Source organism: [Clostridium] saccharolyticum WM1 (assembly GCF_000144625.1).
Lineage (GTDB): Bacteria > Bacillota > Clostridia > Lachnospirales > Lachnospiraceae > Lacrimispora > Lacrimispora saccharolytica.
In genome coordinates this window covers 3,913,187-4,143,872 of the sequence record NC_014376.1, presented here as the reverse complement: position 1 = coordinate 4,143,872, position 230,686 = coordinate 3,913,187, and the positions used below count along the sequence as shown (strand labels likewise).

The window sequence follows — 230,686 nt, the reverse complement described above, 5'->3', positions numbered from 1 at the left end:
CAAAATGCTATAGACGATTTACAATTATTGGGGAATATAGTACAATAAGGCGGAAATGTAAATTGGTAAAGCAAGGAGAAAAACCAGTATGTACCAGGAAAATATGAAAAAAAAGGTCCTTTCCGGCCTGTTTTGGAAAGTGATGGAAAACGGTGGTACACAGGGGATTCAGTTCCTTGTATCGGTTCTGCTTGCCAGGATGCTGACACCGGCAGAGTCCGGAGAAGTCATGCTCATTATGATATTCATTACAATAGGAAATGTGTTTGTCCAAAGCGGGTTTAATACCTCACTGATCCAGAAACGGACGGTGGATGAGGCGGATTATTCCTCTGCATTTTATATCAGCGGAGCCATTGCCTTTGTTCTCTATGTGGTTCTTTTTTTCTCGGCACCTGCCATTGCATCTTTTTACGGACAGCCTGTTTTTATTCCGGTACTCCGGGTCCTTTCCGTGACCCTGTTTTTTGGTGCCTTTACTTCTGTGCAGTCTGCAGTGGTCTCCAGGAATATGGAGTTTCGGAAGCTATGTCTGGCAAGCCTGTTTGCTGCTCTCTGTTCCGGAGTGATCGGTGTTTTTCTGGCAACCAGGGGAATGGGGCTATGGGCCCTTGTCATGCAGCAGTTTTTTTACAGCTTATTCCTGATGGTCATGCTTGCTTTTCTGGTGAAATGGAGGCCGAGGCTTCTGTTTTCGGCCAAAAAGGCAGGGGAATTGTTTTCCTACGGCTGGAAAATTTTATGTTCCGGCCTTATTGATACGGTATTTAATAATGTTTATGGGCTTGTGATCGGGAAGCTATATAATTCCTCCATGATGGGGCAATACTCAAGAGGAAACCAGTTTCCCGCCCTGATCGCGAATAATCTTGGGGCGGCTATCCAGTCGGTCATGCTTCCGGCCTTTTCCGCCTGCCAGGAGGATAGGGACAGGGTAAAACGCATGGTGAGAAGGTCCATCGTCACCAGCTCCTATCTGGTATTTCCCATGATGGCGGGGTTGATCGCCGTGGCGGAGCCTATGGTAAAGCTGCTTTTGACAGATCGTTATCTGCCCTGTGTTCCCATGCTGCGGATGCTGTGTGTAGCCTATGCCACCTGGCCCCTGCATGTAGCCAATTTACAGGCGATCAATGCCCTGGGAAAAAGTGAAATATTCTTAAAACTTGAAATCATTAAGAAGGCAGTGAGCATGATTGCCCTTCTGGTGAGCATCCCCTTTGGGATCTATACCATGGTGGCCTTAAAGGCAGTAACCGATTTTATCTGTACCTTTATCAATGCCTATCCTAATAAGAAGCTTTTGAATTACAGTTTTTTTGAGCAGTGGAAGGATGTGCTGCCATCCCTTCTGTTATCAGCTGCCATGTGCCTCTTTACCTACGCAGTGCAATATGCGGTCAAAGGGACCTTTCTGACTTTAATTGTTCAGATTCTTGTGGGAGTTGCCGTCTATGGAGGACTTTCCTGGCTGTTCCGGCTGGAAGCCTTTCTGTATCTGTGCCGTATGTTAAGGATTGCAAAACAGTAGGCAGGTGGTTTGAGTTTACATTTTAAGCCGGATATTGTAGAATAAAGGAATATGAGAGGAATGCCTGGTGAGGATATGCCTCCATGTCCGGGGAATATGGGATATAAGAAGGAATTCCCGGAAGGGTATCTCTGAAAGCCTGGGAAGCAAGAGAAATAAGAGAATCCCCAAAAACAAAGGCAAGAAGAGAAAACAGGGGAAAAGAAATGGAACGAAAAAATGTGGCCTGGAATATGATCGGTAGCCTGGTTTACGCAGGCTCCAGCATGATCCTTACGGCCCTTGTCAATCATCTGGTAGGAACGGAACAGGGAGGCATCTTTGGCTTTGCCTTCAGCACCTTTGGGCAGCAGATGTTTCTGGTGGCCTATTTTGGTATGAGACCCTTGCAAAGCACGGATACCAGCCAAAGCTATACCTTTCTTGAATACCGCATGGCCCGTTTGGCCACCTGCCTCATGGCAGTCCTTTTTGGGATATGTTATATCATCTTTCACACCTTTTCCCCATCTGCGGATTATACAGTCCAAAAGGCATTGGTTGTATTTTTAATGGTGGTATATAAGGTTCTTGACGGGTTTGCCGATGTATATGAATCGGAATTTCAGAGGAATGGACGGCTGTACCTAACGGGACAGGCCATGGCCTTCCGTACCCTTCTATCCGTGTTCTGTTTTTTGGGAACTCTGGCTGTTACAAAGGATTTATTATTATCCTGCGTGGTTGCGGTCCTGTCCCAGGGCGCCGGGATCCTGCTCTTTGATAAAAGGGCGGCAGAGCGTGTGCCGGGAATTACGTTTACCAGGACCCCGGGCAGACAGTGGAAGCTTGTTCAGGATAGTTTTTTGCTGTTTTTGTCTGTTTTTTTAGACGGGCTCATTTTTGCCATGGCAAAATATGCGGTGGATGCGCGGATGACTTCTACAGACAACGCTGTTTTTGTAGCTATTTTTATGCCCACTTCGGTCATCAATCTGGCGGCAAATTTTGTGATCCGTCCCTTCCTTACCAGGATGTCCCATCAGTGGGAGGAGAAGAAATTTTCCGAATTCAAGTCCGGTCTAAAGAAGCTTTCCGGAATCATAGCCCTTCTTACGGTAATTGCCCTGGCAGGAGCCTGGGCCATCGGGGTCCCTGTGCTGGGAGCCATTTCCAATGTAGAGCTTAAGCCTTACCTTCCGGGTCTTCTTTTCATTGTGCTTGGAGGCGGCTTTTTTGCAGTGATGAATCTGTTTTACTATGTCCTTGTTATCATGAAGGAGCAAAAGAGGATCTTTTTCGGTTATGTGCCGGTTAGTATTTTTTCCTTTTTCTTTTCCTTTTGGCTGGTAGGAGTGGGAGGAATCAACGGAGGAGCCTTCTCCTACATGATGGAAATGCTGCTTCTCATGCTTTGCTTCATGGGGCAGGCGGTCCGGGTCTTCATCAAAGAGGAACGTCCTGCAGGCATACTTTAAAACCAGAAAACATGGCCAGAACAGAAGAAAAAGGGAGGCTGGAGCGGAAGAAATGATGGATAAGGTACTGGTAGTGATACCTGCATACAATGAGGCTTTAAATATTGAACGTGTGGTAGGGGAAGTCATTGAAAATTATCCCATGTTTGATTATGTGATCATCAATGACGGTTCCACCGATCATACAGCGGATATCTGCAGAAAGCATGGGTGGAAGATCATCGACCTGCCTATGAACTTAGGACTTGCCGGAGCGTTTCAGACCGGACTTAAGTACGCCCACAGGCGGGGATACCGGTATGCCATACAGTTTGACGGCGACGGGCAGCACCGGCCGGAATACATACTGCCCATGAAAGAGAAAATGGATGAAGGATTTGACATAGTAATCGGCTCCAGATTTGTAACGGAGAAAAAGCCGCATTCCATGCGGATGGTTGGAAGCAGGCTCTTAAGCGGTTCCATCTGGTTCACCACAGGGGTAAAGGTCAGTGACCCCACCTCTGGGATGCGCATGTTCAGCAGGAAAATGATCAAGGAATTTGCTGACGGCTTAAATTACGGCCCCGAGCCAGATACCATTTCCTATCTCATCCGGCAGGGAGCAAAGGTAGCGGAGATCCCGGTGGTCATGGATGATCGGATCCAGGGAGAGAGCTATTTAAATCCCATCAATGCAGCCCGTTATATGGGGAAAATGCTGTTTTCCATATTGCTGGTACAAAGCTTCCGTATCAGGGACAGAAGATAAAGGAAGGGAGAATGTAACATGACGGTTTTGCTTCGCTGCGTACTGATATGCGTTTCCGTATTACTCACATTTTATTTACTAAAAAGAATACGCCACTCCAAGATGAAGATAGAGGATTCCATTTTCTGGGTGATGTTTGCCTTGCTATTGGTGGTGTTCAGTGTATTCCCAAGATTGGCTGATTTCATATCCCGGATGGTGGGTACCTATTCCACCGCCAACTTTATCTTTACCTTTATGATTTTTATTCTGCTGGTAAAGGTTTTTTTCCAGTCTGTAAAAATATCACAGCTGGAGCGGAGAATGACAGAGCTGATCCAGATGCTGGCTTTGGACAGGGAAGAGGCCAGGGAGAAGGAGGAGGGCCGGCATGAAGCTCATTCTGAATAAAAATGGATTGTTGCTTACAGCGGGAACCATCTTTATTCTCGCTTTTCTTTTTCTAAAGACCTATATGGAGACCATTGTAGGCATTCCTTCTCCGGAATTTGAGGCGGTCCGCCGTTTTTACTGGTGGCTGATCGTGTTTGGCTGTGGATTTCTGGCATGTCTGGGAGGGACTCTGTGGATACTTAAGGACCCCCCGCTTTTTTTGTTTCCAGGGACCGTGGTGGTTCTGGGCTTGTTTTATATGTTAGTCTTAACCCCCTTTTCCACCCCCGATGAATCCGCTCATTTTGTCAGCGCTTACCGGCTTTCCAGTCAGTTTATGGGAAAACAGGCAGTGGCTGATGACGGCTTTCTTGCCCAGGCAACGGAGGAGGAGAAAGAGAGGATCAGCCGGGGGGCCAATGTCCTGGTGCGAAGCGGCGATGATGTTCCCGGACTTTATACCGCAGTGGGGCAGTCCACATACAACCTGGTTCTTACGGAGATGTTCTCCCTTGATAACAGCCGGGAAATGACAGTCCGCTATGAAATACCGGTGAATACCACACCGGTGGTCTACATTCCCCAGGCAGTTGGAATCAGCCTTGCCAGGCTGTTTCATCTGGGTTATATCCCATTGGTATATCTTGGCAGGCTGTTTAATCTTTTGGCCTTTGCAGGTATGGCAGCCATGGCTGTCCGGGTCACACCTTTAAAAAAGGAGCTTTTCATGGCAGTGTCGTGCCTTCCCATGACCCTTCATCTGGCAGCATCCTTTTCCTATGATGCGGCTTTTATCGGCCTGTCCATGATGTTTTTTTCCTGGTGCTTTTATCTGGCTTATGAAAAAGAAAAGGTGACCGTAAGGGACACGGTACTTCTGGCTCTGTTACTGATCCTGCTGGAGCCGGGAAAAATCGTTTACCTGCCGGTAGCAGGGATCTGCCTGTTTATTCCCGCTTCTAAATTCAAGTCCAAAAAGCATTATTGGATTTCCGTCATAAGCGTTATCATTGCCGTCATTGCTGCGGTCTTTCTGGTAAACCGCCTGGTCCTTTCTGCCTGGGCTACATCTACGGAAAGCTATGTGGGATGGAGTGAAGCGGCAGGGTATACGCTGAAAGATGTGTGGGAACACCCCTATCAGATCTTTCAGGTATATTATGAGACCCTGGTGACCCAGTTTGATTATTATCTGATTACCATGCTGGGAGGATTTCTGGGCAATTTAGATCCTGATCTGACAGTACCGCCCTTCTGCCTGGCCATTCTGTGGTATGTGCTTATTGCAAGCGTTATCAGAAGGGAGGGGGAAGAAGCTCCCATGTCAGGAGGACAGAAGGGCTGGATGGTTTTTCTGGTGTTTCTAAGCGCCTGCCTGGTTCTGGCCTCCATGCTGCTAGGCTGGACCCCAAAGGAGCTTACCTATATAACGGGAGTCCAGGGAAGGTATTTTATCCCCCTGCTGCCTCTTGTGCTGCTTGTCATATTTGATAAACGCCTGGTTACAAGTCTGGATTTAAGAAAAAGCGCCTGGTATCTGGAGTGCTTTGTAAGCATCTATGCCCTGATACGCATTTGTTCCACAGCGTGTCTGCGCTATTGATTCAAGGCAGCGGGTCAAAGCCAGGTTCGCCTGACCCTGGCGGCTGCTGGCAGAGGAAAATTCTCTGCAGCCTGCAAAGGTGTATTTCACTGGAAGGTAGAGGAAATTGCAATGGAAGAAAAAAGACAGGAAAAAACCGTCGATGTGATTATTCCGGTATACAAGCCCGATGAGACTTTAAAACGTCTTCTGAAACTCCTGGGAGAACAGTCCTATCCCATCCGCCGGATCATCATCATGAACACGGAACAGTCCTATTGGAAGGAAGAGTACAGCCAGATGCCGAACCTGGAAGTGCACCATGTGAGGAAAGAGGATTTTGACCATGGCGGTACCAGAAACCGGGGAGCCGGTTATTCCCAGGCTGATGTAATGGTGTTTATGACCGATGATGCGGTTCCGGCGGATAAAAACTTGATAAATGCGCTGTTAAAGGGACTGGCCCAGACGGGAAAAGACGGAGAAAAAGTGGTTATGGCCTATGGAAGACAGCTGCCCAATCCTGACTGCGCCCTGGCGGAGCAGTATACCCGTTCCTTTAATTATCCGGAGCAGAGCCGCATAAAAACGGCAGACGATTTAGGAAAGCTGGGAATCAAGACCTTCTTTGCCTCCAACGTCTGCTGTGCCTATGACCGGGCTGAATTTTTAAAGGCCGGAGGATTTATAGAGAAGACGATTTTTAATGAAGACATGATTTATGCGGGAAATGCGGTAATCCATCGCAGGCAGGCGGTTGCCTACGAAGCCGGTGCAAAGGTATATCATTCCCACAATTACGGCTGCATTGCCCAGCTTAAGCGGAATTTTGACCTGGCAGTATCCCAGGCTGACCACCCGGAAGTATTTGAAGGGATCCGTTCGGAAGGCGAGGGCATCCGCCTTGTGAAAAAAACCTGCGCCTGGCTTGCAAAGGAAGGGAAGCCATGGCTGATCCCCGGGGTGATTGTAAAAAGCGGATTTAAATACATTGGTTACCTGTTGGGAAAACGGTACCGGTCCCTGCCCAGGCGGCTGATTTTATGTCTTACGATGAACAAAGCGTATTGGAGCAAATAAAGATAACGTATTATGCCAGACAGTCCGGTAAAAAACCGGACTGTTTTCATTTATTTTTTCTCTTTGATTTAGTATAATGATAATAGTGCATTTGAATGCTTTACAAAGGGGATAACCATGGATAACAGAAAGAAAAGCCTGCTGGTTCTGGTGCTGGGAGGATTGTCCGGTATCGTGTTCCTTACGCTTCTGACCTCTTCCTTTTATGGGTATGTGTTAAAGAAGATCGGGGTGGAGCATGCGGAAAATACCAGGACCTACCGGTACCACTATGTCATGATCATCAATAACTTAGACTCACAGTTCTGGAATGATGTGTATCAAAGCGTGAGGCAGGAAGCGGCCCTGCACGACGCTTATGTGGAGCTTAAGGGAAGAAACCAGTCGTCAGAATACACTGCTGTGGATTTTATGGATATGAGCATAGCGGCAAAGGTGGATGGGATCCTGCTGGAATTTACGGGAGAAGAAAATCTGGAGGAACGGATCAATGAAGCGGCGGCAAAGGGGATCCCTGTTGTCACCATATTAAACGATGCGCCCGCCACAGACCGGAAAAGCTACGTTGGAATCAATTCCTACGAACTGGGGCAGGAGTACGGAAACCAGATCCTAAAGATTTTGCCTGGGAACGCCAGGAAAGCCAGGGTGATGGTGCTCCTGCATGACAATTCCATTGACAGCAACCAGTCCCAGATCTTTCATCAGATCAACAACCGGATGGTCACGTCAAAGGAAACAGGAGACCGGATCAAGGTGGAAGAAAGTAAGATCCCGTCCGGGCGTGCTTTTGAAGCCGAGGAAATCGTGCGTAACTTATTCCAGAATCCACAGGGGCCGCCGGACCTCATTGTGTGCATGGATGAGGTGGATACAGAGGCCGTGTACCAGGCGGTCATTGACTATAACTGCGTAGGGGAAACCCAGGTTATCGGCTATTATAAATCAAAAGCAGCCCTGGAGGCAGTCAGAAAAGGGACCATGGCCATGACCGTCTGCATTGATACCAGCCAAATGGGAAAATACAGTGTACAAGCCCTTACAGAGTCCATAAATGACGGGAGGACCAACTCCTTTTACAGTGTGGACTTACAGTTTGTGACAAAGGAAAATGCGATAAATTTCATGAGTGATAAGTGGAGAAGCAATGAAAAATAAATGGAAACACTTATGGGAAGACCTGCCCATCGCCCGCAAGCTGTTTTTGGAAATTGCGGTGACAGCAGCCATTCTTTTTGCCAGCAATCTGTTTATTTACGCCCAGATCAACCAGATGGTGGAGCGTATGAATTCTGTATACATAAGCAACGTAAACTTAAATGAGCTGTCAGATGTTTTCTCCGATGTACAGAATTATATGTACAAATACTTACAGGTTAAAAATTCGGAGTCCCTGACTGATTATTACCGGGCGGAGCAGGATTACAGAAAGATGCTGGAAGGACTTAACGTTGCGGTGACTGATAACCAGATTCAGATCCTGGAAAAGAACATCCGCAATATGTCCGACAGTTATCTGGCGGTTACGGATGAGACCGTACAGGCCAAGCGGGGGCAGAATGTGGAGAAATACAAAAGCTCCTATGAATCTGCTTTAAAGCTATACCAATTCATCAACCATGATATTTCGGTCTTAAACAGCCGTCAGTTTAAGAATAATTCCGCAAGCTATCAAACCCTGCAGGCTGCCCTTCAGTATTTAGAGGTCATAAGCTCTGTGATCCTAATGATCGTTATGGTCATAAGCCTGACGGTCATGATGATGATGACAAAGGATATCGTGACCCCTCTCACCAACCTGGCTCAAACGGCTAAGCTGGTAGGACAGGGCAACTTCCATGTAAAGGTACCTGCCGTAGACACTGGAGATGAGCTGGGGATCGTGACCGGTACCTTCAATCAAATGGTGGACAGTCTGGACGAGTATGTGAATAAAATTAAAGAGAGCGCAGAAAAGGAACAGGAGATGAAGGAGCGGGAGTTTTTAATGGAAAACCATCTGAAAGAGGCTCAGCTGAAATACCTTCAGTCCCAGATCAATCCCCATTTTCTTTTTAATTCCCTGAATGCAGGAGTACAGCTGGCGATGATGGAGGATGCAGAGAAAACCTCGGTTTTCATGGAGAAGATGGCGGATTTTTTCCGCTATAATGTAAAAAAAGGTTCTAGGGATGCCACCATCCGGGAGGAAGTGGAGGCAGTAGAGAACTATGTTTATATATTAAATGTCCGCTTTGCAGGAGATATCCGTTATCAGTCCAGGATCCATGAAGAGGCGATGGAGGTCCCAATACCAAGCATGATTTTACAGCCATTGGTGGAGAATGCAGTAAACCATGGAATCCGGAACATGGAGGGAAACGGGGAGATAAACTTATCCGTGGAGGATCATGGAGAGGATATTGAAATCTGCATCAGAGACAACGGGACCGGAATGGAAGAGGAGGAGCTTGAACGGATTCGCGCGGGAGGGCAGACTGCAGTGGCGGCAGATTCTACCGGGATCGGCATCCATAACGTAATTTCCCGTCTGGAGCTTTATTATAATAATCACCATATTTTCCATATTTTCAGTGATGGGAAAGATAAAGGAACCACTGTAATCCTAAGGATACCAAAAAGAGGGGGAGATATACATGTTTCGCATACTGGTAGCTGATGATGAGGGGATTATGCTGGAATCCATCAGCCATATTATAAAGTCCAATTTCGGCAGTGACTGTGAGATCGCCTGTGTCAAAACGGGCAGGGCGGTGATTGAACAGGCCGGCTCCTTCCGGCCGGACATTGCATTTGTGGATATCCAGATGCCGGGATTAAATGGGATCCAGGCCATCAGGGAGGTGCGCAAATTCAATCCTTCCATTGTTTTCATCATCATTACGGCTTATGACAAATTTTCCTATGCCCAGGAGGCGGTAAACTTAGGGGTCATGGAATTTATTATGAAACCGGTCAATAAAAAGAAAATACTGGATGTATGCGTAAAGGCCATGCATCAGGTGGAGGAAGCCAGACAAAGGCTGAGTGATGATTTAAGGATCAGGGAAAAGCTTGAAATCGTCATCCCCATGATTGAAAGCGGATTTATTTACAATGTGCTTCAGGATGATTCAGAGCTTTCCAAGAACGGATACCTTGAGATGCTGGATATAAAAAAGCCGTATGGCTTCATGATTATCCTGGAATTCGGGGACAGCATCGAGGGGGGGACCATGACCAATGCCATAGGGGTCAGCGTCCGGGTTAACAAGCATTATTCCATGGTCAGGGAGATCGTAAAGGATTACTTTGACTGTGTCATAGGACCTGCCATGGGAAACAGGCTGGTGCTGTTCCTTTCCTATGAGCAGGAAAAGGTGAGGTATGAGGAACGGGTGGAAATCATTACAAGGACCCGGAATATGATCCATAAGCTGGAAAGTGCCACGGATATCAAATGCAGGGGCGGGATAGGCTCTGTAAAGACCCTGGAAGGGATCAGGGATTCCTATAAGGAGGCCTTAAAGTCCCTGAGGGAAAGTGACAGCCATGTGGTGCATATTACGGATATCCCGGCGGTGGCCGATTATGACGGGGAATATCCCCTGGACTTGGAAAACCAGTACCTGCAAAGGGGAGCAAAGGCAGACAGGGAAGGGGCACTGTCCTGTGCCGGTGAATTTTTTGACTGGATGCTGGTCCATGACGGGAATGTACGGTCCAATATTGAGATTAAGATACTGGAGCTTGTCATGAGGCTGGAGAGGCGGGCCTTTGAGGCGGGCAATGTCCGGTATGGTTTCCGCTACCGGGAGAATTATCTGGAGGAGTTAAAGGAGGCCGTTGATGGGGAGGCCTTAAAGCGGTGGTTTCTGAATAAGACCAGGGAGGTGTGCGATAACATCAGCACTTCCAGGGAAAGAGAGTATGAAAATGTGGTTTCCAGGGTCAAGGCCTACATCGATGAAAATTATGCCAGGGATATATCCCTTGATGATGTATCCAGGATGGTTGACATAAGTCCTTATTATTTCAGCAAATTGTTCAAGCAGGAGGTGGGAGAGAATTTCATTGAATATGTAACCAGAACAAGGATTAAAAATGCCAGGCGTCTACTAGGGGATTCCAGATACAGCATCAAGGAGGTATGTATCATGTCCGGCTATAGTGATCCCAATTATTTCAGCCGGATATTTAAAAAGTATGAGGGGATGACGCCAAGCGAATACAGGGAGAGGTAAGAGTATGAAAATGGGTCGAGGGAGTTTATTGCTGCTGGTGCTGCTTTGCTGCGGCCTGGCGGCAGGATGCACTTATGTCAAGGCAGAGGCAGAGCCTCAGGTCATGGCAAGGACAGGGGAAAAGCCTTTACAAATCGGGCTTAGCATTGATTCCTTTGTGATCGAGCGTTGGATCAGGGACAGGGATGTTTTTGTATCCGCGGCGAAGGAACTGGGAGCTGAGGTCAATGTACAAAATGCCAACGGGGATGTGAGCGAGCAGATCGAACAGATCAAGTACTTCATTAAAAAGCAGATGGATGTAATTGTAGTGGTAGCCGGAGACTGTGAGGCCTTATCCGATGTCATGAAAAAGGCAAAGGATGCGGGAATTAAAACCATGAGCTATGACCGGCTGGTCCGGAATGCGGACTGCGATATGTACATATCCTTTGACAACCGGGAGGTGGGAAAGCTGATGGCGGAAGGCCTGGTGGAGAACATACCGGAAGGAGGCAAAATTTTCATGATCCAGGGACCGGAAACGGATCATAATGTGGCAATGGTCCGGGAGGGCTTTGAATCGGTAATAAAGGGAAAAAACCTTGAGGTGGTCTATCAAAGCAACTGTCAGGGCTGGCTTGCAGAACATGCCTTTGATTATGCCAAGGAAGCCCTGGAAAAATACCCGGATGTAAAGGGGATCATGTGCGGAAATGATGATCTGGCGACCCAGGTGTTCCGGGCTTTGTCAGAGGACCGGATGGCAGGACGGGTTTGCCTGGTAGGCCAGGACGGAGATCTTATGGCCTGTCAGAGGATCGTGGAGGGAACCCAGAATATGACAGCCTTTAAATCCGTGGAGGAGGAGGCCAGAATCGCTGCGGAATACGCGGTGAAACTGGGAAAGGGGGAATCTTTGGAAGGTATTGAAGCCACCATTGATGACGGGACCTATGATGTGCCCAGCCTGGAGCTGAAGCCGGTGGCAGTTACGGGGGATAATATGGATTCTGTTGTCATTCAGGGAGGATTCCATTTAAAAGAGGATGTATACCTGAATGTGAAACAGTAATGGCATTTTTCGGATGAAAAAAGTCCTGAGTAATCAGGGCTTTTTTATTATGGATTGAAAGACGGCTGCACTGGATGCCTGTTTCCCTGTTGGGCACATATCATAATAAAAATGTTGTGATGCCACTTTTTTTAGTCATTTTACAAATGATTCCCATTGTATTAAAATAAAAACATATTAAAAATACACATAAAAAGCAAAAGGAGAGAAAAAAACATGGCTGTAAAGTATATTCCGGAACCGTTCAGAATTAAAATGGTAGAACGTATTAAAATGTTAACACAAGAAGAACGTATTGAAAAAATCAAAGAGGCTAAGTATAATTTGTTTAATCTTAGGGGAGAAGATGTCTATATTGACCTTCTAACCGACAGCGGAACCAATGCTATGAGCGATGGCCAATGGGCAGGCGTCATGAGGGGAGATGAAGCATACGCCGGTTCATCCAGTTACTTTAAATTAATTGATGCAGGTAAAGATATATTCGGTTATGATTATATACAGCCGGTTCATCAGGGCCGTGCCGGAGAAAAGGTGCTCTTTCCTATTTTCCTTTCCAAAGGCAAATTTGCTATTTCCAATATGTTTTTTGATACAACAAGAGCTCATGTAGAGCTGGCTGGGGCCAGAGCCATTGACTGTGTGGTAGAAGAAGCAAAAAATCCTTCGGTAAGAGCTCCTTTTAAAGGCAACATGGATGTTGTTAAATTAGAAAAACTAATCAATGAGCTGGGTGCTGAAAATGTCGGTCTTGTTGTGATGACCATTACAAACAACTCAGCAGGCGGCCAGCCTGTATCCATGGCAAACATGAGAGAGGTATCGGAGATTTGCAAAAAGTATCATATTCCTCTTAATATTGATGCTGCCAGATATGCGGAAAATGCTTTTTTCTTAAAGCAGCGGGATGAAGAATGCAAGAATATGACAATAAAAGAAATAGTCAGCAAAATCTTCAGCTATGGTGATACGTTTACCATGTCAGCAAAAAAGGATACCATTGTAAATATCGGTGGTCTGATCGGAGTCAAAGATGGTAATTCACCAATGATATTAAAGATAAAAGCCAATTGCATTTCCTACGAAGGATTTTTCACATATGGGGGACTATCCGGACGTGACCTTGAAGCGCTGGCAATTGGACTTTATGAGGGAATCGATGAAAACTTCTTAAGATACCGCATCGGCCAGATGGAATACCTGGCAGGTAAATTGGATGAGGCAGGAATTGCCTACCAGTCACCGGTTGGAGGACATGGAGTCTTTGTGGATGCAGCAGCATTTTTCCCGCATATCCCATATTATGAATTCCCTGGACAGGTGCTTGCCGTTGAGCTTTACAAAGAGGCCGGAATCCGTACCTGTGATATAGGTTCCTTTATGCTGGGGAACGATCCCGATACCGGCGAGCAGCTTCATTCCCAGTTTGAATTCACTCGCTTTGCAATTCCCCGCCGTGTTTATACACAGGCCCATATTGACATCATGGCAGATGCTTTAATTGCAATCAAGCAAAGAGCATCAGAAATCAAACGCGGATACCGCATTACCTGGGAGCCGCCGATTTTACGCCACTTCCAGGCATCTTTGGAACCCATCGAATATTAAAAATATATCCGACCTTAGGGGGTATTTACTATGCGTGATCAATGGAACAGCAGAACAGGCTTTTTATTCGCAGCGATTGGAGCTGCGGTAGGATTAGGTAATTTATGGAGATTTCCGTTTCAAGCTTATAAAAACGGTGGGGGAGCATTTTTCCTTCCATACTTTGTAGCGATTATTACATGTGCCGTTCCCTTAATGATCATGGAATACACCTATGGTCGGAGAATCCGCGGCGGATCTACAAAGGCATTTGCCAAGCTGAAAAAGAAATTGGAAATTATTGGCTGGGTACAGGTTATGGTTCCCATCGTGGTCATGATGTTTTACAGCACCATCATATCCATATCCGTCGTCTTTATGATTTATTGTATCGGTCATGCCTTTGGTATGGTAAACTGGATGGGCAATCCGGGACCGCTGTTAGGTGTTATTACCGGGCAGGCCCAGAATGCTTTTGATTTTGCAAGCGGCATCAGTTTCTATATGCTGGGGGCTGTGTTTGTGGTATGGTTCTGCAACTGGGCCATTGTCCGGCGCGGTATTTCCGGAGGGATTGAAAAGGCCTCAAAGATATTCACTCCTCTGCTCATGGTTCTGATGATCGTTTTTATGATCAACTCTATGAGGCTGGAAGGCGCGAATATTGGGTTAAATGCATTGTTTACACCGGATTTTTCTAAAATTTTAAACCCAAGTATATGGGTTGCGGCATATGCACAGGTATTTTTCTCCACCACGCTAGCAGTTGGTGTTATGATTGCTTACGGCTCTTATCTGGGAGAAAAACAGGATATTGTAAACAATTCATTTATCACCGTACTGTCAAACAGCTCCTTTGATATTATTGCAGGGATTACCGTATTTTCTACCCTTGGATTTTTGGTAAATAAGCAGGGAGTATCTTTTGACTCCTTTGGAACAGGTGCAGGAGTTGCTTTTATCGCATTTCCTATCGCTATTTCCACTATGTCTTCCAATATTGTGATACAGGGTATTTTGGGATTTTTATTTTTCTTCTGCCTTTTTATTGCCGGTATTTCCTCCAGTATTTCTATGCTTGAGTCATTCAATACCTCGGCCTTGGATAAATTTAAGATATCCCGTAAAAAGCTTACCAACATCATTTCCATGGTCGGTTTTATGGGTAGTGCCACCTTTGCTACTTACTGCGGGTTTAACTATATTCTGGACCTAGTGGATTCTTATGTGGCAAACTATGTGATCGCTACTTTAGGCCTGGTGGAGGTTATTGCAATCAGTTACATTTATGGTACGGAGAAGTTAAGAGAGGATGCAAACCAATATTCAGATTTCAAGATCGGCAGATGGTGGGATTACTTACTAAAATACTTTACGCCCATACTGCTGGGAATTACGGTTATTACAAATTTTGTATCCGGTATTATGAAGATGTTTGGTATGGACTCTGTAACACTTTTATCAAATATTGTGTTCGGCTGGGGTTCTGTTGCACTAATGATCGGTGTTGCCGTATTATTCTGTAAACGCCCATGGCAGGTTGATATTGAATAACATAAAGATCGAATGATCGGATTGACAAGGGGGAAATAACGATGAATCCATTTGCACTGACTATGATGATTGTTGGTTGTTCCATAGTATGGGGTGGGCTGTTTCTGTGCGTGGGCATTGCCTTAACTAAAAAAACAGAAGAATAAAAAAAGGGATATTGCAAAACATCTTACATTCGTTTTGCAATATCCCTTTCCATATTTATTAACTTTCTTTCAAAGACGCTAATTGCAGAAAAATTTTTATAAATGGATTTTCATTGGATTTCTGGTACATGGCAACGAAATTCCCTGGATCGAAATCCTTTAAATTAATAGCTTTCACATTCGGCGTTAAATGCTTGATGCAAATACTGGGCAGGAATGCCACACCCAGCCCGGATTCAACCATTAAAATCTGTGATTCCAGACTATTGGCATTAATCATATTGTTGATGTTAAGGCCGGCCGCCATTGTAAATTGTTTTAAAATCTCCAGGGAGCAGGGACCGGAGTCTTCGCTTAAGGTAATTAATGTACATTCATTCAGCAAATCGGCCGATATGGTATCAAACTGGGCTATAGGATGCTTTTTATTTACAATGAGATACATGGTAGAAGGAAAAACCTGCTTTACCACAGTTTCATCAAGGGAGACAAACGCGGGGCTGAAGGGAAGGGAAAAGACGATATCTAATTTTCCGGCCTGTAAATACGTGATGAGGTCGATATAACTATACTTGGCAACCAATACATCAATATCAGGATATAGGGCCTTAAACTCAGAAACAACCTGCGCAATTAAAATGTGTTCATAATGGCCAAACCCGATTTCCAGTACTTTGGGATGGAGCTTGGCTGTTTTTTGAGTTTGAAAAATCATCTCGTTGTACAGTTCTATAATTTTTAAGGCTCTGGAGTAAAATACTTCCCCGGCTGGTGTCAGCAAAACAGTCCTGTTGTTGCGCTTTAGCAAGACAACGCCCAGCTCTTCCTCTATGGCCGCAATCTGGCGGCTCATTGCTGTTTGCACCATGTGGTGTTCCTGAGCAGCTTTTGTAAAATTCTTATGCTTTACAACTGATACAAAATAAGACAATCTTCTGATTTCCATAGAATCACCATATTTTTTCAATGAGATAGAATACCTGGTCAAGATATATTATAAGAGAAACGATTAATGCTATTTTAACAAGATGCCTGAAAAATTGCAACTGAATGTCAGGCATCTTATGGGTGAAAACTTATATGACGGAATGTGAAACAGCAGTAGCATTTTCTTGCCGCGAAAAAGTCCTGTACTGTAAGGGCTTTTTTTAATTGGATGAATACGTGCTAATGGTTCGCAAACAAGTCCTGTTCTATACATGATAAGATAAAACTGTCAGTAAAACAAATATTGGAGGAGGAACAGATACCATGAAACGAAAATTTTTAGCGGCTGCGATGGCATTTGCCCTGACAGCAGGAATGCTTTCCGGATGCGCCAGCTCCACAGGCTCCGCACCGGAGAGCAAAGAGACTCAGACAACGGCAGCGGCCGCTACGGAAGCGGCCAAAGCAGCAGAGACCAAGGCAGAGGAAACCAAAGCAGCAAAAGGGAGCGGGACCTTAGTCGGAGTTGCAATGCCTACCAAGGATTTACAGCGTTGGAATCAGGATGGAGCCAATATGAAGAAGGAACTGGAGGACGCCGGATATCAGGTAGATTTACAGTATGCCAGCAATGATGTCCAGACTCAGGTATCCCAGGTGGAAAATATGATTTCCAATGGCTGCCAGATACTGGTGGTTGCCTCTATTGACGGAAGCTCCTTAGGTGAACCCTTGAGCCAGGCCAAAGCCATGGGCATTCCGGTAATCTCCTATGACCGACTGATCATGAATTCTGATGCGGTCACTTATTATGCAACCTTTGATAACTATAAAGTAGGGCAAAAGCAGGGAGAGTACCTGGTAAAAGCTCTGGGCCTAGAGACAGCCACGGAACCTAAGAACATTGAGCTGTTTACCGGAGATCCGGCTGACAACAACTGTAATTTCTTCTTCGGCGGAGCTATGGATGTCCTTAAGAAGTATATAGACAGCGGAAAACTGGTAGTAAAATCCGGCCAGACCGCATTTGAACAGGTAGCCACAGCTAACTGGGATTCTGAGAAAGCCCAGAACCGTATGGATACCATTATTGCTGGCAACTATTCTGACGGAACCGTATTGGACGCAGTACTTTGCTCCAATGATTCCACTGCCCTTGGAGTAGAGAATGCCCTTGCTTCTTCCTATACAGGAAAATACCCGGTCATTACCGGACAGGACTGTGATATTGCCAATGTAAAGAACATGCTCCAAGGAAAACAGGCAATGAGCATCTTTAAGGATACCCGAACCCTTGCTTCTCAGGTGGTAAAGATGGTGGATTCCGTGATGCAGGGGGGAGAAGCGGAGATCAACGATACCAAATCCTATGACAATGGAACCGGAATCATTCCTACCTTCCTGTGCGATCCGGTGGTGGTAACGGTTGACAATTACAAAGATATGCTGATCACTTCCGGTTATTATACAGAAGACCAGTTAAAGTAACAAAATGATTTCCTTTTGAGGACGGCTTCTTTTCGGTAGGAGGCCGTCCTTAAGAAATGACGGCAAGGGAGGGATATTCTTGGCAAAAATACTTTTGGAAATGAAGAACATAACCAAGACATTTCCAGGCGTCAAAGCTCTGGATAATGTAAACCTTCAGGTAGAGGAAGGGGAAATCCATGCCCTGGTGGGTGAAAATGGAGCTGGCAAATCTACCCTGATGAACGTACTCAGCGGCATTTATCCTTATGGAACCTATGAGGGAGATATTATTTACAGCGGAGAAATCTGCAAATTCAACCATATCAATGACAGTGAACAAAAGGGGATCGTCATCATTCATCAGGAGCTGGCCCTTGTCCCCTATATGACAATCGCAGAAAACATGTATCTGGGAAATGAAAAGGGGAAAAGGTATGCGATCAACTGGAACGAAACCTATGGGGAGGCAGACCGGTATTTAAAAACTGTGGGGCTTATGGAATCCTCTCATACCTTGATCAAGGACATCAGCGTAGGCAAGCAGCAGCTGGTGGAAATTGCAAAGGCCCTTGCAAAAAAAGCCAGGCTTTTGATCCTGGATGAGCCTACCGCATCATTGAATGAAGATGATTCCAGATCCCTTCTGGAGCTTTTGCTGAAATTCAAGTCCGAGGGGTTAACCTCCATCATAATTTCTCATAAACTGAATGAAATTGCCTATGTGGCGGATAAGATCACAGTCATCCGCGACGGCTCGACCATAGAAACTCTGGACCGGAAAAAGGATGCCATTACGGAGGACCGGATCATCAAAGGCATGGTGGGCCGGGAGCTGGTGGACCGCTTTCCCAGACGCTGTGACGTGGAAATTGGCGAAAAGGCCATGGAAGTGGAGCACTGGAATGCCTGCCATCCATTGTATTCAGACCGGAAGGTGGTAAGCGATGTGTCCTTTTATGTGAGAAAGGGTGAGGTGGTCGGAATCTGCGGCCTGATGGGAGCAGGCCGGACAGAGCTTGCCATGAGTATTTTCGGAAAGAGCTACGGCGTTAAGATATCCGGAACGGTCCGTATCAATGGAAAAGAAGTCTCACTGAACTCAGTCAGGGCTGCCATTCGCCATAAGCTTGCCTATGTGACGGAAGACCGGAAGGGCAACGGCCTGATCCTGGGAAACCCCATTAAGATCAACACAACCCTTGCCAATATGCAGGCTGTCAGCCGTCATACCATGATTGACAAGGATAAGGAAATTGCTGTGGCAGAGGATTACCGGGATAAGCTGAAAACCAAGTGTCCCACCGTGGAGCAGAATGTGGGAAATCTAAGCGGTGGAAACCAGCAGAAAGTCCTTCTCTCAAAATGGATGTTTGCAGAGCCTGATATTCTGATATTAGATGAACCGACCAGAGGGATCGACGTGGGGGCAAAATATGAGATTTACTGTATTATGAACCGTCTGGCTTCGGAAGGCAAATCAATTATTATGATATCGTCGGAGCTGCCGGAGGTGCTTGGGATGTCAGACCGCATTTATATCATGAATGAAGGCCGTATGGTGGGAGAGGTCAGCGCAAAAGAGGCAACCCAGGAGAAGATCATGGCCTGTATCTTAAAATCAGATAAACAACATAAGGATACACCTGAATGCACAGAAAAACGGGAAAATCAGAGGAAAGGTGAGTAGAAGATGGAGAATAAAATGAAATTATCTGAGGGATTAAAGAAATATACGATGGTGATCGTTCTGGCCGTTGTGATCATTCTTTTCACTGCCAATACCGGAGGAAAAATGCTTCTGCCCCAGAATGTGAACAATCTGATTGCTCAGAACGCCTATGTATTTATTCTGGCTACGGGCATGCTTTTTTGCATCCTTACGGGAGGAAACATCGACTTATCCGTCGGCTCTGTGGTCTGCTTTGTCGGAGCGGTAGGCGGAAGCATGATGATCAACATGGGGATCAATCCTTATCTGACTTTACTGGCAATGGCAATCATGGGTGTTCTGGTAGGCGCATGGCAGGGCTTCTGGATCGCCTATGTGCGGATCCCTCCCTTTATCGTGACTCTGGCCGGCATGCTTATGTTCCGTGGATTATCCAATGTGGTTCTTCAGGGGATGACCCTGTCCCCGATTCCGGAGCCTTTTTTAAACCTGTTTAATACGTATGTCCCGGATCTATTCGGGATCCAGGGGTTTAACTTAACCTGCTTTCTGGCAGGGATCATTGGCTGTCTGGTCTTTGTGGCCCTGGAATTTTTAAACCGCAGACGAAAGCTTCAAAAGGGATACCGGGTGGATCCCATAGGAGGCATGGCGGTCAAAATGGCTCTCATCAGTATTGTGGTCCTGTTTTTCATGTATAAGCTGGCCAGGTATAAGGGCATTCCCAATGCCCTGATCTGGGTGACCGTGATCATCGGGATCTACAGCTATATATCTTCCAAAACCACTACCGGACGGTATTTTTACGCTGTGGGCGGAAATGAAAAGGCCACAAGACTGTCCGGCATTGACACCAACAAGGTGTATTTTCTGGCTTATTTAAATATGGGGCTTCTGGCAGCAGTGGCAGGCATGGTGACTGTGGCCCGGTTAAATTCTGCCAATCCCACGGCAGGAAACAGCTATGAAATGGATGCCATCGGCGCCTGTTTTATCGGAGGTGCCTCTGCCTACGGCGGCACCGGAACCGTACCGGGAGTAATTGTGGGAGCGACCCTCATGGGCGTGCTGAATTTAGGCATGAGCATTATGGGTGTGGACCAGAACTTACAGAAGGTGGTAAAGGGGGCGGTTCTTATGGCAGCGGTTATTTTTGATGTGGTAAGTAAGAGAAAGTCGTTTATTGTTAAGCAATAATGGTATTGTCAGGAAAATACCAGTCATATTGGTATGCAGAGAAGAATCCATAATGAGTTATAAATGCTGTTATCTTGTACAGACGTACGGGAAACAGCATTTTTTATCTTTCTTAACAGACATTTTTCCCACCCCAGCTTTCTTAATTCGCCTTAGAATGAACGGCATAATTAAATAAAAATCCCCCGATATGTAGAAATCTGGTTAAACTTGTGGTAGAATGCTACAAGTAAAAGAATGTTTTTATAGTTAAAGGAGCATAAATTATGGGAAAGATAAAGGTAACAGCATGCGGAATCAAAGGGCTTTTTGTCATTGAACCTGCGGTATTTCACGATTCCAGAGGATATTTCATGGAAACCTACAACCAGAATGATTTTCAGGAAGCAGGACTCGACATGGTTTTTGTACAGGATAACCAGTCCATGTCCGCAAAGGGCGTACTGCGGGGGCTTCATTTTCAGAAGCAGTTTCCCCAGGGAAAGCTGGTGCGGGTAGTGAGAGGAAAGGTGTTTGACGTGGCGGTGGATCTGCGTTCCTCTTCCGAAACCTATGGAAAATGGTTCGGCGTGGAGCTGTCTGCGGAAAATAAAAAGCAGTTCTACATCCCGGAGGGCTTTGCCCATGGATTTTTAGTTCTGTCGGATGAGGCGGAATTCGCATACAAGTGTACCGACTTTTATCACCCCGGTGATGAGGGCGGAATTTTATGGAGCGACCCTTCCATCGGCATTGACTGGCCCATTGAGGAAGGCATGGAGCTGATAATTTCCGATAAGGATCAGAAGTGGGGCGGGATCCGGGAGACCTTCAAATTTTAGGGAGAGGAGAAAACCATGAATTATCTGGTTTCCTTAATAAAAGAAATCATTGCAAAAAGAAAGCTCATTCTGGATTTGTCAAAGGCAGATTTTAAAAAACGGTTTGTAGGCTCCTATTTCGGGATCGCATGGATGTTTTTGCAGCCGATGGCAACGGTTCTGGTGTATTTTTTCGTATTCCAGATGGGCTTTAAAAGCGTGCCTCCTGTTCCGGATTACCCCTATGTGCTTTGGCTGATTCCAGGGATTGTGCCCTGGTTCTATTTCAGCGAGGTGCTGAACATGGGAACGGGCTGCCTGCAGGAATATAATTATCTGGTGAAAAAAGTGGTGTTCCGGGTGGAGATCCTCCCGGTCATCAAAATGATTTCCTGCCTGATGGTACATGGCATTTTTGCAGTTATTATGATCCTGGTATTTTTCTGCTACGGCTTTTTTCCAAAGGCAAGCTGGATCCAGATCCTGTATTATTCCTTTGCAAGTTCCATGCTGTCTCTGGCCATTGCCTATTTTACCAGCGCCATTCATGTTTTTTTTAAAGATATGGCTCAGATCATAGGGATCTTCCTGCAGTTTGGGATGTGGATGGTGCCCATTATGTGGGCTCCGGAAATGTTTTCGTCGATTCCTTCCTGGCTGCCGGTTCTCCTTAAGCTGAATCCCTTTTATTATATCGTGGCAGGGTACCGGGACAGCATGCTGACCGGAAACTGGCTGACCGAACGGCCGACCCTGGGTCTTTACTTCTGGTCGGTGACCCTTGTCCTGATGCTTTTGGGGCTGAAAGTATTTAAAAAGCTGCGTCCGCATTTTTCCGATGTGCTGTGACCCGCTTAATATTGGAGGATTCAATGTCCGTAGAATCGAACAACAAAGCAATTTCTGTTAATAACGTAACAAAGATCTATAAATTATATGACAAGCCTGCTGACCGGTTAAAGGAGGCGTTAAGCCTGACCCATAAAAACTACCACCGGGATTTCTATGCTTTAAACGGCATTTCTTTTGATGTGGAAAAGGGACAAACCGTAGGGATCATCGGTACCAATGGATCAGGCAAGTCTACCATACTGAAAATCATTACAGGAGTCCTGACCCCAACCTCAGGCAGTCTGGAGGTCAACGGAGTGATTTCCGCTCTGCTGGAGCTGGGGGCCGGGTTTAATATGGATTATACGGGAATCGAAAATATTTACATGAACGGCACCATGATGGGGTTTTCCAAAAAAGAAATGGATGGGAAGCTTCAGGATATCCTGGATTTTGCGGACATCGGGGATTTTGTCTATCAGCCTGTGAAGACCTATTCCAGCGGTATGTTTGTCCGCCTGGCGTTTGCCCTTGCAATTAACGTGGAGCCTGAGATCCTGATTGTGGACGAGGCATTGTCCGTGGGAGACGTATTTTTCCAGGCAAAATGCTACCGCCGCATGGAGGAGATCCGTAAGAACGGAACCACCATTTTGATGGTTACACATGACATGGGAGCGATTATTAAATACTGTGACCGAGTCGTGGTTTTAAATAAAGGGAATTTTATTGCCGAAGGAGAGCCTGGTAAGATGGTGGATCTCTACAAAAAGATCCTGGCCAACCAAATGGAGGACCTTGGGGAAGAACTGGAAGAAATAAGAAATGGCGTATTAAGTGATTTCTCCGGGGAACAGGCTTCTGTCCGGGTGCAGTCCCAAAGCTCCCGCCAGGAGGGGCTAATGAAGGAAAAGCTGACCGTTAACCCCAACCGTACCGAATACGGCGACAAAAGGGCGGAAATCGTGGATTTCGGACTACTGGACGAAAGAGGAAATGTGACTAACCTTCTTCTGAAAGGGGAACGCTTTACCATAAAGGAACGGATCCATTTTCATACCAAGATAGAAACGCCTATCTTTACCTATACCATAAAGGATAAACGGGGTGCCGATTTAACCGGCACCAACACCATGTACGAGGACTCAGATGTACAGGCCGTGGGAAAAGGCGATGAATATGAGGTGGAGTTCAGCCAGAAAATGACCCTTCAGGGAGGGGAGTATCTCCTTTCCATGAGCTGCACCGGATTTGAGAACGGAGAACATGTGGTTTACCACCGCCTGTATGACATTGCAAACATTACGGTCATTTCCAATAAAAATACGGTAGGTATTTATGATATGGAACCGGAAGTAAGCTTAAAGCTTTTCCGGGCAGGAGAGTGAGGAGGAAACGTCCATGAATGATATCAGCCCTGAACTTAAAAAACTGTTTATAAAATACCATGGAGATACCAAAAAGCTGCTGCAGGAAAATCCCAAACTGGATTATCTGTATGCCTTTTCGGAGATCCGTGAAAATCTGCTGGAATGGTATGAATTCGATGAGGCGGGATCTCTGCTTCAGATAGGGTCTGATTATGGCGCTCTCACCGGCTTATACAGCAGACGGGTGAGACAGGTGACGGTCCTTGACCCGGACCGGGGCAATTTATCGGTCAACCGTCTTCGCAATGAGGGTCAGGAAAACATCCGGTATATAGCCGGAGACATAGATTCCTTTGAAGAGGAAGGCTTTGATTATGTGGTGATGGTAGGTTCTTTACAGCCGCCTTATGACACACATATAAAAAAGGCAAAATCTCTTTTAAAACCGGAAGGAAAGCTGATTCTTTCCCTATGCAACCGCTTGGGTCTTAAATATCAGGCCGGTGCGGTTCCTGACAGGAACCGCCTTTCCAGGACCGAGGTATTGGAGCTTTTGTGCGGAGAAGACAAAACCAGGGGCAAGGCAGAATTTTACTATCCCATGCCGGATTACCGCCTGCCCATCACCCTGTATTCCGATGGATATTTACCCGGTAAGGGAGATTTGACCCATGCCATCCTGGCCTATGATTATCCCAAGTATTTAAGGTTTGATTTGGGTAAGATGTATGACGAAGTATGTGAGGGAAAGCAGTTTGAGACGTTTGCCAATTCATTTTTAACCATTTGGAGCAGCCATGAAGAAAATTAACTTTGTAAAATACAACAGGACCCGCAGGGAAATGTTTCAGATCCGTACCAGTCTGGTGGAAGAGAATGGCTTTCCTTTTGTGGAAAAGACAGCCTTAAAGCCTGAGGGTGTTGCACATATCAAATCCCTTGGGGAAAAATATCAAAGCCTCTCGGCACAAAACCAGAGGCTGAAGGTTGCCGGTGTTACCATAAGCCCGGATGGAGGGACTGCCCGTTTCGATTTCCTGAAGGGTCAGACCCTTTCCGAGCTTCTGGGAAAAGAGATCCATGAGGGAAGGGTTTCCGTGTCCCATATGGAAGAGGGGATTTCCCTGATTACGGGCGTAAAGGAAAACTACATCATTCCCTTTGTCCTTACTCCGGAGTTTGAAGAGGTCTTTGGAGATCTTTCCCAGGCTGACGAAAGTATAAAAAAGGACTGGGCGTTTAAAACCTCCAACATTGACTGTCTTTTTGAGAACATTATGGTGACAGAGGATGGCCCTTACTGCCTGGACTACGAATGGGTATTTTCCTTTCCGGTCCCGGTCACCTTTGTAAAGTTCAGGGTGCTTTATTACTTTTATGAACAGTATAAAAGCCTTTTAACCTATGATTCCATAGAAGCCTATATGGAAGAGTTCGGCGTGGAGACTGAGCGCCTTAACACGTATGAGGAGATGGAACGGCGATTCCAGGAATATGTCCATGGAGAGAATCAGCAGATTTATCTGGTCAATTATATGCATGAGACCCATGCCCTTCCCGAGAATATGTATGGCTTGTCCCAGGTGATCGATGAGACAAAGGATCATATTTCCCAACTGGAGATGGAATTACGGGAAAAAGATGTGCTCATCTCCAGGCAGCAGGAGGAGAAAAGGCTGACTGACAATCATGTAACGAACCAGGAGATGATCATTCAAACGCTCCGGATGGATTGTGACAACATGAGTGAAATCATCGCCTGTCTTCAGAAACACCAGGCATTGGCCTACCGGGTCAGAAGAAAACTGGGGAGAATCTTTAATGAGAAGTTCCCCAAGGGGACCAGGAAGCGGAAACTGATGTTCTATGCCAAGGATACCGTACTTCATCCGCTGAAATCATTCCGCCTTTATACAACAGAGGAAGGGCGGAACCTGATCGAAGGGGACATGAAGATCGGAGAGGCCTACCGGGTTCAGGGAAAGCTCCGTTTCGTAAAAGAGGGTCACCCTATGGTGTCCATTATCATTCCGGTATACAATCAGATTCATTATACCTATGCCTGTCTTGCATCTATTCTGGAACATACCAAGGATGTGGTGTATGAAGTGATCATAGCGGATGATGTTTCTTCCGATGCAACGGCAGAGCTTTCCAAATTCACGGAAAACGTGATCATATGCCGCAATGAAACCAATCAGGGATTTTTAAGAAACTGCAACCAGGCCGCAAAAGCTGCCAGGGGAAAATATGTTATGTTTCTTAACAATGACACCCAGGTGACAGAAGGGTGGTTAAGCAGTCTGGTGAACTTAATCGAATCCGATCCCACCATCGGTATGGTTGGTTCCAAGCTGGTCTATCCGGATGGACGCCTTCAGGAGGCCGGTGGGATCATCTTCCGTGACGGCTCCGGCTGGAATTACGGACGCCTTGATGATCCCGATAAGCCGGAATACAACTATGTAAAAGATGTGGACTATATATCAGGGGCTGCCATCCTTCTTTCCAATGACTTATGGAAACGGATCGGAGGATTTGATGACCGTTTTGCCCCTGCTTACTGTGAAGATTCGGACCTTGCCTTTGAAGTGCGGAGGGCAGGCCTGCGGGTGGTCTACCAGCCACTGTCCAAGGTCATCCATTTTGAAGGTATTTCCAACGGAACGGATGTCAATGGTTCCGGCCTTAAGCGGTATCAGGTGGAAAATGGCCGTAAGCTAAGGGAGAAATGGGCGGAAGAACTGAAGCAGCAGAGTGAAAACGACGGAAATCCTGATGTTTTCCGGGCCAGAGAGAGAAGCCAGGGAAAAGACATCATTCTGGTGGTGGACCATTATGTTCCCACCTATGACAGGGATGCCGGATCCAAGACCACCTTCCAGTATTTGAAAATGTTTCTGGAAAAAGGCTATGTGGTGAAATTCCTGGGAGACAATTTTCTTCATGAAGAACCTTATTCCACTGCTTTGCAGCAAATAGGGATTGAGATCCTTTACGGCAGGGAATACCAGGCAAAGATCTGGGAATGGTTAAAGGACCATGGAAATGACATTAAGGTGGCTTATTTAAACCGCCCCCATATTGCTGCCAAATATATGGATTTTCTCAAAGATAAGACAAATATTAAGATGATTTATTATGGCCATGATCTGCATTTCTTAAGAGAAGGCAGAGAGTATGAGCTGACCGGAGATCCGAAAAAAAGGGAGTCCTCCGAATACTGGAAGTCCGTGGAGCTTCGCCTGATGAGAAAGGCTGCAGTCTCCTATTATCCGTCCTATGTGGAGCGTGAGGCCATTCATGAAATCGAGCCCTCCATTCATGTGAAGGCCATTGTGGCCTATGTTTATGAGAACTTCCTAAAACAGATTCCTGATGACTTTGAAAAGAGGGAAGGGCTCTTGTTTGTAGGCGGATTTGCCCATCCGCCGAATGCAGACGCAGTTTTGTGGTTTGCTCAGGAAATATTCCCTTTGATCCGGGAAAAGCTGCCCATTCATTTCTATATTGTTGGCTCCAGGGTGACGGATGAGATCAAGGCTTTGGAGCAGCCGGACAACGGGATCATTGTAAAGGGCTTTGTGTCCGAGGAAGAACTGGCGAGGCTTTATGTAAGCTGCAGGGTCGTGGTGGTACCGCTGCGTTACGGCGCAGGGGTCAAGGGAAAGGTCATTGAAGCCTTATATAACGGTGCTCCGGTGGTGACTACCTCCATTGGCGCAGAGGGCATCCCTGAGGCAGACCAGGTCATGGCAGTGAGAGATGAACCTGCTGCTTTTGCAGGGGAAGTGATTTCCCTGTATCAGGATAAGGCAAGGTGCAGGCAGATGTGCCTGGAAACCCAGAACTATATCCGAAAGTATCACAGCATAGAGGCGGCCTGGAACGTCATAGGAGAAGATTTTTAAAGGGCAGGATAAGGTTTAATTCCCCCCGTGCCGGCCGGACCAGCCAATGAATTATATCATGGCCGGTACGGAGGGGGGCCCGGTTGTGGTAATATGGAAGTCATATTTGTATGGAGAGAACGGAGCAAAGGAGAAGGCGGCGGGAAAGGAAGGGGATTGGATGGAAGAGAATCAAAGAGACCGGATTCAGTTCTGGGATATTTTAAAGGGAATCGGGATCGTATCCATTGTATTCGGCCATTCCCAAAACCTTGGGATCGCCATCCGGACGGTGTATTATTACCATCTGGCCATATTCTTTTTCATTTCAGGATATCTGTACAATGAAAAGCGTTACGGGGATGCCCCCTTTGACTTCTTTGCAAGGCGACTTAAGAATATGTGGGTGCCCTATTTTGCCTATGGGAGCATGTTCGTTTTATTACATAACCTACTTTCCTGGTGCTTGCTTTTTCCCTCTGAATCCTACTACGGCAAAAAGGAGATGCTTTTTGCCATGGCGAACACCCTGTTCCTGCGGTGTCCGGAAGGACCGTCAGGTGCCATGTGGTTTGTACCGCTTATGCTGGCGGCAGGAACCGGATTTACGGTCATCCTCTGGTTCTGCCGGAACTATCTTCCTTCTTCCCTCCGTTCCTGGGCGGCTGGAACTCTCTGCATTGCTGCAGGACTTTTTGGGGCCGCCATCAGCCGGAGGGAGATATTCTTAAGCTACCACCTTCAAACGGCCCTTTTGGTGATTCCGGTTTATTACGGCGGTTATGCGGTACGGACCTGGAAAATCCCCATGGAAAAATACATAACATGGTACGGCGCAGCCGCATGCGGAGGACTTTTTTATTATTTCCTGGTGTTTACCGGGGAGAGCGTGGAGCTGTCCGCCAATCAGATACCTGGCGGGATCAATTTTTATATCATATCCGCAGCCGGCATATATCTTTGCTGCTACGGGGCCAAATGTCTGGAGAAGATCCCCAAGGCAGGAAAAGCAGCAGCCCTCCTTGGAAAATATTCCTTTGACATCATGGCACTTCATTTTCTTGTATTTAAGCTCTGTGACAGGATTTATGCCCGGATTATACTGGAGCCTGCGGAAAACCAGGGAGGCTTCCCCCACTCCTATCCGGAGCTTCATATTCTGTATCTTGTCCTGGGAGCGGTCCTTCCGGTTCTTTTTGCAATGGCAGCCAGAAAGGCCATCCACTGCATGGGCCGCAAGCTCCGCTCCTGGGCAGGCCATCCACAGAACTGATCTCCCTGGATCGTTTTGCAGATGTGTGATATAATATCCAGGAAAGCAATGAGCAGTGCGAAATAAGGCATCAATGGGTTTCGTTGTGCCCGTACATAAGATAATCCATTGATGCCTTATTTCATAGGACGAATGCCCGTGAGCAGGTAAAACCAGGGTTTTACCTGCTGCACTGCCAACTCATAATAGAACAACGAATCAACGTGGTATCAGGAGGATACAGACATGCAAGCAGTTTTACTGGCAGGCGGACTTGGCACCAGGCTCCGTTCCGTGGTAAGCGACAGGCCCAAGCCAATGGCCCTGATCGGGGACAAGCCGTTTATGGAATATGTGGTAATGGAGCTTGTCCGACATGGGGTGACAGAAATCATATTTGCCGTAGGATACAAAGGCTCCATGGTAGAAGAATATTTTAAAGACGGGTCTCAATGGGACATCCGGGTTTCCTACGCTTATGAGGAAGAACTGTTAGGAACCGCAGGAGCCATTAAAAATGCAGGGGTTAAGGTGACAGAGGACCGGTTCCTTGTATTAAATGCAGATACCTTTTACCAGATCGATTACGGCAGACTGAAGTCTCTTAGTATGGAGCGGGATCTTGATATGGCCCTTGTGCTCCGGGAGGTACCTGATGTATCCCGGTACGGGCAGGCCGTTCTGGAAGACGGTTGGCTCAAAGCCTTTAATGAAAAAACGGAAGAAACCAGAAAAGGAACCATAAACGGTGGCATTTATTATTTAAAGCGCAGGCTGCTTGATGACATACCGGAAGGGAAGGTCTCGCTGGAACAGGATATGATTCCAAAGTGGCTTTCCGAAGGAAAAAAGCTGGGGGGTTTCGTTAGCGGCGGCTATTTCATAGATATCGGGATTCCTGAGGATTATTACCGGTTTGCCGGGGACGTGAAGAATCACCTTGCAGGTAATTACACCCCTTAAAATGGGGAGACTCTGCCCGGACCCATGGGCAGGAAGAAGAAAGGAGAGGTTGGCTTATGGTAATCAGAGGACGTGCTCCCCTGCGGGTGAGCTTTGGCGGAGGCGGGACCGATGTAGCCCCCTTCTGTGTGGAACAGGGAGGAGCAATTATCGGCAGTACCATCAATAAGTATGCATATTGCTCCATTGTGCCCCGGGAGGATGACCAGATCATCGTTCATTCCCTGGACTTTGACATGACGGTCAAGTATAATACCACAGAAAATTACGTGTATGACGGACGCCTGGATCTGGTAACGGCGGCGTTAAAGGCGATGAACATCAAGCAGGGCTGTGAGGTGTATTTGCAGTGTGATGCCCCTCCAGGATCAGGCCTTGGCACTTCATCCACGGTTATGGTGGCTCTTTTAACGGCCATGGCCAAGTGGAAAGGGGTGGAAATGGACAGCTATTACCTGGCAGACTTAGCCTATCAGGTGGAGAGAGAAGATTTAAAGATCGACGGAGGATACCAGGACCAGTACGCTGCAACCTTTGGAGGCTTTAATTTTATTGAGTTTCACGGACGCAATAATGTGGTGGTCAACCCACTCCGCATAAAGAAAGAGATCATTCATGAGCTGCAGTATAACCTGCTCCTTTGCTATACGGGGGATATTCACGTATCCGCCAACATTATAAAGGACCAGGTGAAAAACTATGAAAAGAAGGATCCCTTTGATGCTATGTGCGAGGTAAAGGCTCTTGCCTATGCCATGAAGGATGAACTGCTGAAAGGAAATCTTTACAGCTTTGGAAAGCTTCTGGATTATGGCTGGAAAAGCAAGAAGCGCATGAGCAGCAAGATATCCACTCCCCAGATTGACGAGCTTTATGAGGAAGCATTAAAGGCGGGTGCTCTTGGAGGAAAGCTTCTGGGAGCAGGCGGCGGCGGATTCCTTCTGGTGTACTGTCCCTATAATGTCCGCCATAAGGTGGCTGCGCGCATGGAAGCCGTAGGCGGACAGCTTACGGACTGGAACTTTGAGCTGCGGGGGGCCCAGGCCTGGATCACGGATGAATCGCGGTGGGATTACAAGGAAATCCGGGTGGCCATACCGGGAGGTGAATACCATTTTCCGCTATAGGGCCGGATAACGGGCGGTAAAAGGAGGGAAGGACCGTGGACAGAATCGTATTTTTAGACCGGGACGGAACCATCAATGAAGAAGTGGAATATTTGCACCGGCCTGAGGATCTGGTGATCCTTCCCGGAGTGCCGGAAGCCTTAAGTCGGCTTAGGGAGCAGGGATTCAAGCTTGTGGTGGTCACCAACCAGGCCGGAGTGGCAAGGGGCTATTATGGTGAAGGGGATGTGAATGCTCTCCATGAATACTTAAACAGCCTTCTTTCAAAGAAAGGAGCCTTTATCGACCGATTTTATTACTGCCCCCATCATCCGGTACACGGAATCGGAGAATACGGCCGGGAATGCCATTGCCGGAAGCCGGATATCGGGATGTTTGAGATGGCTGAGTCTTGCTTTCCGGTGGACAAGTCCCATTCCTACATGATCGGAGACAAGCTTCTGGATACGGAAGCAGGAAGAAGATACGGAGTGGGCACGGTTTTGGTGGGAACCGGGTACGGAAAGGAATTATACAGCGGGCTGACCGAGGAAGAGAGAAGGAATTTCTTTGATTCCTATGCCCCTACCATGAAAGAAGCGGTGGACTGGATACTGAATAGAGAAGGAGAGTGGAAATGATGGAACCTATGAACTATTTAGAAGAGCTTATGGAACGTTACCCTGTGCTGGACTGTGTAAAGTCACAGATCAGGGAAGCTTACGGGATTCTTGTAACATGCTATGAAAACGGCGGGAAGCTTTTGATCGCCGGAAACGGCGGAAGCTGTGCCGATGCAGAGCATATTGTGGGGGAACTGATGAAAGGCTTTGTAAAACGCCGCCCGGTTTCAGAGGAGTTTGCCGGTAGACTGTTAGAAGCAGACCCTCATCTTGGAAAAGAATTGGGAGAAAAGCTACAGGGAGGACTTCCTGCCATTGCCCTGACCGGTCATTCCAGTCTTTCCACGGCATTTTTAAACGATGTGGACGGGGAATTGATCTACGCCCAGCAAACCTGCGGATATGGAAAAAAGGGAGATGTATTGTTAGGCATATCCACCTCCGGGAATGCGAAAAATGTTATGTATGCGGTGACGGCAGCAAAGGCCATTGGCATGAAGACCATCGGTCTTGCGGGGAAGGATGGAGGACAATTAAAGAAGGCGGCAGATGTGACTATCGTTGCTCCGGAAACGGAGACGTTTAAGATACAGGAACTCCACCTTCCCATTTACCATACTCTCTGCCTGATGCTGGAAGAACGGTTCTTTTAACTGTAATGGCCGCAGCTCTGATGCAGAGATGCGTGGATTGAAATAAGAAAGGGGCGAAAGATGAAAGACAGACAATGGTTAACCGGGTGGAAGGACGAAATCATCGCAGCCGCACTTTTGCTTGGTTTTGCTTTTTTCATAAACAGGGGGATTGAGATCAAAGGGCTTTATATGGATGATTTATACCTTTGGTCCTGCTACGGAGAACAGTCCTTCCGTGAATTTGTATTCCCTTTGGGGAGCACCCGGTTCCGTTTCGTTTATTATCTGGCAGCCTGGCTGGAGCTGATGGTCACTGGAAGCCATATTGGCTGGTTTGTGCCCATTAATATCCTTTTAAACGGCTGTATTGCCTATACGGTCTATCGGTTTGGAAAGCGCTTGTCCGGAAGATGGCTGATAGGCATTTTCTGCGGAATTTCATACCTGCTCTCCCGAATGTCCTATTACCAGATCAGCCAGGTATACGGCCTCATGGAAAGTATGGCTTTATGGACTGCCATAGGTATTTTCTACTGTCTATACCGCTATGTAACTGAGGAAGAGGAAAGAAAATGGTTCCTGCCGGCTGCCACTGCTTTGTATTTTTCCATCTGCTTCATCCATGAACGGTATATGGTGCTTTTACCCTTGTTTTATGCCGCATTTCTCATGAAAAAAGAAAAGCGGAAAAAACCCTGGCTCAGTATCACCGGGACGTTCTTAGCCGTTCAGGCCATCCGCTTCCTTACCATCGGAAGCATTTCTCCGGCAGGGACCGGAGGAACGGATGTGGCGGATACCTTCCGCTTTTCAGATACCTTCCGCTATGCCGTAAGCCAGCTGCTCTACTTATTTGGGATCAATGCAGGTCCTGATCATTTAAACGGATTGAGCTGGGGGAGATCGCCGTACTGGATCTATGCTCTGGTAATATTTGCGGACCTCCTTCTGTTCGTGATGACTGTGATTTTTATGATAACTGTCATAAGGGAACGGGACCAGCTTAAAAAACGTATCCCAGTCATTTGCCTGTTCCTTTTATTCATCGCTCTGTGCATCGGCTCATCCAGTGTTACCATACGGGTGGAGACCCGGTGGATCTATGTCTCCATGACGGCAGCGTGGCTGTTTGCTGCCTATATGTGCGGTGTGGCAGTGCCCAAAGAAGAGGCTAAAACACAGCTTGCCAAGCCTCTTTTATACTGCGGCCTGTTCCTCCTTTACGGCGCTCTCATGGTTCCGGTGGAAAGCTTTTACCGGGGAAAATATGAGAACCTCTATTTCTGGTCCTCCCAGCTTCGGTATAATTCCCTTGCAGAAGAGACTTACGGAAAATATAAGGATGGCATATTTGGGAAAAGGATCTATATCATCGGTAATTCCTATGAAATGAGCGATTTCACTGCCAGAACCTTTTTCAAGACCTTTGATAAAAAGCGGCTGGCGGAAGGAACCGAGGTTTCATTTATTTCCTCCATCCACGACATCGGACTGGTGACTCCAAACATGATGATATTGAGAGAGGATCCGGCTCATAATGCTTTTCAGGATGTAACGGACTTTGTGCGTAACATAAAATTTGAACCGGTCTATGGCTGCTATGAAGACGGCTGGCTGGACGAAAGTGCCAAAATCCGGATCATGGCAGGGAAAGAAGGTACGATCGGCTTTAAATTCTATTATCCGGGCGTCATCACCGGCCTTGAGCAGGTCACTGTGACCGTTAATGGAGGGGAGAAATACGCGATCCCTATCCAATCCAATACGGTAACCGCCGAAATCGACGCACCGGCCTATCAGGTCACAGAGCTGGCCTTTGAAAGCAACTTTTACTATGAAGATGCAGCGGAGCAAAGAGGGGATAAACATCTTTCCATCGTTGCCACGGTAACTGCAAACTAGACTCCTTCGGCCCCGGCGGCTGAACTGCAAACACAAAGGAGGGCAGAGGTGAAATACATGAAGGGAAAGTATCTGTATGGTCTGTTGCCCCTTTTGGGGATCGTTTTTTGCCTATGGTACATTTTTACGGCGACCTGTGACGGGATTTATTCGGACTACATCCGCCTTGTAAACAGTTATCTGCCTGACGTATGGAATCCAACCAAATTTTTTGTGCCGGATATCCTGACCAGGATTCCGGTTAATTATCTGGGAAGGATCTTAAATATTACCTTTTTTGGATTCAATATCATGTTTGACCGGGTGCTGGGGGTACTGGCCCTGGGACTATCCGGTCTGGCATTGGGATGCTACTGCCTCCGCAGGAGGGTTTCACTTGTCTGGTTCGGGATCCTGACGGCAGTGCTTTTCAGTCTGAACAAGTGGGAAATGCTGACCAATGGAAGCGGCTGGGCACATTTCTTATCCTTTGCCTGTTTCTATTACCATTATGAGGTCATGGACCGGGTGTGGAGCGGTCAGGAGAAACGTCATGACAAGGCAAAGCTTATCCTTCTTCCGTTTTTCACAACCCTGCTGGTGGCAGGCCCTTACTGTGCCATTTATTCGGTGACACTCCTTTTCGCCTGCGGCCTGATGTTCCTGTTAAAAAAGGATGCCTCAGGGAGGCAGTGGGCCGGATACGGCCTTTGTACCCTGACCTCCCTTCTCCTTTACTTATGGAGCAATTCCTATGGCGTGGAAGACCATGCGGCTCCGGCCACGGTGCCCCTGCTGGTCCAGCTAAGGGACACCCCTGGTTTTTTCGTCCGTTTCTTCATTAAGTCTTTTTCTTCTATGGTCATAGGAGGAGAACAGGCAGAGAAGATCTTTCGGACGAATGTTCCCTATATGGTCCTTGGATTTCTCGTGATCCTGCTGTATCTCCTTGCCCTGTGGATTAACCTTCGGTACCGTTTGTATGAGAAAACGGTTCTTCCCGTGATCCTTATAGTATCAGGAGGGCTGAACCACGTTCTCATTCTTTTGTCCAGATGGATATTCCTTCAGGAAAATTATGGCTTAAGCTCCCGCTATGCCCTCCAATTCCAGTCAGGGATCCTTGGGATCCTGCTGACCTTTGCCTTAATATCAAAGCAAAAGGAGAGGAAGCGGAATGCATTTCTTCCCGTTGCGGCCTGTATGGCCTGTGTGCTGTTTCTGGCAGGAAACGGATACACCACCTATACAGAGATAAAAAAAGCCCCCAATCGCAGGGACAGCTTTGAAAGAATGGCGGATTTGGCCTTAAGCTTTGAAACGGCTACCGATGATGAACTGCGGGCCGGTTTTGAATACAGGCCCAGCCGGCCGGACAGCGGGGAAAAGGTGAGATCCGCATTGACCATTTTGAAGGAAAACGGATACAGCGTATTCCGAAATGATTTTAAACAGGAAGATTGAAAGAAGGGTATCTTTCGCCCTCTTTTGGATCAGACGGCAGCCGTATCCGATTGTAACATACGTATACAACAAAGATATTCGGGGGTTTTTATGGGGCGATCACAAAAACATGGATATGGTATCCTGCTGTTTATGCTGTTTTCGGCGGCAGGGATCCTGTATTCTTTGAATCAGATCTTAAACCAGGACGTTTTTCAGTGGATCATGAACCAGGAGGAATATAAGACCATGATGGCAGAGACGGCAAAGCTGTTTGCTGCCTTCTGTTTGTCAGGCCTTCTTTTTCCTAAGAACTGGCAGAAGCTTGGGGTTGTAGTCCTTCTTGCGGCGGTCTTTTTATGGGGCCATATGGCCTTTGTTCCGGTGCTGGTCTCCGGCCTTTATCTGGCCTATATTCTGTTCGTTGGGCATTTTCTCCGGGTATCCCTGTGGAAGCTTCCCAGGGAAGATGGTCCGGCCTCTGATTTTCTCACAGGTGCCTCTTCTCTTTTGGCCGTCTTTTGCCTTATGTCTGCCATTGGCATTGGCTCCATCCGGTATTTGACCATCTTCGTCCTTGTAAGTGCCGTGCTCCTGCTTTTTTTTGGAAGATCATGCCTGGGAGGCGGAGAAAAGAGAAACGCTCCGGCTTTTAAGGCAAAGGAGATATTTTTGCTGGCATTTCTTATTACCATGGTTTGCCTTCAGGCTGGAAGACTGAACATTGCCGTGGACTTTGACAGCCTGTGGTATGGTGTCAGGTCCCGGTATATTCTGGATAACGGCCATGGGATTTATGAAAATCTGGGAACCATTGGAATCGTATACACCTATTCCAAAGGATTTGAGGTTTTGACTCTGCCCCTATCCCAGCTTCCCTCCTACAGCTTTTTAACCTCGGTCAATCTGTGGCTGTCCTTGGGGGTCCTTTTTCTGGGGTACCAAATTGGCCGCATTTACATGAAACGGGATCAGGCAATCTTTTTAGCCGCCCTGCTGTCAGGGGTTCCGGGCATCATGAATATGGCAGTTACAGCCAAAAGTGATACCATCACGCTGCTTGTCCAGGAGATCATGGTGTATTACCTGCTCTGTTATATAAAAGCAGGGCAAAGGTCCTGGCGTTATCTGGGTTACGGGACGGCAGCCTATTTTTTCAGTCTGACCTTAAAACCAACGGCCCTGATCTTTTCCACCGCTGTATTTGGAATGGGATTTTTATACCTCCTTGGAAAGCTGCTGCTTCCCCAATTTGGAGCAGAAGAAAAAAACGGCGGCGGACTGGCGGTTGCTGCAGGAGCCCTACTGGCCTTAGTGGGTATCTGGGCGAGGACATTTCGATTGACAGGACTTCCTCTTACCTCAGTATTCTCCTCCCTGCTCACAAGGCTGGGATTTCATATAAAATATCCGTTTATGGTCAATTCCATCCCTCATTACGGCGCAGGAATGCCCTTTGGGGAAAAGGCTTTCCGTCTGGTAAAACGGCTTCATGGATTTTTGTTTTGCCCTGTGGGAGAGGATATGGATCATGTAATTCTGGCATGGGGTGGATTTCTTCTGTATTTTCTTCTTTTATTGTGGATTGCAAGCCGTTTTTACGGCAAGGATGTGGATAAAGGGAAAAATAACCAGCTCTCTGCTTTTCTAAACGTGATCTACGTACCCTTTCTTGTGGTCAATCTAATCAGCTTTGCCATGCTGACCCAGGTGGATGGGAACTACTTCATGCTTCTCTATGTGCTTACGTCTGTCTATGTCCTGAAGACGGCGGCAGAAGCCGGAGAAAAAACCCTGTGGCGGGGGGGCCTGGGGGTAGGAGTCTGGGTGCTTTTATTTTCTGTGTTTTTCACCTCCGTGACCAGCTGGAACTGGAGCCTTGGCTTTAGTCCGGTGTCATTTTCCCATAAAGGCTACTACGACCATAGGGAAGCTGCCAGGCAGGACATGGTTGCCAAGGGAAACCAAAAGATCTGGGAGATCCTCGCTGCAGACCCGGAAACCAGGCTGATTGCTATAGGAGATCATCCGGATGTGCTGGTATTCCCATGCAATGTCCAATCCTACGATGATATTACAGGAGCATGGGGAAATGTAGTTTTGGTCAAGAAAATGGATTACTTTGTGGAATTCATGGATTATGCAAAAACAGATTATGTCTATGTTCAGGCGGGCTATACGGGAGAAGAGAACCGTTCTTATACTCTGGTATGGGATTTAATCCAATGCGGAAAGCTGATACCCGTGTGCTATGACAACGGAAATCTTCTGGCTTCGGTGGATGTGAAGGGGAATTCCGGTGAAAAGTCAGCCCAGGCATTGACAGAGTTTGAACAATGTTATATAAAAAAGGAAGCTAATGAAATGCAATAGCCCCCTTGATTTATTAGGGGCAAAGGTTGAGAGAAAAAACATCTTTCAGCTTTAAATATGTGAATCAGCCGGATATGCAGGCATATCCCCTTGATTCATTAGGAGACCAAGGTTGAGAGAAAAGAAATCTTTCAGCCTTGAATATGTGAATCAGCCGGATATGCAGGTATATCCCCTTGATTCATTAGGAGACAAAGGTTGAGAGAAAAGAAATCTTTCAGCCTTGAATATGTGAATCAGCCGGATATGCAGGCATATCCCCTTGATTCATTAGGAGACAAAGGTTGAAAGAAATAACAGCTTTCAGCCTCGAATATGTGAATCAACCGGATATACAGGCATATCCCATGATTCACCAGGAGGCAAAATATGGGAAATACATTATCGGTCGTGGTATCATGCTACAATGAGGAACTGGCTCTTAAACAGTTCTATGAAGAAACGGCCAGCATTTTAAATAAACTTAACTGGGACTATGAACTGATCTTTGTCAATGACGGAAGCCAGGATGGGACCATGAAGGTCCTTGACCAATTATCCGGGCGGGATAAAAAGGTAAAGGTGATCAGCTTTTCCAGAAACTTCGGCCATGAGGCAGCCATGATCGCTGGCCTGGATTACAGCAGCGGCGATGGGATCGTCTGCATGGATGCGGATCTGCAGCATCCTCCCGAGTATTTACCGGAAATCATCAGAAAGTTTGAAAGCGGCTATGACATCATCAATATGGTCCGGACGAAAAATGAGTCCGCAGGCTGGTTCAAGAACTTTGCCTCTTCTTCCTTTTACCGTTTGATCAATGCGCTCTCCGATGTGAAGTTTGAACCAAATGCTTCTGATTTCTTCGCCATCTCCAGGCGGGCTTCTGATGTACTTAAGGATAATTACAGGGAAAAGGTCCGTTTTCTCCGGGGATATGTGCAGAACATTGGTTTTAATAAGACCACCATTGAATATGAAGCAGGAATCCGGGTGGCAGGTGAGAGCAAATACAGCATTAAAAAGCTTATGGTTTTTTCTTTAAATACCATCATGTGCTTTTCCAATCTGCCTTTAAAGCTTGGAATATATGCCGGATGCGGGGCAGGTCTTTTGGGGATCCTCATGATGATTTATACCATATGGAGCTGGGCGAGAGTAGGGACGCCAAACGGGTATGCCACCACCATTGTGCTGATCTGCTTCATGTTCGCTGTGCTGTTCCTGATCGTGGGGATCATCGGCAATTACATTGCCATTCTGTTTGCGGAACTGAAGGACAGACCTATTTATATCGTTGGAGAGACGAAGAATTTTTCGGATTAAGCAATCCGGTTGTATTTGAAGCGATATGTAAAAGAAGCTTTGCACCAGAGTCTTATATCATTTATTTGGTGTTAAGGGTCATAAAAAAGAACTGGGTAAGAAAAGAATTATTTAGACATTACGACTTTAAGACATTACGACTTTAAGACCTTAAGACCTTAAAACCTTAAGAGGCATAAATATAGCAAAAGAAGACTTGCTGCAGGGAGATTTAGAATATAATTAAAAAACAATACGCTTTGAACCGGCTCATATATGCCGTCATTCAAAGCGTATTTTCTGTTATTTAAGCTTCCTTATGCAGGCTGCTAGAACAGCCAGTTGATACAATAGGAGCCTGCAGTTTATTTATGTATTCCAGGGCCGATTTCCTTTGTCTGGCTGGCAGATTCTGCAGGTGTTGTCTCAGACTGGGAAGTCTGGCTTTCTGCTGTGTTTTCTCCGCCCGTCTGTCCCGCAGTTTCCTGAGGTGTCACCGTGCAAACACCGTTTGCATCAGCAGTATAGGAAACGCCATCCAATACAAATGCAGTAGAGGCCGCCATCTTTCCATCAGACGGATTTAGGTAATACTGCTGGCCATTGACCTGGGTCATGCCGGTCGCCATGGCACCGCTTCCGCCAAAGTAATACCAGGATCCGTCAATCTGTCTCCAGCCTACAGTCATCTTACCGGAGGAAGCGCTTAAATAATACTTTGCTCCCCGGTCCTCAAGCCAGCCGGACTGCATCTTTCCGTCATTCCCAATATAATACCAGTTTCCGTCAGGATTGACCCATCCTGTTGCCATAGTACCGCTCGGGCTAAAGAAATACCAGCTATTGTCTATGAGCTGCCAGCCGGTGGAAACCGCACCGCTTCCAGCAAGATAATACTTGGAGGTACCATCGGCCAGCCACCCGGTTGCCATAGATCCATCGTTATTTAAATAATACCGGGAACCGTTGTTATCCAGCCAACCAGTTGCCATTACACCGCTTTCCTGTAAGAAATACCGCTTGCTATTTATGTCCTTCCATCCGGTAGCCATCTGCCCGGAAGTTGGATCCAGATAATAATACTGATTGTTTAATTCCTTCCATCCGGTGGCCATTGCACCATTGGACTCCAGATAATAACGTGACCCGTTGTCAGAGAGCCATCCGGTATTCATGGATCCGCTTGGATTAAAGAAATACCATTTGTCGGAGAGCAGTTTCCAACCGATGTTCATCCGTCCTGTAGTCTCATCCAGATAATAACGCAGACCATCCTTATCAAACCATCCGGTGGCGGTCAGGCCCTCTTCATTCATGAAGAACCAGCCGGTACCGTCATTGATCCAGGCATTTTTCTGAATGGAATAGTTCTGGTAGTAATAGGTCTTCCCTCCAATGGTCCTCCACATATTCCCTGGAAGCTTTGGAGTCAGATCTTTGTAGAGAAAATCAATGTCTACGTTCCCGTTAATGCCATCAATGGAGCCGGTGCTGGTGACCTGCCACATGATCGGGTTGGCGTAGACATGCTTGGCTTCATACCGGGCCACCCACACATCATAAGGCATATTTGATAAATCAATTTTCTTTGATAACCAGTAATCATTGGCATATACGATGGGGTAATACCCTGCATCTGCAATGCGCTGACAGAATGCGTTGATCACTTCGCTGACCTGAGCCGGGGGAAGCGTACCAAGGGTTGCGCTGTCCTCTGCGTCAAAAGCGATGGGAAAAGAGATGGGATAATCCTTTACCAGACTGAGAACGAAATCTGCCTCTGCTCTGGCCATGTCCGGTGTGGTAGCCAGAGAATAAATATAGGCACCCACCTTAAGCCCTGCCGCTGATGCACCTTTTACATTGGTATGGAAATTGGGGTCTACAACACCCTTGGATCTGGTGCCCAGCATGACGAAGCTGACATCATCAGCCGCCACAGCCGCCCAGTTAACATTCCCCTGCCATCTGGAAACGTCGATCCCTCTGGCGATTGCCTGTTGAATCACCGTACCGTCCGCCAGCTGGTAATAGCCATTGACTTTTTCATAGGCCGCGGCCCAGGAGTCCATGGCCGGGCCAAACCCTGCAGACATCCCCATAAAGGCGCATAATGCGGCTGCGGCAAACCGCATGCCAATTTTCTTGTGTCTCAATGTGTTTCCTCCTTATCATTCAAGTATTTGACGAAATAAACTTGCATATCCGCCGGCTCATTGCCCGCAAAAATAAAGGGGTATCCGCGCCGAGGTGCAGATACCCACACAGATACTGACTCTTATGAGATCAACCGGGACCTGTCGTAAGCCCTGGTGACAGCTGATAGCCATTGCTGCCGGAAGGATTGGATGAACCGCCGGGAGTATCGTTTGAAGAACTTCCCGGAGCTCCGCTTAAGGTATTGCCGCCGGAAGAAGTTCCTCCCGGCCCGCCGGAGCCTGAGGTTCCTTGAGAAGATCCCCCTGGAGCAGTGGAAGTGTCTGTTGATGTCCCTCCGGGGCTGTTTCCGTTCGTTGAACCGGAAGGTGAACCGGAAGCATTCCCCTGATAAGCTCCGTTGGAGCCAAAGGTATAACTCTTTCCATCAATCGTAAGGGTGGTGTTCATCGCCATCTTACCGGTAGAAGGATCAAGATAATAGTAAACGCCGGAAAGCTGTATCCAACCGGTGGTCATATGTCCGGAATCATTAAAATAATACCAGGAGCCGTCCACCTGCTTCCATCCGTGAGCCATCTTTCCGTTGCTGGTATCCATGTAATATTTATTGGTTCCGTCACTGAGCCAGCCTGTCATCATCTTACCTAATACAGACTTGGAATCCACATTCAGATAATAGTAAGCATTGTCAATCTGCTTCCAGCCAGTGACCATTTTTCCGTCAGAACCGAAATAAAACCAGTCGCTTCCAATCTGTCCCCACCCAATGGTGCATTTGCCGTTTTCCTTGAAGTAATACCAGCCTCCGTCCATTTCCCGCCAGCCGGCAGACATCGAACCGTCACCCTTCATATAATAGTAGTCATTGCCTATTTTTAACCATCCCTTTACAAGGACACCTGTATCATCCATGAGGTAATAATATTTTCCCCCATCCTGAATCCACTTGGTAGCCATGGCGCCGTTGGAATGAAAATAGTACCAGTTTCCGTTGATTTGTTTCCACCCTGTAGCCATATAGCCGGTGGAAAGATCAAGAAAATAAAAGGTACCGTCAGATGTTTTTACCCAGCCTTTATGAGTGGAACCGTCCTGGTCAATATATTTCCACTTGGAACCATCTGCAACCCAGCCAGTGGCCCCCCAGGCTGTACCAGCCGGTATCAGGGCAGCGGTTCCTACAAGTCCTGCCATGAGCAGCGCTGTCAATTTTTTTCTATATCGCATACCGTTCCTCCTCCTGTTTAGCCGTTTTATTCATTTGTTATGGATCCGCAGTGCAGCTCGCAAAACCTGGGGTTTTACTCGCTCACGGGCTTTGCCTTATGAAATAAGCCGTGGAAAGATTTTCTTATGTGCAGGCACAACGAAAGTATTTCTCTGCCGTAAGTCCATATTTCTTAGCCTTAGGTCCGCAGTGCAGCACGCAAAACCTGGGGTTTTGCGTGCTCACGGGCTTCGCCTTATGAAATAAGCCGTGGAGAGATATTCTTATGTGCAGGCACAACGAAAGTATCTCTCTGCCGCAAGTCCATATTTCTTAGCATTAGGTCCGCAGTGCAGCTCGCAAAACCTGGGGTTTTACTCGCTCACGGGCTTTGCCTTATGAAATAAGCCGTGGAAAGATATTCTTATGTGCAGGCACAACGAAAGTATTTCTCTGCCGCAAGTCCATATTTCTTAGCCTTAAGTCCGCAGTGCAGCTCGCAAAACCTGGGGTTTTACTCGCTCACGGGCTTTGCCTTATGAAATAAGCCGTGGAAAGATTTTCTTATGTGCAGGCACAACGAAAGTATCTCTCTGCCGCAAGTCCATATTTCTTAGCCTTAGGTCCGCAGTGCAGCTCGCAAAACCTGGGGTTTTACTCGCTCACGGGCTTTGCCTTATGAAATAAGCCGTGGAAAGATTTTCTTTTGTGCAGGCACAACGAAAGTATCTCTCTGCCGCAAGTCCATATTTCTTAGCCTTAGGTCTGCAGTGCAGCTCGCAAAACCTGGGGTTTTACTCGCTCACGGGCTTTGCCTTATGAAATAAGCCGTGGAAAGATTTTCTTTTGTGCAGGCACAACGAAAGTATCTCTCTGCCGCAAGTCCATATTTCTTAGCATTAGGTCCGCAGTGCAGCTCGCAAAACCTGGGGTTTTACTCGCTCACGGGCTTCGCCCTATGAAATAAGCCATGAAAAGATTTTCTTATGTGCAAGCACAACGAAAGTATCTCTCTGCCGCAAGTCCATATTTCTTAGCCTTAGGTCTGCAGTGCAGCTCGCAAAACCTGGGGTTTTACTCGCTCACGGGCTTTGCCTTATGAAATAAGCCGTGGAAAGATTTTCTTTTGTGCAGGCACAACGAAAGTATCTCTCTGCCGCAAGTCCATATTTCTTAGCATTAGGTCCGCAGTGCAGCTCGCAAAACCTGGGGTTTTACTCGCTCACGGGCTTCGCTCTATGAAATAAGCCATGAAAAGATTTTCTTATGTGCAGGCACAACGAAAATCTTCTCCTGCCTTATTTCGCACTGCTCATTGCTTTCGTGTACATTATAGCATAATAATGGTAAGAATACCTAAATATTTTATTACGATTTGCGGACAAATTCCAAAAATATCATATTTTGGGGATTTCGGAGCATTTTTTATAATAGTTTTTGGCATAACGATACATGATTATGGTGTATTCGCCAAATTCCTCCCCTAAGGCTGCCTTATATACCGCCCATAGGCTCCACAGGAAGCCTCCCAGAGCGATATAGGCATAAATGGTGTAACGTTCTTCGTCCGTTGGCTCTCTGTCCAGATAGATTCTTATGAGATCATCGGTCTGCTTTTCATCGTAATAGGAATAAATGGCACACATACTGATATCCACAAGAGGATCGCACATCCCGGAATATTCCCAGTCAATTAAACGCACTTCGCCGCCAGGCAGCATTAGGAAGTTGTCCACTACGGTATCAATGTGGGATAGGACCTTTTCGTGATTAAAGCTGTCCAGCTTGTTGATAAGCTCTGTCATTTGCCTGCGGACAATGGTATAATCATCAAAAAGGATGTCACCATGGGCCTTGCAAAGCGTTTCATAGAAATCGATCCGTTCGCGAATATCGAAGGTATGGTCCACTTTAAGCCCTGATTTATGAAATTTCCGGACGACTGCCATGCAGCGCTCCATTTCTTCCTGATTGTCAGGATCTGCATTGTGGGCACCTTCATAAAATTCTGCAATTTTATATCCTGTTTCACCATTAAAGTAAATGACCTTTTCCGAGATATCCAGTCCGCTTAAGGCATCATAAACGGCTTTTTCCTGCTGCCGGTTGATAAGCAGTTCGGTTCCGGGTCCAGGGATGCGGCAGATATAATGACGGTCCTTAATTTTAAAAAGGAAGGACTTGTTGGTCATACCCGCTTTTAAGCAGCGGATTTCCGTGATCTCTGATTCCGGCACCTGAAAGACGTCTGATACCAGCTCCATGGCTTCATTATCGGAATGGCGCTGGTATTTTAAGTCGAAACGGCGAAGTTCCTCCAGGTTCTCAAATTCATAAACCTCGTCAGCTGGTCTCCGGTTTATGAACAGGTCAATGTCCTTTTTTGCCTCCGGAATATGGGGGAGCCTTTTTGCAGCTTCGCCGGACAGCATTTCCATATAGACATTTTCCCAGTAAAACTGTTCTGTTCCGGGAAGGTTGTAATAATTTTCCAGGACGGTTAAGAACTGTTCTGAGAAGGTTCTGGAGAAAAAGACCGGCCCATACATTACCCACTTATCCTGGCCGCCAACGGATACATTTAAAATGCGTCCCTTCTTATTATAATCAAGGCACCATTCAGAGGTATCTCCTTCCATATATGATGCCGAGTACCAAGCACCGCCTTCATAGGCATGGTACATGTTGTGGCGCATCCAGTTGTCGGAAGAAAGAACATACATATTTTTCCCGCGAAGGATATGGCGGGCGTGATAAATGGTGGTAAGGGTATTTTTGTGGGAATATTCAGGATTATATAAAAGCTTCACCTGATATTTGTCTATCAGATATTCAAATTTTTCTTTTAAATAGCCCACTACAATGGTAATGTTCTTAATTCCCGCTTCGTGGAGCTGCCGGATCTGCCGTTCAATCATGCGCTCTCCAAATACCTCCAGAAGTCCTTTTGGGGTTTCAAAAGTTAAGGGAACAAAGCGGGAGCCAAAACCAGCGGCTATGATGACGGCTCCGTCAACCTTATTTTGGCTTAGCAGGGCTTGTCCTGCCGGCAGCAGTTCGTAGGTGTCGCTTCCGCTTCCGATCTCAATATAATTTTTTTCAATGCATTCCTTTATCAGATTATTAACGGTTCCCAGGGAAACGTTAAGTTCTTTGGATAAATCTCTTTGTGTTACTGCCGGATTTTCCAGAATGGAGCGGCATATGATGACATTACGATCCATAGTTAATTGACCTCCGTATCGGTTATAGTTGGTGTAGGGGTGTTGATATGATGTGTTCAAATATAGCGCTTATTGTAAATATATGAACATTATACCATTGGAATGGAAAATTGCAATAGGAGATTGTAATAGGAGATTGCATATGGAGGATTATTATGAGATTAAAAGATTAGGGAGAGAGTTTGATAACTTGTCAGTGGAAGAATGCGATAGGGGGCTGTAGTAAGAGAAAACACGATAAAAGGTTCCGATAATGGTTTTAAGGCTTGGATGGAATATAGATATGTGAAGATTTAATATAAGATACGGTTTCATCCTATTTAATATTATGAATTAACCAGTTTGTGAGTATGTGAGTAAAAAATTGTTTTAGGGAGAAAAGGCCGGCGGTTCATAATGGGAAGAAGCTCCTGCATTCTGCTGCTAAGCTTGATTCTTAATGGGATTAATGAGGGGAATACCGCTTATTATGCCTCTAAAAACAGGATTGTACTTATAAAAATACAATTTTGTTGCGGAAGACAATTTTCGTAATGATTATGTAAGAAAATGCACAGAGAAATGTTATAGCATTTTCCTAAAAAATGTATTATACTATTCCATGTGATGGAGGAATTGATAGCTTCTGCCGGAATTGTAAATATTTTTTTCTTTTTGCAAAAAATGCAAAAAAAGTAAAAAAGGTATTGATAATTTCCAATATTAGAAGTATAATTACCTCGTAATGCAATTAGGAATTTCGAAAAAAATATTTCAAAAAGAAAAAAGGAGAGTGCATTAATTATGAGAAAGCAGACAAAATTAGTTGCTGTATTATCCACAGCAGCATTGCTTGCATTAGGCGCTTCCATGTCTTCTTTCGCAGCAACCGGCTGGCAGGAAGAAAATGGTACATGGGTGTACTATAATAAGAGCGGCGATTTAGAAACAGAGAAATGGGAAAAATCCGGCGACAACTGGTTCTACCTTAACGAAGATGGAGAAATGGCTACGGATGTTGTTGTTGAATACAGTGACAACTACTATTATGTAGATGAAAACGGTGCTATGGTTACCAACAAGTGGGTATCCGTTGAGAATGATGATTATGACGGCGGCGATGATGATGAAGAGCCCATGAACCACTGGTATTACTTCGGCTCTAACGGAAGAGCTTACAAGAGCTCTACCACCGGAAATAATGCTTCTTTCAAAACAATCAATGGAAAGAAATATATCTTTGATGATGAAGGCAAGATGCTGTTTGGCTGGATTGACGAAAGCGGTGACCGGGTAACTGGTGATGACAAGTGGCGTGACGGCGTTTACTATTGCGGTGATGAAAATGATGGTGCTCAGAGAGTCGGCCAGTGGGAGTATCTGGATATTGTAGATAACAGCTATGATAGTGCGGTTGATCCTGGTATCTCCAGCGACAATGTATTTGATGATGAAGATCAGACCCGTTATTTCTATTTCAAGACTAATGGTAAGAAGATGACCGATGAAAAGGGCAAGACCATTAATGGAAAGAAGTACAGCTTTGATAAAGATGGCCGTATGAATGCGGAATGGGTTAACTGGGAAGCAACTCCTACCGAGACAAAGTCAACAGACAGCACTGCAACTACCAGCCAGGGAAATGCTGTTTACACCAGAGGATTCAGATATTATGGAAGTCCGGAAGATGGCGCCAGAGTAACCAAGGGCTGGTTCCAGGTTGTGCCTGATTCTTATTTGAACAAAGGCGACTATGATGATGATGAGAACAACTGGTACTATTCTGATAAGGATGGTAAATTAGTAGCATCTGAAATCAAGACCATTAATGGAAAGAAATATGCTTTCGATTCCTATGGCGTAATGAAGGATGGCCTGGTTGCCATTAAGTTTGTCGGAAACAGCACAACAGATATTGATGATGTAGCAGGTGATGACGACTTAGATGATTACAACTTTGATACAGAAGATGAATTCAAGGATAATGTATCTGGTCTGTATAAGACTGCAAAATACAAACTGTACTATTTTGGTAACGGCGATGACGGTGCTATGAAGACCGGCAAGCAGAATGTTACCATTGACGGAGACTCCTTCCAGTTCTTATTTAACAAGTCCGGAAGCTCTAAGGGACAGGGTAAATTTGGCGTTGATGATGACAAATATTACCTTGGAGGTATGTTGTTAAAGGCTGATAAGGACGACAAGTATTCTGTAGTTAAGGCGACTACTGTCAATGGAGAATATACAGAAATTAAGCTTCTGACAACAGAGAAGTTCTTAGATGATGTTAAAGCAGAAAAAGTAACCGAAAAAGGTTATGATGAATTCTATAAATTTGATGCAAAAGATAAGAAAGAAGTAACTGCAGATGGTACTGTAGAGACAATTTATAGACTGGTTAACACATCTGGTACGGTTCAGAAGAGTAAGACCAAAGCAAAAGACGGAGATGACCGTTGCTATAAAGTCAATGGCAGCAAAATAATCGAAAATGTATTTGTAGAGGATTAATTCATCATTGAATGAATAATTTTAGCTGCTGATCAAGGGCCGTTGTACCATTGTTGAGAGATCAACCTGGGGCAGCGGCCCCATTTTATAAGGATTTAATAGAATAAAGCCGCTTCCTGACGAAAATACTGTCGGGAAGCGGCGTATTCAGGTTATAGATTCAGCCTCCTTTCCTTATCCTTTCCTAATGTTCTCATAATTGGAAGAAACAGCCTTCCAGTCTATTACATGAAAAAATGCTTTGATATAATCTGCCCTGAGATTTTTATACTTCAGGTAATAGGCGTGCTCCCAAACATCGATGCCAAGGATCGGAACAAAACCTTTGCCTTCCATAAGGGGGTTATCCTGGTTGGCACTGGCAGATAGTATGAGCCTGCCATCCCGGTTTGCCGACAGCCAGCCCCAGCCGGAACCGAACTGGCCGGCGGCCAGGCTGCTTAGCTGATTCTGAAAGTCAGTAAAGCTGCCAAAGGCCTTTTCCAGCTCATCTTTAAGAAGGCCGGTAGGTTGTCCACCTCCGTCAGGACTCATGGTGGAGAAATACAGATTATGGTTGTAGAAGCCTCCTCCATTGTTGCGGATGGCTTTTCGGAGAGCCTCGTCGGAAATGTTTTCCAGAGAGGAGAGGAGGGAGGTGATTTCCTTGTCTGCTACGCCCGCCTTCTGGGCTGCGTCATTTAAATTTTTGGTGTAAGCTGCGTGATGCTTGGAATAATGAGTTTCCATTGTGAGAGCATCGATATGGGGTTCTAATGCGTCATATGCATAGGGTAATTTTATCTGTTGAAACATAGCAGTTCTCCTTTCATTTTGAATCAAGATTGAAATAATTGTCATACTCGTAAGGTTAGTTAAAACTAACTACCTTGTGCCTTAATTGTATATCATATCTATGGCTTTGTCAATGGATTTTTTAAAATTTAATTGCAAACAACTGTAGTAATAATTCATACTGAAAGATCAATGAAAAGTTTAGATTAATACAAGGTATGAAACGAATAAAATGAAAACGATAACGGTACCTTTTCATCAGCAGTTAGGAGATTCTGATGAAAGAATCCGCAAGCTCTGTCATGCCGCAACATGGATGGCGTTTCTTCCTAATATATATGGAAACAGGACAAGGCTTTTCTGCAGATCAATTTCCCATAGGAAACAACCGGATAAGATCCGGTTCATATCTTATTACAGCGGTTCTGTATCCTGTATGATTAAATAAAAATGCCGGAGTGCGACCATTATCGCGCTCCGGCATTCGTCTTTAATCTTTTTATGGTGCAGATCACTTTCTAAAAAACGGGTATTGATGTATTTGTAAATACAGAAATTCAGGTATCTTACTTTCCGCCCTTCTTAAACCTGTCCAAGAATGTTTTCTTTTTCGGTGCCGGTGGAACGGCTTTGCCCCGAAGGCTCTTGATCTCGGTTATGTAGATACCGCTTACAACAACCTTAGCTTCTGTCTTTACCGGAAGCACCTCGAACACCTTGGCGTCAGCGATCAGTGTCATAACCTTTGGGCCAACCTTTGCCTTTACAATGGGCAGCTTTGTGCGGCGCATATACCAGGGGGTTTGTTCATACACGATCTTAGGAAGCCCTGCATCCTTTAGTTTCATTTTCTTTTTATCGATTACCAGCATGGACACGGTCTGTGCCGCAGCTTCCAATGCCTGCTGCTGTTCCACCTGACGCTTTTCCAGCCTTTTTCCAAGAAAATAAAGGACTGCCAGAGCCACGGCTGCGATAAAAAGAATCACTAATAATACGTTTAAAAATGTGCTCACCGGGAATACCTCCAATAGTTCATTTTGTAAATTGGGCCTATCTGCAATAGTATAACACATTTTCTTGGAAAATACAAGCAAAAAATGCTTGACACCTTGACAATGCCGTGATATTATGGAATGTGCACTATTGTGGATTTGTGTGCCTTAAAGGCACATTTATGCCCAAAAACAGAAACGATTAGAAAGAAAACAGGGGTGAAACGTCAATGGAGAAAAGCAGAATGCGTCCGGTCCCAGCCGGTAAGAGCCTGAGAATGAGCTTCTCAAGACAAAAAGAAGTGCTTGAGATGCCAAACCTGATTGAGATTCAGAAGAATTCCTATCAGTGGTTCCTTGATGAAGGATTAAAGGAAGTCTTTGAAGACATCTCTCCGATTGCAGACTTTGCGGGACATTTAAGTCTTGAGTTTGTCAACTTTACATTATGTAAGGATGATATCAAGTACACAATAGAAGAATGCAAGGAAAGAGATGCAACCTATGCAGCTCCTTTAAAGGTAAAGGTAAGGCTTTGCAATAAAGATAAAGATGAAATTAATGAACACGAGATCTTCATGGGTGATCTTCCGCTTATGACAGATACCGGCTCCTTCGTAATTAACGGTGCGGAGCGAGTTATTGTAAGCCAGTTGGTACGTTCCCCAGGTATATATTATGGTATTGAACACGACAAGGTAGGAAAAGAGCTTTATGCCTGTACGGTAATTCCAAACAGGGGAGCCTGGCTGGAGTATGAAACAGACTCCAATGATATTTTCTACGTGCGTGTGGATAGAACCAGAAAGGTTCCGGTAACCGTTCTGATCCGTGCCCTGGGCTTTGGCACCAACGCAGAAATTATTGAACTGTTCGGTGAGGAACCGAAATTATTAGCCAGCTTTGGTAAGGATACGTCCGATAATTACCAGGATGGCTTATTGGAGTTATATAAAAAGATCCGCCCAGGTGAACCTTTATCTGTTGATAGTGCTGAAAGTTTGTTAAATAGTATGTTCTTTGACCCCAGAAGATACGATCTTGCAAAGGTCGGAAGATATAAATTCAATAAAAAGCTTCATTTTAAAAACCGTATCACAGGTCATGTCCTTGCTGAGGATGTGGTTGATACCACAACCGGCGAAATCCTGGCAGAGGCTGGAACAACAGTAGACAAGCAGCTTGCAACCGATATTCAGAACGCGGCTGTTCCTTTTGTCTGGCTGGAAGGAGTGGAGCACAAGCAGAAGGTTCTTTCCAATTTAATGGTTGACTTATCTACCTTTGTAAGCTTTGATCCAAAGGAAGCAGGTATTACTGAGTTAGTATTCTATCCTGCCCTTGAAAAAATCCTGGCAGAAGCTGGAAGTGAGGATGAAGAGACACTTAAAAATGCCCTTCACAGAAACATAAACGAACTGATCCCCAAGCACATCACAAAGGAAGATATCCTTGCCTCCATCAATTACAACATGCACCTGGAAGAAGAAGTGGGTACGGCGGATGATATCGACCATTTAGGAAACCGTAGAATCCGCGCCGTGGGTGAACTTCTGCAGAACCAGTACCGCATCGGTCTTTCCAGAATGGAGAGAGTGGTCCGGGAGCGTATGACTACGCAGGATATGGATGGCATTACTCCGCAGTCCCTGATCAATATCAAACCTGTCACAGCAGCTGTGAAAGAGTTCTTTGGAAGCTCCCAGCTGTCACAGTTCATGGACCAGAACAACCCGCTGGCAGAGCTGACCCACAAGAGGCGTCTTTCCGCATTGGGACCTGGAGGTCTTTCCAGAGACCGTGCCGGATTCGAGGTGCGAGACGTTCACTATACCCATTATGGCCGTATGTGCCCCATTGAGACGCCGGAAGGTCCTAACATCGGTCTGATCAACTCACTTGCTACCTATGCGAGAGTCAACCAGTATGGATTTGTGGAGGCTCCTTACCGCGTGGTGGATAAGACCAATGCCCAGAATCCTGTGGTCACGGATGAGGTGGTTTACCTGACTGCTGACGAAGAAGATAATTTCGTGGTTGCCCAGGCAAATGAGCCTTTGGATGAGGATGGCCACTTTGTTCATAAGAATATTTCCGGCCGTTTCCGTGAAGAAACATCCGAGTTCCAGAGGAAAAACATTGACCTCATGGACGTTTCTCCTAAGATGGTATTTTCCGTTGCAACTGCCATGATCCCCTTCCTTGAAAACGACGATGCCAACCGTGCTCTTATGGGATCCAACATGCAGCGTCAGGCCGTGCCTCTGTTAACAACGGAGACTCCGGTAGTTGGAACCGGTATGGAATCCAAAGCGGCGGTTGACTCCGGTGTTTGCGTGGTTGCCAGAAATGCCGGTGTTGTGGAGCGTTCCGCTTCCAATGAAATCATCATTAAAAGAGACTCTGACGGCGGGAAGGATGTTTACCGCCTGACTAAATTTAAAAGAAGCAACCAGTCCAACTGCTATAACCAGAAGCCCATCGTATATAAAAACAACCATGTGGAAAAGGGAGAGGTTATTGCAGACGGTCCATCCACTCAGAACGGTGAAATCGCTCTTGGAAAGAACCCGCTCATTGGGTTTATGACCTGGGAAGGTTACAACTACGAAGATGCGGTACTCTTAAGCGAGAAGCTGGTTCAGGAGGATGTTTATACCTCTGTTCACATCGAGGAATATGAGGCAGAAGCCCGTGACACCAAGTTGGGACCGGAAGAGATCACCAGGGATGTTCCCGGGGTGGGCGAGGATGCGTTAAAGGATCTTGACGAAAGAGGAATTATAAGAATTGGTGCGGAAGTCCGTGCCGGTGATATCCTGGTGGGAAAGGTGACTCCAAAGGGAGAGACCGAGCTTACTGCAGAGGAACGGCTGCTGCGTGCCATCTTTGGTGAAAAGGCAAGAGAAGTCCGGGATACTTCTTTAAAGGTTCCCCATGGTGCCTATGGAATCATTGTGGATGCAAAAGTATTTACAAGAGAAAACGGCGATGAGCTTTCTCCGGGCGTGAACCAGACTGTCCGTATTTACATTGCCCAGAAGAGAAAGATCTCTGTCGGCGACAAAATGGCCGGACGTCACGGAAACAAGGGTGTTGTATCCCGTGTGCTCCCTGTGGAAGATATGCCGTTCCTTCCCAATGGCCGGCCTCTTGACATTGTGTTAAACCCCCTGGGCGTGCCGTCCCGTATGAACATCGGGCAGGTGCTTGAGATCCACTTGAGCCTGGCGGCAAGGGCTCTAGGATTTAACGTATCCACACCGGTATTTGACGGTGCAAACGAAATCGACATTATGGATACCCTGGATGTGGCCAACGACTATGTAAACATGGAGTGGAAAGACTTCCAGGAGAAATATAGCGAAACATTGAAGCCGGAGGTGATCCGGTACCTGGGCGATCACCTGGACCATAAGGAATTGTGGAAGGGCGTTCCTATTAACCGTGACGGTAAGGTCCGCCTCCGCGACGGACGTACCGGTGAGTTTTTTGACAGCCCGGTTACCATCGGCCACATGCATTATCTGAAGCTGCACCATCTGGTTGACGATAAGATCCATGCCCGTTCCACAGGACCATACTCTCTGGTTACCCAGCAGCCTCTCGGCGGTAAAGCCCAGTTCGGCGGACAGCGTTTCGGAGAGATGGAGGTTTGGGCCCTGGAGGCCTATGGTGCATCCTATACACTGCAGGAGATCATGACCGTGAAATCCGATGATGTGGTGGGACGTGTGAAGACTTACGAGGCCATTATTAAGGGCGATAATATTCCTGAACCGGGAATTCCGGAATCCTTTAAGGTATTGTTAAAAGAGCTTCAGTCTCTGGCACTTGACGTAAGAGTGCTGCGTGATGACAATACAGAGGTTCAGATTGCGGAAAGTACCGATTTCGAAGAAACAGATTTAAGATCCATCATCGAGGGCGACAGGCATTACCGGGAAGAGGAATCCTTAGGTGAGTTAGGTTACCAGAAGCAGGAGTTCAAGGATGATGAACTGGTAAGTGTTGATGAAGATGAGGAAGTAGACGGTGTCGACGATTCTTTTGAGGATTTCGATGACGTGGAATTTGACGATTCAGACGAAGAATAATAGAAGGGAGAACCGCTCATGCCTGAAAACAATGAAACTTACCACCCGATGACATTTGATGCCATTAAGATCGGTCTGGCATCTCCGGAGAAGATCCTGGAATGGTCCCATGGTGAAGTAAAAAAGCCTGAGACGATCAACTACAGAACTTTAAAACCGGAAAAAGACGGTCTGTTCTGTGAACGGATCTTCGGACCCAGCAAGGATTGGGAATGCCATTGTGGTAAATATAAAAAAATCCGGTACAAAGGGGTTATCTGTGACCGGTGCGGCGTTGAAGTTACAAAAGCCAGTGTCCGCAGGGAACGTATGGGTCATATCCAGCTTGCCGCTCCTGTTTCTCACATCTGGTATTTTAAGGGGATTCCCAGCCGTATGGGCCTGATCCTGGACATTTCTCCAAGGACTCTGGAAAAGGTGCTGTATTTCGCTTCCTATGTGGTGCTGGAAGCCGGCAATACGGGACTGCAGTATAAGCAGGTCTTGTCAGAGAAGGAATACCGGGAAGAAATAGAGAAATATGGCTATGGCACCTTCCGGGTAGGAATGGGTGCGGAAGCCATTCTGGAACTTTTACAATCCATTGATCTTGAAAAGGATTCTGAGGAGTTAAAGAAGGGGTTAAAGGAGGCTACAGGTCAGAAACGTGCCAGGATCATCAAGAGACTGGAAGTGGTAGAGGCATTCCGCAATTCCGGCAACTTGCCGGAGTGGATGATCATGACAGTGGTTCCGGTAATTCCCCCGGATATCCGTCCTATGGTACAGCTTGACGGCGGCCGTTTTGCTACCTCAGACTTAAATGATCTATACAGAAGAATCATAAACCGCAACAACCGCCTTGCCCGCCTGCTGGAGCTGGGCGCTCCGGACATCATTGTCCGCAATGAAAAGCGTATGCTTCAGGAAGCTGTGGATGCACTGATTGATAACGGCAGACGTGGAAGGCCGGTAACCGGACCTGGAAACCGCGCCTTAAAGTCCCTTTCCGATATGTTAAAGGGAAAACAGGGCCGTTTCCGCCAGAACCTTTTAGGGAAGCGTGTGGACTATTCCGGACGTTCCGTTATCGTAGTAGGACCAGAGCTGAAGATTTACCAGTGCGGTCTGCCCAAAGAAATGGCCATTGAGCTGTTTAAGCCTTTTGTTATGAAGGAGCTGGTTTCCAACGGAACCGCTCATAATATAAAAAATGCAAAAAAGATGGTAGAGCGTCTTCAGACTGAGGTTTGGGATGTGCTGGAGGATGTTATTAAGGAGCATCCGGTGATGTTAAACCGTGCGCCTACCCTTCACAGACTTGGTATCCAGGCATTTGAACCTATTCTGGTAGAAGGGAAAGCCATTAAGCTTCACCCCCTGGTTTGTACCGCATTCAATGCGGACTTTGACGGAGACCAGATGGCGGTTCATCTGCCTCTTTCCGTGGAAGCCCAGGCTGAATGCCGTTTCCTTCTGCTGTCACCTAACAACTTATTAAAGCCTTCTGACGGCGGGCCTGTAGCAGTACCTTCTCAGGATATGGTTCTTGGTATCTACTATCTGACTCAGGAAAGGCCTGGAGCCAAAGGGGAAGGCATGGTATTTAAGAGTGTGAATGAAGCCATTCTTGCTTACGAAAACCAGGCAGTTACCCTTCATTCCAGAATTAAAGCCAGAGTAAGTAAAAAAATGGCAGATGGAACCATAAAGACAGGTGCCGTAGAATCAACCGTAGGCCGTTTCATTTTCAATGAGATCGTTCCTCAGGATCTTGGCTTTGTAGACAGGTCTGTTCCAGGTAATGAGCTTCTGATGGAGGTTGACTTCCATGTGGGAAAGAAGCAGCTAAAGCAGATCCTTGAAAAGGTTATTAATGTTCATGGTGCGGTTCAGACTGCAGAAACCCTTGATGATATTAAGGCCATTGGTTATAAATACTCCACAAGAGCAGCTATGACCGTATCCATTTCCGACATGACCGTGCCGGAAAGCAAGCCGAAGCTGATTGCCGACGCTCAGGCAACGGTTGACCAGATTGCAAAGAACTTCCGCCGTGGTCTTATTACGGAGGAGGAGCGTTATAAAGAAGTAATCGACACATGGAAAGCGACCGATGACCAGCTGACCCATGACCTGCTGACAGGACTTGATAAATATAATAACATCTATATGATGGCTGATTCCGGAGCCCGTGGTTCTGATAAGCAGATCAAGCAGCTTGCAGGTATGCGTGGACTTATGGCCGATACTACCGGCCACACCATTGAGCTTCCTATCAAGTCCAACTTCCGAGAAGGTCTTGATGTTTTGGAGTACTTTATCTCCGCACACGGAGCCCGTAAGGGACTTTCTGATACTGCGCTGCGTACTGCCGACTCCGGTTATTTGACCAGACGTCTGGTTGACGTTTCCCAGGATCTCATTATCCGTGAGATCGATTGCTGCGAAGGCAAGGATACGCCGTTTATGGAGATTAAGGCCTTTGCAGACGGACAGGAAACCATTGAAAGCCTGCAGGAGCGTCTTACAGGACGTTTCATTGCAGAGACTATTACCGATCCGGATACAGGAGAGGTGATTGTCAAAGCCAACCACATGTGTACGCCAAAGCGTGCGGCTGCGGTCATGAACGTATTAAAGAAGCTTGGACGTGATTCTGTAAAGATCCGTACGGTTTTAACCTGCAAATCCCATCTGGGCGTGTGTGCAAAATGTTACGGAGCCAACATGGCTACCGGACAGCCGGTTCAGGTAGGCGAAGCAGTCGGTATCATTGCTGCCCAGTCCATCGGTGAACCAGGAACCCAGCTTACCATGCGTACCTTCCATACCGGCGGTGTTGCCGGCGGCGATATTACACAGGGTCTTCCCCGTGTAGAGGAGCTTTTTGAGGCGCGTAAACCAAAAGGACTTGCGATTATCGCAGAGTTCGGCGGAGTGGTGACCATTAAGGACACCAAGAAAAAGCGTGAGATCATCGTGACGGAGAACGAGACCGGAAATTCCAAGACCTATCTGATTCCTTACGGATCCAGGATCAAGGTTCAGGATGGCCAGGTGCTTGAAGCCGGTGATGAGCTGACGGAAGGTAGCGTAAACCCCCACGATATCTTAAAAATCAAGGGCGTCCGCGCCGTACAGGATTATATGATCCAGGAAGTTCAGCGTGTATACCGCTTGCAGGGTGTTGAAATCAATGATAAGCACGTTGAGATGATCGTAAGACAGATGCTTAAGAAGATCAAGATCGAGGAAAGCGGAGACAGCGATGTGCTTCCGGGAACCTCCATGGATGTTCTGGATTACAATGACTTAAATGAGGCCCTTCTTGCAGAAGGAAAGAATCCGGCGGAAGGAAAGCAGGTTATGCTTGGTATCACGAAAGCATCTCTGGCTACTGATTCCTTCTTATCCGCTGCCTCCTTCCAGGAGACCACAAAGGTTCTGACCGAAGCTGCCATCAACGGCAAGGTGGATCATTTGATCGGTTTAAAGGAGAACGTAATCATCGGGAAACCGATTCCGGCCGGTACCGGTATGAAGCGTTACCGTACCATCGGATTGAATACGGATTCTGCTTTTGAGAAAAAGGATGAGATCACCCTGTCAGAGGATGAGGAAGAGATTCTGCTGATCGATGACGGCTTTGATGAGGCGGAAGAGGTTCTGGATATTAATGATAGTGAGATAGAATAATAAATAGGAAAGAGCCCCTGACAGGATTACACTGCCAGGGGTTTTCCTGGCTCTTTGCTATTATTGTGCAGGGGGAATGGGCATCAGGCCATGACACTGAAAGCGTATGCAGATCCGGATAAAGGATTGTTTTTTAAGAAATCAGCTGCGTTTTTCCGGCATGAACTGTTTTTAATAAAAAAATCCTTGACAGAAAATTACAATATGTATATAATAATTAGGCGTGCATTAACGCGTCATGTTTTTGTGCGTAAATTAAGCTGAAGATAACAGCAACCACAGACAATATCACAGGAGGTGAATGGAATGCCAACATTTAACCAGTTAGTAAGAAAGGGTAGACAGACAAGCGCAAAGAAATCCACAGCACCAGCTCTGCAGAAGGGTTACAACTCTTTACAGAAGAAGGCGACTGATATTTCCGCTCCACAGAAGAGAGGCGTTTGCACCGCAGTAAAAACTGCCACACCTAAAAAACCTAACTCAGCACTTAGAAAGATCGCCAGAGTACGTCTTTCTAATGGTATCGAAGTAACAAGTTACATCCCAGGAGAAGGTCATAACCTTCAGGAGCATAGCGTTGTTTTAATCCGCGGCGGAAGAGTAAAAGACTTGCCAGGTACCAGATATCACATCGTAAGAGGAACCTTGGATACCGCAGGCGTAGCTAACAGAAGACAGGCTCGTTCCAAGTATGGTGCTAAGAGACCGAAAGAGAAAAAATAATTAGAACCACACATTTAAATTTCTAGTGCCGGACTTTAGATATTGAACCTGTAGGTTGCAGGGTTATATAGATAGAAACCGAGCACGAACGCAACTTGAATGTTTGTGAGTACCTAGGATCTAATGAATAGCCGATCAGTTGGTTAAGGCTGAACGGCCATATTAAGGAGGGAAGTAACGTGCCACGTAAAGGACATACTCAAAAAAGAGACGTATTAGTAGATCCGCTTTACAACAACAAGGTTGTTACAAAGCTGATCAACAACATCATGTATGATGGTAAAAAAGGTGTTGCTCAGAAGATCGTATACGGTGCATTTACCCGTGTGGAAGAAAAGACCGGCAAACCAGCCGTTGAAGTATTCGAGGAAGCGATGAACAACATCATGCCTGTACTTGAAGTAAAGGCAAAACGTATCGGCGGAGCTACCTATCAGGTGCCGATCGAAGTAAGACCGGAGAGAAGACAGACATTAGCCTTAAGATGGATTACTCTGTTCTCTCGCAAGAGAGGCGAAAAGACTCAGGAAGAAAGACTTGCTAATGAGATTATGGATGCTGCCAATAACACTGGTGCTGCTGTAAAGAAGAAAGAAGATATGCACAAGATGGCTGAGGCTAACAAGGCATTCTCTCATTACAGATTCTAATAGGAGGAAAAAGCTTTGGCTGGAAGAGAATATCCATTGGAAAGAACCAGAAATATTGGTATTATGGCCCACATCGATGCAGGTAAAACTACATTGACCGAGCGTATCCTCTATTATACTGGTGTAAACTATAAAATCGGTGATACTCATGAAGGTACTGCCACCATGGACTGGATGGCCCAGGAGCAGGAAAGAGGTATCACAATTACTTCAGCTGCCACAACCTGCCACTGGACCATGCATGAAAATAACAAAGTAAAGCCAGGCGCTCTTGAGCACCGTATCAACATCATTGATACTCCAGGACACGTTGACTTTACCGTGGAGGTTGAGCGTTCCTTACGTGTACTGGATGGCGCCGTAGGCGTATTCTGTGCAAAGGGCGGTGTAGAACCACAGTCCGAGAACGTATGGCGTCAGGCTGACACCTATAACGTACCCCGTATGGCATTCATCAACAAGATGGATATCATGGGTGCAAACTTCTATGGCGCTGTTGAACAGATTAAGACCCGTCTGGGCAAGAATGCGATCTGCATTCAGCTTCCCATCGGTGCAGAGGATGAATTCAAGGGAATCATCGATCTGTTTGAAATGAAGGCTTATATCTACAACGACGATAAAGGCGATGATGTCACCATCACGGAAGATCTTGGAGACATGAAGGATGACGCTGAGATTTATCGTGCGGAATTGGTAGAGAAAATCAGCGAGTTAGATGACGAATTAATGATGAAGTTCCTGGAAGGGGAAGAGCCTTCTGTGGAAGAATTAAAGAAAGCATTAAGAATTGCAACCTGCGAATGCAAGGCCATTCCTGTTTGCTGCGGAAGCGCATACAGAAACAAGGGCGTACAGAAGCTCCTGGATGCTGTTCTTGAATACATGCCGGCTCCTACTGACATTCCTTCGATCAAGGGTGTTGATATGGAAGGCAATGAGATCGAAAGGCATTCTTCTGATGATGAGCCGTTCGCAGCTCTGGCATTTAAGATCATGACAGACCCATTCGTTGGTAAACTGGCATTCTTCCGCGTGTATTCCGGTATTATGAATTCCGGTTCCTACGTGCTGAATGCAACCAAGGGCAAAAAAGAGCGTGTTGGCCGTATCCTTCAGATGCATGCCAATAAGAGATCTGAGCTGGACAAGGTATATTCCGGTGATATCGCTGCAGCCGTTGGTTTTAAATTAACAACAACAGGTGATACGATTTGTGATGAGCAGCACCCAGTAATTCTGGAATCCATGGAATTCCCAGAGCCGGTTATCGATATCGCTATCGAGCCAAAGACCAAAGCTGGTCAGGGCAAGATGGGCGAGGCTTTAGCAAAGCTTGCAGAAGAAGATCCTACCTTCCGTGCAAAGACCAACCAGGAAACTGGCCAGGTTATCATTTCCGGTATGGGAGAGCTTCATCTGGAGATCATCGTAGACCGTCTGCTGCGTGAGTTTAACGTAGAAGCTAACGTTGGCGCTCCTCAGGTTGCTTACAAAGAAACCTTTACAAAGACCGTTGAAGTTGACAGCAAGTATGCAAAGCAGTCCGGCGGACGTGGCCAGTACGGACACTGTAAGGTTCGCTTTGAGCCGATGGATGCCAATGGCGAAGAGCTGTTTAAGTTTGAGTCTGCTGTTGTCGGCGGTGCGATTCCTAAGGAATACATTCCGGCAGTCGGAGAAGGTATTGAAGAAGCTACCAAGTCCGGTATTCTGGGCGGTTTCCCGGTGGTTGGTGTAAAGGCTACCGTATACGATGGTTCCTACCATGAAGTCGATTCCAGTGAAATGGCATTCCATATCGCAGGTTCCATGGCGTTTAAGGATGCCATGAACAAGGGCGGTTCCATTCTCCTTGAGCCGATCATGAAGGTAGAAGTAACCATGCCGGAAGAATATATGGGCGACGTCATCGGGGATATCAATTCCCGCCGCGGCCGTATTGAAGGTATGGATGATATCGGCGGAGGCAAGATGGTGAAAGCGTTCGTACCGCTTTCAGAGATGTTCGGCTATTCCACAGATTTACGTTCCAGGACACAGGGACGCGGTAACTACTCCATGTTCTTTGAAAAATATGAGCAGGTGCCAAAGAATGTACAGGAAAAGGTTCTTACAGATAAAAAGGGCAAATAATTCCTAACAGGTTCCACTGGGTTCCCGGCGGTGATCACTGCCTGGAATCCGTCAAATAGGCTTGAAAATAGTGCACAAATAGCATATAATAAAAAACAGCCTAACATAAAAATGAAAGCTCAAAAAGAGCATAAATTAAGGAGGACGTTATAAAATGGCTAAAGCTAAGTTTGAAAGAAACAAAACCCATTGTAACATTGGTACCATCGGTCACGTTGACCACGGCAAAACTACTTTAACAGCTGCTATCACAAAGACTCTTCATGAAAGATTAGGTACTGGACAGGCAGTAGCTTTCGAGAATATCGATAAGGCTCCGGAAGAGAGAGAGCGTGGTATCACCATTTCTACTTCCCACGTTGAGTATGAGACAGAGAAGAGACACTATGCACACGTTGACTGCCCAGGACATGCTGACTACGTTAAGAACATGATCACTGGTGCTGCACAGATGGATGGCGCTATCTTAGTTGTAGCTGCTACCGATGGTGTTATGGCTCAGACAAGAGAGCACATCCTGCTTTCCCGTCAGGTAGGCGTTCCTTACATCGTTGTATTCATGAACAAGTGCGATATGGTTGACGATGCAGAATTACTTGAATTAGTAGATATGGAAATCCGTGAGCTGTTAAACGAGTATGAATTCCCAGGCGATGATACACCAATCATCCAGGGTTCTGCTTTAAAGGCTCTTGAAGATCCTTCCAGCTCTTGGGGCGACAAGGTTCTTGAATTAATGGCAGCAGTAGATGAGTGGATTCCGGATCCTGTACGTGAAACAGATAAGCCATTCTTAATGCCAATCGAGGACGTTTTCTCTATCACAGGCCGTGGTACTGTTGCTACCGGTAGAGTAGAGCGCGGTACTTTACACGTATCTGATGAAGTTGAAATCGTTGGTATTCATGAAGAAACACGTAAGGTTGTTGTAACCGGTATCGAAATGTTCCGTAAGCTGCTTGACGAAGCTCAGGCTGGTGATAACATCGGTGCATTACTTCGTGGTGTTCAGAGAACTGAAATCGAAAGAGGACAGTGTCTGGTTAAGCCAGGTTCTGTAAAGTGCCACAAGAAGTTTACCGCACAGGTTTACGTTTTAACAAAAGATGAAGGCGGACGTCATACTCCTTTCTTCAACAACTACAGACCTCAGTTCTATTTCAGAACAACTGACGTTACCGGCGTTTGCGATTTACCAGCTGGCACAGAAATGTGTATGCCTGGCGATAACGTAGAAATGTCTGTTGAGCTGATTCATCCAGTAGCTATGGAGCAGGGTCTTCGTTTCGCAATCCGTGAAGGCGGCCGTACCGTTGGTTCAGGCAGAGTTGTTACTATCGTTGAATAATTAAAAATGAAAGCCGGGTCCTTTGTTTACAAAGGGTTCGGCTTTTTTGACTGTCAATCCTGTTATACGGAAACATTCCGGTCAATCCCTTATGCATGGTTCTTCCTTTTTTTTATTCTCATATCGCCTATCTGCCAAACAAAATCCTGATTATGTTCAAATATGGCATACACCCCATACCTTTTTTACCTGTCAAGAAGTATGAAGGAAAGTCCCCCATCAGGCGTAGCATCACAAGGAATTGGTATTGTCATAAATTGTCTGTTGTTGGTAGGGCTGCTTTGTGGTACCATTAATTTATTCTGAATAGAGAGAAAGAGGAATGTTTACGTGATAAAAGAACGGCTGCGAAATTGGTGTAAAACTGCAGGGATTTTTACAAACACTGCCATCATGCTTTTGATTCCCTGCACATCTTATATTCTGTTTGAGTATGTGACCGGTAATCTGCACGCAATCTCCCTGTTTATGGCTGTTTTAAATATAGGCTGGATCTACTTATTGTATCTTGCAGTTTTTGCAGTCAGCGGAAGCACCAGGATCGGGATCCCGCTCACTGCGGTATTTCTTTACATTGTTTCTGTGGCTGAATTTCTGGTTGCAGGCTTTCGGGGAAGACCCATCATGATCTGGGACGTTTTGGCACTGGGGACCGCCATAAGCGTAGCAGGAAATTATGAATTTGTCATAACAGAAGAAATGTATTTCGCCTTTCTGGGAGTTCAGGCCATCTGTCTTTTTGCCCTGGTGTTTCCTAAAAAGGTAAGGGGAAGAAAGAAGCGGCTGACCTTTGCCGGGGGAAGTGCCGGAGTGGTGTTCGGCTTTTGTTTGTGGTTTTATACAAGTCTGATTCCTCATATGGGTCTGGAAATAAACATGTGGGAAGTAAGCGAGACTTATAAAGAATATGGATATGTCCTATCAACGGCTGTTTCCCTTAATTATGCGATACAGAAAAAGCCAAAAGGATACAGCTTTTCAAAGGTAAAAGAGATTTATGACTCTGTGCAGGAGGAGAACCAGGTTCTGCTGGCTTCGGCAGGAGACGTGGACGTAGAGAGCGAAGAGCGCATAACACCGGTTAATATCATATGCATTATGAATGAGAGCTTTTCTGATTTAAAAGTAGCTGGAAACTTTGAAACGAATCAGGAGTACTTTCCTTTTTTAAACAGGCGAAAGGAAAATACGGTAAAGGGGAGTCTGTGCGTACCCGTATTCGGCTCTTTGACCAGCAATTCTGAGTTTGAATTTCTTACAGGAGATTCCATAGCTCTGCTGCCGGCCAACAGCATTGCCTACCAGTTTCATATCAAACCCAATACATACAGTCTTGTTCGTACGCTAAAATCCCAGGGCTATGAGACTGTTGCCATGCATCCATACCCAAGAGAGAATTGGAACCGTCAGGAGTGTTACCGGAACATGGGAATGGATGAATTTCTTGCTATAGAAGATTACGAAGACAGTGAGCAGCTTAGAAACTATGTCAGTGACCGGGCCGATTACGAAAAACTGATAGAAAGGGTGGAAGCCAAGGATGATCCGGAGGACAGACTTTTTCTTTTTAATGTGACCATGCAGAACCATGGAGGTTATGAGTCTCTGTATGATAATTTTGACCAGGAAGTATGGCTGACCGGGGAGCTGAAAGGAAAATATCCAAAAGCTGACCAGTATTTATCTCTTATGAAACGGTCGGATGAAGCCCTGGAATATTTGATCTCGTATTTTGAACAAAAACAGGAACCTACCATGATCGTTTTTTTTGGGGATCATCAGCCCAGTGTGGAAGATGAGTTTTTTGATGATATATCAGGGAAGCCCAGCAGCTTAGTGGAGAATAAAGACCGGTTGATGTGGTATGAGACCCCGTTTTTCATCTGGACAAATTATGAAACCCAAGGAGAGGAAAAAGGGAAAATGGGAGCCATTTACTTATCCTCAGAAGTGTTGAAAAGGGCCGGGGTCCGTATGACGCCTTACCAGCAGTTTCTCCTGACAATGGAAGAGACCTTTCCAGTGGTGCATCCCATTGGGTGTTACAGCAAGGAAGGAACCTATTATTCCTGGGAAGCCTTAAGAGAACCTGGAAACCCGTACAGTGACTTGATCATGAACTATGAATATCTGGTTTATAACCATATTTTTGATAGAAAAAAACTTAAGGAGATGTTTTCCCTGGAAGCCGGCGATTAGATCCAGATGGAGAGCCACCGGGAAAAATCCTGCAAAAAGGCGGATGAGGCATGAGATGAATGCCGGTATCCGTCTTTTTGTATGGAAAAAAACACTGGTGGAGAAACAATTATGATAACAAGGCTCTCCGGTGCGGAGCCATTATAATTAAGGATATCCTCCGGTAATATACCCTGGATTCCGTACCGGCTCAGACCGTGGGTCTTTGGTCCTTAAGGTTTTTTTACGAATACGTAATAAAAACGTTATTGTAAAATGTGGGAAAATTGGTTATCATTGTATAGAATCTGATTAAGACAACATGGAGGGATGCGAAAATGAAGGAAAGAAAAATAAGCAGGGCAGTGTTCGGACTTTTTACCGCTGCATTTTTATGCTGTGCCTCTGCTTTTGTTTCACTGGCGGAAGCAGACGCAGCCAAAATTCAGGCGACGATTCAGTCCTGCCTGATCAATTCTGATAAAAACAGCGTGACGGTTCAAGCTGACAGCAACGCAGATATGACGGGAACGGATGGCGTACTCTATCTGGTAGAGCTGCAGCCTTACCAGAACAATCTGGCTGGCAGAACCGATTATGCGGCTTCGTCGGCACCGGGAAACAAGGTTACCTTTACGTTTCCATTGAACCGCAATACGGCTCAGGACAGACTTTACAGCAAATTCGTTATTGCCGTATGGGATGGAACAAAATATATTGAAATCAGCAAACCTCATTATATTACAAACCCGGAAATGGTTGCGGCCAATATCCAGCCATTTAATGACCCGCTTACCAAGAAGGGCTTGAATATCCAGCTTAACATGCTTGGAGATGCCTTTGAGTTAGGGGTAAAGCACGTTGCTACCAATATCTCTTTCCATCAGATCCTGGGTCAGGGAATTGATTACCAGTTTGATGGAAAGACCTATCATTTTGATAAGAATGCCATTAATAGTTATGATGAGACCATCAGCGCTTTGTCCGGCAAGGGTATGACGGTAACTGCCATTGTTTTAAATGGCTGGAATGACGCTGCCCCCAACCTGATCTATCCCGGAACCAAGAAAAATGCCAATGCATTTTACTATATGTTCAATCCGGCGACCCAGGAGGGGCTGGACCAGACAAGAGCCATTGCTTCCTTTCTGGCAGAGCGGTATAACGGTTCCAATCCAAACCATGGAAAGATCTCCAACTGGATCATTGGAAATGAGATCAATAACCAGCAGTGGAATTATATGGGACCCAAGGATATTCACAGCTACGTGCAGGCGTATCAGGATGCCTTCCGGATCTTCTACACAGCCATTAAGAGCACCAGCGCCAATGACAGGGTATATTACTCCCTTGATTATAACTGGAACAACGAAATCGATCATAAGCTGAAATACGGCGGCAAAGCGATCGTAGATACCTTTAATTCCATTGCCAACGAGCAGGGGCAGATGGATTGGGGTTTATCCTACCATCCTTATCCCTGCCCCATGATCGAGCCGGAGTTCTGGGATGATGACCAGACCGGATTAATTACCAATGATTTTAACTCACCGGTTATTAACTTTAAGAATCTTACCACCCTGACGGATTATATGGCTCAGGATCCTTTAAAATCCCCTGCCGGCCATGTGCGCCACATCATACTCACAGAGCAGGGCTTTACGGCAACCAGCCACACCAGAGGCAATGTAGCTCAGATTCAGGCTGCTGCTTATGCTTATTCCTATTACATGGTGGACAGCAATCCTTATATTGATGCTTATATTTTAAGCCGCCAGGTGGATGCCCCTTTAGAGGTGCGGAGCGGCTTATCCTTTGGACTTTGGGAATGTGCCATGGACAGGGGAGATGACATTGTAGCCACAAAGCGCCGTAAGATCTGGCAGGTATTCCGGGATATTGATAAAAAGAAATACACTCTGGAATCATCGGAGTTTGCAAAATCCATCATAGGAATTGGGAAATGGTCTGATGTCATTCCCAACTTCCGGTGGAGGGCATTGGAGAACTAATATTTGAATTACTGGGTTATGAAAGCATTTAGACCGCCTTTAAATTTTTTAAAGGCGGTTTTTTCTATTCAAATGGCAAGGCAATATAATATTTCTGAAGTTCTTGAACAAAGGGATTTTTTCTGGTAAAGTATCATATAATGAAAATAAGTTTCATAAACCATCAACTATATTGAAAAAATGATACAACAAAGCTAGAATACAAATAGGTAAAAAATTTGTAATATTTCTTCTGGCTTTAAAGAAAGGAGAAGAAATAAATGAAAGGTTTACTTGTAAGGATTGACAGTTATATCCAAAATGCGGGAGAAGCGGAAAAAGAACTGATTAAAAGATTGCATAAAAATCCCGAATCGGTCCTCAGAAAGAGTATTAAGGAGATTGCCAAAGAGACCTATACGTCCCCGGCAACGGTTGTGAGACTCTGTAAAAAGCTGGGCTGCAAGGGGTATAAGGACTTTCAGAATACCCTGGCTTATGAAGTAGCCTTATTCCAGGAGAGCAGAGAGATCGCGTTTCAGAAGATCACCAGGGAAGATTCCATGGAGGATATTATTTATAAGGTTACAAAGAAGAATATCGAATCCCTGGAAACCACCCAGAAGCTTATTGAACCAAAGGTGGTGACGGAGTGCGTCAAGCTTCTGGAAAGCAGCAGAAGTGTGACCCTATTTGGTCTGGGAACCTCCCTTCTGGCGGCAAGAGACTTGTATCTAAAGCTTCTTCGGGCAGATGTGATATGCAATGTATGCGATGACTGGCATACTCAGCTTTTGGCTGCCAGAAATCTAAGAAGAGATGACCTGGCCATTGCCATCAGCTATTCAGGACTTACAGAAGAAATTCTTCAATGTGTAAAGGAAGCTAAGGGAAACGGGGCAAAGGTGATCGCCATCACCAGAGCCGTGGAATCGGAGCTGGCTTTGGAAGCGGATTTTGTCCTGCCTGTGGCGGCAACGGAGCTGATCCACCGAAGCGGTGCCATGTCCTCCCGCATCTCACAATTAAATGTAATAGACATTTTTTTTACTGCTTATGTAAATCGAAATTATGAGACCTGTATCAACAAGTTTTCGAAAAACTACATACAGAAGAAAGGAAGTACAGAGCATGATTGATTTGTCAGTGCTGACAACAGAATCCCGGAATCCAGAAACCATGAATCTGGATGTAATGACGCCGCTTGAAATTGCGGCTGTTATGAACCGGGAAGATGAAAATGCCGTAAAAGCCGTAGAGGATGTGCTCCCTAAAGTTGCCACAGCCATAGAATGGGCAACGGACAGCCTGAAAGCTGGAGGCCGTATCATCTACATTGGTGCCGGGACATCCGGGCGTCTGGGAGTGCTGGATGCCGTGGAATGCCCGCCTACCTTCGGCGTTTCCAGGGAGCTGGTGGTCGGCTTGATCGCAGGCGGAGACAAAGCCTTTGTAGAGGCAGTTGAAGGAGCTGAGGACAGTGAGACCTTATGTGAGGAGGAATTAAAAGAGATCGGCCTTACCTCAAGGGATATTGTCATCGGCCTGGCAGCATCAGGCAGAACGCCTTATGTGATTTATGGCCTTGCTTATGCAAATAAAACAGGCTGCCATACCGTAGCCATTGCATGCAATAAAGATTCTGATATCGGAAAAACAGCAGAGCTTGCCATTGAACCGGTGACCGGACCTGAGGTATTAACAGGCTCCACCAGATTGAAGGCGGGAACCGCACAAAAGATGATCCTCAATATGATTTCAACGGGAAGCATGGTTGGAATCGGGAAAGCCTATGAAAACCTGATGGTGGATGTGAAGCAGAGCAATGAAAAGCTTGTGGTAAGATCCCAGAATATACTGATGACCGCCACCGGATGCAGCAGGGAAGAGGCGGAAAAGGTATTAAAGCAGGCAGAGGGGCATGTGAAAACAGCCGTTGCCATGATTTTGCTGGACTGCGGCCCGGAGGAAGCAAGACAAAAGCTATCACAAGCCGGAGGGAAGATCCGAGAGGCTTTGAAATAAAGAGAAAGGAGTTTTGGGTTCTTTTCAAGTAACTTAATTCTATTTTTAAAGGAGGAATATCGTGAATTACAAGCAAATCAGTGAACAATTATTAACGCTGCTTGGGGGAAAAGCGAACATAACTTCCAATGCTGCCTGCATGACAAGGCTTCGTGTCGGCTTAAGGGATATATCCAAGGCTGATATAGAAGGTGTAAAAAAGGTAGAGGGAGTTCTTGGAGTGGTGGAAAGCGACACGCTCCAGATTGTATTTGGTCCGGGAAAAGTAAATAAGGTATTGGACGAATTTTACAAGCTCACAGGTCTTGCAAAGGGCCAGGCGGAAAATGGCACAGACCAGGACATCAATGATGTCGCAAAGGAAAACAAGGCACTTCAAAAGGCGAAATATGATAAGCCGGTCCAGAGGTTTTTAAAAAAGATTTCCAACATTTTCGTCGCTCTGCTTCCCGGCATCATTGCAGCAGGATTGATCAACGGTATCTGCAATGTCATCAATGTTTCTACCGGAGGGGCATTTTTGGGAGTATGGTGGTATCAATGCATCCGGACCATGGGCTGGGCACTGTTTGCTTATCTGCCTATCCTGGTTGGTTATAATGCGGCAAAAGAATTCGGAGGTTCCGGTGTTCTTGGTGCCATTGCAGGCGCCATGTCCATTGCAAACCCTGGAATGCCTCTTCTCGCCACGGTAAAGGATGCGCAGATTCTCCTTCCTATTACCAATACGGTATTTAACCCGGCTTCCGGGGGCCTTTTAGCCGCTCTGATTGCAGGTGCGTTTTTTGCCTTCCTCGAAAAAAATATCAGAAAACGTATGCCAGATTTAATTGATACGTTTATAAGTCCTTTGTTGGTGCTTATTATCGGAGGTATTGTTGCACTGCTTGTCATTCAGCCTTTGGGCGCAGGCCTGACAAAGGTGATCTTTGCGGTATTAAGCTTTGTGTATGAAAAAATGGGCGTTGTGGGAGGATATATTTTATCCGCAGGCTTCCTTCCTTTGGTTGCGGTTGGCCTGCACCAGGCGCTGACCCCCATTCATGCCCTGTTAAATGATCCGGCGGGTGCAACGAAAGGAATCAACTATCTCCTTCCCATTCTTATGATGGCAGGCGGCGGACAGGTTGGTGCTGGAATCGCGCTGTATGTAAAAACAAATAACACAAAATTAAAGAGATATATTCGGGATTCGATTCCAGTAGGTATTCTGGGAATCGGAGAGCCCATGATGTATGCTGTGACACTGCCTCTTGGCAGATCCTTTATTACCGCTTGTATTGGTGCAGGATTTGGAGGAGCAGTTGCGGCCCTCATGCACCTTGGCACCGTATCCCAGGGAGTATCCGGATTGTTTGGCTTATTGATTGTTCAGCCGGGGCAGCAGCTTGGCTACATAATTTCCATGCTCATTGCTTATGCAGGCGGCTTCCTGGTGACTTATTTCTTCGGGGTAGATGAAGACAGAATCAACGAGGTATATGGAGAATAAATGAATACAGGAATTTCGATCTATTTTTCAAACGGAATGGAAAAAAATGAACGCTTTATAAAAAAAGCCATTAAGAACGGAGTGAAGTATGCTTTTACTTCACTCCACATTCCGGAGGAAACAGGAGTGGATTACCGTTCGGATGTAAAAAAGCTTCTGACCCTATGCAGGGATGGCGGGCTGAACCTCATTGTTGATGTTGGCCCTGAAACCCTGGAAAAGCTTGGAACAGACAACATCTTTGAGTTAAAGGAACTTGGGATCACTCATGTACGTCTTGATTACGGCTTTGACGCCAAAGAGACGGTGAAGATCTCCCAAGATTTTTATGTGGTGTTTAATGCTTCCACCATTTTAGAGGAAGAGCTTTTGGAGTGGAAACGGTATGGGGCTGATTTCACCAGATTTGCAGCATGCCATAACTTTTATCCCAAGGAGTTCACTGCCCTGTCCCTTAAGAGGACCAAGGAAATGAATCAGAGGTTAAAATATCTTGGTTTCACTACCATGGCCTTTGTGCCTGGAAATCTGGAGCTGAGAGGCCCTTTGTTTGAAGGGCTTCCAACCGTGGAGGAGCACAGGAAAAGGAAAGACCAGGTGCTGTTAAACATGCTGGAGCTTTATTATAAAGGCTCCTGTGATGTGGTTCTGATCGGTGATGTGGATGTGGAAGAAAAGGATTGGAAGGATATCCAATGCTTAAGCCGCGGTTATGTGGAGCTAAAGGCAGACATACTCCCTGCCTATGAATTTGTCCGGGACATCATTCATCACGACAGGCCGGACTCCAGCGAGTATGTCATCCGTTCTCAGGAATCAAGACAGTATAAGCAGGAAGTCAAGGCTCAAAAGGCAGATCTGCCACAGGTGAGAAAACAGGGAAGTATTTGTATTTCCAATGAAAATTACTTAAGGTATATGGGAGAGCTTGAAATTTCCAGAGTTGATTTGCCTGGAGAGAACAGGGTGAATCTCATAGGGCAGATTCTGGATACTCATTTAAAATATTTGCCATATATCCAAAAGGGACTTGGTGTGAAGTTGGTTTAATTCTTTCCTTATGTTGCAGAGTCTTCTTATGGCTGCAGTAAAAGGGATTAAAACAACATAAGAATGTCATAATCAAAAGGTCTGTAACCATGGGTTTCCCAATGGATACAGACCTTTTGATGATTTTGATGATTTTAATCAGCCAGCACAAATCAATCGTTTAGTAGTATTTCCATATTCTCCATTGGGGCTGACGTTTCACTTTTACTGCCAGGTCAGGGCCCCATAAGCATCTAAAAGGCCTCCGCTGACCATCTTTCCTGTAAGGGGATCCAGCTTTCTGCTGGAATTTAAGAGAATATTTTTTACATCAGCCAGAGAAATGTCCGGCCGGTAGGAATAGAGCATGGCGGCCACGCCTGTTACCATGGGTGCTGCCATGGAAGTCCCGCTCATAAAACCGTAGGCGTTTCCCGGAACGGTACTTAATATGTAGCTGCCAGGAGCTGCAATGTCTACACTGCTTGCTCCGTAGTTGGAATCTTTGCTTAAGCTTCCGTCAAACAGAAGGTTTGCTACGGAAATTATGTTGTCATAGGGGAGGGAAGCCGGGTAAACCGGGTAGATATCGGTATCATATCCAAGCCCGGAGACTCCGCCGTTTCCGCAGGAGACCACAAACAGCATGCTGGAGTTTTTCATGGTCCGGGCAAGCTCTTCGCTGTAGGCTGTGGTTCCCATGCTTAAATTGCAGATGGAAGCGCCGTGAGCCTCGGCGTAATGGATGGCCTGAATCACCGCTTCCGGAGATCCCAGCCCATTTTCCCCTCCCAGGGATTTTAAGGGCATGATTTTTACGTAGTTGTTATCTGTGATCCCGGCAATGCCGTAGGCCCCCCGGGAGGCACTGATGGTTCCTGCTGCATGGGTTCCATGGCTGTCCTCACCGCCGGTAAAGACCTGGTTGTTACCGCTATAGAAATTCCAGCCATGAATGTCATCCACATATCCGTCCCCGTCATTATCAATGCCATCTCCGTCAACCTCACCGGGATTGGTCCAGATGGCATTTTTAAGCTCCTGGTGATTGATATCAATGCCGGTGTCGATGATGGCAACAATGACGGAGCGTTTGCTCTCTGCCTGGTCATAAAGCTTCCATGCAGGCTGAATGTTAATATCAATTCCTGTGACAGCACCGATCACTGTGGATTCATAGTCTCCCGGGCCGGGCTTTATCCCGCCGGAATTTGATTTCCGCCTATCGTAAATATTGTCAATGGACTGAAATTTGGATGTCAGTTCAACAAGGCGGAACTCCCCGTCATTCTTTAATCCCCACTGGTAGGTGGAAAATTCATCTGAAGGAGACAGGTTTATAAGGCCGGGGCCAAGGGCCAGAGCATGCAGTTCTTGTCCGCTGTCGGAAGAATATGCCTGAAGTGCGCTGTGATAGGTCTTATCAGAGCCTTTTTCGGAAGCAGGATTCATATAGGGCAGACCTGCAAGAAAAAGGGTAAGGACCAGACAGGCAGCGCAAATTATTTTTTTCATAGTTTCTATCTCCTTATATATGGAACAATTATTGAAATTGTTCCTATTATATCAAAGTGCCGGCTCACTGGCTAGTCCTGCACTTAAATACACTTCTTTTAATCCTTCATTTCCTTCTTTCTTTCCTTCTTTTTAGCAATTCCTAAATGGGAGGAACCTCAAGAAGCGCAGCAAAAGCTTGTCCCGATCTGTTTTTGGGGCAGGACCGGATAGGATGCATTGCTTAAGCATTATATCATAACCCTACGCCATATGATTGAAAAATATGTGAAAATTATTTTAATATTTTTCCAGATAAAAAATGCCCGGCCAAAGCCGGGCATAGTCTGCTGTTATTCAACGGATTCCTGTGGATTTATTCCAATCTCTGATTCTGCGGCCCTATCTGCTTCCCTTCTGGCAAGCTCTGCATTGGCTTGGGCCTGTGTGATGGTTCCGGCTTCTACCAGCTTCTGGATCTCTTCCTCAGTCAGAGTGGAGAGATTTTCGCTGCTGTCTCCGCTCTCTGATCCCTTAACCTGGGAAGAGGGCTTTATAGAAGGCGCAGGTTTGTTGGCAGAAACTCCCTGGCTTTCCTGGAAGGCTCTGCCTTCGCTGCTGATCTCAATGGTATCCATGCGGTCCGAGCTCACGGCACGGGTCTCCTGGGTCTGCCCATGGATTTCGTTTTCGATTGCTTCAATCTGAGCGGCTTCTGCAGCGCCTGTTTTCCCAGCAGCTGTCTGTGCTTTTTCCTTCTGGGCCTGAAGGAGCTGCCATTCTTCATAGGATGATGGATTTGAAATTTCTGAGATTCCCATGATTGTTCCTCCTTTGTAATTAAGCGACGGGCATTTGTTAATGCCGGATTCCTTTCTCACCATTCAACCGTATCGGAATCCTTTTCGATCACTGAAAAAGTGTAACATTGATATAATGAAATATAAGAAGAGAATAGCACTGCTTACTGAAATTAGTCTGAAAGAAGTCAGAAAATACCCTCTGCCAGGAAATTCCGCCACAGTTTTTTTGGGGTAGTTGCCATTTTGGACATCAAATGATAATATAATTCTATATATCTGTTTTTGCAATGGCAGTTAACGACCGGAAAGGAGGACCCTATGGAAGAAAGAAAATTCTACAATAAGATCATCTGGTTTACCTTCTTCTTCAGCGTACTGGTCATCTGGGTCCATTCCTATAACGCAGTTCTTTTTCTGGGTAATACCAGGGCTGCTATGAAAGTTTCCCAGTTGGAACGCTTTCTGGGAGATCAGGTGGCTCAGTTTGCCGTGCCTGGATTTTTTCTCATATCCTCCTATCTTTTTTTCAGGAACTTTACCATGGACCGCCTTTGGATCAAATGGAACTCCAGGATCAGAAGTGTTCTGGTCCCTTATATCGTTTGGAATCTATTGTATTACCTTGGATATGTGATAGGAAGCCGGCTGCCTGTAGTATCCGGTATTATCGGAAAGGGAACAATACCCTTCCGCATTACTGTAGCAGCAGAAGCGGTCCTTCATTATACGTATAATTATGTGTTTTGGTATTTGAACCAGCTCATTGTTCTGATTATTCTGGCACCGGTGATTTACCTCTTAATCCGGAAAATGCTTCCCGGAGTTTTGCTATTAACCGGTACCCTGGCTGCAATTTACTGGGGCCTCTCCTTGCCTTTTGTCAATCTGGATGCCCTTTTTTATTATAGCTTTGGCGCCTTTGCTGCTGTTTTAGGGAGAAGGTATGCCGAACAGCCCTGGAGCCGGAAACGCTTCTGGGCAGGCCTTTTTTTCGTGGCTGCCGGGCTTTTCATAAAAGATTTGGATCTTCCCGGAAGCATTAAGGGAGAGATTGCTGCAACGACTGTAATCTGCCGGCTTTTTATACCTGTTGGCTTGTGGTTTCTGGTTCCGGATCGTTTTATGGGAGAGACGAAAGATTGGATGAGACAGAATTTTTTTCTATATGCCGTTCATTTTGCCATGGTACGAATGATAAATAAAACGGGAGCATTGCTGCTCCCTGCTTTTCCGGCGCTGCCCCTTGGACTGTTTCTGCTTATGCCGGTACTTTGTGTGATATTCAGTTACTGGACCGGCCTCTTTCTGCGCCGTTATCTTCCTGTTTTGTGGAACCTGGTTAACGGGGGCCGATGAGGCTTCCTTAAGCCCACCATCTGCCTGAGGCCCCGCAGGGAAGAACCAGTCCGGTCCGGGTTACAGGAAGGCCCACTTCTTCCGATTGTACGGTACCTCCGAATTTCGAGCCGATTTCCGTGGAAATCATGTAGGAAAGTACAGAAGGAGCCAGTCCGGTGGTATAGGAGTTGATCAGGAAAAACAAAGGTTGATCTGACAGAAGCTGGGCGCAGAGCTTTACCAAAGGATAAATGGCATCCTCGATTTTCCAGATTTCCCCCTTGGGTCCTCTGCCATAGGAAGGAGGATCCATAATGATTCCATCGTAATGGTTTCCCCTTCTGATCTCTCTTTCAACAAATTTTACGCAGTCATCCACCATCCAGCGGATGGAAGAGGACTCCAGGTTTGAAGACCGGGCGTTTTCCTTAGCCCAGCCAACCATTCCCCTGGAGGCATCTACATGTGTGACAGAAGCGCCTGCTTTTGCGGCTGCCAGAGTTGCACCTCCTGTGTAGGCAAATAAATTAAGCACCTTTACAGGCCGTCCTGCCTGTTTTATTTTTTCACTGAACCAGTCCCAGTTTGCCGCCTGCTCCGGAAAAAGTCCTGTATGCTTAAAACTGAAAGGCTTTAGCTGAAACGTCAGGTCCTTGTAGCTTATGGTCCACTGTTCCGGAAGGTCAAAAAACTCCCATTCACCGCCGCCCTTGGCGCTGCGGTGATAGTGGCCGTTCATTTTTTTCCAGCCTTTTTCTGTCTTGGGAGTGGACCAGATCACCTGTGGGTCCGGACGTACCAGGAGATATTTTCCCCAGCGTTCCAGCTTTTCTCCTTCTGAACAATCTATCACTTCGTAATCTTTCCAGCCTTCTGCAATCCACATAATTGGTGCCGCCCTTTCCATCAATAAATAATAATAGTTTAAACCTATAATTCTGTCATTCAGCCGTTTCATGAGCCAAAGCACATGGAACTTCCTTGATTATACTGGATGGAACTAAGAGCGTCAAGTACGGAGGATTGATGAGAAAAGGGCAGCAATCACGCCTTGTCTATATGTCCAATATAATATAGTATAATTTGAAAAATGAGGTGTAAATTTATGTGCTGTTTTAATATAGGTTTTTCTGTAGGCAGCTGCGGCTGCAATCGCTGGTGCAACTGGGGGATTAATAACGGCTGCTGTAATTGGGGCTGGAATAACGGCTGTAACTGGGGCTGGAATAATCGCTGCAACTGTGGTTGGAATAATGGCTGTAACTGGGGAGGCTGCAACAGGTGCAATCGCTGCGGCTGCAACCGGGGCTGTAATAACCGCTGCAATTAATCATAGAAAGAAAAGGCTCTTTCTTTCATTTCCCAAGAAAGCTTCAGGCGGGTCCTGGTTTACATGGACCCGCCATGTTTTTGTCCCTTAACCCAAGTTCCTAAGCAAAGGATGAATAATATCCGTTATCATCAGAAGAAATCTAAGCAGGAATATGGAAAAACGCGGTTTTTGATCTGACCGCCACATGCAATGATTTTTTGGGAAGGAGCTTTGGACAAGTACAGGATAGAAAGAAAGGGACACAGAAACGGCAGGGCAATAATTTCGTAATAGAATTGAAAGATTAAAACAGTTGAATAATCTAAGATTAATTGTTAAAATAAATATAAGTAAAAAAGGAAATCCATGTAAGGAGTGAGAAAATGAAAAGAAAAGGTCTCATTATGCTGGCTGTTACCGCCATGCTGGCAATTGGTGCTTCATCTGTGGATGCCTGGGCAGCGGAAGGCTGGGCTCAGTCGGGAAGCGCCTGGGTTTATTATGATTCAAGCGGAAATAAGGTGACAAACACCTGGAAAAAGGGTGCGGACAACCTATGGCGTTATTTAAACAGCAACGGGGATATGGCTGTAAATACCTGGGTGGAAAATACCTACTACATGGATTCCAACGGTATATTGGTGACGGATAAGTGGATGAAGTTCCAGGATTCCGGCAGCTCCCAGTACAAATGGTATTATTTCGGCAGCAGCGGAAAAGCCATTATGGACAACTGGTCCAAGATCAATAATAAGTGGTATTACTTTGATTCCAATGGTGAGATGCAGACCGGCTGGGTCCTTGATAATATTTATTATTGCGGAACAGACGGAGCTATGCGCACTGGCTGGCAGAAGCTTTTTCCTCCTGACAGCGATAACAACGGAGACCGTGTTACTCCAGGAGATAATGATGACGGTAAATACTGGTATTATTTTAACGACAGCGGCAAAAAGTATGTACCAAAGGATGTTTCCGGCGATTATGCCACCTATAAGATAGACGGAGTATCTTACTGCTTTGATTCAGACGGAGCCCTTCAGACCGGCTGGAAGAACGTGGGAATCGAAAATGCCGAGTATGATATTCAAAATTATAAATATTATGACAGCAATGGAAAGCTGAGAGTGGGCTGGTATTCTGTGGAGCCTCCTCAGGATTTATCCGGATATGAGGAAAGCGTAGAATGGTTTTATTTCTCCAATTCCGGGGTACCCAAGACCGGACCGAAGGAGGGAGAGGCCAGCACCCAGAATATAATCAAATTAAACGATAAAACCTATTTGTTTAATAATCTGGGGAACCCGGTATATGGATTGCAGAAGGTGATGATTGGCAGTACATCAGAGTATACGGCCTTCTATTTCGGCGATAAGAAGACCAGCACCATGCAGAAGGGCAAAGTAAGGGTGATCGAAGGAGACGGCAGCGAAGCGACCTATTATTTCAGTGACAGCGGACGCGGCTATACAGGAGTCAAGGATGGTTCCTTATATTATATGGGCAAACTTCAGTGCGCAGATGAAGGAACCAAGTATGAAGCCATTGCCATTCCTACGGGAAGCACCAAAACCACCTATGTGGTTAACACTTCCGGAAAGGTGGCAAAAAGTACAACGGTAAAAAACTCCGAGGGAGTCAAATATAAAACCGGAAGCAACGGAAACTTATTAAAAGTAGATGATGAAACTCCAAGCGGAGAAGGCAGAGCTCCTACGGAACCGACCTGGGACTAAGGAATTACGATCTATGGCGCAAAAACTGGGAAAATCAGATTTTGCGCCATTTTTTTCAAAAAAATGCTTGCAATGTAAAAAAAAATATGCTATCATACAAAGGCTGTGGCATGATAGCTGTGAAGCGTGAGGTTGCTGCTTGTATAAGCAGGTTTTCCGTGGAGCGAATGTCAAGTTAGGAAACTGGCGACAAGTCACTGTACAATTTAAAATTCTGTTTATATAAGCAGAAAGTCAGTGTGTGATCCTGAAGGACACACACGGGAACGTGTACAGTCACCGCTTGTCGTACTTCTACTAAGTGCGAAAAGGAGGCGACTTTTTTTATGGCAAGTCAAGTAATGAGAATCACATTAAAAGCGTATGATCATCAGTTGGTTGATCAGTCTGCAGGCAAAATCATCGACACTGTAAAAAAGACAGGATCAAAAGTGAGCGGACCGGTGCCGTTACCAACCAAGAAGGAAGTGGTAACCATCTTAAGGGCGGTTCACAAGTACAAAGATTCCAGAGAGCAGTTCGAGCAGAGAACGCATAAGAGACTCATTGATATCATTACACCAAGCCAGAAAACTGTTGATGCATTATCCAGACTGGAAATGCCGGCAGGTGTGTACATCGATATCAAGATGAAGAATAAATAATCTTCATCAGAAGCATTATGGAAAATGTTCCATGCATGTCCTGAAGGGTTTTAATATAGAAGCAACACGTTTCCTGTAAGGAATCAACATCTCTGCATGCGAAAGCGAGCAGAAAGTGTTACCACTTTCAGCGAGCGGCGAATGGTGGCCTTGGTTGGATTACAATCATGATACTGCCGGGCGGAGTCATAGTGTTCCACGTATATTGGACTGTTCTAGGATGATTGCGAAAGCAATCCGCTGTAGAATTAACAAACAGGAGGTATAAACATGAAGAAGGGTATTTTAGCTACCAAAGTCGGAATGACACAGATCTTCAATGAAAACGGAGTATTAACTCCAGTAACGGTTCTTCAGGCTGGTCCTTGTGTCGTAACACAGGTTAAGACCGTAGAGAACGATGGTTACAGTGCAGTACAGGTTGGTTATGTTGATAAGAGAGAAAAGCTTGTCAGCAAGCCAATTAAGGGCCATTTTGATAAGGCCGGAGTATCTTACAAGAGATATGTAAGAGAGTTTAAGCTTGAGAATGCTGACCAGTATTCTGTTAAAGATGAAATCAAGGCAGAGATCTTTGCAGCAGGTGATAAGATCGACGCTACCGCAATCTCCAAAGGGAAAGGTTTCCAGGGTGCTATTAAGAGACACGGACAGTCCAGAGGACCTATGGCTCACGGTTCCAAGTTCCATCGTCATGCAGGCTCCAACGGTGCATGTTCTGATCCGAGCAAGGTATTCAAGGGCAAAAAAATGCCTGGCCAGATGGGTAATAAGAAGGTAACAATCCAGAACCTTGAAATCGTTAGGGTTGATGCAGAAAACAACCTGATTCTGGTTAAGGGTGCTGTACCAGGACCTAAGAAGTCTTTAGTAACAATCAAGGAAACAGTAAAAGCATCGAACTAATGCTTTTATAAGAAAGGAGGATCACACAGATGGCAAACGTATCTGTTTACAATATGGAAGGTAAAGAAGTTGGCACATTAGAGTTAAACGATGCAGTGTTTGGTGTAGATGTTAATGAGCATCTCGTACACATGGCAGTCGTAAGCCAGCTTGCAAATAAGCGCCAGGGCACACAGAAAGCAAAGACTCGTGCAGAAGTATCTGGCGGCGGAAGAAAACCGTGGAAGCAGAAAGGAACCGGTCACGCAAGACAGGGTTCAACAAGATCTCCCCAGTGGACAGGCGGTGGAGTTGTTTTCGCTCCCACACCAAGAGATTATACAATCAGACTCAACAAGAAGGAAAGAAGACTTGCTCTTAAGTCTGCTCTGACCAGCAGAGTGAATGAGAACAAATTCATCGTTGTTGATGAGTTAAAGTTTGATGAAATCAAGACAAAGAAGTTCCAGACTGTATTAAATAACTTAAAGGTATCCAAGGCACTCGTTGTTATGGGTGAGGACAGCACCAATGCAGTAATGAGCGCAAGAAATATCGCTGCTGTTAAGACTGCTTTTGCTAACACCATCAACGTGTACGATATCTTAAAGTACAGCACAGTTGTTGCTACCAAGACTGCTGTTGCAGCAATCGAGGAGGTGTACGCATAATGGCAGATATTAAGTATTACGACGTAATCCAGAAGCCTGTAGTAACTGAGAAAAGCATGAACGCTATGGCGTCCAAGAAGTATACGTTTATCGTACACACAGATGCGAACAAGGCTATGATCAAAGAAGCTGTTGAAAAGATGTTCCCAGGTACAAAGGTTGCCAGTGTGAACACTATGAACTTAGACGGAAAGACCAAAAGAAGAGGAATGACTTTTGGGAAGACCGCTAAGACAAAGAAAGCAATCGTTCAGCTGACGGCTGACAGCAAAGACATCGAAATCTTCGAAGGACTGTAAGATCGGAACGCTAGGTTCAAATCATTGAAACCCGGCGTAAACGGTTTTCAGTTTTCTATGTGATGAACATTATATCACGATAATTGAGATACGCCAGGCGGCGTTGAAGTTCTAGAACATCTTTGTTTCCAAAAACCATGGACAATAAAGAGGAACGCCGGCGGCATACCTTTATGCCCAGAAGAAATACCCTCCGGGTATCCCTTCGTGCCCAAAGAACGTGGGCAATAAAGAAGAAAGGAGAAACATCATGGGAATTAAAAAGTATAACCCATATACCCCTTCCAGAAGACACATGACCGGTTCTGATTTCAGCGAAATCACAAAGTCAACTCCTGAGAAGTCCTTAATCAGCAAAACGATCAATAAGACAGCCGGCCGCAATAACCAGGGTAAGATTACGGTAAGACATCGCGGAGGCGGCGTTAAAAGAAAATATAGAATCATTGACTTTAAGAGAAACAGCAAAGACGGAATTGCAGCTACTGTTATCGGTATCGAATACGATCCTAACAGAACTGCCAACATCGCACTGATCTGCTATGAAGACGGTACAAAGGCTTATATCCTTGCTCCGGCTGGATTAACAGACGGCATGAAGGTTATGAGCGGTGAAACAGCAGAAGCAAAAGTCGGCAACTGTTTGCCATTAAGCCAGATCCCGGTTGGTGCTCAGGTTCACAACATTGAGCTTTATCCTGGAAAAGGCGGACAGTTGGTTCGTTCCGCAGGAAATGCTGCTCAGTTAATGGCGAAAGAAGGCAAATATGCAACCCTTCGTTTACCTTCCGGAGAGATGAGAATGGTTCCGATCAACTGCAGAGCAACCATGGGTGTTGTAGGCAACGGCGATCATAACCTGATCAATATCGGTAAAGCTGGTAGAAAGCGTCACATGGGCTTCCGTCCAACCGTACGCGGTTCCGTTATGAACCCCAATGACCATCCTCACGGCGGTGGTGAAGGCAAGACCGGTATCGGACGCCCAGGCCCAAGCACACCATGGGGCAAACCAGCGCTCGGCTTAAAGACCAGAAAGAAAAACAAGCACTCTAACAGACTGATCGTTAGAAGAAGAGATGGAAAGACCGTTAAATAATTGAAGGAGGTTAGAACCTATGGCTCGCTCACTTAAAAAAGGACCATTTGCAGATGCTCATTTACTGAAAAAAGTAGATGTTATGAACGCAGCAGGACAGAAGCAGGTAATTAAGACCTGGTCCCGCCGTTCTACAATCTTCCCGCAGATGGTTGGACATACAATTGCAGTTCATGATGGCAGAAAGCACGTTCCGGTATATGTTACAGAGGATATGGTTGGACATAAGCTGGGTGAATTCGTTGCTACAAGAACTTACAGAGGACATGGTAAGGACGAGAAAAAATCAGGCCGTAAGTAATATAGAAACAAACACCTTTGGGCATTCATGCGGATTCCCGGGGGCGTTAAAGTTGAAAGGAGGATTCACCAATGGCTAAGGGACATAGAAGCCAGATTAAGAGAGAAAGAAATGCTGTGAAGGACACCAGACCATCCGCAAAGTTATCCTATGCTAGGGTTTCTGTTCAGAAAGCATGCTTCGTATTAGACGCCATCAGAGGCAAGGACGTTATGACAGCACTTGGTATTGTGACTTACAATCCCAGATATGCTTCTTCTTTAATAGAGAAGTTATTAAAATCAGCAGTTGCTAACGCTGAGAATAACAACGGTATGGACCCTGCAAAACTTTACGTAGAGGAATGCTTTGCAAACAAGGGACCGACAATGAAAAGAGTAAAACCGAGAGCACAGGGCCGCGCTTACAGGATCGAAAAGAGAATGAGCCACATCACCATCGTGCTTAATGAAAGATAAGGAGGCAAATAATGGGACAGAAAGTTAATCCACACGGCTTAAGAGTCGGTGTTATTAAAGACTGGAACTCAAAATGGTATGCTGAAGCTGATTTCGCAGATAACCTGGTAGAAGATTATGCGATCAGAAAATTTCTTAAGAAGAGATTATACAGTGCCGGCATTTCTGATATCGAGATTGAGAGAGCATCTGACCGCGTGAAGGTTACAATTCATACCGCAAAGCCGGGTGTAGTGATCGGTAAGGGCGGATCTGAGATTGAAAAATTAAAAGTTGAAGTTCAGAAGCTTACAGATAAAAAGTTATTTGTTGACATCAAGGAAATCAAAAGACCTGATAGAGACGCTCAGTTAGTAGCTGAATCCATTGCACAGCAGTTAGAGAACCGTGTATCCTTCCGCCGGGCGATGAAGTCCACCATGGGCCGTTCCATGAAGGCTGGCGTAAAGGGCATTAAGACTGCAGTTGCAGGACGTCTTGGCGGTGCTGATATGGCTCGTACCGAGTTCTACAGCGAAGGAACCATTCCGTTACAGACACTCAGAGCAGATATTGACTATGGTTTCGCTGAAGCAGATACAACCTTTGGTAAGATCGGTGTTAAGGTATGGATTTACAATGGCGAAATACTTCCAACTAAAGGAAACAAGGAAGGGAGCGATAAATAATGTTAATGCCTAAAAGAGTGAAACGTCGTAAACAGTTCCGTGGATCCATGGCTGGTAAAGCTTTAAGAGGCAACGTAATCAGCAACGGTGAGTTCGGTTTAGTCGCTACGGAGCCATGCTGGATCAAATCGAACCAGATTGAGGCAGCCCGTGTTGCCATGACCCGTTATATTAAGCGTGGCGGTAAAGTCTGGATCAAGATTTTCCCGGATAAACCTGTCACAGCAAAGCCAGCAGAAACCCGTATGGGTTCCGGTAAGGGCGCTCTGGAATACTGGGTAGCAGTAGTAAAACCAGGCCGTGTATTATTCGAAATCGCTGGAGTACCTGAAGAAACAGCACGTGAAGCTTTACGTCTTGCTATGCATAAGTTACCGTGCAAGTGTAAGATTGCTGCTAAAGCAGATTTAGAAGGCGGTGAATGACAGTGAAAATTAATAAGTATGTGGAAGAATTAAAAGGAAAATCAGCTGCAGAACTGAATGAAGAATTAGTAGCTGCGAAGAAAGAACTTTTCAACTTAAGATTCCAGAACGCAACCAACCAGCTTGACAACACAAGCAGGATCAAAGAGGTTCGTAAGAACATTGCCAGAATTCAGACTGTTATCACTGAGAAGGCTAAATTAGCTTAAGTTGTGGTTTTTTAAAAAGCATGACACACACGAGTGTGTGTAAACTTATAGATTAGGCCGGCAGGGCCAAAACTCGAAAGGAGAATACCGAACGTGGAAAGAAATCTTAGAAAAACCCGTACTGGTAAGGTTGTAAGCAGCAAGATGGATAAGACCATCGTTGTAGCGATTGAAGACCATGTAGAACATCCTTTATACGGCAAGATCGTAAAAAGAACGTATAAATTAAAAGCTCATGACGAGAACAACGACTGCAACATGGGCGATACCGTAAAAGTTATGGAAACAAGACCGCTGTCCAAAGACAAGAGATGGAGACTTGTTGAAATTCTCGAAAGAGCGAAATAATTTATTTCCAGGAAGGAGTAACAGGCATGATTCAGCAGGAAACCAGATTAAAGGTTGCCGACAATACTGGTGCAAAAGAATTACTGTGCATCCGTGTAATGGGCGGATCTACAAGAAGATATGCTAATATTGGTGATGTTATCGTTGCCAGCGTAAAAGATGCAACACCTGGCGGTGTTGTGAAGAAAGGCGACGTTGTAAAGGCCGTTGTCGTACGTTCCGTTAAGGGCGCACGCCGCAAAGACGGTTCCTATATCAAGTTCGATGAGAATGCTGCCGTAATTATCAAAGATGACAAGACTCCAAAAGGAACTCGTATCTTTGGACCGGTTGCCAGAGAGTTAAGAGAGAAACAGTTCATGAAGATTGTTTCCTTAGCTCCGGAAGTATTATAAGGAGGTGTCGGACTGTGCATAAAATTAAAAGAGACGACCTGGTAAAGGTTATCGCAGGAAAAGATAAAGACAAACAGGGCAAAGTTCTTCTCGTGGATACGAAGAATAACAAAGTGGTAGTGGAAGGCATCAACATGATCACCAAGCATGTAAAGCCAGGCCCTGGAAATCCACAGGGTGGTATCGTACAGAAGGAAGCCGCACTTGATATCTCCAACGTAATGCTTGTTGTTGACGGAAAAGTGACCAGAGTTGGTTTTGAAGTAAAAGACGGCAAAAAAGTCCGTGTTGCAAAAACAACCGGTAAAGTAATTGACTAATTCGGAGAGGAGGAATAAAAATTGGCTAGATTAAAAGAGATGTACCAGACAGAGATCGTAGAAGCTATGATCAAGAAATTTGGATATAAGAACATCATGGAAGTGCCGAAATTAGATAAGATCGTCATCAATATGGGTATTGGTGAAGCAAAGGAAAATGCCAAGATTTTAGACTCTGCAGTAAGAGATTTAGAGATCATCTCCGGACAGAAGGCAGTCTTGACAAAAGCTAAAAAATCAGTTGCTAACTTCAAAATCAGAGAAGGTATGCCAATCGGCTGTAAAGTAACTTTACGCGGCAAGAGAATGTATGAATTTGCTGATCGTCTGATCAACCTTGCACTTCCTCGTGTACGTGACTTCAGAGGTGTGAATCCTAACGCATTTGACGGCAGAGGAAACTATGCTCTTGGCATCAAGGAACAGCTTATTTTCCCTGAAATTGAGTACGATAAAGTTGACAAGGTAAGAGGTATGGACGTTATTTTCGTTACTACCGCTAAGACAGACGAAGAAGCCCGTGAACTTTTGACATTATTCAATATGCCATTTGCAAAATAGTAGGAGGAAGAATCCATGGCTAAGACTTCAATGAAGATCAAACAGCAGAGACCTGCTAAGTTCTCCACAAGAGAATACAATCGTTGCAGAATCTGCGGTCGTCCACATGCTTATTTAAGAAAATACGGAATCTGCAGAATCTGCTTCCGTGAATTAGCATACAAGGGCCAGATCCCAGGCGTTAAAAAAGCAAGCTGGTAAAATAAGGAAGGAGGCAATTTCAAAATGACTATGAGCGATCCAATCGCAGATATGCTTACAAGAATCCGTAATGCAAATACTGCAAAACATGATACAGTAGATGTACCTTCATCTAAGATGAAATTAGCTATTGCTGATATCCTTGTAAAAGAGGGCTACATTAAGAAATATGATGTCGTAGAAGACGGTGCATTCCAGACCATCAGGATCACCTTAAAATACGGTAAAGATAAAAATGAGAAAATCATTACAGGTATTAAGAGAATTTCCAAGCCTGGTTTACGTGTATACGCAAACAAGGAAGAGTTACCCAGAGTACTTGGCGGTTTAGGAACAGCCATCATCTCCACGAACCAGGGCGTTATTACCGATAAGGAAGCACGTTCCTTAAACATCGGCGGAGAAGTACTGGCATTTGTTTGGTAATTAACAGAAGCATCTGAAAACAGAAGGAGCGCAAAGTTCTTTCCGAAAATTTAAGGAGGTAAACGGCATGTCACGTATAGGAAGAATGCCTATCGCGGTTCCGGCAGGCGTAACTGTTGCAATCGCAGAAAATAATAAAGTGACTGTAAAAGGTCCTAAGGGAACTCTTGAAAGAGTATTGCCATCTGAGATGACAATCAAAGAAGAAGATGGTCATATCGTTGTTACAAGACCGAATGATTTAAAGAAGATGAAATCCTTACACGGTCTGACAAGAACATTAGTGAACAACATGATCGTTGGTGTTACCAATGGTTATGAGAAAAAGCTGGAAATTAATGGTGTTGGTTACAGAGCACAGAAGCAGGGCAAGAAACTGGTTCTTTCTCTTGGTTACTCCCACCCGGTAGAGATGGAAGATCCGGAAGGCATCGAATCTACCATGGAAGGACAGAACGTCATCATTATTAAAGGTATCGATAAAGAAAAAGTTGGCCAGTACGCTGCTGAAATCAGAGATAAGAGAAGACCTGAACCGTATAAGGGCAAGGGTATCAAGTATGCTGACGAAGTGATCAGACGTAAAGTTGGTAAGACTGGTAAGAAATAATTAAGGAGAGTGTAAAGATGGTTAGCAAACAGTCAAGAAGCGAAGTTCGCGTTAAAAAACACAACAGATTACGTAACCGTTTTGCAGGCACTGCAGAAAGACCGCGTTTAGCTGTGTTTAGAAGCAATAATCATATGTATGCTCAAATTATTGACGATACAGTTGGTAAGACTTTAGTCGCTGCTTCTACAGTAGAAAAAGAAGTAAAGGCAGAATTAGAGAAAACTAACGACGTTGATGCTGCAGCATATGTAGGTACCGTAGTTGCAAAGAGAGCTCTTGAAAAAGGGATTAAGGAAGTTGTCTTTGACAGAGGCGGATTTATATATCAGGGTAAGATTCAGGCATTAGCAGACGCAGCCAGAGAAGCTGGTCTGGAATTCTAAGTAGAGAGGAGAATGACAGCGTGAAACGTACAATTTTTGATGCAAGTCAGTTAGAATTAAACGACAGAGTAGTTGCTATCAAGCGTGTATCTAAAACCGTTAAAGGTGGACGTACCATGAGATTCTCTGCTTTAGTAGTCGTAGGTGATGGCAATGGCCACGTAGGTGCTGGTCTTGGCAAAGCCGGTGAAGTTCCAGAAGCAATCCGTAAAGGAAAAGAGGCTGCCGTTAAGAACATGGTTGCAGTTCCCGTTGATGAGAACAACAGTATTCCCCATGACCTGATCGGCAAATTCGGTAGTGCATCTGTACTTCTTAAGAGAGCGAACGAAGGTACAGGAGTTATCGCAGGAGGCCCTGCACGTGCGGTTTTAGAGCTTGCAGGTATTAAGAATATTCATTCTAAGTCCTTAGGTTCCAATAATAAGACCAATGTAGTGTTGGCTACGATCGAGGGATTAACCCGGTTAAAAACTCCTGAGGAAGTTGCAAAGCTTCGCGGCAAATCTGTAGAAGAGATTTTAGGCTAAGGAGGATAGGAAAATGGCAGATAAATTAAAAATCACATTGGTGAAATCCCCGATCGGCGCAGTTCCGAAGCATAAAGCAACCGTTGAAGCATTAGGCTTAAAGAAGCTTCATAAGACAGTTGAAATGCCGGATAATGGCGCAGTCAGAGGCATGATTGCCAACGTGCGTCATTTAGTAAAAGTTGAAGAGATTTAAGAGAATACAGTAAGGAGGTGCAAGCGATGGATTTATCAAATTTACAGCCTGCGTTAGGTTCCAAACACAGCGACAACTTCAGAAGAGGCCGCGGTCATGGTTCAGGTAACGGTAAGACAGCAGGTAAGGGTCATAAGGGACAGAAGGCACGTTCCGGTGCAACCAGACCAGGTTTTGAAGGTGGTCAGATGCCTTTATACAGACGTATTCCTAAGAGGGGCTTTACCAATAGAAATACTAAAACAATTATCGGTATCAATGTAAATGCTTTGGAGTGCTTTGATAACGGTACAGTTGTTACTGTTGAGACTTTATTAGAGAGCGGCATTGTTAAAAATCCGCGTGACGGTGTTAAGATCCTTGGAAATGGAGAATTAACCAAAAAGCTTACAGTAAAGGTAGATGCTTTCAGCGAAGGCGCAAAAACCAAAATCGAGGCTTTAGGTGGAACCTGCGAGGTGATCTAATATGTTAAAAACACTCCGTAATGCATTCAAGATCAAGGACTTAAGAAAGAAACTTATCTTTACGTTCCTGATGCTGGTGGTTACCAGAATCGGCTCACAGCTGCCGATTCCAGGAGTTGAAACAAGCTTTTTTAAAGATTTTTTTGCTCAGCAGAACAACGATGCGTTTGGATTTTTCAACGCCATGACAGGCAGCTCCTTTACCAACATGTCCGTGTTCGCCCTGAGCATTACCCCTTACATCACATCTTCCATCATCATGCAGCTTTTAACCATTGCGATTCCAAAGCTTGAGGAAATGCAGCGGGATGGAGAAGATGGAAGAAAAAAGATTGCAGAATACACCCGTTACGTAACAGTTGGTCTGGCTTTAATCGAATCCGTCGCCATGGCGGTCGGATTCGGCGGCCAAGGTCTGTTAAAAGAATTTAATGCTATGAGCGTTATTATTGCAGTTGCAACGATGACGGCAGGTAGTGCTCTTCTGATGTGGATCGGTGAGCGGATTACGGAAAAGGGCGTGGGCAATGGTATTTCCATGGTCCTGTCATTTAACATCATTTCCAGCTTCCCGTCTGATGCGTCAACCCTATATACCAGATTTATGTCTGGAAAATCGGTTGCCGTAGCAGCCGTAGCAGCCATTATCATTCTTGCTGTTATCATAGCAATTGTAGTATTTGTCATCATTCTTCAGGATGGCGAAAGAAGAATTCCCGTACAGTATTCCAAAAAGATGCAGGGACGGAAGATGGTCGGCGGCCAAGCCTCCAATATCCCGTTAAAGGTGAATACAGCCGGCGTTATCCCGGTAATCTTCGCTTCCTCCATTATGTCGTTCCCAGTGGTGATCTCCCAGTTCTTTGGGGCTAAAATCAACTACAACAGCATTGGAGGCCACATTTTAATGGCGTTGAATTCTTCCAGCTGGTTCAAGCCGGAAAGGCCGGTGTACTCCATTGGTCTGCTGGTCTACGTGGCTCTTATCATCGTGTTCGCTTATTTCTATACATCAATTACCTTTAACCCGCTTGAAGTTGCGAATAACATGAAGAAGTCGGGCGGTTTTATCCCTGGTATCCGTCCAGGTAAACCCACCAGCGATTATCTTAATTCAATTTTAAATTATATCGTGTTTATAGGCGCATGCGGCTTGACGATTATTTGTATCATTCCGATCATGGTCTCTGGTCTATTCAGTGTAAGCCATTTATCCTTTGGAGGAACATCCTTGATCATCATCGTCAGCGTAGTCTTAGAGACATTAAAAGCGATTGAATCTCAGATGCTTGTGCGTTATTATAAAGGCTTTTTAAACGATTAGAGGACAAACCAAGAGAAACACGCGCGGCGTGTTTTTCTTGGAATTTGTGTTATTTAACCTTATGTTTAGAGGGAGGGACTGTCTATGAGAATTATCATGTTAGGTGCTCCTGGTGCCGGAAAAGGCACCCAGGCAAAAAAGATTGCTGAAAAGTATCAGATTCCCCATATTTCTACCGGAGATATTTTCCGCTCCAATATAAAAGAGGGAACAGAGTTAGGCAGGAAGGCAAAGGAATACATGGATCAGGGTGCACTTGTGCCCGATGAACTGACCATTGGAATGCTCATGGACCGTATCCGGAAAGGTGACTGTGCAAAGGGATACGTACTGGATGGTTTCCCAAGGACTATTCCTCAGGCGGAAAGCCTTAAAAAGGCCCTTTCTGAGATGGAACAGAAGATTGACTTTGCGATTAATGTGGATGTGCCGGATGAGAAGATTATAGACAGAATGGCGGGCCGCCGTGCCTGTATTGCCTGCGGGGCTACATACCACATTGTGTATAATCCAAGCAGAGTTCCCGATGTATGTGACGTATGCGGGGCAGGCCTAGTCCTGCGGAATGATGATAAGCCGGAAACCGTTAAAAAGCGTTTGTCGGTATACCATGATCAGACAAAGCCTCTGATCGATTATTATAAGGAAGCAGGTGTGCTTGTGAATATCGATGGAACACAGGAATTAAATAAGGTGTTCTCGGACATCGCTGACCTTTTAGGAGCATAGTTTATGTCAGTTACGATTAAATCTGCAAGAGAGATAGAACTTATGAGAGAGGCTGGAAAGATTCTTTGTAAAACACACGAAGAACTTTCAAAAGCCTTGAAACCGGGAATGACAACCTGGGATATCGATCATCTGGGAGAAGAAATCATAAGGAGCTACGGCTGTACGCCCTCTTTCCTTCATTATAACGGTTATCCTGCCTCCATCTGTGTCTCCGTTAATGATGAAGTGGTCCATGGGATTCCAAGCAAGAAGCGGGTTCTCATGGATGGCGATATCGTAAGTCTGGATGCCGGGGTTATTTACAAAGGATACCATTCCGATGCGGCAAGGACTTACGGGATCGGGGAGATCACTCCTTTCGCAGGGCAGCTCATAGAAGTGACAAGACAATGTTTCTTTGAAGGGATTAAATTTGCAAAATCTGGCAATCATCTGAATGATATATCTTCTGCAATCCAGAAATATGCGGAACAATTTGGGTTTGGAGTTGTACGGGATCTGGTAGGTCATGGAATCGGCTCTCATCTCCATGAGGAGCCTGAGGTGCCTAATTTTGCACGGAAGAGACGGGGAATCAAATTAAAGCCGGGAATGACCCTGGCCATCGAACCTATGATCAATGGGGGGACGCCAGAGGTGGCATGGCTTGATGATGATTGGACCGTGGTAACAGAGGATGGAAACCTTTCCGCCCATTACGAAAATACCGTATTGATCACGGAGGGGGAGCCGGAGATCCTTTCTCTGGTTTCCCATGTCTGCTGAGGAAGTGCCTATGACGTTAGGTTTAGGTACCGGGGCATTTGTAAAGTCTGTGGCAGGACACGATAAAGGCGGTTATTTCTTCATAATACGGGAGGAAGGGGAATATATTTATCTGGTGGACGGAAAATACAGACGTCTTGACTGCCCGAAGAAGAAAAAGAAGAAGCATGTGGAACCCCTTTTATGGGAGAAACATTCCCCTGGAGTGAAAATCAGGGAAAATAAATCAGTCACCGATGAAGAAATCAAACATTTCATCAGATGGTTCAAAAGAGAAGAACAGGTTGTTAGGAGGTAAGCTTTATGTCAAAAGCAGATGTTATTGAAATTGAAGGAACCGTTGTGGAGAAGCTTCCCAATGCCATGTTCCAGGTAGAACTGGAAAATGGCCATCAGGTACTGGCTCACATCAGCGGAAAACTTCGCATGAACTACATTCGTATTTTACCGGGAGATAAAGTGACCATTGAGATGTCCCCCTATGATTTAAGCAAGGGAAGGATCATCTGGAGAGACAAATAAGGCGCCATTTCATGAATGGCTGCCTGTTGCTCAGGCGCGACACACCAGGGTAAAGGGTTAATAAATATATAGGAAAAAGTGCTTGCATTTTAAAATAAACAGTGTTATAATGCTATAGCGACTTTGTTGAATTACTGGGTGTATTATGCCCTTATGGGCAGCACTGGTTTTATGATAAAACACACTGCAGGTATACTCAGAAGGCTCTTTGCAAGAAGAGGCTCCATGGTCACCAGGCTCGTCATAGAGCCGGCCGGTGCCGGGAGTGCTTCGCACGAAAACGTCTGGAATCAGACGCAAGGTGCTTCATGCGAAAGGGCGCATAACGGAAAGGAGAATTGCTGTGAAGGTTAGATCATCAGTCAAACCGATTTGCGAAAAGTGCAAAATCATCAAGAGAAAAGGCAGTATCAGAGTAATCTGTGAAAATCCTAAGCATAAGCAGAGACAAGGTTAAAAAATTAATGGAGGTGTAATACACAAATGGCTCGTATTTCAGGTGTTGATTTACCAAGAGAAAAACGTGTTGAGATCGGCTTGACCTATATCTACGGTATCGGCAGAACAAGTTCAAACCGCATCCTGACAGAGGCTGGCGTTAATCCTGACACTCGTGTTAAGGACTTAACAGACGACGAAGTAAAGAGAATTTCAGCAGTGATTGGTGATTCTCAGATTGTTGAAGGTGATTTACGCAGAGAAATCGCTATGAACATCAAGAGACTTCAGGAAATCGGATGCTACCGCGGAATCCGTCATAGAAAGAGCCTGCCTGTTCGTGGTCAGAAAACAAAGACCAACGCAAGAACTCGTAAGGGTCCAAGAAAGACTGTAGCAAACAAGAAGAAATAAGTATGGAACACTTCGTGAGTTTTCTTACGAACTCAGTGTGACAGCGTGCCCTGCTTGATGGGGCAAAGCCGTTCTTTGACCGTAAGGGAAAAGAACTTCCTTATCCAACAACAGCGAATCACGTTACATGTTTTAAAAACAGGAATAACAGGATTCAGATGCAAGTAAAAAGAAAGTAGGTTAGTTTAAAATGGCTAAAAAAGTGTCCACTACTAAAAAAGTGACAAAAAAGCGCGTAAAGAAAAACGTTGAACGCGGACAAGCACATATCCAGTCATCTTTTAATAACACGATTGTGACATTAACAGATACACAGGGAAATGCATTATCCTGGGCAAGTGCTGGTGGTCTTGGCTTCAGAGGTTCAAGGAAATCTACTCCATATGCAGCTCAGATGGCGGCAGAAACTGCTACTAAGGCAGCTCTTGTACATGGTTTAAAATCAGTAGACGTTATGGTTAAAGGTCCTGGTTCAGGCCGTGAAGCAGCTATTCGTGCACTTCAGGCATGCGGTTTAGAAGTAACCAGCATTAAGGATGTAACACCGGTTCCGCATAACGGATGTCGTCCACCAAAACGTAGAAGAGTCTAATTTAGGAGGTAATTACAGTGGCAGTTGACAGAGTTCCTGTTCTTAAAAGATGTAGATCCCTTGGTCTTGATCCAATCTATTTAGGAATAGATAAAAAATCAAACAGAGAATTAAAAAGAGCTAACAGAAAGATGAGTGAATATGGCATTCAGCTTAGAGAAAAGCAGAAAGCCAAATTCATCTACGGAGTTCTTGAGAAACCTTTCCGTAACTACTATGCCAAGGCTTCCAGAATGAATGGTCTGGTAGGTGAAAACCTGATGATCCTTCTGGAAAGAAGACTTGACAATGTGGTATTCCGTATGGGATTCGGTAGAACAAGAAGAGAGACCAGACAGATGGTTGACCACAAGAGCATTCTTGTAAACGGCAAGTGCGTAAACATTCCTTCCTATTTAATTAAGGCTGGGGACGTGATCGAAGTAAAAGAGAAGAGCAAAGCCAACGCAAGATTTAAAAGTGTTCAAGAAGCAACCGCAGGACGTATGGTTCCGGCATGGCTTGATGTTGACCATGAGAATTTACGTGGTACTGTAAAAGAGTTTCCAACAAGAGATGAGATTGATGTTCCGGTGAATGAAATGCTTATCGTCGAGTTGTACTCCAAATAATTGAAAGTCTGTTGATTGAAGCCGGCTTTCGCCCGGAGGGATCCCCCTCCGGGCAAGGTTTGAGTATAAGACCCTCGATACAAAATACCCAAAAGGAGGGGCTATTAGTGTTCGATTTTGAAAAACCAAACATTGAGATTGCTGAAATCTCAGAAGACAAAAAATATGGCAAATTTGTAGTTGAACCGCTTGAAAGAGGTTATGGCACGACTTTAGGAAATTCCTTAAGAAGAATCATGCTTTCTTCCTTACCGGGCGCTGCAGTCAGTCAGGTAAAAATCGACGGCGTTTTGCATGAATTCAGTTCTATTCCAGGTGTTAAGGAAGATGTGACTGAGATCATCATGAACATCAAGAGCTTATCTATTAAAAATAACAGCGATACCAACGAAGCAAAGGTTGCGTACATTGAGTTTGAAGGCGAAGGCGTTATTACGGCTGCGGATATTCAGGCAGATCCTGATATTGAAATTATGAACCCGGAGCAGGTCATCGCCACCTTAAGCGGCGGTACGGACAGCAAGTTCTATATGGAACTTACCATTACCAAGGGCCGCGGCTATGTAAGCGCAGACAAGAATAAGAGTGAAGATTTACCGATTGGCGTGATTGCCGTTGATTCTATTTATACACCAGTGGAGCGCGTCAATATGACGGTAGAAAACACACGAGTAGGTCAGGTTACCGATTATGATAAGCTGACTTTAGACGTATTTACAAATGGTACATCGGCACCGGATGAGGCGGTCAGCCTTGCCGCAAAGGTGCTCAGTGAACATTTGAACCTGTTCATTGATTTATCCGAGAATGCTAAGACTGCAGAAGTCATGGTGGAAAAAGAGGATAATGAAAAGGAAAAGGTTCTGGAGATGAACATTGATGAACTGGAGCTTTCTGTCCGTTCATACAACTGTCTGAAGAGAGCCGGTATCAATACGGTAGAAGAACTGTGCAACCGTACCTCTGAAGATATGATGAAGGTTCGAAACCTTGGCCGCAAATCCTTAGAAGAAGTGCTGGCCAAATTAAAAGAGTTAGGCTTGCAGCTTAACCCAAGTGATGATGCCAGTGTGTAACTGGACCGCTTGAAGTAGCTGATTTATGGAGATTAAGCGCCGGTACAGTAAGTCCGAAGAAGCATGTACCTGTGTTCCACAAATGGAGGAATAGTAAAATGGCAGGATATAGAAAGCTGGGAAAAACTTCCAGCCAGAGAAAAGCATTAATCAGAAGCCAGGTAACTGCATTATTATATAATGGCAAAATCGTGACAACAGAGGCAAGAGCAAAAGAGATCCGCAAAGTGGCTGAAGGCCTCATTGCTTTAGCAGTAAAAGAGAAAGACAATTTTGAGACTGTTAAGGTTACCGCAAAAGTTGCACGTAAAGATAAAGACGGCAAGAGAGTGAAAGAAGTTGTAAACGGCAAGAAAGTTACCGTATACGATGAAGTGGAGAAAGAGATTAAAAAAGACCTTCCTTCCAGACTTCACGCAAGAAGACAGATGTTAAAGGTTCTTTATGATGTAACAGAGGTTCCGGCTCAGGCTGCAGGAAGAAAGAAAAATACGAAATCTGTAGATCTGCCAAAGAAGCTGTTTGAAGAAGTTGGGCCAAAGTACGTATCCCGCAACGGTGGTTATACACGTATCGTTAAGATCGGCCAGCGTAAGGGCGACGGAGCTATGGCAGTGGTTCTTGAACTGGTATAATCCACGTAAGCAATGAGCAGTGCTGAAGAAAGGTTCCATAAAATTTTCGTTGTGCTTGCACATAAGAAAATCTTATGGAACCTTTCTTCATAGTGCGAATGCCCGTAAGCTGGCAAATCCAACGGATTTGCCAGCTTGTACTGCGGACGCAACGGATTTACCCGCTCAATCTCCCCAGCCCGCTATTGGAGCACATCCAACAGCGGGATTTTTTGTTATCCGGCTAATCCAAACGGAAATGCAAGAATAAAGAAAGAATATCGTAAGTTGACGGATAATTGGTTTTAGGGATATAATGTCAGTAGTAGAAGTAGATGGCTGTTTTGTCAAATTACGTTAATTTATATTGGGAGGTTTTTTTATGAGACATTTTAAACGGTTAGCTGCATTGGCTTCTATCGTGAGCCTGCTGGGACTGAGCATCCCATTTGAATCTCTGGCTGCTGTGAAGACCATATCATCAGTGACCATTTACGCAGGACTGGAGGAGCTTGCCTCAGGAGATACTCTGCCAGCGGAAAGTAGTTTCAAAACGAATGAAGGAACGGGGAATTACGTTTATACCAATAACGACAAATACGAAGTATCGGATTTGGACTGGATCACATCTGATACGAAGGAAATGAAGGTTGGTTCCGAACCGAAGATGAAGGTTACCTTAAGGGCAACAAATTCTGATGAATATGCTTTTAAGGGCGGATATCAGTCAAGCAACATTTCCATTAAGGGCGGAACTTATGTTTCAGCCAGCCGTTCAGGGTCGGATACCTTGTATGTTACTTTTACCTTTAAACCGATAAAGGGTAGTTATGATTCACCGGAGGATGCATATTGGAGGGAGTCCGGATACGGCAACGCCAAGTGGAGCTCTGTGGATAACAGTTCAGGTACTTATGACGTTTATTTATACAGAGGAAGCAATATTGTTAAAAAGGTTGAGAAGCTTAAGGCTACTTCCTATAATTTTTATCCTTATATGACTAAGGCAGGTACCTACAGCTTTAAAGTGCGTACCGTAGCGAATACGGAGAGCGAGCAGAAGTACGGAAAGAACAGTGACTGGACGGAATCTGATGAAGTTTATCTGCCGCAGGAAAAGGTATCAGACGGAAGCGGACAGGATAACGGCACTCCCGTAAGCGGGCAGGTAGGCTGGATCAAAAACGGCAATTCCTGGTATTACCGCTATCCGGATGGGACCTACCATAAGAACAACTGGGCGAAGATCAATAATAAGTGGTATTTGTTTGATTCCAACGGTGCTATGGTAACCGGCTGGCAGCAGAGGAATAATGTATGGTATTTATTAAACAGCGACGGAACTATGACAACTGGATGGGTGGCTTCTAATAATAAGTGGTATTATTTGAATCCTTCTGCTACCAGCGGGGTAGAGGGAGCTATGATGATCGGCTGGATCAATTATAATAATAAATGGTATTATACGGATCAAACAGGTGCCATGCAGGAAGGCTGGAAGCAGGTAGACGGAAACTGGTATTATTTCTATCCGGGTGAGGGATCAAAGGCTGTTAATACTACAATCAGCGGATTCCCGGTAGACGGCAACGGCATATGGCGGAAGTAAAGGCAGGAAAGGAAGTAGATATCAATGAAGTGGATGCAGGGTAAAAAGAAGTGGCTGGTGCTTTTATGCGCCTTCATGGTCCTGGGAACAGGGATGACGGTCCCGGCTTCCGGAAGCCTGAAGATCCGCCTGGATCATGGGAGTAAGACCAGCTGGACGGAAGGGATCCAGGTACCTGAAGTAACGGTCAATTATACAGAGGAAAGCCCTAATTGGAGCAAGGAAGTGGATGACTGGGTTCCCGGAAAGAAGGTCACCGGCACCATAAGAGTGAACGGTACTTATACCAGATCCGATTGTACCGTTTATGGAGGAAGCCTGGTCTCTGTTAAGGCTGAGGATGGGGAAACTGTTATTAAGGTTTCTTACGTTCCGGTTGCTATGCTGGAAAGTTCGGAAAGAGCCGGCTGGAGTGATACCGCGAAAACAAAGGCTTCCTGGAAGAAAGTACCTTTTGCGTCCAGGTATCAGGTGATTCTGTACAAGGAAGGCGGAATCTGGATCAAGAGCCTGACCACTTCCTCCACTTCTGTGGATCTTTTGCAGTACATGGAGGGAGGCTATAAGTATTATTATACCGTAAAGGCAATCTTAAAGGACTCTTCTGAAGACGATTATTTAAAAGAAGGAGAAGTGACCACCTCCGATGATTCTGTGGTTCAGGAACTGGGAGAAACTTCAGGAACCTGGGCAGAGTATCAGAACGGCAAAAAGTACCGGGGCGAGGATGGAAACTACGTTGTCGGCCAGTGGAAGATGGTCGGCGGAAAATGGTACCATTTTAACAATGATGGCTACGCAGCCGTGGGCTGGCAGTATATAGGAAATAAATGGTATTATATGGGGACAGATGCCCAGATGCTGACCGGTTGGCAGCAGGTAAACGGGAAATGGTATTACTTAAATACGGACGGCGGCATGGCTACCGGCTGGATCCAGCCCCAGCCTGGAAAATGGTATTATCTCTATAGTGACGGCAGTATGGCGGTGAATACGAAGGTTGAAGGTATTTACCAGATGGATGGCTCCGGACTTTGGGTCCCGTAATTAAAATGGCACAGATGGCTGCATCTGTGCCGTTTTTTTTTATCTGTGATCACTTAACAATATACGGAAAGTGCCTTTTGGCAGGATTGAAGGACCGGAAGCCTTCTTTATATTATGAAATTTTCCTGCTGCTCTTCTGGAATTTGGAAAAGATTCGTGTCGATGCTTGACTGTTATGAAATATTCAACTAAAATTATGTGGCATATGAATGTTTGAAATAATCAGAGAAAGGTCTGCTATGGGAATAATAAAAACGTCTAAACTGATATTTGATTATATCAGAAGAGATGAGGAAGAAAATATTGAAGAGATTAAACGTGCCATCGACGGCGTCAGCCTGGATATTAAGGCAGGGCAGTTTGTGGCCATCCTTGGACACAATGGTTCTGGAAAATCTACCTTTGCCAAGCAACTGGACGGGATCCTGCTTCCTACGGAAGGTACTGTGTGGATCCAGGGAATGGATACTTCCGTAGAAGAAAATTTATGGGAAGTGAGGAAAAAGACTGGAATGGTGTTCCAGAATCCAGATAACCAGATCATTGGAAATATTGTGGAGGAAGATGTGGGATTTGGCCCAGAGAACCAGGGTGTTCCTACGGCTGAGATATGGAAGCGGGTGGACGAGAGCCTGGAAAGCGTTGGAATGGCAGCCTTCCGGTTAAAGTCCCCCAATAAGCTTTCCGGGGGCCAGAAGCAAAGGGTTGCCATAGCAGGTGTTATGGCCATGCGGCCTCAGTGCATTGTTCTGGACGAGCCTACGGCCATGCTGGACCCCAATGGACGGAAGGAAGTTGTGAAGACGGTCAGGGAATTAAACAGGAAGGAAGGGATAACGGTCCTTTTGATTACCCATTATATGGAAGAGGTCATCGATGCGGACCGGGTTATTGTCATGGACAAAGGCAAAGTGGTTATGGACGGCAATCCTAAGGAAATCTTTTCAAGGGTAGAGGAACTGAAATCCTTCCGCCTGGATGTTCCTTCGGTAACGGAGCTGGCCTATGAACTTAAAAAGAACGGCGTAGAATTACCGGACGGGATACTGACACTGGAAGAGCTGATGGAAAATCTTCTGCCCAAATTTGCAGAGCGTTTTCCTGGAACGGTGACTTTGTGGAATGGAGTAAGGGATGGCAATTAAAGCAGAGCATTTAAATTATGTTTACGGACTTGGGACAGCCTTTGAACAGAGGGCATTAAAGGATGTAAACCTGGAAATAAAAGATGGGGAATTCGTAGGTCTGATCGGACACACAGGCTCTGGAAAGTCCACACTGATCCAGCACTTAAACGGATTGATGAAAGCTACTGATGGTGTCATCTATTATAATGGAAGAAACATTTATGAGACAGGGTACGATTTACGGGCTTTAAGAAGCAAGGTGGGGCTTGTATTCCAGTATCCTGAGCATCAGCTTTTTGAGATTAATGTGTTTACGGACGTATGTTTTGGACCAAAGAATCAGGGGCTTTCCAAGCAGGAAGCTGAGAAACGGGCAAAGGAAGCACTGACCATGGTAGGGCTTGATGAAAGCTTTTATAGCCGGTCTCCCTTTGAGCTTTCCGGAGGCCAGAAGCGGAGAGTGGCCATTGCAGGCGTTTTGGCCATGGAGCCTGATGTGCTCATTCTGGATGAGCCTACAGCAGGCCTGGACCCTAGAGGGAGAGATGAGATCCTGGATCAGATCGAAAGACTTCATAAGGAAAGAAACATGACCATTGTACTGGTTTCCCACAGCATGGAGGACATTGCCCGGTATGTGGACCGGATCCTGGTCATGAACCATGGGGAAAAAGTGTTTGATGATACGCCCAAAGAGGTATTCAAGCATTATAAGGAGCTGGAAGCCATAGGGCTTGCTGCGCCCCAGGTCACTTATGTGATCCATTCCCTGCGGGATCACGGTGTCCCCATTGATAATAACATTACAACCGTAGAAGAAGCCAGAGACGAGATTTTACGCCTTCTGGGAAATTAGGTGGGGAGATATTATGCTGAAAGATATTACTTTAGGGCAGTATTATCCGGTGGATTCCATGCTACACAGACTGGATCCCCGGACAAAGCTGTTTGGGACGATGGTTTTCATCCTATCCCTTTTTATTGCAAATAATTTATGGGCCTATTTGACTGCTTCTTTTTTTCTGGTCATGGCCATCCGTTTAAGCAGGGTTCCTTTTAAGTTCATGGTACGGGGATTAAAGGCGATAGTATTCCTGCTTCTCATCAGCGTCAGCTTTAATTTGTTCCTGACACCGGGAGAACCCATCATCCGTCTGGGATTTTTGAAGCTGACAAAGGAAGGCGTTAAAACAGCGGCCTTCATGGGAGTCCGGCTTATTTACCTGGTGGTAGGTTCTTCCATCATGACCCTTACTACGACCCCTAACCAGCTTACCGATGGTCTGGAAAAGAGCCTTGGGTTTCTAAAGAAGGCAGGAGTTCCGGTCCATGAGGTATCCATGATGATGTCCATTGCCTTGAGATTCATTCCCATCCTAGTAGAGGAAACCGATAAAATCATGAAGGCTCAGATGGCCAGAGGGGCCGATTTTGAGACCGGGAATCTGATCCAGAAGGCAAAGAACATGATCCCCCTTTTGGTACCTTTATTTATTTCCGCTTTCCGCCGGGCCACGGATCTGGCCATGGCCATGGAAGCCAGATGCTACCGGGGAGGGGAGGGGAGGACAAAAATGAAGCCCCTCCGGTACGGGAAACAGGATGGGATCGCCTATCTGGTGTATCTGGTATATCTGGCTGCCATCGTGGGACCAGGCATCATTGGATAAGGTATTCCATGATAAAAGGAGGAAGTATGAAACGGGTTAAGATGATTGTGGCCTATGACGGTACCAATTACTGCGGCTGGCAGATCCAGAACAACGGGATTACCATTGAGGAGGTCCTAAATAAGGAACTGACTAGCCTTTTAAAAGAGCCAATCACCGTGATCGGGGCCAGCAGAACCGATTCTGGGGTTCACTCAGAAGGAAATGTGGCGGTCTTTGATACGGAGAACCGGATGCCTGCCGATAAAATATGTTTTGCCTTAAACCAGAGGCTTCCGGATGATATCCGGATTCTCCAGTCCCAGGAGGTTAGGCCGGATTATCATCCGAGAAAGCAAAACTGTGTCAAGACTTATGAATATAAAATTATGAACCGGAAAATTGAAGTGCCAACCCTGAGACTTTACAGCTATTTTTGTTACTTTCCCCTGGATGTGGAACGGATGCGGGAAGGTGGGGCATACCTGGTGGGAGAACACGATTTTAAAAGCTTCTGTACGGCCAGAGGGCAGGCGGAAGAGACGGTGCGTACCATTTACAGCCTGGACATTGAAAAGAGCGGGGATCTGATTACCATACGAATCAAGGGAAGCGGCTTCCTGTATAACATGGTACGGATCATTGCCGGAACACTGATGAAGGTGGGCATGGGAGTGTATCCCCCTTCCCATGTGGAAGAAATCCTTGATGCCAGGGACAGGAAGGCAGCCGGACCAAAGGCAGCGGCAAAAGGGCTTACTCTGGTAAGCCTTGATTATGAAACGGAACTTAAGAATCAGATCCATGGTGAAAATAAGGATTGGAGCTATACCCTGAATCAGGAAAAGATCCTTTCAGAGGGAAATGCCTGGCTTACCATCCACCGGTGCAGGGCGGAAGATTTTGACAGGCTTTTGGTCCGGGTGGTACATCAGGCAGTACAAAATGGTGCCAGGACGGTTTTTGCCAGAGATGAGGAAACCGTTGGAAGGATTATTTTGGGAAAGCCCTATGGATATTATGTTTTTCAGGCTGATTTTGAAAACAAGGGCTGGGCAGTGACGCAAAAATAGTCGGAAAACCATGACTCGTTAGGACAACGAACCAGATGAATGGGTTTGCATGCCCAGTTGGCGACTGCAGCAGCAGGAAGAGGCTTGCAATGCGTGATTCTTCATGTATTATGGGAAAAGTGGTTGACACATTCTGCTAAATGTAATATAATGTATAACTGTGACGTTAGACGAAAATGTTCAGCCAAAGCCCCGGAGTGAGCATTTTGTAATAAAGTTTTTTGAGAAGTTGTTTTTTGATTTCTCGTACAAGGTGCCGCTTTTGGTACCGCCTAATCCATTATGAAAACTTGTTTTCGTACTATGGTTATGCTTAAAAACACCATAAATTACAGGAGGTTGTCCAATGAAGACTTTTATGGCTAGTCCAGCAACAATTGAAAGAAAATGGTACGTAGTTGATGCTACAGGATATACATTAGGACGTTTGGCTTCAGAAGTAGCTAAAGTATTAAGAGGTAAGAACAAACCGATCTACACACCACATATGGATTGCGGTGATTATGTGATCGTGGTAAACGCAGATAAGGTTGCCGTAACCGGTAAGAAGTTAGATCAGAAGATCTATTACAACCACTCTGACTATGTAGGTGGTATGAAGGAAACAACATTAAGAGAAATGATGGCTAAGAAGCCTGAGAAGGTTATGGAACTGGCCGTGAAAGGTATGCTTCCAAAGGGACCTTTAGGTAGAAGCATGATAACAAAACTTCACGTATACGCAGGTGCAGAGCATGACAATGCTGCTCAGAAACCAGAAGTTTTAGAGTTCAAATTTTAATCAGAGACGCTGAAAGGAGGAAGTTATCATGGCTAATGCAAAATTTTATGGAACAGGTAGAAGAAAAAAATCTATCGCTAGAGTATATTTAGTACCAGGTACAGGTAAGATCACCATCAATAAGAGAGATATTGACCAGTATTTAGGTCTTGAAACATTAAAGCTTGTTGTACGTCAGCCGTTGGTTGCTACAGAAACAGTTGATAAGTTTGACATTCTTGTAAACGTTCACGGAGGCGGATTTACAGGACAGGCCGGTGCAATCAGACACGGTATCTCAAGAGCACTGCTTCAGGCAGATGCAGACTATCGTCCGGTTCTTAAGAAAGCTGGTTTCTTAACAAGAGACCCAAGAATGAAAGAAAGAAAGAAATACGGCCTCAAAGCCGCTCGTCGCGCACCGCAGTTCAGCAAGCGATAATCGACAACTTCAAAATGCTAAAAAAGCCCGGAAATACGCCATTTTCCGGGCTTTTTCTATACCCAAAATTCTGTCTGGACTGTTCGGTTTTGATGGAATTTGAACGGAAATTTATGGGTTTATAGTGGTCAAATTACTGGTGGACAAGCCCATTTTGACCTCTTATGGGTTAAATTACTGGTGGACAATAGGAGCAAATGAAGTCCAATTTTGCCATCGACGGACGAACACATACTTGACTGATTTACATAGAGCCTTGGCTCATTCTTTGAAAACGAGAATGGGTCGAGGCTCTATTTTTTTTCGCCTGAAATCCGGCGAGACAAATTTGAGTAGGAGGTAACAGGTATGACGGATTTCAATCAGAAGACCCATGATACCGATGTGGGCAGTCATGGCGGACAGTCGAGGCAAATGATGGAGGTGTTTGAGAACCAGGAGTTTGGTTCGATCCGCGTGTTGCAGGAGGCGGGAAAGACATTCTTCTGTGCAAGCGATGTGGCGAAAGCGTTGGGGTATGTGAATCCCTACGCCGCAGTGAAACGCCATTGCAAAGGCCCCCTAACGAAACGCGAGGGGGTCGTTCAGAAGGTGAATCAGTATGGGGATGCTGGAGAGCAGGTCGTTGAAATCGCCTTTATCACAGAAGGCGATGTTTACCGGCTGATCGTTCACAGCAAGCTGCCATCGGCAGAACGGTTTGAACACTGGGTGTTTGATGAAGTTCTCCCTTCTATCCGCAAGCATGGAGTGTATATGAGCGATTCCATTTTGGATCAGGTGATTCAGCATCCGGAGGTCATCTACACCCTGGCGCAGGAGCTTGTAGCCGAGAGAGAGCAGCTTGAGGGTATCCGTAAGCAACTGGATGCGGCACAGCCCAAGGCAGACTACTTCGACACCTTTGTGAACTCGGAGGATTGTACCTGCATCCGGAATTTCTGTAAGGAAATCGGAATCCCGGAGAAGACGGCAGTGGCTCTCTTACTGGATCATCGCTATCTGTACCGCAGTCCGAGTGGCTGGCTGATGCCTTTTGCAGACAAATCTGCAAGGGGCTATTTTATTGTCCGGGATTGCTACGGCAGAAGTGGAAAACTGGTGCAGCAGACGAGAGTGACCTGCAAGGGAAAGAATCATCTCTTCAAGTTGTTTAAGAAATGGGGTGTGATCGAATGACGCTTTTTACAGAGGGACGCCTTCAGGCGTTTGAACGCATGATGCAGGATACCGGCAAATACCATCGCCGGGAGGACAGCGAAGATCGTCCGCGCAAATGTCCAAAGAAAAAAGCGGAGCCTGCGAAAAAGGATGGTGAGCACCATGCCGGTATTCAGGGTTGAGAAGAACAGCAATTACACAACGATGTGCAATTACCACCTGCGGGATCAGGGGCTCAGTCTGAAAGGAAAAGGACTTCTCTCTATGCTGCTCAGTTTGCCGGACACATGGAACTATTCGGTACGGGGATTATCTTCGATTACGCCGGATGGCGTAGATGGAGTGCTTACGGCTCTGAAGGAGCTGGAGCGTCTTGGGTATCTGGAAAGGAACCAGCAGCGTGAGAGTAACGGTCGGATGGGCAGGGCGGAGTATGTGATTTATGAGATGCCAAGGAAAAAGCCGTGTTCGGAATCACCGTGTACGGAAAAGCCGTATGCGGTAAATCCGGATACGGACACACCGGTTACGGAAAATCCCGCGCAATTAAGTACTAATAGAACAAGTACTGAAACAATCAATAAAAGAGAGAAGAAGGAAATCCAGCATCGGTATGGCTCATACGGAAATGTTCTTCTCTCCGATACGGAATACGGCAAGCTCCGGCAGGAGTTCCCAGGAGATTATCAGATACGGGTGGAACGGCTCTCTGAGTATATGGCTTCCACCGGCAGGAGTTACAAAAATCACCTTGCCACAATCCGAAGCTGGGCAAAGAGAGAAAAGCCAAAGTATAACCCGGCAGACTACACATTTGAGGAAGGAGACAGCCTATGAGCGACATGGTGCCTGAAGTATTGAATGCGGCGTTGGATTCGCTCTTTACGCCGAAAGAACCCGGAGAGCTGGAATACCAGGGCGATGACGGACTGTTGTATTGCAGAAACTGCCACACGCCGGTGCAGTGCAGGGTAAAGCTCTGGGGCAGAGACAAGATTGTTCCTTGCCTTTGCAGATGCCAGCAGGAAGCGATGGCGGAAAAGAAACGTCAGGATGAGCTGGTGGAGCGTCAGCGTAAAATCAGGCAGCTGAAAGCAACGGGAATTCAGGAAAAGCATCTTCTGGAATGGAATTTTGCCGTTGCAGAAGACAACAAGGATATCCAAATGGCAAAACGCTATGTGGAGCAGTGGAAAAAGGTCAAGGCTGAAAACCTTGGCCTTTTGTTATGGGGAGATGTCGGCACCGGAAAGTCCTTTGTGGCGGCATGTATTGCCAATGCGCTGCTGGAGCAGGGCATTCCGGTTTTGATGACGAACTTCTCCAAGATCCTGAACCAGATGGGTGCCATGTATTCGGAAGAGCGATACCGGTATATCGCTTCGTTTTCCAATTATTCTTTGCTGATTCTGGATGATCTGGGAATTGAGCGCAGCACCGAATATGCGCTGGAGCAGGTCTACGCTGTCATTGATGAGAGGTATAAGTCCGGGCTTCCGGTCATTATCACAACCAATCTGAAGATTGCTGAAATCCGCAATCCGCAGGATGTGGCATACGCTCGGATTTACAGCAGGATTCTGGAAATGTGTACGCCGGTGCGAATCAGCGGAGAGGACCGCAGAAAGAGCATTGGAAAAGAAAAACAGCAGGTCGTTAAGGAGGTACTTGATCTATGAAGTGCAAGGCAAAAAAGGCGTTTTTCGCAGGTAAGAATGACATCTATCACCGCTGGAAGGAGGTTAAGAAGCTGAATGGCAAAAGCAAAAACCAGTATTACAACAGAAAACCGCAGTGGCTCAGCTGCCGACGCTGCGGCTAAGGAGCAGCGGACGGAGATGCCGCTTTCTGACCTGCATCCCTTTGAAGGGCATCCCTTTAAGGTGCTGGACGATGAGCTGATGGAACAGACCGTGGAAAGCATCAAGCAGATAGGGGTGGTATCCCCGTTGATTGTCCGGCCTGACCCGGAAGGCGGATTTGAAATTCTTTCAGGACACCGCAGACTTCATGCGGCACAGCTGGCAGGTTTGGAAACAGTGCCGGTCATCGTCAAGGAAATGGACGATGATGCGGCAATCATCTTTATGGTGGACAGCAATTTGCAGCGGGAGAATATCCTTCCCAGTGAGAGAGCGTTTTCCTACAAGATGAAGCTGGAGGCGATGAAGCATCAGGGAACAAGAAACGACCTTGAAACAACTTCCCGACAAGTTGTCGGGAAGTTAGAAGCTGCGGATACCATCGGAGAGCAAACAGGTGAAAGCGGACGACAGGTTCAGCGATTTATCCGCCTTACCAACCTGATTCCCGAAATTTTGGATATGGTGGATGAGAAGAAAATCGCCTTCAATCCGGCGGTAGAGCTGTCTTACCTGAAACCGTCCGAACAGAAAGAATTTCTGGAGGCAATGGACTATGCACAAGCATCCCCATCCCTGTCGCAGGCGCAGCGGCTGAAAAAGCTCTCGCAGGAGGGCGGCTGCACCTTGGATGCCATGTGTGAAGTGATGAATGAAATCAAAAAGGATGAGCTTGACCATGTGACGATTAAAAATGAGGTTCTTCGGAAGTATTTCCCGAAATCCTATACGCCGAAGCAGATGCAGGACACGATTATCCGGTTGCTGGAAAAGTGGCAGCGAAGTAAACAACGAGATATGGAACGATGAGAAGGAGATTTTTATGATGATGAATATTAAGAAGAATCAGAACAACGCAGTGTGCAGCATGGATTGCAAGAACTGCCCGCACGGTGCATCGCAGCCGAATCCGATGGATGATCCCATGTTCGAGAAGTCCATTGCAATGCTTCATAACTGGGTGATGCTGGAGGCAATCCGTGAAGATCACCCGAAGGAGCGCATTGTGATGGTGATCCTGCCGGGGGCTGGCGGCGAACTTCTGACCGAGGATGGCAGTCGAGACATCTTTGAGGATGTTTACGATGAGATGGAGGCTGATCTGGTGGCAGATGGGGAACTGCTTCTCCATTATGATAAGAGCGATGTGATCGAGACTGACAGAACCCGCTATCTGCTGGGAGCTGCGGAAGTTTCGGAAATCGACCAGAACGGCAACGAATGCAGCATCAATCTGTTTACGCTGGAACGCACCATCGACTATGTGAACGAAAACCTGACGGTGGTTTCCATTGGCGGCGAGTTGGTTCCGGCACTGCGCCTGATCTAAGGAGGTGCCTATGAAGAAATTTGATGTGGAGATTACAGAAACTCTCCAGAGAAAGGTTTCCGTGGAAGCTACCTCACAGGAAGACGCGGAACGCATGGTGACGCAGGCGTGGAATAACCAGGACTATGTTCTGGATTCCAGCGATTTCACCGGTGTGGACTTCAAGACCGTGGGAGAACATGAATTGGCAGAGACCAAGACAATGGATGTGCTGCTGGTGCAGCCCAACGCCTATCCGAAGAAAATCAGTGTTGGCACGGAGCTGGAAGATTTGCAGGCAATGGTTGGTGGCGATATTGAAGTAACCTACCCATTTGAGGATGAAGTAGCCATTATTCTGAATGAATCCGGCAAAATCAATGGCCTGCCACTGAACCGTGCGATTTACACCGAAGACGGGGATATGCAGGACATTTATGCCGGTGATTTTCTGGTGGTTGGGCTGACAGAGGATGACTTTGGTTCTCTGACTTCGGAGCAAATGCAGAAATTTGAGGAGCAGTTCCATCAGCCCCAGATGTTCGTCCGTATGGGGCGCAGCATCATGGCAATTCCGGTTCCGGATGATATGGTGAAGAAGATGGAGGAAAAGGCTGCAAAGCCCCAAGAAAAGAGCAAACCGGCACCGGACCGGGACAGTTTGTAAGGAAGGAGGCGGAGATTCATGCAGGAAGAAGTTGAAAATCGTACCGTCAATCTGGCAATCAGCACCACGAAACTGACCTTTCGCACCATCGTGAATGGCTATAATGCGTGGAAACGGCACCATCAGGCAAAGATGGCTCAGAAAACAGCGCAGCTGCCGGTTGGAAAGCAGAGCATCAAAGAACTGATCGGTCAGAATCAGGGAGTCAGCAGTATCCCCATTGAGAAAACGGATTTGAAAGGCTTTGAACAGGTGGCGCGGAAATACGGTGTGGATTATGCCATTACGAAAGACCAAAATGTGATTCCACCCAAGTACACGGTGTTCTTTAAGGCGAGGGATGCGGACGCACTTACTTCCGCTTTTGAGGAATTCACCAACCGCAAGCTGAAAGCAAAGGAAAAACCGAGTGTTCTGGAGCAGCTTAACAAGCTCAAAGAGTTGGTTGCTGCAATTCTGCCGGATAAGGTTCGCCACAAAAGTCAGGAGCGTGATCTATGAGTAATAAGACCAAAAAGCTGCTGATCCTGAATCTGCCGTACTTCATTGCCGGTCTTGTATGTACCAATCTGGGAGAAGCGTGGAGAATTGCCGAGGGCGCAGACATGTCTGAAAAGCTCCTCGGCTTTCTTTCTGCCCTGGGTACAGCCTTTTCCAATCCGATGCCAAGTCTGCATCCGATGGATTTGCTGATTGGTGTGTGCTGCGGAGCGGGTCTGCGGCTTGCTGTGTATCTGAAAGGCAAAAATGCCAAGAAATATCGCCATGGCATGGAGTATGGCTCTGCACGGTGGGGAACGCAGAAAGACATCGAACCATTTGAAGATCCAGTGTTTGCAAACAATGTGATTCTGACCCGGACGGAGCGGCTGATGATGGGCAATCGTCCGAAGAATCCGGCAAATGCGAGAAACAAAAACGTGCTGGTGGTGGGCGGTTCCGGCAGCGGCAAGACGAGGTTTTGGTTGAAACCCAACCTTTTACAATGCCATAGTTCCTATGTGGTCACTGACCCCAAAGGCGATATCGTAATCGACTGCGGCCAAGCCCTTTTGAAGAACGGATACAGCATTCGGATTTTCAATACTATCAATTTCAGAAAGTCGATGCATTACAATCCTTTCGCGTATATTCACAGCGAAAAGGATATTTTGAAGCTGACCACAACCCTCATTGCCAACACAAAAGGGGACGGCAAGGCCAGTGACGAATTCTGGACGAAGGCAGAGACCTTGCTGTATTGTGCTTTGATTGGTTATATCCACTATGAGGCACCGCTGGAAGAGCAGAACTTTGCAACGCTGATTGAATTCCTGAATGCGATGGAAGTACGCGAGGATGATGAAACCTTTCAGAATCCAGTGGATCAGATGTTTGAAGCTCTGAAAAAGAAGAAGCCGAATCACTTTGCTGTCCGGCAATATGCTAAGTTCAAGCTGGCTGCGGGCAAGACCTTAAAGTCCATTCTGGTGAGCTGCGGCGCACGTCTGGCTCCCTTCGATATTGAGGAAGTCCGTGATATCACTATGTACGATGAGCTGTCGCTGGATACGGTGGGAGATGAGAAAACGGCTCTGTTCCTCATTATGAGTGATACAGACCCAACTTTTAATTTCCTGATTTCCATGATTTACACACAGCTGTTTAACCTGCTGTGCGAAAAAGCGGATGATGTTTACGGCGGCAGACTGCCGGTGCATGTGCGCTGCCTGATTGATGAGTGTGCGAACATTGGTCAGATTCCGAATCTGGAAAAGCTGGTAGCTACCATCCGATCAAGAGAAATCTCGGCATGTCTGGTGCTTCAGGCACAGAGCCAGTTGAAGGCAATCTACAAGGACAATGCCGATACCATCATCGGCAATATGGATTCCCGTATTTTTCTTGGCGGTTCGGAGCCGACTACGCTAAAAGAGCTGAATCAGGCACTGGGGAAAGAAACGATTGATCTGTACAACACTTCCGATACCAGAGGCAACAGCCCATCTTACGGCACTAATTATCAGAAGGTCGGGCATGATTTGGCTTCGGTGGATGAATTGGCTGTGTTGGATGGCGGAAAGTGCATTTTGCAGCTGCGCGGTGTCAGACCGTTCAAGTCAGATAAATATGATCTGACCCAGCATCCGAACTACAAGCTCACTGCCGGTGCTGATAAGAAAAACACGTTCAGCATCGAGGCGTTTCTAGACCATCGGCTGAAGCTCAAGCCCGGTGATAAGTACGAAGTGGTTGATGCAGATCATGCCAAGTAAGTTTGTTTCGGTGACGAAGAAGTCATGGGTGCGCTGCTGACAACAGAATAAGAAGGGGCGGCGAGCTGCCGCCTCTTTACATAGCCAGGTTTCTGATAGGGATTGGAGACCTGGCTATATGTTTGTCCATTTGCAGGTGCACATGCAAATGGAAAATCACTATTCATCCGCCTACAAGGGCGCATTGTACAAGGAGGTACACATTTATGGCATTTTTCAATAGCGCAGTAACCGTTCTTCAGACTCTCGTTATCGCACTGGGTGCCGGTCTCGGCATCTGGGGAGCCATCAACCTGCTGGAGGGTTACGGCAACGACAACCCCGGTGCCAAGTCTCAGGGCATGAAGCAGCTCATGGCTGGTGGCGGCGTGGCACTGATCGGCACGACTCTGGTGCCGCTGCTTTCTGGACTTTTTGGTTAAACAGAAAGCATACGAGGTTGGAATTCTGATGAGGGCGGCGAGCTGCCGCCCTTTTACATAGCCAGGTTTCTGATTGAGATTGGAGACCTGGCTATTTTTTTGCTCTTTTGCAGGTGCACATGCAGGGGGACATTCACTATTCATCAGCCCATAAGGGCGCATTGTACAAGGAGGTACACATTTATGGCATTTTTCAACAGCGCAGTAACCGTTCTTCAGACTCTCGTCATCGCACTGGGTGCCGGTCTTGGCATCTGGGGAGCTATCAACCTGCTGGAAGGCTACGGCAACGACAACCCTGGTGCCAAGTCTCAGGGCATGAAACAGCTCATGGCTGGCGGCGGCGTGGCACTGATCGGCACGACTCTGGTGCCGCTGCTTTCCGGTCTGTTCGGTTAAGCGAAAACTGTCGGAGAGAGGATTCCGACCGGGCGGCGAAAGCTGCCTGTTACATAGTCAGGTGCAGGTAATGCCCGCAGCTGACTATTTTCTGCGCTCTCCGGCAGGTGCACATGTTGGAAGTATGGCGCAGAACCGCAGTTTAGAATCGCACCGGCTGATAAGCCGGACAAGTTACAGGAGGACAAATCTATGGCGTTTCTTACTACAACTGCATCGGCACTGTCTCTTTTCTCCCAGCTGTTCATGCTTCTGTCCCGTATGGCGAAGCTGTTCGGCGTGTTTGCGTAAGGAAGGAGGCGGCTCATGCAGAGTATCCTTGAACAGATCACAGATTGGCTCAAGAGCATGATCATCAGCGGTATCATGGGAAATCTTTCAGGGATGTTCGATTCGGTCAACCAGCAGGTTGGACAGATCGCAGGCGATGTGGGAACCACACCGGCGAACTTTTCACCTGCGGTCTTTTCTATGATCCGTAACATCTCGGAATCCGTGATCCTGCCCATTGCCGGAATGGTGCTGACTTTCATCGCCTGTTATGAGCTGATCCAGATGCTCATCGAGCATAACAATCTGGCAAATTTTGAGACCTGGACATTTTTCAAATGGGTCTTTAAGACCTTTCTGGCAGTGACCCTGATCTCGAACACATTCAATATCACGATGGCTGTCTTTGATGTAGCGCAGCAAGTGATCTCTCGAAGCGGCGGTCTGATTTCCGGCAGTACGTCCGTCAGCGATGCGACCCTGACAGCGATGCAGGCCACACTGGAAGGCATGGACTTGGGACCGCTGCTGGGACTGTATTTGCAGACATTTGTGGTTCAGGTCACGATGCTGGCATTGTCGGCTATCATCTTTGTTATCGTGTATGGCCGAATGGTGGAAATATATCTCATGGTGAGCCTTGCGCCGATTCCATTCGCAACCTTTGGAAACCATGAGCAGAGCCATACCGGTCAAAACTACCTGCGCTCCCTGTTTGCACTGGGATTCCAAGGCTTTCTTATCATGATCTGTGTGGGCATCTATGCAGTTCTGATTCAGAACCTGTCCTTTTCGGATAACATCATCAGCAGCATTTGGGGCGTTTTGGGATATACGGTTTTGCTGGCATTTACGCTGTTTAAGACGGGAAGCCTCGCGAAATCCGTGTTTGCAGCGCACTAAGAAAGGAGGAATGATTCATGGCATCTTATATTTCTGTGCCGCGAGACCTTTCAAAGGTCAAAACCAAGGTCTTTATGAACCTGACCAAACGGCAGATTCTCTGCTTCGGAGCCGGTGCGCTGATTGGCGTTCCGGTTTTCTTTTTGCTCAAATCCAGCGGGAATCTGAGCCTTGCCGCACTTGGCATGATGGCAGTAATGCTGCCGCTTTTCTTTCTTGCCATGTACGAGAAAGACGGTCAGCCGCTGGAAGTGGTGGCAAAGCATTTCTATGAGGCAAAGTTCAAGAGGCCGAAAACGCGGCCTTACAAAACAAAAAATTACTATGCACTGCTGGTACAGCAGGCAGACGTGGAAATGGAGGTAAATCGCATTGTTCAAAATTCTCGAAAAGTTGACAGCGAAGAATAAAAAGCAGGATGACATCCGAATGCCGTCTCATCTGTCAGCCGCAGAGCAGAAACAAGTGCAGACGGTGATCGACCGTGCAAGGGGTGACCGCACGGTTCCGCACTCGGCACAGGAGAGCATTCCCTTTCAGCGGATGTTCCCGGATGGTATCTGCCGTGTGACGGACAACTACTATACCAAAACCATTCAGTTTCAGGACATCAATTACCAGCTGGCACAACAGGAAGATCAGACAGCTATCTTTGAGGAATGGTGCAGCTTCCTGAACTTCTTTGATTCCAGCATCCGCTTCGAGCTTTCTTTTATGAATATGGCTACGGATGCCTCGAATTTTGAGAAGATGGTGCGTATCCCGTACCAGAAGGATCATTTTAATCCGGTGCGCACGGAGTACAGCACCATGCTCCGCCGTCAGCTTGCCCAGGGCAACAACGGCCTGACCAAGACGAAGTACCTGACGTTTGGCATTGAGGCGGAATCCATGAAGCAGGCAAAGCCGAGGCTCATTCACATCGAGATCGACCTGATGAACAACTTCAAACGCTTGGGTGTCCGGGCAAAATTGCTGAACGGCAAGGAACGGCTTCATTTGATGCACGATATGTTCCACATGGGTGACCATGACCGATTCAATTTCGATTGGAAGTGGCTGCCGGAGAGCGGGCTGTCGGTAAAGGACTTTATTGCACCGACCGGTTTTGCCTTTCCGAAAAACCGTGTTTTTCAGATGGGTGGGATGTATGGTTCCATGTCCTATCTCCAGATTACGGCTTCCGACCTGTCGGATCAGCTGCTGAAGGACTTTTTGGATATGGAATCCAGCCAGATTGTGACCATGCATATTCAGTCGGTAGACCAGAATAAAGCAATCAAGTCCATTAAGCACACCATTACGGAGCTGGATCGTTCCAAGATTGAGGAACAGAAGAAAGCTGTCCGTTCCGGATACGATATGGACATCATTCCGTCAGATTTGGCAACTTACGGCAAGGACGCAAAGGCACTGCTGAAGGAATTGCAGAGCCAGAATGAGCGTATGTTCCTGCTGACCTTTCTGGTGATGAACACCGGCGAGACGGAGCAGGAGCTGGAAGCCAATGTGTTTCAGGCTTCCAGCATTGCACAGAAGTACAACTGCAACCTGCGCCGTCTGGACTTCCAGCAGGAGCAGGGGCTGATGAGCTGCCTGCCGCTGGCACAGAACCTGATTGAGATTCAGCGCAGCATGACGACCAGCAGCACGGCAATTTTCGTGCCATTTACCACCCAGGAGCTGTTTCAGACCGGGAAAGAAGCTCTGTACTATGGGCTGAATGCTTTGTCCAACAACCTGATTATGGTTGACCGGAAAAAGCTCAAAAACCCCAACGGGCTGATTCTGGGTACTCCCGGTTCCGGTAAATCCTTCTCTGCCAAGAGAGAAATCGCCAATGCGTTCCTGGTGACGGATGACGATGTAATTGTGTGCGATCCGGAAGCCGAGTACACGGCACTGGTGCAGAAATTTGAGGGGCAGGTCATTAAGATCAGCCCTTCCAGCACGCAGTATATCAACCCGATGGACATCAATGCGAATTATTCAGAAGAGGATAATCCAATTGCCCTGAAAGCAGATTTCATCCTGTCCCTGTGTGAGCTGATTGTGGGCGGCAAAGAAGGCTTGCAGCCGGTAGAAAAGACAGTCATCGACCGCTGCGTTCATCAGATTTACCAGACCTATTTTGAACACCCGGTGCCGGAGAATATGCCGGTGTTGCAAGACTTGTATGAGGCACTGCTCCGGCAGGATGAAAAGGAGGCACACCATGTGGCAACGGCACTGGAAATCTATGTGACCGGTTCCCTGAACCTGTTTAACCACCGCACCAACGTAGATATCAATAACCGGCTGGTCTGCTATGACATCAAGGAGCTGGGCAAGCAGCTGAAAAAGATTGGGATGCTGGTGGTGCAGGACCAGGTCTGGGGGCGTGTAACCGCCAACCGTAACGCCGGTAAAGCCACCCGCTACTATATGGACGAGTTCCATCTGCTTTTGAAAGAAGAGCAGACAGCGGCTTACAGCGTGGAAATCTGGAAGCGATTCCGTAAATGGGGTGGTATTCCCACCGGCATCACCCAGAACGTAAAAGATCTGCTTTCTTCCCGCGAAGTGACAAACATTTTTGAGAACAGCGACTTCATTTATATGCTGAATCAGGCAGCCGGTGACCGTCAAATTCTGGCGGATCAGCTGAATATCAGCCCACACCAGCTGTCCTATGTGACCCACTCCGGTGAAGGTGAAGGACTGCTGTTTTATGGAAATGTGATTTTGCCGTTCGTTGATCGTTTCCCGACCGATCTGGAACTGTACCGGATTATGACGACAAAATTAACCGAAGTGCAGGAAGTAAAGGGGGTGTAAGCGATGGCTGGCAAGAAAAATCCGAATCTCGGAGACAAGCTGCGGCAGGAGCGCGAGGGTGCGGAGAACACCCTTCGCGATTCCAGGAACAAAGCCGCCGATAGCAGTACGGGAGACAGCAACAAGAAAAAAGCGGAACACCGAAGGCAGATTCGTCACGAGGCCGATCTTGCTAAGATGCGCAGTAAGAAGCTGAAATCAGAGCAGGAAGTAAAAGCGAAAAAGAATGCAGCAGCTTCCGGGAAAAAAGGCGGAAAGCCAAAGAAGCCGGGAAATCTTGCGGCAGATGCACTTTCAGCCAAGGCACATCAGAGTGTGCGCAATGCCGACCAGGATAATAATTCTGGTGTGGAGGCAGCGCATTTTACCGAAGGCTCAGCGGAAGGTGCAGCCCGTGCCGGTTCCAGGTTCCAATATGGTCGAAAGCTGCGGCAGTACAAAAAGCTGGAGCGGTTGGAGAAAAAGGCAAATAAAGATGCCGTAGATTCCATCTTTGCGGAACGCATGAAGTCTGATCCGCGGGCTGGTTCCAATCTCTTTTCCCGATGGCGGCAGAAGCAGGCCATCAAAAAAGAGTATGCCGCTGCGAAGGCAGGTGCGGCCGCTGCGGAGAACACAGCATCTGGCACAGCCAAAGCTGCGCAGGGTACTGTTAGTATAACGGAAAAGGCATTTCAGTTTGTGCAGAGCCACTCGCATATCATCATCGGTATCGCAGCCGTGGGACTGCTTGTTTTGGTGATTGCCGGGTCGGTTTCGTCATGCTCCGTCTTGATCAATGGCGGCGGCAATGTGGTGCTGGGGACTTCCTACACGGCAGAAGATGAAGATTTGAAAGGCGTGGAGACGGATTATACCAAGCTGGAAGATGAACTTCGCAAACAAATCGACCGCATTGAAACCGACCATCCGGGCTATGACGAGTATCGCTACAATCTGGCAGAGATTGGTCACAATCCCTATGAGCTTGCATCTCTGCTGACCGTAGAATTTGAAAACTATACGAGAAGCCAGGTGCAGGCGCGGCTCCAGAGTATTTTTGAAGCGCAGTATGAGCTGAAGTTGGAGGAAAAGGTGGAAATCCGGACAAGGAAAGAAACCCGTGTGGGCTATCGCTACAATCCAATCACCGGAACCGGACACACCTACACCTATCAGGTGACGGTACAGTATGAGTATAAAATCCTCAATGTAACACTGCTCAATCGGGGCGTTGACTATGTTGCAAGAAATTCCGGCCTTACAGATGACAAGCTGCAACGATACGAAGTCACACTGGAGTGCCGGGGCAATCGGGATGACCTGTTTGCAGGCATAGCCTTTGCAACGCCGGATGGCGCGGGTTCCAGCGGAGAATACCAGGATTACGACATTCCGGGCGAAGCTCTGACGGATGAAAAATTCCGGAAGATGATTACCGAAGCAGAGAAATATCTCGGTTATCCCTATGTTTGGGGCGGCAGCTCGCCGAGTACCAGTTTTGACTGCTCCGGTTTTGTAAGCTGGGTCATCAACCACTGCGGCAATGGCTGGAATGTAGGCAGGCAGACGGCCAACGGTCTGATGGGAAAATGCGACATTATCCCGAAAAGTGAGGCAAAGCCCGGAGACCTGATCTTCTTCCAGAAAACCTACAACACCAGTGGCGCATCCCATGTGGGCATTTATGTCGGCAACGGGATGATGATTCACTGCGGCAACCCAATTTCCTATGCTTCCATTGAGACGAACTACTGGCGGCAGCATTACTACTGTATGGGAAGAATTCGATAAAAACAGGGCGTTTATTCGCCCGGAAAGGACAGAGTATGAGTTTAAAACTGGAAAAGATTGCTGCGGAGCGTGAGAAAGCCCGCAGAAAACGCGATGAGTGGGAGGAGCGCAGAAAGGAATGGGACAGAAAGTACCACGAGCAGGAAAACAGCGAAATTTGTGAAATGGTACATGCCCAGAGCCTGACCCCGGAACAGCTGGCAGTCATCATTCAGATGGCGCAGGCTGCGGTTCCCAACCCGGAGAACCTGAAACTGGATGAGAAAGAAACGGAGGATATGGAATGAAAAAGATGATGGTAATGCTGCTTGCCAGTGTGATGGCGGCAGGAATCTTTACGACCACTGCATTTGCCTATACGGGCGATGATGTGCAGAAGAACACATCTGTCAGTACCGCTGCGCAGGAAGCGGATGCAGCAGAAAGCGCAAATGCAGGGAAAACGGACAATACCGACAGCATCGAAATCGACCCGGACATGCAGGTGCTGCCGGATGGCTATGAGGTCTCTACGGATGCGAATGGGAACCTGATCGTTACGGTGGGCGGCAAGGAATACAACATCGGCAGCGAAAAGTCCCAAAAGCAGATGGGTACAGTGGTGCCGGGTATCACCAGCCTGCATTTTCGTTCCGGTCCCGGCATGGATCAGGAGATTATCGGATATCTGCATTCAGGCGATACGGTGGAGATTGTCGAAAAATGCGGTGACTGGTATAAGGTGAACTTCAACGGCAAAACCGGGTATGCACATGGAAAGTACCTGAATGTCACGGATTCCACAAAAGACAGCAGCATGTTCAGTGAAGATGCGCTGAAGCTGTTTCTGGATCTGATGCAGAGCGGAATGTCATCCGAGGATGAGACGGAATCCAGTACAGCTTTGACTCCGGAAGGAAATATGACGCTGGTGGACGATATCGGTGAGGAAGAAGATAAATCCAGCCAGCAGTTCATTACGCTGGTGACAAAGGCGGGTAACACGTTTTATCTGATTATCGACCGCGATAAGGACGGTAACCAGAATGTGCATTTCCTGAATATGGTGGATGAGGCCGATCTGCTTGCACTGATGGATGAAGAGGAAGCCGCCAAGTATCAGGAGAAGGAGCCGGAAGTCACGGAGCCTGCGGAAACCGAAAAGCCGCAGGAGACGGAGCCTGCACCGGAAGAGCAGAAAACAGAGAGCGAGCAGAAGAAAGCGTCTCCGCTTCCGATGATTATGCTGCTTCTGTTTGTGATTGGTGCAGCCGGTGTCGGCGGTTATCTCTATATCAAGATGAAGGGCGTAAAGCCTGCATCTAAGAAAAATCAACCGGACCCTGATGCGGATTATCACGATGAGGATGAAGACGCACTCCAGCTGCCGGAGGATGACGGTGACGAGGACGAAGAAGTGGATGTCAACGAGGATTACGAAGCGGAATCGGATGATGAACCTGTTTAATTAAGACTGTGTTGACCTGAGGGGCGGCTGAGAAGCCGTCCCTTTTACATAGCTAAATGGTTTGTGAATGGAGTGTTTTGAGCCATGAAGCTATGGAAACTGTAGGTGATATCTGATAAAATAGAGAGAGAACAGTGATACAAATCGGCATTTGCACAATTCTTGAACTCAACATAAACTGCCATCAGTGTTGTTCCGTTGCCCGTTCTTTGCTGGTAGAATAAAACCATCAAATGAAGGAGGCAACAAGCCATGAATACAGATAAAATCTATGCAGAACAACTCGCAAACGAATATGCACTCAAGGACACCTCCAAGGTGATCGCTCTTCGCAAGCTGGATGCAAAAGCCAAGCTTCCCGCAACCGTTTTTACCTATACCTTCGGCATTATCACTGCGCTGGTAGCCGGTGTTGGAATGTGCCTTTCCATGAAGGTCATCGGCAGCGGTAGCACCACTATGTTTGTCCTCGGCGTGATTGTCGGAATTATCGGGCTACTGGGCATGGGCGTTAATTACCCCATCTACAAAAAATTGCTGGCGCAGGGCAAGCAGAAATACGCTTTTGAAATCATGGAACTGGCAAAAGAAATCAGCGAGATGTAAACAACAACACGAAAGAAGGTGAGAACGATTGAATAGATCGGAAAGCAGATATTTTGCTACCGCAGCCAGAATGGACGAAGCCTTTCTGACACTTCTGGCAAAAAAGGATTTTGAGTATATTACAGTCAAAGAAATCTGTGAAGTAGCAGGGGTCAATCGTTCCACCTTCTACCTGCACTATGAAACGATGTCAGACCTGCTCTTGGAGAGTGTCAGTCGTATGAATGAGCAATTTCTTGCTTGCATGGAGAAAGATTCAGATGCCTTTTCTGCAAAGTTGCGGAATTGCCCGAGGGATGAATTATATCTAATTACGCCGGATTATTTAACACCTTACCTCAGCTACATTAAGAACAACAAGAGACTGTTCCGCACAGCAACAGAAAATGCGGCGGTGTTGGGGATGGATAAAAGCTATGATAGGATGTTCCGTCATGTGTTTACGCCGATTCTCGACCGCTACGGTGTACTACAGCAAGATCGACCCTATATCATGGCCTTTTATATTCGGGGATTGATGGCAATTATCTCAGAATGGCTCAAGAATGACTGCGCCGATTCTATTACATTTGTTACAGGTGTGATTCAGCAGTGTGTAAAAATGCCGCAAAGCGAAACAACGAACGCTGTTTGACAACTTCCAGTTTGTAGACCTAAAACAGAATACACTTCCTTACATAGCAGTCATGCGCTTCGGTGCCTGGCTGCTAATTTTTTTGCGAAAGGAGCAGTATCGAATGAAGCTTGTATTAGCGGAAAAGCCCTCGGTAGCCATGAGCCTCTCGAAGGTAATCGGAGCAAATCAGCGCGGGGATGGTTATATGGAGGGCAATGGCTACATTGTCAGCTGGTGTGTGGGGCATCTGGTGGAACTTTCCCAGCCGGAAGCCTATGATGAGAAGTATGCCAAGTGGAGGTATGATGACCTTCCGATTTTGCCGGAACATTGGCAGTATCAGGTGTCCACCAGTACGAAAAAGCAGTTTGGAATCCTGAAAAAGCTCATGCTGCGGAAGGATGTAAAGAGTCTGATCTGTGCAACCGATGCAGGCCGTGAGGGAGAACTGATTTTCCGACTGGTTTACCATCAGTGCGGCTGCAAAAAGCCGGTGGAACGACTTTGGATTTCCTCGATGGAGGACAGTGCTATCCGGGAAGGCTTTCAGAAGCTCAGACCGGGAACAGAATATGATGCCTTATATGAGGCGGCTTTATGCCGGGAGCGTGCCGACTGGATTGTCGGAATCAACGCCACCCGGCTTTTTTCATGTCTGTATGGGCAGACCCTGAATGTGGGGCGCGTGATGACACCAACCCTTGCGATGGTGGTCATGCGGGATGCAGCAATCCGGGCGTTCAAACCTGAGCCGTTCTACTCGGCAGAATTAAAATTTCGGGATTTTCAAGCGGGTGGTGAGCGGATGAAAGAAAAAGCAGAAGCAGAAAAACTGGTGGCAGAGTGCTGTCAGGCAGGTAGTGCCATCATTACCAAGGTGGAGCAGAAAGAAAAATCAGAGAAGCCCCCAGCTCTCTTTGATCTGACATCGCTTCAGCGAGAAGCAAACCGGCAGCTGGGATTTACTGCCCAGCAGACCCTGGATTACACACAGGCTCTGTACGAGAAGAAACTCGTAACCTATCCCCGTACCGACAGCCGGTATCTGACGGATGATATGGCACCGTTGGTGCCGGAACTTGTCTCTGTGATCCAGCAGAGCTTTCAGATTCAGCCGGATGTGCCGGCACCGGTGAATGCAGCGCAGGTCATCAATTCTAAGAAAGTTACCGATCACCATGCCATTATTCCTACAAAAACAGCGGCAGGTCATGACATTTCCTCTCTTCCCAGTGGAGAACAGGCGATTCTTATCATGCTGGCGGTGCGGCTGATTTGTGCGGTAGGAACTCCCTGCCGCTATGCAGAAACCATAGTAGAAGCCGAGTGCGCCGGTCAGAAGTTCCGTACAAAAGGCAAAACGGTCACGGATATGGGCTGGAGACAGTATGCAGGAAGGTCGAGTGAGGATGCTGAGAAGAATGCGGAGGCGTGTAATCTGCCGGAGCTTTCGGAAGGCATGACACTGGAACTTGCTGGTGTCGATCTGAAAGAGGGTAAGACCAGCCCACCCAAGAGGTTTACCGAAGATCTTCTGCTTTCAGCGATGGAGAGTGCCAGCTCGGATGAATTCCCGGCTGGCGTAGAGCGAAAAGGCATCGGCACACCGGCCACACGCGCTGCCATCATCGAAAAACTGGTGCAGAAAGGCTTTATCGAGCGCAGGGGTGATAAGAAAACGAAATACCTTTGTTCTACGGACAAGGGAAATGCGCTGGTGACGGTGGTGCCGGAACAGATTCAGTCTCCATCCATGACGGCAGACTGGGAGGAAAAACTGCTGAAAATAGAACATGGCGAGTATGACAGCGATGCCTTTATGGGAGAAATCAGCAGCATGGTCAATGGACTTGTTAAAACCTACGAGGCTGTAAAAGGAGCCGATGTGCTGATGCAGCCGGAGCGCAAGGTCATTGGTTCCTGCCCGGCCTGCGGCAGTGATGTCTGTGAAACGGTAAAGGGATGGTTTTGCAGGGATAAGAGCTGTAAATTTGCGCTCTGGAAGGAAAACAGGTTCTTTCAGACACTGGGAAAGCAGATGACAGAGGAACTGGCAAAGCAACTGGTAAATCAGGGAAAAGCACGGCTTACCCATTGCTATTCCAGGAAGTCCAATCGTTACTATGACACAACCGTTCGTGTAGAGACCGGCGAGGACGGTGCAGCAGCTTTTAAGCTGGAGTTTGGAGGTAAAAAATGAGTATGAAAATGATGAATGCAGCTTATCTGGTGGATAATGTCGCTCTGCTTTCCTTGCAGGAAAAGCAGGACGGCGTGGAGTTCCACTGTTTTGATACGGACAGCAAGGTACAGATTGCCGAGGGACACATTGGCTGGGATGTGTTGGATAAACAGCCGTTTTCTACGCTGGAAGAAAGCGCGAGGATGGCAGCACTCCAGAAGATTCCCAATCTTTCCGGTCTTACCGTTGCTCCGGTAGCTTCGGAGATGCTGGAACAGATGCGAGGCGGCAGAAAGGTTCTTTGGCAGATGAAAAAGGCTGATCCTGAACTGGAGAATGCTAAAAATATCCGGTTTATCACCAGCAGCTACGAGGATCGGTTCAAAATTCCGGATGGCAGTGCGGTGGAGATCGAGTATCCGAATCGGAAGTTTTCGGCCCGCTGTGAATATATGGACGAATATCATCTTCGCCTTGGGTATGATGTTCTGCACATCTGTCAGCTGGCAGAAATGCTGGAACGCGGCGGCGGTACATGCCGCCCGGAGCCGCTGATTACGGAAGAACGCAGCGCATGGGATTTGGGAAGCAAGGGCTTTCTTGCCATTCAGACCTGTGAGGACGGTTACGACTATACCTTATATCATAAGGACTTCACGGAAATTGATGGCGGACAGATCGACAACCCGGAAATCAGCATGAATGCAGCAAGAGACCAGATTCTTTCGGATTATGGATTCGGTGGACGCACCATGACGCGGATTGACTATGATGAACTTTGTGATCGAGCAGAGGATGCAGAAGTCAGCAGACGGGAATCCGTGCTGGGTAAACTCTCGGATTTGTCTTCCAGAACGGATACGCCGGTGAAAGCTGCCAAGGCGAAGGAGGCGGAGCGATGAAGTACAAGTTCACGAAGGCGGAACAGGAAACCGTCATCAATTTTGACAATGAACTGGATATTGCCAGTATTTACACCCATGACAGCCGCCTGATTAAGAAGCTCCGGGAACTGCGAAAACAGTATCCGGAGCAGTTTATTTTGGAGCACAGGGAGCATGGGTCGGTCACTTATACGATTCCCAAACGCTGCGTCGGTATCCGACCGCCTTACAGTGAAAAGCGTCGGGAACAGCAGCGACAGGAAGCAAAGGAAAACGGCCTGCCGTTTATGGAGAAGGGAGAAATGACGTATGGCAAGAATTGAAAAATGGGATGAAGTGCATGGAAAACAGGCACCGGACGAAAGAATGATGGCATTTCTCGACAGTGCTACCGACCAGTATGCGATTTTGCAGCTTCGTCGCAGCGAGGATACGGTATATGAACGCTTTTCGTCTATGCGCGAACTGGAACGGATGGGGCTGGAACCGGATATTGACCATTATGAGGTGGTTTATACGGCTCCGCTTCTTCCCTACAAGGATCAGAATACGATGTTGGAGGAATTGTATGCGAAATTCAATGTTTCTCGCCCTGATGATTTTACTGGGCATAGTCTTTCTGTGTCTGACATCGTGGCTTTACGGGAGAATGGTGTTGTAAGCTGTCACTATGTGGATTCCATCGGATTCAAGGAACTGCCCGGATTTTTGAAACCGGAAAACTACCTGAAAGCCACAGAAATGGCGATGGAGGACGATTACGGCATGATTGACGGCGTAATCAATAACGGAAAGAAGGAAGAACCGGTGGAGAAAGCATCGGTTCTGGATCAGCTGAAGGAAAAGCAGGAGGCGGTGCCGCCTGCGCCGCCTCGCAGGTGCTGCGAAGAAAAGGAGTTATAAATGCGTTTTACGGATGACGAATGGATGCTCATGATGCTTTACAGCCCTGGCACACGGACAGGGCTGATCGCAGAGCTTCAGACGATGCAGAAAAGTCTGACCGGCAGAGACAGAAACTTGCGCAGGTGGACGGCCTCGCTGCTTACGAAACTGGCAGAGATGACGGATGCAGAATATGGGGCATTGGATTTATATCCGGACGAATAAGGGAGAGGAGGAAGAATACAGATGATGACAAAAACGGCTTATTATATGCAGATGGCACAGGAAGCTGCGGCGCAGATCACTGGCAGCAAAGAACAGTGGACAGCGTTTCTGACCACATCCGCACGGCTTTATAAGTATCCCTTTGCGGAGCAGCTGATGATCTATAAGCAGAGACCAGAAGCAACGGCCTGTGCAGAGTATGATCTCTGGAATGGCCGGATGAACCGCTATGTGAAGCGCGGCTCCAAGGGTATTGCTCTTTTGGATATGCGCGGTGAGCAGCCGAGACTTCGGTATGTATTTGATGTGGCAGATACTGGAGAACGGAAGAATTCCCGTCCGGTACAGCTCTGGAAAATGAACGCGGAGCATGAGCAGCCAATCATTCGAGCACTGGATGCAGCGTTTGATGTTCCTGTCGGTGCCGGGTCTCTGGAAAATCATATCATGGAAGCGGCGGAACGCCTTGCAAGGGACTACTGGGAGGAAAACCGCAGGCAGATCAGTGACATCGTTGCAGATTCCTATCTGGAAGGATATGATGAACTCAACATCGGAGCTTCCTTTAAGAGAGCTGCCACTGTCAGCATCGCATATTCCGTCTTTACCCGGACGGTGGGCAATGCAGATGACTATTTTGAACACGAGGATTTTCTGGACATCTTTGATTTTAATACGCAGGCTGCCGCCAATGTGCTGGGTACTGCGGTCAGCGAAATGTCCAGCCAGATCTTCCGGGAAATTGAACGCACGATCCGAACCTATGAAAGAGATAAGCAGGCAGAAAGGAGCCAAAAAAACTATGATGGAGCTGAATTACACGAAGAACGGCGATTACCTGATTCCGGACATTCAGTTGTCGGTGCAGGAACAGAAGCCCCTGGGCAAGTACGGGAGGATGCGCAGAGCGTTCCTGCAGGAGAACAACACGCTGCTGTACAATCACCTGATCCTGACCGAGAAACTGTACCCGCACCTGTGGGAGATTCAGGAGACCGCGACCGCACGGATGGAGCAGATGATGGCGGAGCTTCTGAAAGCGAATCCGGCACCGGACAAGAAATCGAACCAGATGGCCTGGGTGCAGCACATGAACATGCTGAAAGCGCAGGCAGAGGAAGTCATTCTGACGGAACTTATCAACAGCTAAACTTTATGAGCCTGTTTCAGTCCGAAGCAGAGCAGATTCAGAAAATTGATGCGGCGGCAGAGAATGCAGTCAGAGAAGCGGAGAGCGAAAAGCCCTCCGCTTTTGTTATTTCTGAGGATGAAATCGACCGGATGCTGCGGACAGGCTCCAATTTTGAAGGCGGGAAAATCCGTATTTATGCGCTGTATCAGCAGCAAGGGGACACAAAAGAACGAGCTGCATTTCTGAAAGCGGAATACGGTCTCGGCGGTCACAGCTATACCTTTATGGATGGCAGTCGCGGTTTTGCTGATTATAACGGGAAAGGCATTCAGCTTCGCAATTATGACCATGACCGGGAAGTGCGCCTCACATGGTCTGCGGTGGATAAGCGGTTAGACCGGCTTGTGGAAAATGGTCAGTATCTGACTGCGCTGGAAATGGAAGAGTATCGGAAGCTGGAGCAGGAATACGGCGCGCCGCTTCCTATGCCGACAGCCGCCCATGTATTTCCGCCAACGCCGCCGGAACACTACGATACCGGAAATGAACATGTGGATAATATGCTGAACACAGCTGCGGAGGTCTATGCCAGAAGTGAACTGGCAGCACCTCAGCGGTTTACCGTGATGGAAACAGACGATGGCTATGCGGTCTGGGATGATATTCAGGACGGCATTCATGTAGAGCCGGATGGTGTCAGCGAAGAGTTTACCAGCGAATGGGAGGCAGAAACCTACCGCCAGCAGCTGATTGAAAAAGTCCAGGAACGAGAAGCCAAAGACTGGCTCTATGTTGAGCAGAGCAAGCAGGATTTGCAGCAGGACATTTCATTCCCAGAAGTGGAATCCGAAGAAGCAGCGGAACCGGCTCATGCAGTGACAGATCCTCTGGTATTGGAAATGCAGGAACACGCCAGAGAACTTGCCAGAGAGTCAGGCTATGCACCGGATGAACGGTTTGTAGTCACGATGACCGGCGAGAACTTCCCGGATTCTAAGGATGCGTTTGCCATCTGGGATTATGTAAGAGAAGAGTATTACGGATATTCGGACGGAAAAGTGCAGACATTTGCCGATTATGTGAGTGCATCAGAGGCGTTGCAGGAGATTCGCGGCAGAGCTTTGGGGGCTGAAAAAGAGCTTGCAACTGTGCAGCCAGAACCCGCAGCTCCGGTGCAGCCGGATTATCGTGTCGGCGATACGCTGTATCTGGACGGGAAGGCATTTACGATTGAAAAAGTCGGGCTTTTCGATGTGGAGCTTCGGGACCCGGATTCCGTGTATCCGATCTTCCGCTCGGAAAGCAAGGAAAATCTGGCAAGACTTTTGGGACATGAGGATAATGTTCACCTGCACAATCTGGTGGTTGATCTGAATCCTGGAAAAGAAGCAGCGTTCCGGGCAGAGCATGAAGCAAAACATGCAGAAAACTATCGCATCAACAGCTTTCACCTCGGTGAAGGCAGTCCTAAACAGAAATTCCGTGCCAACATGGATGCCATCTACACGCTGAAAACCTTGGAAAATCAGCACAGGGATGCGACACCGGAGGAACAGGAAACGCTGGCCAATTATGTCGGCTGGGGCGGGCTGGCAGATGCCTTTGATGCAGAGAAAACTGCCTGGACAGGTGAATTTAAGGAACTGAAAGCAGCTCTTACGGAAGAAGAGTATGCCGCAGCCAGAGCTTCGACTCTGAATGCGCACTACACCAGTCCTACCGTGATCCGTGCAATCTATGAAGCATTGGACGATATGGGCTTTGAGAAAGGCAATATTCTGGAACCGTCGATGGGTGTCGGCAACTTCTTCGGTATGCTGCCGGATTCCATGCTGGGAAGCAGACTGTATGGTGTGGAACTGGATTCCATCACCGGACGTATTGCACAAAAGCTGTATCCGCAGGCAGAAATCAAGGTGGCAGGCTTTGAGACCACCGATCGGCGCGATTTCTATGATCTGGCCGTGGGCAATGTGCCCTTTGGCAACTACCGTGTCAGCGATAAGCTCTATGATAAACTCGGCTTTTCTATCCACAACTATTTCTTTGCCAAGGCATTGGATCAGGTTCGTCCCGGTGGCATTGTGGCCTTTGTTACCAGCCGCTATACGATGGATTCCAAGAATCCGGACGCGCGAAAGTATCTGGCGCAGCGGGCAGAACTGCTGGGAGCCATCCGACTTCCCAATAACGCATTCCGTGCCAATGCCGGTACAGATGTAGTGTCGGATATCATTTTCCTGCAAAAGAGAGACCATCCCATTGATATCGAACCGGATTGGGTACATCTGGGGCTGACTTCGGAGGGAATCACCCTCAACAGTTATTTCGTTGACCACCCGGAAATGGTGCTGGGCGAGATTACAACGGAAAGCACCCAGTATGGTAAGGAAGAATGTACGGTCATTCCGATTCCAGGAGCGGATCTGGGAGACCAGCTGCATGAGGCTGTGCAGCACATCGGCGGTCACTATGAAGCGCAGGAGCTGGCACCGGAGGAAGAACTGTCCTTGCAGGGCGAAACCATTCCGGCAGACCCAAATGTAAAGAACTTCTCCTATGCAGTGGTCGATGGGGATGTCTACTTCCGTGAGAACAGCATCATGCGAAAGGCTGACCTTTCTGCGACAGCCACCGGCAGAATCAAGGGCATGGTGGAGCTTCGTACCATCGTGCAGGAACTGATCGACTACCAGCTGAACGATTACCCAGAGGACGCGATTGCCCAGAAACAGCGGGAACTGAATGTGGCCTATGACCGATTCGCCGATCAGTATGGGCTTATCAACTCCCGTGCAAATGCGCAGGCTTTTTCGGAAGATTCGTCCTATTATCTGCTGTGCTCTCTGGAAAATGTAGATGAAAACGGCAGACTGGAATCCAAGGCGGATATGTTCACCAAACGGACGATTCGACCGGAACGGGCTGTTACCAGCGTAGATACTCCGGCTGAAGCTCTGGCAATCTCCATCGGAGAGCGCGGCAGAGTGGATTTGCCCTATATGTCGGAGCTTTTAGGAACGCCTGGAGAATATGAAAAAATCCAGCAGGAACTGCATGGTGTCATTTTCAAAGACCCGATGACGCAGGGCGGCGAGGAAACCGGCTGGGTAACAGCTGACGAATATCTGTCCGGCAATGTCCGGGAAAAGCTCCGCGTGGCAGAACTGGCTGCGGCCTCTGACCCTGCCTTTGCGGTAAATACGGAATATCTGAGAAAGGCGCAGCCGAAAGATCTGGATGCGTCGGAGATTGATGTGCGCCTTGGTGCCACATGGGTCAATCGGGATTATATCCAGCAGTTTATGGAAGAAACCTTTGAACCGCCGTTTTACCTGCGCCGAAACATTGAAGTGAAATTCTCTCCCATGACGGCAGAGTGGCAGATCACCGGCAAGAGCACACCGAGCCGGAATGATGTCCATGCCTATATGACCTACGGCACCAGCCGAGCCAATGCCTACCGGATTCTGGAGGATACGCTGAATCTGCGGGATATCCGTATCTACGATACCGTGGAGGATGCAGACGGCAAGCAGAAGCGGGTTCTGAATAAAAAGGAGACCACCCTTGCCCAGCAGAAACAGCAGGCCATTAAAGATGCGTTCCAGAACTGGGTGTGGAAAGACCCTTATCGCCGTGCGGAACTGGTGGAAAAGTATAACGAGCTGTTCAACAGCACCCGCCCTCGTGAGTACGATGGTTCTCATATCCGCTTTGGCGGCATGAATCCGGAGATCCGGCTGCGGGAACACCAGCAGAATGCCATTGCTCATGTGCTGTACGGCGGCAATACGCTACTGGCCCACGAAGTTGGTGCCGGCAAGACCTTCGAGATGGCGGCTTCTGCTATGGAGGCAAAGCGACTGGGGCTGTGCCAGAAATCCATGTTTGTCGTTCCGAATCATTTAACCCTTCAGTGGGCAAACGAGTTCCTGCGCCTGTATCCGAGTGCAAAACTGCTGGTAGCAAGTAAAAAGGACTTTGAAACCGCCCGCAGAAAAAAGTTCTGCGCACGAATTGCCACTGGCGATTACGATGCAGTCATCATCGGGCATTCCCAGTTTGAGAAAATCCCGGTGTCCGCAGAACGGCAGGAGCGGATTTTGACTGCCCAGATTGATGAAATCGAAAATGCCATTGCTGAGATGAAGTCCCAGAATGGCGAACGTTTTTCTATTAAACAGATGGAAAAGACCCGGAAAGGATTGGAGGCGAGATTGGAGAAACTCCGGGCAACCGACCGAAAGGACGATGTGATTACCTTTGAGCAGCTGGGCGTAGACCGGTTGTTTGTAGACGAGGCACACGCGTTTAAGAACCTGTTCCTCTACACAAAAATGCGCAATGTTGCAGGCTTGTCCACTTCGGAAGCGCAGAAATCTTCTGATATGTTTATGAAGTGCCAGTATATGGACGAGCTGACCGGTGGGCGCGGCATCATTTTTGCGACCGGTACCCCGGTCAGCAACAGCATGACGGAGCTTTACACCATGATGCGGTATCTCCAGTACGGCACGTTGCAGCAGAAAGGGCTGACCCATTTCGACAGCTGGGCTTCTACCTTTGGTGAGACCACCACGGCCATTGAACTGGCACCGGAAGGAACCGGATACCGGGCAAGAACGAGATTCGCAAAGTTCTTCAACCTGCCGGAGCTGATGAACATGTTCAAGGAAGTGGCGGATATCAAGACTTCCGATCAGCTGCATCTGCCGGTGCCGGAGGCAAAGTTTGAAACCGTGGTTGTGCATCCTTCGGAACATCAGCAGGCGATGGTAGCGGAGCTTTCGGAACGGGCAGCGGCTGTGCATTCCGGCGTGGTAGACCCGTCGGTCGATAATATGCTGAAAATCACATCGGATGGCAGAAAGCTGGGGCTGGATCAGCGGCTGATGAATCCGCTCCTGCCGGATGACCCCAACAGTAAGCTCAACGCTTGTGTGCGGAATGTGCTTCGGATTTATGAGGAAGGGCAGTCGGATAAGCTGACCCAGCTGTTGTTCTGCGACCTCAGTACACCGAAGAACGATGGAACCTTCAATGTCTATGAGGATATCCGCGCTAAACTTATCCAGTCCGGTGTACCGGAGGAAGAAATCGCATTTATCCATGATGCGGATACCGAGGCAAAAAAGAAAGATCTGTTCGCCAAAGTCCGTACCGGACAGGTGCGGGTGTTGTTAGGTTCGACACAGAAGATGGGCGCAGGCACGAACGTGCAGGACAGGCTGGTGGCCGTGCATCATCTGGATGTAGGCTGGCGGCCTGCGGACATGACCCAGCGAAATGGCCGTATCATCCGTCAGGGAAACCGAAACAAAGAAGTGCAGGTTTATCAGTATGTGACGGAAGGAACCTTTGATGCCTACCTCTATCAGACACTGGAGAATAAACAGAAGTTTATCAGTCAGATCATGACCAGCAAATCTCCGGTGCGTTCCTGTGATGATGTGGATGAGCAGGCACTTTCTTATGCGGAGATCAAGGCACTTTGTGCAGGAGACCCGCAGATTAAGGAAAAAATGGACTTGGATGTAGATGTTGCAAGGCTGAAAGTATTGAAGGCAGACCATCAGAGCCAGCAGTACCGATTGGAGGATAAGCTGATGAAATATTTCCCTGCGGAGATTGAGAAAACGCAGGGGTTCATCAAGGGTTTTCAGTCGGATATTCGGACGGTGGCGGCACATCCGCTGCCGGAAGAAGGGTTCTGCGGTATGGAGGTGAATGGCACACATTTTATTGAAAAAGTAGAGGCCGGTGAAGCAATCCTTGCAATCTGTAAAGCCAATCAGAGTCTGGAGCCGGTGCCGCTTGGCAGCTATCGAGGTTTCAAGATGGAGCTGGAATTTGACAGCTTCCAGAAAGAGTATCAGGTGCTGCTGAAAGGCGATATGACCCACCGAGTGCCCATCGGAACCAGTGCGGCGGGCAATATCCAGCGTCTGGACAATGCTCTTGCCGGGATTCCTGCAAGGCTGGAAAAGGCGGAACAGCAGTTAGGCAATCTTAGAAGCCAGCAGGAAGCGGCGCAGGCCGAGCTTGGAAAACCGTTTCCCCAGGAGGCAGAACTGGCAGAAAAGAGTGCAAGACTGGCAGAACTGGACGCGCTGCTGAATATGGATGACCGTGGAAATGATGATCCTGACCGTGAGAAAACAACGGAAAAACCGTCTGTCCTGGCAGAGCTGCGTGACCGTGCCGGTCGCATTCCGCCGGTGACACATCGAGATGATGAGGAGGTGGCACTATGAGTGTTCGGGAACACTGGATCAATGTACGGGTGAATCCGGAAGAGCTGGCCAGGATTCGTGAAAAGCAGAAGGAATTGGGCATTCGGAATACCGGTGCTTATATGAGAAAAATGGCGATGGACGGGTACTGCGTAAATCTTGATTTGTCAGATGTGGCGCAGGTATCCACCCTTCTTCGCCGATGCAGCAACAACCTGAACCAGTACGCAAAACGAGCCAATGAATCCGGAAGTATCTATGCGGAGGATATCCGGGATTTGCAGAGGCGGCTGGATGAACTCTGGGAGATGCAGAAGCTGATCCTGAAGAGGCTTTCTGGTATTCGCTGACGGCGCAAACGTGCGGGATTTCTACAGCACATGGCACAGATGAAACTGTCTGTGCCGTTACATATTTTTTGTTTTCCTGTTGACATCGTGGTGTTTGGCAAGCGGGTACGGTAAAATGAAGATGAAAAGAAAAACGAAGGGGTGAAATCCATGAAGATCGTATGTTTTTTGTTGAAGCTGATGGTAAAAATCCTGTTGCTGCCAGTTGCATTTCTGCTGCGATTTCTATGCTTTATCTGGAATCTGCTGATGCAGCTATCCCTGTGGGTACTTTCGCCGGTTATACTGTTCGTTCTTGGCTGCGGCATCTATTCTGTGGTTCGGGCGAGCTGGACGGATGTGTTCCTGCTGACCCTGATTGAGATGGGACTGTTCGCAGCTGCGGTTGGTGCTGGCGGCATCATGGAACTGATGGAACAGCTGTGTGAGCGTGTAGAGGATGTTTTGACAATTTGAGTTCAGGAGGGATTCGATGGATATTCAGTTTATGAAAGATTATTATGATTTACGGTACGAGGAAACAGATGGAGAGAATCATTTTGTGGAAGAGACAGCTTATCAGGAAAAACAGTCTGAGCAATCGAAGATGGAAGACCAGCTGATGGAAATGGTGGGAGGCAGCGAATCTAATGTGTGGAAGCTGTACGAAAGCATTATGTGCGTCTATTTTGATATGGAAGAAATCATCAAGCAGGCCGTTTATTTGCAGGGGGCTTATGACCGGGAACGGATGCTAAAATGAGAATAGTAGATTGGTAAGAGTTGCCTTCGGGTAGCTCTTTTTAGATGGAGGAATATGAAAATGGCGGCTACAAGACTAATTGCGCTGCATATCAATAAAGGAAAGACGGTAGCGCAGTGTCTGGCTGACCGTACTGATTATTCTGAGAATGCAGCAAAGACGGAAGATGGAAAATATATCAGCGCGTATGCCTGTGATGCAAAGACCTGTGATGAAGAATTTCTGCTTTCCAAACGGCAGTATGAGCATATCACGGGAAGAACTCAGGCACATGATGTGATTGCATATCAGATTCGGCAATCTTTTAAGCCCGGAGAGATCACGCCGGAGGAAGCAAACAAGATTGGGTATGAGACAGCTATGCGCTTTACCAAGGGGAAACATGCTTTTATCGTGGCTACCCATGTTGATCGTGCGCACATTCATAACCATATTATTTTTAATTCGACTACATTAGACTGCACAAGAAAATTCCGAGATTTTCGCTTATCCGGTCTTGCGCTGGCAAGGCTCAGTGATATCGTCTGCTTGGAACACCGGCTGTCGGTCATTATCCGGAAGCCCTATGGGGAGCGGCAGAAGAGAACAGAATACCCGGAGAGAAAATCGCAGCGGGATGAAATCTGCGAGGCCATTGATGCGGCATTGGAAAGAAAACCAAAAGACTTCCGGGAACTGATTGGAATTTTGCAGAAAGCAGGGTACGAGTATAAAGATGGAAAACAGCCTGCCCTGCGGGGAAAAGACCATACCAGATTTGCTCGTTTCCGCTCTCTTGGCAAAGGATATTCGCTTGAAGAACTCTGTGAAGTGATTGCCGGAAATGCGGTTCATAAAAGCAAATTTGCAGAGAAAACCCGCACAAGCGCACGGTCGGCGCAGGTGCATCAGAGGACGGAGCTGTCGTTCCTTATTGATGTCCGTGCCAAAATGCAGGCGGGCAAAGGCGTGGGATATGCGCGTTGGGCGAAAGTTTTTAATCTGAAGCAGATGGCAAAAGCTATGATGTTCATGGAAGAGCATGGAATCAAGAGCTATGCAGAGCTAAAGGAAAAGGCAGATGAAATTACTGAAAAATGCGATGCGCTGCTGGAATCTGTAAAGGCAGATGAGGCGCGGATGTCGGAAGTGTCAGTGCTGCGAAAGCACCTAATCAATTATGCTAAGACAAAAGATGTTTTTGCTGCGTATAAGGCATCCGGCTACAATCGGGAGTTCTATGAAGCCCATCGGGATATGCTGGCCTTGCGCAGCGCAGCGAAAAAGGCGTTTGATGCCTATAAGAAAGAGAACGGCTCTGACAAAAAGCTCCCGCGCATCAGCAAGCTGAACGCAGAGTATGTGATGCTTCTGGAACGAAAGAAAAGCTCCTATGCAGAGTACCGCAAGACCAAATCGGAAATGCAGGATTGGCTTGTGGCACAGAAGATCGTACAGGAAATCCTGAAAGAGGACGAACAGAAGAAGGAGCAGCTGCATGAGCAGGAAGTGCGGCAGGAAGAAGAAAATAAAGAGAATAGCAGATGATGGAATGTCCGGTGCAGTGTGGGCGTAATGCTCATGCTGTACCGGGCTTTTTTTTCGAAAACGGTCAGACTTGATAGCAGGAGGATTATCGGTCTTTACTCAAATTTTGCATCTCAACATAAAAGAAGTTATAATACAGATAGAAAGTTAAATTGATGAATGGGAGGTATGCTCTGTGCCCTTACAGATTATTAGGAACGATATTACAAAAATGAGCGTTGACGCAATCGTCAATGCGGCTAACACGTCTCTTTTGGGCGGAGGCGGAGTGGACGGCTGCATTCATCGTGCCGCCGGACCGGAGTTGCTTGCAGAGTGCAGTACGCTGCATGGCTGCGAGACCGGCAGCGCAAAAATCACAAAGGGATACCGACTGCCCTGCAAATATGTAATCCATGCGGTCGGACCGCGTTGGCGGGATGGCAAGCATCGAGAACAGGAGCTTCTGGAATCCTGCTATCGGACATCTCTGAACCTGGCAAAAGAAAATGGCTGTCAGTCGGTGGCCTTTCCGCTGATTTCCTCCGGCATTTACGGCTATCCGAAAGACCAGGCTCTGAAGGTTGCAGTCGATACCATCAGCACATTCCTGCTGGAGAATGAGATGATGGTCTACATCGTTATCTTTGATCGGAAGGCATATCAGATTAGCGGAAAACTTTTTGCTGATATCGCGGCTTACATAGATGACCGGTATGTGGAGGAACACACCGACAGCCGGGAAGAACAGAGAAGGCGACTCGAAGCGTTGCCAGAGGAATCCTGCTTTGAAGCTGCACCTGTTCCGCTGCCGCCCGAAGAAATCTGTAAATCTTGCAGCAGTCAATCTTTGGAGGAGGCACTGGGGCAGATTGATGAGAGCTTTTCGGAAATGCTGCTGCGGAAGATTGATGAAAGCGGCATGACAGATGCCCAGTGTTACAAGAAGGCAAACATTGACCGGAAGCTCTTTTCCAAAATTCGTTCTGATAAGTTCTATAAGCCATCCAAACCTACAGTGCTGGCATTTGCCCTGGCTTTGGAACTGCCGCTTGCCCAGATGCAGGAGATGCTGGGTAAGGCAGGTTTTACCCTTTCCCATTCGAGCAAATTCGATATCATTGTAGAATATTTTGTTGAACGGGGAAACTACAATGTGTATGAAATCAACGAGGCACTGTTTGCTTTTGACCAGAGCCTGATCGGAGCATAAGGACAAAGAAATGTCGCTTTCCATGCGACCACTCCACAAAAGAAAATCGCTATACTATGGCTGTAAGGTACGAAACCGAGCAGCCATCATCTTTTGGGAGGACAAGCATATGAGAAAGAATTTAACAGAGATCGTTTTTATCTTAGACCGCAGCGGTTCCATGAGCGGATTGGAACGGGATACCATCGGCGGATTCAATTCCATGATTGAGCAGCAGAAAAAAGCAGAGGGCGAAGCACTGATCTCAACGGTGCTGTTTGACAATGTGAGCGAAGTCCTGCACGACCGTGTAAATGTAAGGGACATCCGACCGATGACTGACCGTGATTACACGGTTCGTGGATGCACAGCACTCTTAGATGCCATCGGTGGTGCGATTCATCACATTGGAAATGTTCATAAGTACGCAAGACCGGAGGACGTGCCGGAACATACCATGTTTGTAATCACTACGGACGGAATGGAAAATGCCAGCCGCCGGTACAACAGCGAAAAAGTGAAGCAGATGATCGAGCGGCAGAAAGCAAAATACGGATGGGAGTTTTTGTTCCTCGGTGCCAATATTGATGCAGTAGAGACCGCAAGCCAGTTTGGAATCGGCGCAGATCGTGCAGTCAACTATCAGTGCGACAGTGAAGGAACCGCGTTGAATTATGAGGTGGTCAGCGAAGCAATCAGCTCCGTACGGTGCAGTGCCCCGCTGAGTGCAGACTGGAAAAAGCGTATAGACGAGGACTACAAAAAGCGTGGAGGCCGCAAGCACAAGTAAATGTTTTTTGAAGCCGGGGTGATGATTCACTCCGGCGTTTTTTTTGGCAGGAACTGCCGTTAAAGCATCCGGAACGGATGCGCAGCCCGATGCCGCAGGCAGCGTTCTAAGGGGATTGGGGAGTTTCCCCAACAAGCAGAAAATCGCTTTCGTGTCACGAAAGCCCTGCTTGCAGAAGAGTGGGTTCTAAAAAAATCGTTCAAAATTTGGAAGAACTTTCGATTGATTTTGTTCGTTTCTTGGAGTAGAATATAAATGAGAAATTTTAACTTGCTGCGAGTGACTTTAGACATCGAAAAAGAGGTTCCGTATGGATTTCATGACGATTAAGCAGGCTTCTGAAAAATGGGGTATCTGCACAAGGAGAGTACAGACATTATGCACGGAAGGGCGAATTGATGGTGCCGAGCGTTTAGGCCATCAGTGGGTCATTCCTATTAACGCCGAAAAGCCGAAGGATGCCAGAATCAAAAGCGGCAGATACATTAAAACAAAATCCGGAAATGGAGAGAACGAAGATGGAAAGAAAACCGTATAGTGCCGGAGCAGTGAAATTTTCGTTCTGGTTCATGGAATTTCGGAAAACCGTGCAGCTTTTGAGCGAGGGTAAGAGCTTTGCAGACATTAAAAAGTTGAATGAAGAGACAAACATCTATGGCGCACCGACAAAACTACGAGCGCAGCAGATTTATTCTACCGTAACAGCCCGTATCAAGACATTAGATGAAAGCTTTTATCCAATCTTTCTGAGCAGTGATCTTGCTACACAAAAATTATTTGTGCTGACTGCGGCTCTTTTGCATGACACGCTGTTCTTTGATTTTGTGTATGAAGTAGTGCGGGAAAAAATGATTCTTGGTTCGGATGAGTTGAAGGATGCGGATATCCGAATATTCTTCAAAAATAAGCAGGAACAGAGTGAGAAAGTGGCTTCTTTTCAAGACTATACGCTACACCGCCTCGGCTCCTGCTATAAAACGCAGCTTTATGAAGCAGGACTTTTAGAAAGCAACCGGGCAAACAGCACAAGAAAAATACTGAAGCCAATTCTTGATATTGCATTTGAGCATTGGCTTTATGACCATGACCTTGGCATCATGGTAAAAACACTGACGGGGGTAAGATGAAATGGATTTAAGCCAAAGACTGGATGAGATGGAGCTTGCAATCCATAAGCCGTCTTTCCGAAAAGGAACAGGCCGCGCAAATGAGGTCAACTATTGGGTGTTTGATTATCCACCGGAAAAGGAACTGGAAGTTCGGGAGCGTGTAGAGTATCTGAAAAATAAGAACGACCGGGGCGATGATGATTTTGAGCTTGTGGTCTTTGACCTGTATGATATCATCATTGACTTTTTGGAAAAGAAAAACTTCATGGAAAAGTGCTATGACTTTGAAAAAAAGCGAGGGATCGAGCGTATCGTCAAGGCAGTGACCAACTCCATGAAGGTAAATGACGATGACAGCCTGATCGTGCAATATATCAAAGAACATACGCCGGAGAATGCAGTCGTGTTCCTGACCGGTATCGGCAAGTGCTATCCGATTTTGCGCTCCCACAAGGTGCTTAACAACTTGCACCAGGCGTTTGTGCGGTGCCCGGTCGTGATGTTCTTTCCGGGAACCTATAATGAACAGGAACTGATTCTGTTCAATGAGATTAAAGACGATAACTATTACCGGGCATTCCGACTGGTAAAGTGATGGATGGAGGAAACAGTTATGCAGATCAAGGACATGTTCCGAAAGAAAATTGACCGTGAGATACAGGGCGTTATCATTGTCGGTCAGGGTGAAGAAACGAATGTAGCGCAGGAGCTGGAAGAGTATGTTGTGACCCGTGAGCTTCAGCGTCATTTTGCAGATTTCTTTGCAGCATATAAAAAAGGTATTCAGGGAACCACACCGAAAATGGGTGTCTGGATTTCCGGCTTCTTTGGAAGTGGTAAATCTCATTTCCTGAAAATTCTGTCCTATCTGCTTCAGAATAAACAGGTCGGAGACAAACATGCCATCGACTACTTTATCGAAGATCAGAAGATTACCAATCAGATGGTGCTGGCAGATATGCAGCTGGCAGCAAACACCCCATCGGACGTAATTCTTTTCAACATTGATTCCAAAAGCGATTCTAATGGCAAGGAAAATAAAGATGCCATTGTGAACGTATTCCTGAAGGTTTTCAATGAGATGCAGGGCTTCTGCGGTTCCATGCCGCACCTTGCTGACCTGGAGCGCAGGCTTTCCGAGGAAGGTCGTTTTGAAGAGTTTAAGGAAAAGTTTGAAGAAGAGTATGGCGATCCGTGGGAAAGCTCTCGTCAGGACTTCGATTTCATTCAGGATTCTGTTGTCGATGTTCTTTCTGACATGGATTTCATGAGCGAATCAGCTGCCCGTAACTGGTGCGAGAAAGCAACCGAGAGCTACCAGATCAGCATTGAGGATTTTGCTAAGCGTGTAAAGTCTTATATTGATAAAAAAGGCAATAACCACCATGTTGTTTTCCTTGTGGATGAGATCGGTCAGTACATTGGCGATGATTCCAAGCTGATGCTGAACCTTCAGACAGTGACGGAAGAACTGGGCAAGGAGTGCATGGGTAAGGCTTGGGTAATCGTAACGAGCCAGCAGGATATCGACTCCATTACCAAGGTGAAGGGTAACGACTTCTCCAAGATTCAGGGACGTTTCGATACACGCCTTTCTCTGTCCTCTGCCAATGTGGACGCTGTTATCAAAAAGCGTATTCTGGATAAGACAGAGACCGCAGCCCAGAGCCTGCGTCTGCTCTATGACCAGAAAGCAACCATCATCAAAAATCTGATTGTCTTCAACGACGGTGTGGAGAAAAAACTGTACGCCAACGCAGAAGATTTTGCTGAGGTTTATCCTTTTGTTCCATACCAGTTTAATTTGCTTGCCAGCGTGCTGACCAGTATCCGTACCCACGGTGCATCCGGTAAGCACCTGTCCGAGGGTGAACGTTCCATGCTGGCTCTGTTCAAAGAGTCTGCCATGCAGCTGATGGACGACGAGATGGGGGCAATCGTGCCGTTCTATCGGTTCTATGATGCATTGGAGAACTTCCTCGACCACAGCCACAGCAGCGTGATCATCCGCGCTTATGATAACAGCTACATCAACCCGGAAAAAAAGGAAAAAGATGTCTTTGCTATCAATGTGCTGAAGACCCTTTTCCTGATTAAATATGTTCTGGAGATCGAAGCCAATGTGGACAACATCGTCAGCCTGATGATTATCAGCATTGACGATGATCGTATCTCTTTGAAAGCACAGGTGGAGGACGCACTGAAAGTGCTGATGCGCCAGATGCTGATTCAGAAGAATGGCTCCATCTATGTATTCCTGACCGATGAGGAACAGGAAATTAACAACGAAATCGAAAAAGAAAATGTGGAGATGCCGGAGGTCATCACGAAGATCGCGGAGATGATCTATGAGGACATTTTCTCCAGTAAGAAGTATCAGTACCCCAGCTTTGGTGGACGGTATGCGTTCTCCTTCAATCAGACAGTGGATGACCGCCCCTATAAGGCAAATCAGAATTACGATATCGGCCTCCGTGTGCTGACCCCGTGGTATGAGGGCGGCACCGATGATGGTACGCTGCGCTTGCTCTCTGGCCAGGGCAAGGAAGTTCTTGTGGTTCTGCCGAATGATGATGCGTTCCTGACGGAAATGCGGGCATACTTGAAAATTGAGCGATTCCTGCGCAAGAATACTTCTGTGCAGCTTGCCAAGTATGAGACCATTAAGGAAGCAAAGCGCGTAGAGATGCGGGAACGCAACGGGAACGCCAAGCTTTACCTGACGGAAGCTCTGAAAGAGGCTACCATCTATGTCAATGGCGATGTGCTGCACACCTCCGGCAAGGAAGTGACCAGCCGCATCAACGAGGCTATCGGCAGACTGGTGCAGACGGTTTACCACAAGCTGTCCTACATCGACGCAGCGATGGGCGAAGCAGACATCCGGAAGATGTTCAAGACCAGCAATCAGCTGTCGCTGGCACTGGGAGATACCGGAGAATCCAATGTCCATGCACTGGATGATGTACTGCAATTCGTGGCAGGTAACTCCCGGATGCACATGAAAACTTCTATGAAAACGATCAAGGATCGCTTTATGAAAGCACCCTATGGCTTTGTGGAAGATGACATCCATTGGCTGGTGGCACGGCTCTTTAAGCGTGGAGACCTGTCCTTTACGGTCAACGGTGAGAGCATCAATCTGAACAACCGTTCCGAAGAGGAAATCATCGGCTATATCACGAAGAAGCAGTTCGTGGATAAGCTGTTGACGGAAGTGCGCGTCCGTGTGCCGGAAAATCAGAAAAAGGCCGTCCGCACCGTGATGAAAGAGCTGTTCAAGGTGGCACCGCCTGCCGATGACGAAGATACCATCATGAAGAACTTCCAGCATTACTGCGAGAATCGAATCACCGAGATTGAGCGGCTGGAACCGAAATATGAGAATTACGCCTATCCTGGAAAAGAAATTCTGGAAAAGGGCAAGAAGCGGCTTTCTGCACTGGTACAGATTCAGGCACCGCTGGAATTCTTTAAGACCGTATTTGACGAGCAGGACGATCTGATGGATTTTGGCGAGGACTATGAGCCTATCCGTGATTTCTTCGGCAGTGAGCAGCTGACCATCTTCACTCGTGCGCTGGATATGCTGAATATCTACGAGGACAGCAAGACCTACATCGTGGATGCAGAACTGGAAGACGTGGTGGCCAAGATGCGCACCATTGTCCGGATGCCGAAGCCCTACAAGGAGATTCCGAAGCTGCCGGAGCTGCGCGAGAAGTTTATGAACTGCTATATGCGCATTCTGGAAGAGCAGGCAGAGCCGGTCAAGGATTCCATCAATCAGGATCGGAACCGTGTCTTTGAAGTGCTGAACACCAAGTCCTATAAGGATGCGAAGTTCAACCGTTATCTGGAACTGTTTAAGGAGATCATGGATGGTGCGGAGCACTGCAATAATGTTTCCACTCTGCGCAGTTATGCAGATAAGGCGGAGGCACTGAAGCTGCGCCTGCTCAACGAGATGAACGCAGAGGACATTCGCCTTGCGAAGGAGGCAGCGGCAAAGGCCGAGGCAGAGCGCAAGCGTCAGGAAGAAGAGGCAAAAAAACGCGGCGAGACCGTGAAACCGGCAGAAAAAGTGGCAGAACCGCAGCCGGTATATAAGGTGCGCACCACGAAGAATGTTTCCATCAAGACGGTTGCTAAGACTGCATCGTGGCGGCTGGAGAGCAAGGATGATGTTGATAAATACCTTGCTGCATTGCGTGAAAACCTGCTGAAAGAGATGGACGAAGATACAATCGTCAACATTGAACTATAAATAACAGGAGGATTGGCTCCATGAACAAGACAGCCATAAAGAATTTTGCGATTTGGGCGCGGAATAAGATGATTGCAGATGTCAGCTATGATGCCCGCCTGATCGGTATTACGGAGGACGGCATTGCAAAGCCATTGCCGCAGAGTTTCGGCGGTACGCAGTTCTTCGATATCGGCACCGCAGAACCATATTCGATTTCCAGCGAGGCCGTGCATCAGCGTGACAAGCTGATAGAGGTTATTCAACAGAAGGAAAAGGATACCGACTACAAAACCGCATATCAGTATGTGATCGAGGAGGTTGCTTATACATGGTTCAACCGCCTGATCGCCATCCGTTTCATGGAGGTCAACGACTATCTGCCTTCCCATATCCGGGTGCTTTCTTCCGAGAGCGGAAAGCTGGAGCCGGATCTGGTTACAACACCGTTTGACGCAGAGCTGCCCTTCACTGCGGAGGAAGAGGCTCAGATTTTTCAGCTAAAGCAGGACAACAAGCTGGACGAGGTGTTCCGCATCCTGTTCTTAAAGCAGTGCAACGCTCTGAACGAGATTCTGCCTGCTCTGTTTGAAAAAACAAAGAACTACACAGAGCTGCTGCTCAGCCTGTCCGTTACCAACCAGGATGGCGTGGTCTATCATCTGATCCACGACATTCCGGAGGATGATTTCAACATTGAGCGCGGTGGTCAGGTGGAGATCATCGGGTGGCTGTACCAGTATTACAACACCGAGCCGAAGGCCGCTGCCTTTGCAAAGAACGGGAAGATCACCAAAGAGGAAATCCCTGCCGTGACCCAGCTGTTTACCCCGGACTGGATCGTCCGCTACATGGTGGAGAACAGCCTTGGTCGTCTCTTCATTGACAAGCGGAAGAACGAAGGCGTCTTTGCCGATGGGCGCGGTCTCGATGAGATGACTTGGGACGAGGCCGAGGAAAAGCGGATCGCCACCGAAAAGCAGATTGCCGAGCAGATGGAGTGGAAATACTATTTGCCCGAAGCTGTGCAGACAAAGGAAGTGCGCGAACAGCTCGATAAAATTCAGCAGCAGAGTGAGTACAAAGATGTGCGGGACATCAAGGTCATCGACCCCTGTATGGGCAGCGGCCATATTCTGGTCTATGCCTTCGATGTACTGATGCAGCTGTATGAGGATGCCGGATACAGCCAGCGGGATGCCGCCAAGAGCATTTTGGAGAACAACCTCTATGGTCTCGACATTGATGACCGTGCCTATCAGTTGGCATACTTTGCCGTGATGATGAAAGCACGGCAGTACAACCGCCGTATCTTAAACGGTGAGAACACCTGTCATGTCTATGCCATTCAGGAGAGCAACAGCATCAACCGTGCGCATCTGAAATATTTCGGCGCAGGGATGGACGATATTGAAAAGAATGCCGCTAAAATGCAGCTGGAAGGCCTGCTGGACACCCTGACCGATGCCAAGGAATACGGCTCTATTCTGAATGTAGATGCCTGTGATTGGGACTTGCTACGCCGGTTTGTGGAGCAGAGCGGTGAAGACGAGCAGATGTCGATGGATTCCTTTGGGCTGGAGGATACCAAGGAGCATCTGTGGGTGCTGATTGATATTGGACAGACGATGGCCCAGAAGTATGATGTGGTGGTGACGAATCCGCCGTATATGGCAATAAGCAGTGCTGCGCCAAAATTAAACAATTATGTGAATAATCATTATATAGGTGGAAAAACGGATTTGTTTTCCGCATTTATTGAAAAATGTTTGCAGATGACAGCTCCTAATATGTATACGACAATGATTACCCAACAGTCATGGATGTTTCTTACGAGTTTTGAAAAAATCCGAAATATTGTTTTGAGTTATAGCATTGCAAACATGGCACATCTTGGTGCAAGGGGATTTGATGAGATTAGTGGCGAGGTGGTTCAAACAACATCGTTTGTAATAAGAAAAACAAATGTGGGAGAAAAATACAAGGGAACATACTCGCGTCTCATTGATGGTTCAACTGAATCCGAGAAAAAAGAAATGTTTATATCCGGTAAGTATCAATATATTAGTAGCGCACACAATTTCATCAGAATACCTGAATCAATTATTGCGTATTGGGTGAGTGACAATACAATAGATTGCTTTGAGCAGCGGACGCTTGAGCAGGTTTTCATTACAAGGGAAGGGATGGCAACCGCAGATAATGAGCGGTTTTTGAGATTATGGCATGAAGTAAACCAACATAATATTCTTTTTGATGCACTTGATGCCCAAGATGCTGTTATTCGACATGCAAAGTGGGTCCCATATAATAAAGGTGGTACGACCAGAGATTGGTATGGGAATAACGACTATGTTGTAGATTGGGAAAATGATGGTGTTGAAATCAGGAATAATAAAGACCCGAAAACTGGACGGATTCGTTCTCATAATTATAATGGAGAATTTGCGTTTAAGGAAGGACTGACTTGGTCAGCTATTAGTTCGGGGGATTTGTCTGTAAGGTATTGCAAGAATGGTTTCCTTTTTGATTCAAAGGGAGCGAAAGGGTTTGCAAAACAAAAAGAAAATTTGAATTGGATATTGGGACTATTAAATAGCAAAATTGCAATGCAATTCCTTCAGTTTTTATCGCCAACTTTAGATTTTAAGGTTGGAGATATTATTTCAATTCCCTTCCTTTTTGACGCTAATCAGAAGGCGAGAATTGATGAAATAGTGGGTTCTATTGTAAGAATGAGCCAAATTGAATGGGATTCTTTTGAATCCTCATGGGATTTTGTTCGTCACCCACTTGCTCCTTCTGCTCGCCTGAAACAAGATCAGTTAGAGTCTCAATTTAGGAACGATAGAATGGAGAAATTCGGCAGGCTGTCTTGGCATTATGAAAACTGGCGGAGAGACTGTGAAGAGCGCTTTAATTCTCTCAAATCCAACGAAGAAGAGCTGAACCGTATCTTCATCGGCATCTACGGCTTGCAGAATGAACTGACCCCGGAAGTGGAAGAGAAAGATGTGACCGTGCGCAAGGCGGACTTGCAGAGGGACATCAAGAGCCTGCTCAGCTATGCCGTGGGCTGTATGTTTGGCCGGTACTCTATTTACAAGGATGGTCTGCTTTTTGCGGGAGAACCGTATTCCTTGCAGGCGTTTGTGGATAAGCTGAACGACCGCCCCGGAACGATTTCTGCTGAAGAATTGCAGCGAGCATACCGCAATGAGGGTGTTGTGGTTGATGAAATGTTCTTCCCGGATGCTGACAATGTTATCCCTATCACCGATGAAGAATATCTGGACGATGATATCGTATCGCGCCTGTGTGCATGGCTGAAAGCAGTGTACGGTGCTGATACGCTGGAAGCAAACTTGGATTACATTGCCAAGGCACTGGGCAATAAGGGCAGCACCAGCCGGGAGATTATCCGTAACTACTTCCTGAACGATTTCTTCAAGGATCACTGCCAGACTTACTCTGTCACCGGCTCCGGCAAGCGTCCGATCTACTGGCTGTTTGACAGTGGCAAGCAGAACGGCTTCAAGGCACTGGTTTACCTGCATCGCTATACGCCGGATACCATCGGTAACCTGCGTATCGACTACCTGCACAAGATGCAGCGTGTATATGAATCCGAGATCAACCGAATGCAGGATATGATGGATCACAGCGAGAATGCCCGTGAGGTGGCAGCAGCTTCCAAGCGAAAGGATAAACTTGCCAAGCAGCTGAAGGAATGCCGGGAATACGATGAGAAGATCAGCCATCTGGCACTTTCCCGTATCGAGCTTGACCTCGATGACGGCGTAAAGGTCAATTACCGTAAGCTTCAGACCGCGCAGGATGGTAAGTTCTATGAGGTGCTGGCAGACAGTAAGAACATCATGGCGAAAGAGAAGAAATAAGAGGAACAGGAGGCGTTTGCAATGATTTTGTACCACGGAAGCAATGTTATCGTAGAACAGCCGAAACTTATCCGGCAAAATCGCTATCTGGACTTCGGTTTTGGATTTTATACCACCACCAACCGCGATCAGGCAGTGAACTTCGCTCAAAAGGTCACTGACCGCCGCAAAACAGGAGCCGCTACGCTCAATATTTATTCCGTAGAGGAAGCTGTGGCTTTCAAGGAGTGCAGCTTGCTGCGCTTTGATAGCCCAGATGAAGCATGGTTGGATTTTGTAGCTGAGAACCGTCAGGGAACCTATCAGGGAAAGCAGCATGACCTGATTTATGGTGCTGTGGCAAATGATGATGTGTACCGCACCATTACTCTGTATATGACCGGAGTGTTGGATAAGGAACAAACACTGGCGGCACTCAAGATTCGGAAATTGTTCAACCAGCTGGTGTTTGCAACTGAGAAGTCCCTGCAATACTTGCATTTTGAAGGGAGGGAGCTTGTATGAACGAAGATCAGTTCAGCGCAATGCTTGCAATCATTGTGCCGCCCATCATCGAACGGATTACAAAAAATAGCAATGTGGATGATGAAAAAGCGATTTCCCGCTTTTATCAGTCCAAGCTCTATCAGGAGCTTTCGGATGAAAAATCAAAATTGTGGCACTACAGCCCGATGACGCTGTATACCATGTATCAAGATGAACTTCTGACAGGCTCCTATGATTACCCGGAGGAGGCGTGAGAGATGAGCAAAGAATCCAATTTCTTGATTTATTGCATGGAGCGGTACCGTCATTTCAAAGGGCTTTCTGGTGCTGATGTGGCGAAAACCTTTGAAGAGTATGGCATCTATGGGTATATCACAAAATATTTTGAATCACTGCACACAATGGGGGATCATTGCATCGTGCAGGATATTGACGATTATATTAGCAGCATTACAGGCAATAAACGGATCAAGGCGTAACTGCCTGTATGATATTCCCCAAAGGGCGGAATCTATCAAGTAAAGGAAATTGATATGGCAGAATTAAACCTGAAACAAATTATAGACCGCCTGAATGCGGAATTTACCGGGGAGACCCGGAAACTGGTTTTCTGGTACGATGACAAGGCAGAATTTGCCGAAGATATGGAGACGGTTGAGCTTCAGAATGCGAAGATCTACCATCTCCAGCCGGATAACCAGTTCTATACAAAGTATTTTCTGGAGCGTGTGGATAAGACCACGAATTATCTGATTTATGCACCGTTTCCGAAGCCGGATGTAAGGGACAACCATCTGGAGGATACAATGCTGTATTCCAGACGGTTCTTTGCTGACCGTGCCTCCCTGCTGTCGGTTGACCTCGGTATCGAGGAAAAGTACAAGCCGGTTATTGAGAAGCACATCAAGTTTTTCGCCAATAAAGAGCGTACTCAGCGGTTCTATGATCTGGAAATCGAAAACTTCAATGAAGAAAATATTCTTGTCGGTCTGCTGAGTGCAGTCTGCAAGGCGCGTACCTGCTCTTTTGAAGAGGTTGTGCGCATCATGTTGACGGATGGCGAGTTGGTGGACAATGCTTTCTTGCAGGAGTTTGAAAAATACGATCTGCTGTCTGCATTCTGGCAGCTCTGTGAGCAGCATTTCGGATACACTGATACAAAGCCGAGTCTGGAACGGCTGCTGGTAACGTTGTTCGTTACTTATACTGGTCGATATGTGCAGGCAGAGCTTCCGGCAGCATGGAAGAGCTTTGTCTCCTACAAGTCCGGTAATATCATCGCATTTCTCGATAGCCTGATGAACAGCGTCCTGTATCGGGACAAATACGATGCTCTGTCGGCGCACGTTGCCAAAGGGATGAATGTTCTTTCGGCATTTGCAGGAATGCGAGTGGACGATTTGGTGGAGTGCGACACTTTCCTTGCCGTGGATCAGGTGCTGGTAAAGTGGCTCATTAGCAGACTTGTTTCGGAAGATATCGGTGCAATCGTAAACGGATTTACCATTCCGGAACTCTGTGAAATGCGGGCTAAAATGCACTTTGGCAGAAAGACCGGGAAAACCTATCAGATGCTTTCCAGTGCATACAGCATGGTGAAGGAAGCGGATTATCATGCCGCAGATGGCTTAAAGCCAATCATCGACCGATATCTTGCTGCGGATTACAACATGGATCAGCAGTATCGGAAATTCTACTATTATTACGACCAGCTGGAGAGCACGGAAAGCTTTGAGCCGCTTCGGGAGCTGGTGGAAAATATCTACACGAACGAATATCTGGCTTGTCTGCTCCCAGCATGGAATGCTGGAATCCAGCAGGATGCCGCATTTTCGGCAATTCCGTTGCAGCGGGAGTTTTACAATGCCAACCTGCGCTATACCAAGGAACGCACCGTGGTCATCATTTCGGATGCCATGCGTTACGAGGTCGGACAGGAGTTGTTTGCCAGAATGCAGGATGACCCGAAATGTACGGCAAAACTTTCTGTACAGTTGAGTGTTCTTCCGTCTTATACAAGGCTTGGCATGGCAGCACTTTTGCCGCATAAGACACTGGAGATGACGGATGATTTTCAGGTACTGGCTGATGGTATCCTTTGCGATAATCTGGCAGGTCGGCAGCAGGTGCTGCAAAGCTATAACCCGGATAGTGTCTGTGTACAGTTCGATGATATCAAAAATTTGAAAGTGGCAGAGCTGCGAGATGTGCTGACAAAACGTCAGATTATCTATGTATATCATAATCAGATTGACGCGCGTGGAGACAAGGCAAATACCGAGGATGAGGTGTTTAATGCGTGTGAGGAGGCCGTTCAGGAAATCATGGACTTGATTCATCGAATCTCCGTCAGCGGCAACACCTATCATTTTATCGTCACTGCCGATCATGGCTTTATTTACAAGCGTGATAAGCTGACAGAAAGTGACAAGATTTCTGGGAAAAGCGCGGAAAAAGCATTTGTTAATCGCAGATTTATTGTGTCCAAGGCGGCACTGGAAGATGACGGCATCGACCATATGAGCATGGGACGCGTTCTGGGGAATGAGGACAGCAAGGTGGTGTCCTATCCTGTCAGCAGCAATGTCTTTAAGGTGGCCGGAGGCGGTGCTAACTATGTGCATGGCGGTTCCTCACCGCAGGAAATGCTAGTACCGGTGCTGGAGTTTAAGATGGAACGCGGCCACATGGAAACAAAGAATGCAGAGATTGCTCTGGTCAGCATCGTCCATAAGATTACGAACCTGATCACTTCCATGGACTTTATCCAGTCGGATGCCGTCAGCGATACTGTAAAAGCGGCAAAATACCGCATTTTCTTCCTCTCGGAAGACAATGAGAAAATCTCGAACGAAAACAGCTATGTGGCGGACAGTCGCGAGGAAAATGCACAGAAGCGTATCTTCCGGATGCGTTTCACATTCAAGAATAAGAAATACGACAAGGACAAGCAATATTACCTTGTGGTTTATGACGAAGAAAGCGGTCTGGAGCAGTGGAGGCAGCCTGTCATCATGGACATTGCCTTTGCAGATGACTTTGGATTCGGATTCTGATACAGAGGAGGCAGGAATTCCGTATGGAAATGATGGATATGGCGGCAGACGATACCCGTGAAGAACTGCGCCGGAAGCTGCGTAGCAACTTTGACGGTCGGATCGTCCGCAAAGACCTGACAAAGAAAATAAAAGAAGGAGCAAATGTTCCAGTCTATGTGCTGGAGTTCCTGCTGGGTCAGTATTGTAGTTCAGACGATGAGACAATCATTGAGCAGGGCGTTCAGAATGTGAAACGCATTCTGGCAGACAATTTTGTCCGCCCGGATGAGGCTCAGAAAATTCTCTCCCAGCTGCGCAAGAACGGGAGTCATACCATTATTGATATGGTGACAGTACATCTGGACATCAAAAAGGATTGCTTTTTTGCAGAGTTCTCTAACCTTGGTCTCACCAATGTGCCGATTACGGATGATTATCCGGAAAAATATGACCGGTTGCTTTGCGGCGGTATCTGGTGCATCGTGCAGCTGGAATATGAGTCTGAGGGAGACAGCAGCTTTGGAATCACGGATATAGATGGACAGCCGATTTCCTCTAAACAGAAAAAGCAGAAGGACATCTCTCCCATCAGCATCCATAAGCTGACTCCGATTCAGATGCCCCATATCGACATTGAAGAAGTTCGAGAGGGACGCAAGGCATTCACACAGGAAGAGTGGATGGATGGTATGCTGCGTTCCTGCGGATATGAGCCGGAACAGCTGAACAATCGGGAAAAGTGGCTGCTGCTTGCGCGTATGTTACCGCTGGTGGAGAACAACTTCAATCTCTGTGAGTTGGGGCCGCGCAGCACAGGCAAGTCCCATATCTATAAAGAAATCAGCCCGAACAGTATCCTGGTATCCGGTGGTCAGACGACCGTTGCAAATCTGTTTTACAATATGGGGCGCAAAACCGTAGGTTTGGTAGGCTTATGGGACTGTGTTGCCTTTGATGAGGTTGCCGGAATCAAGTTTAAGGACAAAGACGGCATTCAGATTATGAAGGACTATATGGCTTCCGGCTCCTTTGCCCGTGGCAAAGAGGAAAAGGCAGCGTCGGCATCTATGGTCTTTGTAGGAAACATCAATCAGAGCGTGGATGTGTTGCTCAAGACTTCTTCTCTGTTTGATCCGTTCCCGCCGGAGATGGGAACGGACACCGCTTTTCTTGACCGTCTGCATTGCTACATTCCAGGCTGGGAGATTCCGAAGTTCCGTCCGGAGCATTTTACCAACGACTACGGATTTATCACGGATTATCTGGCAGAGTTTATCCGAGAACTGCGGAAAGAACAGTATGGTGATGCGTTGGATAAGTATTTCCGCCTTGGAAAGAACCTGAACCAGCGCGATACGATTGCTGTCCGCAAGATTGTAGGCGGCTATGTGAAATTGCTTTATCCCGATGGAGAGTTCACGAAGGAACAGATTGAAGAAATTCTTGTATTTGCGCTGGAAATGCGCCGTCGTGTCAAGGAACAGCTGAAAAAGCTGGGTGGAATGGAGTTCTATGATGTGAACTTTAGCTACATCGACCTTGATACCTTTGAAGAAAAATTTGTTTCCGTGCCAGAGCAGGGCGGTGGAAAGCTCATCCCCGATGGCATCTGCAATCCTGGACAGGTATATACCGTAAGTCAGGGCAAATCCGGCATGATCGGCGTATTCCGCCTTGAAAGCCAGATGCTGCCCGGTAACGGAAAATTTGAACGCACTGGTCTTGGCAGCGACCGTGACTGCAAGGAATCCACGAATACGGCGTTCAATTTCCTGAAAGCAAACGGAAATCGAATCAGTGGTAGCATCAGCACCACGATGCGGGATTACATCATCAACTATCAGGATTTACAGGGCATTGGCATGACCGGAAAGCTGGCATTGCCTACATTGATTGCACTATGCAGCATCGCTCTTGGACGGCCTACGGTCAGTACACTTGCCGTGCTGGGAGAAATCAGTATTAGCGGCACGATTCTGAAAGTGGACGAGCTTGCCAATAGTTTGCAGGTGTGCCTCGATAGCGGAGCAAAGAAAGTGCTGCTTCCGATTACCAGTGCAGCAGACCTTGGCACCGTGCCGCCGGAGCTGGTGGGCAGTTTTAATCTGATTTTCTACAGCAGTGCGGAAGATGCGGTGTTTAAGGCGTTGGGGGTAGAGTAATACTAAAGGTACGGAGGAAATGCGCCAATGGAGAATAGTTCGTTGGATTACCGTAAAAAACTATATTCTCAAATACAAGAAGAATATGGGAAACTTGTATATACCTATACATGTCATTTTAAGATGGCTGATCGGTTGAGTAAGCGTAATTTTTGGATAAAATGGGGACAAATTGGGCTATCAGCAATATCGACAGGTGGCTTCTTGGGAGTGCTCATTTCAAATAAACAGATACTGTTATGGGCTGGTGGACTATGTTCGACAGCACTCCTTGCCCTAACAAGCTATCTGAAGGATAAGGATATTTCCACTGAAAAAACCGATCATATTAAGACTGCGAATAAGCTGTGGAAGGTTAGAGAAAAATATCTGTCACTTTTGACAGATTTTGACGAAATCAGTATTGAAGAGATAGTGCGCAAAAGAGATGAACTGTTGGATGAAAGTTCGGAAATCTACGGTGCTGCACCTTTAACTGATGGGAAAAGTTATGCTGCCGCCCAAGCTGCACTCAAAACAAATGAAGAGCAATTCTTTACGCAGGAGGAATTAAACAAGATGCTTCCGGCGCATTTGAGAAAAAATGAGTAAATGGGGGATGAACACATTGAGTTTGTATGTTCAAAGAAATGGAGAGGTAATATCAGCTGACAGCCGTTCTCTTATTTCAAAAAGATATTGCACTGTAACATCAGCAATGAACCGTGAGTTTTGGAATATAACAAGCGATAGACAAAATAGTATATATGTTGGCTCCTATGGAAGGGGAACTGCGATAGATACAAGTGATATTGATATTTTGATGTCCTTGCCGGAATCATATTACAACCAGTTCAACTCTGTTTATGGGAATGGTCAATCTCGTCTTCTGCAAGCAGTTAGACAGGCTATTCTTGTTCCGTATCCAAGAAGTGAAGTAAGAGCAGATGGACAGGTTGTGAAGATCAATTTTTCAGATGGAATGTTCTTTGAAATTCTGCCGGCATTCAGAAATTGGGATGGCTCATACAGATATCCAGATACAAATATGGGTGGGAATTGGCGTTCAACTAATCCAAAAGCAGAACAGGATGCCATGAAAAACAAAAATATAAGCAGTAATGGACTGCTTTTTGACACTTGCAAGCATCTACGATATGTGCGAGATAACTATTTTAGAAGCTACCATTTGTCAGGAATCGTTATTGACAGCTTCGTTTATCAAGCAATAGGAAATTGGAGATGGCTTTCCTCTGGAGAAAGTTCAACTTCAGCAGCAGGTACATACGAGAGGATTCTTTTAGATTGTTATAATCAGCACTTTATGTGGGGAGCAATGCCTCTTAGCGCACCAGGAAGTAATCAACAGGTGTCTACGGATAACAGCAGAGATTGCCTGGGTAAAGTTCTTAGATATATTGCTGATTAAATATAGCAAGGGATAATGACAAAAATCAGTGGGAAGGAGGAATTGTTACGACTGATACTCGAAAGAAAGCCTCTATGTCGAAGGTACTGGCAGATATGAAGCCTTACATAACAAAAAAGTTCATGGCGGCACCGTGTATTAAGGAGCAAGACATTCAGGCTATTTGTCAAATCCTCCTGCCAAGATACAAGAATGTGCAGCTCATGCAAGGACTGACCAACAACAAGCCGGATTTCAGAATTCAGGTAAAAGGTTTGTTCGGGACAGAAGAGAAACGGTTTGAAATGGTTGGTGGTGATAAGAAAAGACCAGCAACCAAGAAGAAATCTGACCTGGGCTGGATTGATCGGCTGGAAGAGATTGATGCTGCGCTGGATGATTTCTGATATGAATGCATTGCGGAGAGTTATCTGAGGCAAGAATTTGTGCAACAGGTCGTTGCACAAACCACACATAAAATAGTTGGGAAGCGATGGAGTGACACGACAAGAATTATTTACATGGATACGTCAGCAGTACGGCACAGAGCCGGAATACCCCTGGCATGACTGGAATGCTGTGCTGCGGCACAACGATAATAACAAATGGTATGGTGTGGTTCTGGAAGTATCTGCTGATAAGTTGGGATTGCCGGAGGCAGGCATCGTTGATGTCCTTAATGTGAAAAGTGATCCGTTGCTGATTGGCTCTCTGCGTGGGCAGGATGGCTATTTTCCGGCCTATCACATGAATAAGGAAAAATGGCTCAGTATTCAGCTTGGCAAACCGGAGCTGGATGATGCCATCAAAGACCTGCTTTCTTTGAGCTATGAGCTGACAGCACCGAAAAAGCGCAACTCAAAATTATCAGCAAAAAATCCGGGAGATTCCGCAAATGGCAAAGAAAAAGAAACTGACGACGGCTGAGCGAAAGGAAGCCCGCCTCCGAAAAGGCAAGCAGTGGCTGCTCACCTATACCGGCTCACCGAAAAAGATGAACAAGCATTATCGGGAACGCTTTCATGTGGATGCTGTGACGGCTGCTAAAGATTTGCAGGAGCTGGGGGTCAATTATACACAGGAGCAGCTTGACCAGATTAAACGGGCCGAAGAACAGCGGCTCCGGCAGCGGAGAATGGAGCGGGAAGCGAAGGAACGGGAGCGGCTGGCAGAACTGTATAAGGACTGCGATGGTCGTTTTGCTTTTATCGCTGGATATACAGATGGCGGCGCACCGTATGGTGTGATGTGGGAAGAAGTCGGCATTGATCCGGGACTTCCGTTCGAGGAAAAAGTTAAGCTCTATCACATGCAGATGTTAGGCTGATAATTGTGCAGACGGCATCTGCACAATTTGCAACAAAAAAGAGGAGCCGGTTAAGGCTCCTCGAAGGTACGTTATTTCAAAAAATTGCTTTTATGTTCCAGTGCGTGCAGATTATATCCAAGTGTGGCCAGGTGTGCTACCTTCAGCGCAACCAGATTGATGTCGGTGGACATCGCACTGGCGATCTGCTCGGCTGTATATCCATACTCATAGATGTAGCGAAGAACTTCATCGCTGTCCATCAGAATCTCCGCTGCTACGATGTTGGCTTCATATTCCGGTTTGGATTTCATGTCATAGAGCATGAACTCATGAATCGGGGTGGTTTTCGCCATATTCCGGTGAAGCTGGTCATGCCCTAATTCATGTGCGCACACGATGCGCAGCATATTTTCATCCAGACTGTTATTCAGGAAAATAAAGCGATTCCGCTTAATTACCCGGTACATTCCCTTCAGGGAACCAAAATTTTCGCAAAGCATGACATTGATACCAAGCTGCCTTGCAATTTCAAAAGGGTCTCTGGAACCGCAGCGTTTTACCAGTTTCTCACCGACCCGTGAAAGCTGTTCCGCATTCATCATACCACCTCCAGTTTACAGTATAGCGAAAAGTGTGTACGATAAATATCACTGATCGGATTTTTTACGCCTCGTTTTCGGGGCGTATTTTTTATTGTTCTCTTTGGCAATCCAGTAGGCATCGGTCAGAGCTTTATAAGCTCCTTCGATGGCATCTTCGCTTAATTCGCCGCCAGCGAACATACCGGTCACCTCGCTGACCAGTTCTTCAATATCTTTCGCTGCTTTTGCGCCGCCTTTTTCATGAGCTTCTACGACATAGGTGCCGCTGCTTCCCAGCAGGTACTCGGTAGTAGTATTCAGCGCATCTGCAATCTTCTGGATCGTGACCATATTGGATGGTTTGCGGCTGCCAAGCTCATAATTCTGAATTGTGCGGGCGGTTACACCGGCCTTCTCTGCAAGTTCTACCTGAGTTAAATTGGCTTCTGTTCTTTTTTCTTTCAACCTTTCTTTGAAGACCATAGGAATACCTCTTTCTTTTTTGATGACGAACACGAACACTTTTTCATAAAAATCTATTGACACGAAAAATTGTGCTTGCTATAATGACGATGAAAACACGAAATACAATTCGTGTAATTATAGTATCACAAGAAATGCTGTGTGTCAATGCGTTCGTGAAAAGTTGTTCGTGTTTTCACGAACGGAGAGGAGGAATACGGGATGCAAAGAGTGATTCTTCACTGTGATATGAATAATTTCTATGCTTCTGTTGAGTGTATGCTGAACCCGGAACTGAAGAACAAGCCGGTGGCAGTGTGTGGTTCTGTGGAGGAACGGCATGGTATCGTACTTGCGAAGAACTATGCAGCAAAGGCGTTTGGCGTTTCCACGGGAGAGGCAATCTGGCAGGCAAAACAGAAGTGCCAGGATCTTGTGATCGTGAAGCCGCATTATGAGCAATATATGAAGTTTTCAAAATTAGCCCGTGAGATATACGGTCGTTATACTGACCAGATTGAACCTTACGGGATGGACGAATGCTGGCTGGATGTGACCGGAAGCGGCTGCATGGGAACTGGATTTGAAATCGCAGATGAGATTCGCAGAACCGTTAAGTTTGAACTGGGCCTTACGATTTCCGCAGGAGTGAGCTTCAACAAGATTTTTGCCAAGCTTGGGTCGGATATGAAAAAGCCGGATGCGATTACCTGCATCGAAGCAGATTCATTCCGTGAGAAGATTTGGTGTCTTCCTGCCTCTGACTTGCTTGGAGTCGGCAGAGCGACCGAGAAGGTTCTATCCGGTTATGGGATTCATACCATTGGAGAGCTTGCTGCAACATCGGATGATTTCTTGAAGTGCCGCCTTGGAAAGAATGGACTGGCGATTAAGAAATATGCCAATGGGCTGGATGATTCGCCGGTTATGCTTTCCGATTATGTTTCTCCGGTAAAGAGCATCGGACACGGGATAACGACCATGCAGGATTTGGAGAATAACGCCGAAGTCTGGTGTGTCATGCTGGAGCTGGTGCAGGAGATTGGAACCAAGCTACGAACACATAAGAAGAAAAGCGGGCGGAATAGCGATTTCCATCCGCAACAATGAGCTTTTCACGAAGGAGTGGCAGTGCCGGATTAGCATTCCGACACAAAGCCCCACCTATCTGGCGAAAACCGCATTTGCTCTGTTTGATAAGAATTATCAGTGGGAACACCCGATTCGTTCGGTGACAGTTCGGGCAATCAACCTGTTTGAAGAGGATTGTCCGATACAATACGACCTATTCACTGATGTGAAATCACTGGATCGCCAGGAACGCTTGGACGCAGCGATTGAGCAGATTCGATTCCGATTCGGGAAAGATGCGATTAAAAATGGGGTACTTTTTCAGAAAAGCAAGATGCCGACAGAGCGAAAAGTGGATTTGGTTATGCCGACAGGAATGATTGGTTAATACAGCACCGGCAGAATCTGGTGAGTTCTTTGCTAAAAGAAGTCAACACATTCGCCGGTTTACAGAGGAGGAGCGTAGAATATGTCGGAACAGAAATGTAGAAAAGTATATGTACCTGTGAATTTAGATGTGGATGCAGAGGGAAATATCCGTCCGCGTCTGATTCGGTGGATTGACGGACGGGTGTATGAGATCGACCGATTGAAGCATAAGTGTCGGGCTGCTTCCACGAAGGTGGGTGGCTGCGGAATCCGCTATACGGTCATGATCGGTGGGCATGAGAGTTTCCTGTACAACGAAGATGAAAAATGGTTCGTTGAAGCAAAGGAGCCGTGCCTATGATCCTTTCGCAGAAAAACATAGAAGAAATCGCTGTTGCAGTGATAAGAGATTTTCAAAAGTCCTTTTTCGGCAGCGAAGCAGATGATCCGGCAAGATTCGCACTTCCGACACCCATTGACCAGTTTGCATCCGATTATCTGAACCTGAAGGTGTCATTTCAAAAGTTGTCCTCGGACGGAAGCATCTATGGTCTGACCGCGTATGTGGATACAGAATATCAGATAGAGATTGATGGAAATCAGAGGAGCATCTTCCTGAAAACCAATGATGTGGTTCTGGACAAGAGTTTCATTGAACCAGCGAATATTCGGAAACTCTGCGGAAAACGCAGATTTACGCTGGCGCATGAGTGCGCTCACCAGATACTGTTTCAGCTGGATTCCGATGACCGAAAGATAGCCTGCCATAAGAGACCGGAAGCGCGGGGAAATGGTTCCCGCGTCCTGAGAACGCAGGAAGATTGGAACGAATGGCAGGCCAATACGCTGGGAGCTGCCATTCTGATGCCTCAGTCAGAAGTAGATCGGGCGATGTGGTTCATTAACAGCAGAAAGCCTCTGACCTGTTATGGATGGCGTTTTTACGACAGTGACCAGGTGAAGATAGATACTTTCTGTGGTGTCTTTGGTGTTTCGAGATCAGCAGCAGCTATCCGCTTGGAACAACTTGGCTATCTGAACCGGAAAAAGGATTATGAATATCGTGATCCATTGGAGGTGTGGCCATGAGCAGGAATATCAGAGTATCGGAACCATCTGCGGAAATGCAGATTAAAATCATCCGGGCAAAGGATGCAATCGCTTCCCAAAAGCCCAGGACTGTCAGGTGTCCTTATTGCCGACATAATTCAATCATCGTCTTTGAGGATACCAGAGGACATGTGCAGACCAAATGCAAGGCCTGCGGACGTGAGACCGTCTTCAATGTTTTGGAGATGAGAAGATTACGGAGATTGCAGCTCTACTATTCGTCTCTGAATGGTTGAGATGACAATAAATAACCCTATTAACACAATTTTATAAGTCATAGCTGTGCTGTGGAGCCGCTGACAGGCGAAGTCTTCCGAATGCCGCATGAGACAGAATTATGGGATACCCCATGTTCTGTTTTATCGGCACAGGATTTTTTCTTCACCGTCATGCGGCTCCTTTTTTGACCTTCCGCTGGTCCGGTTCTGTACCGGCTGTGCGGAAGGAGAAACGTATGTATTACGATCAGCATGTATGTGGAGCAAGAATTCAGGAGCTGCGCAAATCAAAAGGGTATACGCAGGAGGCTCTGGCTGAGGCGATTGATATTGATGCAAAACGCATTTCAAAAATTGAACGCGGAGTAATATCGGCATCTTATAACGACATGATTCTGTTTTCGGAATTCTTTGGAGTAACGCTGGATTATCTGATCATTGGCAAGAGACAGGATGTGGATGCGTTGAAAAAGAGAGTGCAGGATGCCATTACGCAGCTTCAGGAAGCACTGATGTGAACTCGCAAAATTAGGTGGGCAAAGTCGCAGTTTCCGGCGTGTTATGTAAAACCGCATTCTTTTATACTTACTTTACAGCTAAGGCAACAAGGCTGATGAACTATGAAAATTGAATACTCATTCTCCAAGTACATTACTGACAGAACGAGCCTTCGACTGCACGCCATGATGCCCAACAGGGGCGAAGCGGAATCGCAGCAGCAAATGTCGGATTGCAACCGACGGTGGTGTAAAAGCCTGTCAGGGACAATGATACTTCCGTAATTCGCGGTCCGGCCATAAAGAAGGCGGGATGGTTAAATTCCAATGGAGCAGTGAAGCACACTGCCGCTTGTGAGAAATCCCCGATCTCTGGGGTGCCAAGAAAAAGTACAGAGAAACCATATTTTAAGAAAAGCTGTCAGAATAAAGCAGTTGTATTATTTTCTGTCAGCTTTTATCCATAGATGATTATGGGATTGGAGGCAACCAGATGAAAGAAAACTGGGTTTACCGGCGAGGAGATATTTACCTTGCCAATCTTGGTGTTCCGATAGGATCAAAGCAGGGCGGTGTTCGTCCGGTAGTGGTTCTTCAGAACGATGTCGGCAACTTTTATTCGCCGACGATTACGGTTGCTCCTCTGACAACGAAGATTCAAAAGAAAAGAAGCCAGCCAACACATTATTTCCTTCGGAAGGCAAAAGGGCTGGCAAGATCTTCGATGGTATTGGCGGAGCAGCTTGATACATGTGATAAGACCTGTGTGATTCGGTATCTCGGCAAGGTAAGTAAGGGACAGATGCGCGGAATTGATGAAGCTGTGAAAGTGCAGCTTGGATATTATATTCCGGAACAGGCGGAGAAAAAAAGACAAGGCAAATGCCGAAAGGAAGTGAATTTTGATGGTGGATAAATTGATTAAGCGTAAAGAAGCCGCTGAGATGTTGGGGATTAGCCTGGACACCTTGGATCATGCAAGAATGGAAGGGCTGATCACTTACGTTCAGTATGTTGAGAATGGCTGTGTTTATTTTACTGAAGTTGGACTTCAGGAGTATATTGCAAGGTCTACACATCGTGCAAGGCCGAAGGATAACAATCCGACGTTCCGAAAGAAGAGAACAGCCAGGAGCGAAATTCGACATCGTTGAGTATTGGCAGGTTATTCGCAATAATGAATATATCAGCTAAAAGTTTGGAGGTGTCGAAGATGGCAAGAAAAAGATATGCGATTCCTCAGTACGGAACCGTCATCATGGCGGGTAAGGAATATTACCGGACTCGAATTGAGGATGCTGATGGAAAGCGGGTGGCGTTGTATGGCAGAACCCGTGAAGAATTATATGATAAGGTGCTCGAAGCGAGAGAGCAGATTGAGGATAATACATTTCGCAGATCATCCCCCACAGTAAAGGAGTATTGCGAAAAGTGGCTGTTGTTACAATCCGCACAGGTAAGAGCCACTACGTTGACGGATTACACATCGAAAGTAAACCGGCATATTATAAAGCCTCTGGGTCATATGAATATAGCAGATGTTACAGCGGATGATATTCGTCTGGCACTGGTTCCGGTATCCAAAAAATCAGCGTCTGTGTACAAATCGGTCAATATACTTTATAAGAGCATTTTTGCGGCGGCAAAGGAAAGCAAAGTGATTCAGGACAATCCTACAATTTATTTGTCTGGAAAGAACGGGGGCGTTCCTCAAAAAGAGAAAAACCCTTTGACTGATGATCAGGTGGAGAGATTGCTGGATGCGATAAGAGGATTACCACCGTATGTATTTGTGATGCTTGGTCTGTATGCGGGGCTTCGGCGAGAAGAAATTCTTGCATTACAGTGGGATTCAGTTTTTCTGGATGAAGCAGCACCGTATTTGACAGTGTGCAGAGCTTGGCATACAGAGCACAATCGACCGGTAATAATGTCTGAACTGAAAACAAAGGCTGCTCATCGAGATGTACCGCTTCCTGATTGCCTGGCGAAATGCCTGAGAGAAGCAAAGGAGAATTCCACATCAGACTATGTTGTTGCAAACAGCGAGGGTGAACCGCTTTCATATACGCAGTTTAAGAGGCTCTGGCAGTATATTGTGACCAGAACTGTAAAGGAACGGAGCTACTACCGTTATGAGAATGGAAAACGAGTGAAGCATACGGTGAAACCGGTGCTGGGCGAAAGAGCTGCGCATAATGGAAAGGTGGTTTATAGCTTAGACTTTGAAGTGACACCACATTTGCTGCGGCATACTTATATTACAAATCTTATTCACGCATCGGTTGATCCTAAAACAGTTCAATATCTTGCCGGTCATGAGAACAGCAAGATAACGATGGACATTTATGCAAAAGCTAAGTATAACCGACCGGATGAACTGGCGGGTATATTAGAGGATACCTTTACACTGTGGGATGCAGAATAGGCCAGACAGTTTCATGAATGAGATCAAAAAGAGTAGGGATAATCCCTGCTCTTTTTACATATAGCCGACATCCTTGAGAACCGGAGCAGCATTCTGGATAATTAAAGAGCAAAGATCAATTTGGATATATCAAGAAAATGGAGGAAGCAATAATGGCAAGAAAAAAAGTAGTGCCGGAATATGGAACAATTATGAAGAGGGGCGTTCAATATTACAGAACACGAATGCAGGATGCAGATGGAAAATGGATTTCGCTATATGCACAGACTCCTGAAGAGCTGTACGATAAATCCATTGAGATGAAGCGCAGTATTGAGGATGAAATATTCCGGAAGAATAATCCGACAGTAGCTGAGTATTGCGAAAAATGGTTGAAGATGCGCTCGGCGAGTGTGCGAGAAAACACATTGAGCGGATATGAGCGCACGATAAGAAAATACATTATTGGAGCTATTGGAGATATGTATATGGACGAAGTGACGACCGATGACCTTCGCTTGCTGCTGGTGCCAATCTCCAAGCAATCAGCTTCCCTGTACAGCAAAATGAATATGCTGATCAAATGTGTTTTCTATTCAGCAGAAGAAAGCAAAATCATCAGTTGTAATCCGGCTGCGTCGCTTTCTGCAAAAGGCGGAACACCAAAGCAGGAAAAGAAGGCATTGACGGATGAGCAGGTGAAAATTCTTCTGGATACCATCAGGGGATTACCACCGTATGTTTTCGTAATGATTGGGTTATACGCAGGGTTGAGGCGGGAAGAAATTCTTGCACTGCGATGGGATTGTGTTTTCCTGGATGGTGCCACCCCATATATATCGGTAAGGCGAGCATGGCGTTCTGTAAATAATCGTCCGGTAATTTCAACAGAATTAAAAACGCCAGCAGCCAAAAGGGACATTCCCATTCCGGGCAAGTTGGTGGAATGTTTGAAAGAGGCAAAGGAAAAGTCAAAATCGGAATATGTGATCTCGGACAGGAATGGTAATGCTTTGGCTGAATCCCAGTTCGTGAGGGTATGGAAGTACATAGCAGTTCGTTCTACGGAAGAACGCTGCTATTACACCTATGTGAATGGGCAGAAGATTAAGCATGTTGTTAAGCCGAAACTTGGTGAGCATCAGTCGAACAATCCGAAGTTGGTATATACGATGGATTTTCAAGTGACACCGCATCAATTGCGTCACACTTATATCACGAACCTGATTTATGCTTCGGTTGATCCTAAAACCGTACAGTATCTTGCCGGACACGAAAACAGCAAGGTGACTATGGATATTTACGCCAAAGTCAAGTATAATAAACCTGCCCAATTACATGGGGTGATCAACAGAGCAATCGACACATCAAAAAAAGATTAGGGTTAAAATCCGACAAAAGCCCACAAAATCGTGGGTTTAAGAACTGGTGGACGAAGAGCAAAAGGCTTGAAAAACCGCGTAAAATCAAGCAAAATTGAGCTTCGGTTTCGTGAAATACGGCTTAAAGTCAGCTCGTCGTGCTCCGCAGTTCTCCAAGCGATAAAAAGACACACAATACAAACAAATCAAGAACCCAGCAAATGTTTAATTTTGCTGGGTTCTTTTGTTGGGCTTTTTTTTCAATAGCCGGGGCGGGATTCATCAGAATCCTGTTCCATTTTAGTAATTAGAGCAGTTTTGAAGATGAAATAAGTAATATTACTATAACGAAACATGTTTTTAGATTCAAAAAATCTAAGATTTATGTTAGAATATTTTAATAGTTTCAATATTCGAATGTGTGAAAGGAAACTTCTATGGTGACACAGGAAAAACTAATAACATACTATTACATTTTTAATATTATTAGCCCAATTATTACCAGTATAGGTATTTTATTTTCTTTTTATATATCTATTAAAACTTTAAGGGAAATAAAAAAAGATAGAATTTTTTCTCAAAAGCCATTTCTAATGTTTCAAGTAGGTGGCTATCCGGATAAAGTGAAGTTTGAAAGAATAGGTAAGAGAAGTCCAGGATTTGCCCCTGCTTATATAGAAGCTGAACTGAAAGATATACCAGATAATGCAATATCCATATTAAGAGATATCTCTATAACGGATAAAAAGACAATAAATACTTTCGGTGTTTTAAGAAACTATGGAAATGGCACTGCATTTGAAGTTAATATAACATGGATACCTAAAGTCGTATGGTTAAATGAAGAAAAGTTTGTAATAGATAAAGAAAAATTAAAAGAACCAAAATATAGTAAGAAAAATAATACCAGGCGTGTTTGGGATAATGTTCTGCCTCCGAATGAATCAACAGGTATAGTAAATTGGCCGATGTTTATTGAAAAGGATTATAACCTGCAAATTACCCGAGTTGATGGATATTTAGAAATTCACTATCAAGATTTATTGAATAACAAATATAAAACCCTGCAAAAGTATTATTTGTTTACATCATATAATGATGAAAAGCCAAGTATTCATGTGACTTTTAGTGGAACGTTTCACGATATAGAAGAGTGGGAAAGTATTACATAAAAAAGAGCAAAAAAGCCCCAGAGGCTACATGAAAGGAATTTGGAGGTGCTGAATGAAGCTTGACCGCCTTTTGGGCATACTTACCGTACTGCTGCGAAATGAGCGAACAAACGCACCATATCTTGCCGGGAAATTTGAAGTTTCCCGCCGCACCATTGGGAGAGATATTGATGCACTCTGCAGGGCAGGAATACCAATTATCACCTATCAGGGCAGCGGAGGCGGCATATCCATTGCGGAAGGCTATAAACTGGATAAAAGCATATTAACATCTGATGAGCTTTCCGGCATCCTTGCAGCACTTAAAGGCATTGGAAGTGTATCAGAAAAATCACAATTAGAAAAGACCCTTGACAAGCTCTCTCCTGGCACTGAGGTTGTTATGTCTCTCACAGAACCAATAGTGATTGATCTTGCCTCTCATTACAAAGGTGACCTGACGCAAAAAATTGAACAAATCAAAAAAGCCATTCATGAAAAACGGCTCATTGAGTTTGATTATTATTATGAAAAAGGCGTTTCCCACCGTCACATTGAGCCTGCTTTTGTGATTTTTTACTGGTCATCTTGGTATGTATTTGGCTTTTGCACCCTTCGTCAGGATTTCAGGCTGTTTAAGCTTCAACGATTATGGGATTTAAGGCTCTGTGATGAAATCTTCAGAGAAAGAGAAGTCCCACCTGAAAAGCGAGACTTTCACTCATGTCTTCCAGATGATAAAATTCTGGTGGCATTGTTTGATCCTTCATTAAAGTATCAGCTCATTGAAACGTATGGGTTTGATTGTTTCACAGTGACAGAGGAAGGCTTGCTTCGAGCTGAAATAGGATATACCAACCGGGAATATATCATAGCCTGGCTGCTCAGATTTGGAGCAAAGGTTAAAATACTTGAGCCAGCAGACATTGCAAATGAAATAAAGCGGATAGCGGCGGAAATATTAGGGATCTATTCTTAAACAAGACAGGCAGTTGTCCGGTTGCTTATGATACGATGGAGGAAAAGGAGGAGTCAAAGTTGAATCAAATGATAATAAAAAATTATAACGATTTTGTATCTGCATTGCTGGAAGCGGGATTTTCAATGGGAGGCGGAAACAGTGAGGGCGTTTTTTCTATAATTACCTGGAATTGGGAGGAACAGCCACCCTATGACACCCCGGTTTGCTGGCATACCGGTGATCCTGAAACCGATCCATGGGAATGGCGAATGCGGGTGTTGGACGAGCGTGATGATATCGCTTATGGGAAATTTTTTTTCAAGAAAAGCGGCTACATTACGAAACAATGGATTCCTTATTTTCTCGCAGCCCGGCGTGACAATACGCTTTTTGAAGAAGCCTATGAAGAAGGTTTGATCAGCAATTATGCCAAGCGAATATACAATGTTGTTGCCGGACATGAAGTACTGCCTCTGCATGAGATCAAACAGCTTGCCGGATTCGGAAAAGAGGAGAAAAGCCAATTTGACCGGGCTTTGACGGAACTTCAAATGAAACTGTATCTGACCATGTGCGGAAGGCAGCAAAAGATTTCCAGCAAGGGCGAAGAATACGGCTGGTCTTCCACGGTGTTCTGCACCACTGAAAGGTATTGGGGCGAGGAAATATTCAGAGAATCTGAAAAGATAGAAAAGGCTGAAGCCATTGAAAAAATAGCGAAGCAAATTGATGCACTGAACCAAGAGGCTGACCAGAAAAAGATGATGAGATTTATTAAAGGATAATTTTGACCAGACCCAACATGAAAAATCCATTAAACTATCAGGTCACGGAATACGACTGCGGTCCCACCACATTACTGAATGTAATGAGTTATCTTTTCAGATCAGATTCCGCCGGATATTATCAAGCATATCTTACCGGAGCCGATAATCGGTCGGTTTATTTGATCCTTATTTCAGAAAAAAGCCCTTTAAAATTTTAAGCAAAATATTTGACAAAATCCGATCTTTATGATAATCTGAATCAAATTATAAATGGAGGCAGCCGCCATGAATCAGTATCAACAGCTTAAAAAGCTGAATAGGGACGACGATTAGCAGCGCTTGTATCTGTGATGAATCATAGGTGCAAGCGCTAGATGCGTTGTGCCTGTGTGGATAGATTTTTCTGACGGACCACATTGGTAAATATAATTTACTCGTGTGGTTCTATTTTTTTACCCATACGGGAATGAGAAAGGTTGTGATCGTATGGGACATATTGATGATGTCCTCATGGATAGATTCCTCAGGAAAGGAAATTGATACTATCATCCAGGAGAAAAGAGGTTGAAAGAAAACGTATTTCAACCTTGAGGTTGGGAATCAAGCGGATATACAAGCATATCCGCTTAAATCATTAGGAGGCAAATAATGAAGAATATTACAGGGACCATGGAAAAGAAAACGGTTGAAGCAGAAGAGTTGGGAAACCATATTGGAGAAAATGTGCAGATCCATGGAAGTATTTATAAAATCAGAACAATGAGCGATTTTGCTTTTGTACTATTAAGAACAAAAAGAAATGTTGTCCAGTGTATATATTCAGCGGAATTTTCCGGGTTTTCCCTTAGTGAGATAACAGAAGAAAGCTGTGTCATTGTAACCGCCCATGTTAAGGCAGAAGAAAGATCAAAAACAGGCTATGATCTTCAGATGATCAAGATAGAAACTCTATCATGGCCGGAAGAGCCAAGTCCGGTCGTAATCAATAACAAGCGGGTTGATGCTTCTATGGAAACCCTGCTTAATTTCAGGCCGTTGACGCTGCGCAATGAAAGAGAGCGGGCCATTTTTAAATTACAGGAAGGGATCACCTGTGGAATACGTGAGTTTTTAAAACAGGAACGATTTACGGAGGTCCATACGCCTAAAATCGTTTATGCCGGTGCCGAAGGGGGAGCTAATATATTTTGTCTTAACTATTTTGGCAAAGAGGCTTATTTGGCTCAAAGCCCTCAGTTTTATAAACAGATGATGGTAGGGGTTTATGAAAGAGTGTTTGAGATCGCACCTGTTTTCCGGGCAGAAAAACATGATACTTCCAGGCACTTAAATGAATATACCAGCGTAGATTTTGAAATGGGGTATATTGACAGTTTTGAAGATATTATGCAGATGGAAACCATGATGCTCCGGCATGTGATGGTATATTTGAAGGAACAATATGAAAACGAAATCAGGCTGTTAAATGCCAAGCTTCCGGTGATTGATGAGATTCCGGCAATAAAATTTAAGGAAGCAAAAGAAATGATTTCCTTAGATTATCGGAGGCCGGTAAAGGATTTTGATGATTTTGAGCCGGAAGAAGAAAGGCTGCTTTATGAGCTGGTCAAGCAGAAAACAGGGAGCGAATTTGTATTCGTGACCCATTATCCAAGCAGGAAAAGACCATTTTACGCCAAAGACAGCGGAGAAAATCAGGAAGAGACCTTAAGCTTCGACCTTTTGTTCCGTGGACTGGAAATAACCACTGGCGGTCAGAGGATCCACAAATATAAAGAACAGATCGCTAAAATGGAATACAGGGGAATGAATGCGGAGCTGTTTGATACCTATCTCATGATGCATAAATATGGGATGCCTCCTCATGGCGGGTTAGGTTTAGGCCTGGAACGGTTTACAGGAAAGCTGCTGGAGCAGGATAATGTCAGGCTTTCTACCTTGTTTCCAAGAGATATTCACCGGCTGATCCCTTAAATCAGGAGATGCCGTAAAAAGCGAAGATGGATAAGACGCAGCCGTCAGGTAAAAATTATCATCTGTTCCATGAATGGTATGGTAAGGATGGAGTAAACGTATTATAATAGAAAGATCATAGAATCACTTTAACTGATGAAAGCAAAGTACTGCAAAGAAAATTAAAACATAATGCGGGAGGTACCTTATGCAGACATTTAAGCAGTTGTATGAAAGTATGGTGAAATCTGTATTAAATAATGATTTGGATCCGGAGAAGGACTTGGAGATCTCCTATGATCCTCATCATCTGGACTGTCTTTTAAATCCCAAGAAGCATCCGGTGGTGATCCGTACCGGAGCCTGTTCCTGTTCCAAAGAGGATCAGGAGGAGTGCTTAAAGCGGTGTCCGTTTGGAGCGTTGGAAATCAAAAAGGACGGGATCGCCGTTAATCCGGAACTGTGCCTGGGCTGTGAAAAGTGTATTGAAGGCTGCGCACCGGAAAAGCTTAAGGCCAGCACAGACATTATCCCGGCTCTGAAAGCGGTGAGAAGCTCCAAGGGACTGGTATATGCAATGATAGCTCCCGCTTTTTTAGGCCAGTTTTCCAAGGATGTCACCCCGGGAAAGCTGAGGACGGCATTAAAGACCGTGGGTTTTGACGGAATGCTTGAGGTTGCCTTGTTTGCGGACATTCTTACATTAAAGGAAGCTCTTGAATTTGATAAGAACATCAACGATGCTGACGATTACCAGCTGACCAGCTGCTGCTGCCCCATGTGGATCGGTATGATCCGTAAGGTTTATCACCAGCTGATTCCCCACGTGCCTGGTTCTGTTTCCCCAATGGTTGCCTGTGCAAGAGTGGTAAAGGCGTTGCATCCGGATGCCCTGACTGTATTTATTGGGCCATGTCTTGCCAAAAAGGCAGAAGCCCGGGAAAAGGATCTGGCGGGTGCTGTTGATTATGTACTCACCTTTCAGGAAGTAAAAAATATATTTGACGCCCTGGGAATAGATCCGGCTGTTATGGAAGAGAGTGAAAAGGACCATTCCTCAAAGGCAGGAAGGATTTATGCCAGAAAAGGCGGAGTCAGTGAAGCCGTGGAAAACACCGTAAGAGCCATTAATCCTCAAAAAAAGACGGAAATCCGCACCAAACAGGCGGATGGAGTGCCTGCCTGCAGGAAAATGATCCAGGACATTATGGAGGGGAGGATTGAGGCTAACTTTTACGAAGGCATGGGATGCGTTGGCGGCTGTGTGGGCGGACCGAGATCCATTTTAGGAGTGGAGCAGGGAACAGAACTGGTCAATGATTATGGAGAAAAGGCCACCTATGGTCATCCGGCTGAAAATCCATATGTGATCGAGCTGCTGCACCGCCTGAATTTAGACAGCATTGAAAGTCTGCTGGAAGAAACTGAACTTTTCAGCAGAAATATTACGTAAGGAAGACCGGTTTCCTTGCTGTAATCATGTAGGAACCGATTTTAACTGGGTCAGTACACGGGAATCGCAGCAGGCGGCTCCCATGTACTGATTTTTGCTTTTTCTCCTGAAATCAGGATATGGGGTGATTGCATCTTGCTTTTCCCCCATTAAAAATGCTAATATAAAAGAGAATGGACGGACGAGACAGGCAACTGGAAGAAAGGAAATGGTTATGGCAACAGGCAGAATGAATCAGCTTGTAGTAATGGTCAATTTATGCAGCAGTGTTGTGGAAGGGATCGAACACCTTATGGCATATGAGAAGAATGAACGCCTGAAAGAGGATGCAGTCACAGGGCTTCTCACTCTGGAGGAAAATTTAAAGGGATTTAAGGCGGATAATTCCGTGATTCATGAAACCAGATGGATGGCGGAAGTCATAAGGAACTGGCTGTTCGTTTTTGACCAGGAATTTAAAAACAGGCTGTACCGCTGGTATTTTTCAGCCTTAAAGGAGCTTCGGAACCTGATGACGGCAGAAATAGAGCGGTGTCCCGTTTGCTCCGGGAAAGGCGTTCCCCACTACGGAGCGGTGTTCTATAGGGAAGGCGGAGAATCGGATCAATATGTGCTGGAGCCAATCCGGGTCTTTATGAAGTGCCGGGACTGCGGAAATTATTATCTTGCAAAGGAAGAACGGGGGCTGCCCAATGGAAAAAAGACTCCCCAGCGTACAAAGGCAAGATGTGAACGGCTTTTGGCCCATATCGGTGAATTTGCGTCAGAAGGAACCATGTTATTGATTGGAGATGAGAAAAGCCAATTATATAAAGAAGCGAGAAAGGCAGGGTATGATCTCCAGGCAATGTCTCTGGAGGAAGCAGGAAACCGGAAAGAGGGCGGAAAGGGTACATACCGGATCGTTCTGATTGACCGGATACCCCGCACCCAGGATATGAAGCTGATCCTGACCAGGGCGGCGGAATACCTGGCAGAAGACGGAATTCTCTGGTTTGACGGGCCGGATCTGGACAGATCCATTAAAAATCTGGAGAAAAAGGGAGCTTCCATGTGGAAGGGTGAGGCGGCAGAAGTCTGCTTAACGGACAGGGGAATCCATGCACTGGCGGATAAATGCGGACTTTCCGTAAGAACATACCGCCACGTGGGGACTGCCTCCGGCCGGCTTGAAGTTATTGCCCGTAAAAAGGAATGATAGAAAAGGCATTTTTACAACATACATACCGCCTCCTGTTAAGGCAGACGGTTTATCAAACAAAAGGAAGAAGGAGGATAGAATGTTTGATAAGTTAACGGAAAATGATATTAAAAAAATGCAGGAAGAAATTGATTACAGGAAGCTGGTGGTCCGCAAGGAAGCACTGGAAGCTGTAAAAGAGGCAAGAGCTCATGGAGATTTAAGTGAAAACTTTGAATACCATGCAGCAAAAAAGGATAAAAACCAGAACGAAAGCAGGATCAGATATCTGGAAAAGATGATCAAAACCGCCCAGATCATATCAGATGAATCCAAAGATGATGAGATCGGGCTGTATAATACGGTGGACTTATACTTTGAGGATGAGGATGAGGAGGAGACTTACAAGCTTGTGACCACTGTCCGGGGAAACTCCATGAAAGGCCTTATTACCTCGGAATCTCCGTTGGGTAAGGCCATTATGGGTCACAGGGTAGGCGACCGGGTCTATGTAAGGGTCAATGAAAAAACGGGCTACTACGTAGTGGTGAAGCGTTTGGAAAATACGAAGGATGACGGCAGTGACAAGCTGAGAAGCTATTGAGACGCCAAAAGAGCGGGATGATATGATATTATTTCTGGTTTAATAAGAAAAACAGTTTATTACAGGAGAAAAGCAATGATTAAAAATATAGTATTTGACATGGGAAGAGTATTGGTCCATTACGACGGAGATATGGTCTGCCGCCATTTTATAGAGGATGAGGCAGAGCGGAAGGCGGTAAGGATGGCTGTGTTTGAGTCTCAGGAGTGGCTGTTTCTGGACATGGGACTTATGACAGAGGAAGAAGCTTTAAAGAAGATGCAGGCACGTCTGGATACCCGGCATGCAAAGGACATGGCCGCTCTTTGCTTAAAGCACTGGCACGAATATAACATGTGGCCGGATAAAGAGATGGGAGAGGTGGTCAGGCAGCTTAAAGAGGAAGGCTACGGCATCTATCTTTGTTCCAATGCCTCCCTCCGCCTGCTGACGTGCTACAAGATCATTCCGGGAATCGAATATTTTGACGGGATCTTATTTTCTGCAGAGGTGAAATGCTTAAAGCCTCAGAAGGAAATGTACGGTCATTTATTTGAACGGTTCCGTCTAAAACCGGAGGAATGCTTTTTTATTGATGACATGGCCATGAACATTGAAGGAGCCAGGGCCTGCGGTATGGATGGGTACTGTTATGCTGACGGAAATGTGAACCGGCTGAAGGAATATTTAGACCACATCAAGGATCGCTGAAAGCAGTCTGAAACCATAAGGTTTTCCGGCTGGCGCTATGGAATGGAGAAAGGCTTATTATGTACCGGATTCAGATAAAGGATATGGATTTTGAACAGATCGCCAGATCCGGCCAGTGCTTCCGCATGGAACCAAATGAGGAAGAACACGGGGTGTGGAGGATCGCCGCATCGGGGAGATATGTGGAAGCGGTGAAGGAGGATGACGTCTTCCTGTTTTCCTGCGGGGAGAAGGAGTTTCAGGATATGTGGGCCGGTTATTTTGACTTACAGACTGATTATGGGGGCTTTAAAAAACGTGTGGACTCTGAGGATTCTTATCTTAAGGAAGCCATGGAATGGGGGTGGGGGGTACGCATTCTCCGACAGGATTTATGGGAAATGCTGGTAACCTTTCTGATTTCCCAGAATAACAACATCACCCGGATCACTGGCAGTGTGAAGGAAATATGCAAACGGTTCGGTGAAAAAAGAATAGGATTGGGCCTTGCCGTGTCTTCTGACGGAGGCTGGGTAGAACGTTCAAAAAGCTATGATGCCTTTCCGGAACCGGAGGACCTTTCTTCGGCAGGCCTTAGGGGACTGGCAGGCCTTGGTCTGGGGTACCGGGATAAGTATATCCTGTCCATTGCAAAGGCCTGCAGCGGGCCGGAGGGTCGGGAATGGCTCTTGCGCTTAAAAGAAGCGGATTATACAAGCGCTCACAGTCTTCTGATGGAGCAGTATGGGATCGGAAGAAAGGTGGCGGACTGCATCTGCCTGTTCGGGCTTCATCATGTGGGGGCTTTTCCGGTGGATACGCACGTGAGGCAGATTTTAGAGGTTCATTACCCCCAGGGCTTTCCTCTGGAGCGGTATCAGGAATATGCGGGGATCCTCCAGCAGTATATGTTTTATTATAAGGTTAATAAAATACCCCGGGGCAAGCTGGGGAGTATTTAAACTTGCAGAAAGATTCTTTGTACTCATTGCCCGGGCGGCGGAAGCTGCCCGGGTTTTTGTATTTCGCCGTGTCGAAAAGTTTCATACTTTTATCACACAATTAACAAAATTATATCACACAATTTTCACAATTCCCTTTTACCCTTAGTAAGGATGTATCACTTAAAAATGAACAGGAGGAGAGAGAGTTGATTGAAGTCAGGAACCTGGTAAAGGATTACGGCGGCCATCTGGCCGTAGACCATTTAAGCTTTACCATTGATGATGGCCAGATCTATGGTTTTTTGGGACCAAACGGCGCAGGAAAGTCCACGACGATGAACATTATGACCGGGTACATAGGCGCAACGGAGGGCGATGTTCTGATCAATGGTCATAACATACTGGAGGATGGGGAGAAAGCAAAGAAATGCATTGGCTATTTGCCGGAGCTGCCGCCCCTATATGTGGATATGACGGTAAAGGAGCAGCTGCTGTTTGCTGCGGAATTAAAGAAAATACCCAAAAAAGAAAGGGAGGAAGCTGTTCATGAAGTTATGGAGCTTGCCAGGCTTAAGGAGGTGCAGGGCCGTTTGATCCGCAATCTGTCAAAGGGCTACCGGCAGCGTGTGGGCCTGGCTCAGGCAGTGTTAGGGTTTCCTCCTGTCATCATTCTGGATGAACCCACCGTAGGGCTGGATCCAAAGCAGATCATTGAAATCCGGGATACCATCCGTAAGCTGGGACAAAAGCACACGGTTATTTTAAGCTCCCATATTCTTTCCGAGGTCAGCGCAGTGTGTGATCACATTATGATCATTGACAAGGGCAGGCTGATCGCCAGCGATACGCCGGAGAACCTGGAGCTTCAAATGGCCGGAAAAGCGGGAATGGAACTACTAATCAGGGGGGAGAAAGAACAGATCCTGAGGATTCTGGAAGCCATTCCCCAGGCGGCTGATGTGTCTTTGGAGGAAAGCGGGGAAGAGGGGATCAGCAGGATATCGTTTTGCATCTCTGGAAAAGAGGATGAAGACGGGACAGATATCCGGGAAACTATTTTCTTTGCCTTTGCAGATCAGAGACTCCCCATCCTTTCCATGAAGGCTACAAAGGTCTCTTTGGAGGAGGTATTCCTTGAATTGACCGCAGAGGCGGAAACAGACAGCAAAGAGGCAGACGGCGAAGAGACAGACGGCGAAGAAACAGGTAGTAAAGACACAGACAGTGGAAAGACAGACAGTGAAGTGACAAACAGTGAAGAGACATATAGGGAAATGACAGGCAGAGGCTTATCTGGCGAAGACTTTGATTCGGATGATAGAAAGGAATATGTGCAGGACGAAGTCTTTAAGAAAGAGGCTGGAGACAGAGAGGGGGATAAAGAATAATGGCGGCTATTTATAGAAGAGAACTGAAAGCCTATTTTCAAACCATGACCGGATATGTATTTATCGCCTTTATGGTGCTGTTTATAGGGATTTACTTTATGGCCTATAACATGATGAGCGGATATCCCTACTTTTCCTTTTCGCTGTCCGGTATGGTAACCATTATCATGATCGGCATTCCGGTGCTTACCATGAGAAGCTTTGCCGATGACAGGAAGACGAAGACAGACCAGCTTCTGCTTACTTCTCCGGTATCCGTCACCCAGATGGTCCTTGGCAAATATTTTTCCATGATAACCGTATATGCCGTTCCGGTGCTGCTTTCCGGCATATGCCCTCTTATCATCAAGCTTAATGGAAACGCCAATTTAAAGGCGGACTATGCGGCAATACTGGCCTTTTTCCTACTGGGCTGTGTTTACATTGCAGTTGGAATGTTCATTTCCTCCTTAACAGAAAGCCAGATCATAGCAGCCGTAGGCACCTTTGGGATCATTCTTTTGCTGCTTTTATGGCCCAATCTGGTGGGATTTTTACCCACCTCAGCCGCCGGTTCTGCCATAGGATTTCTGGTCCTCTGGACCGGAGTGGTTATTGCCGTTTCCCGCATTACAGGCCACGGTCCTCTTTCCGCTGCTTTGGAGGGGGCAGGGGTCCTTTGCATCATTGCTTTATACCTTGTAAAAAAAGACCTTTTTGACCGAGCCCTGACAAATGTATTGGAAAAGATTGGGATAACGGAGGTGTTCCAAAACTTTGCCAGTCATTACATCTTTGATGCAGGCGGCCTGGTTTATTATATCAGCATCATTTTCCTGCTGATATTTTTAACGGTGCAGTCCATAGAGAAACGCAGATGGAGTTAGGAGGATGGAAATGACCAGAAAATTAAAAAAAGGCGGTTACACGGCGATTCTTTCGGTAATCGTTATAGCTGCCGTGGTACTATTGAACTTGATTGTAGGACGTCTTCCTGAGAAAGTGCGGCAGTGGGATATGAGCAGCAGCCAGATCTACACTCTGGGAGGAACCACACAGGATCTTTTGAGGTCCCTTGATCGGGATGTTACGATCTATGTGGTGGCAGACCCGGATTCTGTGGATAAGAGGATCACAAGTTTTGTAAAAAGGTATGAAGACTTATCTGACTGCATCAAGGTGGTGACCGTGGATTCTGTTCTTCATCCGGATGAGGTAAAAAAACTGAAGGCGCAGGATAACACCCTTCTTGTAAGCTGTGATTCTACAGGCAGGACAGAATCCATTGCCCTTGCGGATATTATTAAAATGGATGAAATGTCCTATTATTACTATGGGCAGTCCAAGGAAACAGAATTTGACGGAGAAGGACAGTTAACCGGAGCCATATCCCATGTGATCAACGACGCGGAGAAAACAGTTTACTTTACGGAAGGCCACGGAGAAGCAGCTTTGGGCGCTACGGCTTCCGATATGCTGAAAAAGTCCAATCTGACCGTGAACACGGTAAATCTTCTGACAGGAGGCAGCATCCCCAAAGACTGCCAGCTTCTGCTTATGAATGCTCCTGCGTCAGACCTGGCCAATGATGAAAAGAAGATGATCTCTGATTATCTGGATGGAGGCGGAAGGGTTATGATCCTTGCCGGGTATTCCGAAAAGGACCGGCCCAATCTCAATGCCCTTATGAATGATTACGGTCTGAATCTGGAAAACGGACTTGCAGCAGATACCAAGAAGTTTTACCAGAACAATCCTTATTATATTTTTCCCACCATCCAGGCAGGAAGCGAAGTGACAAACGGCATTGACGGCAAAAGTGCAGCCCTTGTCCTACAGTCCGCCGCCCTGACCCAGAAAGAGGGGCTGCCGGAAGGCGTGGAAGTGACACCGTTTATGGAGACCAGCGACGGAGGTATGGTGGTAACCGCCGATAAGCAGACTCAGGGAACCTATATCCTGGGAGCGGTATCAGAAAAGACCTTAAGCTCGGGAACGGCCCGTCTGACCGTGTTCAGTACTCCTTCTCTCATTGATGAGGGGCTGAATACCAGCTTTACCAACTTAACCAACTTAACGCTTTTCATGAACGCAGTTACAACCAACTTCGATGATGTTTCCAATGTATCCATTCCATCAAAGAGCCTGGAAGTGACCTATAATACCGTCACCCATGGGGGCATGTGGGGAATCCTGTTTATATTTGTCATTCCGGTGGTGACGCTGGCGGCAGGACTTGTGATCTGGCTGAAGCGCAGGCGTCTGTAGAAGGAGGCAAGACATGAAAAAGAAAAGAGGTCTTATATACGGAATAACCGCCCTGGCGGTTCTGTGCGTAATCTACGGGGGAGTGGGCCGGTATATGGCCCGCTCCCAGGAACAGGCGGAGCAGAAGATGGAGGGGGATAAGGCTTATCTCACCGCTCTTTCCAATGTTTCCTCTGTTTCCTATAACTTAAATGACCAGGAGCTGTCCTTTACAAAAAAAGATGGGGAATGGAAGTATGACGGAGATGACTTGTTCCCGGTAAAACAGTCAGAAGTGGAATCCGTTGCTTCCACGGTTTCAAAGCTTGAGGCCCTGCGGAAACTGGAAGGAGGAGACAGCCTGAGCGCCTATGGACTGGATCAACCCATCAGGAAGATCACCGCAGCCTCAGAGGATGGGACCAGGTCTGTGATTATCCTTGGCAATGCCACCGGGGATGGAGATTATTATGCTGCAGTGGAGGGCCAGGGTACGCCCTATCTCATCAGCTCCGCCCTGTACAACGAGACAAACAAAAGTCTTACGGATCTCATGGCCCTGGAAGAGTTTCCTGCTGTTTCCGGAGCCGACATAAACAGCATTACGGTAACGAAAGCCGGTACCAGCCAGCATTATATAAAAAAGAAAGCAGATAATAAAGCAGAGACCGTGGAGTGGTACCGCGATTCTGCGGATTCACCGGACAACAAGCTTTCCGACAATTCCGGTTTAAATGTTCTGGCAGATTCTTTAAGCAGCCTAAAAGTGAAAAGCTGTCCCAATTATAAGGTGAAGGAAGAGGAGCTGGAAGGCTACGGCCTTAAGCAGCCTTCTGCGGTCATTACTTACACGTACGATAAAAACGGTTCGGAAGAAACCTTTACCCTGTCCATTGGATCTTTAAACAGTGATTCCAGCTGCTATTACACCCGTACCGGTCATTCCTCCAATGTAAATGAAATTGATAAGGCTTCCATCGAAAAATGCCTGACAGTGGACAAGGGAATATCATAAAAATAAAGAGGAGGAAAGGTCTGGCCTTTCCTCCTCTTCTTTCTTTCCAAGTACCTGAATTCATGGATTATAGTCTCTTTCATAACTAGGATTTATGGTATCAATTCCATTCTTATATATTCTTTTCCCGAAAATTATTTTATTTTAGTTGAAAAATCCCGATAAATGTTCTATTATGAGAAGAAATATATGATCGAAAGCATAAAGTGCCTTTGATCATCGGATGGACGGCAGTAAAAAATACTGCCTTTTATCAGAAAAAACGGTTTCTGATAAGTTATATTAGCATAGTACAGTGATATAGAGGGAGAGGAAGAGATGAAATACAACATTGCAGTGATTCCCGGCGACGGGATCGGGCCTGAAATCATTGGAGAAGCGAGAAAGGTCCTTGATAAAGTGGGAATGGTATACGGTCATGATTTCCAGTATACAAATGTATTAATGGGCGGTATTTCGATTGATACCCACGGCGTTCCTTTAACAGATGAAGCCCTTGAAACAGCGAAAAACAGTGATTCCGTTCTCCTTGGAGCAGTTGGCGGAGATGTGGGAAATTCAAAATGGTACGATGTGGCACCGAATCTGAGACCTGAAGCGGGGCTGCTGGCCATCCGTAAAGGTCTTAATTTATTTGCCAATATCCGTCCTGCCTATTTGTATAAAGAGCTATCCGATGCCTGCCCTTTAAAGCAGGAGATCATTGGAGATGGGTTTGACATGGTCATCATGAGAGAACTGACAGGCGGTCTGTATTTCGGAGAACGGCATACCAAAGAGGTGGATGGCGTAATGACTGCCGTGGATACCCTTACCTATAATGAAAATGAAATAAGAAGAATCGCCGTTAAGGCTTTTGATATTGCCATGAAACGACGGAAAAAGGTGACCAGCGTGGATAAGGCAAATGTGCTGGATTCCTCCAGGCTTTGGAGAAGCGTGGTGGAAGAGGTGGCAAAGGATTATCCCCAGGTGATGCTGTCCCATATGCTGGTGGATAACTGTGCTATGCAGCTAGTGATGAATCCGGGACAATTTGACGTGATCCTGACGGAAAACATGTTTGGTGATATCCTATCTGATGAAGCCAGCATGATCACAGGCTCCATTGGGATGCTATCCTCGGCCAGCATGAATGAAAGTAAATTTGGAATGTATGAACCCAGCCATGGTTCTGCCCCGGATATTGCAGGAAAAAATATTGCAAACCCCATTGCCACCATCCTTTCCGCCGCGATGATGCTCCGCTATTCCTTTGATTTAGATATGGAAGCATCTGCCGTGGAGTCGGCGGTGGAACAGGTGCTGAAAGAAGGATACCGGACGGCAGACATTTATTCGGAAGGATGTAAAAAAGTGACCACCGCAGAAATGGGAGATTTGATTGCGAAACGGATTGGAAAAGAACAGGAGGATGCAGCATATGAAAAGTGATTCTGTAAAAAAAGGGATGCAGCAGGCGCCTCACCGTTCCCTGTTTCACGCGCTGGGAATGACGGAGGAAGAGATGGAAAGGCCTCTGATCGGTATTGTCAGTTCTTATAATGAAATCGTACCTGGACATATGAACCTGGACAAAATAGTGGATGCGGTGAAAATGGGAGTTGCCATGGCAGGAGGCACACCGGTAATGGTACCGGCCATAGCGGTATGCGATGGGATTGCCATGGGGCATATCGGCATGAAATACTCTCTGGTCACCAGGGACCTGATTGCGGATTCCACAGAATGCCTTGCAAAGGCCCACGCCTTTGACGCACTGGTCATGGTACCTAACTGTGATAAGAATGTACCCGGACTCTTAATGGCAGCCGCCCGTATTAATATACCCACAGTGTTCGTCAGTGGCGGACCAATGTTAGCTGGGCGTGTGCAAGGCCATAAGACCAGCCTTTCCAGCATGTTCGAAGCGGTAGGAGCCTATACCGCAGGAAACATGACTGAAGAGGATGTAAGGGAATACGAGGAGAAGGCGTGCCCTACCTGCGGATCCTGCTCCGGTATGTATACGGCCAACAGCATGAACTGCCTGACCGAGGTTCTGGGCATGGGGCTGAAAGGCAACGGAACCATTCCGGCGGTTTATTCAGAACGACTGAAACTGGCAAAGCATGCTGGAATGGCTGTTATGGAAATGCTTAAGAAGAACATCTGCCCACGGGATATCATGACGGAGAAAGCCTTCCGCAATGCTCTGACCATGGATATGGCCCTGGGATGCAGTACCAACAGCATGCTTCATCTTCCGGCCATCGCCTATGAGGCCGGCGTGGATTTAAATCTGGAGATTGCCAATGAAATCAGTGCAAAGACTCCTAACCTTTGCCACCTGGCTCCGGCAGGGCCGACTTATATAGAAGATTTAAACGAAGCCGGCGGTATCTACGCTGTTATGAATGAGATCAGCAAGCTGGGACTTCTGGAATTAGACGTTATGACCGTAACGGGAAAGACGGTTGGAGAAAATATAAAGAACTGTGCAAATAAAAACCCTGAGGTGATCCGTACGGTGGAAAATCCTTACAGCCAAACCGGCGGTATTGCCATATTAAAGGGAAATCTGGCACCGGACTCCGCAGTGGTGAAGCGCTCTGCCGTTGCGCCTGAGATGCTGAAGCATGAAGGTCCTGCAAGAGTGTTTGACTGCGAGGAGGATGCCATTGCAGCCATTAAAGGGGGGAAAATCGTGGCTGGAGACGTAGTGGTCATCCGCTACGAAGGCCCTAAGGGAGGCCCCGGCATGAGGGAGATGTTAAACCCCACATCAGCCATTGCAGGCATGGGCCTTGGGTCTACGGTGGCCCTTATTACCGACGGCCGTTTCAGCGGTGCTTCCAGAGGCGCTTCCATTGGGCACGCTTGTCCGGAGGCAGCGGTGGGAGGCCCCATAGCCCTGGTGGAAGAGGGAGACATCATTTCCATAGATATTGACAACCACAGGCTGGATGTCAATATATCTGAAGCCGAGATGGAAAAAAGAAAGGCCAGTTGGCAGCCAAGGAAACCTCAGGTGACCACAGGCTATCTGGCACGGTATGCTGCTATGGCAGCCCCGGCAAGCCGCGGAGCAATTCTTGAACTATAAAAGAAAAGGAGCAGCCTATGAAAACATTAAATGGAGCAGAGATTGTAATCGAATGCCTGAAAGAGCAGGGGGTTGATACTGTTTTTGGGTATCCGGGCGGTACAATCCTGAATATATACGATGCTCTTTATAAGCATCAGGATGAGATAACCCATATCCTGACTTCCCATGAACAGGGGGCAGCCCATGCGGCTGACGGCTATGCGAGAGCCACCGGAAGGGTGGGCGTTTGTCTGGCTACCTCAGGACCGGGAGCCACCAATTTAGTAACCGGAATTGCCACCGCTTTTATGGATTCCATCCCAATGGTAGCCATTACCTGCAACGTAGCGGTTAATCTTCTTGGACGTGACAGCTTCCAGGAGGTGGATATCACCGGAGTAACCATGCCTATTACAAAATACAACTTTATTGTTAAAGATATAACAAAGCTGGCAGATACCATCCGCCGGGCATTCCGGATTGCGCAGACCGGCAGACCCGGCCCTGTACTGGTGGATATTACAAAGGATGTGACCGCAGCAAACTTTGACTATGAGTATGTGAACCCGGAGCCCATTAAGAGGCAGGAGGATACGATCACGGAGGAGGATTTAGAAACTGCGCTGCAGCTTATCCGGAAATCCCAGAAGCCGTATATTTTCGTAGGAGGAGGTGCGGTTGCAGCCAATGCCTCAGATGAGCTTTTCTCCTTTGCCCATAAGATCCAGGCTCCGGTGGCAGACAGTCTCATGGGAAAAGGGGCCTTTAACGGAACCGATGAACTGTATACCGGAATGGTGGGAATGCACGGAACCAAGACATCTAATTTCGGAATCACCGAGTGTGACCTGTTGATCGTAATCGGTGCCAGGTTCAGTGACCGGGTGACAGGAAATGCAGCCAAGTTTGCGAGAAAGGCGAAGATTCTTCAGTTTGATGTGGATCCGGCAGAGATCAATAAAAACGTAAAGGCATTTGCCAGTGTGGTGGGTGATGTAAAAGTGATTTTAAAAAAGCTGAATGCCCGTCTGGATCCCATTAACCATGAAGAATGGCTGGCCCACATTGACCGGTTAAAGGATATGTATCCCATGCGTTTTGACAAAAGCACGCTTACCGGTCCCTATATCATTGAAAAGATTTATGATATCACCCAGGGAGATGCCATCATTACAACGGAGGTAGGCCAGCATCAGATGTGGGCGGCCCAGTTCTATCAGTATAAATACCCCAGAAGCTTTCTTTCCTCCGGCGGCCTCGGAACCATGGGCTACGGCCTGGGAGCCTCCCTAGGAGCAAAGCTGGGCTGTAAGGATAAGGTGGTCATTAACGTGGCAGGGGACGGCTGTTTCCGCATGAACATGAATGAGATCGCCACGGCGACCCGATACAATATCCCCATCATTCAAGTAATTCTAAACAATCAGGTACTGGGCATGGTCCGACAGTGGCAGACCCTGTTCTATGGAAAACGGTATTCCCATACAGTGTTGAATGACCAGGTGGATTTTGTAAAGGTAGCAGAGGGACTGGGGGCCAAAGCCTACCGGGTGACCGGCAAGGACGAATTTGAGCCTGTCCTCAGAGAAGCCATAGAGTTAAACGTTCCTGTTGTGATAGATTGTCAGATCCATTGTGATGACAAGGTATTCCCCATGGTATCTCCGGGAGCACCCATTCAGGATGCGTTTGACGCAGAAGACTTAAAGATTTAAGACAAAAATATGAGGAGGAAGAGATATGAGCAGAGTGTACAATTTTTCCGCAGGACCGGCCGTACTGCCGGAGGACGTCCTGAGAGAGGCTGCAGAAGAGATGATGGATTATAGAGGCTGCGGCATGTCCGTTATGGAGATGAGCCACAGGTCTAAGATGTTTGAGTCTATCATCAATGACGCAGAGAAGGATCTGCGGGATTTATTGGGGATTCCGGACAATTACAAGGTGTTGTTTTTACAGGGAGGTGCTTCCCAGCAGTTTGCCATGGTTCCCATGAACTTATTTAAGAACCGTGTGGGAGACTACATCATCACCGGACAGTGGGCAAAAAAGGCTTATCAGGAAGCTAAGCTTTACGGCACGGCCAATGCAGTTGCTTCAAGCGCTGATAAAACCTTCAGCTATATCCCGGATGTTTCGGATCTGCCTGTTTCCGAAAATGCGGATTACGTTTATATCTGTGAAAACAACACAATTTACGGTACAAAGTACAAAACATTACCCAATACAAAAGGAAAAACACTGGTAGCTGATCTCTCCTCCTGTTTCTTGTCGGAACCGATTGACGTCTCAAAGTATGGATTGATTTTCGCAGGGGCTCAGAAAAATGTAGGGCCTGCAGGCGTAGTTATCGCCATCATCCGGGAGGACTTAATCACGGAAGATGTGCTTCCGGGTACTCCTACCATGCTCCGTTATAAGACCCATGCTGATGAGAAATCACTATATAATACCCCGCCGGCTTACGGGATCTATATCTGCGGCAAGGTATTCCAGTGGTTAAAGAAGCGTGGCGGCTTAGAAGCCATGAAGGAATTCAATGAAAAGAAAGCGGCCCTTCTTTATGATTATCTGGACCAGAGCCGGATGTTTTCCGGTACCGTGGTAAAGGAGGACCGTTCCCTGATGAATGTTCCCTTTGTCACCGGTAAGGAAGAACTGGATGCTTTGTTTGTAAAGGAATCAAAGGCAGCAGGCCTTGAAAACTTAAAGGGCCACAGAAGCGTAGGCGGTATGCGGGCCAGCATCTACAATGCCATGCCTATGGAAGGTGTGGAAAAGCTGGTTTCCTTTATGAAAGAATTTGAAGCAAAGTATGGAAAATGATTCTACGGTCAAGAGAGGAGACATGATGAAAAAAATATATTGCCTTAATGCGGTTTCCGGGTGCGGGACAGCATTGCTGACAGAAGACTATGCATTAACCGATTACATAAATGAAGCAGACGGCGTTTTGGTCCGAAGCGCTTCCATGCACGAGCTGGAATTCCCTGAGGGCCTTTTAGCCATTGCGAGGGCCGGGGCCGGAGTCAACAACATCCCCCTGGATGAATGTGCCTCAAAGGGGATCGTGGTGTTCAATACCCCAGGAGCCAATGCCAACGGAGTGAAGGAACTGGTCATTGCAGGGCTTATGTTGGCTTCCAGGGATATTGAAGGCGGTATTTGCTGGTGTAAGGACAATAAGGACGATGAAAACATTGCAAAATCCGCAGAAAAGGCCAAAAAGGCCTTTGGAGGATGTGAGATCAGGGGGAAGAAGCTGGGAGTCATCGGCCTTGGTGCCATTGGTACGGAAGTGGCCAATGCCTGTTCTTCCTTAGGGATGGACGTTTATGGATATGACCCGTTTATTTCTGTAAATGCGGCGTGGAAGCTTTCCAGAAATATTAAGCACATCACCTCTGCAGATACGATTTACCAGGAGTGCGATTACATAACCCTTCATATTCCCCTGGTTGATTCCACAAAGGGAATGGTGAATCAGTCGGTTCTTGACCAAATGAAGGACGGCGTTGTGATCTTAAATTTTGCAAGAGATGTCCTGGTCAACGAGGATGACATGGCAAAGGCTTTGCAGTCCGGCAAGGTAAAGAAATATGTGACTGATTTCCCAAATCCAAAGTCCGTCCATATGGAAGGATCCATTGTAATCCCTCATCTGGGTGCTTCTACGGAAGAATCCGAAGACAACTGCGCAAAGATGGCGGTAGAGGAAATCATGGATTATATTGATAACGGCAACATCCGCAATTCCGTGAACTTCCCGTACTGCGACATGGGAATATGCAAAGCCGCCAGCCGTATTGCAGTGCTTCATTTAAATATCCCCAATATGATCGGTCAGATCTCAGGAACCCTGGCGGCAGGAGATGTGAACATTTCCGACATGACCAACAAGAGCCGTGAAAAGTATGCTTATACCCTGCTTGATTTAGAAAGCGTTCCGGATGAAGAAAGCATTCAAAAGCTAAAAGCCATTAAAGGTGTACTGCGGGTAAGAATCGTTAAATAAAGTCAGGGTTCAGCCATGGCATTCATCCTATGGCGGATAGAAATGCTTCTGCATGACTGAACGGAGAGCATATAAAGGAGATACTATGGCGATTGTAAAACCATTTCGCTGCGTCAGGCCGGAACCAGGGTATGCCCCTCAGGTGGCCGCCCTTCCCTACGACGTTTACAGCCGTAAGGAGGCCTGTGAGGTGACGGCAGCCAACCCAAGGTCGTTTTTAAACATTGACAGGCCGGAAACCCAGTTTTCCCATGATGTAGACATCTACGATGACCGTGTTTATGAAAAAGCCGGGGAAATGCTGAAAGGCTGGATAAAGGAAGGGATTTTTCAGAAAGATCCTCAGGAAGGCTATTATATCTATGAATTGACTATGAATGGAAGGCGTCAGACCGGGATCGTGGCCTGCTCTTCCATCGATGATTATGGAAATGGGATTATTAAAAAACATGAAAATACCAGAGAAGAAAAGGAAGTGGACCGGATCCGCCATGTGGATACCACGAATGCCCAGACCGGACCGATTTTCCTGGCTTACCGGTCCAATGATGAGATCAATGGAATTGTGAATTCCGTAACGGTCACACCGCCTTTTTATGATTTTGTAGCAGAAGACGGAATCAGCCACAGGGTATGGCAGATCCTTGAGGAAGACAGGATATCCCTGATTCAGCAGGCTTTTGGCGGGATCCCTTGTACTTATATTGCGGACGGCCATCACAGGGCGGCTTCCGCCGTAAAGGTGGGCCTTAAAAGGCGGGAGGAAAATCCCGGATATACGGGGGAAGAGCCTTTTAACTATTTTCTTTCCGTGCTGTTTCCTGACGATCAGCTTATGATCATGCCCTATAACCGGGTGGTAAAGGATTTAAATGGCCATTCTGAGGAAGAATTCCTTCGAAAGATAGGGCAGTCCTTTGAGGTGGACGGTATGGGAACAGAAGCCTATGCTCCGATGGAAAAAGGAACCTTTGGGATGTATTTAAATCAGAAGTGGTACTGCTTAAAGGCATTTAATTCTTTAAAATCCTCTGATCCGGTAATGGGCCTGGATGTATCCATTCTTCAGGACCGTCTGTTAGGTCCTGTTTTGGGAATCGGAGATCCCAGAACAGATAAGAGAATTGATTTTATCGGAGGAATCCGGGGTCTTAAGGAGCTGGAAAAGCGGTGCAGCCAGGATATGGCGGTGGCATTTTCCATGTATCCCACATCCATAGAGGAATTGTTTTCTGTGGCAGATGCAGGGCTTTTGATGCCTCCAAAATCCACATGGTTCGAGCCTAAGCTTCGCAGCGGATTATTTCTCCATCTATTGTAACAAAGCAAAACACGCCGTCCCCGGCAGGTGAAACCTAATAGGGACGGCGTTTCTTTTTCAGGCTCTTTTTTTAGCTGCTCCCTTCGGTAGAGTCCAGGAAATGTATCCGGACCGTAAAGTGGTTGGGGTACGTACCGAAGAGGTTGCATTTGGGGGCGGAAATATCCACTGCATCACTCAGCCACAGCCAAAAGTAAAATAGAGCATTGCCAAAATCTCCTCGAATGTATGCAAATTACAGGGGCTGTTGCACTTGCCGCAACAGCCCCTGGGCTGTGTTAACATCAATTTTCTTCTTTCGGAGGCTCCGGCGGGACAAAATTTTCAGGGATTCCCGGATCCTTCATATCATACACCCGGTTATACTCCTTTGTCTCCTGATTTTTAAGGGTTTGCGAACGGTTCATCGTAAGGAACTTGGTGAGTTCATAACAGCTGATCCAGATCTCGTTGTTGCCTTCCTTCTGGGACTCATCAAAAATCAGCTGCAGCCCAAAATGGAGGTGAGGTTCATTAATATTATTGGTATTTTCGTTCCGGCTGTACCCGGTACGCCCCAGGTAACCGATCACATCCCCAGCCGTGACAATACTGCCCTGGTTTAAGGATTTATGATAAGGATAGTTTTTTCTCAAATGGGCGTAATAATAATACCGCTTTCCATCAAAGCTGCGGATTCCCAAACGCCATCCACCGTACTGGTTCCAGCCAATGGCTTCCACATAGCCGCTTTCCACCGCTATTACGGGAGTTCCCACCTGGCCCATCATATCATGCCCAAGGTGCTGCCGTCTGTAACCATAGGAGCGGGCCACCCCAAAGTCGTCGAAGTCATTATAGGGAAAGCCCTTGGCTATGGGGGAAAAGCTTTTCAGTCCATATTTTTTAACCCATACCTTATCCGGGTCCAGGCTGCCGTCTTCCAAGAGAGCAGGGGTGGCGTAGAGAGGCGCATTTTCAGAGGAAATCTGAATTTCATACTGGCCCACAAGGCCATCCAGCACAGCCCCGTAGGCTTCTCTGTAATAGGAATAATGACTCATTTTTACCGTCATCTCTTCCATGGTTTTCCCCGCCAGAAGCTGTTCCGCCAGCCAGTCTAAGTCTTTGGTGGAATATCTGGAAAAGTCTCCTCCGTATTTTGCTCCAAGGTAAGAAAGAAGATCCACCCAGTTTAAGTGAGGTTCAGACTGGCAGGTGTTGACGTCATACCGGAAGGCCTCCTGCATGGCTCTTGCGGTCACGTCAAAATCCACCCATTTAATATATTTTTTTGCTTCCGAGGGACTGGCGTTTCCATCCTGATTGATAACCGGAAATGTAAGTCTTCCGCCAGGGGATATGAAAAATAGGGAAACCAGCAGAAATACCAGAATAATGACTTCTATGTAAATGATGATGTGATGTCCTGGCACATGGGAAAGTCTGATATCTTTTTTAAATAGGTTCATAAGCGTTCTCCTTGTCATTCCATGGCATGATTTACTTTATAAAGGCAAGCCAGGCCCGGTCTGAATGCAGTAAATCAGCCGTTCGATGAGCTCCCAGGTGAGTCTGGTTTCCTAATGGATACATATGAAAAAAGAAAGCAGGTTCTAAGGCTTTCCTATATAAGATATGCAAAAGGTAATAAAAATATGAAAAAAACAGAATGGAAGAGTGTTTCAGGATTGTTGCAGGCCGGAATCCGGCTTATTTGTTTATGGCTGCATAAAAAACGCCTGCCCGGATCCTAAGAAAACGGGTTGAATCAAGCCTTATAATGCTTCCTTCATACCGTTTCGTAATGGCCGGGCAGGCCGTTTCTTTATCTTTGTTCTTGCCTGAATCCGGATAAGTCCGGAGCGGCATGGTCCCTAATGAAAGAAAACCGGGACAGGATAATATCCGATCTCCGATTTTAACTCTGGCTTCCTGACACGTATCATTGTAACTTTTTAAATATGGCCTTACATGACCTATAGGATCACCCTGCCCTTCTGTTCTGCAGCAAGGCAAAGCGGAAAAAACAGATTGATATTTTTGCAAAACTTCACTTAACCTTTATAGCATCCCATTTTACATATATTCGTTACGACCGCCCGAACCTTCTCCTTCTCAGAATCTTTGCAAAAGGGTTTGAAAATGGATACCATAGTGATGGCATTCTGGGGCGGGCGGGTCATTGTGAAGGAATTGCAGATAAAGTGGAAGTTGATTCCCCTGGCTTCCTGAGTGGCTACCAAATAGGGCTTGTAGGTAGCGCCCCGTAATTCCCTGGTGGCTTCATGGAAGATCGCCAGGTCTTTGCAGTTTACATCGCGGTAGTAGGTAAAATTGCCTGGGCAGCACATAAAAGAAACTCCTTTGCCTTTTCTGTTGTTATATCATATGCAGGCCCGGGGACGAGCGTGATTCTCTTTTGGAATTTATCCATAGAAGCGTCAGACAAAAAAAAGGTTCCGCCCAGGGGGGAACCTTCTTTCGGTCATTATTTGCAGAACTGAGAAATTAAATCTAATAAATCGCTAAAGTTACATGAGCTTAAGTCAAAAAACATGATACGTAACCTCCTTATTTTTTTTAGATTCCTTTGGAACAAGTTCATTGTAACACTTATGTAATAGAATTGTAATATATAATAAATGGAATGAAAAGCAGCATTTGGAAGATAAAGTGAGTTGGCAGGAGTGGAATGAATACGCTGCAATTGTTCCGGCAATAAACCTCTTTTGTTATCCAAACAGGTAGCTGGTCATGGACAGAGCGCCAAGTACACAGGAATCATTGAAGACGGAAACAGTATCATTCTCGTCAGAGGCTCCTAAAATATATAGCAGCGGGGCAAAATGATCCAATGTGGAAAAGGCAAAGGCTGACGATGTACCGGCCCGTTCAAAGTGAATCACATCTTCCAAGTTTCGTTTCAGAATCCTGTTCTTGATATAAAGGTCAAACTCCTCTGCCCAATGATATCCCCCATCCATATCCCAAGTTACTCTGGCAAGGTTATGTACGATATTTCCGCTACCCAAAATGAGAACTCCCTGTTCGCGAAGGGTACGCAGCTTACGGCCGATTTCATAATGGGTTTTGGCAGAAGCCAGCCTGTCCACACTAAGCTGGAATACAGGGACATCGGCATGAGGATAAATATGGCGCAGGACAGACCAGGAGCCATGGTCCAGGCCCCAGGTATTGTCAAGCTGCACCCTGTCCTTGAGCAGCTCCTTTGTCACCGCAGCAAAATGCGGCGAACCAGGTGCATTGTAGGCAACCTGGTACAGCTCGTCAGGAAAGCCATACATATCATAGATCATTTTCGGGGCAGAGGAATCCGTAACCTTAGTACCAGACGTAAACCAATGGGCTGAAATAGAAAGGATGGCCTGAGGCCTGGGGATCCGGGTAGGAAGCTGCTTCCATTGGGCAGAAAACCGGTTTTCCTCAATCGCATTCATGGGTGAGCCATGTCCAATAAATAATACCGGCATTTTTTGCATATCGATACCTCCTTGAAGGCAATGTGAATGATTTTGAGTTGATTATATCAATATTTCAGGAAAAAGTCCATTTCAACGAGGGAATGAAAAACCATCAAGGAGGAAATTGCTTGGTGGTACCATATGGTTTTCCCAAATAACAAAGACTTGTAAAAAATATTGACATAGAAGATGTTATATATTATAATGTGAAAAAGTGATATAACGTTATATAATAACATAATAAAATAAAACGGAGGAATTATGATGAAACAAGAACACATTCAACAGATCGGAGCAGCAGTTGCAGCAGTGGCTGAGAAGAACAGGATCAATCATTTTTATTTTGTAGCCTGCGGCGGTTCTCAGGCGTTTATGATGCCAGCCCAATATCTTTTTGACAGAGAGATAGAAACGCCGGCCAGTATATACAGCTCCAATGAATTTGTACATAGGGTGCCAAAGGCACTGGGGCAGGATTCTGTTGTAATCACCTGTTCCCATTCCGGTAATACTCCGGAGACGGTAAAGGCAACAGAGTTTGCAAGAGAAAAGGGCGCAACCACCATAGCCCTGTCAAATGTCGAGGATTCACCACTATGGAAGGCAGCGGAATATCCCATTCATTATGACTGGGGAAAAGAAGCAGATGCCAGTGATTTAAATAAGGGTGTCCTGTATTATCTTATTTTCAGTGTGCTGCATGCAGTCAGCCCTAGGGAAAAGTACCGGAAGGGAATGGAAGCGGTTGCCGGATTGAACGATGCAATAGAAAAAGTAAAAACACAGTATGCCGGTATTGTAAAAGAGTGGGGAAAGCAGTATAAAAGAGAAAAGCTGATCTACACCATGGGCAGCGGTGCCAATTATGGAGAGGCCTATTCTTTTGCCATTTGTCTGCTGATGGAAATGCAGTGGATTCATTCCAATGCCATTCATTCCGGTGAATATTTCCATGGACCCTTTGAGGTAACGGATTATGATGTTCCGTTTATTATGATAAAAGGCATAGGTGCCACAAGACCTTTGGATGAAAGAGCCTATGATTTCTGCAGGAAATATTCAGAGAAACTCATGGTAGTAGATGAGATGGAATTTGATATGACCGGCATTGATGACCAGGTCCGGGAATATTTTGCCCCCCTGCTGGCGGGAGCCGTACTTCGTTCCCTTGCAGATGAATTTGCTTATCAGAGAGGACACGATTTAAGTGTCCGCCGTTATATGTGGAGAATGGAATATTAAACCGAAAGGCTGTTTTTAAAAGGAGGAAGCAGAATGAAAAAAAGTGCCAGGAAAGTGATTGCATTATTATCAGCGGCTGCTATGGGATTATCATTAACTGCCTGCGGTAGCGGAAGCAACCAAACAAATGTCAACGCCGGCCCAGAAAGCAAGGAAGGTACGGCTCAGGCCGGGTCGGAAGCCGGCGGAGGTGCAAATGGAGAAAAGGTTGTGATTCATTTCTTCCATCGCTGGCCAAACGATCCGAAAAACTCCATGTTCCAGGAACTGATAAAGGAATATATGGATGAGAATCCCAATGTGACCATACAGATGGATTGCATATTAAACGACCAGTATAAGGAAAAGATCCGTATGGTTGTTGCTACTGATGAAGTTCCTGACGTGTTTTCCTCCTGGTCAGGGACCTTTGCAAAAGAAATGATCAATTCCGGCAATGTCATGGAATTAAATGATATTTATGAGCAGAATAAGGAATGGTCCTCTCAGCTTGCCAAGGCCAGTGTGGATGGCTTTACCTTTGACGGTAAGGTCTATGGAGTTCCCTGGTCTCAGGATGGAAAGGTGTTCTACTACAACAAGAAGATTTTTGCAGACAATCATCTGGAGATTCCAAAGACCTGGAATGAGTTTATTTCCGTGCTGGATTCCTTAAAGGCGGCCGGATATGAAACTCCAATCGTAGAAGGCCTTTCAGACAGTTGGGCAGTTCTTCATTATCTTGGTACGATGAATCAGAGAATGGTGGATCCCGGTGTCCTTTCAAAGGATTATGATCCGTCGTCCGGAGAATTTAAGGATCCGGCTTATGTGGAGGTCCTAAAGAAGTGGCAGCAGCTCACCTCCTACATGGGTGAAACCTGTGTGGCAATCGACCATGAAACAGCCAGAAATACATATTTTGCCGCAGGAAAGGCTCCCATCATGTACTTGCAGTTTGCCGAGATTCCAATGCTGGAAAAAGCATTGCCGGATGATTTTGAATATGGCTTCTTTAATTTCCCTGCTTTTGAAGAGGGAAAGGGAGACCCCCAGGGATTGACCGGCGCACCGGAAGGCTTCATGATCAGCAATAAGGCCAGGAATCCTGAGGAATGCATTAAATTCTTAAAATGGCTTGTAAGCAAGAAAGGCGGGGAAGCCCTCACAACAAAATGCGGCGATATTTCCAGCGTGGCAGGTGCGGTGGACGAAACAAATGCATTGCCGGCCCAGCTGGAAGCAATGGAAATGATTAAATCTGCGTCAGTATTGGTTCCGTGGTTTGACAATGCCTGCGATGCTTCCATTTACACGGTGTATGGGCAGGGGGCGCAGGCAATAGCCATAGGCGATGAAACACCTGAGAGCGTTATGGAACAGGTAAAGGAGGCCGCCGCCGCTTTGCATAAATAAAGACTGGAGATAAGAGGCCGTTTCGGCCTCTTATCTCAAATGGATGGGATGGTGTTGGTTTGAAAAGAGAGAGAAAAAGAAATTTACAGGCATTTGCTTTTGTGTTTCCAGGGATTTTGATTCTTGGAATCTTTGTGTATTATCCACTGTTCAAGAACATCGTTTACAGCTTCCAGTCTTTTACGCTGTCAGATATTACAAAAGAATGGGTGGGGCTAGCCAATTACAGGCAGTTGTTTCATGATAAGATCATATTTGTAAGCCTGAAAAATAATTTCCTGTATGCGGTCATATCCATTTTGATCCAGGTAGGCTTTGGTCTTATACTGGCGGCCGTATTGGAAGATGTGGCGTTTCGGAAGGTTGCGCCTGCATTGCGCAGCATCTATTTTATTCCTACGGTGATCTCCATGACGGTGGTATGTCTTCTTTTTGACTTCATATATAACCCGCAGATGGGGCTGCTAAACAGTTTTCTGAATCTGTTGGGGCTGGATCAATTGGCCCACATATGGCTGGGGAGTAAAAAGACGGCAATGTATGCGGTGATCGCCGTATCCCAATGGCAGAGTACCGGTTATGTTGCCATGCTGTTTATTGTGGCGATTCAGAAGATACCCACAGAATTATATGAATCGGCAGAGGTGGATGGAGCAGGTAAGTTCAAACGCTTCTTTTATATAACGGTTCCGCAGGTCCGGCAGATGTTCTTTGTAACCATGATTCTTACGGTGGTAGGGGCGTTTACCGTATTTAATGAACCGTACATACTGACTGGGGGAGGTCCTGGTACATCAACCATGGTGCTGTCTCTTCATATGTATCAGACTGGATTTGTTAAAAATAACATGGGATATGCGTCCACCATTGCCATGTTGATTTTTGTGATTACTGCAGTGCTGTCTTCCGTGCAGTTCTTCACTTACGGGACGGATAAGGAGGAACGGACATGATAAAGCAAGTTGTAAGAAAGAGAATGGCATATGGTCCTTGGGAAATGGTTTGGCTTGCAGTATTGTTTCTACTGGCTGCTCTGATATTGTATCCGCTGTTGTGGATACTCATGTCTTCTTTTAAAAATTACAATGGAATCTACGGAGATGTATGGGGATTTCCGGATCTATGGCATATAGAGAACTATGCAACGGCCTGGCATAAGGGGATTTCCCGGTATTTTATGAACAGTGGGGCAGTTACCGTGTGTACTCTGGTTGGAGTTGTCTTTTTATCGACTTTTTCTGCTTTCGGTATCTGCCAGATGAAAGGGAAACTTGGGAATTTGGTTTTTCTTTTCTGTATGTGTGGCCTTTTGCTGTCCCCTCAGGTATGTTTGCTTCCTCTTTTCATGTTGTTAAAATCACTGAAGCTTAAAAATACCCTGCTGGCCATGATCCTCCCCTATATTGCGTTCCGCCTTCCTGTATCCATTATGCTGGTCCGGTCCTTCTTTATTGGGATCTCAAGGGAAATGGAGGAGGCTGCCACCATTGACGGTGCAACACTGATGCAGATTTACCGGAATATCTATCTGCCACTTTCCAAGCCCATAATCTCTACGGTGGTCATCATGACAGCCTACTATGCATGGAATGAATTTGTCTTTGCAACAATTTTTGTTGACAGCTCAAAGCTGCGGACGATTCCTGTGGGACTTATGACCTTCCGTGACGGGCTTATGACAGAGTGGGGAGTGGTTCTTGCAGGTATGGTCATTTCCTGCCTGCCTATTATTGTATTATTTTTAACAATGCAGAAGAGTTTTGTAAGAGGAATGACCGCGGGTGCGGTGAAAGGATGAGAAGGATGAAGATCATTGCAATCGGCGATAATGTAACGGACTGCTACATAGAGGAAGGAGTTTATTATCCAGGAGGAAATGCTGTCAATGTGGCTGTTAACTGCAAACGGAACGGTGCAGAAAAAGTACATTACCTTGGGGTTTTTGGAGATGATGAACCGGCGGACTACATTAAGAAGTGCCTGGCTGAGGAAGGGGTTTCCTATGAGCGCTCCAGAAAGGTATACGCCCACACAGCCCAGCCAAGGGTTTATTTAAAGGATGGGGACCGTGTATTTGCACCGGGGCCCAGAGATAGCTGCCAGCATTTATTTTCCATTAAAATAGGAAAAGAAGATTTAGACATCATCGGGGGATTTGACATATGCCATACCAGCTGCTATTCCAACCTGGAATATGAGCTTCCAAAGCTTCATGAAAAATGCAGGATATCCTTTGATTTTTCAGACAGGCATGAGAAAGAATATCTGGAAAGAACCTGTCCATACCTTACATTTGCATTTTTTTCCGGTTCTGATATGGAAGAGGAGGAATGCCGGGAACTGTTAAAGCAGGTCCATAAGCTGGGAGTGAAAACAGCCGGCGTAACAAGAGGGGCCAAGGGGGCAATCTTTTATGACGGAAAGGAATTTTACCGTCAGGGAATTATAAAAATACACGTCATTGACACCATGGGAGCCGGAGACAGCTTTATTGCCGGATTTCTGACTGCCTATGCCGACGGAAAAACAATGGAGGATTCTCTTGCATGCGCTGCCCAGCGCTCCGCTGTCACATGTACGTTCCATGGGGGTTTTGGACATCCTCATCCTTACAGGGACTAACAGGGACTAACAGGGACTAACAGGGACTGGAAGGGAAGCTTTACACAGCCTTATCTGGCTAAAGGGGTTGCTTTCAGAATTTTTGTATTATATAATTATATAATATATGAAGCCGGGTTATGATGAGAGGGAATCCGGCCGGGTGTAAGGAGCCTTCTCATCTGCGACCCCGTTTTCATAAATATCCTGGACATTATAGAAAATAAAATTTAGGAGAAACTTTTATGCTGGATCAGAATGCGTTGGTTCCGCTTTACGAACAACTGAAGGATGCAATTAAAGAGGATATCAAGGCAAAGATATACTGTCCTGGTGACCGGATGCCCAGTGAGGTTGAGCTTGAGGAAAAGTACCAGGTAAGCCGTATCACTGTCAGGAGAGCAGTAAAGGAGCTGTGCGAAGAGGAAATTCTTGTTCGTAAACAGGGAAAAGGAACGTTTGTATTGAATACAGGCTTAAAAAGCCGGATTGACCGGCTGGGAGGTTTCCATGATTCCATGGAAAGCCAGGGAAGGAAGGTCAGAACGGAAGTTTTGGAAAAATCAATCATTCATGTAAAAGCTTCCTATGCGGAAGATCTGCAGATCGGAGCTGATGACGATGTGGTATATCTTAAGCGTATTATGTATGCAGATGATATTCCTATGATGGTGGATATGTGCTACCTTCCTTTGAAGCGTTTTCCGGGGATCGTTGACCGGATGACAGGGGACTTTTCTGTGTTCCGGATTCTGGAGAATGATTACCATGCCAATTTGAAACGATATTATAAGGTATTAAAGGTTCGGAGAGCCACAAAGGAAATTTCCGGATATTTACAGTGCCATATGGGAGAACCTTTGTTTGATCTTTTTAAGATCACCTATAATGCAGAAGGGGTTCCCCAGCATATAGCCATCAGTGTACTAAAGAGCGAGAATACATCCTATATCATATCCAGTGATGAGGATGACCGGATGAACCATGTGGGCATAAGCTGGAAGATATAGAATAGAACGGAAGAAAGTCCCTGCAGAATATAGTCTGTCAGGGATTTTCCGGCTGTTGGCCCCGGTCCTGTATTGCTGGCCGGTTGCTTTGGGATAGGCTGACATGATGAAAATAGGAAAGGAAGAAAAAATGATCTCAATATTCAATCGCAAAGAATTGTTCATTACTTATGAAATGAGAAAACAGGCTGAAGTACGGGAACTAATGGCGCAAAATAAGATACCTTATTCCATTAAGGTAATCAACAGAAAAAGTCCATCAATTTTTGAAGCAGGTTCCCGGGCGCGGACTGGGACATTTGGGGAAAACCTTCAGCTGGAGTATGAATATATTATTTATGTTAAGAAGACAGATTATGATAAAGCAAATGCCCTTCTGAACGGAAGAATCAGATAAGCCGGCCAGATCGGCCTGATTCTTCTGATGATCAGGAAGAGATGCCCATCAGTCCGCTTACCAAGATCATCAGGGTTTGTGCTCCCACAATGATAATATAATTCTGAACCGAAAGGACAAAGGTTTTCTCTTTGATCTGCTCTTTTTTAAAGCGGAGGATGTTTTTATGAACAGGAATCAAGGTAAGCAGCGCTCCCAGGCAGACTGGAGACAGGATATTTAATACCACGGACACCGTCCATGTCAAATAAGTAATATAATATAGTCCGGCAAAAACGGACAGCGCCTTCGTTCCTAAAAAATAAGACAGGGTGTACCTTCCCACAGCAATATCCTTTTCCAGATCGCAGATATTGTTCGCCAGCATAATGTCAGCAGTGGCGAGGATCGGACCCGCCGAACATAAAAACAGGGAAAGCACAGGCCCAAGCTTTAAGTCCAGCCGCACGGCATGCCAATCCGCTGTTAAAGTCAGAAAGGTTCCGGATGGCATGTTCATGTAAAGCATTAGAAAGGGGATAAACAGACCATAAAACAGTCCTGAAAAAATCTCTCCCAAAGGCAAACGGGAAATGGGGATGGGCCCACAGGTGTAGAAAACTCCGCAGAGAAAGCACAGCCCGCCAAGAAGCAGTACGACCAGATCCGTACGGTATGCCAGCGTAAGGCCCAAAGCAGTGCTTACGCCCAACAGCAAATAAATGATCAGCTTTGCCGAACCACGGGGGAAGGGAAGCTTCTGGCCGTTGGTTTTGGTATCAATATAGTTATTGATTGCGGTTGTAGTCAAGTCAAACAGGAACATGGAGCCCAAAAAAAGAAGCGTGCGCTCTGTATTCACCGGCTGCCTTCGGTAAAACAGGTAAGCCAGAGACATGAGAAACGGAAGCAGACTTGTGATCTTAGTACGTATTTCTACTAATTCAAGAAATTTTTTAATTTTGGACGGATGGTCCGCCAAAACAGTTTGTGTTTGCATAGCAATCCTCTTTTCTATAATTTTCTCTTCTAAAAATATCAAATCAATGGATAGGAAAGCCCTTGATTCCCCCAGGAATCCTTCATGTGTACGGTAATATTATAACGATATAAAAGGGAATCGTCAAATGCACGTCACTTCCAGCCTCCTCTGGTAATATCCTAATATCTTTTGGAAACTTATGGTTAACTTGTTAATGATATGTACAAGTTAGGAGAAAAGTGGTAAAATAATAGAAACACATTCGACATAAATCGACAGTTTTTGTAAAATTTCAACATTCACGGAGGACATAGTATGAAGATGGACAACAATGATAATGGATACAAAACTTTATCAGAAATCAATCTTTCAGATGTGATGGAAATAAGTCTGCTTCAAAAATTTCTTGATAATTTTGCAGATGGTATGAATCTGGCAAGCGTTGCGGTGGACCGGGAGGGAAATCCTGTTACAAATCCAAGCTCGTACACAAGAATTTGCGCACATTACACGCATTCGACGAAAACTGGAGATGACCGGTGTGCCGCTTCCCACAAAAGAGGCGGAGAGGAAGCAGCCAGAACCGGAAGGCCCTATATCTTTCAATGCCATTCAGGACTGATCGATTTTGCAGCTCCAATTATGGTGGAAGGCGAACTGATCGGAACCATCCTGGGCGGGCAGATTTTAAGCAAGAAACCAAATGAAGAGGAATTCAGGCGTGTAGCAAGAGAAATCGGAGTCAATGAAGATCAATATATTGATGCTCTCCATGAAGTGAACATTACAACAGAAAAAAATATCCGGGCAGCTGCGGAAGTGCTTTTTATTGTTGCCAATGCTCTTTCTCAGGTCGGTTATCATAAATACAAATTAAAGACTATGAGCAAGGATCTGGTAGATCAATTTTCAATTATAGAAGAAACAATGGAGGAACTCGCTGCATCATCCATAGCAGTCAATGAAAACCAGAATGAACTGAACAAAGAGATCTTAAATGTGAAACAAATATCAGAGCAGATCAATGCCATCCTCTATTCGATCAAGAGCATTGCAGATCAAACGAAGCTGTTAGGCCTTAACGCTTCGATTGAAGCAGCACGGGCAGGTGAGGCAGGAAAAGGCTTTGCAGTCGTTGCCACTGAAATCCAAAAGCTGTCACAGAATTCAAAAGATACAGCAATGAAAGTCGTACAGCTGACGGAAGACATTCAGAAATCAATCAGCAAAACATTACAGTTTTCCAGTTCTACCATGAAAAAGACGGAACAGCAGTCATCGGGGATTGAGGAAACGACTGCCAGTGTTGAAGAGGTTTTTGCTTTAACTAATGAATTAAAAAAGATGGCTCATACAAATTAAAATATTAAGTAAAGCAATGATTGATTAAATCTTATGGGAAAAGATAACTGAAAAGGACTGAGTTCTGTTCATAACAGATCTCAGTCCCAAGAGGCTGCCTGGCCATACGGCTGTTTGGAGGCCAGTACAATCTTCTGACCGCCCCCTATATTTTGCATTCGATTGCTAATTTATCGTCCCGAATTCCTTTGAATACCGGCTGCCGGAAGGTTTCTTTTTCGGTCGGCATTGATTCTACGATACAAACAAGCTCAGGTGCCAGCCATACGGCTTCCTCGTTTCCATGGGGTATATAACCGAAAGGTGAGTAATCAATCACTTTATATTTGTGCTGATTAAGGATTCTAAGGCTAACACCAAGGGTGACATGGCCCTTATATACAAGCACATCTTCATCATATTGTCCCAGGATAAGGCTCGTCATATTATTTTCTTTTGGGATATATCCGCAGATGACACAATCGTCTGAGGACATTATCTTGCATTTTACCCAATCTCTCGTACGTTTGCCCTGCCAGTACAGACTATCTTTTCTTTTTGCTATGATCCCTTCCAGGTTTTTTTCTTTTACAAGTTCAAATAATTTAACTCCATCGTTCTCTACATATCTTGAAACAGAAATTAATTGATTCTCAATTACAACATCGGTAAGATACTTTTTACGCTCCATAAGCGGGAGCATGGTAATATCTTTATCTTTGTAATATAAAATATCATAAGCAATGATGCTGGCCGGATATCTGTCAGCCGCCAGTTTTATTTTAAAAGAGTTTGTCCTCAAAGCACGATTTTGCACTTCATAAAAATCAGGGATACCGTTTTTAATTACGAGTAATTCGTGGTCAAGGATACACTTTTCCTTTACTTGCTTGTGGAGGTTTGCAAGCTCGGGGAAGATGGGGATCATTAATTTATTTCTTTTATTCCTCATATCTGTTTCCGTATTTAAAAAGGATATGCATCTGATCCCATCCCATTTGATTTCAAAAATATGATCAGGTGAATCAAACGGATCGGCCATTTCCGAGATCAGCATGGGACTTACATTTTTCAAATCAAACAGATCCATCATGCCAACCCTTTGTTACTCCTAGTCATTTCAACCGTTTTCTTCATGGCTTCCATTAAGTCTATAATATTATTTTGTTTTTCTGTATCTGCGCTGACAATTTCTTTCCCTGCTATTTTACTCTCGATCGCTTGACGCAGCCTTTCCTGGTATTCATCATGGTAAATACTGGGGTCAAATGTTGCGGTCATGGAGTCAATCATGGTTATTGCCATTTCTACCTCTGGCTGTGATGCTTCTGCTTTAGCAACTGCAACTGGCACCGCCTGGATTTCAGATTGATAAAATAGAGTTTTCGCTATAATACCGTCTTTTGCAGGGTACAATACCATTAAATTTTCCGTTGTGCCTATTACGGTTTTTGCTATACCGACTTTCTTTTGGGAGAGCATTGCCTGACGCAGTAATTCACATGCTTTTTCGGCTCCAGGCTCTGGTACAACGTAATAATTTTTTTCATAATAAATCTCATCCACATCAGACATTTTCGCGAAGTGTTCAATGTGAATGGTTTTGTCTTTTTTGGTTTTTATTTTTTCAAGTTCATCTTCTGTAAATGTCACATACTTACCTTTTTCATATTCATATCCTTTGATAATCCCATCGGAGCTTACCTCTTTATTGCACGATGGACATATTTTTTGATATTTTACCCTTTCATGAGTATCCTTGCAAAGCTGGTTAAAGCTTACGGATATATCTTTTGTTGTTTTATATAAACCTACCGGTATATAAAGCAGGCCCACGCTTATTGCACTTTTGTGTGCTACGGCCATATAATCACCACCTTTGGAATTAGTTTGCTTTAATATTGCATCATCTATGCAAGGGATTAAAATCTTACGGAACCCTTTTGGGTTTTGAAGGGGGATTACTTGAAAACAAAAACATGAGAACCAGACCGCATGACCGGTACCTATGAAAGTATTTAAGGCTTCTTTAAGTGGATCGTGTGTGGTATAATGTGATGAAATTTATTTGAACGGCTATGATATTTGTTTATGGAGGTGAGCCAATGACATCAAGACAAAAGAAAATTATGGAATTGCTGGCGGAGCATGAGTTCCTTACCTCTCAGAAAATCGCAGCTCTGCTTCATGTCAGTGACAGGACAGTGAGAAATGACATCAGGGAAATCAATGGAGAGACAGGGCTGGAGAGAATCCTGTCAAGAAAGGGACAAGGTTATTATTTAAAGGATCAGCCAATGGAAGGCAGCGAGACGTCTTTTAATCTGGAGTCGGAGGAGGATTTAAAACGGGAAATCGTCCGCAGAGTTTTATTTGACAAAGCAGTTTCATATTTGGAGCTTGCTGATGAGCTTTACATCAGCGATTCCATGCTTGCCAAACTGGTGGGTCAAATCAACCGGAGCATGGAGCGTAAGTATGTCAGTGGGAGGATATGCAAAAAAAACGGCCTTTTGGTGCTGGATCTTTCTGAAAGCGAAAAGCGTGATTATTACAGCCATTATGTGATCATCTCCAATTTGGACCAGTATTTTGATCTGGGAAGCTATCAGCCGTTTTTTGAATATGTGAACATGCTGGAATGGAAGGAGCTGCTCCTGAAAAGTGGCATTCACAAAGAAAAGCGCTATTATGATACTACAGTCATAAGCCTGATGATTCATACGGCGGTGGCGGCTGAGAGAATAGCGGCCGGTTATGAGCTGGAAACAGTGGATGATGAAAGGAGGCTTTCTGGCAATGATACGGATACCATCGGGGAGATTCTTGCAGGACTTGGGGATATGCTTGGTCTTTCCCTGCCCTCCCATGAGAACGTGTATTTCCGCAAGCTGTTCCTCAATGATTTTTATTATGCTAAGGAAGAGGGAAGTCAGGCTGAAGACATTCTGTCCCGGATACTGGTTGAGATCAATGTGGAATACGGCTTTGATTTTACAGAAGATGAGGAGTTTCAGAAGGAGCTGGAGGCTCAGTTGGACGGAATTCTCCAACGAAGCAGGAATGAACAGTATTTGATCAATCCAGTTCTTCCACGGGTCAAATCACGATATCCTCTGGAATATGATATCAGCATATTTTTTGCTGACCGTTTTAAACGGATTACAGGTGTGGAAATCAGTGAATTTGAGATCGGAATGATCACTGTTCATTTTATCCGTGCGATGGAATCCAATCTGGGCCGGATGGAGAAAAAAGTGGTTCTCATCAATCCGTTTGGTAAACAGATAACGGAATTAATGATTAAACGGCTTTCCGAAATAGGGGAATGCAGTCTGAAGATTGCCTGCAGCTATTCCATTTTTCATTATCCCCAGGATATGCCAAAGGATATTACCGCAGTACTGACAACCGTTCCCCTGCCATCTCTTCCCGACGGTGTTACGGTGATTCTCTGCAGGAATTTTCTGGATTATCATGAGAAAGAAAAGCTTTTGACCGTGGTCCGTGAAAACCAGGTGAGCAGTGTTAAATCCTATTTTAAAACTTTGTTCAAGCCTACCCTGTTTTTTACTGATATGGAATTTAACTCAAAGGAGGAGGCCATCGTCTTCATGTGCAGAAACCTTAAGGAGCAGGGATACGTTGGGGAGGCATTTGCCGAAAGTGTAATGCAGCGGGAGGCAATCGCCCCGACTGCCTTTGAACCTGGCTTTGCATTTGCCCATGCCATGGAGAACAATGCAGAGTGTACGGCAGTTTGTGTCTGCATTTTAAAAAATAAACTGGCATGGGGAGAGCACAATGTAAAGATTATCTTTCTCTTTGCCATGGCCGCCACCTGGAACCATACCATCATCCCGGTTTACAATGTGATGATTGATAATTTGTTTAAAGCCAATACCATTCAAAAGCTTGCTAAAATCAATGACAGCAGGAAATTCCTGGATCTGCTCATCTAGATGGCTTCCCTGTCTCTTGATGGTTGCTTCCGTAAAATAAAATCTGATTTTTCCGTTACACAGCGGAAAAATCAGATTTTATTTTATTGATAACCGTTGCTATAATGAAAGCATCAAAATACAGGAGGAGAAACGTGTGAAGGAATTTTTATGGGGAGGGGCAACGGCTTCCTATCAATGCGAGGGCGGTTTCCAGGAGGGAAACAGGGTTCCCTCCAACTGGGACAGATACTTACATGAAAACGGTCTGGAAAACGGAGATGTGGCATGCGATCATTATCACCGCTACGAAGAGGACATTCGTATGATGAAGGAGGGAGGGCAGAACAGCTATCGCTTTTCCATCGCCTGGCCCAGAATCATTTCCAACCGGAAGGGAGATGTCAATGAGGAAGGAGTAGCATTTTATAACCGCCTGATTGATACCTGCCTTTCTTATGAGATCGTTCCCATGGTGACGATTTTTCACTGGGATCTGCCTCAGTATCTGGAGGATGAGAGCGGGTGGCTGAACAGGAAAACCTGTGAAGCCTATACCCATTATGCAAAAGTATGCTTTGAACGGTTCGGGGACAGGGTAAAGCTCTGGACAACCTTTAATGAACCACGTTATTATACCTTTAGCGGCTATCTCATCGGCAATTACCCTCCCGGACATCAAAATCTTCAGGAGACAGTAACCGCTTCATATTACATGATGCTGGCATCTGCCATGACGGTAAAGGCTTATCGGGAAGGTTCCTATGACGGAAAGATCGGAATTGTCCATTCCTTTTCCCCGGTATATGGGGTGGATATGACCGTAAAAACCCAGATCGCCATGAGGTATGCGGAGAATTTCTATAACAACTGGATCCTTGATGTGGCCGCTATGGGGCAGATTCCTGGGGATTTGCTGGACAAGTTGTCTGATTGCTGTGATTTATCCATGATGCTTCCTGAGGATTTGGAACTGATGCAAAGGCATACGGTGGATTTCATAGGGCTGAATTATTACGCAAGAGTCATGATTAAGCCTTATGAAACAGGGGAGACAACTTTGATCGTCAACAACAAGGGGAGTAAGGAAAAGGGGACGTCCCAAACCATTGTTAAGGACTGGTTCGAACAGGTAAGGCCAAAGGAAAGCCGTTACACAGAATGGGATACGGAGATATTCCCCCGGGGTCTTTATGAAGGAATCCGCCGCTGCTGGAAAAAATACCATCTCCCCATTTATATCACAGAAAACGGCATTGGCCTTTATGAGGATGGGGCAGAGGAGAAGATTGACGACAGGGAGCGGATCGAATTCATGAACCAGCATATCAATGCTGTTCTCAATGCAAAAGAAGAGGGGTGCGATGTACGTGGATTTTATGTATGGTCGCCTTTTGACCTGTATTCCTGGAAAAACGGAACAGAGAAGCGGTATGGGCTGGTAGCGGTGGACTATGAAAACGGTCTGGCCCGTAAACCGAAGAAGAGCTATGAATGGTACAAAGAGGTGATTGAATCTAAGGGGAATTCAATCAGGAGAGAACCGTATGAGGAGGTATCTTATGGGTTTACAATCAATTAGTACAGCAATGGAAAAGTATGTGATGCCGGTAGCTGATAAAATGGGAAACGAATGCCACTTGCGGGCCATACGGGATGCGTTTATGTCACTGCTTCCAATTACATTCATCGGGGGAATTGCAGCCGTCGTTAGCTCCGCTCCCTCTGTGGAGGGTGCAGGGAGCGGACTTACTCTTGGGTGGGCTAAGTTTGTGGCAGATAACTCCATGATCTTTTCCTGGATCAATACCTTAACCCTGGGAGCCATGTCCCTTTATATCTGCATTGGGATCATCCACTTCCTTTGCAAAAGCAGAAAGGTAGAATCATTTCTTCCGATTCTTCTGGGGGTATGCGGATTTATAATGCTGATTGCTGAACCACTTTCCCTGGGGTGGGATGGAAAGACAGCGGAGATTTCTTTTATGGATGGCAAGGGCCTTGTTGCGGCCATGGTAATCGCCATTGCTACGGCTGACCTTTACTGCTACATGCGTAAGAGGGAGCTGGGAAAGATCAACCTTCCTGACACGGTTCCTGCTTCTTTGTCCGATGTATTTGCCTCTATTGTACCGGGAGCGGTTCTCATGGGCTTATACATCCTGACCTTTGCGGTCATGAACAAGCTGGAGACTACCTTGCCAAAGCTGATTTATCATACCATATCTCCATCCTTAACGGCAGTGGACAACTTAGGATTTACCATTATCATCACCCTGCTGGTACATATATTCTGGTTCTTCGGAATTCATGATGCAGCTCTGTCCGGTGTTCTGGCCCCTATCCGTGACGGAAACCTATCCCTCAATGCGGCTGCCCATGCAGCAGGACAGGCTCTGCCCAACATTTTCACCACTCCGTTCTGGGTGTACTTTGTGGTGATCGGCGGATGCGGTTCCGTCCTGGCACTGACCGTACTGCTGTCCACGTCAAAATCCAAGCAGCTAAAGACCATTGGAAGGATGGGAATCATCCCTGCGTTTTTCAACATTTCCGAACCGGTGATCTTTGGACTGCCCTTAATGTTAAATCCTATATTCTTTATCCCGTTTTTGTCCACTTCCATCTTAAATGGGACGGTTGCCTTTTTGTTAATGAAGGTAGGATTTATAGGAAAGAGCTTTGCCATGCTTTCCTGGCAGATGCCGTCTGTGCTGGGAGCCTTTTTCTCCACTATGGATTGGAAAGCCCCCATACTGATTATTGTTTTAATCCTGCTGGATGGAATCTTGTATTTCCCCTTCTTTAAGATCTATGAAAGAAAGATGGTGGAAATGGAGCAGGGAGAAATATCTGACGAAGATGACAGGAGGTCATAAGAATGAGAAAGATCGTATTGCTATGCAACGGGGGGCTATCCACTGGTATCCTGGTAAAGAAGATGAAAGCTGCTGCTGAAGCGGCAGCCTATGAGTGTGAGATTTCGGCAGCACCCGTTTCCTCCGCGGAGGAGACAGGAAGGGATGCGGATCTGATCCTGATGGGCCCCCAGGTCAGATTTCAGATGGGAACTGTCAGCCGCCAGGTAACCTGCCCCGTATATTCCATTGAGCCTGTGGCTTACGGGACCATGAATGGGGAAAAGGTTCTGGAACAGGTGAGAAAGGAATTGGGTGACTGAAAATGGAAGAACTGGAAATGATCTGCCTGCAGGTTATCAGCAATGCAGGAGAAGCCAGAAGCCAGTGTATGTGTGCGCTGGAATCCGCCCGGAACGGAAGATTCGAAGAGGCGGAGAGTTACTTCAATGAATCATTGGAGCGGCTGCAGGCGGCGCATCACATCCATACCGGCTTAATCACAAAAGAGGCAAGGGGAGAGCTTCAAAGGATCGGCCTGATCCTGGTGCACAGCGAAGATATCTTAATGGGAGCAGAGATCACATCGGCCCTGGCCAGGGAGATGGTGGAACTGTATAAACGGTAGCAATAAAATCATGAGGAATGGAGTTTACAAGAGCCTGCGGCAGCTGCCTCAGGCTCTTATGGATGGTTATGACCAGGAAATGCCGGCACCGCCTTTGTCACACGGCTCAATAAGCTTCATGATTCCACCCGTGCCACAAAGGCCCCCGCCCTTTTCCCAGATTGAATCCGGCTTTTAGTGCTCCGTTGAGATAAGACTTTGCCTTCCGGATGCTTTCTTCCAGCTCCATGCCCTTGGCCAGTCCGCAGGCAATGGCAGAGGACAGGGTGCACCCGGTTCCGTGGGTATTTGGATTGCTGATCCGTTCGCCGGGAAACCAGGTGATAGACCCGTTGCAGCATAGAACATCGTCAGCTCCCTGGTCCTTATGGCCCCCTTTTAACAGGAAAGAAGTCTGATATTCCTGGAAGAGCTCCTTAGCAGCTTCTTCCATATCTTTTCTCGTGGATAGCCGCCGCCCTTTTGTGGATAAAAGGGCGGCGGCTTCCGGTATATTGGGGGTAACCAATGTTGCCAGTGGGAACAGCCTGCTTGTTAAAGCCTTAACATCCTGTGGGTTTAAAAGGGAATGTCCGCTGGTGGATACCATGACCGGGTCCACGATCACGGGAGCCTGGTTATATTTTTTCAGTTTTTCTGCAATGATTTCTATCGAAACGGAGGTTCCGGCCATGCCGATTTTGACAGCTTGCGGCGGAATATCGGTAAACACGGCCTCAAGCTGGGCGGCAAGCATCTCCTGACCAACTGGTTCCGTCAGAAAAACACCTGTGGTATTTTGTGCGACCAGGGCAGTAACAACGCTGGAGCCATAGACACCCAGAGCTGCTGCGGTTTTTAAATCCGCCTGGATTCCGGCGCCGCCGCTGGGATCGGTGCCTGCTATGGTGAGGAAGGAAGGGAGAATCAGGCTCATAGGCTCACCACCTTTAAAAGCTGTTCTTTTAAACAATGGACGGCTTCGGTAATATTCTTTTGTCCGAATATACCGGAAACCACCGCGGCCCCGGCTGCGCCGGTTCCTTTCAGAATGGAGACATTTTCTGCGGTAATTCCTCCGATTGCCGTTACAGGAATCGGAACAGATCGGCAGATTCCAGACAGCTGTTCCAGGGATAAGGGAATGGCCTCCTTTTTGGTGGAACTTGGGAATATGGCTCCAGCGCCGATATAATCAGCCCCGTCGGACCATGCCTTTTTCGCCTGATCGATGTTTTTGGCAGTCACGCCCAGAATGCGGTCCGGCCCGATGAGCCGCCGGACCTCTGCCGGAGGCAAATCATCCTGTCCTACGTGTACGCCGTCTGCATCGCACTTGAGAGCGGTTTCCACATCATCGTTGATAATCAGCGGGATCCCGTAACGCCTGGTAATCTGGCGGACCATAAGGGCCTCTTCCAGAAATGCGTTTTTATCCATGTGCTTTTCACGGAGCTGGAGAAGGGTCACCCCGGCAGAAAGAGCTTCTTCGATCTGGGCTGCTAAGGTTTTTTCTCCTGTATATGCCTGGTCTGTTACCGCATACAGGAGCAGCATGTCTTTATGAAACTTCAATGTTAATCCCTCCTTTTAAGGTGCTGTCATTAAAAAGGCTTACCTCGTCAATAAAGCAGCAGCGGAAGCTGCCTGTACCGGCCTGGAACGTTTCTGCTTTTTTAGCCGCCCGCTCCCCGCAAAGGCCGGCGGCAGCCGTGGCAAGAGCGGCTGCCTGGAAAACGGCGTGCTGGGAGGAAGCAGGCCCGGCGGATGCCGCATAGGCGGCAATGATACCGTCCAGCATACAGCCGCTGCCCGTAATGCGGGCCATCTGGGGACAGCCGTTCCTGATCAGCCAGGCTTCTTTTCCGGAAGCCACGATATCAATGGCTCCTGTCATGACGGCCACAGCCCCGGTTGCAGCACTCAGTGCCCTGGCTGTTTCCTTAAGAGCCTCCAGGGTATCTTCTCTTATTTCATCTGAAAAAGAAGCATCAACTCCCCGGGCGGAGGAATCAGAGCTGTTTCTGCTTTTTCCATTCTTTCCGGTCAGTTCCTTTAACAGGACCCGAAGCTCTGACGCATTTCCCCGGATAACGGCAGCCCTTACCTCTTTTAAAAGGGAAAGAGCCATTTCGGTCCTGTAACGGGATGCACCAATCCCCACCGGGTCAAAGATGACGGCGTGGTTTCGCCGGTTTGCTTCCAGCCCGGCTTTTATCATTGCGTCTTTTGTAGTCTCTTTGGGGGTTCCTATGTTTAAAAGAAGACAGTCGGACAGGGCAGATATTTCCGAAGCTTCTTCCGGCTGGTCCGCCATAATGGGAGAACCGCCGCAGGCCAGAATGATATTTGCCACGTCTCCTGCCGTCACATAATTGGTGATGCAGTGGACGATGGGCCGCTTTTCCCTGACCAGCCCGGCCAGGGAATCATGAAACTTCCTATTCATATTCAGCATCCCCCTATTCGTTGATCAGCCGTTCAAAATAGGAGAACAGGCCAAGGCGGCGCAGCATTGCCAGTAAGACCGCAGCCAGTATGGTTCCAGCCAGGGTGCTCATGAAAAACGGAGCGACAAAGAAAAAAACGGCAACATCTTTTCCCATGAGAAGGGCTGCCACCGGATAGCAGAGCAGCCCTCCGATGAGCCCTGTCCCAATCACTTCCCCAAGATAAGCCGGCAAAAGCTTCCTGGTTTTTTGAAACAGACAGGCCCCGAGAAATGCACCTGCCATGCTTCCGGGAAAGGCCAGCAGGCTTCCGGTCCCCATAAGATTCCGTATAAGAGAAGCAGAGAAAGCCATGGAAACGCCGTAGACAGGTCCTAAGAACACTCCTGCCAGGACATTAGCCAGATGCTGTATTGGAAAGCATTTAGACGCACCCACCGGAATGGAAAAGCCGGAGAGGGCTACCGTAAGGGCTGTCAGCATTCCGCTGACCACCAGCTTTTTCACCCGTACCCTGGAGGCATCAGAAGAATTGCTGCAAATAGTAGGTGATATTCGATCATTCATGAAAATTCCTCCTGTATATGTAATTTTAAATTTTCACAATCCATAATCCATAATCCATCATTCATCATAGATATTAACAATTTCCCCGTCCAAAATCCGGTTCATATTTTTCATGGCGCAGAAATTGCCGCACATGGAGCAGGTATCTTCTTTTTCCGGTTTTGATGCTGCCCGGTAGCGTCTGGCTTTTTCCGGGTCAATGGATAACTGGAACATGGCTTCCCAATCCAGCCGTTTTCTGGCGTCACTCATCTTATGATCCCACTCCCTGGCGCCCCTGATGCCTTTGGCAATATCAGCCGCATGGGCAGCAATCCGGGCGGCAACGATTCCTTCTTTCACATCAGCCCCATCCGGCAGCTTCAAATGCTCTGCAGGGGTCACATAGCAGAGAAATGCCGCTCCGGCAGCCGCCGCCACCGCTCCTCCGATGGCAGCGGTGATATGGTCATATCCCGGCGCAATATCTGTGACAAGCGGTCCCAGAACATAAAAAGGAGCACCCTTGCAGATGGTCTGCTGTATTTTCATATTAGCGGCTATCTGATCCAAGGGCATATGGCCGGGGCCTTCAATAATTACCTGTACATTTTTCTCCCATGCCCTTTTTGTCAGTTCCCCAAGAGTCACCAGCTCCTCAATCTGGGAAATATCGGAAGCATCTTCAATGCATCCCGGCCGGCAGGCATCTCCCAGGCTTAAGGTGACGTCATGCTTCTGACAGATTTCCAGAATGCGGTCATAATGCTCATAAAAGGGATTTTCCTCCCCGGTCATCTCCATCCAGGCAAAGATGATGGACCCACCTCTTGAAACAATGTTCGTCAGCCGTTTGGCTTCCTTGAACCGTCTGGCCGTCTGCTTATTGATTCCAACGTGAATGGTCATAAAGTCCACCCCGTCTTCCGCATGCATTTCCACGATCCGTATCCATTCCTCGGCGGTGATTTCCCGAAGGGGCTTGTGATAATAAACCACAGCATCGTAGATCGGAACCGTGCCAATCATAGCCGGACATTCCCCTGTCAGCTTTCTGCGGAATCTCCGGGTATCGCCAAAGGAGCTTAAATCCATAATGGATTCTGCCCCCATAAGGACCGCATCTTTTACTTTTTTAAGCTCCATGTCCAGGTCATTTAAATCCCTGGAAGTTCCCAGATTCACATTGATCTTTGTTTTCAGCATGGAGCCGATCCCGCTGGGCTTTAAACAGGTGTGGTTCTTGTTGGCAGGTATGGCGGCTTTTCCTTCCGCCACCAGCTCCCGCAGCTTATCCGGCTCCCATTGTTCCTGCCCGGCGACTGCCATCAGTTCCTTTGTCAGAATGCCTTTTCTAGCGGCATCCATTTGTGTGGTATAATTCATTTTTTTCCTCCTTTTGATTGACACGGGTGAAACATACAAAGGGTATTTCCCTTCGTGAACGGAGGGATTGCAAGGGCTTTTGGAAAAGAAAAAGAGCCCATACCAACAGGTATAGGCTCGGAAATATACAATCATCCCATATAAATCCCTACGTTGGCATTACCCAAATCAGGTTATAAAGGTCGAAGTTGATGACTTCCTCTCAGCCCGCCTACGAGCTCCCTCTTGTGGCACTAGTGTAGCATTCCCCTTTCTTCTTGTCAAGGAAAACATCCGTACCCGGCTTCAGCCGGTGATGGCAGCTTTCATTTCCCTAACATAATCGCAGACCGGAACAACACAGTCCTTTCCATATTTTGCTGCGATTTTCACAATGGCACTTCCCACAATAACGCCGTCTGCGTATTTGCTCATTTCCCTTGCCTGATCCGGCGTGGAGATGCCAAAGCCAATGGCGCAGGGAATATCCTTTGTCTCCTTTACCAGGGCGACCATTTCCCTAATGTCCGTGTTGATTTCTGTTCTCACCCCGGTCACGCCCATGGAGGAGACACAGTAGATAAATCCTTCCGATGCTGATGCAATGGCCTGTATGCGCTCCTTTGAAGTGGGGGCTATGAGGGAAATCAGTTCCACCCCGTATTTCCTGCAGAAGGGAAGCAGTTCCTCCCGTTCCTCAAAGGGCATATCCGGCACGATCAGGGCATCAATGCCGCTTTCTGCCGCATTTTTTATAAACCTCTCGCTTCCATAGACGAAAACAGGGTTGATATAAGTCATAAAAGCCAGAGGAACATCGGTTTTTTGACGTATCCGCTTTACAGAATCAAAAAGTTTATCTGTGGTAACTCCGGAAGCCAAAGCCCGCATATCCGCTTCCTGGATCACGATCCCCTCTGCAATGGGATCAGAAAAGGGAATTCCAAGCTCAATGAGATCCGCTCCGGCCTGTGCCATGGCAGGAACCAGTTCTTCCGTGATGGAAAGGTCCGGATCCCCTGCCGTAATAAATGGGATAAATGCCTTTCCCTTTGAAAATACTTCGCTTACTCTACTCATAGATTTCTACCCCCTTGTAACGGGCGATGGCTGCCACATCCTTGTCGCCCCGCCCGGATAAATTGATGACTATGATACTGTCCTTTCCCATGGAAGGTGCGATCTTTCTGGCATAGGCGACCGCATGGGCGCTTTCAATGGCCGGAATGATCCCTTCCAGACGGGATAAGTATTCAAAGGCTTCCACAGCCTCCTGGTCCGTAACAGAGACGTAGGCAGCTCTTCCCGAATCATGGAGTGCTGCGTGCTCCGGCCCGATGCCCGGATAGTCAAGTCCTGCGGAAATGGAGAATACAGGGGCGATCTGGCCGTATTCATCCTGGCAGAAATAGGACTTCATGCCGTGGAAGATTCCAAGAGAGCCTGTGGTAATGGTAGCCGCGTGCTTTCCTGTTTCAATGCCGTGCCCTGCGGCCTCGCAGCCCACCAGCTTTACGGAAGGTTCATTTACAAACTCATGGAAGATTCCCATGGCATTGCTTCCTCCGCCCACGCAGGCGATCACCATGTCAGGAAGCTTTCCTTCCGCTTCCTTTAGCTGTGTACGGACCTCCTTGCCGATGATGCTCTGAAAATCCCTTACAATGGTGGGAAAGGGATGAGGTCCCATGACAGAGCCTAAGACATAATGGGTGTCAGCCACCCGGCTGGTCCATTCCCTCATAGTCTCATTGACTGCATCCTTTAAGGTCTGGGTACCGCTTGTTACTGTGTGAACCTTTGTACCTAAAAGCTCCATACGGAATACGTTTAAGGCCTGACGGTCCGTATCCTCCTTTCCCATGAAGACCTCACATTCCATTCCCATGAGAGCGGCAGCAGTAGCGGTGGCAACTCCGTGCTGCCCGGCCCCTGTTTCAGCGATGACCCGGGTCTTCCCCATTTTTTTTGCAAGAAGGACCTGGCCCAGGGCGTTGTTGATTTTGTGGGAGCCGGTGTGGTTGAGATCCTCCCTTTTTAAATAGATTTTTGCTCCGCCTAAATCCTTTGTCATACGTTCAGCATAGTAGAGCAGAGATGGCCTTCCGGTATATTGATTGTGAAGGTCCTGAAGCTCTGCGAGAAACTCCTGGTCATGGCGGTACTTCTCATAAGCCTCTTCCAGCTCATTGACTGCATTCATCAGCGTTTCCGGGACAAACTGTCCTCCGTGCTGTCCAAACTTTCCTTTTGACATGGCTGTTCACTCCTTATTATTTGTATGATTTCTTTTATTTTTGACTGGTCTTTTTTGCCCTCCGTTTCTACGGAGCTGCTTAGATCCAGGCAAAAGGCTTCTGTTTTCATGGCCTGTTTTATGTTTGAGGCACCGATGCCGCCGGCCAGGAAAAAGGGTTTTTTTATGTCCGGTATCATGGACCAGTCAAAGGTCTTTCCGCTGCCGCCGTAAAGGCCTTTGGTATAAGTATCAAAAAGCAGGAAATCTGCGGGAAGGTCCTCAGCCTCCCTCATATCCTGTACCTGCCGGACCCTTATGGCTTTTATGACAGGAACATTCCGGGCCAGGCGGTTTTTTAATTCAAGGATGTATTTCCGGTCTTCATCCCCGTGAAGCTGGATAAGATCTATGGTTTTATTCTCCGACAGGGCCAGGATTTCCTCTATGGGGCTGTTTACAAAAACCCCCACTGCCGGTATCTCCGGCAGCAGCAGCTTCTTTAGCTCCCTGGCCTCCTGCCCGGTAAGGCAGCGTTTGCCTGGAGCGAATACAAAGCCTGCGTAGTCCGGCTTCCAGCGGTTCACCGCCAGGATATCTTCCCTTCGGATCAGCCCGCATAGTTTAATCCGTGTTCCTTTGGCATTCATTGGGACGCCCTCTTTAACCCGTTTATGATTTCCTTCTTATCCGGGGAGCGCATCAGGCTTTCCCCGATCAGAACCCCATGAACCCCTGCCTCCCGCAGAAGCCGGATATCTGCTTCTGTTTTAATTCCGCTTTCTGCCACGAAAAGCACTTCAGAGGGGACCATGCTCCTTAAACGGAGGGAATTGTTAAAATCCACCTCAAAGGTTTTTAAATTCCGGTTATTCACTCCAATGATCCTGGCTCCTGCCCATAGGGCAGAATGGATCTCATCTTCGTCATGGGCCTCCACAAGGGCGCTTAAACCAAGGCTGCTGCACAGCTCGATTCCTTCTTTCAGAGCCTTTGGATCCAGGAGGGCACAGATCAGAAGAACCGCCGATGCGCCTATGACCTTTGCCTCGTAGATCTGGTAGGGATCTACTGTAAAATCCTTTCTGAGAAGGGGGAGATCCACTTCATGGCTGATCCCGGTCAGATAGCTGTTGTTTCCCAGAAAGTATTCCGGTTCCGTGAGGACGGAAATGGCATCCGCCCCAGCCGCCTGGAAATCCTTTGCGATTTCCACATAGGGGAATTCAGGAGCAATAAGGCCCTTGGAAGGAGAAGCCCGCTTTACTTCACAGATAAAGGAAATGCCTGGAGAAGACAGGCTTTGCTCAAAGGAGAGACCTTTTATCTTTGTTTTTTCCAAAGCGGAACAGGCCAGCTTCTCCATGGTTTTCATAGAGATTTTTTCTTTTGCCGCCTCCACCCGTTTTCTGGAGGAGTCAGCCAGTACATCAAGTATCATAAAACCACCTCATTGGTCACTTTCACAAATTCCTCCAGCTTATCGGCGGCCTTTCCTGAATCTATGAGGAAGGCCGCTTTTTCCATGCATTGGGAAATGGTGCAGTCATCAATTCCCAGGTACAGGCTTAAGGCAGCGTTTAAGAGGACAATATCCCTTTTTGGCCCATGGAGCCTTCCATTTAAGATATCCCTGGTGATACGGGCATTTTCTTCCGGAGTGCCGCCGGCAAGCGATGAAAGGCTGCTCCGATTTAAGGAAAACTGCTCCGGTGTAATCTCATAGGGAGTCAGCGTTCCGAAGCGGATTTCGCATACATGGCTGGGGCCTGTGACAGTCGCCTCATCAAGTCCGTCATCTCCGCAGACCACCAGTCCCCGCTTAACCCCCAGATTACTTAATACCTGGGCCAGGGGCTCCACCAGCTTTCTGTCGTATACCCCTAAAAGCTGCATGGTAGCTCCTGCAGGATTGGAGAGAGGACCAAGGATATTAAATATGGTCCGGACTCCAAGCTCTTTCCGTACCGGTCCGGCGTACTTCATGGAGGAATGGTATGCCTGGGCAAAGAGGAAGCACATGCCTGTTTTCTTTAAGATCTCCCCGGATTGCTCGGCTGTAAGGTTTAAATTCACCCCCAGGTGTTCCAGCACATCGGCAGCACCGCTTTTGCTGGAAACACTGCGGTTGCCGTGCTTTGCCACAGGAACCCCTCCTGAGGCAACCACAAATGCGGTGGTGGTGGAAATGTTAAAGGTACCTGCCTCGTCGCCTCCTGTGCCTACAATATCAATGACCGGAAAGTCCGGTTCCAGCCTTATGGCCTTTTCCCGCATGACCGTGGCACAGGCGGTAATCTCGTCAATGGTTTCCCCTTTCATCCGAAGCCCTGTTAAAAATGCAGCCATTTGGGCTGGGGTGGTTTCTCCGCTCATGATCTCGTTCATGACCTCTTTTGCGGCCTCAAAGCTTAGATCCTGCCCTGAGATTACTTCATGGATCGCCTGCTGAATCATTTACTCCGCCTCCTTTCTGTGAATGGATAAGAAATTTTTAAGAATGGTCTTTCCCTGGGGGGTCAGGATGGATTCCGGATGGAACTGAAGCCCGTAAAGAGAATATTCCTTATGCTTTACTGCCATGACCTCCCCCATGTCATCGGATCCGATAACCATCAGACAATCGGGGAGAGTATCCTTTGCTGCAATAAGAGAGTGATACCTGGCTGCCAGAATCTGTTCCGGAAGCCCATGAAAGATAGGATCGGAACCATTGATGGTAAGAAGGCTCTGCTTTCCGTGCATCAGCTTCTTTGCATGGATGATTTCTGCTCCGAATACCTCGCAGATTCCCTGGTGTCCCAGACATACCCCAAGGATGGGGACTGTTCCGGAAAGCTTCCTGACCACGTCCTCGCATACGCCGGCGTTCTTTGGGTAGCCGGGACCCGGGGAGAGGATGATATGGCTGGGAGAGAGGTCCCTGATTTCTTCTGCGGTCATCTCATCGTTTCGTATGACCCTGATATCAGGATGTAAGCCGCCGGACATCTGGACTAAGTTGTAGGAAAAGCTGTCATAATTATCGATCAATAGAATCATCAGTCATTTACCTCCCCAGCAGTTTCAATGGCCCGGATCACGGCCCTTGCCTTGTTTTCCGATTCTTCGTATTCCCGCTCCGGAACGCTGTCGGCCACGATGCCGCCGCCTGCCTGAACGGATACCGTTCCCTGGCTCTTTACCGCCATGCGTATGGCAATACAGGTATCCATGTTTCCGGTGAAATCAATGTAGCCCAGGGCTCCTCCGTATATGCCCCTTGGCTCTGTTTCCAGCTCTTCGATGATCTCGCAGGCCCGGATCTTTGGCGCTCCGGAAAGGGTACCAGCCGGAAGCACTGCCTCTATGGCATGAAAGGCATCCCGGTCAGGAGTGATATCCGCCTCCACCTGGGAGCAGATGTGCATGATCCTGGAATAACGGTGGATCATTTTGTATTCTGTCACCTCTACGGTGGAAAACTCAGCGATTTTCCCCAAATCATTTCGTCCTAAATCCACCAGCATGTTGTGCTCCGCCAGCTCTTTTTCATCCTCCAGAAGCTCTTTGGAAAGCCTGTTGTCCTCCTCCTCATCTCTGCCTCTTGGTCTGGAGCCTGCCACAGGAAACGTGGTGAGACGTCCGTTTTTTAAACGGACCAGTGTTTCCGGGGAGGTGCTTATGATTTCTAAGTCATCCATGTGCAGATAAACCATGTAGGGGGAGGGATTGGTGGTCCTCAGCACCCGGTAGGCGTTAAGAAGACTATCATGGTAATCGCTTGTAAACTGCCTGGAGAGCACTGCCTGGAAAATGTCCCCATCTACGATATACTCCTTTGCCCGCTCCACCATGGAGCAGAATTCCTCCTTGGTCACGTTGCAGCGGAAACCGGGACGGCTGGTAACGGCAGATTTTTTTAGGGGAGTAGTTTCTCCGATCAAGGCAGCCATGCTTTCCAGCCTTACGCAGGCTTTCCCGTAGTTTTCCATGATCAGGTCGGTTTTCATATTGACCACAAGGCTGATTTTCTGCTTCAGATGGTCGTAAGCAATCACCGTATCAAACAGCATTAAGTCAAAATCATTGCAGGCCCCTTTTTTTATGGACAGGACCGGCTCTGCATAGCCGATCATACCGTAAGCAAAATAACCTACAAAGCCTCCGGTAAAGGGAGGAAGCCCGGGAAGCTTCGGAGAACGGTACTCCTTTAAGATATCCCGCAGCACATCATAAGGCTTTAAGGTGCGGACCAGCTGGTCGGCTTGTGCCTGGCCGTAATGATGTACCCTTACTGCGTGGTCTTTTAAAGTGACTCTTAGGACCGGGTCATAACCAAGGAAGGAGTAGCGGCCCCATTTCTCGCCGCCCTCAATGCTTTCCAGCAGATAATAACGGCTGCTTTTGGCTGCGATTTTTCGCAGCAGGGTTATGGGTGTGACAATGTCTGCAAAGATTTCTTTGCAGACCGGGATAACAGGATAGGAAGCAGCAAGGGCTTCGATTTCCTTACAGTCCGGCGTAATGTTCATGGTTTATTACGCTCCTTTCTCAGTTGTTTTCCTATGTCTCAATGCCTGATGGCAGGCCGGATATCCCATAGCAGCCGGGAGAGTTCTGACTCTTTGCAAATATGCAGAAATAAAAAAGGCCTTCGTCCCTCCTCCATACTGCTATGGATAAGAGGGACGAAAGCCTGAAAGTTCCGGTTCCGTGGTACCACCCTGATTGGAGAAGATAGACTTCTCCCGCTTAACAGCACACCAACATGTGCCTCCCCTTGATAACGGATAGGAAACCCGTCGACACCTACTTCCGAAATGAATCCGGTTTCAAGCCGCCCTCGCAGGTCCATTCAGATCAGACATCAACGCTTCCTCCCACCGACCGGAAGCTCTCTGTGCATGATGGAAAGATCTTACTTACTCCTGCTCATCAGTTTATTATTTTGATTTGTTACAGTATATGAGATTAAAATTAAAATGTCAATAGTGAAATTAATTTTTTCCGGCGGACAAGGGAAAGATTGTTTGTGATGGATCGCTGGAAGATGATTCAGGAAAAGCTGCTGTAACAGGAACAAATTAAAACACATGGAATAAATTTGACAAAAATTAAAAGATTGTAAAAAGGATATTGACAATATCAAACAAACAATGTAAGATTTAGAACATAAACGAACACAAGTAACGAACATAAACAAACATCGCATGTCCTGTCCGGTATGTTTCCATGCAGGAACCGATGGAAAGAAGGGAGAGGAACTATGCCTCAATGCATTGTGGTAGCAGATGATCTGACCGGGGCAAATGCCACCGGAGTCCTGCTTAAGAAAATGAATTACCGGACCTATACCGTGATGAATTCGGAACGCCTGAACCTATCGATGTTCGACCAGTGCGACTGCATCATGTATCCGACAGACAGCAGAGGAGTAAGCAGCGAAACCGCTTACAACCGGGTATATAATGTGACCAACCTTTTGAAAAACCAGGAGGTCAAGGTATATGCTAAGCGCATTGACAGCACATTAAGGGGCAATGTAGGGAGTGAGACGGATGCTCTTTTAGATGCATTGGGACCGGATTATATTGCCATCTGTGCTCCTTGTTTTCCGGCCTCAGGAAGGGTCGTCATCGGTGGGTATATGATGGTAAATGGGCTTCCCCTCCACAAGACAGAGGCCGCCCTGGATCCTAAAACTCCTGTGTCTACATCGGATGTAAAGAATATTTTTGAAGCCCAGAGCAGGTACAAAGTAGGAAGCATCCAGATGAATGATATGATGGATGGAAAGCATGCCTTGGCAGACAGGATCAGGGAGTGTGTAACGGCTGGGTGCAGGATCATCGTCATGGACTGTGTGACCCAGGAGGACCTGGACTTAATTGCAGATGCGGCCATTACAAGCAAAATCAAATTTGCTGCAGTGGATCCCGGAGTGTTTACCTCCACCGTAGCCAGAAAGCAGATTGTCCCTCCAAACAAGGAAAAGAAAAACAAGATACTGGCTGTGGTGGGAAGCGTGAATCCGGTAACCAGGAAGCAGATGGAAGCGCTGTGGCTGACCCAGCGCACCGCCCATAACATTTTTATTTCCGCAGAAAGATTCCTGGAAGGAGAAGATTGCAGGGAAGAGGAGATCCGGCGCGCAGTCAATGAGGTGCTGGAAGCCGGTAAATCCTATGATATCCTGACGGTTACGGGAGATGGGATTTATCCGGAAAACAGGGTCGATTTTAAGAAATTCGAAGCTGGTTTTTCCGGCGGGGTGGATGAGATGACCAGGCTGATCTGCGACTCCTTTGCAGAAATCACCCGCAGGATATTTATCAATAACAGCAGTTTTCAGGGAATCTACAGCAGCGGAGGAGACATTACGGTAGCCATCTGCCAGAAGTTTCACACTGCAGGTTTATGCCTGCTTGATGAGGTCCTTCCCCTTGCTGCCTATGGGACATTTTTAAAGGGTGATTTTGAAGGGGTGTCCATCATAACAAAGGGAGGGATGGTAGGAGAGCCGGATGCAGCCAACCGGTGCATTACTTACCTGAAGGAAAAGCTATTTATGTAAACCACTTAAAATTCAGAAATGGAGGAAATAAACATGAGCAAACCATTAATCGTAATTCCCATAGGAGATCCGGCGGGCATTGGCCCGGAAATTGTGGCAAAGGCACTGGCTGAGCCAAGAGTTTTTGAGGCGGCCAGGTGCGTTGCAGTAGGAGACAGAAAGGTTATGGAACAGGCTGTCAGGATCACAGGGACGGATTTAAAAATCAAAACGGTAAAGGCGCCGGAGGAAGGAGTGTTTGAGGAAGGGATACTGAACCTCATGGACCTGGATAATATGGACATGAACCGGTTTGCCTTCGGAGAGGTCAGCGGGATGTGCGGCAGGGCTGCCTATGAATACATCGAGGAAAGCGTCAGGCTGGCAAACGAAGGCAGGGCAGATGCAGTAGCAACCACCCCCATAAACAAAGAAGCATTAAAGGCAGCAGGAATATCCTTTATCGGCCACACGGAAATATTCAGCGCCCTGACGGAAACAGAGGATCCTCTCACCATGTTTGAGACCAATGGACTGAGAGTGTTTTTTCTTACCAGGCATGTTTCCTTAAGGAAAATGCTAGATATGGTAACCAAGGAAAGGATCAAGGACTATGTGAAGCGCTGCCTGGAGGCCTTGAAGCGGCTGGGAGTTGAAGAGGGGACAATGGCCGTTGCCGGACTGAATCCTCATTGCGGGGAGCATGGCCTGTTCGGTGACGAAGAGGTGAAGGAAATCATTCCTGCCGTATTGGAGCTTCAGGAAGAAGGCTACCCGGTAACAGGTCCCATCGGAGCGGATTCTGTGTTCCATCAGGCCGCTCAGGGACGGTTTAACAGTGTGCTTTCCCTGTATCATGACCAGGGGCATATTGCCACAAAGACTTTGGATTTTGACCGCACCATTGCCATTACCAATGGGATGCCCATTCTGCGCACCTCGGTGGACCATGGCACGGCCTTTGACATAGCCGGGACAGGAAAGGCAGCGGCTGTCAGCATGATCGAGGCCATTTTACTTGCAGCAAAGTATTCCCCCCGCTTTAAAAAAGCGTAACAGGGGCAGTGAAAAATTAGGAGGAGGGTTTCTTTATGGTAGGAGGACTTAGCGGCGAAAGAATGATGATTGCTCTTTGCATCGGCATCGTGATTCTCATATTTCTTGTACTGAAAACAAAGATTCATGCGTTTCTTGCCCTGATCATGGCGGCGGTCATGATCGGTGTGATAGGAGGCATGCCCCTTGTAAACACCACTCTGGAAAACGGCAAGACCTTTGGCATTGTTAATTCCATAACCACCGGATTCGGGGGAACGCTTGGAAACATCGGAATTATCATCGGTTTTGGGGTAATGATGGGGCAGATCTTTGAGCGGACCGGGGCAGCCAGGCGTATGGCCCAGACGTTTTTAAAGCTTTTTGGGAAAAAGAGGGAGGAGGAAGCTTTGGCCCTTACGGGATTTCTGGTTTCCATTCCCATTTTCTGCGACTCTGGGTTTGTGATCCTGGCTCCTATAGCAAAGGCCATATCTAAAGTGACGAAAAAATCAGTGATTTCCCTTGGTGTGGCTTTGGCAGCCGGACTTGTGATCACTCATACCCTTGTACCTCCCACACCCGGTCCGTTGGGCGTATGCGGGATCTTTGGGGTGGATGTGGGAAAATTCATTCTTTATGGCATTGTTATTGCCATCCCTATGGCCATAGCATGTACGCTTTATGCAAGAAGGATCGGAAGGAAGATTTACCAGATTCCTGACGATAAGGAGGGGTTTGTTCGCCTTCCCTATCAGGAGCCGGATTATTCCCAGGACTTTTCCGTTGGATTAGAAAATCTGCCCTCCGCCATGGAATCTTTTGCTCCTCTGTTCCTTCCCATTATCCTGATCCTGATCAGCACGGTTTCCAATGCTTTGGGTAAGACCTCCGGATTTATGAAGGTGTTCCAGTTCCTGGGCAGCCCCATTGTAGCGGTAGGGATCGGACTGGTGCTTGCCATTTTCACCCTGGGAAGAAACTTAACCAGAGAAGAGGCCATAAAGGAAATGGAAAAAGGCATGGCATCTGCCGGGATCATCATGCTGGTAACAGGCGGCGGCGGTGCCCTTGGGCAGATCATCAAGGACAGCGGACTTGGAACTTATATGGCGGAAGTCCTTGCTGGCGCTTCGGTTCCCATCATCATCCTGCCGTTCCTTATTTCCACTGCCATGCGCTTTATTCAGGGATCCGGTACGGTTGCCATGACTACGGCTGCCAGCATTTCCGCCCCAATCATCCTGGCTGCAGGTGTAAACCCCATCCTTGGGGCTTTGGCCTGCTGCGTTGGCTCTCTGTTCTTCAGCTACTTTAATGACAGCTATTTCTGGGTGGTAAACCGGACCCTGGGAGTTGGAGAAGTAAAAGATCAGATCGCCACTTATTCTATTACCTCCACCATAGCATGGGCTGTGGGATTTGTTGAAGTTTTAATATTGAGTATTTTCCTGTAATCATTTATGATATACGTAAGGGATATCAGACAGGAAACAGATTCCCTGGCGCCGGAGTTTCCGGCGGCAGGGATTTTTATAATGAAACAGGTACAGGCTTTGCGGCAGGAGGAGGGGCTTATGATGATGGCGGAAAGACAGATTAAGATTCTGAACATGATACAAGAAGATGGGAGCGTCCAGGTTGAGGAACTGGCAAAGGAGCTTGACGTCAGCCCCATGACCATACGCAGGGATTTGGAAAAGCTTCAGAAAGAAGGGTTGATCGAACGCTGCCATGGTGGCGCGGTCAGCAAGACAGAAGTGGCTTATGCGGATAAAAGTGTGAAAAACCATGGGGAAAAAGAACGGATCGCAGAAAAAAGCGTGGAATTTATCAGGGAAGGGACTACCGTGTATCTGGATGCAGGTACCACCACTTATGAGATCGCCAAGCGGATCATGGATATGGAAAATATGACGGTCATCACCAATGATCTGGAGATCGCCCTGCTGATGAAGAACAGCAAGGCAGAGCTGATCCTGTGCGGCGGTTATGTCCAGAAGTCCACAGGCAGTACCCTGGGTTATTACACCACCCAGATGATAGCGGATTTCCGGTTTGATACGGGATTTTTCGGTGCAGCCGCCATAAGCGGAGAGTTTCATGTGCTGACACCTACCATGGATAAGGCATTTTTAAAGCGCCAGCTTGTAAAGCAGTGCCGGCAGTCGTTCCTTACGGTGGATGATTCGAAATTCAACCGGCAGGGGATGAACCGGATCAACTGCCTGGCCGATTATACAGGGATTATCACGGACCATGAATTTAAGGAACCGGAAAAGGCTGTCCTGCGAAAGCAGGGGGTAAGGATCATTTCTGTCAATCAGGAGATTTCCCGGGATTGACACATGAAAAAAAATGGTGCTAGAATGGTGCTGACCGGATGCAGAAATTCCAGACAGAAACAGGAGGAAGGATTATGGCGGAAATAGGGATCATAGGAATGGGAAATATGGGCTATGCCATATTGAAAGGGCTGTTAAAGACATATGGAAAGGAAGACGTAATTTTTACCGATGTGAACAGGGATCGGTGCAGGCTGATTACAGAAGAACTGGGAGTGGCCCATGGCGAAAGCAATCCATGGTGTGCGGGACAGGCAAAATACGTGGTACTGGCTGTGAAGCCCCAGTATTTTGATCCTGTGCTGTCGGATATCCGTGATAAAGTGACGGAAAACCATGTGATCATTTCCATTGCGCCTGGGATCACAACCGCCCAGCTAAAGGAAAGGCTGGGAGATGAAAAGCGTGTGGTCCGCGCCATGCCCAACACTCCCGCCCTTCTTGGAGAGGGGATGACGGGAGTCTGCTATGAAGAGAAGGCATTTAACCAGGAAGAAAAGGAGACCATCAGAAACATTTTCAGTTCCCTGGGAAGAATGCGGCTGGTGGAAGAGCGTCTTATGAATGCAGTGGTTTGTGTAAGCGGAAGCTCTCCTGCCTATGTTTACATGTTTATTGAGGCTCTGGCAGACGGTGCGGTGAAATACGGCCTGCCCAGGGAGGCCGCCTATGAGATGGCTGCCCAGACAGTTCTCGGCAGCGCCAGGATGGTCCTGGAAACCGGGGAGCATCCCGGAGTCTTAAAGGATCGGGTTTGCTCTCCGGGAGGGACCACCATTGAGGGAGTGTCGGCCCTTGAGGAATCTGGATTTCGCAGTGCGGTCATAAAAGCGGCAGATGCCTGCTATAAAAAGTGTGGGAAACTATAATAGAATAAATGCAAGAGAGTGAATGAGCCGGCTTATCATAGCGAAGGCTGAATGCTGATCATAAACCTCAGGTTCATGATCAATACACGGAGGTAAAATCATGGAACAGAAACCTGTAAAACGTCTTAACAGAGAATTAAAGTACAAAGGAAATATTCTGGATATATATGAGGATACGGTGGATGCCAACGGTCATCTGGCCCACTGGGATTTTATCCACCATAAGGGGGCTGCAGCAGTGGTTCCTGTGACAAAAAGCGGTAAGATTCTCATGGTGCGTCAGTACCGCAATGCCTTGGACCGGTATACCCTGGAGATCCCGGCCGGAGCCCTTGACAGTCCGGAAGAGCCAAAGATTGACTGTGCCCACAGGGAGCTGGAGGAAGAAACCGGCTTTAAGACAGACAAAGAAAAGCTGGAGTATTTGATCAGCATCAACACAACAGTGGCATTCTGTGATGAGGCCATCGATATTTTTGTTGCAAGAGAATTAGAGCCTTCCAAACAGAACCTGGATGAGGACGAATACATTGAGGTGGAGGAATGGGAGTTAAGTGATCTGGAACAGAAAATATACCGGGGAGAGATCACCGACGGTAAAACCATTGCTGCGATTCTGGCTTACGGCAGAAAATACGGAGGAAAGTAAGGCGGCCTTTTGGAGAATAAATGTCCCTTTGCAGGCATAAGGTAAAAAAAGATAATAGACCTGCAGGGGGATTTTTTATGGCCAGTTTCATTCGTACGCTTGGATTCCGTTTTATGAGAAGACAGGGCCCAAGGGCAATGTACGCTTCTCTGGAGCGGAACTTCAAGGCAGAGGACCGTTGCATTCTTTGCTTTTTTGCCGGGCTGGTTGCCGGGACACTCCTGGCTAATTTCTGGTACCCGTCGTTTATGGAGGAAGCCGTATATTATCTGGGCCTTTTGGACAGAAATGTAAACCTGAATCAGGGAGAGCGGCTGCAGCTTTTTTATCAGGTATTAAGACAGCGGGGGATAGAAGTGGGGATCGCATGGCTCATCGGCCTGACCGCCTATGCAATTCCGCTGTTCTGCCTGCTGACAGCAGGGATCGGTTTTTCCATGGGATTTGTTCTTTCCGTCATCACCGTCCAAAAGGGACTTATGGGCCTTCCTGTGTTTCTCATGACCATCATGCCCCAGGGGTTTTGCTATCTTCCCTTATGGAGCATTCTTCTTTTGTGGGGGATGCAAAAGGGACGGCAGTTCCGGGTCCCGGCCTTTTTGCTGCTTTTAATCCTGGCAGCTCTTGGGAGCGCCTGCGAAGCCTGGCTCAACCCTTTTTTTCTAAAAATGGTTCTTTCCTAGAGAAAATATTAAAAAAAATAATCGGTCCATTTCCCCATATCTTGCGAAAAAAGATCAAGCATTACCAATATCTTGTACATGTTATGTAAAGTAATCCCAAAATGTTAGAATGGTGGGAAAAATGTGTTTGATTTTATCGAAAATAGTCTATATAATGTTAGGAAGAAGCCTCATTTTTAGGGCATTTTTGAAGCCGGAAGGTCGGGGGATATGGAGATGGTAGCAGAGATTAATGATTTTATCATTTATTTAAGGGAGATAAAAAAAACATCAAAAAATACAGAGGTATCTTATCAGAGGGATTTGATGCAGTTGGCTTCCTTTTTAGAGCAGCAGGGGATCCGTGAGGTGGACAAGGTGACAAAGACCAGTCTTACTTCCTACATCCTGCATCTGGAGAAGGAAGGGAAGGCTACCACTACCATTTCACGCTGTCTGGCTTCCATGAAAGCGTTTTTTCATTTTGAATGCAAGGAAGGGAGAATCCAGAAGGATCCGGCGGAGTTATTAAAGGCGCCTAAGGTGGAGAAAAAGGCGCCTACTATTTTGACGGTGGATGAGGTAAACAGCCTTTTGAGCCAGCCGGGCGGGGAAACTCCAAAGGAGCTTCGGGACCGGGCCATGCTGGAGCTGCTTTATGCAACCGGCATCCGGGTGTCTGAGCTCATCCATTTAAAAAAAACCGACGTGAATCTGTCCATCGGATATATCACCTGCCGGGATGAACACAAGGAACGCATGGTTCCTTTTGGAAAGGTGGCCAAGCTTGCACTTTCGGCTTACATGGAACGGGGCCGGGTGTATTTTCTCCGGGATCAGGAGTCCCCGTGGCTGTTTACCAACTGTAACGGAAAATCCATGAGCCGCCAGGGATTCTGGAAGATCATAAAATTTTATGGGGATAAGGCCGGGATCAAGGCAGACATTACGCCTCACACCCTGCGCCACTCCTTTGCGGCCCATCTGCTCCGCAATGGAGCGGACATCCATGCAGTACAGGCCATGCTGGGCCATTCCGACATGGCTACCACCCAGATGTATATGAACTATACCCAGGGGGAAGACCTGCGCCGATCCTATACAGGTGCCCATCCTAGAGGGTGAGAAGCATTTTACAAATTATGACAATACGAGGTATGACGATGAAAAAATTAGAAGAATATGTCACAAGCATTCCGGATTTTCCCGAGGAAGGAATTATATTCCGGGATGTGACAACCATTCTGGAGGACCCGGACGGGCTTTCCATGGCAGTGGATGGAATCCGGGAGATGTTAAAAGGGGTGGAATATGATGCGGTAGTGGGACCGGAGTCAAGAGGCTTTATCTTTGGTGTTCCAGTGGCCTATGCAGAGCACAAGGGGTTTGTTCCCGTGAGAAAGAAAGGCAAGCTTCCAAGAGAGGTCCTGTCTGCTGATTATGAGCTGGAATACGGCACGGCCACCGTTGAGATCCACAAGGATTCCATTAAGCCGGGACAAAAGGTAGTTATCATTGATGATCTGATCGCCACAGGCGGTACCATTGAAGCCATCATTAAACTGATCGAGGAGCTTGGCGGAGAAGTGGTGAAGATCTGCTTTATTATGGAGCTTGCAGGATTAAACGGCAGAGATAAGCTGAAAGGGTATGATGTGGAAGCCGTGATCACCTACGAGGGCAAATAATTATATAAACATAGAATCCGGGATACCGGCGTTGAATATTTTCTTCGCCCTTATCTGCGGATTCTTTTTTGCTTCCGATATATATTTGTCTAAATTTAATTTTTTCTGTACCTGTAGGCTGTCTATTGATTTTATTATTTTGGGTGTATTGATTATCTGGCAAATCCCGATGCCTATGACCTTGAGAGACGGTAGCAATCATCGGTATGGGCAATTCCGCCATGGATGTGGCAAGGACGGTGATCTGCCATGGAGCCATCACAGTGACCCTTTGTGCCAGAGGACAATCCAGCAATGCCGGTGATCATGAAACCGTCTATGCAAGGCTTGACGGGGCGGATTTCCAGTTCGGAAAACTATCGTAGAGATCACGGATGAAGGGCTCCATGACCATGGCTGACTCTTTGAAAACGCTATAACAATAGAGCAAAGGCTGTGAACCTACGGCTGTAACAGCTTGAAATTTTTGCCTTTCAGGTCAGAAATGTCTGATATTTACAGACTTTCTGGCCTGTTTTTTTTATATGGGAATCTTTCAACAGCCGACTGTCAGGTTTGATCACATGTCCACCATATTGAGCCGGTAAAATAAAGCAAAAAGTCTTAAGGTTGCTGCAGAGGCCATTCCATGAAGAAATGGGATTTACACCAAACATTTTTATCCAAAAGGAGTACTGAAGTGGTTGGAACCGGAATAAAATTATACAGAATGCTATTTTTATTATCATCCTTACGGGCGCTGCGTTTTTCGGCATTGCAGCTTAAGTATCATTCAAAATAAACAGGACAAAAGGCGCAGGGGGTATCACTGCAGTGCCTGAATCAGAAAGGCGTATTGTAAAAATGAAAAATCAAAAAAAATTCTGTATAAAACTTATGGCGTCATTTCTTTTTATCCTGGTATATATAGCAATTCTCGTATGGATCAATCAGCCGCTGCCGGGAGAAGTGCCGACAGCGGCAAGCCAGATAAAATTTGCCAGGGCACATGTGACGGAACTCATCCGTGATGAGGGGAAAACAGAAGACTGGACAGAGGGGCTGCGCATAGGAGTGCAGGAAGTCTATCTACAGATCGACAGCGGTGAGGACCGGGGGAAGATATTGCCGGCAGTCAATTATATGAGTGGATACAACAATGTGGACTTAAAAGCAGGCACAAAGGTCATTGTCAGGATGGATATGGATGCCAGTGGACGTTCCTATATTGCCTCCATACCTAATTACAACAGGGGACCTGCATTGCTTGGGCTGACGGTGATATTCCTGCTGTTTTTAGCTGTATTAGGAGGAAAAAAAGGAATAGCCGCTATGCTGGGGCTTGCATTTGCTATGGTGGATATCTGGTTTTTGCTGATTCCCATGATCAGGCATGGAATCAACCCTATATTGTCCTCCATTGTCATAGCTGCTGTCACCACGGCCGTTTCATTGATCCTGTTAAATGGATTATCAAGGAAAACCCTCTGTGCAACCATTGGGTGCGTAGGCGGTGTAGCAATGGCAGGAGCAGCAGCTGCTCTCACGGCGGCGGCTACGCCGATCAACGGTTTTAATATGCCGGAGGCAGAAGAATTAGTGCTCCGTACAGGTGGGACAAGCCTGAATATCAGCGGCCTGCTTATTAGTGCCATACTCATTGCAGCACTTGGAGCAGTTATGGATGTGGCTATGACGATTACATCAGCCGTATTTGAGGTGCATCAGCTGAATCCAGAGCTAAACAGACAAAAACTGATTCGGTCTGGTATAAATATTGGCAGGGATGCCATGGGTACTATGGCTAACACGCTGATATTAGCTTTTGCTGGTTCAGCTCTCAATATGTTGATATTGTTCCGGATCTTTGATTATCCATATTTGCAGATTTTTAACAGTGACATGATGGCGCTGGAAATTATACAGGGGATCTCGGGGTCCATAGGCATTGTAATGACTGTGCCGCTCGTATCGTTCCTAAGTGCGTTTATGTGCACCAGAACGAATGCGGCGGACATGCCGGTGAAGGGAAAGCAAAGAAAAAACAGAAAGAAGTATTGATGATTTTTACTGATTTTACATTAAATTTATCTATAAAATTGGTGATTTTTTCTAATTTTCATTAATAAAATTAAAGACAAGTAAAACCAATAAAAAGGAAGGAGATAAAAGAAATTATGAACGGTAAGAAGCTGTTAAGTTTGTTTCTGTCAGTTGCCATGTGTATGAATATGTCAGTCGTACCTGGTTATGCGATTGAGACAGACTTAAACCCGCCAAATGCGTATGAGGCAGAAGGTTCCGGTGGGAGGGAGGATAGAGCCACCCCCAGCGAAGCAGACAAGGACACGGATGAAGACATTCCCGAAAAGACGGAAGAAGATACGGGAGATACAGGCGATACAGGTGATTCAGGCGATAAGGGCGATACAGGCGATAAGGGCGATCTAAAAAAGGATGCCGATGTTATGGATACGGGAGAAGATAAACCCGCTCTCAGAGAAAGCAGTACGGCAGACCATGTAGTGATCAGCCAGGTATACGGCGGCGGCGGCAATAGCAAAGCGGTATATAAGAGTGATTTTATTGAGCTGTACAATCCTACTGATGAAGATGTGAGCCTGGATGGGTGGTCCGTGCAGTGGCTGGCTAAAAACACGTTCAGTACCTATAATCCAGGTACAGACGGTAAGCTGTTAACGGAACTCACAGGTACGATTAAAGCAGGCGGTTACTATCTGATAAAGGAAGCAGATGGGGAGAATAAAGATAATGCGCCAGAACTTCCAGAACCAGACGCTGTGGGTATAATTGCAATGTCTGCAAAAGAAGGGGCAGCGGCATTGTCCAATGACAGCGAGAAGATCACAGATAAAAGCGATGAAAATCTTGTTGATTTAGTAGGGATTGGCGGCGCCCAGGAGTATGAGACCAAACCTGCCGCAGCAATGTCAAATTCTACCGCCGCTATCCGCAAGGACCCGGCAGTGGATACCGATGACAACAGCGCTGATTTCAAGATCGGAACACCTGAGGCGCGCAACAGTTCCTATGAGGAAGGCGGCGGAACTGATCCGGAAGAAACGAAATGTAAGACGCCTGTTGCTGCACCGGCTGCCGGACAGGTGCTGAAAGGTACGCAGCTCACCTTTTCTACAGCTACATCAGATGCTGCCATAGAGTATAATACGGAGTCTAAGACTGCCGAAGAATGGATTACATATTCAGCTGATGCTAAGCTGATGATTGATGAACCGGTTACCTATTATGTGCGTGCAGTTAAGGAAGGACTGGAGGACAGTGAAATCGCTGAATTTTCTTATACAGTCCGTGAAGCCGGTAAAGTGATGACCATTAAAGATGTGCTGGCATTGGGCCAGAATACAAAAGATGTGACGGTTACAGGGGAGCTGTCATATCTGGCCACGACATATGGAAATCCGGTGCTCCAGTCAATCATCGATGGCAGCCAGTACAGTATCTATATTTATGGAGCCGCACCGGATGATGCCAGGATCGGTGATATACTGGAAATCACGGGAGATTACCAGATCCGCTATGGGATGCCTCAGATAACATCCACGAAAGATAAAGCAAAAGTGGTTACTAAGCAGGATGAGGCATCGATACCGCCTGTGAAGTATACCATCAATCAGATAAAAGCTATGGCAGATACCGCTGATTTAGAGAAAAGCGGGCTGATTGACCGGGTTGTCCTGATAGAAGATGTCAGACTTGGCAAGCTCAATACATCAGGCAGTACGCCTGTGACTGATGCAACCGGCACCATTAATATTTATCAGGCAGCTCCATATCCGGAAGGCGTCGAAGAGGGGGAGACCGTGGACCTGACTGCCATGGTAGGCAGATATAATCAGACGATTCAGCTATACACCGGCACAGAAGAGAAAAATGGTTTTCCAGTCTATTATGTAAAAAATGACACCAAACCACCAGTCATAACCTTAAGCACCTATATTGATGCAAGACCGGAGCAGGAGTATCCCATATCCGTCCAGGTCAGGGACAATGTGGGCGTGGCGAGTGTGGAGTGTCTTTTCGGACCCTCAGAAGATGCGCAGGGCAAGTCACAGTCCATGACATTTAACCAGGATACCAATAACTATGAGACAGTCATTCCGGCAGAAAACTTTGCGAAGGGTCAGCAGGCCTTATACATAAAATTCAAAGCGAAAGATAAAACGGGTCTCGAAGCAGAGAGCGGGATTGTGAAGATCCTTATCAATGACAAGCCCCAGGTACTTGCGGTTACCCCTGAGAGAAATAAAGCCACAGGAGACGTGAAAGCACCTGAGATTTCCATCAAGCTGGCGAATTCCGGAAATAACCCATCGGTAAGTCTCACTCTCAATAAAGCAGATGGTACTGCCATATATACCGGCCAGCCTATGAATCTTAAAGAGACAGCCGCTGACGGCGCAACCTATGCTTTTTCGCCTCAGGTGCTGGAAGACGGCAATTATAACGTGCAGGTGACGATTGTTCGGGAAGATAAAGAGACTTTTACCGAGAACTGGAAATTTACCATAGGCAAGTCTGCTTTTTCCGCGTATTTCGGACAGCTTCATGGGCATACAAACTATTCGGATGGCTCCGGGTCTGTCAAAGATGGTCTTAATTATCTTGCCAATATACCGGAAGAAGACAATGTACAATTTGTATCCTTTACCGATCATTCCAACTATTTTGATACCAAAGATGCACCCAATCCGAAAGAGGCGCTGAATAACCCGGATCTTATGACATCTGGGAGCAGGGCAATCTGGGATGAATACAGAGAGCAGACGAGAACGTTTAACGAAACCAGTTCCAGAAAGGCGTTTTCCGGTTTTGAGATGACCTGGTCCGGCGGTCCCGGCCACATCAATACATTCGGCTCAGCAGGACTGGTCAGCCGCAACAATACCACGCTCAATGACAAGAAAAATGATGCAGGCATGAAGGCGTACTATGACATTTTAACTGCTGATCCGGATCCGCTGGCGAATCTTTCACAGTTTAACCACCCGGGCAAGACATTTGGTACTTTTGCAGATTTTGCATACTATACACCGGCAAGAGATGCCAAAATGGTCTTGGTGGAAGTAGGCAACGGTGAAGGCTCTATCGGTTCGGGCGGATATTTCCCAAGCTACAGTGAATATACGAAAGCATTGGATAAGGGCTGGCATTTAGCACCTTCCAATAATCAGGATAACCATAAAGGGCGTTGGGGCAATGCCAATACGGCCAGGACAGTCGTCCTCACAGATGATTTGTCAGAGACAGGGATTTTAAATGCGCTGAAAGATATGCATGTATACGCGACAGAAGATAAAAACTTAAATATCATGTATACTTTAAATGATGAACCTATGGGAAGTATCCTGGACGTGTCAGATGATGTGAAAACGCTGAATATTTCTGTAAGCGTCGATGACCCTGATCCGTCAGATGTCATCAAAAGTGTAGAAGTAGTAACAAATGGCGGCGCAGTCGCAGGAAAGAAAGAAGGTACCGGAAATAGTGGAGAGTTCACATTTGAGCTTCCTGCGAAGAAAGGATATTATTATATCCGAGTGACTCAGGCGGATAAAAATATCGCCGTAACGGCTCCTGTGTGGTATGGTTCCGCTGCAAAAGCTGGTATCTCTTCCTTCACTTGTAATACAGACGTCCCAGTGACAGGCGATCCGGTGAAGTTTACAGTCACAGCGTTCAATAACGAAGAATCAGATGCCACACTTACCAGGCTGACATTTAAAACTGGCGACAAGGTGCTTGAAAGTGAAGATTTAAATGTGAATTTGAAGTCCTTTGGTACTTATACGGTAAACAAAGAGTTCAAACTTGACAAGGTAGGAGTGAATGTAATAGAAGCCACCGCCCAAATGGAACTGGAAGGCGATCGTAAATCATTCAGCTTTACTTTGGAAATTGACGTACGTGACAGTTCGAAGATGAAATATTTTGGGATAGATGCCAGTCATTATAATGAATATGTGAATGGAAATTATAAGGACAGTATGGGGAATTTCACTGCCTTAGCGGGGGATTACAATATCAGGATGGTCACGCTTAATACTAGTGAGGAACTGATAGCCGCCTTAAGGGACGACAAGTACGTTGGACTTTTGTTAAATGCACCTTCCAGACGCGATGGCACGAAGCTGCGGGAGGATTATAAGAACTATACAGAGGCAGAGCTTGATGCGGTCAGAGCTTTTGCTAAAAAGGGCGGAAAGACGATTATGGTCTGTTCCTGGAGCGATACCTATGAGGCATACGATGGTTTCAAAGGTGATAAGTCCAAGGCAGGGGATCATATGTCGGCTCAGCAGAACAGGATTCTGGAAACGCTTGGAAGTGCATTCCGATTTGCAGACGATGAGTTGCAGAGTGCTGCCAGCAATGACGGCAGAGTGATTGGTATCCTGGGCACTGATTATAATCATTTGAACCCATATATGGCCGGAGTGGAGGCAGGTCTTAAATTCAACACCTACGGCAATGCGGACATTTACGCAATCGATGAAAATGGAAATCCAGTCAGCGACAGCGCCATGCTTCCGTCAGGAGCGGCACCTCTTGTATATGCACCGGCAGATACGAAAAGTCTGGA

General features: G+C 46.6%; 216 protein-coding genes, 1 pseudogene, 1 riboswitch and 1 other annotated feature (1 of these 219 only partly in view). Of the genes and pseudogenes, 188 read left to right on the top strand and 29 right to left on the bottom strand.

Going from position 1 to position 230,686, the window contains the following annotated elements; all coding sequences use genetic code 11:
- Nucleotides 1-88: 88 nt before the first annotated feature.
- The 13 genes from CLOSA_RS19225 (at nucleotide 89) to CLOSA_RS23730 (ending at nucleotide 15,337) form a co-directional block, all read left to right on the top strand.
- Nucleotides 89-1,531, top strand: a complete 1,443-nt coding sequence (locus tag CLOSA_RS19225; protein ID WP_013274395.1) for a lipopolysaccharide biosynthesis protein — start codon at nucleotides 89-91, stop codon at nucleotides 1,529-1,531.
- A 206-nt stretch (nucleotides 1,532-1,737) separates the two neighbouring features.
- Nucleotides 1,738-2,988: a lipopolysaccharide biosynthesis protein gene (locus CLOSA_RS19220; protein WP_013274394.1), complete on the top strand. Its 1,251-nt coding sequence runs from the start codon at nucleotides 1,738-1,740 to the stop codon at nucleotides 2,986-2,988.
- Between the two features lie 55 nt (nucleotides 2,989-3,043).
- Entirely contained in the window at nucleotides 3,044-3,739 is a 696-nt protein-coding gene (locus tag CLOSA_RS19215) for a glycosyltransferase family 2 protein (protein WP_041709478.1), read from the top strand.
- 18 nt (nucleotides 3,740-3,757) lie between these two features.
- The gene (locus CLOSA_RS19210) at nucleotides 3,758-4,129 is read left to right on the top strand and encodes a DUF2304 domain-containing protein (protein ID WP_013274392.1); all 372 of its coding nucleotides are present in this window, start codon (nucleotides 3,758-3,760) and stop codon (nucleotides 4,127-4,129) included.
- On the top strand, nucleotides 4,110-5,714 hold the full coding sequence (locus CLOSA_RS19205) for a DUF2142 domain-containing protein (RefSeq protein WP_013274391.1): 1,605 nt from the start codon (nucleotides 4,110-4,112) through the stop codon (nucleotides 5,712-5,714). The genes CLOSA_RS19210 and CLOSA_RS19205 overlap by 20 nt, the downstream gene beginning before the upstream one ends.
- Nucleotides 5,715-5,825: 111 nt before the next feature.
- Complete coding sequence (locus tag CLOSA_RS19200) at nucleotides 5,826-6,773, top strand: glycosyltransferase family A protein (protein WP_013274390.1); 948 nt, start codon at nucleotides 5,826-5,828, stop codon at nucleotides 6,771-6,773.
- A 117-nt stretch (nucleotides 6,774-6,890) separates the two neighbouring features.
- On the top strand, nucleotides 6,891-7,931 hold the full coding sequence (locus CLOSA_RS19195) for a substrate-binding domain-containing protein (RefSeq protein ID WP_013274389.1): 1,041 nt from the start codon (nucleotides 6,891-6,893) through the stop codon (nucleotides 7,929-7,931).
- Nucleotides 7,921-9,432 (top strand): sensor histidine kinase, encoded by a 1,512-nt coding sequence (locus CLOSA_RS19190; RefSeq protein WP_013274388.1) that lies wholly within the window; start codon nucleotides 7,921-7,923, stop codon nucleotides 9,430-9,432. The genes CLOSA_RS19195 and CLOSA_RS19190 overlap by 11 nt, the downstream gene beginning before the upstream one ends.
- A complete protein-coding gene (locus CLOSA_RS19185) occupies nucleotides 9,410-10,996 on the top strand; it encodes a response regulator transcription factor (protein ID WP_013274387.1) in 1,587 nt (528 codons plus the stop codon). Before CLOSA_RS19190 ends, CLOSA_RS19185 begins: the two co-directional genes overlap by 23 nt.
- A gap of 4 nt (nucleotides 10,997-11,000) precedes the next feature.
- Nucleotides 11,001-12,050 (top strand): substrate-binding domain-containing protein, encoded by a 1,050-nt coding sequence (locus tag CLOSA_RS19180; protein WP_013274386.1) that lies wholly within the window; start codon nucleotides 11,001-11,003, stop codon nucleotides 12,048-12,050.
- A 216-nt stretch (nucleotides 12,051-12,266) separates the two neighbouring features.
- Nucleotides 12,267-13,658: a tryptophanase gene (locus tag CLOSA_RS19175; RefSeq protein ID WP_013274385.1), complete on the top strand. Its 1,392-nt coding sequence runs from the start codon at nucleotides 12,267-12,269 to the stop codon at nucleotides 13,656-13,658.
- A 30-nt stretch (nucleotides 13,659-13,688) separates the two neighbouring features.
- Nucleotides 13,689-15,191: a sodium-dependent transporter gene (locus tag CLOSA_RS19170; RefSeq protein ID WP_013274384.1), complete on the top strand. Its 1,503-nt coding sequence runs from the start codon at nucleotides 13,689-13,691 to the stop codon at nucleotides 15,189-15,191.
- 41 nt (nucleotides 15,192-15,232) lie between these two features.
- Nucleotides 15,233-15,337: a MetS family NSS transporter small subunit gene (locus CLOSA_RS23730; RefSeq protein WP_013274383.1), complete on the top strand. Its 105-nt coding sequence runs from the start codon at nucleotides 15,233-15,235 to the stop codon at nucleotides 15,335-15,337.
- 58 nt (nucleotides 15,338-15,395) lie between these two features.
- Here CLOSA_RS23730 and CLOSA_RS19165 read toward each other — a convergent pair whose 3' ends face one another.
- Nucleotides 15,396-16,283, bottom strand: coding sequence for a LysR family transcriptional regulator (locus tag CLOSA_RS19165; protein WP_013274382.1), 888 nt, complete (start codon nucleotides 16,281-16,283; stop codon nucleotides 15,396-15,398).
- 305 nt (nucleotides 16,284-16,588) lie between these two features.
- Between CLOSA_RS19165 and chvE the strand changes: the two genes are divergently transcribed.
- The 17 genes from chvE to CLOSA_RS19080 all read left to right on the top strand — a co-directional run bounded on the left by chvE (nucleotide 16,589) and on the right by CLOSA_RS19080 (nucleotide 39,072).
- Nucleotides 16,589-17,752 carry a multiple monosaccharide ABC transporter substrate-binding protein gene (gene chvE, locus CLOSA_RS19160; protein ID WP_013274381.1) on the top strand — a complete coding sequence of 388 codons (1,164 nt, stop codon included), beginning with the start codon at nucleotides 16,589-16,591 and terminating at the stop codon, nucleotides 17,750-17,752.
- Between the two features lie 79 nt (nucleotides 17,753-17,831).
- Complete coding sequence (mmsA, locus tag CLOSA_RS19155) at nucleotides 17,832-19,421, top strand: multiple monosaccharide ABC transporter ATP-binding protein (protein ID WP_013274380.1); 1,590 nt, start codon at nucleotides 17,832-17,834, stop codon at nucleotides 19,419-19,421.
- 3 nt (nucleotides 19,422-19,424) lie between these two features.
- Nucleotides 19,425-20,600 carry a multiple monosaccharide ABC transporter permease gene (mmsB, locus tag CLOSA_RS19150; protein ID WP_041708709.1) on the top strand — a complete coding sequence of 392 codons (1,176 nt, stop codon included), beginning with the start codon at nucleotides 19,425-19,427 and terminating at the stop codon, nucleotides 20,598-20,600.
- 266 nt (nucleotides 20,601-20,866) lie between these two features.
- Nucleotides 20,867-21,421, top strand: coding sequence for a dTDP-4-dehydrorhamnose 3,5-epimerase (gene rfbC / locus CLOSA_RS19145; protein WP_013274378.1), 555 nt, complete (start codon nucleotides 20,867-20,869; stop codon nucleotides 21,419-21,421).
- Between the two features lie 15 nt (nucleotides 21,422-21,436).
- Complete coding sequence (locus CLOSA_RS19140; protein WP_013274377.1) at nucleotides 21,437-22,249, top strand: ABC transporter permease; 813 nt, start codon at nucleotides 21,437-21,439, stop codon at nucleotides 22,247-22,249.
- A gap of 23 nt (nucleotides 22,250-22,272) precedes the next feature.
- Entirely contained in the window at nucleotides 22,273-23,619 is a 1,347-nt protein-coding gene (locus CLOSA_RS19135) for an ABC transporter ATP-binding protein (protein WP_013274376.1), read from the top strand.
- A gap of 13 nt (nucleotides 23,620-23,632) precedes the next feature.
- Entirely contained in the window at nucleotides 23,633-24,412 is a 780-nt protein-coding gene (locus tag CLOSA_RS19130; protein ID WP_013274375.1) for a class I SAM-dependent methyltransferase, read from the top strand.
- A complete protein-coding gene (locus CLOSA_RS19125; protein WP_013274374.1) occupies nucleotides 24,399-27,512 on the top strand; it encodes a glycosyltransferase in 3,114 nt (1,037 codons plus the stop codon). Before CLOSA_RS19130 ends, CLOSA_RS19125 begins: the two co-directional genes overlap by 14 nt.
- A gap of 85 nt (nucleotides 27,513-27,597) precedes the next feature.
- On the top strand, nucleotides 27,598-28,764 hold the full coding sequence (locus tag CLOSA_RS19120) for an acyltransferase family protein (protein WP_157669040.1): 1,167 nt from the start codon (nucleotides 27,598-27,600) through the stop codon (nucleotides 28,762-28,764).
- Nucleotides 28,765-28,989: 225 nt separating this feature from the next.
- On the top strand, nucleotides 28,990-29,706 hold the full coding sequence (locus CLOSA_RS19115) for a nucleotidyltransferase family protein (RefSeq protein ID WP_013274372.1): 717 nt from the start codon (nucleotides 28,990-28,992) through the stop codon (nucleotides 29,704-29,706).
- Between the two features lie 56 nt (nucleotides 29,707-29,762).
- Complete coding sequence (locus CLOSA_RS19110; protein ID WP_013274371.1) at nucleotides 29,763-30,833, top strand: GHMP family kinase ATP-binding protein; 1,071 nt, start codon at nucleotides 29,763-29,765, stop codon at nucleotides 30,831-30,833.
- A gap of 35 nt (nucleotides 30,834-30,868) precedes the next feature.
- Nucleotides 30,869-31,453 (top strand): D-glycero-alpha-D-manno-heptose-1,7-bisphosphate 7-phosphatase, encoded by a 585-nt coding sequence (locus CLOSA_RS19105; protein WP_013274370.1) that lies wholly within the window; start codon nucleotides 30,869-30,871, stop codon nucleotides 31,451-31,453.
- Nucleotides 31,453-32,088, top strand: a complete 636-nt coding sequence (locus CLOSA_RS19100) for a D-sedoheptulose-7-phosphate isomerase (protein WP_041709476.1) — start codon at nucleotides 31,453-31,455, stop codon at nucleotides 32,086-32,088. Before CLOSA_RS19105 ends, CLOSA_RS19100 begins: the two co-directional genes overlap by 1 nt.
- 60 nt (nucleotides 32,089-32,148) lie before the next feature.
- Nucleotides 32,149-33,972 carry a hypothetical protein gene (locus CLOSA_RS19095; RefSeq protein WP_013274368.1) on the top strand — a complete coding sequence of 608 codons (1,824 nt, stop codon included), beginning with the start codon at nucleotides 32,149-32,151 and terminating at the stop codon, nucleotides 33,970-33,972.
- 57 nt (nucleotides 33,973-34,029) lie between these two features.
- Nucleotides 34,030-35,415: a hypothetical protein gene (locus tag CLOSA_RS19090; RefSeq protein ID WP_013274367.1), complete on the top strand. Its 1,386-nt coding sequence runs from the start codon at nucleotides 34,030-34,032 to the stop codon at nucleotides 35,413-35,415.
- 90 nt (nucleotides 35,416-35,505) lie between these two features.
- Nucleotides 35,506-37,767, top strand: coding sequence for a hypothetical protein (locus CLOSA_RS19085; protein ID WP_013274366.1), 2,262 nt, complete (start codon nucleotides 35,506-35,508; stop codon nucleotides 37,765-37,767).
- Nucleotides 37,768-38,136: 369 nt separating this feature from the next.
- Nucleotides 38,137-39,072 (top strand): glycosyltransferase family 2 protein, encoded by a 936-nt coding sequence (locus CLOSA_RS19080; protein WP_013274365.1) that lies wholly within the window; start codon nucleotides 38,137-38,139, stop codon nucleotides 39,070-39,072.
- Between the two features lie 344 nt (nucleotides 39,073-39,416).
- Here CLOSA_RS19080 and CLOSA_RS19075 read toward each other — a convergent pair whose 3' ends face one another.
- The 3 genes from CLOSA_RS19075 to CLOSA_RS19065 form a co-directional block, all read right to left on the bottom strand.
- Nucleotides 39,417-41,207 carry a GH25 family lysozyme gene (locus CLOSA_RS19075; protein ID WP_013274364.1) on the bottom strand — a complete coding sequence of 597 codons (1,791 nt, stop codon included), beginning with the start codon at nucleotides 41,205-41,207 and terminating at the stop codon, nucleotides 39,417-39,419.
- A gap of 130 nt (nucleotides 41,208-41,337) precedes the next feature.
- Nucleotides 41,338-42,438 carry an N-acetylmuramoyl-L-alanine amidase family protein gene (locus CLOSA_RS19070; protein ID WP_013274363.1) on the bottom strand — a complete coding sequence of 367 codons (1,101 nt, stop codon included), beginning with the start codon at nucleotides 42,436-42,438 and terminating at the stop codon, nucleotides 41,338-41,340.
- A 1,377-nt stretch (nucleotides 42,439-43,815) separates the two neighbouring features.
- Nucleotides 43,816-45,642 carry a sugar phosphate nucleotidyltransferase gene (locus CLOSA_RS19065; protein WP_013274362.1) on the bottom strand — a complete coding sequence of 609 codons (1,827 nt, stop codon included), beginning with the start codon at nucleotides 45,640-45,642 and terminating at the stop codon, nucleotides 43,816-43,818.
- A gap of 783 nt (nucleotides 45,643-46,425) precedes the next feature.
- Between CLOSA_RS19065 and CLOSA_RS19060 the strand changes: the two genes are divergently transcribed.
- On the top strand, nucleotides 46,426-48,135 hold the full coding sequence (locus CLOSA_RS19060; RefSeq protein ID WP_013274361.1) for a cell wall-binding protein: 1,710 nt from the start codon (nucleotides 46,426-46,428) through the stop codon (nucleotides 48,133-48,135).
- A 174-nt stretch (nucleotides 48,136-48,309) separates the two neighbouring features.
- Here CLOSA_RS19060 and CLOSA_RS19055 read toward each other — a convergent pair whose 3' ends face one another.
- Both CLOSA_RS19055 and CLOSA_RS19050 read right to left on the bottom strand, forming a co-directional pair.
- A complete protein-coding gene (locus CLOSA_RS19055) occupies nucleotides 48,310-48,930 on the bottom strand; it encodes a superoxide dismutase (RefSeq protein WP_013274360.1) in 621 nt (206 codons plus the stop codon).
- 545 nt (nucleotides 48,931-49,475) lie between these two features.
- Entirely contained in the window at nucleotides 49,476-49,925 is a 450-nt protein-coding gene (locus tag CLOSA_RS19050; RefSeq protein WP_013274359.1) for a hypothetical protein, read from the bottom strand.
- 209 nt (nucleotides 49,926-50,134) lie between these two features.
- On the opposite strand from CLOSA_RS19050, the gene rpoB reads away from it, so the two are divergent.
- The 12 genes from rpoB (at nucleotide 50,135) to CLOSA_RS18990 (ending at nucleotide 71,275) form a co-directional block, all read left to right on the top strand.
- Nucleotides 50,135-54,001, top strand: coding sequence for a DNA-directed RNA polymerase subunit beta (gene rpoB / locus CLOSA_RS19045; RefSeq protein ID WP_204593006.1), 3,867 nt, complete (start codon nucleotides 50,135-50,137; stop codon nucleotides 53,999-54,001).
- Nucleotides 54,002-54,019: 18 nt separating this feature from the next.
- A complete protein-coding gene (gene rpoC / locus CLOSA_RS19040; RefSeq protein WP_013274357.1) occupies nucleotides 54,020-57,679 on the top strand; it encodes a DNA-directed RNA polymerase subunit beta' in 3,660 nt (1,219 codons plus the stop codon).
- 306 nt (nucleotides 57,680-57,985) lie between these two features.
- On the top strand, nucleotides 57,986-58,405 hold the full coding sequence (gene rpsL / locus CLOSA_RS19035; RefSeq protein ID WP_013274356.1) for a 30S ribosomal protein S12: 420 nt from the start codon (nucleotides 57,986-57,988) through the stop codon (nucleotides 58,403-58,405).
- Nucleotides 58,406-58,584: 179 nt separating this feature from the next.
- Complete coding sequence (gene rpsG, locus CLOSA_RS19030; protein ID WP_013274355.1) at nucleotides 58,585-59,055, top strand: 30S ribosomal protein S7; 471 nt, start codon at nucleotides 58,585-58,587, stop codon at nucleotides 59,053-59,055.
- A 15-nt stretch (nucleotides 59,056-59,070) separates the two neighbouring features.
- A complete protein-coding gene (gene fusA / locus CLOSA_RS19025) occupies nucleotides 59,071-61,191 on the top strand; it encodes an elongation factor G (RefSeq protein WP_013274354.1) in 2,121 nt (706 codons plus the stop codon).
- A gap of 154 nt (nucleotides 61,192-61,345) precedes the next feature.
- Complete coding sequence (tuf, locus tag CLOSA_RS19020) at nucleotides 61,346-62,539, top strand: elongation factor Tu (protein ID WP_013274353.1); 1,194 nt, start codon at nucleotides 61,346-61,348, stop codon at nucleotides 62,537-62,539.
- A gap of 330 nt (nucleotides 62,540-62,869) precedes the next feature.
- Nucleotides 62,870-64,738, top strand: a complete 1,869-nt coding sequence (locus tag CLOSA_RS19015) for an LTA synthase family protein (protein WP_013274352.1) — start codon at nucleotides 62,870-62,872, stop codon at nucleotides 64,736-64,738.
- Nucleotides 64,739-65,055: 317 nt separating this feature from the next.
- On the top strand, nucleotides 65,056-66,729 hold the full coding sequence (locus tag CLOSA_RS19010; protein WP_013274351.1) for a DUF5722 domain-containing protein: 1,674 nt from the start codon (nucleotides 65,056-65,058) through the stop codon (nucleotides 66,727-66,729).
- A 260-nt stretch (nucleotides 66,730-66,989) separates the two neighbouring features.
- Nucleotides 66,990-67,847 (top strand): MurR/RpiR family transcriptional regulator, encoded by an 858-nt coding sequence (locus CLOSA_RS19005; protein ID WP_013274350.1) that lies wholly within the window; start codon nucleotides 66,990-66,992, stop codon nucleotides 67,845-67,847.
- Nucleotides 67,840-68,733: an N-acetylmuramic acid 6-phosphate etherase gene (gene murQ / locus CLOSA_RS19000; RefSeq protein ID WP_013274349.1), complete on the top strand. Its 894-nt coding sequence runs from the start codon at nucleotides 67,840-67,842 to the stop codon at nucleotides 68,731-68,733. The genes CLOSA_RS19005 and murQ overlap by 8 nt, the downstream gene beginning before the upstream one ends.
- 61 nt (nucleotides 68,734-68,794) lie before the next feature.
- Nucleotides 68,795-70,225, top strand: a complete 1,431-nt coding sequence (locus CLOSA_RS18995; protein ID WP_013274348.1) for a PTS transporter subunit EIIC — start codon at nucleotides 68,795-68,797, stop codon at nucleotides 70,223-70,225.
- Nucleotides 70,226-71,275 carry a MupG family TIM beta-alpha barrel fold protein gene (locus CLOSA_RS18990; RefSeq protein WP_013274347.1) on the top strand — a complete coding sequence of 350 codons (1,050 nt, stop codon included), beginning with the start codon at nucleotides 70,226-70,228 and terminating at the stop codon, nucleotides 71,273-71,275.
- 204 nt (nucleotides 71,276-71,479) lie between these two features.
- Here CLOSA_RS18990 and CLOSA_RS18985 read toward each other — a convergent pair whose 3' ends face one another.
- Nucleotides 71,480-72,769, bottom strand: coding sequence for a S8 family peptidase (locus CLOSA_RS18985; protein WP_013274346.1), 1,290 nt, complete (start codon nucleotides 72,767-72,769; stop codon nucleotides 71,480-71,482).
- Nucleotides 72,770-73,101: 332 nt separating this feature from the next.
- The gene (locus CLOSA_RS18980; protein WP_013274345.1) at nucleotides 73,102-73,569 is read right to left on the bottom strand and encodes a hypothetical protein; all 468 of its coding nucleotides are present in this window, start codon (nucleotides 73,567-73,569) and stop codon (nucleotides 73,102-73,104) included.
- Between the two features lie 300 nt (nucleotides 73,570-73,869).
- Between CLOSA_RS18980 and CLOSA_RS18975 the strand changes: the two genes are divergently transcribed.
- The gene (locus CLOSA_RS18975; RefSeq protein ID WP_013274344.1) at nucleotides 73,870-74,907 is read left to right on the top strand and encodes an acyltransferase family protein; all 1,038 of its coding nucleotides are present in this window, start codon (nucleotides 73,870-73,872) and stop codon (nucleotides 74,905-74,907) included.
- Between the two features lie 7 nt (nucleotides 74,908-74,914).
- On the opposite strand, the gene CLOSA_RS18970 is transcribed toward CLOSA_RS18975, so the two are convergent.
- Nucleotides 74,915-75,775 (bottom strand): class I SAM-dependent methyltransferase, encoded by an 861-nt coding sequence (locus tag CLOSA_RS18970; RefSeq protein ID WP_041709473.1) that lies wholly within the window; start codon nucleotides 75,773-75,775, stop codon nucleotides 74,915-74,917.
- 219 nt (nucleotides 75,776-75,994) lie between these two features.
- On the opposite strand from CLOSA_RS18970, the gene CLOSA_RS22750 reads away from it, so the two are divergent.
- The 89 genes from CLOSA_RS22750 to CLOSA_RS18540 all read left to right on the top strand — a co-directional run bounded on the left by CLOSA_RS22750 (nucleotide 75,995) and on the right by CLOSA_RS18540 (nucleotide 153,116).
- Complete coding sequence (locus CLOSA_RS22750; RefSeq protein WP_157669039.1) at nucleotides 75,995-76,219, top strand: chorion class high-cysteine HCB protein 13; 225 nt, start codon at nucleotides 75,995-75,997, stop codon at nucleotides 76,217-76,219.
- A 365-nt stretch (nucleotides 76,220-76,584) separates the two neighbouring features.
- The gene (locus CLOSA_RS18965) at nucleotides 76,585-77,937 is read left to right on the top strand and encodes a cell wall-binding protein (protein WP_013274342.1); all 1,353 of its coding nucleotides are present in this window, start codon (nucleotides 76,585-76,587) and stop codon (nucleotides 77,935-77,937) included.
- Between the two features lie 326 nt (nucleotides 77,938-78,263).
- On the top strand, nucleotides 78,264-78,581 hold the full coding sequence (gene rpsJ, locus CLOSA_RS18960) for a 30S ribosomal protein S10 (RefSeq protein ID WP_013274341.1): 318 nt from the start codon (nucleotides 78,264-78,266) through the stop codon (nucleotides 78,579-78,581).
- A 270-nt stretch (nucleotides 78,582-78,851) separates the two neighbouring features.
- Nucleotides 78,852-79,487, top strand: coding sequence for a 50S ribosomal protein L3 (rplC, locus tag CLOSA_RS18955; RefSeq protein WP_013274340.1), 636 nt, complete (start codon nucleotides 78,852-78,854; stop codon nucleotides 79,485-79,487).
- Nucleotides 79,488-79,516: 29 nt separating this feature from the next.
- Nucleotides 79,517-80,137, top strand: a complete 621-nt coding sequence (gene rplD / locus CLOSA_RS18950) for a 50S ribosomal protein L4 (RefSeq protein ID WP_013274339.1) — start codon at nucleotides 79,517-79,519, stop codon at nucleotides 80,135-80,137.
- Nucleotides 80,137-80,436, top strand: coding sequence for a 50S ribosomal protein L23 (rplW, locus tag CLOSA_RS18945; protein ID WP_013274338.1), 300 nt, complete (start codon nucleotides 80,137-80,139; stop codon nucleotides 80,434-80,436). Before rplD ends, rplW begins: the two co-directional genes overlap by 1 nt.
- 250 nt (nucleotides 80,437-80,686) lie before the next feature.
- Entirely contained in the window at nucleotides 80,687-81,535 is an 849-nt protein-coding gene (rplB, locus tag CLOSA_RS18940) for a 50S ribosomal protein L2 (protein ID WP_013274337.1), read from the top strand.
- 19 nt (nucleotides 81,536-81,554) lie between these two features.
- Entirely contained in the window at nucleotides 81,555-81,836 is a 282-nt protein-coding gene (rpsS, locus tag CLOSA_RS18935) for a 30S ribosomal protein S19 (RefSeq protein ID WP_013274336.1), read from the top strand.
- 71 nt (nucleotides 81,837-81,907) lie between these two features.
- Nucleotides 81,908-82,294: a 50S ribosomal protein L22 gene (gene rplV / locus CLOSA_RS18930; protein ID WP_013274335.1), complete on the top strand. Its 387-nt coding sequence runs from the start codon at nucleotides 81,908-81,910 to the stop codon at nucleotides 82,292-82,294.
- A gap of 11 nt (nucleotides 82,295-82,305) precedes the next feature.
- On the top strand, nucleotides 82,306-82,962 hold the full coding sequence (gene rpsC / locus CLOSA_RS18925; protein ID WP_013274334.1) for a 30S ribosomal protein S3: 657 nt from the start codon (nucleotides 82,306-82,308) through the stop codon (nucleotides 82,960-82,962).
- Nucleotides 82,962-83,387, top strand: coding sequence for a 50S ribosomal protein L16 (gene rplP, locus CLOSA_RS18920; RefSeq protein ID WP_013274333.1), 426 nt, complete (start codon nucleotides 82,962-82,964; stop codon nucleotides 83,385-83,387). The genes rpsC and rplP overlap by 1 nt, the downstream gene beginning before the upstream one ends.
- 2 nt (nucleotides 83,388-83,389) lie before the next feature.
- Nucleotides 83,390-83,596, top strand: coding sequence for a 50S ribosomal protein L29 (gene rpmC / locus CLOSA_RS18915; protein ID WP_041709469.1), 207 nt, complete (start codon nucleotides 83,390-83,392; stop codon nucleotides 83,594-83,596).
- Between the two features lie 93 nt (nucleotides 83,597-83,689).
- Nucleotides 83,690-83,944 (top strand): 30S ribosomal protein S17, encoded by a 255-nt coding sequence (gene rpsQ / locus CLOSA_RS18910; protein ID WP_013274331.1) that lies wholly within the window; start codon nucleotides 83,690-83,692, stop codon nucleotides 83,942-83,944.
- A 26-nt stretch (nucleotides 83,945-83,970) separates the two neighbouring features.
- A complete protein-coding gene (gene rplN, locus CLOSA_RS18905) occupies nucleotides 83,971-84,339 on the top strand; it encodes a 50S ribosomal protein L14 (RefSeq protein WP_013274330.1) in 369 nt (122 codons plus the stop codon).
- Nucleotides 84,340-84,353: 14 nt separating this feature from the next.
- Nucleotides 84,354-84,659 (top strand): 50S ribosomal protein L24, encoded by a 306-nt coding sequence (gene rplX / locus CLOSA_RS18900; RefSeq protein WP_013274329.1) that lies wholly within the window; start codon nucleotides 84,354-84,356, stop codon nucleotides 84,657-84,659.
- A gap of 21 nt (nucleotides 84,660-84,680) precedes the next feature.
- Complete coding sequence (rplE, locus tag CLOSA_RS18895; protein ID WP_013274328.1) at nucleotides 84,681-85,220, top strand: 50S ribosomal protein L5; 540 nt, start codon at nucleotides 84,681-84,683, stop codon at nucleotides 85,218-85,220.
- Between the two features lie 15 nt (nucleotides 85,221-85,235).
- Nucleotides 85,236-85,421, top strand: coding sequence for a type Z 30S ribosomal protein S14 (locus tag CLOSA_RS18890; RefSeq protein ID WP_002566501.1), 186 nt, complete (start codon nucleotides 85,236-85,238; stop codon nucleotides 85,419-85,421).
- A 24-nt stretch (nucleotides 85,422-85,445) separates the two neighbouring features.
- Nucleotides 85,446-85,847, top strand: a complete 402-nt coding sequence (rpsH, locus tag CLOSA_RS18885; protein WP_013274327.1) for a 30S ribosomal protein S8 — start codon at nucleotides 85,446-85,448, stop codon at nucleotides 85,845-85,847.
- A gap of 67 nt (nucleotides 85,848-85,914) precedes the next feature.
- Nucleotides 85,915-86,457 carry a 50S ribosomal protein L6 gene (gene rplF, locus CLOSA_RS18880; RefSeq protein ID WP_013274326.1) on the top strand — a complete coding sequence of 181 codons (543 nt, stop codon included), beginning with the start codon at nucleotides 85,915-85,917 and terminating at the stop codon, nucleotides 86,455-86,457.
- Nucleotides 86,458-86,474: 17 nt separating this feature from the next.
- Nucleotides 86,475-86,843 carry a 50S ribosomal protein L18 gene (gene rplR, locus CLOSA_RS18875; RefSeq protein ID WP_013274325.1) on the top strand — a complete coding sequence of 123 codons (369 nt, stop codon included), beginning with the start codon at nucleotides 86,475-86,477 and terminating at the stop codon, nucleotides 86,841-86,843.
- Nucleotides 86,844-86,863: 20 nt separating this feature from the next.
- On the top strand, nucleotides 86,864-87,373 hold the full coding sequence (rpsE, locus tag CLOSA_RS18870) for a 30S ribosomal protein S5 (protein ID WP_013274324.1): 510 nt from the start codon (nucleotides 86,864-86,866) through the stop codon (nucleotides 87,371-87,373).
- A gap of 13 nt (nucleotides 87,374-87,386) precedes the next feature.
- Nucleotides 87,387-87,569, top strand: a complete 183-nt coding sequence (gene rpmD, locus CLOSA_RS18865; RefSeq protein WP_013274323.1) for a 50S ribosomal protein L30 — start codon at nucleotides 87,387-87,389, stop codon at nucleotides 87,567-87,569.
- A gap of 26 nt (nucleotides 87,570-87,595) precedes the next feature.
- Nucleotides 87,596-88,036, top strand: a complete 441-nt coding sequence (gene rplO / locus CLOSA_RS18860) for a 50S ribosomal protein L15 (RefSeq protein ID WP_013274322.1) — start codon at nucleotides 87,596-87,598, stop codon at nucleotides 88,034-88,036.
- Between the two features lies 1 nt (nucleotide 88,037).
- Entirely contained in the window at nucleotides 88,038-89,360 is a 1,323-nt protein-coding gene (gene secY, locus CLOSA_RS18855) for a preprotein translocase subunit SecY (protein ID WP_013274321.1), read from the top strand.
- A gap of 84 nt (nucleotides 89,361-89,444) precedes the next feature.
- Nucleotides 89,445-90,089 carry an adenylate kinase gene (locus CLOSA_RS18850; protein ID WP_013274320.1) on the top strand — a complete coding sequence of 215 codons (645 nt, stop codon included), beginning with the start codon at nucleotides 89,445-89,447 and terminating at the stop codon, nucleotides 90,087-90,089.
- A gap of 3 nt (nucleotides 90,090-90,092) precedes the next feature.
- Nucleotides 90,093-90,857: a type I methionyl aminopeptidase gene (map, locus tag CLOSA_RS18845; RefSeq protein ID WP_013274319.1), complete on the top strand. Its 765-nt coding sequence runs from the start codon at nucleotides 90,093-90,095 to the stop codon at nucleotides 90,855-90,857.
- Nucleotides 90,858-90,867: 10 nt separating this feature from the next.
- On the top strand, nucleotides 90,868-91,155 hold the full coding sequence (locus CLOSA_RS18840) for a KOW domain-containing RNA-binding protein (RefSeq protein WP_013274318.1): 288 nt from the start codon (nucleotides 90,868-90,870) through the stop codon (nucleotides 91,153-91,155).
- 5 nt (nucleotides 91,156-91,160) lie between these two features.
- Nucleotides 91,161-91,379 carry a translation initiation factor IF-1 gene (gene infA, locus CLOSA_RS18835; RefSeq protein ID WP_013274317.1) on the top strand — a complete coding sequence of 73 codons (219 nt, stop codon included), beginning with the start codon at nucleotides 91,161-91,163 and terminating at the stop codon, nucleotides 91,377-91,379.
- 343 nt (nucleotides 91,380-91,722) lie between these two features.
- A complete protein-coding gene (gene rpmJ, locus CLOSA_RS22330) occupies nucleotides 91,723-91,836 on the top strand; it encodes a 50S ribosomal protein L36 (RefSeq protein ID WP_003497809.1) in 114 nt (37 codons plus the stop codon).
- 26 nt (nucleotides 91,837-91,862) lie between these two features.
- Nucleotides 91,863-92,231 (top strand): 30S ribosomal protein S13, encoded by a 369-nt coding sequence (gene rpsM, locus CLOSA_RS18830; RefSeq protein ID WP_013274316.1) that lies wholly within the window; start codon nucleotides 91,863-91,865, stop codon nucleotides 92,229-92,231.
- Nucleotides 92,232-92,421: 190 nt separating this feature from the next.
- Nucleotides 92,422-92,823 carry a 30S ribosomal protein S11 gene (gene rpsK, locus CLOSA_RS18825; RefSeq protein WP_006771855.1) on the top strand — a complete coding sequence of 134 codons (402 nt, stop codon included), beginning with the start codon at nucleotides 92,422-92,424 and terminating at the stop codon, nucleotides 92,821-92,823.
- 17 nt (nucleotides 92,824-92,840) lie between these two features.
- On the top strand, nucleotides 92,841-93,434 hold the full coding sequence (rpsD, locus tag CLOSA_RS18820; RefSeq protein WP_013274315.1) for a 30S ribosomal protein S4: 594 nt from the start codon (nucleotides 92,841-92,843) through the stop codon (nucleotides 93,432-93,434).
- A 107-nt stretch (nucleotides 93,435-93,541) separates the two neighbouring features.
- The gene (locus CLOSA_RS18815) at nucleotides 93,542-94,510 is read left to right on the top strand and encodes a DNA-directed RNA polymerase subunit alpha (RefSeq protein WP_013274314.1); all 969 of its coding nucleotides are present in this window, start codon (nucleotides 93,542-93,544) and stop codon (nucleotides 94,508-94,510) included.
- Between the two features lie 98 nt (nucleotides 94,511-94,608).
- Nucleotides 94,609-95,145 carry a bL17 family ribosomal protein gene (locus CLOSA_RS18810; protein WP_013274313.1) on the top strand — a complete coding sequence of 179 codons (537 nt, stop codon included), beginning with the start codon at nucleotides 94,609-94,611 and terminating at the stop codon, nucleotides 95,143-95,145.
- Between the two features lie 361 nt (nucleotides 95,146-95,506).
- Entirely contained in the window at nucleotides 95,507-96,733 is a 1,227-nt protein-coding gene (locus CLOSA_RS18805) for an N-acetylmuramoyl-L-alanine amidase family protein (protein ID WP_013274312.1), read from the top strand.
- A gap of 24 nt (nucleotides 96,734-96,757) precedes the next feature.
- Nucleotides 96,758-97,780: an N-acetylmuramoyl-L-alanine amidase family protein gene (locus CLOSA_RS18800; RefSeq protein ID WP_013274311.1), complete on the top strand. Its 1,023-nt coding sequence runs from the start codon at nucleotides 96,758-96,760 to the stop codon at nucleotides 97,778-97,780.
- A gap of 239 nt (nucleotides 97,781-98,019) precedes the next feature.
- Complete coding sequence (locus tag CLOSA_RS18790) at nucleotides 98,020-98,925, top strand: energy-coupling factor transporter ATPase (RefSeq protein ID WP_013274310.1); 906 nt, start codon at nucleotides 98,020-98,022, stop codon at nucleotides 98,923-98,925.
- Nucleotides 98,915-99,763 carry an energy-coupling factor transporter ATPase gene (locus tag CLOSA_RS18785; RefSeq protein WP_013274309.1) on the top strand — a complete coding sequence of 283 codons (849 nt, stop codon included), beginning with the start codon at nucleotides 98,915-98,917 and terminating at the stop codon, nucleotides 99,761-99,763. Before CLOSA_RS18790 ends, CLOSA_RS18785 begins: the two co-directional genes overlap by 11 nt.
- A 13-nt stretch (nucleotides 99,764-99,776) precedes the next feature.
- A complete protein-coding gene (locus CLOSA_RS18780; protein WP_013274308.1) occupies nucleotides 99,777-100,577 on the top strand; it encodes an energy-coupling factor transporter transmembrane component T family protein in 801 nt (266 codons plus the stop codon).
- Nucleotides 100,578-100,603: 26 nt separating this feature from the next.
- Nucleotides 100,604-101,629 (top strand): tRNA pseudouridine(38-40) synthase TruA, encoded by a 1,026-nt coding sequence (gene truA / locus CLOSA_RS18775; RefSeq protein WP_013274307.1) that lies wholly within the window; start codon nucleotides 100,604-100,606, stop codon nucleotides 101,627-101,629.
- Between the two features lie 346 nt (nucleotides 101,630-101,975).
- Complete coding sequence (rplM, locus tag CLOSA_RS18770) at nucleotides 101,976-102,410, top strand: 50S ribosomal protein L13 (RefSeq protein WP_013274306.1); 435 nt, start codon at nucleotides 101,976-101,978, stop codon at nucleotides 102,408-102,410.
- A 28-nt stretch (nucleotides 102,411-102,438) separates the two neighbouring features.
- Nucleotides 102,439-102,831, top strand: coding sequence for a 30S ribosomal protein S9 (gene rpsI, locus CLOSA_RS18765; RefSeq protein WP_013274305.1), 393 nt, complete (start codon nucleotides 102,439-102,441; stop codon nucleotides 102,829-102,831).
- A gap of 348 nt (nucleotides 102,832-103,179) precedes the next feature.
- Nucleotides 103,180-104,010: a phage antirepressor Ant gene (locus tag CLOSA_RS18760; RefSeq protein WP_013274304.1), complete on the top strand. Its 831-nt coding sequence runs from the start codon at nucleotides 103,180-103,182 to the stop codon at nucleotides 104,008-104,010.
- The gene (locus CLOSA_RS23020) at nucleotides 104,007-104,174 is read left to right on the top strand and encodes a hypothetical protein (protein WP_009532276.1); all 168 of its coding nucleotides are present in this window, start codon (nucleotides 104,007-104,009) and stop codon (nucleotides 104,172-104,174) included. Before CLOSA_RS18760 ends, CLOSA_RS23020 begins: the two co-directional genes overlap by 4 nt.
- Nucleotides 104,155-104,829: a helix-turn-helix domain-containing protein gene (locus CLOSA_RS18755; protein WP_013274303.1), complete on the top strand. Its 675-nt coding sequence runs from the start codon at nucleotides 104,155-104,157 to the stop codon at nucleotides 104,827-104,829. The genes CLOSA_RS23020 and CLOSA_RS18755 overlap by 20 nt, the downstream gene beginning before the upstream one ends.
- Nucleotides 104,826-105,671 (top strand): ATP-binding protein, encoded by an 846-nt coding sequence (locus tag CLOSA_RS18750; protein ID WP_013274302.1) that lies wholly within the window; start codon nucleotides 104,826-104,828, stop codon nucleotides 105,669-105,671. Before CLOSA_RS18755 ends, CLOSA_RS18750 begins: the two co-directional genes overlap by 4 nt.
- Nucleotides 105,672-105,746: 75 nt before the next feature.
- Entirely contained in the window at nucleotides 105,747-106,664 is a 918-nt protein-coding gene (locus tag CLOSA_RS18745) for a ParB/RepB/Spo0J family partition protein (protein WP_013274301.1), read from the top strand.
- 13 nt (nucleotides 106,665-106,677) lie between these two features.
- A complete protein-coding gene (locus CLOSA_RS18740; protein WP_013274300.1) occupies nucleotides 106,678-107,184 on the top strand; it encodes a hypothetical protein in 507 nt (168 codons plus the stop codon).
- A gap of 10 nt (nucleotides 107,185-107,194) precedes the next feature.
- Nucleotides 107,195-107,830, top strand: coding sequence for a DUF3846 domain-containing protein (locus CLOSA_RS18735; protein ID WP_013274299.1), 636 nt, complete (start codon nucleotides 107,195-107,197; stop codon nucleotides 107,828-107,830).
- A gap of 18 nt (nucleotides 107,831-107,848) precedes the next feature.
- A complete protein-coding gene (locus tag CLOSA_RS18730; RefSeq protein WP_013274298.1) occupies nucleotides 107,849-108,331 on the top strand; it encodes a PcfB family protein in 483 nt (160 codons plus the stop codon).
- Entirely contained in the window at nucleotides 108,328-110,085 is a 1,758-nt protein-coding gene (locus CLOSA_RS18725) for a VirD4-like conjugal transfer protein, CD1115 family (protein ID WP_013274297.1), read from the top strand. The genes CLOSA_RS18730 and CLOSA_RS18725 overlap by 4 nt, the downstream gene beginning before the upstream one ends.
- Nucleotides 110,086-110,291: 206 nt before the next feature.
- Nucleotides 110,292-110,507, top strand: coding sequence for a Maff2 family mobile element protein (locus tag CLOSA_RS18720; RefSeq protein WP_002576404.1), 216 nt, complete (start codon nucleotides 110,292-110,294; stop codon nucleotides 110,505-110,507).
- A gap of 183 nt (nucleotides 110,508-110,690) precedes the next feature.
- The gene (locus CLOSA_RS18715) at nucleotides 110,691-110,906 is read left to right on the top strand and encodes a Maff2 family mobile element protein (protein WP_002576404.1); all 216 of its coding nucleotides are present in this window, start codon (nucleotides 110,691-110,693) and stop codon (nucleotides 110,904-110,906) included.
- A gap of 306 nt (nucleotides 110,907-111,212) precedes the next feature.
- Nucleotides 111,213-112,079, top strand: a complete 867-nt coding sequence (locus tag CLOSA_RS18710; RefSeq protein ID WP_005929916.1) for a VirB6/TrbL-like conjugal transfer protein, CD1112 family — start codon at nucleotides 111,213-111,215, stop codon at nucleotides 112,077-112,079.
- A 17-nt stretch (nucleotides 112,080-112,096) separates the two neighbouring features.
- A complete protein-coding gene (locus CLOSA_RS18705) occupies nucleotides 112,097-112,489 on the top strand; it encodes a PrgI family protein (protein WP_013274296.1) in 393 nt (130 codons plus the stop codon).
- Between the two features lie 19 nt (nucleotides 112,490-112,508).
- Nucleotides 112,509-114,896 carry a VirB4-like conjugal transfer ATPase, CD1110 family gene (locus CLOSA_RS18700; RefSeq protein WP_041709466.1) on the top strand — a complete coding sequence of 796 codons (2,388 nt, stop codon included), beginning with the start codon at nucleotides 112,509-112,511 and terminating at the stop codon, nucleotides 114,894-114,896.
- 3 nt (nucleotides 114,897-114,899) lie between these two features.
- A complete protein-coding gene (locus tag CLOSA_RS18695) occupies nucleotides 114,900-116,669 on the top strand; it encodes a C40 family peptidase (RefSeq protein ID WP_013274294.1) in 1,770 nt (589 codons plus the stop codon).
- A 35-nt stretch (nucleotides 116,670-116,704) separates the two neighbouring features.
- Complete coding sequence (locus CLOSA_RS18690; RefSeq protein WP_013274293.1) at nucleotides 116,705-116,956, top strand: DUF4315 family protein; 252 nt, start codon at nucleotides 116,705-116,707, stop codon at nucleotides 116,954-116,956.
- The gene (locus CLOSA_RS18685) at nucleotides 116,953-118,116 is read left to right on the top strand and encodes a CD1107 family mobile element protein (protein ID WP_013274292.1); all 1,164 of its coding nucleotides are present in this window, start codon (nucleotides 116,953-116,955) and stop codon (nucleotides 118,114-118,116) included. Before CLOSA_RS18690 ends, CLOSA_RS18685 begins: the two co-directional genes overlap by 4 nt.
- A 252-nt stretch (nucleotides 118,117-118,368) precedes the next feature.
- The gene (locus CLOSA_RS18680; RefSeq protein ID WP_013274291.1) at nucleotides 118,369-118,722 is read left to right on the top strand and encodes a hypothetical protein; all 354 of its coding nucleotides are present in this window, start codon (nucleotides 118,369-118,371) and stop codon (nucleotides 118,720-118,722) included.
- Nucleotides 118,723-118,750: 28 nt separating this feature from the next.
- Nucleotides 118,751-119,356, top strand: coding sequence for a TetR/AcrR family transcriptional regulator (locus CLOSA_RS18675; RefSeq protein WP_013274290.1), 606 nt, complete (start codon nucleotides 118,751-118,753; stop codon nucleotides 119,354-119,356).
- A gap of 103 nt (nucleotides 119,357-119,459) precedes the next feature.
- Entirely contained in the window at nucleotides 119,460-121,538 is a 2,079-nt protein-coding gene (locus CLOSA_RS18670) for a DNA topoisomerase 3 (RefSeq protein ID WP_013274289.1), read from the top strand.
- On the top strand, nucleotides 121,535-122,422 hold the full coding sequence (locus CLOSA_RS18665; protein WP_013274288.1) for an LPD16 domain-containing protein: 888 nt from the start codon (nucleotides 121,535-121,537) through the stop codon (nucleotides 122,420-122,422). The genes CLOSA_RS18670 and CLOSA_RS18665 overlap by 4 nt, the downstream gene beginning before the upstream one ends.
- The gene (locus CLOSA_RS18660; RefSeq protein WP_013274287.1) at nucleotides 122,419-122,727 is read left to right on the top strand and encodes a hypothetical protein; all 309 of its coding nucleotides are present in this window, start codon (nucleotides 122,419-122,421) and stop codon (nucleotides 122,725-122,727) included. Before CLOSA_RS18665 ends, CLOSA_RS18660 begins: the two co-directional genes overlap by 4 nt.
- Entirely contained in the window at nucleotides 122,714-123,307 is a 594-nt protein-coding gene (locus tag CLOSA_RS18655; protein WP_013274286.1) for a YodL domain-containing protein, read from the top strand. The genes CLOSA_RS18660 and CLOSA_RS18655 overlap by 14 nt, the downstream gene beginning before the upstream one ends.
- A complete protein-coding gene (locus CLOSA_RS18650; RefSeq protein WP_013274285.1) occupies nucleotides 123,308-123,514 on the top strand; it encodes a transposon-transfer assisting family protein in 207 nt (68 codons plus the stop codon).
- A gap of 370 nt (nucleotides 123,515-123,884) precedes the next feature.
- Entirely contained in the window at nucleotides 123,885-124,664 is a 780-nt protein-coding gene (locus CLOSA_RS23800) for a TnpV protein (RefSeq protein ID WP_330362163.1), read from the top strand.
- Nucleotides 124,665-124,669: 5 nt separating this feature from the next.
- Nucleotides 124,670-130,903: an SNF2-related protein gene (locus CLOSA_RS18645; RefSeq protein WP_242647821.1), complete on the top strand. Its 6,234-nt coding sequence runs from the start codon at nucleotides 124,670-124,672 to the stop codon at nucleotides 130,901-130,903.
- A complete protein-coding gene (locus CLOSA_RS18640; RefSeq protein WP_013274283.1) occupies nucleotides 130,900-131,232 on the top strand; it encodes a plasmid mobilization protein in 333 nt (110 codons plus the stop codon). Before CLOSA_RS18645 ends, CLOSA_RS18640 begins: the two co-directional genes overlap by 4 nt.
- Nucleotides 131,233-131,382: 150 nt before the next feature.
- Nucleotides 131,383-131,688 (top strand): hypothetical protein, encoded by a 306-nt coding sequence (locus CLOSA_RS18635; protein ID WP_013274282.1) that lies wholly within the window; start codon nucleotides 131,383-131,385, stop codon nucleotides 131,686-131,688.
- 16 nt (nucleotides 131,689-131,704) lie between these two features.
- Nucleotides 131,705-131,974: a hypothetical protein gene (locus tag CLOSA_RS18630; RefSeq protein ID WP_008396502.1), complete on the top strand. Its 270-nt coding sequence runs from the start codon at nucleotides 131,705-131,707 to the stop codon at nucleotides 131,972-131,974.
- Nucleotides 131,975-132,034: 60 nt separating this feature from the next.
- Nucleotides 132,035-133,501, top strand: a complete 1,467-nt coding sequence (locus CLOSA_RS18625) for a relaxase/mobilization nuclease domain-containing protein (RefSeq protein WP_013274281.1) — start codon at nucleotides 132,035-132,037, stop codon at nucleotides 133,499-133,501.
- A gap of 175 nt (nucleotides 133,502-133,676) precedes the next feature.
- Nucleotides 133,677-134,693 (top strand): O-acetyl-ADP-ribose deacetylase, encoded by a 1,017-nt coding sequence (locus CLOSA_RS18620; protein WP_013274280.1) that lies wholly within the window; start codon nucleotides 133,677-133,679, stop codon nucleotides 134,691-134,693.
- Between the two features lie 109 nt (nucleotides 134,694-134,802).
- Nucleotides 134,803-135,462 carry a vWA domain-containing protein gene (locus CLOSA_RS18615; RefSeq protein ID WP_013274279.1) on the top strand — a complete coding sequence of 220 codons (660 nt, stop codon included), beginning with the start codon at nucleotides 134,803-134,805 and terminating at the stop codon, nucleotides 135,460-135,462.
- Between the two features lie 310 nt (nucleotides 135,463-135,772).
- The gene (locus CLOSA_RS18610) at nucleotides 135,773-136,000 is read left to right on the top strand and encodes a helix-turn-helix domain-containing protein (RefSeq protein ID WP_002576387.1); all 228 of its coding nucleotides are present in this window, start codon (nucleotides 135,773-135,775) and stop codon (nucleotides 135,998-136,000) included.
- Complete coding sequence (locus tag CLOSA_RS18605; protein WP_013274278.1) at nucleotides 135,981-136,589, top strand: DUF1819 family protein; 609 nt, start codon at nucleotides 135,981-135,983, stop codon at nucleotides 136,587-136,589. Before CLOSA_RS18610 ends, CLOSA_RS18605 begins: the two co-directional genes overlap by 20 nt.
- A gap of 1 nt (nucleotide 136,590) precedes the next feature.
- Complete coding sequence (locus tag CLOSA_RS18600) at nucleotides 136,591-137,166, top strand: DUF1788 domain-containing protein (protein WP_005929853.1); 576 nt, start codon at nucleotides 136,591-136,593, stop codon at nucleotides 137,164-137,166.
- A gap of 18 nt (nucleotides 137,167-137,184) precedes the next feature.
- The gene (brxC, locus tag CLOSA_RS18595; RefSeq protein WP_013274277.1) at nucleotides 137,185-140,838 is read left to right on the top strand and encodes a BREX system P-loop protein BrxC; all 3,654 of its coding nucleotides are present in this window, start codon (nucleotides 137,185-137,187) and stop codon (nucleotides 140,836-140,838) included.
- Nucleotides 140,839-140,858: 20 nt separating this feature from the next.
- Complete coding sequence (gene pglX / locus CLOSA_RS18590; protein WP_013274276.1) at nucleotides 140,859-144,716, top strand: BREX-1 system adenine-specific DNA-methyltransferase PglX; 3,858 nt, start codon at nucleotides 140,859-140,861, stop codon at nucleotides 144,714-144,716.
- 21 nt (nucleotides 144,717-144,737) lie between these two features.
- Nucleotides 144,738-145,220: a DUF3990 domain-containing protein gene (locus CLOSA_RS18585; protein WP_013274275.1), complete on the top strand. Its 483-nt coding sequence runs from the start codon at nucleotides 144,738-144,740 to the stop codon at nucleotides 145,218-145,220.
- Nucleotides 145,217-145,456 carry a hypothetical protein gene (locus CLOSA_RS18580; RefSeq protein WP_013274274.1) on the top strand — a complete coding sequence of 80 codons (240 nt, stop codon included), beginning with the start codon at nucleotides 145,217-145,219 and terminating at the stop codon, nucleotides 145,454-145,456. Before CLOSA_RS18585 ends, CLOSA_RS18580 begins: the two co-directional genes overlap by 4 nt.
- 3 nt (nucleotides 145,457-145,459) lie before the next feature.
- Nucleotides 145,460-145,681 carry a DUF3791 domain-containing protein gene (locus CLOSA_RS18575; RefSeq protein WP_013274273.1) on the top strand — a complete coding sequence of 74 codons (222 nt, stop codon included), beginning with the start codon at nucleotides 145,460-145,462 and terminating at the stop codon, nucleotides 145,679-145,681.
- 54 nt (nucleotides 145,682-145,735) lie between these two features.
- Nucleotides 145,736-148,258: a BREX-1 system phosphatase PglZ type A gene (pglZ, locus tag CLOSA_RS18570; protein WP_013274272.1), complete on the top strand. Its 2,523-nt coding sequence runs from the start codon at nucleotides 145,736-145,738 to the stop codon at nucleotides 148,256-148,258.
- A gap of 23 nt (nucleotides 148,259-148,281) precedes the next feature.
- Nucleotides 148,282-150,402: a protease Lon-related BREX system protein BrxL gene (gene brxL, locus CLOSA_RS18565; RefSeq protein ID WP_013274271.1), complete on the top strand. Its 2,121-nt coding sequence runs from the start codon at nucleotides 148,282-148,284 to the stop codon at nucleotides 150,400-150,402.
- Between the two features lie 27 nt (nucleotides 150,403-150,429).
- Nucleotides 150,430-150,993 carry an SLATT domain-containing protein gene (locus CLOSA_RS18560; protein WP_013274270.1) on the top strand — a complete coding sequence of 188 codons (564 nt, stop codon included), beginning with the start codon at nucleotides 150,430-150,432 and terminating at the stop codon, nucleotides 150,991-150,993.
- Between the two features lie 7 nt (nucleotides 150,994-151,000).
- Entirely contained in the window at nucleotides 151,001-151,810 is an 810-nt protein-coding gene (locus CLOSA_RS18555; RefSeq protein WP_013274269.1) for an SMODS domain-containing nucleotidyltransferase, read from the top strand.
- Nucleotides 151,811-151,905: 95 nt separating this feature from the next.
- Nucleotides 151,906-152,196: a hypothetical protein gene (locus CLOSA_RS18550; protein WP_013274268.1), complete on the top strand. Its 291-nt coding sequence runs from the start codon at nucleotides 151,906-151,908 to the stop codon at nucleotides 152,194-152,196.
- A gap of 91 nt (nucleotides 152,197-152,287) precedes the next feature.
- On the top strand, nucleotides 152,288-152,716 hold the full coding sequence (locus tag CLOSA_RS18545) for an MmcQ/YjbR family DNA-binding protein (RefSeq protein WP_013274267.1): 429 nt from the start codon (nucleotides 152,288-152,290) through the stop codon (nucleotides 152,714-152,716).
- On the top strand, nucleotides 152,685-153,116 hold the full coding sequence (locus CLOSA_RS18540) for a hypothetical protein (protein WP_013274266.1): 432 nt from the start codon (nucleotides 152,685-152,687) through the stop codon (nucleotides 153,114-153,116). The genes CLOSA_RS18545 and CLOSA_RS18540 overlap by 32 nt, the downstream gene beginning before the upstream one ends.
- 71 nt (nucleotides 153,117-153,187) lie before the next feature.
- Here CLOSA_RS18540 and CLOSA_RS18535 read toward each other — a convergent pair whose 3' ends face one another.
- Together CLOSA_RS18535 and CLOSA_RS18530 are read right to left on the bottom strand one after the other, a co-directional pair.
- Complete coding sequence (locus tag CLOSA_RS18535) at nucleotides 153,188-153,700, bottom strand: ImmA/IrrE family metallo-endopeptidase (RefSeq protein WP_008396542.1); 513 nt, start codon at nucleotides 153,698-153,700, stop codon at nucleotides 153,188-153,190.
- Between the two features lie 45 nt (nucleotides 153,701-153,745).
- Complete coding sequence (locus CLOSA_RS18530) at nucleotides 153,746-154,162, bottom strand: helix-turn-helix domain-containing protein (protein ID WP_002576372.1); 417 nt, start codon at nucleotides 154,160-154,162, stop codon at nucleotides 153,746-153,748.
- 201 nt (nucleotides 154,163-154,363) lie between these two features.
- Between CLOSA_RS18530 and CLOSA_RS18525 the strand changes: the two genes are divergently transcribed.
- From CLOSA_RS18525 to CLOSA_RS23605, 30 genes are all read left to right on the top strand, one after another.
- The gene (locus tag CLOSA_RS18525) at nucleotides 154,364-155,251 is read left to right on the top strand and encodes a DNA polymerase Y family protein (RefSeq protein WP_242647762.1); all 888 of its coding nucleotides are present in this window, start codon (nucleotides 154,364-154,366) and stop codon (nucleotides 155,249-155,251) included.
- Nucleotides 155,184-155,600, top strand: coding sequence for a DinB/UmuC family translesion DNA polymerase (locus tag CLOSA_RS23300; RefSeq protein WP_242647761.1), 417 nt, complete (start codon nucleotides 155,184-155,186; stop codon nucleotides 155,598-155,600). The genes CLOSA_RS18525 and CLOSA_RS23300 overlap by 68 nt, the downstream gene beginning before the upstream one ends.
- Nucleotides 155,601-155,681: 81 nt before the next feature.
- Nucleotides 155,682-155,942, top strand: a complete 261-nt coding sequence (locus tag CLOSA_RS18520; RefSeq protein ID WP_013274265.1) for a hypothetical protein — start codon at nucleotides 155,682-155,684, stop codon at nucleotides 155,940-155,942.
- Nucleotides 155,939-156,670 carry an ImmA/IrrE family metallo-endopeptidase gene (locus tag CLOSA_RS18515; RefSeq protein WP_013274264.1) on the top strand — a complete coding sequence of 244 codons (732 nt, stop codon included), beginning with the start codon at nucleotides 155,939-155,941 and terminating at the stop codon, nucleotides 156,668-156,670. Before CLOSA_RS18520 ends, CLOSA_RS18515 begins: the two co-directional genes overlap by 4 nt.
- Entirely contained in the window at nucleotides 156,667-156,927 is a 261-nt protein-coding gene (locus CLOSA_RS18510; protein WP_005929785.1) for a hypothetical protein, read from the top strand. Before CLOSA_RS18515 ends, CLOSA_RS18510 begins: the two co-directional genes overlap by 4 nt.
- Nucleotides 156,928-157,145: 218 nt before the next feature.
- Nucleotides 157,146-157,427 (top strand): helix-turn-helix domain-containing protein, encoded by a 282-nt coding sequence (locus CLOSA_RS18505; protein ID WP_013274263.1) that lies wholly within the window; start codon nucleotides 157,146-157,148, stop codon nucleotides 157,425-157,427.
- Nucleotides 157,428-157,899: 472 nt separating this feature from the next.
- The gene (locus CLOSA_RS18500) at nucleotides 157,900-158,322 is read left to right on the top strand and encodes a type II toxin-antitoxin system PemK/MazF family toxin (protein WP_013274262.1); all 423 of its coding nucleotides are present in this window, start codon (nucleotides 157,900-157,902) and stop codon (nucleotides 158,320-158,322) included.
- On the top strand, nucleotides 158,312-158,560 hold the full coding sequence (locus CLOSA_RS18495) for a hypothetical protein (protein ID WP_013274261.1): 249 nt from the start codon (nucleotides 158,312-158,314) through the stop codon (nucleotides 158,558-158,560). The genes CLOSA_RS18500 and CLOSA_RS18495 overlap by 11 nt, the downstream gene beginning before the upstream one ends.
- A gap of 59 nt (nucleotides 158,561-158,619) precedes the next feature.
- Nucleotides 158,620-159,834: a tyrosine-type recombinase/integrase gene (locus CLOSA_RS18490; RefSeq protein WP_013274260.1), complete on the top strand. Its 1,215-nt coding sequence runs from the start codon at nucleotides 158,620-158,622 to the stop codon at nucleotides 159,832-159,834.
- 152 nt (nucleotides 159,835-159,986) lie between these two features.
- The gene (locus tag CLOSA_RS18485; protein WP_013274259.1) at nucleotides 159,987-161,195 is read left to right on the top strand and encodes a tyrosine-type recombinase/integrase; all 1,209 of its coding nucleotides are present in this window, start codon (nucleotides 159,987-159,989) and stop codon (nucleotides 161,193-161,195) included.
- Nucleotides 161,196-161,611: 416 nt separating this feature from the next.
- Complete coding sequence (locus CLOSA_RS18480; protein ID WP_013274258.1) at nucleotides 161,612-162,346, top strand: hypothetical protein; 735 nt, start codon at nucleotides 161,612-161,614, stop codon at nucleotides 162,344-162,346.
- 52 nt (nucleotides 162,347-162,398) lie between these two features.
- Complete coding sequence (locus CLOSA_RS18475; protein ID WP_013274257.1) at nucleotides 162,399-163,304, top strand: helix-turn-helix transcriptional regulator; 906 nt, start codon at nucleotides 162,399-162,401, stop codon at nucleotides 163,302-163,304.
- A 68-nt stretch (nucleotides 163,305-163,372) separates the two neighbouring features.
- Entirely contained in the window at nucleotides 163,373-164,071 is a 699-nt protein-coding gene (locus CLOSA_RS18470) for an AlkZ-related protein (RefSeq protein WP_041708703.1), read from the top strand.
- A 630-nt stretch (nucleotides 164,072-164,701) separates the two neighbouring features.
- Nucleotides 164,702-166,027 (top strand): aspartate--tRNA(Asn) ligase, encoded by a 1,326-nt coding sequence (aspS, locus tag CLOSA_RS18460; protein WP_013274255.1) that lies wholly within the window; start codon nucleotides 164,702-164,704, stop codon nucleotides 166,025-166,027.
- Nucleotides 166,028-166,214: 187 nt separating this feature from the next.
- Nucleotides 166,215-167,459, top strand: a complete 1,245-nt coding sequence (locus tag CLOSA_RS18455; protein WP_013274254.1) for a [Fe-Fe] hydrogenase large subunit C-terminal domain-containing protein — start codon at nucleotides 166,215-166,217, stop codon at nucleotides 167,457-167,459.
- A gap of 214 nt (nucleotides 167,460-167,673) precedes the next feature.
- Nucleotides 167,674-168,657 carry a hypothetical protein gene (locus CLOSA_RS18450; protein WP_013274253.1) on the top strand — a complete coding sequence of 328 codons (984 nt, stop codon included), beginning with the start codon at nucleotides 167,674-167,676 and terminating at the stop codon, nucleotides 168,655-168,657.
- An 82-nt stretch (nucleotides 168,658-168,739) separates the two neighbouring features.
- Nucleotides 168,740-169,243 carry a GreA/GreB family elongation factor gene (locus CLOSA_RS18445; protein ID WP_013274252.1) on the top strand — a complete coding sequence of 168 codons (504 nt, stop codon included), beginning with the start codon at nucleotides 168,740-168,742 and terminating at the stop codon, nucleotides 169,241-169,243.
- A 75-nt stretch (nucleotides 169,244-169,318) separates the two neighbouring features.
- Nucleotides 169,319-169,933: an HAD family hydrolase gene (locus tag CLOSA_RS18440; RefSeq protein ID WP_013274251.1), complete on the top strand. Its 615-nt coding sequence runs from the start codon at nucleotides 169,319-169,321 to the stop codon at nucleotides 169,931-169,933.
- A gap of 59 nt (nucleotides 169,934-169,992) precedes the next feature.
- The gene (locus CLOSA_RS18435) at nucleotides 169,993-170,874 is read left to right on the top strand and encodes a DNA glycosylase (protein WP_013274250.1); all 882 of its coding nucleotides are present in this window, start codon (nucleotides 169,993-169,995) and stop codon (nucleotides 170,872-170,874) included.
- A gap of 188 nt (nucleotides 170,875-171,062) precedes the next feature.
- Nucleotides 171,063-172,244, top strand: coding sequence for an ABC transporter ATP-binding protein (locus CLOSA_RS18430; protein ID WP_013274249.1), 1,182 nt, complete (start codon nucleotides 171,063-171,065; stop codon nucleotides 172,242-172,244).
- Nucleotides 172,244-173,110 carry an ABC transporter permease gene (locus CLOSA_RS18425; protein WP_013274248.1) on the top strand — a complete coding sequence of 289 codons (867 nt, stop codon included), beginning with the start codon at nucleotides 172,244-172,246 and terminating at the stop codon, nucleotides 173,108-173,110. The genes CLOSA_RS18430 and CLOSA_RS18425 overlap by 1 nt, the downstream gene beginning before the upstream one ends.
- 10 nt (nucleotides 173,111-173,120) lie before the next feature.
- Nucleotides 173,121-174,491 carry a GldG family protein gene (locus CLOSA_RS18420; protein WP_013274247.1) on the top strand — a complete coding sequence of 457 codons (1,371 nt, stop codon included), beginning with the start codon at nucleotides 173,121-173,123 and terminating at the stop codon, nucleotides 174,489-174,491.
- 13 nt (nucleotides 174,492-174,504) lie between these two features.
- On the top strand, nucleotides 174,505-175,485 hold the full coding sequence (locus tag CLOSA_RS18415) for a DUF4340 domain-containing protein (RefSeq protein WP_013274246.1): 981 nt from the start codon (nucleotides 174,505-174,507) through the stop codon (nucleotides 175,483-175,485).
- Nucleotides 175,486-175,803: 318 nt separating this feature from the next.
- On the top strand, nucleotides 175,804-176,919 hold the full coding sequence (gene leuB, locus CLOSA_RS18410; RefSeq protein WP_013274245.1) for a 3-isopropylmalate dehydrogenase: 1,116 nt from the start codon (nucleotides 175,804-175,806) through the stop codon (nucleotides 176,917-176,919).
- Complete coding sequence (ilvD, locus tag CLOSA_RS18405) at nucleotides 176,909-178,570, top strand: dihydroxy-acid dehydratase (protein ID WP_013274244.1); 1,662 nt, start codon at nucleotides 176,909-176,911, stop codon at nucleotides 178,568-178,570. Before leuB ends, ilvD begins: the two co-directional genes overlap by 11 nt.
- 17 nt (nucleotides 178,571-178,587) lie before the next feature.
- Complete coding sequence (gene ilvB / locus CLOSA_RS18400) at nucleotides 178,588-180,267, top strand: biosynthetic-type acetolactate synthase large subunit (protein WP_013274243.1); 1,680 nt, start codon at nucleotides 178,588-178,590, stop codon at nucleotides 180,265-180,267.
- A gap of 25 nt (nucleotides 180,268-180,292) precedes the next feature.
- Nucleotides 180,293-181,378 (top strand): 3-phosphoserine/phosphohydroxythreonine transaminase, encoded by a 1,086-nt coding sequence (serC, locus tag CLOSA_RS18395; RefSeq protein ID WP_013274242.1) that lies wholly within the window; start codon nucleotides 180,293-180,295, stop codon nucleotides 181,376-181,378.
- Nucleotides 181,379-181,403: 25 nt separating this feature from the next.
- Nucleotides 181,404-182,567 (top strand): phosphoglycerate dehydrogenase, encoded by a 1,164-nt coding sequence (locus CLOSA_RS18390; RefSeq protein WP_013274241.1) that lies wholly within the window; start codon nucleotides 181,404-181,406, stop codon nucleotides 182,565-182,567.
- 85 nt (nucleotides 182,568-182,652) lie between these two features.
- On the top strand, nucleotides 182,653-183,888 hold the full coding sequence (locus CLOSA_RS18385; RefSeq protein WP_013274240.1) for a DUF1015 domain-containing protein: 1,236 nt from the start codon (nucleotides 182,653-182,655) through the stop codon (nucleotides 183,886-183,888).
- 100 nt (nucleotides 183,889-183,988) lie between these two features.
- Complete coding sequence (locus tag CLOSA_RS23605) at nucleotides 183,989-184,090, top strand: agmatine deiminase family protein (protein ID WP_242647760.1); 102 nt, start codon at nucleotides 183,989-183,991, stop codon at nucleotides 184,088-184,090.
- A gap of 82 nt (nucleotides 184,091-184,172) precedes the next feature.
- Here CLOSA_RS23605 and CLOSA_RS18380 read toward each other — a convergent pair whose 3' ends face one another.
- The 3 genes from CLOSA_RS18380 to ygiD form a co-directional block, all read right to left on the bottom strand.
- Nucleotides 184,173-185,339, bottom strand: coding sequence for a M23 family metallopeptidase (locus CLOSA_RS18380; protein ID WP_013274239.1), 1,167 nt, complete (start codon nucleotides 185,337-185,339; stop codon nucleotides 184,173-184,175).
- Nucleotides 185,340-185,924: 585 nt separating this feature from the next.
- Nucleotides 185,925-186,221, bottom strand: coding sequence for a hypothetical protein (locus tag CLOSA_RS18370; protein WP_013274238.1), 297 nt, complete (start codon nucleotides 186,219-186,221; stop codon nucleotides 185,925-185,927).
- A gap of 381 nt (nucleotides 186,222-186,602) precedes the next feature.
- Complete coding sequence (gene ygiD / locus CLOSA_RS18365) at nucleotides 186,603-187,370, bottom strand: 4,5-DOPA-extradiol-dioxygenase (protein ID WP_013274237.1); 768 nt, start codon at nucleotides 187,368-187,370, stop codon at nucleotides 186,603-186,605.
- 243 nt (nucleotides 187,371-187,613) lie between these two features.
- Between ygiD and CLOSA_RS18360 the strand changes: the two genes are divergently transcribed.
- The 7 genes from CLOSA_RS18360 (at nucleotide 187,614) to CLOSA_RS18330 (ending at nucleotide 193,997) form a co-directional block, all read left to right on the top strand.
- Nucleotides 187,614-188,594 carry an SIS domain-containing protein gene (locus CLOSA_RS18360; RefSeq protein ID WP_242647759.1) on the top strand — a complete coding sequence of 327 codons (981 nt, stop codon included), beginning with the start codon at nucleotides 187,614-187,616 and terminating at the stop codon, nucleotides 188,592-188,594.
- 33 nt (nucleotides 188,595-188,627) lie between these two features.
- Nucleotides 188,628-189,989, top strand: coding sequence for an ABC transporter substrate-binding protein (locus CLOSA_RS18355; RefSeq protein WP_013274235.1), 1,362 nt, complete (start codon nucleotides 188,628-188,630; stop codon nucleotides 189,987-189,989).
- A gap of 59 nt (nucleotides 189,990-190,048) precedes the next feature.
- Nucleotides 190,049-190,942, top strand: a complete 894-nt coding sequence (locus CLOSA_RS18350; protein ID WP_013274234.1) for a carbohydrate ABC transporter permease — start codon at nucleotides 190,049-190,051, stop codon at nucleotides 190,940-190,942.
- On the top strand, nucleotides 190,939-191,787 hold the full coding sequence (locus tag CLOSA_RS18345; protein ID WP_013274233.1) for a carbohydrate ABC transporter permease: 849 nt from the start codon (nucleotides 190,939-190,941) through the stop codon (nucleotides 191,785-191,787). The genes CLOSA_RS18350 and CLOSA_RS18345 overlap by 4 nt, the downstream gene beginning before the upstream one ends.
- Before the next feature lie 5 nt (nucleotides 191,788-191,792).
- The gene (locus CLOSA_RS18340) at nucleotides 191,793-192,611 is read left to right on the top strand and encodes a PfkB family carbohydrate kinase (protein ID WP_013274232.1); all 819 of its coding nucleotides are present in this window, start codon (nucleotides 191,793-191,795) and stop codon (nucleotides 192,609-192,611) included.
- A 224-nt stretch (nucleotides 192,612-192,835) separates the two neighbouring features.
- On the top strand, nucleotides 192,836-193,600 hold the full coding sequence (locus CLOSA_RS18335) for a GntR family transcriptional regulator (protein ID WP_013274231.1): 765 nt from the start codon (nucleotides 192,836-192,838) through the stop codon (nucleotides 193,598-193,600).
- A gap of 103 nt (nucleotides 193,601-193,703) precedes the next feature.
- Nucleotides 193,704-193,997: a hypothetical protein gene (locus CLOSA_RS18330; protein ID WP_242647758.1), complete on the top strand. Its 294-nt coding sequence runs from the start codon at nucleotides 193,704-193,706 to the stop codon at nucleotides 193,995-193,997.
- A 31-nt stretch (nucleotides 193,998-194,028) separates the two neighbouring features.
- Here CLOSA_RS18330 and CLOSA_RS18325 read toward each other — a convergent pair whose 3' ends face one another.
- The gene (locus CLOSA_RS18325) at nucleotides 194,029-194,976 is read right to left on the bottom strand and encodes a UbiA family prenyltransferase (protein ID WP_013274229.1); all 948 of its coding nucleotides are present in this window, start codon (nucleotides 194,974-194,976) and stop codon (nucleotides 194,029-194,031) included.
- A gap of 297 nt (nucleotides 194,977-195,273) precedes the next feature.
- Here CLOSA_RS18325 and CLOSA_RS18320 point away from each other — a divergent pair, with 297 nt between their 5' ends.
- Nucleotides 195,274-196,320: a PocR ligand-binding domain-containing protein gene (locus CLOSA_RS18320; RefSeq protein ID WP_013274228.1), complete on the top strand. Its 1,047-nt coding sequence runs from the start codon at nucleotides 195,274-195,276 to the stop codon at nucleotides 196,318-196,320.
- A 145-nt stretch (nucleotides 196,321-196,465) separates the two neighbouring features.
- On the opposite strand, the gene CLOSA_RS18315 is transcribed toward CLOSA_RS18320, so the two are convergent.
- A complete protein-coding gene (locus CLOSA_RS18315; protein ID WP_013274227.1) occupies nucleotides 196,466-197,392 on the bottom strand; it encodes an ATP-dependent DNA ligase in 927 nt (308 codons plus the stop codon).
- On the bottom strand, nucleotides 197,389-198,165 hold the full coding sequence (gene ku, locus CLOSA_RS18310) for a non-homologous end joining protein Ku (protein WP_013274226.1): 777 nt from the start codon (nucleotides 198,163-198,165) through the stop codon (nucleotides 197,389-197,391). The genes CLOSA_RS18315 and ku overlap by 4 nt, the downstream gene beginning before the upstream one ends.
- Nucleotides 198,166-198,404: 239 nt before the next feature.
- Between ku and CLOSA_RS18305 the strand changes: the two genes are divergently transcribed.
- The 5 genes from CLOSA_RS18305 to CLOSA_RS18285 all read left to right on the top strand — a co-directional run bounded on the left by CLOSA_RS18305 (nucleotide 198,405) and on the right by CLOSA_RS18285 (nucleotide 203,726).
- Complete coding sequence (locus tag CLOSA_RS18305; protein WP_013274225.1) at nucleotides 198,405-200,261, top strand: BglG family transcription antiterminator; 1,857 nt, start codon at nucleotides 198,405-198,407, stop codon at nucleotides 200,259-200,261.
- A 136-nt stretch (nucleotides 200,262-200,397) separates the two neighbouring features.
- A complete protein-coding gene (locus CLOSA_RS18300; protein ID WP_013274224.1) occupies nucleotides 200,398-201,822 on the top strand; it encodes a glycoside hydrolase family 1 protein in 1,425 nt (474 codons plus the stop codon).
- Complete coding sequence (locus CLOSA_RS18295; RefSeq protein ID WP_013274223.1) at nucleotides 201,803-203,119, top strand: PTS sugar transporter subunit IIC; 1,317 nt, start codon at nucleotides 201,803-201,805, stop codon at nucleotides 203,117-203,119. Before CLOSA_RS18300 ends, CLOSA_RS18295 begins: the two co-directional genes overlap by 20 nt.
- A gap of 2 nt (nucleotides 203,120-203,121) precedes the next feature.
- On the top strand, nucleotides 203,122-203,421 hold the full coding sequence (locus tag CLOSA_RS18290) for a PTS sugar transporter subunit IIB (protein ID WP_013274222.1): 300 nt from the start codon (nucleotides 203,122-203,124) through the stop codon (nucleotides 203,419-203,421).
- Between the two features lie 2 nt (nucleotides 203,422-203,423).
- A complete protein-coding gene (locus tag CLOSA_RS18285; RefSeq protein ID WP_041708699.1) occupies nucleotides 203,424-203,726 on the top strand; it encodes a PTS lactose/cellobiose transporter subunit IIA in 303 nt (100 codons plus the stop codon).
- A gap of 106 nt (nucleotides 203,727-203,832) precedes the next feature.
- Here the strand turns inward: CLOSA_RS18285 and thiD are convergent, their stop codons facing one another.
- The 12 genes from thiD to CLOSA_RS18225 form a co-directional block, all read right to left on the bottom strand.
- A complete protein-coding gene (gene thiD, locus CLOSA_RS18280; protein ID WP_013274220.1) occupies nucleotides 203,833-204,642 on the bottom strand; it encodes a bifunctional hydroxymethylpyrimidine kinase/phosphomethylpyrimidine kinase in 810 nt (269 codons plus the stop codon).
- A complete protein-coding gene (gene thiE / locus CLOSA_RS18275; protein WP_013274219.1) occupies nucleotides 204,639-205,280 on the bottom strand; it encodes a thiamine phosphate synthase in 642 nt (213 codons plus the stop codon). Before thiE ends, thiD begins: the two co-directional genes overlap by 4 nt.
- The gene (thiM, locus tag CLOSA_RS18270) at nucleotides 205,267-206,154 is read right to left on the bottom strand and encodes a hydroxyethylthiazole kinase (RefSeq protein ID WP_013274218.1); all 888 of its coding nucleotides are present in this window, start codon (nucleotides 206,152-206,154) and stop codon (nucleotides 205,267-205,269) included. Before thiM ends, thiE begins: the two co-directional genes overlap by 14 nt.
- Nucleotides 206,155-206,167: 13 nt before the next feature.
- The gene (thiW, locus tag CLOSA_RS18265; RefSeq protein ID WP_013274217.1) at nucleotides 206,168-206,722 is read right to left on the bottom strand and encodes an energy coupling factor transporter S component ThiW; all 555 of its coding nucleotides are present in this window, start codon (nucleotides 206,720-206,722) and stop codon (nucleotides 206,168-206,170) included.
- A gap of 57 nt (nucleotides 206,723-206,779) precedes the next feature.
- Nucleotides 206,780-208,087, bottom strand: coding sequence for a phosphomethylpyrimidine synthase ThiC (thiC, locus tag CLOSA_RS18260; RefSeq protein WP_013274216.1), 1,308 nt, complete (start codon nucleotides 208,085-208,087; stop codon nucleotides 206,780-206,782).
- 127 nt (nucleotides 208,088-208,214) lie between these two features.
- Nucleotides 208,215-208,322, bottom strand: a riboswitch (TPP riboswitch).
- A 50-nt stretch (nucleotides 208,323-208,372) separates the two neighbouring features.
- Complete coding sequence (gene trpA / locus CLOSA_RS18255) at nucleotides 208,373-209,146, bottom strand: tryptophan synthase subunit alpha (RefSeq protein ID WP_013274215.1); 774 nt, start codon at nucleotides 209,144-209,146, stop codon at nucleotides 208,373-208,375.
- Nucleotides 209,139-210,323: a tryptophan synthase subunit beta gene (gene trpB / locus CLOSA_RS18250; RefSeq protein WP_013274214.1), complete on the bottom strand. Its 1,185-nt coding sequence runs from the start codon at nucleotides 210,321-210,323 to the stop codon at nucleotides 209,139-209,141. The genes trpA and trpB overlap by 8 nt, the downstream gene beginning before the upstream one ends.
- Nucleotides 210,269-210,952: a phosphoribosylanthranilate isomerase gene (locus CLOSA_RS18245; protein ID WP_013274213.1), complete on the bottom strand. Its 684-nt coding sequence runs from the start codon at nucleotides 210,950-210,952 to the stop codon at nucleotides 210,269-210,271. Before CLOSA_RS18245 ends, trpB begins: the two co-directional genes overlap by 55 nt.
- On the bottom strand, nucleotides 210,949-211,743 hold the full coding sequence (gene trpC / locus CLOSA_RS18240; protein ID WP_013274212.1) for an indole-3-glycerol phosphate synthase TrpC: 795 nt from the start codon (nucleotides 211,741-211,743) through the stop codon (nucleotides 210,949-210,951). Before trpC ends, CLOSA_RS18245 begins: the two co-directional genes overlap by 4 nt.
- Nucleotides 211,740-212,759, bottom strand: coding sequence for an anthranilate phosphoribosyltransferase (trpD, locus tag CLOSA_RS18235; protein WP_013274211.1), 1,020 nt, complete (start codon nucleotides 212,757-212,759; stop codon nucleotides 211,740-211,742). Before trpD ends, trpC begins: the two co-directional genes overlap by 4 nt.
- Nucleotides 212,760-213,344 (bottom strand): anthranilate synthase component II, encoded by a 585-nt coding sequence (locus CLOSA_RS18230; protein WP_013274210.1) that lies wholly within the window; start codon nucleotides 213,342-213,344, stop codon nucleotides 212,760-212,762.
- A complete protein-coding gene (locus tag CLOSA_RS18225) occupies nucleotides 213,344-214,816 on the bottom strand; it encodes an anthranilate synthase component I family protein (RefSeq protein WP_013274209.1) in 1,473 nt (490 codons plus the stop codon). Before CLOSA_RS18225 ends, CLOSA_RS18230 begins: the two co-directional genes overlap by 1 nt.
- Nucleotides 214,817-214,965: 149 nt before the next feature.
- Nucleotides 214,966-215,229 (bottom strand) — a binding site (T-box leader).
- A gap of 321 nt (nucleotides 215,230-215,550) precedes the next feature.
- Between CLOSA_RS18225 and CLOSA_RS18215 the strand changes: the two genes are divergently transcribed.
- The 12 genes and pseudogenes from CLOSA_RS18215 to CLOSA_RS18155 form a co-directional block, all read left to right on the top strand.
- On the top strand, nucleotides 215,551-216,858 hold the full coding sequence (locus tag CLOSA_RS18215) for a four-carbon acid sugar kinase family protein (RefSeq protein ID WP_013274208.1): 1,308 nt from the start codon (nucleotides 215,551-215,553) through the stop codon (nucleotides 216,856-216,858).
- Nucleotides 216,859-216,891: 33 nt separating this feature from the next.
- Complete coding sequence (gene pdxA / locus CLOSA_RS18210) at nucleotides 216,892-217,893, top strand: 4-hydroxythreonine-4-phosphate dehydrogenase PdxA (protein WP_013274207.1); 1,002 nt, start codon at nucleotides 216,892-216,894, stop codon at nucleotides 217,891-217,893.
- 35 nt (nucleotides 217,894-217,928) lie between these two features.
- Nucleotides 217,929-219,329 carry a GntP family permease gene (locus CLOSA_RS18205; RefSeq protein ID WP_013274206.1) on the top strand — a complete coding sequence of 467 codons (1,401 nt, stop codon included), beginning with the start codon at nucleotides 217,929-217,931 and terminating at the stop codon, nucleotides 219,327-219,329.
- 120 nt (nucleotides 219,330-219,449) lie between these two features.
- The gene (locus CLOSA_RS18200; RefSeq protein WP_013274205.1) at nucleotides 219,450-220,217 is read left to right on the top strand and encodes a DeoR/GlpR family DNA-binding transcription regulator; all 768 of its coding nucleotides are present in this window, start codon (nucleotides 219,450-219,452) and stop codon (nucleotides 220,215-220,217) included.
- 74 nt (nucleotides 220,218-220,291) lie between these two features.
- Nucleotides 220,292-221,086, top strand: coding sequence for a pyrroline-5-carboxylate reductase (gene proC / locus CLOSA_RS18195; RefSeq protein WP_013274204.1), 795 nt, complete (start codon nucleotides 220,292-220,294; stop codon nucleotides 221,084-221,086).
- Nucleotides 221,087-221,186: 100 nt separating this feature from the next.
- Nucleotides 221,187-221,735 carry an NUDIX hydrolase gene (locus CLOSA_RS18190; protein ID WP_013274203.1) on the top strand — a complete coding sequence of 183 codons (549 nt, stop codon included), beginning with the start codon at nucleotides 221,187-221,189 and terminating at the stop codon, nucleotides 221,733-221,735.
- 77 nt (nucleotides 221,736-221,812) lie between these two features.
- On the top strand, nucleotides 221,813-222,418 hold the full coding sequence (locus CLOSA_RS18185; RefSeq protein WP_157669038.1) for a stage II sporulation protein M: 606 nt from the start codon (nucleotides 221,813-221,815) through the stop codon (nucleotides 222,416-222,418).
- A gap of 216 nt (nucleotides 222,419-222,634) precedes the next feature.
- Nucleotides 222,635-223,522, top strand: coding sequence for a site-specific tyrosine recombinase/integron integrase (xerA, locus tag CLOSA_RS18180; protein WP_013274201.1), 888 nt, complete (start codon nucleotides 222,635-222,637; stop codon nucleotides 223,520-223,522).
- A gap of 38 nt (nucleotides 223,523-223,560) precedes the next feature.
- Nucleotides 223,561-224,085 (top strand): adenine phosphoribosyltransferase, encoded by a 525-nt coding sequence (locus tag CLOSA_RS18175; protein WP_013274200.1) that lies wholly within the window; start codon nucleotides 223,561-223,563, stop codon nucleotides 224,083-224,085.
- Between the two features lie 147 nt (nucleotides 224,086-224,232).
- Nucleotides 224,233-224,467 (top strand): annotated as a pseudogene (locus CLOSA_RS23725) (NAD(P)-dependent oxidoreductase); the annotation flags it as partial.
- 461 nt (nucleotides 224,468-224,928) lie between these two features.
- Nucleotides 224,929-226,125, top strand: coding sequence for a YibE/F family protein (locus tag CLOSA_RS18160; protein ID WP_157669037.1), 1,197 nt, complete (start codon nucleotides 224,929-224,931; stop codon nucleotides 226,123-226,125).
- A 116-nt stretch (nucleotides 226,126-226,241) separates the two neighbouring features.
- On the top strand, nucleotides 226,242-230,686 hold the 5' portion of the coding sequence (locus CLOSA_RS18155; RefSeq protein ID WP_013274198.1) for a CehA/McbA family metallohydrolase. 1,357 nt of this gene lie beyond the right edge of the window; 4,445 of the gene's 5,802 nt are visible here — the first part of the coding sequence; the start codon lies at nucleotides 226,242-226,244; its stop codon lies off the right edge, out of view.

Coding starts and splice junctions, on each gene's coding strand:
- CLOSA_RS19225 (WP_013274395.1), top strand. CDS start 89: ATGTACCAGGAAAATATGAAAAAAAAGGTCCTTTCCGGCCTGTTTTGG.
- CLOSA_RS19220 (WP_013274394.1), top strand. CDS start 1,738: ATGGAACGAAAAAATGTGGCCTGGAATATGATCGGTAGCCTGGTTTAC.
- CLOSA_RS19215 (WP_041709478.1), top strand. CDS start 3,044: ATGGATAAGGTACTGGTAGTGATACCTGCATACAATGAGGCTTTAAAT.
- CLOSA_RS19210 (WP_013274392.1), top strand. CDS start 3,758: ATGACGGTTTTGCTTCGCTGCGTACTGATATGCGTTTCCGTATTACTC.
- CLOSA_RS19205 (WP_013274391.1), top strand. CDS start 4,110: ATGAAGCTCATTCTGAATAAAAATGGATTGTTGCTTACAGCGGGAACC.
- CLOSA_RS19200 (WP_013274390.1), top strand. CDS start 5,826: ATGGAAGAAAAAAGACAGGAAAAAACCGTCGATGTGATTATTCCGGTA.
- CLOSA_RS19195 (WP_013274389.1), top strand. CDS start 6,891: ATGGATAACAGAAAGAAAAGCCTGCTGGTTCTGGTGCTGGGAGGATTG.
- CLOSA_RS19190 (WP_013274388.1), top strand. CDS start 7,921: ATGAAAAATAAATGGAAACACTTATGGGAAGACCTGCCCATCGCCCGC.
- CLOSA_RS19185 (WP_013274387.1), top strand. CDS start 9,410: ATGTTTCGCATACTGGTAGCTGATGATGAGGGGATTATGCTGGAATCC.
- CLOSA_RS19180 (WP_013274386.1), top strand. CDS start 11,001: ATGAAAATGGGTCGAGGGAGTTTATTGCTGCTGGTGCTGCTTTGCTGC.
- CLOSA_RS19175 (WP_013274385.1), top strand. CDS start 12,267: ATGGCTGTAAAGTATATTCCGGAACCGTTCAGAATTAAAATGGTAGAA.
- CLOSA_RS19170 (WP_013274384.1), top strand. CDS start 13,689: ATGCGTGATCAATGGAACAGCAGAACAGGCTTTTTATTCGCAGCGATT.
- CLOSA_RS23730 (WP_013274383.1), top strand. CDS start 15,233: ATGAATCCATTTGCACTGACTATGATGATTGTTGGTTGTTCCATAGTA.
- CLOSA_RS19165 (WP_013274382.1), bottom strand. CDS start 16,283: ATGGAAATCAGAAGATTGTCTTATTTTGTATCAGTTGTAAAGCATAAG.
- chvE (WP_013274381.1), top strand. CDS start 16,589: ATGAAACGAAAATTTTTAGCGGCTGCGATGGCATTTGCCCTGACAGCA.
- mmsB (WP_041708709.1), top strand. CDS start 19,425: ATGGAGAATAAAATGAAATTATCTGAGGGATTAAAGAAATATACGATG.
- rfbC (WP_013274378.1), top strand. CDS start 20,867: ATGGGAAAGATAAAGGTAACAGCATGCGGAATCAAAGGGCTTTTTGTC.
- CLOSA_RS19140 (WP_013274377.1), top strand. CDS start 21,437: ATGAATTATCTGGTTTCCTTAATAAAAGAAATCATTGCAAAAAGAAAG.
- CLOSA_RS19135 (WP_013274376.1), top strand. CDS start 22,273: ATGTCCGTAGAATCGAACAACAAAGCAATTTCTGTTAATAACGTAACA.
- CLOSA_RS19130 (WP_013274375.1), top strand. CDS start 23,633: ATGAATGATATCAGCCCTGAACTTAAAAAACTGTTTATAAAATACCAT.
- CLOSA_RS19125 (WP_013274374.1), top strand. CDS start 24,399: ATGAAGAAAATTAACTTTGTAAAATACAACAGGACCCGCAGGGAAATG.
- CLOSA_RS19115 (WP_013274372.1), top strand. CDS start 28,990: ATGCAAGCAGTTTTACTGGCAGGCGGACTTGGCACCAGGCTCCGTTCC.
- CLOSA_RS19110 (WP_013274371.1), top strand. CDS start 29,763: ATGGTAATCAGAGGACGTGCTCCCCTGCGGGTGAGCTTTGGCGGAGGC.
- CLOSA_RS19100 (WP_041709476.1), top strand. CDS start 31,453: ATGGAACCTATGAACTATTTAGAAGAGCTTATGGAACGTTACCCTGTG.
- CLOSA_RS19095 (WP_013274368.1), top strand. CDS start 32,149: ATGAAAGACAGACAATGGTTAACCGGGTGGAAGGACGAAATCATCGCA.
- CLOSA_RS19090 (WP_013274367.1), top strand. CDS start 34,030: ATGAAGGGAAAGTATCTGTATGGTCTGTTGCCCCTTTTGGGGATCGTT.
- CLOSA_RS19085 (WP_013274366.1), top strand. CDS start 35,506: ATGGGGCGATCACAAAAACATGGATATGGTATCCTGCTGTTTATGCTG.
- CLOSA_RS19080 (WP_013274365.1), top strand. CDS start 38,137: ATGGGAAATACATTATCGGTCGTGGTATCATGCTACAATGAGGAACTG.
- CLOSA_RS19070 (WP_013274363.1), bottom strand. CDS start 42,438: ATGCGATATAGAAAAAAATTGACAGCGCTGCTCATGGCAGGACTTGTA.
- CLOSA_RS19065 (WP_013274362.1), bottom strand. CDS start 45,642: ATGGATCGTAATGTCATCATATGCCGCTCCATTCTGGAAAATCCGGCA.
- CLOSA_RS19060 (WP_013274361.1), top strand. CDS start 46,426: ATGAGAAAGCAGACAAAATTAGTTGCTGTATTATCCACAGCAGCATTG.
- CLOSA_RS19055 (WP_013274360.1), bottom strand. CDS start 48,930: ATGTTTCAACAGATAAAATTACCCTATGCATATGACGCATTAGAACCC.
- rpoB (WP_204593006.1), top strand. CDS start 50,135: ATGGAGAAAAGCAGAATGCGTCCGGTCCCAGCCGGTAAGAGCCTGAGA.
- rpoC (WP_013274357.1), top strand. CDS start 54,020: ATGCCTGAAAACAATGAAACTTACCACCCGATGACATTTGATGCCATT.
- rpsL (WP_013274356.1), top strand. CDS start 57,986: ATGCCAACATTTAACCAGTTAGTAAGAAAGGGTAGACAGACAAGCGCA.
- tuf (WP_013274353.1), top strand. CDS start 61,346: ATGGCTAAAGCTAAGTTTGAAAGAAACAAAACCCATTGTAACATTGGT.
- CLOSA_RS19010 (WP_013274351.1), top strand. CDS start 65,056: ATGAAGGAAAGAAAAATAAGCAGGGCAGTGTTCGGACTTTTTACCGCT.
- CLOSA_RS19005 (WP_013274350.1), top strand. CDS start 66,990: ATGAAAGGTTTACTTGTAAGGATTGACAGTTATATCCAAAATGCGGGA.
- murQ (WP_013274349.1), top strand. CDS start 67,840: ATGATTGATTTGTCAGTGCTGACAACAGAATCCCGGAATCCAGAAACC.
- CLOSA_RS18990 (WP_013274347.1), top strand. CDS start 70,226: ATGAATACAGGAATTTCGATCTATTTTTCAAACGGAATGGAAAAAAAT.
- CLOSA_RS18985 (WP_013274346.1), bottom strand. CDS start 72,769: ATGAAAAAAATAATTTGCGCTGCCTGTCTGGTCCTTACCCTTTTTCTT.
- CLOSA_RS18980 (WP_013274345.1), bottom strand. CDS start 73,569: ATGGGAATCTCAGAAATTTCAAATCCATCATCCTATGAAGAATGGCAG.
- CLOSA_RS18975 (WP_013274344.1), top strand. CDS start 73,870: ATGGAAGAAAGAAAATTCTACAATAAGATCATCTGGTTTACCTTCTTC.
- CLOSA_RS18970 (WP_041709473.1), bottom strand. CDS start 75,775: ATGTGGATTGCAGAAGGCTGGAAAGATTACGAAGTGATAGATTGTTCA.
- CLOSA_RS22750 (WP_157669039.1), top strand. CDS start 75,995: ATGTGCTGTTTTAATATAGGTTTTTCTGTAGGCAGCTGCGGCTGCAAT.
- CLOSA_RS18965 (WP_013274342.1), top strand. CDS start 76,585: ATGAAAAGAAAAGGTCTCATTATGCTGGCTGTTACCGCCATGCTGGCA.
- rpsJ (WP_013274341.1), top strand. CDS start 78,264: ATGGCAAGTCAAGTAATGAGAATCACATTAAAAGCGTATGATCATCAG.
- rplC (WP_013274340.1), top strand. CDS start 78,852: ATGAAGAAGGGTATTTTAGCTACCAAAGTCGGAATGACACAGATCTTC.
- rplD (WP_013274339.1), top strand. CDS start 79,517: ATGGCAAACGTATCTGTTTACAATATGGAAGGTAAAGAAGTTGGCACA.
- rplW (WP_013274338.1), top strand. CDS start 80,137: ATGGCAGATATTAAGTATTACGACGTAATCCAGAAGCCTGTAGTAACT.
- rplB (WP_013274337.1), top strand. CDS start 80,687: ATGGGAATTAAAAAGTATAACCCATATACCCCTTCCAGAAGACACATG.
- rpsS (WP_013274336.1), top strand. CDS start 81,555: ATGGCTCGCTCACTTAAAAAAGGACCATTTGCAGATGCTCATTTACTG.
- rplV (WP_013274335.1), top strand. CDS start 81,908: ATGGCTAAGGGACATAGAAGCCAGATTAAGAGAGAAAGAAATGCTGTG.
- rpsC (WP_013274334.1), top strand. CDS start 82,306: ATGGGACAGAAAGTTAATCCACACGGCTTAAGAGTCGGTGTTATTAAA.
- rplP (WP_013274333.1), top strand. CDS start 82,962: ATGTTAATGCCTAAAAGAGTGAAACGTCGTAAACAGTTCCGTGGATCC.
- rplN (WP_013274330.1), top strand. CDS start 83,971: ATGATTCAGCAGGAAACCAGATTAAAGGTTGCCGACAATACTGGTGCA.
- CLOSA_RS18890 (WP_002566501.1), top strand. CDS start 85,236: ATGGCTAAGACTTCAATGAAGATCAAACAGCAGAGACCTGCTAAGTTC.
- rpsH (WP_013274327.1), top strand. CDS start 85,446: ATGACTATGAGCGATCCAATCGCAGATATGCTTACAAGAATCCGTAAT.
- rplF (WP_013274326.1), top strand. CDS start 85,915: ATGTCACGTATAGGAAGAATGCCTATCGCGGTTCCGGCAGGCGTAACT.
- rplR (WP_013274325.1), top strand. CDS start 86,475: ATGGTTAGCAAACAGTCAAGAAGCGAAGTTCGCGTTAAAAAACACAAC.
- rpmD (WP_013274323.1), top strand. CDS start 87,387: ATGGCAGATAAATTAAAAATCACATTGGTGAAATCCCCGATCGGCGCA.
- rplO (WP_013274322.1), top strand. CDS start 87,596: ATGGATTTATCAAATTTACAGCCTGCGTTAGGTTCCAAACACAGCGAC.
- secY (WP_013274321.1), top strand. CDS start 88,038: ATGTTAAAAACACTCCGTAATGCATTCAAGATCAAGGACTTAAGAAAG.
- CLOSA_RS18850 (WP_013274320.1), top strand. CDS start 89,445: ATGAGAATTATCATGTTAGGTGCTCCTGGTGCCGGAAAAGGCACCCAG.
- map (WP_013274319.1), top strand. CDS start 90,093: ATGTCAGTTACGATTAAATCTGCAAGAGAGATAGAACTTATGAGAGAG.
- CLOSA_RS18840 (WP_013274318.1), top strand. CDS start 90,868: ATGACGTTAGGTTTAGGTACCGGGGCATTTGTAAAGTCTGTGGCAGGA.
- infA (WP_013274317.1), top strand. CDS start 91,161: ATGTCAAAAGCAGATGTTATTGAAATTGAAGGAACCGTTGTGGAGAAG.
- rpsM (WP_013274316.1), top strand. CDS start 91,863: ATGGCTCGTATTTCAGGTGTTGATTTACCAAGAGAAAAACGTGTTGAG.
- rpsK (WP_006771855.1), top strand. CDS start 92,422: ATGGCTAAAAAAGTGTCCACTACTAAAAAAGTGACAAAAAAGCGCGTA.
- CLOSA_RS18810 (WP_013274313.1), top strand. CDS start 94,609: ATGGCAGGATATAGAAAGCTGGGAAAAACTTCCAGCCAGAGAAAAGCA.
- CLOSA_RS18805 (WP_013274312.1), top strand. CDS start 95,507: ATGAGACATTTTAAACGGTTAGCTGCATTGGCTTCTATCGTGAGCCTG.
- CLOSA_RS18800 (WP_013274311.1), top strand. CDS start 96,758: ATGAAGTGGATGCAGGGTAAAAAGAAGTGGCTGGTGCTTTTATGCGCC.
- CLOSA_RS18790 (WP_013274310.1), top strand. CDS start 98,020: ATGGGAATAATAAAAACGTCTAAACTGATATTTGATTATATCAGAAGA.
- CLOSA_RS18785 (WP_013274309.1), top strand. CDS start 98,915: ATGGCAATTAAAGCAGAGCATTTAAATTATGTTTACGGACTTGGGACA.
- CLOSA_RS18780 (WP_013274308.1), top strand. CDS start 99,777: ATGCTGAAAGATATTACTTTAGGGCAGTATTATCCGGTGGATTCCATG.
- truA (WP_013274307.1), top strand. CDS start 100,604: ATGAAACGGGTTAAGATGATTGTGGCCTATGACGGTACCAATTACTGC.
- rplM (WP_013274306.1), top strand. CDS start 101,976: ATGAAGACTTTTATGGCTAGTCCAGCAACAATTGAAAGAAAATGGTAC.
- rpsI (WP_013274305.1), top strand. CDS start 102,439: ATGGCTAATGCAAAATTTTATGGAACAGGTAGAAGAAAAAAATCTATC.
- CLOSA_RS18760 (WP_013274304.1), top strand. CDS start 103,180: ATGACGGATTTCAATCAGAAGACCCATGATACCGATGTGGGCAGTCAT.
- CLOSA_RS23020 (WP_009532276.1), top strand. CDS start 104,007: ATGACGCTTTTTACAGAGGGACGCCTTCAGGCGTTTGAACGCATGATG.
- CLOSA_RS18755 (WP_013274303.1), top strand. CDS start 104,155: ATGCCGGTATTCAGGGTTGAGAAGAACAGCAATTACACAACGATGTGC.
- CLOSA_RS18750 (WP_013274302.1), top strand. CDS start 104,826: ATGAGCGACATGGTGCCTGAAGTATTGAATGCGGCGTTGGATTCGCTC.
- CLOSA_RS18745 (WP_013274301.1), top strand. CDS start 105,747: ATGGCAAAAGCAAAAACCAGTATTACAACAGAAAACCGCAGTGGCTCA.
- CLOSA_RS18740 (WP_013274300.1), top strand. CDS start 106,678: ATGATGATGAATATTAAGAAGAATCAGAACAACGCAGTGTGCAGCATG.
- CLOSA_RS18735 (WP_013274299.1), top strand. CDS start 107,195: ATGAAGAAATTTGATGTGGAGATTACAGAAACTCTCCAGAGAAAGGTT.
- CLOSA_RS18730 (WP_013274298.1), top strand. CDS start 107,849: ATGCAGGAAGAAGTTGAAAATCGTACCGTCAATCTGGCAATCAGCACC.
- CLOSA_RS18725 (WP_013274297.1), top strand. CDS start 108,328: ATGAGTAATAAGACCAAAAAGCTGCTGATCCTGAATCTGCCGTACTTC.
- CLOSA_RS18720 (WP_002576404.1), top strand. CDS start 110,292: ATGGCATTTTTCAATAGCGCAGTAACCGTTCTTCAGACTCTCGTTATC.
- CLOSA_RS18715 (WP_002576404.1), top strand. CDS start 110,691: ATGGCATTTTTCAACAGCGCAGTAACCGTTCTTCAGACTCTCGTCATC.
- CLOSA_RS18710 (WP_005929916.1), top strand. CDS start 111,213: ATGCAGAGTATCCTTGAACAGATCACAGATTGGCTCAAGAGCATGATC.
- CLOSA_RS18705 (WP_013274296.1), top strand. CDS start 112,097: ATGGCATCTTATATTTCTGTGCCGCGAGACCTTTCAAAGGTCAAAACC.
- CLOSA_RS18700 (WP_041709466.1), top strand. CDS start 112,509: ATGCCGTCTCATCTGTCAGCCGCAGAGCAGAAACAAGTGCAGACGGTG.
- CLOSA_RS18695 (WP_013274294.1), top strand. CDS start 114,900: ATGGCTGGCAAGAAAAATCCGAATCTCGGAGACAAGCTGCGGCAGGAG.
- CLOSA_RS18690 (WP_013274293.1), top strand. CDS start 116,705: ATGAGTTTAAAACTGGAAAAGATTGCTGCGGAGCGTGAGAAAGCCCGC.
- CLOSA_RS18685 (WP_013274292.1), top strand. CDS start 116,953: ATGAAAAAGATGATGGTAATGCTGCTTGCCAGTGTGATGGCGGCAGGA.
- CLOSA_RS18680 (WP_013274291.1), top strand. CDS start 118,369: ATGAATACAGATAAAATCTATGCAGAACAACTCGCAAACGAATATGCA.
- CLOSA_RS18670 (WP_013274289.1), top strand. CDS start 119,460: ATGAAGCTTGTATTAGCGGAAAAGCCCTCGGTAGCCATGAGCCTCTCG.
- CLOSA_RS18665 (WP_013274288.1), top strand. CDS start 121,535: ATGAGTATGAAAATGATGAATGCAGCTTATCTGGTGGATAATGTCGCT.
- CLOSA_RS18660 (WP_013274287.1), top strand. CDS start 122,419: ATGAAGTACAAGTTCACGAAGGCGGAACAGGAAACCGTCATCAATTTT.
- CLOSA_RS18655 (WP_013274286.1), top strand. CDS start 122,714: ATGGCAAGAATTGAAAAATGGGATGAAGTGCATGGAAAACAGGCACCG.
- CLOSA_RS18650 (WP_013274285.1), top strand. CDS start 123,308: ATGCGTTTTACGGATGACGAATGGATGCTCATGATGCTTTACAGCCCT.
- CLOSA_RS23800 (WP_330362163.1), top strand. CDS start 123,885: ATGAGCAGCCAATCATTCGAGCACTGGATGCAGCGTTTGATGTTCCTG.
- CLOSA_RS18645 (WP_242647821.1), top strand. CDS start 124,670: ATGAGCCTGTTTCAGTCCGAAGCAGAGCAGATTCAGAAAATTGATGCG.
- CLOSA_RS18640 (WP_013274283.1), top strand. CDS start 130,900: ATGAGTGTTCGGGAACACTGGATCAATGTACGGGTGAATCCGGAAGAG.
- CLOSA_RS18635 (WP_013274282.1), top strand. CDS start 131,383: ATGAAGATCGTATGTTTTTTGTTGAAGCTGATGGTAAAAATCCTGTTG.
- CLOSA_RS18630 (WP_008396502.1), top strand. CDS start 131,705: ATGGATATTCAGTTTATGAAAGATTATTATGATTTACGGTACGAGGAA.
- CLOSA_RS18625 (WP_013274281.1), top strand. CDS start 132,035: ATGGCGGCTACAAGACTAATTGCGCTGCATATCAATAAAGGAAAGACG.
- CLOSA_RS18615 (WP_013274279.1), top strand. CDS start 134,803: ATGAGAAAGAATTTAACAGAGATCGTTTTTATCTTAGACCGCAGCGGT.
- CLOSA_RS18610 (WP_002576387.1), top strand. CDS start 135,773: ATGGATTTCATGACGATTAAGCAGGCTTCTGAAAAATGGGGTATCTGC.
- CLOSA_RS18605 (WP_013274278.1), top strand. CDS start 135,981: ATGGAAAGAAAACCGTATAGTGCCGGAGCAGTGAAATTTTCGTTCTGG.
- CLOSA_RS18600 (WP_005929853.1), top strand. CDS start 136,591: ATGGATTTAAGCCAAAGACTGGATGAGATGGAGCTTGCAATCCATAAG.
- brxC (WP_013274277.1), top strand. CDS start 137,185: ATGCAGATCAAGGACATGTTCCGAAAGAAAATTGACCGTGAGATACAG.
- pglX (WP_013274276.1), top strand. CDS start 140,859: ATGAACAAGACAGCCATAAAGAATTTTGCGATTTGGGCGCGGAATAAG.
- CLOSA_RS18585 (WP_013274275.1), top strand. CDS start 144,738: ATGATTTTGTACCACGGAAGCAATGTTATCGTAGAACAGCCGAAACTT.
- CLOSA_RS18580 (WP_013274274.1), top strand. CDS start 145,217: ATGAACGAAGATCAGTTCAGCGCAATGCTTGCAATCATTGTGCCGCCC.
- CLOSA_RS18575 (WP_013274273.1), top strand. CDS start 145,460: ATGAGCAAAGAATCCAATTTCTTGATTTATTGCATGGAGCGGTACCGT.
- pglZ (WP_013274272.1), top strand. CDS start 145,736: ATGGCAGAATTAAACCTGAAACAAATTATAGACCGCCTGAATGCGGAA.
- brxL (WP_013274271.1), top strand. CDS start 148,282: ATGGAAATGATGGATATGGCGGCAGACGATACCCGTGAAGAACTGCGC.
- CLOSA_RS18560 (WP_013274270.1), top strand. CDS start 150,430: ATGGAGAATAGTTCGTTGGATTACCGTAAAAAACTATATTCTCAAATA.
- CLOSA_RS18555 (WP_013274269.1), top strand. CDS start 151,001: ATGAACACATTGAGTTTGTATGTTCAAAGAAATGGAGAGGTAATATCA.
- CLOSA_RS18550 (WP_013274268.1), top strand. CDS start 151,906: ATGAAGCCTTACATAACAAAAAAGTTCATGGCGGCACCGTGTATTAAG.
- CLOSA_RS18540 (WP_013274266.1), top strand. CDS start 152,685: ATGGCAAAGAAAAAGAAACTGACGACGGCTGAGCGAAAGGAAGCCCGC.
- CLOSA_RS18535 (WP_008396542.1), bottom strand. CDS start 153,700: ATGATGAATGCGGAACAGCTTTCACGGGTCGGTGAGAAACTGGTAAAA.
- CLOSA_RS18530 (WP_002576372.1), bottom strand. CDS start 154,162: ATGGTCTTCAAAGAAAGGTTGAAAGAAAAAAGAACAGAAGCCAATTTA.
- CLOSA_RS18525 (WP_242647762.1), top strand. CDS start 154,364: ATGCAAAGAGTGATTCTTCACTGTGATATGAATAATTTCTATGCTTCT.
- CLOSA_RS18520 (WP_013274265.1), top strand. CDS start 155,682: ATGTCGGAACAGAAATGTAGAAAAGTATATGTACCTGTGAATTTAGAT.
- CLOSA_RS18515 (WP_013274264.1), top strand. CDS start 155,939: ATGATCCTTTCGCAGAAAAACATAGAAGAAATCGCTGTTGCAGTGATA.
- CLOSA_RS18510 (WP_005929785.1), top strand. CDS start 156,667: ATGAGCAGGAATATCAGAGTATCGGAACCATCTGCGGAAATGCAGATT.
- CLOSA_RS18505 (WP_013274263.1), top strand. CDS start 157,146: ATGTATTACGATCAGCATGTATGTGGAGCAAGAATTCAGGAGCTGCGC.
- CLOSA_RS18500 (WP_013274262.1), top strand. CDS start 157,900: ATGAAAGAAAACTGGGTTTACCGGCGAGGAGATATTTACCTTGCCAAT.
- CLOSA_RS18495 (WP_013274261.1), top strand. CDS start 158,312: ATGGTGGATAAATTGATTAAGCGTAAAGAAGCCGCTGAGATGTTGGGG.
- CLOSA_RS18490 (WP_013274260.1), top strand. CDS start 158,620: ATGGCAAGAAAAAGATATGCGATTCCTCAGTACGGAACCGTCATCATG.
- CLOSA_RS18485 (WP_013274259.1), top strand. CDS start 159,987: ATGGCAAGAAAAAAAGTAGTGCCGGAATATGGAACAATTATGAAGAGG.
- CLOSA_RS18480 (WP_013274258.1), top strand. CDS start 161,612: ATGGTGACACAGGAAAAACTAATAACATACTATTACATTTTTAATATT.
- CLOSA_RS18475 (WP_013274257.1), top strand. CDS start 162,399: ATGAAGCTTGACCGCCTTTTGGGCATACTTACCGTACTGCTGCGAAAT.
- CLOSA_RS18470 (WP_041708703.1), top strand. CDS start 163,373: ATGATAATAAAAAATTATAACGATTTTGTATCTGCATTGCTGGAAGCG.
- aspS (WP_013274255.1), top strand. CDS start 164,702: ATGAAGAATATTACAGGGACCATGGAAAAGAAAACGGTTGAAGCAGAA.
- CLOSA_RS18455 (WP_013274254.1), top strand. CDS start 166,215: ATGCAGACATTTAAGCAGTTGTATGAAAGTATGGTGAAATCTGTATTA.
- CLOSA_RS18450 (WP_013274253.1), top strand. CDS start 167,674: ATGGCAACAGGCAGAATGAATCAGCTTGTAGTAATGGTCAATTTATGC.
- CLOSA_RS18445 (WP_013274252.1), top strand. CDS start 168,740: ATGTTTGATAAGTTAACGGAAAATGATATTAAAAAAATGCAGGAAGAA.
- CLOSA_RS18440 (WP_013274251.1), top strand. CDS start 169,319: ATGATTAAAAATATAGTATTTGACATGGGAAGAGTATTGGTCCATTAC.
- CLOSA_RS18435 (WP_013274250.1), top strand. CDS start 169,993: ATGTACCGGATTCAGATAAAGGATATGGATTTTGAACAGATCGCCAGA.
- CLOSA_RS18425 (WP_013274248.1), top strand. CDS start 172,244: ATGGCGGCTATTTATAGAAGAGAACTGAAAGCCTATTTTCAAACCATG.
- CLOSA_RS18420 (WP_013274247.1), top strand. CDS start 173,121: ATGACCAGAAAATTAAAAAAAGGCGGTTACACGGCGATTCTTTCGGTA.
- CLOSA_RS18415 (WP_013274246.1), top strand. CDS start 174,505: ATGAAAAAGAAAAGAGGTCTTATATACGGAATAACCGCCCTGGCGGTT.
- leuB (WP_013274245.1), top strand. CDS start 175,804: ATGAAATACAACATTGCAGTGATTCCCGGCGACGGGATCGGGCCTGAA.
- ilvD (WP_013274244.1), top strand. CDS start 176,909: ATGAAAAGTGATTCTGTAAAAAAAGGGATGCAGCAGGCGCCTCACCGT.
- ilvB (WP_013274243.1), top strand. CDS start 178,588: ATGAAAACATTAAATGGAGCAGAGATTGTAATCGAATGCCTGAAAGAG.
- serC (WP_013274242.1), top strand. CDS start 180,293: ATGAGCAGAGTGTACAATTTTTCCGCAGGACCGGCCGTACTGCCGGAG.
- CLOSA_RS18390 (WP_013274241.1), top strand. CDS start 181,404: ATGAAAAAAATATATTGCCTTAATGCGGTTTCCGGGTGCGGGACAGCA.
- CLOSA_RS18385 (WP_013274240.1), top strand. CDS start 182,653: ATGGCGATTGTAAAACCATTTCGCTGCGTCAGGCCGGAACCAGGGTAT.
- CLOSA_RS23605 (WP_242647760.1), top strand. CDS start 183,989: ATGTATCCGGACCGTAAAGTGGTTGGGGTACGTACCGAAGAGGTTGCA.
- CLOSA_RS18380 (WP_013274239.1), bottom strand. CDS start 185,339: ATGAACCTATTTAAAAAAGATATCAGACTTTCCCATGTGCCAGGACAT.
- CLOSA_RS18370 (WP_013274238.1), bottom strand. CDS start 186,221: ATGTGCTGCCCAGGCAATTTTACCTACTACCGCGATGTAAACTGCAAA.
- ygiD (WP_013274237.1), bottom strand. CDS start 187,370: ATGCAAAAAATGCCGGTATTATTTATTGGACATGGCTCACCCATGAAT.
- CLOSA_RS18360 (WP_242647759.1), top strand. CDS start 187,614: ATGATGAAACAAGAACACATTCAACAGATCGGAGCAGCAGTTGCAGCA.
- CLOSA_RS18355 (WP_013274235.1), top strand. CDS start 188,628: ATGAAAAAAAGTGCCAGGAAAGTGATTGCATTATTATCAGCGGCTGCT.
- CLOSA_RS18345 (WP_013274233.1), top strand. CDS start 190,939: ATGATAAAGCAAGTTGTAAGAAAGAGAATGGCATATGGTCCTTGGGAA.
- CLOSA_RS18340 (WP_013274232.1), top strand. CDS start 191,793: ATGAAGATCATTGCAATCGGCGATAATGTAACGGACTGCTACATAGAG.
- CLOSA_RS18335 (WP_013274231.1), top strand. CDS start 192,836: ATGCTGGATCAGAATGCGTTGGTTCCGCTTTACGAACAACTGAAGGAT.
- CLOSA_RS18330 (WP_242647758.1), top strand. CDS start 193,704: ATGATGAAAATAGGAAAGGAAGAAAAAATGATCTCAATATTCAATCGC.
- CLOSA_RS18325 (WP_013274229.1), bottom strand. CDS start 194,976: ATGCAAACACAAACTGTTTTGGCGGACCATCCGTCCAAAATTAAAAAA.
- CLOSA_RS18320 (WP_013274228.1), top strand. CDS start 195,274: ATGAAGATGGACAACAATGATAATGGATACAAAACTTTATCAGAAATC.
- CLOSA_RS18315 (WP_013274227.1), bottom strand. CDS start 197,392: ATGATGGATCTGTTTGATTTGAAAAATGTAAGTCCCATGCTGATCTCG.
- ku (WP_013274226.1), bottom strand. CDS start 198,165: ATGGCCGTAGCACACAAAAGTGCAATAAGCGTGGGCCTGCTTTATATA.
- CLOSA_RS18305 (WP_013274225.1), top strand. CDS start 198,405: ATGACATCAAGACAAAAGAAAATTATGGAATTGCTGGCGGAGCATGAG.
- CLOSA_RS18295 (WP_013274223.1), top strand. CDS start 201,803: ATGGGTTTACAATCAATTAGTACAGCAATGGAAAAGTATGTGATGCCG.
- CLOSA_RS18290 (WP_013274222.1), top strand. CDS start 203,122: ATGAGAAAGATCGTATTGCTATGCAACGGGGGGCTATCCACTGGTATC.
- CLOSA_RS18285 (WP_041708699.1), top strand. CDS start 203,424: ATGGAAGAACTGGAAATGATCTGCCTGCAGGTTATCAGCAATGCAGGA.
- thiD (WP_013274220.1), bottom strand. CDS start 204,642: ATGAGCCTGATTCTCCCTTCCTTCCTCACCATAGCAGGCACCGATCCC.
- thiM (WP_013274218.1), bottom strand. CDS start 206,154: ATGAATAGGAAGTTTCATGATTCCCTGGCCGGGCTGGTCAGGGAAAAG.
- thiW (WP_013274217.1), bottom strand. CDS start 206,722: ATGAATGATCGAATATCACCTACTATTTGCAGCAATTCTTCTGATGCC.
- thiC (WP_013274216.1), bottom strand. CDS start 208,087: ATGAATTATACCACACAAATGGATGCCGCTAGAAAAGGCATTCTGACA.
- trpA (WP_013274215.1), bottom strand. CDS start 209,146: ATGAGTAGAGTAAGCGAAGTATTTTCAAAGGGAAAGGCATTTATCCCA.
- trpB (WP_013274214.1), bottom strand. CDS start 210,323: ATGTCAAAAGGAAAGTTTGGACAGCACGGAGGACAGTTTGTCCCGGAA.
- CLOSA_RS18245 (WP_013274213.1), bottom strand. CDS start 210,952: ATGAATGCCAAAGGAACACGGATTAAACTATGCGGGCTGATCCGAAGG.
- trpC (WP_013274212.1), bottom strand. CDS start 211,743: ATGATACTTGATGTACTGGCTGACTCCTCCAGAAAACGGGTGGAGGCG.
- trpD (WP_013274211.1), bottom strand. CDS start 212,759: ATGATTCAGCAGGCGATCCATGAAGTAATCTCAGGGCAGGATCTAAGC.
- CLOSA_RS18230 (WP_013274210.1), bottom strand. CDS start 213,344: ATGATTCTATTGATCGATAATTATGACAGCTTTTCCTACAACTTAGTC.
- CLOSA_RS18225 (WP_013274209.1), bottom strand. CDS start 214,816: ATGAACATTACGCCGGACTGTAAGGAAATCGAAGCCCTTGCTGCTTCC.
- CLOSA_RS18215 (WP_013274208.1), top strand. CDS start 215,551: ATGCCTCAATGCATTGTGGTAGCAGATGATCTGACCGGGGCAAATGCC.
- pdxA (WP_013274207.1), top strand. CDS start 216,892: ATGAGCAAACCATTAATCGTAATTCCCATAGGAGATCCGGCGGGCATT.
- CLOSA_RS18205 (WP_013274206.1), top strand. CDS start 217,929: ATGGTAGGAGGACTTAGCGGCGAAAGAATGATGATTGCTCTTTGCATC.
- CLOSA_RS18200 (WP_013274205.1), top strand. CDS start 219,450: ATGATGATGGCGGAAAGACAGATTAAGATTCTGAACATGATACAAGAA.
- proC (WP_013274204.1), top strand. CDS start 220,292: ATGGCGGAAATAGGGATCATAGGAATGGGAAATATGGGCTATGCCATA.
- CLOSA_RS18190 (WP_013274203.1), top strand. CDS start 221,187: ATGGAACAGAAACCTGTAAAACGTCTTAACAGAGAATTAAAGTACAAA.
- CLOSA_RS18185 (WP_157669038.1), top strand. CDS start 221,813: ATGGCCAGTTTCATTCGTACGCTTGGATTCCGTTTTATGAGAAGACAG.
- xerA (WP_013274201.1), top strand. CDS start 222,635: ATGGTAGCAGAGATTAATGATTTTATCATTTATTTAAGGGAGATAAAA.
- CLOSA_RS18175 (WP_013274200.1), top strand. CDS start 223,561: ATGAAAAAATTAGAAGAATATGTCACAAGCATTCCGGATTTTCCCGAG.
- CLOSA_RS18160 (WP_157669037.1), top strand. CDS start 224,929: ATGAAAAATCAAAAAAAATTCTGTATAAAACTTATGGCGTCATTTCTT.